Consider the following 230,686-nt stretch of genomic DNA (forward strand, 5'->3'; position numbering starts at 1 on the left):
TAAATGGATATGGATCTTTGCCATTGCAGGCGGTGCTCTGCTTATTTCGGGCGGAATACTTCTTTATCTTATTCTCAAAGATCGCAAGCGGAAGAAGAATCGTGAGAATGTATGGCCTTCTTCTAAAAATGTAACAGGAAAAACACCACGACAATTGTTGGTATTTTACCAGAAATCATATCATCAACTGATCAAGGTTCCGATCGTCAAGTCACAGATTCTGAAGATTCGTAAACGTCTGACTGCGATCAACACCTACGATGAGTATTCATTGCGTAAAGAAACGATGCGAATTACCTATTTGACGCTAGGATCTATCATTATTGGTCTTATTGTACTGGCAATAATCAGTAAAAGTTGGATGGCATTATTCTTTGGAGCGTTAGCAGCTATCGTTATAAACGAATTGTGCATTGATATTTTTGTGAACCGGGTTGAAGATCGTCTGTTAAAACAGTTCTCGAACGTTCTGGAGGATGATCGTCATCATTATCAGGAAGTGCGGATGGTTGATGAGGCCTTGTACCAGGCTGCACAATCGTCACCACATGACATCAAGCTCCAGACAGAGAGGATTCACGAAGTATTAACATCCAAGGATCCTGCTCGAGAGCTGGAAAAATACTATGCGGTTGCGCCTAACCGTTATTTAAAAGTTTTTTCCGGAGTGTCACATTTGATTATGGAGTACGGTGACCGCAACGTTCAAAAGGGCTCCATGTATCTGAATGCCATTAATAAATTTGTGCAAGAGATCAGATATGACCTGATGAGAAGGCAAAAATTACGTTACAAATTAGGCGGATTGACCTTACTTGCACTTATTCCAATCCTGCTGTCGTTTCCGTTGCAGCGTTGGGCAGAAAACTATTTTCCAATTACGACAGAGTTCTATGACAGCAGAATTGGTTTTTTAGTTCGAATGTTCATATACGCTTCAGCTGTAATCTGTTACTTGCTAATTCGTAAATTATCGGAGAATGATGAAGCCAAATATGTAGCTAAAGGTCCGCGAAAAGAGTGGGAAAAGAAAGCATATTCTTGGTCTTGGGTCAAGTGGATCGTGGATCGATTGGTCCCGTCACCAAATACGAGGAAGCATCATCGAACCAACATGCTCCTCAAAGAGGCAAACTCTCATCTAACATTGGAATGGTTGTATATCCACCGAATCGTTATCTCTGTCTCCGCGTTTATTGGTGTAATTGTGTTCTCTGTGTTTTTACATTACAACAGCGTACACCATATATTCAGCAAACCGACGTCAGAAGCAACGAACATTCTTGGATATATGAATGCGGATGAATTGGAGCGTGCTAATCAGGTAACGACAATGGACAACCAAATTATCGAAGATCTTCGGACAAATAAAGATTTGACGCGAGAACAGGTTGTTCAGTCCATAGAAACTCATTCAAATGAGCCATTAACAGATGTGGCTATGAATAATACTGTCAATCGGATTATCGGTAAAGTAACTGTTGTGAACAACGAGTATCTAAAATGGTGGGAACTCCTTATCGCTATAGGCTTTGGAGTTACAGGGTATTACATCACCATATGGATTTTACAATTTCAGCGTCGGTTACGCGCATTGGAAATGCAAAATGAAGTGGACCAATTCCATGTGTTAATCTCGATTCTGTGTGAATTTGAACGGATCTCTGTGGAGACCGTACTTGAGTGGATGGAACGATACAGTATCATTTTCAGACCAGCGCTACAAAAATGTCTGCTCAATTATGATAGTGGTGCAGAGGAAGCCTTGAAAATGCTGAAATCGGATGCGCCGTTCGATTCGTTTGGTAGAATCGTGAAGCGTCTAATGCAAGCGGTAGATAAGCTTTCGTTACGTGAAGCGTTTGACGATCTGGAGATGGAACAAGAGTACTATGCTGAGCAGAAGAAGGAACGCCTTGAGCGTTTGATTCGAAAGAAAACATCGTATGGCAAGTTATTTGGCTGGACACCAGGTGCACTGCTGATTGCACTATATCTGGTCTTCCCATTCCTTTACATGTCATTCAAACAACTAAGTGATATATCAACACAATTACAAACTATTTAAGAGGGGATTGATTTTTTCATGGAAGAAAATACAGGCGTCGGAATACGGGTCGCAGCTGGGATATTCCTCACCATTATGTTGATTACGATTGTAGTTATTATTACGATCTCGTCGCAGGATGCGGCGAAACAGGGACAGACAAAGATGGCTGCGATTACGACACAGTTGTCGGATACGGAGTATCAGACGTATAGCAATACGACTTTATCGGGTAGTCAGGTTCTTAATGCGGTTAGGCAATATATGAATCAAGAACAATTTGGCGTTCAGGTTATCACGGGGAAACAGCGGTTGTCTGGTGATGCTGATAAAAGAAAAGGAGTATTTTATGGTAATACGTTTGACGCTTATGGGGAGGTTTCGGAAAAATCCAAAAATAATTCTTTAACTAATGCTGAAAAGCAATCTGAAGATGCATACATTAACCCAAGTGGAAAGTTTAAGTCCTCTATTGTCAGAGACAAGAATAATATGATTCGTGGAATAATTTTTGAACAAGAATAACTTGAAAAGAAAGTATTAAAAAGGAGGTCTCCAATGAGCGAAACAGTCGAAAAGTTCATACTGGTCGCGGCTGAAATCAGCATTCTGATCGTGGCTTGCATGTTCGCTCTTGGAGGCATTCAGTCTCAGGATGCGGCAGTTAACATTACGCATAAATCCGCAGTAAATGAAGAGCGAAGATTGTTCACAAGTCTTGAAATTACGGAGCAAGTTACCTACACGGGTGCAGAGGTTCTTCAAAGCATAAGACAAATGAAAACCTTGGATGCCAATATTCGTGTAGTTAATAAATACTTCTATAGTTCAGATGATATTGAAAGTATTGATGTATCAGGAGTCGATCTCAATCGAACCTATGTTGTTTCATATATTCGAGACAGTCAAGGCAAAGTACAAACCATTGTTTTTACATAAAGGGTGAGCTAGTGTGGAAAACTCTTTCTCCAAAATATTAGGCATTTTCATTGCCATCGTGTTGTTATTCTTGTACCCGTTGTTCCAACAGGCTCAAAGACAGGATGATTTATCTCAGATCGTTATCCACTCAGCTGTGACTACATTCGTGGATTCCGCTAGAACCAAGGGGTATATCACTCCTGAGATGTATCTAGAGTTTAACCAAAAGCTCGGAGCTACGGGGAATCAGTATGACATCCAGATGGAACATTTACACAAGAAATACAATCCGGAATATACTGATCCGGCTAATCCGGCTACATTCCGTGATAGTTTCACGACCTACTTCGATGGTCATTACAATCAGGAAATTATGCAGAGGTTGTTTCCCAATAGCCCAGCATCTGATCTGAATCGTAGATATGTCATGGCGGTAGGGGACTTCTTCACCGTGAAAGTGAAAAATGTTAATCGTACTATGGCAACAATTCTTAGTGATGTTTTTACTGGAGGCATCACGGACGGCAACGTTAAGGTCTATGTTCCTTACGGGGGAATGGTAATCAATGAAGATTACTAATCTGGCAATATTGTTTATCTGTATCTTTGTCCCTTTCTATCTAGTCATGGATTTTCGAACAGGAGACCAAAAAACGGCTCAGGCCTTATCTGATCAATATTCAGCTTCACTGCATACTGCAGTCCAGGATGCTTCTCAGATGTTAAATATGAATGTACTCCAAGAATATGAGGCAGGTTATCAGTCGAGAAAATTCTTCTTTGCGAATAAAGAGAGAGCGCTGGACACTTTCTTTCGCACACTCTATTTGAATTTTGATGTTGTCAATGACCCTGTTAGACAGGGGGCTCTTGCCGGATATATTCCAGCAGTTGCTGTCATTGATTACGATGGCTATGACTTGTACGCAGTGGATGAGTACAGGGATGCCAATAGCGAAAGGGTATTCAAGCATATGTGGAGACCGAAGAAACCATATTCGTACTCGGACGACAGAGGAAACAGTATTAATTTCACGTTGGACAGTTATGTATATGCGTATGATTCTTACGCAAAGGCTTGGGTTGAAGGGTTCCGTGAAGATTTGGAGGGCACAACCAACATTCCTTTATTAGACAATGCAGCCAATTTTGAAGCGATGCGAAAAAGTGTCATCGTGAAAAGTATTCAACAGGATCTGGCTTATTATATAAACAAACATAATGAGTACGCGACTCGGTACGGAGTCCATTATACCTTTAGTCTTCCACAAATTTCACAGGAAGAATGGATCAACTCCATCGATGACATTGGAATTATGGCATTTATCCAAGGGATTCCGATAGGGGACCAATTCTATAACAACTACGCACTTGGTGGAGGCCGACTAGTCAAGAAAACAGAGATTAAAGGCGCTGTCGATCTGACAACCGGTATTAAATATTATTACCCTAGTACATGTTCTTATGGTTATCGGGAAGATGAGACCTTCTCAAGTGAAAGAGATGCAGCAGCAGCAGGTTATTATCCGAAGGGTTGCATGAATCGCTAAAAAAATACGTTGAAGAGGAGGCAGACTGAGCATGTCCCATTTTTTTTATAAGAGATCTCCTAGGATTATTAAGGAAACATCGGGAGAGGAAGTGGAAATTTTCTCCCCGCCCTCACTTCCTCAACCACCACAATTGAACATTATCTCGATTATGGTTCCCATCATGGTTACAGTTGCAGGTGGAGCGGCAATGATGACTTTTTACCAAAGTCGGGGGAATGGGCAATTTGTAACCGTACAGATGATTTCCCTCTGTATGATGGTTGTTTCATATTTTGTACCTGTACTGGTTCATTTCCAGAATAAAGCAAAGCATCGCAAGAAAATTAAAGATCGTGAACGTTTATACGACAATCACATTAATGAGAACAGGGAAACGCTGCAGAACTGGAAGAACGAATTGATTTTGAACTGGCACCAAACCCATTTGGATCCACAATTTTGTATCAATATGGTCAAGGAACGAAGCTCTTCGGTATGGGAGCGAATTCCGCAGGATTTTGACTTCTTGAAAGTCCGCGTCGGCATTGGAACCGTGCCAAGTAACTTCGATATTACGATACCTAAGCAAAATGGAGTCGAGAAGGATCCGATGCTTGAAAAAGCGAGGGAAATGACGGAGAAATTCACTACAATTACGAATGCTCCCGCCCTGTTGGACTTGAGTAAATATCGCATTATCGGACTTGTTGGCGACGAAGAAGAACTAAATATGTTCTGTCGTACTGTTGTGACCCAACTTGCGGCACATCATGCACCTGACGAGCTTAAAATGGCCGTATTTATGAATAAGATACAACGAGAAAATTGGGACTGGATGAGGTGGATTCCGCATGTGTGGAACGACACCCGTTCGGGCAGATATCTGTTCGAAGAACGTGGATATCAACCTCAATTGATGGAGCAATTATTTACGATGTTACAGCGTCGCCAATGGTTGAACAAGGGGGAGAAAGCACTCCCGTTTTACGTCTGTTTCCTGCCGTTCATTGAGATGCTAGAGCATGAGCCTATTCTTCCTTTGATGATGAAGAGCTCAGAGGTCATTGGTGTCTGCAGCATCGTACTTGCACCGAGCAAAGACGTTCTTCCGAAGGAATGTGAACTTGTTATTGATTTGCATTCTGCTGAAGGGGTCATGCGTTCAACGAATGTAACGGGGGGGGCCGCTGGCGATGCTACCTATGCCAAGCCTAAGGATGAGATTCCATTTGTACAACCCTTCAAATCAGATCAGATGACACTGGAACAAGCAGATCAATTTGCACGTCAGATTGCTCCGTATCGGATCAAGAGGAATTCTGCGGATGAGATTGTAAATGTACTGACGTTGTTTGAACTATTTGGAATACAGAATATCGAACAGTTTCATGTGGAAAACAATTGGCAGAAGTCACGTTATCCCAATACCCTTCCTTTCCCTGTGGGTGTTAGAGGGGGGAAAAAACCGGTTCTTCTGAACCTTCATGACAAGATCGAACGTAAAGGGCATGGTCCTCACGGACTCATGGCAGGGACGACCGGTTCAGGTAAAAGTGAAGTTATTCAATCCATTATTGCATCACTTGCGGTTGAATATCATCCCCATGATATGGCGTTTATGCTGATTGACTATAAAGGTGGGGGCATGTCTAATACGTTCCAGGAATTGCCTCACGTTATTGCCACAGTAACCAATCTGGAAGAAGAAGGATTAATTGAACGTTCTAAGGTTTCCCTTAAAGCCGAGCTTAAACGAAGACAGCGGTTATTCATTGCTGCTGGTAATGTACAGCATATTGACGAATATTATCTTACAGAGTGGAAAGATCGGGATCCTCTCCCGCATCTATTCATTGTCATCGATGAGTTTGCACAACTGAAAAAAGACCAACCGGAGTTCATGAGTGAACTGGTTTCCATTGCGGCTATTGGTCGGACATTGGGTGTGCATCTGCTCTTGGCAACCCAGAAACCAGGTGGCGTTGTAGATGATAAAATCTGGAGTAACTCCCGTTATAAAGTCTGCCTTCGGGTTCAGGACGAAAGTGATAGTCGTGAGATGATCCGAATTCCGGATGCTGCTCATATTACAAACCCGGGTCGTGGTTTTCTGCAGGTCGGTAGTAATGAAGTATTTGAATCCGTTCAATTCGCATGGAGCGGTGCTCCATATCGACCAGATCAGAGTATTACGCAATCTGACCGCAATATGTACGCTTATGAATTGGATGGTCGCAAGACCAAGTTAAGAGACCAGCTTGAATTGATTCAGGAAACAAAACCTTCTGAAGAAAAGACGCTCAGTAAAAAACAATTAAATGTTCTTATTGAGCATATCGCGATGAAAGCAGAACGTGAAGGTATTCAGCGTCTACCAGGTCCTTGGCTGGAGCCGCTGCCTAATCATCTGACTTTGGAAGATCTAGTTATCAGTTCAAGTGAATCAGGTAAAATTTTGAATCCGCAGGTTGGACTTATTGATGATGTAGTGAACCAAAGACAATTTCCACTTCGGATTGATCTGGAATCAGGACATTGGCTAATATATGGTATGCCAGGTACGGGGAAAACAACATTTATCCAGACCTTGCTCTATTCACTGGCAATGGAAACGACACCTAATGATGTGAATATCTATGCGCTCGATTTTGGAAGAATGCTGAAGGATTATACTCTATTGCCTCATGTCGCGGATGTCATTCAGGATGATCAGGAAGAGAAGATGAACCGATTGTTCAATTATCTGGAAGAGACCATTAGTAAGCGTAAAACGCTGTTTGCTGAAACAGGAGTAAAATCCAGATTGTCTTACTGTTCCGAAACTGGAAATACGCTGCCGGCCATACTTGTTATTATCGATAGCTATGTTAGTTTCCGAGGACAGTTCGAGAAGCTCCATGAGAAGCTGGATCCTCTGTTACGCGAAGGTCCAGGACTTGGCATTTACTTTGTGGCAACGATCAATCGGATTTCCGATATGTTGGAACGCATCCGCAGTAACTTCCCAAATGTTGTCTCATATATGCTTGCAGATGCAGGGGACTATAACTATGCCGTAGGAAGGCTGACCAAAGCACCAACACAGTTGCCGGAAGGAAGGGCCTTTGTGAAGGGAGCAATCCCTCCATATGAATTCCAAACGGCGTTATCCATTAATGCGGTGAATGAGTCTTCCCGTGCTAAGTTATTGCGCGAACAGTTTGCAGAACTTGATGCCACTTGTACGACTGCTAAACCAGAGTCCATTCGAGTATTACCTGAGGTCATTGCTATTCCAGAAGTGTTGAAAGATATTAATATTGTGTCTGATCCTACGCTACCCGTTCATATGAGCATTGATAGTTTGAGAATGTTGGGATGGGATATGGAAGCGGATGGTCCATATTTCATAGTTGCCGGAAGAATGGAATCAGGTAAAACGTCATTGCTCGTCACAATAGGATTGATATCAGCCATGAAGTATTCGACGGATGAGCTTGAACTGTATCTATGCGACTTTAGACGCACGCCTCAAGGATTGGGAGCACTGAAGGAATTAAATCATACGGTGGCATTTGCAACCAATGAGGCAACGATGGAAGAAATGATCGAAAATCTACGTACGAAACTGGAAGAGAGAGTTGCTGATCCAGATGAATTTGCTCCGAAGATGGTTCTAATGATGGATGATGTTGATTTCCTAGCTAAGCGTATCTCCAGAACGATCACAGGTCATCTGGAATACATCACCCGAAACGGACGAGAGCACGGTGTCTATATTATCGTTTCTGGGCAAGCCAATGCCATTAACCGTAATTATGATGAGTGGATGAAAGAGATTAAATCCGGTCAGATCGGTTGGTTGTTGGGTACGGCTGAATCTACAGATACTGAGCTGTTTAATATTAAAGTTCCTTTTGTCTCAGGTAGTCGAGTACTGCCGGATGGAGAAGGTTACTATATTAAGCGAAAATTCGTAAGTGTGAAAGCAGTACATGCATTTGCCAATGGGGTTGCTCAAGTAGAAGAACAAGTAGAGGAAATAAATAGAAACGCAGTTCTTGTCGTAAATTAAGTCATTAAAGGAAAAAAGACTCATAAATGAGTCTTTTTTCCCAAAAAATGTTTGGCAATTCACTAGTTCTTTGTATACAATAGTTAATGGGTAAAATTTATAAAAATGGTATAAAGGGGAAGATAAGAATGGCAAAGATTCAGATTACACCTGAAGAGATGGATAATGCTGCATCGAAGTTTGACCAAGGAGCGCAAGAAAGTGAGCAACTGGCACAACAGTTGAACTCCTTGATGCAATCCTTGCAAGGCGGATGGGAAGGTATGACCTCCCAAGGATTTTACAATAGATACGAATCCGATAAAAAGAACATGACAGTGTACGTTGAAATGCTTCGTGCAGTAGGTACAGAATTGAAATCCATTGCAGATCGCTTCAGACAAGCAGACCAACAGTAGTAGTTACATAAGAAGCCAGGTAAACTTACCTGGCTTTTTCTATATCCAGAGTATGAAAATGTGAGGTTATTCCTATGAGTTATTCAGTACATGCGACGGGAAGCACCCCCGCTCTACTAATCTATTTAATTGATATTAGCGGTTCAATGACACTTGAGCTTGAAGGGCAACGGAGGATGGATATCGTTAACGAGGGACTTCAGACGATTATTCGCCAGATCGTCTACCGATCAACGAAAGGATCAAAAGTGTCTCCTCGTTATCGAATCGCGATTCTTGCCTACAGTGATGAAGTATACGATCTACTAGATGGTGTTAAATCTATTGATCGTATTGCTAATCGTGGAAGTCTGCCACCGCTATACCCGAAACGATTCACAGACACGGCGAAGGCATTCAAACAAGCGGAGAAGATTATTCAGTCTGAGCTTCGTAACATGGAGCACTGTCCTGCCCCTCTGATCTGTCATATGACTGATGGCATTTACACAGGGGAAGATCCTGAACCGATTGTTGAACGGATCAAAACCATGTCTGTCCCTGATGGACAAGTGCTGGTCGAAAATATTTTTATTACAGAGGATGCTTCCACTAGCCGGATTCGCGATACACGAGCTTGGAAAGGTATGATGCCGGATTCCTTCGTGGTGGATCCCTATTCGGAGAAATTAAAACGAATGTCTTCGGTTGTACCTGAAAGCTATCGCGAAATGATGATGGAATCCGGATATTCGATTCAGAAGGGTGCACTTATGATGCTGCCTGGTACAAGTAAAGACCTAATTTCACTAGGGCTGCAGATGTCTGCTTCTACCCCGATGTAACCGTAAGGAGGAGAACACATGGATCGAACATTATTGACCTTAATTATTGATGCTACTGGAAAAAAGACAGATATAGAGCTACCTAATACGATACCTTTGCATGAATTACTTGAACCCATGCTCAAAGGATTAAATGAAGGTATGGCCCTTACGTTTCAAGCATCCAACTATCGCTACTATCTTAGCAGTGATGGAAGCGAGTGGAATAGCATGGACCTTCAGCAGTCTCTGGAGGATGTAAAAGCAATGGATGGAAGCTATCTGCGCATTGAGCAGGTTAACTCCTTCTCAACAATATAATTTCGAATCATTTTTTTGTGCAAAGGGGAGCAAGAATCGTGTTTCCACCTGATATAAATACAGAACTACGAATCAGAAACCAAGTTTACAGACTGGTCCAGCACCCTCAATTCGAAGGCATGCCTTATGGTCAGGAGGGCAGGGAAGGCACAGTATACAAGCTTATTAACAGCTCGGGAGAAAACAGTGCCTTGAAGGTGTTCCGCCCAGCCTTCCGACAGCCTTCTGTCATGAAGTTAACAGAGCTCATGGCAGGCCTCACAGTCCACTCGGGACTGAGCGTATGGTCACGAACGATATTGAATCCGATAGAAGATATGGAGTTGCTCGGACATTATCCTGAATTACTTTACGGTGCACATATGCCATGGATTGATGGTGTGACATGGAGTGAATTAATGCTTGGCCGAGAAGCGTTATCTCGGGAACAATCAATGAAATTGGCAATGGTTTTGGTATCTACCATGGCTGTATTGGAGCAAGCTGGCATAGCCCATGCCGACTTGTCAGCTTCTAATCTGCTGATCGTCAACTCTAATCAAGAGGCGGAGGACATGTCTGTTGAATTAGTTGATGTGGAAGGAATGTACGCCAAGCAATTGGAGGAACCCGATAATCTGCCAGAGGGTGCAACGGGATATACCGCAACTTTCCTTAGAGAGCATGGGGACTGGAGTCCTCTTGCGGATCGATTTGCTGGTGGGATCCTGCTTGCCGAGATGCTGGCTTGGTCGAGTACAGACATATGTAAGCAAGCGTGGGGAGATAGTTATTTTGATCCACAAGAAATCCAGCAACATAGTGAGCGCTATGTACTTCTTCAAGCGACGCTGGAGCAGCAGTATGGCCCTGAAGTAGCAGCGCTGCTAGACCGGTTGTGGAATGCAGAGCAACTACAGCAATGCCCAACCTTTGGCGAGTGGCAGATTGCACTGGCTTCAGCGAAGCAATTCGTGGAGCAAGAGGCGATTTCAACATCTGAAATGGAAATAGAGTTGGAGCAACCAGCAGAGGAATCTATTCACTTGCCGAGTGAGTATGCTGTTAACGCTTTGAGTCACGCTCAAGAGAATCAATTGGCACGTGCCCGTCAATTGGAACGTCAGGGGAATCTGACATCGGCCTTCTGGGAATATGGCAAGCTGATTGAGCAATTTAACGATCGTTCGCCATTTCATGTTGAAATCTCCATTGCCATGGAGCAGGTGCAAGAAGGCATAGATCAGACTGTTTTTAACCCTGAACCTAAGCATACCCTCGTAAAAAAAGGCTGGAATCAACTGATCCAGCAGAATAAACAGTCCACCTATGACCGTATGTGGATTTATGTAATAGGTGCTTCAGTTGGTGCGCTGGTTTTTGCACTGATTATTTATGTTATTGGTCTATTTAAATAGTGATTGAAGGAGTGCTTTATTTTGGAAAATGAATTAACGGAAGAGTGGTCATTCCAACTCTCTCCTGAAGAATTTTTCTTCTTGACTCAGTTGGTAGGAGTCCGTCATATAGCTAACTTTGATGATCCTTATCGCGGGTATCTGGCTAAGGAATTGGAAGCGGAATATAAGGTAATTGAAAAGACATTTGTGGAGAAAGGGTATCTGGTTCCGAAGCAAGAGGGGACTGGCTATGATATGAATGAAATGCTCGCCTATTGCATTGCTGCATGCGGCAGTGCTGATGTGATGCATGTGAGTAAGAAGATTGAAGGCACTGGGAAATTCGCAGGTCACTACTATTTCACTCCTCGAATCGTTGTTGAACAAACAGCAGATGAATTAGGAGGCATTGTCCTTGTTCCTGTGGCAGATGCCCAATTAACGTTAGAAGCTATGAAGGGGTTCTTTCCACTGACGCTTCAATATAAGAGTGCAGCCAAAAAGGCGGTCATCAAAGACTGCACGTGGGATCAATGGAATCAGCTTACCGAAGTAGACCGGCTTAATAGACTGGTTCAAGCAGGGCATACGGAAGAACAGGCAGAGCTTGCATTAGACATCTTCAGTAATGGGGAGCGCTCAGGCTCCATGATGTTTATGAAGAGGCATGGACTGATGTGGCATCAGGAGGATTATCACTATGCGCAATGGGGAGACAAGTTGTATCTGGCGGTTGAATTGACGGAGGGTACGCTTCAATTCCAGCCATACAAGCCAGCCATATTGAAAAAAGCATTATTACGATTTGCGGATCAAATCGAAAAACTAGATGGGAAAGGGGTCAAATAAATGGCAGACCGTATCAAAATTGAACCTGAACGTATTAAGGAGATCGCTACCCGATTTCTGGCCAGCAGTCAGGAAAGTATAGCTTTGTCCAGAGAGTTAAAGTCATTGATCGATGGAATTACCGGGGAATGGGAGGGGAAATCTCAAGAGCGTTTCTATTCCTCTTACAAAGATGCCCATGTTCAGCTGGAAAGTGTATCAACTGTACTGAAGGATGTAGGGGACGAGCTTAAAGCCATTTCCGAGAGATTCAGTAAGGCAGATTCAATAAAGTAAGGAGATGTACATATGCCAATTCGGCCTGACGTCGGTAAACTGCGGAGCATTGCCTCCAAATTACGCAGCAACAGCAACAAGCTGGAGAATGAACGCTCCAGTATTAATAGTAATGTACAGTCCATGATCTGGAAGGGTAGAGTGTATCAACACTTTATGGACGATTTCAGAGACACAACTCAGCGGATGAGGCAGACAGCGGATGAAATGGAACAATTCGCACGACGACTGGAAGCGTTAGCCAATCAGTTCATGCAGGAAGATCTTGAAGAAGAGCGCAGAGAGAGAGAACGCCAGGAACGTGAGCGTCAGGAGCGCGAAAGACAACGAGCGGCCGCAGCGGCAGCCGCTGCTGCTGCGAAGAAGAAATAAGGGGGAAGCAATGTGAAATTGGAAGTCAGCCTATCTGACCTGAAGCGGACCTCAAAAAGTCTGAACGGAGCCGCGGATGAGATGGGGGATCTGCGCGTGGATCTGAACCGGGCAATGAACAGCCTAAGCTATAAAACCCTCAGTCAAGGTGGGGTACAAAGTACGTTCACCCACCTGATGCGGGAACTGGACGGCTTGCAAAGCAAGCTGGAACTGTTGTCGGAGTTGACCCGCCGCAAACGAGAAGAATATGAACAAGCGGATCGGGAGGGCAAAAAATTCAACTGGGGGAAGCTGGCGAGCTTCCTCACCTTTGCATTGGGGACGGTGCTGGATTTCTTGCCTGTCGTTGGCAATGTGAAAGGGATTATTGAGGCCATCACGGGTCGGGATCTGCTCACGGGAGAGAAGCTCGCATGGTACGAACGAGGTCTCTCCGTGCTTGGGCCGCTGGGGAAAGGAGCCAATAAAGCGGCTTCGCTCTTTAAATATGCGGATGAAGCTATGGATCTGACCGGGAAAGCGGTGAAGCATGTGGACGACGCTGCAGATGCAGCAAAAACCGTCGGTCGCAACGCCGATGAAGCGATCGATGCGATCCCGACCAGTCCGAACAAGGCAGGAGTGCCCGGGAACTCGACCCGAGAAGCCGGGGAGGATATTGCCGGAGCGACGCCGAAGTCGACCAAGGCAGGCGAAGCCCCCGCAGGCTCCAGGGATACAGGTGACGCGCCGATGACGAGTAACAAACCAACGGGCAAAGCAGACGATGTGCCAAGCGATGCCGGGTCCACACGCCACGATACGGGACTCACCGATGCCGAGAAAGCAGCGGCTGCAGCAGGAACGGCGGCAGGAACGGGCTCTGCAGCGGCCGCTTCGATGATAAAGAAGACACCCGGAGGTAGCGCTCCGAAAGGCGTAGATGCGCCAGGGGCGCCTAAGTCGAAGGATGTTAATTCTTCGCCGCATCAACCATCTACAGGGCGAACCACCGAAACGCAGAATCCTCAGAAATCACATGCAGAAAGTAAAGTGGAGGACCCGATTCACGCAGCGACCGGTCATCAATTTATGAATCACCGTTTGCTGACGCTGCACGGAGCAGCCGACTGGCCCTTTACCCTAATCTACCATTCGGGACTGTTGCAACGGGGAGAGCTAGGCCCGGCTTGGACACATCAATATGGTCTGCGGTTGGACATCATTCCAAAGGATTCTCAGACCGAAGTCGAAGCTAGTGATGCATTCCAACCCCTCGTGGATGTCTGCTGGACACCGGGACGGAAAAACCGATTTACACACCAAGGGGACGGCCTTTATCGCAGTGATGACCTGGATGTGAACCATGACGAGCTAATCTACACCGAGCAGTGTTGGCTCTATACAGCCCGTAGTCCGCGCGAAATGTACCAATTCGATCTCAATGGCGTACTACTTCGCCACACCAACAAGGACGGACTGTCACTTGATCTGGTCCATGATGAAGAAGGAAAACTCCAGCAGTTGCAGGACCGGGTCATGGGACGTGTGCTGACACTGGACTACACCGCGGAAGGAAACCTTGCCGCGGTCAGGGATGCCTTGCGTGAAGCGACATTTGGCTATGATAGCGCAGGATTCCTGGTGCGTCTAACCGAACCGGACGGTACAATCACAGAAATGACCCATGACGGCGAAGGGCGTCTGATGTCGCTGAGCGAAGCCGGCGTTGTTCAGTTTACCAATACCTACGATGAGAAAAACCGAATCATTGCGCAAACCGACCCATCCGGTGCAGCAGGGCGGATGGCATATGATACCGAGAGCCATCCGGGTCAGACGTGGACTACCGTGACCAATCGGCTGGGTCAGACACGCACCCTCGTGCACGATGACGCCTTGCAGCTCCTCGAAGTGCATGCCGAAGATGGCGGTATAACTCGATACACCTACACGCCGCAGGGACAGATGGAAAGTGTCACCAACCCACTGGGCGAAACAACAACGTATGTCTACGATGAAGAGGGACATCTGATCCGCGAAATCGACCCACTGGGTCATGAAACGGAATATCACTATACTGCGCACCACCAAGTTGCGCGCGAAACGGATGCCGAAGGTGGCGTAACCCGCTACCAGTACGATGAACAACAACGACTGGCCGAAGTGAGCCGTCCAGATGGCAGTACAGCCAAGTGGACCTACACCGAAACCGGACAAACGGCTACGTACGAGGACTTCACGGGAGCCATCTGGACCTATGCCTACAGCGAGACAGGCGAGCTGCAGCATACGCTGGATCCGGAAGGTCGACGTTTACAGATTGGCTGGGATGAAGCAGGCCGACTGGTCGAACTGACGGATGCCGCAGGAAGTGTGAGTCGCCGGAGCTACGATGGCGCAGATCGCCTGACATCCATCACCGACCCGCTAGGCCTCATGTGGCAGACCGTGTATGATGCCAGTGGGCAGCGGATTCGGGAGACCCGTCCGTCTGGGGCCTCCATGCAGTATACGTATACGCCGAACGGTGAAGTGGCGAGCATCACCGATGCGCTCGGTCACACTCGGCAGTATACCTATGATGCCGAAAACCGCCTGATCACCGAAACGAATGCGCTCGGTGAAGCCACGCAGTTATCCTATGACACCGCAGGTCGATTGCAGACCGTGACCGATGCGTTAGGACACGTCACACGGTATTACTATGACGGTGCGGGACGCTTGGTCTCCGTCATCGATGGCGAAGGTCGAACGGTCCAGCAACTGACCTATGATGAGGCAGGACGCCCCGTGGCCTGGCAGGATGGACTCGGCCACATGACGCGACTGCGGTTCAATGCCCTCCATCAACGCGTCGAAGATACCGACGCGGATGGTCATACCCGTCATTATCGCTACGATGCCGCGCACCGCCTGACCGAAGTTATCCAAGGCGAAGGCGCAGATGAAGTGACCTATCGTCAGACATGGGATGGGGAAGATCGGAATACAAGTTACACTGATGCCAGTGGAAACGAGACCCGTCTAACGTATGACCGCAGTGGTCGCTTGTTGCAGGAAACAAATGCGGCAGGCGCACGGACGGCGTATACGTATGATGATCGCGGCTGGCTAAGTGCCAAGCTGGATGCCAAGGGACAGGAAACCCGCTACGCGTATGATGCCGCAGGCCGCCTGATCCGTGCCACGGATGAAGCGGGAGAAATCGTACTGACCTACACGCCCGATGGACAAGTGGCGCGTGTGCTCGAAGCTGAGCAGCATGAGGAACGAACCTACGATGCGGCAGGCCGATTGCTCACCCGAACTGATGGATTTGGCCATCTACTGCAATATGCGTATGATGCGGCGGGCCGGATGACGGCAATGACCTACCCGGATGGCAAAGTGGTGCAGTATCGCTACCAAGCCACAGGTGAGCTGGCTGAAGTGAAGGACTGGAATGGCCGCCTGACCCGGTACCGCTATGATGCAAGCGGGAAGCTTATCGAGACTCGGCGCCCGAACGGCAGCCAGGAGCAACGGGAATACGATGCCGCAGGCCAACTGACTCGCCTGACGGATACGAGTGGACAAGGCATTCGTTTACAGCAATTCAAGTACGAATACAGCCCAAGCGGCTTGCTGCTGAAGGAAGAAAACAAACAGTACACGTATGATACCTTGAAGCGCCTGCGCAGTGGCGCCGAGCCAGGACGTGTTGTACACTACACGTATGACCCATCCGGGAACCTGACAACCGAACAGATGGGGACATCTGAAACGGAATACACGAGTACTTCACCAATGCAGCATCTGCACTACACCTGGGATAACCGGCTTCAGCGGGTAGGGGACTATCCCGTCGAGATCGATGCCAACGGGAATCTACTGTATGCGACCGATGGTAGCACGGCTTCCGCTTACGAATACGATGCCCGAAACCGTCTGGTGAAGGCAGGCAAGCTGAAATATCGCTACAACCCGCAGGGGGACCGGATTGAACTCGCGCAGCGAGGGCAATTGACCCGCTATGTCATCGACGATGCGCATGAACTGAGCCGGGTGCTGATGGAGCTGGACGGGGAAGGGCATGTGAAAACCCGTTACATCTATGGTCTGGGGCTAATCGGATGTGAAGATGCCGACGGAACGTATCTGAGTTACCACTACGATCTACGAGGCAGTACGATGTTGCTAACGGACGAGCAGAACCGGGTGACGGATCGCTACACGTATGGATTATATGGGGAACTGGAGCAACATGAAGGAGTAACCCAGCAGCCATTTGCGTATAATGGTCGAGATGGGGTCATGACGGATGCCAACGGTCTGTATTACATGCGAGCACGGTACTATGATCCGAAGCTGAAACGGTTCTTAAACCGAGATGTGATCCGTGGAGAGATTCAAGACGGGCAGACGTTTAACCGGTATGCGTATGTGAACGGGAATCCGGTGAGTTACATTGATCCGTTAGGGTTGATGAAGTGTGAGACTGCCGATCCCTACGGTGGATACTACGAGCGTAAAGCTCAAAGAACAAATGATTACAATAATAAAACAGGAGATTGGACACCTTCTGCAAAAACAACTCCACCGAATGGACCTTATCGTACTGATAAGGAAGCAGAAGTTGCAGCCAATATTCTAGGTTTTGAAAAAACTACTGGGGGCAGAGCAAAAGCAGCAGTCTTCTATTCAAAAGAAAAGGGCGTATATATAACAAGAGATATTCCAAGGCAGAGTACAGGAAGTACTGATAATGGTGGTGTATGGAAAGTTGCTAAAACGATAGAGGACTTGATGAGTAGAGAGACTAGATCAGGGACTTATGACAAAAATTTAAATCGTATTGGAGATTGAAAATGGATTATTGGCAAGTTAGAAAATATCCTCCCATAAAAAAGGGGGAAGAGAAAAAATCAAAAATACCTACATGGACCTCAATAATTGATATAGGTCAGTATTATGAGGGGAAAGAATTTACAGCAGAGGATTACTTATTTACTGAAGATAAGTATGTTGAAGCGGTGAAAATCTATACTAGCAGTATCCAGGTTCATGAATTGGAGATTTATTTAATAAATAAACTAAAAGAAGAGCTCTTCCTGGGACATACACTGAAATATCCGGAATGTTATTCTGCAGAAATAATAAGTTTATATTATTCTCTAGTAGATGGAGCTATTCTTTCAGGTAAACAAATTGAGCATATTGTTAGATTGGGTATGAGAGAAGATATTACTTGTCAACTGAGATGCGGAAATGAGTTCTTCCTGAATTTCACCTATGATTATTATATGGATATAGGAAGTTCAATAATCTGTGAGGATGCAATAAATCAAATAAAGGAAACAGGTTTATATATAGATTTATGGGAATGGCCTTATCAAGACAATGTATGGGATCCATCTCCGAATTAGGATTCTCAACTTGGTATAGGGACATCCATAAACGTAGGGGACACTCTCAAAAAAACGTGCCCCTACGTTTACTTCATATGATTAAGTATTGGCACAGCGAGTGATTGGAATGAGCAAAACATTCGCAAAACTTCGTTTAGATGCAAACTGACTCTACCTCTTAACATTATTATGAAGTAAACTTAAATTTATTTAAAGCGTGTCTTCGAACAGTTTAAATGGTGATAAATGGATTATATATTAAATGAATACTCAATACGAATAAAAGAGACACAAGATAAAACTTTAGAATCAGGTCGTCCGTGGAATCCATAATAAGGAGGCGACATATATTGGCTTCATTCGTTTTGTTACTTAAGGAAATGGAAGATGAGGAAAAGGTTGTTTAAAAATTTGGTCCGAATGAGATTGTTATGGGGAGAATTGAATTAAATAAAATAACGAGGAAGTTTGCCGAATTAGACCCGATTCCTGACCCGAACTTTTTAACAAAATTTTATTTCGATAGAGCAGCACAAAGGTTATCAGTTTGTTTCATTAGGGAAAATGGACATTTCCCCGATAGAACTACATTTGAATCTTAATGTTAATGAAAACCTTGATTGACTTCGTGCCTTTCAAGGTTTTTTTCATTTGGTGGGGCTACCCAGAGCCGAATGAACTTATCATCCACCGAATAACACAAATACATCATCCCTTTCGCTTGTACGCACATAAGAAGCTTTAATTTTATAAACCTAAATAACGAACAGGTTGATTATGGTAAGAGATCACCATGATTGACCTGTTTTTTGTTAAGTTCGCTTTCTTACGTTTTATTCAATTTACTCGCAACTTTAGATTACCCTGTGGCGATAGTGAGGGAGAGGAAACCGCTTTAGCTTGAGGTGGTGATAGCAAATATGCTGAAATGCTAGAAAGATTCTTAAATAAGTAAAGGGTGATAGATGTGTCCATAAAAGAAGCGATGAATCAATATTTTTTATTAAGGAAGTCCCTCGCTGAAGGAGGATTAGATTTTTTATTTAAAACACCATTTGATGAAGACGTAGATTCTCTTATTTATTCTGGAAAAGTTGACGAGGATGATTATATCTCTTGGAGACCTGTCGAAAAAAAAGAAATTTATGATTTTAGCTCACTAGAAGAAAAATTAGGCATTAGAATGCATGTATCTGTCATTGAGTATTTCAATTCGTATTGGTTTGCAGATTTAGATGGTTTTATTACTGACCATTATATAAAACTAGAGTCTGTACTGCAAACAACAGATATAGAATCGTACTTCAACTTACTTGTGGGATACAAGCGCAACCATGATAACAAACTCGAGCACATTCCTATAGGGATAGAGGGTAACGGGCTTATTGTTGTGGTTGATAATCAGAATGGGTTAGTCAAACTTGAGGATTTCGAACGAAAATCATTTGAAGTAATTTCAGAGGGCATTGAGCAATTAATTGTAACTCTACGATTACAAAAATAAATATTCAAATTATCATTGTTTGCTCTTAATTAAGTTACTTGAGTCTTGTAAAAAACGTGCTTTCGGACAAATGGAATTAAGTCAAATCGTTAGAACTTTTATCGAATAGGCAGACAGAAGAAGGACATCCAGGCTTGTTGGAGAAATTGTGTTTACCAAGACCAAAATTTTCAGATAAAGGGGATGTCTCACTCTTATGCTATCCCTCTACCTGCCCATCGTCAGTCTATAATTATTTAATGAATGCTGCCGATTTTGTGAGGTGAATCTCAATTGCCAATTTAAAACTTTATTTTCTTTAGAAAATTGGTATTCATATGACAGGGTATTAGGGGCAAACTCCCTAACAATTTAATTTGGATATCCAAATTCAGTGCTTGCAGCAACATAAGACAGCAGTTTCATGTTCTATAATAAATAACCTGCCGAGAAAAAGCTGTTTATCGGCAGGTTATTTACGTTGACTTTTTGTTGCTACATTAATATACTTGTTGTGGACACGAAAAAGTGGGGTGAAGCAATGTCGTCCAAAAAGATGGGGCGTCCACCGTCTGATAATCCCAAAAGTGAATTGATTCGAGTACGTGCAGATCAAGAGGTTTTAAGCAAGTTGGATGCTTGCACCGAAAAGCTCCAAACGACCCGTTCCGATGTTATTCGCAAAGGGATTGAAAAGGTGTATGACGAGCTCCAAAAATAAAGAAGGAAGCGGCGCGTCCGACGAAGAACAATGCCACTTCCTATCCCGCAACCGCTTTAATAAGCAGACTGCATAAATATCCTACCATGTGCAGGAATCTCATTCAAGCGATGCGATGATAATAAATGGGAGGATGAATATGAAAACCATATTGGAAGCCCTGTACCGCGGACAAATTAACCCCGATGGGGTGATTGTTCCATCTCAACCAGAATACCGTTCAATAAGCAGACAAGTGGCTGCGCAGACGGAGCAATGGCGTGAAAGATTAGGAGAGGAAGTATTTCGTGAGTTAGAAGAATATTTCGATCTGTGTGACAGCGCAGATAGTATGCATGTGGAAGCTGCCTTTCTACATGGGTTCAGGCTTGGAGCGAACCTTGAGGTAATGGGCAACAAGGAGGCGTTGGTTCCTGATGCAACTTTGGGCATGCCATTATGACGATAATAATGATATTTTGACGGTTGTGGATTCGGATGGAATCATTTACCGCTATCCTTGCTATGAAATTGGGAATTCAATAGAAATGCATCCAGCGGCGCGTCCCTGTTTAAGATGGATGTAGGAAATTGAATCCTATGCATTTGCGGAGCTTGTCATTCAAGGTGATATGAAGCAATTTGCCAAGGAGTACAGTAGAGAGCATCTAAAGCAACAAAATGACATGGAAGAACAGCTTACGGTTCATTTCCAAGATAAGACCTATGCTCAGGCGATTGCCAGAGAAATGATGATGTACCGTGATTAGATGAATATTAATTATGAGAAGTGAATGTAGCAGTAGCCTTCAGCCTATCTAACGGCAAGTTGGGTAACGTTGAAGGCAAGATGCTGCTTGTTCGCTTCTCTTTTTTCTCGGCTGGTAAATGTCAAAAGCAACACAAAAAGATTCTCTTGTGTTGTGGCAAGCACTGTATTTGGTCTCCCAAATTCGCTTGTCAGGGGTGCTCCCCTGATACCCCCATCGTTTTCACAGTATTTTTCTATATGATATATGACCAGTTTAACCACAGAGATAATGCATTCTCATGGAGATATATTTAAAAAAATGCTAGAAAGCTAGGAAGCATTATATGTGGATCAGGGGTATTTACAAGGCTGAATAAGTCTTAATACCTATGAATAGGCAATGTGTTATGGTAAAATATTCATGAAACTAGAATGGGATATATTGCTTAGTGAACTATTTTATTTAAATAAGTCCTATATATTTGATGATAGCAAAAAAAGTAGATTCAAGGAAAGGTACATAGGCATGAAGGATTTTACAGGAAAACAATAAAAATTGGAGCGTGAAAGATTTGAAAAAATTAACACAACTCATATTAAGCGGTGCATTGGTAATTGGAATATTCCCTTTCACCGGAAACACCAGTCAAGCAGCCGTTGTCTCATTCAAAGATGTCCCTACGACCCATTGGGCAAAAGCATCCATCGATGCAGCTGTAGAAAAAGGCTACTTCAAAGGATATAGTGATGGCACGTTTAAGCCCGGAGCAACAGTGACGCGCGCAGAATTTGCAGCATTGCTAGCCCGAGTGGCTAAAGGGACGCCGGATACGGAGCAAACTAATGTGTTTAAGGATTTGACCGGGCATTGGAGTGAGGCAGAAGTTAATCGTGCGGTATCCTTTGGTTTTCTGAAACCTTCGGATTATCCGAATGGGTTTAAGCCAGGCACGGCTTTGACACGAGAGGAAATGGCGAAGTGGCTCAGCTCAGGACTTGCAGCTCAGGATGAGGATTACAAGCAAGCGTTGAAGGACACAGAGAATACGCTAGTTCCTGTGGCAGAATATTACAAGGGCGGGTTAAAGAAAGCAGCATATCCCTATGTTTCGGTGGTATTGGGAACTGGATTGATGGCGGGGTACCCAGACGGTACGTTTGGTCCGGGGAAAACAACCACACGAGCAGAGGCGGCTGTGATTTTATCCCGTTACGAACAGGTACAGAAGAGTAAGGCAACTTCGTATAAAGATCTGAATGAAATGCGGGAGGTAGGTCTGACAGGAACGAATCTGACTTCTGCTACGCCATATGTATACGGTTTAAAAGCTGGAACAAACATCGTTAATAGTTTCGATAAGGTTAAAGAGAAACCAGTCCAACTGCGTAATAATCTTGGAGTAGCGACTTTACACCAGATGATTGTTGTGGATGCCCTTTCCAAAACAGATATAAATAATTTGTATGGAAAAATGTTTATAGATAAGGAATATTCATACCCTGTTCTGAATGATTATTATACTGTTTTTATTGAATTATCTGTTACTCCTAGTGGCGATAATTTAAAGAATCTTACATTTAGTCAGGCTATTGCTGATAAATTGACACCTGGTAATAATTTTAGTAGTGGGACAGTTGGACAATATGGAATAGTAAATCTACCTGAACGAGATTTCATCACATCAGGATTTTTTAAAAAAGGAGTAACAAGAAAATTTTGGATGATGACTATGTTGAATAGAAAACATGGAGGGCCCGCTGGAAGCAATGGTAAAACCATTGTGATTGGTGAAGATATAGCTTCTTTTCATTTGCCTATAAAGTTTTAAGGAGATAATTTGGTGAGCCTAATGAAAGGTATGTATAAAGTCAGTATATTATTTTGCTGCTGGATTCTAGTATTTCAACCTGTCACCGTATTCGCAGCTGATGCTGAGAGCCAGAGGGTTGTTGCTGTAAGTTCTGATGCTGAGGATCAAGAAGATTTTAATCTCTTACCCAAGCCCGTAGCCTCACCAGATGGACCAACTGGTTATCAAAAAGTAGTGAATATTGTTGAAGGAACTAAACAAGCTACTCCTGGGGTTTATTGGTTCCAAGTAGATAACGGAGATTGGGTAGCTGAAGCTTCTAATGATAGGATAGTAGCCGATAATCAAGGTACAAGAGCTGATCCTGCCCCAGTAGTAACGGAAGTACCAGATCAAATTGAGATGTCTGGTAAGTTGGAGTACCTCCCTAATACGTACACTGATCAATATGGTAATTCAGTAAATCAAAGTAAAATTATTGATCCTCATATCGCAAAAGTTCAATCAACTGAATTACAAGGTATAAAGTCTGTTATTAAAAGTCTTCAATTAACTTCATCAAAAACAGGTGTGAAGATAGTATCGAAAACGGGAAGACTAAATTCAGAGCTATATAAAGCTGAGTACAACGATAAATATGGAGAAAATACAGATCACGAACCTAAGCATAAAACACTGTATCATACACCCCTTGATATCACATGGCGAGGAAAACTTGTTGAGCAAAAGAAAATTCGTATCACGGGAACCCAGAGATTGGCTATAAATGAAGAGGCTTCTCTTAAAGGAGAAGTTGCTACGATGAACTCTGGAGATACTGATTACGGAAATTGGATAGATATTTCCACTCGTTCTGGTGTGGTATGGAAATCGGATCAGCAAGGCATAGTGGATGTTAATTCCAGTGGAAAGATTAAAGGGGTAAGCCCGGGGACGGCAAAAATCTCTGTACGTTGGAAAAGCGGCGATCCATATCAATATGATCTCATTGCGTACTTAAACGTGACCGTAGGAGATGGCCCGACCCAGCCTGAACCTGGTGGAGTTGCAGGTTGTACATATACCATTAATCCACCGAATGAAGTAGCCTCACCACAAACTGCATTTATGGACCCGGGGGCTCAAGGACATATTCTGGCGGATGACCCAACCAACGGCATTCTTTTTGATGCGACGCGCGGGATACCGACCTCGGAGCACCTGTATGCCAATACGTGGGCGATGAACTATTTGTTCCAGCATACCTTTGGCAAGCAACAAGGCACGATTACCTATGATTGCACTGCCGACATTACATATGTTCGCACCTGGAAGGTGGAGCAGCCTGACCTGCCGGGACCGAATGGGACGTCCATCCCGCAGGAAGATACCGAGGATTCGGATGAAGTCCCGGTCCAGTACAGGTTCAGCTTTGACCGAAACTATAGCTATTGGAAAATTAATAACGTCGAACTTTATTCCATAGAGCAGGCCGAGATGGAGAACTATGCTCTCCCTGATGGAAGTCGGATTATACTCAGGCCACAGGGGTATGCACCGCCGGACTTGGAGATGGAGCACGACGAAGACGTGGAGATCCATGTCATGCCGAAGGAAACAGGAGAAATTAGCTATGTTCCCGAGGTACTAGCGACTGAGGGGTACGAGCCTTTAGACGTACCTGATGATACGGAGTTACTGAAAGGGATGGCCGAAGACCAAACGGGTCCACCCGATGTGAAGAACGATGCGCTCGACTTTACCTGGGAGGGTTCGACGACAAACGTCATGGATGGCAGCACCGTCGTTGAAAATGGACCGGATCCGACGCAAATCCCGGCACCAACGAAGATTGGCTCGTATAAAAATACCGGGGAGCAGGTGCTGTATGAAGATCGGTTGTTGATTCCCCGGACACTTTTGAATAAAGCGGATACGGAGTCCACAGGGGAAATCCAATATGCCCTCCATCCAACCACCTTGGGAGGTAGTGGAGGAAAAACCTTTCCAGTCGATCCGATCAACACTGTCACCGTCCATACCCCAGTCGTGAACTACTCGCTCGTTTCGGATGATCAGCCGCATAACCAGAAAACGGTGCCGAACATGAGTCGGTCCGCGCTCATTTTGGAGCGACCGTTCACAGTTCGCATCCCGACCAGCGGACAACATCTGGATGCGAGATCCTATCCAGGATATGGCGATCGGGATTACGCTAAATATTATCGGATTAAACAAGTCCGGTTTCCTTTTGACGTGTACAGTGCCGACCGAACGCAATTTTATCCGCGAAACACGTGGATCGATGTTCAGGTACCGGTGCTGGATACGACCTTCTATCTACCCGTGTGGGTGGATGAAGGAGACTACCAGGTGGAATTCCGGAATATCGCTGAAAATGCCCCGTCGCATTTTAGTACCGAGCCGGAGATCGACGCCCAGCCCGATGCCAACACAGACCTGTACTATCACGCCGCTTCGGACGAAGTATCTGTGGAGGTCATTGGGCGACTATATGACTTTGAGATTACCGATATCGCCGACTATAACTGGGAGCTGGTCTTCCGCCGTTTCAAAAATAGCCTTGCGCCGACCTGGATCAGTTACTGGACCGGCACGCAGGATATCGATGGGGACAAGCGGGGGAACAAACCGCAGTTTACCGTCCCAATTCGTCCCGGCAGTCACCCCCTGCAAGGGTACCAGAATGTGGCGGTGAAGACGGGATATCACTTCAAGTTTGATTTTAAAACAAAAGGCAACATGTTTGGCCCGCGAGATGGTATTCGTCTCACACCAACCTTTGACTTTGTGAGTAAGGATGGCCGTACGCGTGTGCCCGTGGATCTGTATTACTCTACCAACCAACGGAACTTTATTCGCATCGGTTCGACAGAAGATCAAGTGAAGCGGTTCGTGATTTTGAATGATCGGCTACGTCAAGTTCCGTCCGAACAACTGCGAGATACAGCGACGTACAAATACAACCGATATGGTGAAATCCATCCGGGGATGATGAGTGAACGAGCGTATCAAGAGTACTATCGAGACAAGTTCACGAAAATGAAAACTCCGGTAGGTGGATATAGCCTGCTCTTGATGCCAGAACAGTTGCGGACATTTATCGGTCCGAAAACGAATATTCCAACGACCGCCAGTGCCGATGTACTGCGTGCGAATGCAGCCATTCAACAATGGTACGGGGAATACAGTCTACCTGCTGAGCCCTATGTGGTACAAGCGGGAACAAACTTGGCTGAGTATGGACGTACGCACGGCGGATTGGATGCTAAATCGCCGATCTTCTTGAAGGATGGGTATATCGTGGTGAACTTCAACTTCGAGTCCATTCGAGAGGGAAATCTGGCGGCACCGCATCTGCAATATATCCATGCCCCACTGATGAATCAATGGTTGCTGGAAGGATTCCAGCGTGAGGTAGAGGATAGCTACGGAAACAGCTTTACGTTGCGGGACGGAGACGTAGTCTTTTACCATGCGGATCGCTCCAGCCGGGATGATTTCAGTGCGCAGGTACCGCACTAGTTTCAGATGTAGAAATGAGAAATAGCAGGATATAGTCTAAGTCATTTTTAAAGAGAACACTGTAGACTCATTTGCGGTATGCCTTACGGTGTACCGCATTTATTTAGAACGATGAGCAAAGTAAGAAGTATCAATTTAAAAAAATGAATTGCAACGTCATTGTACATAGAAAAGAGGAACAGCCATGAAATTGGAAGTCAGCCTATCTGACCTGAAGCGGACCTCAAAAAGTCTGAACGGAGCCGCGGATGAGATGGGGGATCTACGTACGGACCTGAATCGGTCCATGAACAGCCTAAGTTATAAAACCCTCAGTCAAGGTGGGGTACAAAGTACGTTCACCCACCTGATGCGGGAACTGGACGGCTTGCAAAGCAAGCTGGAACTGTTGTCGGAGTTGACCCGTCGCAAACGAGAAGAATATGAACAAGCGGATCGGGAGGGCAAAAAATTCAACTGGGGGAAGCTGGCGAGCTTCCTCACCTTTGCATTGGGGACGGTGCTGGATTTCTTGCCTGTCGTCGGCAATGTGAAAGGGATCATCGAGGCCATCACGGGTCGGGATCTGCTGACCGGAGAGAAGCTCGCATGGTACGAACGAGGTCTTGCCGTGCTGGGACCGCTGGGGAAAGGGGCGAATAAGGCAGCTTCCCTCTTCAAGTATGCGGATGAGGCGCTGGAACTGACGGGGAAAACCGTGAAACATGCGGATGACGCTGCAGATGCAGCAAAAACCGTCGGTCGCAACGCGGATGAAGCGATCGATGCGATCCCGACCAGCCCGAACAAGGCGGGCGTGCCGGGGAACTCGACCCGAGAAGCCGGGGAGGATATTGCCGGAGCGACGCCGAAGTCGACCAAGGCAGGCGAAGCCCCCGCAGGCTCCAGGGATACAGGTGACGCGCCGATGACGAGTAACAAACCAACGGGCAAAGCAGACGATGCGCCAAGCGATGCCGGGTCCACACGCCACGATACGGGACTCACCGATGCCGAGAAAGCAGCGGCTGCAGCAGGAACGGCGGCAGGAACGGGCTCTGCAGCGGCCGCTTCGATGATAAAGAAGACACCCGGAGGTAGCGCTCCGAAAGGCGTAGATGCGCCAGGGGCGCCTAAGTCGAAGGATGTTAATTCTTCGCCGCATCAACCATCTACAGGGCGAACCACCGAAACGCAGAATCCTCAGAAATCACATGCAGAAAGTAAAGTGGAGGACCCGATTCACGCAGCGACCGGTCATCAATTTATGAATCACCGTTTGCTGACGCTGCACGGAGCAGCCGACTGGCCCTTTACCCTAATCTACCATTCGGGACTGTTGCAACGGGGAGAGCTAGGCCCGGCTTGGACACATCAATATGGTCTGCGGTTGGACATCACTCCAAAGGATTCTCAGACCGAAGTCGAAGCTAGTGATGCATTCCAACCCCTCGTGGATGTCTGCTGGACACCGGGACGGAAAAACCGATTTACACACCAAGGGGACGGCCTTTATCGCAGTGATGACCTGGATGTGAACCATGACGAGCTGAGCTACACCGAGCAGGGTTGGCTCTATACAGCCCGTAGTCCGCGCGAGATGTACCAATTCGATCTCAATGGCGTACTACTTCGTCACACCAACAAGGACGGATTGTCACTTGATCTGGTCTATGATGAAGAAGGAAAACTCCAGCAGTTGCAGGACCGGGTCATGGGACGTGTGCTGACACTGGACTACACCGCGGAAGGAAACCTTGCCGCGGTCAGGGATGCCTTGCGTGAAGCGACATTTGGCTATGATAGCGCAGGATTTCTGGTGCGTCTAACCGAACCGGACGGTACAATCACAGAAATGACCCATGACGGCGAAGGGCGTCTGATGTCGCTGAGCGAAGCCGGCGTTGTTCAGTTTACCAATACCTACGATGAGAAAAACCGAATCATTGCGCAAACCGACCCATCCGGTGTAGCGGGGCGGATGGCGTATGATACCGAGAGTCATCCGGGTCAGACGTGGACCACTGTGACCAATCGGCTGGGTCAGACACGCACCCTCGTGCATGATGATGCCTTACAGCTCCTCGAAGTGCATGCCGAAGATGGCGGTATAACTCGATACACCTACATGTTGCAGGGACAGATGGCCAGTGTCACCAACCCACTGGGCGAAACGACGACGTATGTCTACGATGAAGAGGGACATCTGATCCGCGAAATCGACCCACTGGGTCATGAAACGGAATATCACTATACTGCGCACCACCAAGTTGCGCGCGAAACGGATGCCGAAGGTGGCGTAACCCGCTACCAGTACGATGAACAACAACGACTGACCGAAGTGACCCGTCCAGATGGCAGTATAGCGAAATGGACCTATACTGAAACGGGACAAACGGCTACGTACCAGGACTTCACGGGAGCCATCTGGACCTATGCCTACAGCGAGACAGGCGAGCTGCAGCATACGCTGGATCCGGAAGGTCGACGTTTACAGATTGGCTGGGATGGAGCAGGCCGACTGATCGAACTGAAGGATGCCGCAGGAAGTGTGAGTCGCCGGAGCTACGATGGTGCAGATCGCCTGACATCCGTCACCGACCCGCTGGGCCTCACGTGGCAGACTGTGTATGATGCCAGTGGGCAGCGCATTCGCGAGACCCGTCCGTCTGGAGCCTCCATGCAGTACACGTATACGCCGAACGGGGAAGTGGCGAGCATCACCGATGCGCTCGGTCACACTCGGCAGTATACTTATGATGCCGAAAACCGCCTGATCGCCGAAACGAATGCGCTGGGCGAAACGACTCAACTTTCTTATGAAGCCGCAGGTCGATTGCAGACCGTGACCGATGCACTAGGACACATCACGAAGTATCACTATGATGGTGCAGGTCGTCTGGTCTCCGTCATCGATGGCGAAGGTCGGACGGTCCAGCAACTGACCTATGATGACGCAGGACGCCCCGTGGCCTGGCAGGATGGACTCGGCCACATGACGCGGCTGCGGTTCAATGCCCTCCATCAACGCGTCGAAGATACTGACGCGGATGGGCATACCCGCCATTATCGCTACGATGCCGCGCACCGTCTGACCGAAGTCATTCAAGGCGAAGGCGTAGATGAAGTGACCTATCGCCAGACATGGGATGGGGAAGATCGCCATACGAGCTACACCGATGCCAGTGGAAACGAGACCCGTCTAACGTATGACCGCAGTGGTCGCTTGCTGCAGGAAACGAATGCGGCAGGCGCACGGACGGCGTATACGTATGATGAACGCGGCTGGCTAAGTGCCAAGCTGGATGCCAAGGGACAGGAAACTCGGTACGCATATGATGCTGCGGGTCGCCTGATCCGTGCCACGGATGAAGCAGGTGAAATCGTGCTGACCTATACGCCCGATGGACAAGTGGCGCGTGTGCTCGAAGCGGAGCAGCATGAGGAACGAACCTACGATGCAGCAGGCCGAGTGCTCACCCGAACCGATGGGTTTGGACATCTACTGCAATATGCGTATGATGCCGCCGGCCGTATGACGGCGCTGACCTATCCGGATGGCAAAGTGGTGCAGTACCGTTACCAAGCCACGGGTGAACTGGCTGAAGTGAAGGACTGGAACGGCCGCCTGACCCGGTACCGCTATGATGCAAGCGGGAAGCTCATCGACACCCGGCGCCCGAACGGCAGCCAGGAGCAACGGGAATACGATGCCGCAGGCCAACTGACTCGCCTGACAGATACGAGTGGACAGGGCATTCGTTTACAGCAATTCAAGTACGCATACAGCCCAAGCGGCTTGCTGCTGAAGGAAGAAAACAAACAGTATACGTATGACACCTTAAAACGCCTGCGCAGTGGCGCAGAGCCTGGCCGTATTGTACACTACACGTATGACCCATCCGGGAACCTGACAACCGAACAAGTAGGGACATCTGAAACGGAGTTCGCGAGTACTTCACCAACGCAGCATCTGCACTATACCTGGGATAACCGGCTTCAGCGGGTAGGAGACTATCCCGTCGAGATCGATGCCAACGGAAATCTGCTGTATGCAACGGATGGAAACACCGCTTCCGCTTACGAATACGATGCCCGAAATCGTCTGGTGAAGGCAGGCAAGCTGAAATATCGGTACAACCCGCAGGGAGACCGGATTGAACTTGCGCAGCGAGGGCAAGTGACCCGCTATGTCATCGACGATGCACATGAACTGAGCCGGGTGCTGATGGAGATGGACGGGGAAGGGAATGTGAAATCCCGTTACATCTATGGTCTGGGGCTAATCGGATGTGAAGATGCCGACGGAACGTATCTGAGTTACCACTACGATCTGCGCGGTAGTACGACGTTGCTAACGGACGAGCAGAACCGGGTGACGGATCGCTACACGTATGGATTATATGGGGAACTGGAGCAACATGAAGGAGTAACCCAGCAGCCATTTGCGTATAATGGTCGAGATGGGGTCATGACGGATGCCAACGGTCTGTATTACATGCGAGCACGGTACTATGATCCGAAGCTGAAACGGTTCTTAAACCGAGATGTGATCCGTGGAGAGATTCAGGACGGGCAGACGTTTAACCGGTATGCGTATGTGAACGGAAACCCTGTGAGCTATATTGATCCGTTGGGATTAATGAAATGTGAGACTGAGGGAACGGGACGAGGTCATAGAACTGTAATCAGTGATGAAATGAAAGAAAAGATACTGTTTGGTCAACGTAAAGACCCTGCTAAAAACGAGTTGATTGGGGGACATTCACCAAAAATTGCAAATTACAATCCTAATTATGCCGTCGAAGATGTGTTAATTAATGCTGATGGAACAAAGAAAGTAAAATTTACAACTCAATTTTCGGATGGCAATCTTGCAAAAATCAAGACGAGTACGCTTTTCCCTGAAGCCTGGTCAGATAGAAAAATACTTGATAGTATCGTCAAAATGGGGGATACTCCAAAAATTGGGGAACGTACAAGAGATGGAGCAACATTGCATAGAGGTATCGTTGATGGGGTGCAGGTTGAGGTTATTAAAATTGGCGATGATGTAGTAAGTGGTTATCCAACAGGTGGAGGCGCAACATCATTACTATCGGGTTTTCATTAAACACATTAAAATTGCATTTAATGTAAAGAAATCTCTGGACTAATAATGAATCACTCTTGAGAAGGAGGACTCGAAAATGTATGAAGAGTTAGATGAGTATTTATCAGGTGAATTTACAACGGATTATTGGTATGATGAAGGGTTCTCCATTGCTAGAGAGATGCTAGAGGAGTTCGAAGATAATGATTGGGAAGAATTATTAAATGCTATTCTTTCAAAATCTATTGAGTGGCAGATCAGATACGCTTACTGTGTCGACAGTGATGTTAATGATGGTGCCGTAGTAAAAAGTTTACTTTTACTCTCTTCTGTAGATGATGAGGAATTATTTACAACGTGTGTTGATTCATTAAGAGTGATCCTTAATTCAACTAATATTGAATTAGTGTCAAATGATGAGGTAATCATGCGAAAAATCAAAGAGATTCTTCCAAAGTGTGGCATGGCTACACGAAAAATGTATGAGGATTTTATTGAAAATTTTCCGAAATAATAAGTTCGAACTAATCGAGTTTATAGCTCCAACAACATGATCGTGCAATACAACCAGACACTTGATAAACTTTCAAAGCTCTTTCCAACTTGTTTTATGAGTGGGAATGAGCTTTTTTGCTTGCAGAGAATAAACGAAGAAACTAGATGATGTGGTAAAACAATTGATACGGCTGCTGTTCAAAGTCTAATGGGTGCAGAACGAGCCTGATCTCTATCTATTAATATAGGATACGACAATAAAATAGTAACGTAACAGTAAAAGGTTAATTATAATGAGACACTTTATGCTGCCGGACAACTGACTCGCCTGACGGATACGAGCGGACAAGGCATTCGTTTACAGCAATTCAAGTACGAATACAGCCCAAGCGGCTTGCTTCTGAAAGAAGAAAACAAACAGTACACGTACGATACCTTGAAACGCCTACGCAGTGGCGCCGAACCAGGCCGTGTCGTACACTACACGTATGACCCATCGGGGAACCTGACAACCGAACAAGTAGGGACATCTGAAACGGAATTCACGAGCATTTCGCCAACGCAGCATCTGCACTATACCTGGGATAACCGGCTTCAGCGGGCAGGAGACTATCCTGTGGAGATCGATGCCAACGGAAATCTGCTGTACGCGACCGATGGAAGTACCGCGTCTGCCCTACGAATATGATACCCGAAATCGTCTGGTGAAGGCAGGGAAACTGAAGTATCGCTACAATTCGCAGGGGGACCGTATTGAACTCGCGCAGCGAGGGCAAGGACCCGCTATGTGATCGACGATGCACATGAACTGAGCCGAGTGCTGATGGAGATGGACGGGGAAGGGCATGTGAAATCCCGTTACATCTATGGTCTGGGTCTAATCGGACGCGAAGATGCCGACGGAACGTATCTCAGTTACCACTATGATCTGCGAGGCAGTACGACGTTGCTAACGGACGAGCAGAACCGGGTGACGGACCGCTATACGTATGGATTATATGGTGAACTGGAGCGACATGAAGGATTAACCCAGCAGCCGTTTGCGTATAATGGTCGAGATGGGGTCATGATGGATGCCAACGGATTGTATTACATGCGAGCACGGTACTATGATCCGAAGTTGAAACGGTTCTTAAACCGAGATGTGATCCGTGGAGAGATTCAGGACGGGCAGACGTTTAACCGATATGCGTATGTGAACGGAAATCCGGCGAGTTATATTGATCCGTTGGGGTTGACCAAGTGGGAGACGGATGGATCAAGTGAACCTTCTACACCTAGGACAGGTAGTTTGAAACTAGATTTGCAGCAATTTGCGGAGGATGCAAGCAAAGGCAAAAAGCTTTCTGATCCTAATCCTGTCCCTAAAGTTATAAGAGATCAATATGAGGAGATAATTCTTAACAAAGGTGTACCGAGAGTTGACCCGCGTACAGGTAAGCAGACAGTATTTGAAGGTAGAGAAGGACAAGGTCGCGCGTGGATAGGGTCATTAGAATTTGATGTGCCTGGTACAAATAATAGAATTCTTCTACGACCAGATGGGAAGAGCGGTTATGTTTTGAAACATGATTACACCAAGCCAAGGTTGTTTCCAAGTCCTTGGTATCCAGATGGTGGGAAAAAGTAGATGAATATGAGGTGATAATGTGGTAGCCAAATTCCAAATAAAAGATGATGAGAGTGATATGATTATTGGTGAATTTAAAGACCTTATTAATCTTCCCGGAGATAATATTGCGAATGATGTAGAAAACTTTACCTGCAAGACAAAATTAATAGATTTCACAGTAACAGATGAATTTAAACAATACTGCTTACAAACAAAGGTCTATGTAAATAATTTGCATTTTATTATTCTGAATATGAACGGAGATGCGATAGGTTCATATTACTTTACTATTGATGAACCTATGTTTTCTCATAAATCAATCTTCCTTTCAGGAGATAAGAATATTGAATTAGTTGGAACATTTTCAGAACATCCATTCGTAACTGCACTCGAATTATGGGAGAAGTGGAGAACATGTCCACCAATAAAAAAAAACAAGTGGGCCCACCTTGCATCATCTGAGAGAGCTGGTTGGTTAGAAGTGGCTCGATTACATCAGGAGTATAAGGGAGATATTGAAACACTTAATCAAGAGAGAGTGTATGAGCTGGATGGAACGTATGTAGAAGATTCAACCTCTTTTTTTTGTGCACTAGGTGAAGCTATGCATGGTCCTGGAGGATACTATGGATTTAACCTATCAAGTTTGGAGGACTGCCTTTCTGGGAATTTTGGAATAGTTTCTCCGTTTTCGATTGTATGGAGTAATTTTTCTTTTGAAATTCAGAGTGATAATAGTATACGAATGGAACCCGATTTCTTTTATGATGTCATTAAATTAATGACATCATTTCAATTGACTTTAACGATTCTCCCTAAATAATTTCAAGCTAATCTTAAACAGCGCGAACCGAATGAATATCGATGTGCGCTGTTGAGATTAGCTTTTTGAACTATTATATTTAAATAAGTCCTATATATTTGATGATAGCAAAATGTAGATTCAAGAAAAAATGTACATAGGCATTAAGGTTCCACACAAAAAAAAATGGAGCGTGAAAGATTTGAAAAAAGTAACACAACTCATATTAAGCGGTGCATTGGTAATTGGAATGCTTCCTTTTACCGGAAACACCAGTCAAGCAGCCGTTGTCTCATTCAAAGATGTCCCTACGACCCATTGGGCGAAAGCATCGATCGATGCAGCGGTAGCAAAAGGTTATTTCAAAGGATATAGTGACGGTACGTTTAAGCCCGGAGCAACAGTGACGCGCGCAGAATTTGCAGCATTGCTGGCCCGAGTGGCTAAAGGGACGCCGGAAACGGAGCAAGATAATGTGTTTAAGGATTTGACCGGGCATTGGAGTGAGGTAGAAGTGAATCATGCGTTATCCCTTGGTTTTCTGAATTCTTCGGATTATCCGAATGGGTTTAAGCCAGGCATGGCTTTGACACGAGAGGAAATGGCGAAGTGGCTCAGCTCAGGACTTGCAGCTCAGGATGAGGATTACAAGCAAGCGTTGAAGGATACAGAAAATACGTTGGTGCCTGTGGCAGAATATTACAAGGGCGGGTTGAAGAAAGCAGCATATCCCTATGTGTCGGTGGTATTGGGAACTGGATTGATGGGCGGGTACCCAGACGGTACGTTTGGTCCGGGGAAAACAACCACACGAGCAGAGGCAGCAGTTATTTTATCCCGTTACGAACAGGTACAGAAGAGCAAGGCAACGTCGTATAGAGATCTGAATGAGATGCGCGAGGTAGGTCTAACAGGAACGAATCTGACTTCTGCGACGCCATTTGTTTACAGTAAATATGAGAACGCAAACTATTTGAATAGTTTTGACTTGATAACGGAGAAACCTTTTTCACTTCGTAACAATCTTGGAGAAATGATAGTCCATCGAATGATCATAGCCGATGCCCCCACTGCTTCCACTGTGAAGAATATGTATGGAAAAATGTTTATCGATAAAGATTTTGACAGATTCATTGATGAAGATCGCTACATGGTTTTTATGGAAGTAACAGTTACTCCTAATGGAAATAATCTTAGCAATCTTGCCTTAGCTAACTCGACTGGATATCGCTTAACTAGTGGTGCAGCAAGTAATTTTACAAGTGGAGCTATAAAAAAATATGGAATAATAAACTTACCAAGGGTAGATTATGTGAAATCTGGCTTTTTCAAAAAAGGGGTTTCTAAGCGATATTGGATGGCCCAATCTATCAATCGATATCGTTCGGAGGATGTTGCTTTAAACGGTTCATCTATAAGGGTCGGTAACTCCCTTACGTCATTTTATATACCAAATTGATTAGAGGATGTACATATGAAATTTAGAGGTCTGCGAAAATGTATAGTAATATTATCTGTATTTATTGTATGTAGTAACTATCAGATGATGTTGGTTTTTTCTGCTCCGGGTAATTCTACTAAAGTTATTGCTGTGAGTTCTAATCCAGAGGATAGGGAACCACTTACTGCTTCTGTTGCATCTCCAGTTGGTCCAACGGGTTATCAAAAAGTTGTAAGAAAAGTTGATGGGGTACGGACAGCTAGTCCGGGTGTATATTGGGTCCAAAGGGATGAGGAAAGTGGGGTGCTAGATCATCTCGAGGAGATGAGATTGTTAACAGCGTTGGTCCTCCTGAAGCACCTTGGCCAACATTAGGAGTTGTCAGCCAAAGGTATAAGCCCGGGAACCGCTACGATCTCTGTACGTTGGAAAAGCGGCGATCCATATCAATACGATCTTATAGCTTACTTAGAAGTCACGGTGGGTGATGGGACAACCCCATCAGGGGGAGTAGCAGGCTGTACATATACCATCAATCCACCGAATGAGGTAGCCGCACCCGAAACTGCGTTTATGGACCCTGGTGCCCAAGGGCATATTCTGGCGGATGACCCAACACCCTAATAGCGTTAGTTAAAATTTAGCAAATCAAATGGTTGAAGTTCTCGAGTAATGGTAGAGCAAGTGGGTGGACTCAACAACAATATAATGATGATCTTCTTGGTATAATCAGTGGGGAGAGACAATTGTTAAGAGATGGAAGCAGAGCTTTAAATAAAAATAAACGCCCTTGGGCTAATTAATAAGAGGTGATATGCTTGTTATGGATATGGTCTGTTCCTGAAAATTTCCCAAATAAAAGAATAGGTGAATATGTAAAAGGCAGTGGTACTGATAGATTTGTTTTTAGAGAAGGTAGAGAATTAACTGGTCAAATTGTTTCCCAAAAAATTGTATTTGAATGTTTAGAAGAATCCCTAACTGATGTATTACCGAATAGTGGACTTCTATTGATAGTTTCAAAAAAAGTAGTGGAAATTTTACAAGAAATTTGTCCTGAAGATATACAGATATTTGAGGCGAATGTTTATATAGGGGAAAAGAAAATCCCCGATTACTATCTTTTGAATATAGTAAGTGCTATCGAGGTAATAGATAAAACTGAATCAGAGTTTACTACAATTAAAGGAACGGATTCCATATTAAACTTTAAGAAGATAGTTTATAAATTTGACGGTTTACCAAACAATCATCATCTAGTTAGAAATCTAGATTATAAGTCCCATGTTCTTATATCTGATGACCTTAAAGAAGTCTTTGAAAGAAATAATATTAAAGGGGTTCAGTTTACTTAGTGTTATAAACCTTGATTGGCTTTGGCCTTTCAAGGTTTTTCATTTTTATAATTCACATGAATAAACACACTGGAAGTTGTATGAGGCTGATGGCAGCACCACTACTACATGAGAATGCGATACCCCCAATCGTCTGGGGAAAGCGGGTAAGCTGAAGTATCGGTACAACCCGCAGGGAGACCGGATTGAACTCGCGCAGCGAGGGCAAGTGACCCGCTATGTGATCGACGATGCACATGAACTGAGCCGGGTGCTGATGGAGCTGGATGGGGAAGGGCATGTGAAATCCCGTTACATCTATGGTCTGGGTCTAATCGGACGTGAAGATGCCGACGGAACGTATCTGAGTTACCACTATGATCTACTTGGCAGTACGACGTTGCTAACGGACGAGCAGAACCGGATGACGGACCGTTATACGTACGGACTGTATGGTGAGCTGGAGCAGCATGAAGGCGTCACCTCGCAGCCGTTTGCTTACAATGGTCGAGATGGGGTCATGACGGATGCCAATGGACTATATTATATGCGGACGCGGTACTATGATCCGAAGCTGAAGCGATTTCTGAATCGAGATGTGATTCGTGGAGAGATTCAGGACGGGCAGACGTTTAACCGGTATGCGTATGTGAACGGGAATCCGGTGAGTTACATTGATCCACTGGGATTGACGAAGTTTGAAACGAAGTCTGAGGGAACGGATAATGCTAGTGACATTTATAAACATCAACAGTACAAGCAATCACTTCTTAAAGAAGATGTTTTGTCTAACTCTGATGTTATCATTAAAGGCGAGGATCTATGGGATGATAAGGCTCGTAAGATGTTAACTAGTGACGGTAGTAAAGTGGAAGATTGGGCCAAAATGACATCAAAGCAACAGTATGAGACCCCGTATGGAAAGGGAGAAATTCATTTTTACCAAAATCAAAAAACAGGAGATATTAGTTCATTTGATATTAAACTGAAAGTATCTAAACCTAAGAAGCTCAGAGAAAATGAAAGTGACTTATTCTGGATAATTGACTTAGATGTTGATTTCAATATTAAAGGAGTAAGATAAATTGAGAGTATGCCTTAAAAAGGATGTCGAGAAACAAGAGAATATATCAATGAATAAAAAGTATATCGTTTATTCTGTGGAGACCAGCAAAAATGGTGAGGAATTTTACAGAATAGAAAATGATGCAAGACAAGTTGTTCCTTATTCAATCTCTTTATTTGAAATAGTATCTGATAAAGTAAACTCAGATTGGATATTGTGGAACAAACCCAATAATAGCTCGGCCTTATTGCCGAAGCAATTTGCGTATCTAAGTTTTTGGGAGGATTATTATAATGATGAATTAGAGGCTTTAAAAAAATTTAATATGGTGAAGGAACAGCTATTACAAGAAGAATTAGAAGAGAAGGAAGTACGTGAGATTATTGAACTGGAGAATGAAGATAATATTAGATTCGTTCTTAATTTTCTATCTAAGTCAGAAGACAATAGGTTTATTGATCAAGTAATTCAATATGTGAAATCAAATTTGGAAAAAAATTATGGAGTAGATAATACTACATTACTTGCATTTAAATACCTAAACCTGTTTAATCAAAATGAAGTAGAAGACTTTTTTCTTTATTATTTGACTAACATTGAGTTTGGAGACGACCAATTAACTGCAATAGTGAATGAATACTTTAGTAAAATGTAAATCATTTTGTAAATGGTGGATAGTCTCATTGTTTCTTTAAATGCCAATATTATTACGTGGGCCCCTAGTGTCGAATGAACCCGCTGTTTAACGGTAACAAATTAACCCATGTAATATACGTATGAAGATTTGTCTATATTATTTGTACACACATGAATGTTTAATATTTTTAAACCTAATAACGTTGTTGCGTTGCAGTGAATAGGTCAATCATGGTCAGTTACCACCCTGATTGACCTATTTTTGTTATGTTAGTTTGAATGGAGTTTTTTCAATGCAACTATTGAATGTTCTAAACCGGTAGGTAATATAACACAACTTCTAGAGTGCACAGCACGACCATTAATAGTAGGAACGGTTGTAATAAAAAGAATGATGGATCTAAATGCAAAATTTATAAAAATTGGAATATAAGTAGTGGCCGTGATGGGTATAACTATGAAATTTTTTCGGCTATTGATTGGCCTTTTGGTAGTAGCTCTTTGTCTATTGTTGCTGGAGGGAGAGTCACCATAGAAGTTGAACCTAATTGTTGTATTCCATTAAATATATATTAAATACCTCGAAATATACTTTATGCTATTAGTGAAAGTAACGAAATCTTTAGTTTGTGTTTTTACTATCTTAGAACCTATGAAAACCTTTGGCGAGACGAATCATAATAGCTTGTCTTTGTCTCTCAAAAGTCTGAGGCAGTCTTAGTCGCAACGGGAAATTTCTATAAATAGTAAAGTATCAAAATTAAAAGATAGAATCGAAACTAAGAAACCTTTGAATGGTGCTTAAGAGCCATTCAAAGGTTTCTTACATTATGATGATGAGAGAAGCAAGTATATATAAGCATTGGGTATCCAAGTAAATAGGGAGAGCGAGCAGGAATCCCTGAAATAGTGAAGCTGAATGTATTCATAAAAAAATTATGTACTCCCACGGATATATATCAAAAATGCTAGACAGATGGGAAGCATTATATGTGGATTCAAGGCATTTATACAAGGAGAAATAAGCCTTAATACCTATGAATAGGAGACTTATTATGGTAAAATATTCATGTATATGGAATGGGATATTTTGCTTAGTGAACTATTTTATTTGAATAAGTCCTATATATTTGATGATAGCAAAATGTAGATTCAAGAAAAAATGTACATAGGCACTAAGGTTCCACAGAAAAAATAAAATGGAGCGTGAAAGATTTGAAAAAAGTAACACAACTCATATTAAGCGGTGCATTGGTATTTGGAATGCTTCCTTTTACCGGAAACACCAGTCAAGCAGCCGTTGCCTCATTTAAAGATGTGCCTACAAGCCATTGGGCGAAAGCATCCATCGATGCAGCTGTAGAAAAAGGCTACTTCAAAGGATTTAGTGATGGCACATTTAAGCCTGGCTCCACCGTTACGCGCGCAGAATTTGCAGCGTTGCTGGCCCGAGTCGCGAAAGGGACTCCAGAGACGGAGCAAGGTAACGTGTTTAAGGATTTGACCGGTCACTGGAGTGAAATAGAAGTGAACCGTGCAGTATCTCTTGGATTTATTAACGTAAAGGATTATCCAAACGGCTTTAAGCCGAGTACGATAATTACTCGTGAAGAGATGGCCAAGTGGATTAGTTCCGGATTAGCAGCTGCTGACAAAGATTTCGAACAAGCTTTGGAGGATACCAAGACATCTTTAATTCCTGTAAAAGAAGCTTTTTCCCCAGGAATCTCTCAAAGTAAAGCCCCTTATATAGCAGTAGCGATGGGTACCGGTATAATGACAGGATTTCCAGATCACTCTTTTGGTTTAAGTAAAACGACCACGCGTGCAGAAGCTTCGGTAATTTTATTGAGAATAGCCAATATGGAAGGTAAGAAGGCATCGTCGTTCGAAGCACTAAATGAAATCAGATCTGTCGGGGTAGCGAAATCTAATTTTAAAGAAATTACTCCATTTGAATTTACAACTGGTCGTGATTTTTCAGATGCAAGCGAGAAGAAAGTGACATTTAGCAATAAAAGTGGGAGTCTAGTTCTCCATCGCACTATAGCTGTCGATGCCTCCGATTGGAACAATAAGAAAGGAGTATATGCCCCGTTCTTTATTTCCGAATCGGAAAAAGATTGGTATCAGTCTACTGCAAAAAGAAAAAATATTGTAGCCGTTTTTCAAGAAATAACAATTTATCCAAGCAAAAAAGGATTTAATCTGGATGACTATAGAGGTGGCTTAGCGAACTCATTCTTTGGTCAAAGGCTAGATCAAGACATGACAAGGCAATTCGGGTATAAAACTCTACCGTTTTCAAACGCCGAGAACTTTTTTTCGAATTATTCATCGAACAACGGAGTACGGTTGTGGATTGGTAAGTGGTACGATAAAGACTACAAAGGACTCGTGGCAAGGTTTAAAACAGATGACGGTTCAGGTGTAAGTATTTATGGGAGATGAGTGAAAGGCGATTTATGAAAAATAAAATTCTGCATATTATCTTAATTATGACTGTATTAATGGGACTTTACCCCCACGGTGTAGCGAGAGCTAGTGATTACCATTTCAACAAAGGTTATCCAAGTAATCTTGAAAAATTGATTGCTACTGATGCTCAAGGTAGATCAAGAGGAAAACAAAAAATAAAAGTACTTGTTACTGGGGAGAAAGATCCCAATCCTAAGGTGATATGGACACAGGGGGATGGGGAAATATGGTCCGCAACTGGAGAGTTACCAAGTAGTAGGGTCACTACGACAACACATTGGAACCAGGGTGGAACTCGTGGATATCCAGTCAGTGAGAGGTTTATTGACAAGATAGATGCTACTGTTTACGCTCCAGATTCTCTGGAAGATATCAATGGGAATGCGTTTGATAGAAGGTTTATGGATGATCTTGGAGTTAAAGATATTAACTATTTAGATGGCCCAGCATATGAACCTGGAAATGAAAAGCCGAGATTTACACAAGGTGATAAATTCATTGAGATTAACGTCTTTACAGGATATCCGAAACCATTCAGTGAAGAAAAAGAATATGGTACTAGACCTGACGACAAAAAAAATGGCAAGTAGCATATTGGACTCCGTTGCATATTGATTATATAGCTCATGTTTATGAAACGAAGGAGATTCGTGTTAACTCGGATAACATATTGCAGGAGGGAGAAACGGTTCAGCTTGCTGCAGAAGTACGCGAGATTGACTATCAAGGGAATACAACAGACTGGGTAAATGTCTCAACTCGTGAACAAACCGAGTGGAAGACAGATAAAGAGGGTGTTGCAACAGTAAATTCCAACGGAGTAGTGAAGGCAGAAGGCAGAGGGACTGCAAAAATTACTGCTCTTTGGAAAAAAGGTCCGTACTATATTTGGGAAAACGTCACGATAACCGTAGGGGAAGATAACGAGATTCCAGAAGAACCTGTAACTGCATGCTCACAGCCCCAACCCGGACGGACATTAGAAGGCCAGATTATGGATCCAGTCGTTACAGCTATGATTAGGGCAGATCAACGGGGTAATGAACCTTTTGATGTTCTCAAGGGGATTCCCACCTCTGAAAGCCTCTATGGTAACGTATTTAGTCGAGATTATTTGTTTGAACATACCTTTGTACAGATGACGGGCACATGTACATATCAATTTGAAGTTGAGAAAATATGGACCCTGAAGTGGGATCCGAAGAAGAAAGAGACCGATGCGGAGGGCAATGAGAGGGAAGTTCCAGATCCACAGGAAGCGGAAGAACCGGTTAGCAAACAATATACTGTTGAGCGTCCATATGCTTACTGGACGATCGATACGTTAAGTGTATACAGCCTCGATGAGGCGACGCTAATCAATTATGCTTTTGGATCTGGACAAATCACGTTGCAACCCGAAGGTTATGTCCCACCGGATTTTCAGGCGGAAACGACGGGGGATTATTATCCGCCACCCAATCCAGTCAAAGTCACAGCTCCGCCTGGCACAAAAACGGGAGGAAAGGATCGGCCCTCCCCGCCCGATGAAGATCTACAGAGTTTGGCTGAGGAGGCAGTCCCTGATGTAGAGGTAGAGAATGATGCCTTTTACTTTAATGGAGGTACGGTAATGGATCCGCAGCGGTCCCCTGAATCCGGCCCACAGCCCGGCGAAATTCCAGATCCCGTGCAGATTGATGAGAATGTATTATATAGTCCCTATAACTATATTCCAATCAGTAAGGCGAACAAACAAGATACCATCAGCGAGGGTACCATTCGTTATACCTTAATGGATAACAGTGTGAATGGAGGCGATGACCAAGAGTTCGACATCTATGGTATCAACACTGTCACTGTCCATACCCCAGTCGTGAATTACTCGCTCGTATCGGATGATCAGCCGCATAATCAGAAAACGGTGCCGAACATGAACCGGTCTGCGCTCATTTTGGAGCGACCATTCACAGTTCGCATCCCGACCAGCGGACAACATCTGGATGCGGGATCTTACCCGGGATATGGCGATCGGGATTACGCCAAATATTATCGGATTAAACAAGTCCGTTTTCCATTTGACGTGTACAGTGCTGACCGATCGCAATTTTATCCACGAAATACATGGATTGATGTTCAGGTACCGGTACTGGATACGACCTTCTATCTGCCTGTGTGGGTGGATGAAGGAGACTACCAGGTGGAATTCCGGAATATCGCTGAAAATGTCCCAACGCATTTTAGTAGCGAGCCGGAGATCGACGCCCAACCCGATGCCAACACAGATCTGTACTACCATGCCGCTTCGGACGAAGTATCTGTGGAGGTCATTGGGCGACTATACGACTTTGAGATTACCGATATCGCGGACTATAACTGGGAGCTTGTCTTCCGCCGTTTCAAAAATAGCCTTGCGCCGACCTGGATCAGTTACTGGACCGGCACGCAGGATATCGATGGGGACAAGCGGGGTAACAAACCCCAGTTTACCGTCCCGATTCGCCCGGGCAGTCACCCCCTGCAAGGGTATCAGAATGTGGCGGTGAAAACGGGATATCCCTTCAAGTTTGACTTTAAAACAAAAGGCAACATGTTCGGCCCACGAGACGGCATTCGTCTCACGCCAACCTTTGACTTTGTGAGTAAGGATGGAAGTACGCGTGTGCCCGTGGAACTGTATTACTCCACCAATCAGCGGAACTTTATTCGCATCGGTTCGACAGAAGATCAAGTGAAGCGGTTCGTGATTTTGAACGATCGGCTACGTCAAGTTCCGTCCGAGCAACTGCGAGATACAGCGACGTACAAATACAACCGATATGGTGAAATCCATCCGGGGATGATGAGTGAACGAGCGTACCAAGAGTACTATCGAGACAAATTTACGAAAATGAAAACACCCGTAGGCGGATACAGCCTACTCTTGATGCCAGAACAGTTGCGGACATTTATCGGTCCGAAAACGAATATTCCAACGACCGCCAGTGCAGATGTCCTCCGTGCGAATGCAGCCATTCAACAATGGTATGGGGAATACAGTCTGCCTGCTGAGCCCTATGTGGTGCAAGCGGGAACAAACTTGGTTGAGTATGGACGTACGCATGGCGGATTGGATGCTAAATCGCCAATCTTCCTGAAGGATGGGTATATCGTGGTGAACTTCAACTTCGAGTCCATTCGAGAGGGAAATCTGGCGGCACCGCATCTGCAGTATATCCATGCCCCACTGATGAATCAATGGTTGCTGGAAGGATTCCAGCGTGAGGTAGAGGATAGCTATGGAAACAGCTTTACATTGCGGGATGGAGACGTAGTCTTTTACCATGCGGATCGCTCCAGCCGCGATGATTTTAGTGCGCAAGTACCGCATTAAGAAAACGCAAGTTAGTTTTATTGATTAGATCCTGATAGAAGAAATCCTTTTACCAGAGGATTTCTTCTATCTATTTACAAATAGATCATAAAGTGAGGGATGGATGTGTCCCGGATGATAAAAATAATTACATTTACCATAATGATAGTTTTCATTTTAGGAGGGTGTTTAAGAGTGGATACAAAAGATAAAGATCAAGAAATTATAGATCGTTCGGAGGCCATTGCCATTCAGTATTTGAAGGATACTTATGACCTCGATGTGAAAATTACTAGGAAACAAATGCAACCTAAAATGGCAATGAGTTGGGTTACTTTTTATGGCTATGTTTCTCAACATGAAGAACAATCCTTTAATGTTTCCATTAATTATGAGGAAAACCGAACGGAGTCATTTAGTTTTAGCCCAGAATTAGAAGAAGTTTTGTTAAACGAAGGTTACGATCCATACAAATTGGAATGACAATGAAAGGTGGACGTTTTAATGAATAAAGAGAGTTCAAATAATAGAGAAATTACTGATCTTGTTTATAAGAAGATGTCACAAGAAGCGTATAAGGATTATGAAACTGGTAAGAAAATAGGCGTTCTCCCTGGTTGGGAAGTTCTAGATCAAAAACATAATTCATCCGGCATGGATGTAGTGACCTTTTACAACCCTGATACCAAACAAGCTGTCATTGCTTTCCGAGGAACGGAAGGCTCCAGCACTTGGGATAGAAAAGCACCTGATTTAAAAGCAGATGTTCTCAATATTGGTCTTCCTGAAGCAGGGGCTACGATTGCTAGAATAATTGATCCTTTGTCTGAAGTCGGGAAAGAAAATGTGCAGGGTATTGAAGATACCTTAGGGATTACATGGCTCAATAACTTGTTTGGGGATACAGGCAAAAGTATAGATAAAGAGTTTGGACCTGATAATCAGTTATACGAAGCAGAAGATTACGTGAAAGAGATGCAAAGTAAGTATCCCGATGCAGACTTTACACTTACGGGACATTCATTAGGCGGGGCAAATGCACAATATGCAGCGGTGTATACAGGACTGGATGCAGTCACGTTTAGTGCACCTACTGTCGTGGCATCGTTAACACCAGAAATGCGTAGGAAAGCAGAAGAAGGTGCTTTCGATCGTCAGGTAACCAACTTCATTCATCCTGGGGATTTCATTGCAAGTGGTATGCTGGGAGGATATGAGAGGCACGTGGGTTCAACTCTCGTAATTGATAAAAATTATGACGACTTTAATGCTAGTTACGGTGCTGTGGACAAAATAAAGGATACACTGGGAGGGCCTTCATATCACGATATGAAGCATTACAGCTTCGATGACGATGGGTATATCGATAATACCTTGTATGATGAAATTACGGGAGAACGAGTGAGTTTCTCTCCGCGAAAACCTTCGGATCATAACATCCTGGATCATGCACGTGAAGCATGGGATACCCTATCCAAAGGTTTCAAGTCTGTGGTTAACGTTGTAGGTGGGTACTCGGCAGGAACCATCGAGTTAACGTCAGAAGAACTGAAGGAGATTGCAGGGAAATGGAGTCGCCAAGCACAGGATATGAGCCGTACCTTTGAGCGAATCCAACGGAACTTTTTTGAGTACACTGAGAGCAGTCATAGTCAGCGGCTTGTGCCGATTGTATGGGATCTTCAGATGAGTATTAAGCAGTTAGATGAATGGCATCTGGAACATACATCGGATCTTGTGGATTATATCCAGAACAAGGCCGATTTGTTTATCCAGGCCGATAGTGGAACAGTAGCTTAACGAACATAGATAGAAAGGCAGGAAGATATAAATGAGTGGAAGCAGTATAGCCATGGATTTGGATCAGCTATTACAGGCAGAACAAGAGTTGGATCTTATCCTTAGCGAATTGAGAGAAAACGAGAGAGAAGCACGAGTATTGTATGGGAAGTTGAACACCTGGAAGGGTCAATCAGCCGATAAACTTCGAATCAAGGTGGAAGTGTTCTTCTATCAGCTGGATACTCGGACACAGTTACTCCTTAAACAAAAACAGGAAATGTTAGATGCGATCAAGAGAATAAAGGATGCGGATGGAAGCTATTAAAAGTATATTGAAATTTTAATTTTCAGTTTTACATAAAATAAGTTTTTTATTTTACAAGGATTTAGCTTAATCTTGAAATAATGATCTAATTTAAAATAATTAAGAGTATTATAGAAATCTAAAGATGCCGTCTCACATTTTAGTGGGATCGGCATCTTTTTGTTCTACGTCATTACACCACCAAAATCAATATACCCGGTGCTTCCATCCATTTAATTTCGCGATCGCTTCCAGATAATAATAATCTCCATAGATTAGAGAGACATCGATGAAGGAATTGCCGCTACCTGTGGCGTGTAGCAGAATGGATTCATGCTCGGGTTGATCCCAGACGGCATAGTTCTCGGTTAAAGAACGAAGGATACGTTCAGCGGCATCTGTGTATAGGCGTTTCTCGCCTTCGGGAACGACGGCGGCCAGCTCTAGAAGACCGGATGCAGCAATGGCTGCGGCGGAACTGTCGCGGGACTGGCCTTCCAGCGTCGGAAGTCTGAAATCCCAATAGGGGACATGATCCTCTGGCAGCGCAGCAATAAAGTAAGGTGCTATCCGTTTCGCTGTGTTCAGGAATCGTTCATCTTGGGTATACCGATACGTGTTGGCGAATCCATAGAGACCGCATGATGTACCTCGACTCCATGATGAATCCGGGGCATATCCTTGACCACCAAAACATTCAATGTATCGTCCATCTTCGGGATCAAAGGAGATGATATGTTTGGTTGATCCATCTTCCCGGACACCATATTGCATGGTCGTTTCGGCATGATTGATGGCAATGTGTCTGTACCGAGGGTCACCTGTCACCTCAGAAGCCCAGAACAACAGAGAGATATTCAGCATGCAGTCAATGATGGCCCAACCGTATTTATCCTCATTCCAGGCTCGAATAAATTTCCCTGCTGGATTGTAACGACTTGCGAGGAAATTGGCTGCCTCCAGACCACGTCTGAGCGCATCCTCGTCACCTGTGATCTTGTGTTTGATAACAGCGGTGGAGAGGAACTGGAAGCCTACATCATGATGAAGCTCCACGGTAGGTTTAACAAACCATTGCTCCAGCGTCTCATCCCACGACCATGCCGCATCCCGATAGGATTGTTCTCCCGTCATATCATACATAATCCATAACATGCCAGGCCAGAAACCGGAAGCCCACCAGTCAGTATTGATGTTATCATACTTGCCGTCCTTGCCTGCAAAATGAGGGCATTTATCTCCAATATGTTCTTTCATGTCACCTACTTTTCCTTCCAACCTTTGCATTACTTCTTGCCAATATGTGGTTGTAACAGCCGATCTGGTTTAGTCATATCCAGCCTCCTGAGTGTAGAATTAGAAAGTAAGATAACGCTTTCTCATGTGCTCAGTATATCTTTTTCTATTCGTACAAAGTTGTGTTAGGATATGAAGAAATGTTGTTTTGTTGTCATCATATGGAAGGGTGAACAGGGATGCTGGAGCGTGTGGAATTTGGAGGATCTACGTTAGCGTGGGATTATCAAATCAAGTCTGTGGACCATTTCAAAGGATATTATCATTGGCATCAATGTGGAGAATTTCTATACGTTCATCAAGGTGAGGGCATAGTAGTTGTTAACAATCATACCTATCCGATTGGCCAAGGCATGCTGTTCTTTTTCCAACCCTATCAATTGCATCATGTCTATGTCGAAGTTCATCCCAATACCCCGTATGAGCGAAATATCTTCTATGTAGAGCCGATAGTCATGGATCGTTATCTAGAAGCGTTCCCGCATCGGCGTTCTTTTTTTCGAGGTTGTGGAATGGGCGCAATCAGCAGCAAGTTTTTGACCTGAGTTCCCATATGGATCAAGTGGATTGGATGTATGAGAGCTACAATCAGTCTCGGAGTCGTGTTGGGGGAGAATGGGAAGAATCGGTGCTGTTTTTGCTTCAGCTATTGAGTGTCTTGGATCAACAAAAAGAGGGAGCAGATGAAGCGCTATCACAGTTAACGGATTCACGTCATTTTAGACACTTGGAGAAGATGATGTGGTGGATTAAAAAGCATTTGGATTATGAGATCAGATTGGACCAGATAGCGGCAGATGTTCACTTGTACAAATCATATGCTTCCCGCATTTTTCATGAAGAGACAGGTAGAAGCATAACGGACTACGTCACAGCCCGAAGGCTGAAGAAAGCCTACTTACTCCTTGAGACAACATCACTTTGGGTGAAGAGGAGGGGCAGACGTGCCAGATTTCCGAACGGATGTATTTCATCCAGTTATTTCGCAAATCTGCCGGGACGAGCCCGTTGTATTATCGGCAACAATTTGAACGGTGCAGCAAGCATTATTTTAGTTTGTAAAATAATAGCGTTATTACGTCTTTATACACAATTAGTATTTACCGTTTGAATTAAAAAAATCCCGGATGCGGGTTGCACTAGCCAGTTGCTAAATGCGATACTCACCTCCGGGATGCACATCGGTAACCTTCAAGCTAAATAAACATTAAGGATTCCTCAAGCTGTTACAACCACTTATCAGCCCAACGTTCCACGGCGCTTAGCGCTCTCCCCAGTTCCGTGCCTTTTCGTGACAACATATATTCAGTTCGAACTGGACGTTCCGTGACCACATGGCGAACCACAAGTCCCTCTTCCTCCAGTTCCTTCATTCGCTCATTTAACACACGTTTGCTCAAGTCAGGGATATAAGCGTGAATCTCACTGAAGCGTTTGGGTTCCTCCATCAACGCATGGATAATGAGGGCTACCCATTTTCGGCCAATGATCTGATAAGATTGTTCCACTTTTGTACATATTTGCTTGGCATTCTCATCATCGCTCATGATTGTACTCCTTTGATTTAGTATTGCTTGTAATATCATTAGTATACTTATTGTAACCTACTTGTCCACAGGCCATATGTGTAAAATGTCACATGCCAATTGTTCTTAATGTTACCACATAAAGCGTTATCATCAAATAAAAACCCTATAAACACTGGAGTTCACAGGTTCGACACGATTGTTGACGAATTGTGACGACAGGTGTAATATGGGTAACGTTAATTCAAATGGTTACAATTTATAACCTAAACACAGGTTGTGGAGAGAAGGAATGTTCCATGGTTGAATTCAGGTGCGTTATATAAACGGAGGCAAGGCGGGGACCATACCCACTTATTCCGTCTTTTGTCATGCTTGGATTTGAACATTTTGCAACATCATATACTATACTGCACAGATCACAGGAGGCACTCCAATGGATGCAATGACATTTGTCCTGTTCGGGGCAACAGGCGATTTAGCCAAACGCAAGATTTACCCTGCATTATATAACTTGTACATGGATCAGAAAATGCCGAAATCCTTCTCCGTTATCGGATTGGGACGACGTGAATTGTCGGATACGGACTTCCAGGCGAATGTTGAAAAGTCACTGCATGAATTCTCACGTCAGACGCCGGAAGAAGCATCTCAGGTTCGTGATTTCATTGGCGCTTTCCGTTACTGTTCTTTAAATAATACGAAGCTTGAAGATTACACCAAACTGTTGGAACTGGTTCAACAGCGTGAACAAGAGCTTAACATTCCCGAAAACCGCATGTTCTACATGTCGGTGGCACCGGAATTCTTCGAGCCAATCGCATTAAACATTCAAGAAAGTGGCCTGGGTAACACCAAAGGCTGGAAGAAACTGATTATCGAAAAACCATTCGGACACGACCTGCAATCAGCTCGTGATTTGAACGAAAAACTGAGCAATACCTTTGCGGAAGAAGAAATCTATCGCATTGACCATTTCCTTGGTAAACCGATGGTTCAAAATATTGAGACGCTCACCTATGCAAATCCGGTGATTCAGGCGTTGTGGTCTAACCGTTATATTGCCAATGTACAGATCACGGCTAGTGAGACGGTGGGTGTTGAAGAACGTGCCGCGTATTACGACCAAAGCGGTGCCCTTCGTGACATGTTCCAAAACCATATGCTTCAGTTGCTGATGATGATTGGTTTGCATTTGCCAAAACGTTGCACACCGGAAGAAATTCAATTCAAAAAGCAAAAAATTGCTGAAGCACTTCGTCCGTTGACAAAAGAAAATATCGCTTCTGAAGTTGTTCGTGCGCAATATGCAGCAGGTGAGCTGAAAGGTTCCTCGGTTGTTGGATATTTGGACGAGCCTGGCATTCCAGCCGGATCTCAGAATGAGACCTATGTTGCTGCAAGACTTTGGATCGATGATCCATTCTGGAGTGAGGTTCCATTTTATATCCGTACAGGTAAACGCCTGGCTGAGAAATCCACCCGAATCGTTGTTGAGTTCAAGGCTCCACTGAAGACCGGTCATGAATCCGAAAATACAACGGAACCTAACCTGCTGACGATTGAAATTGGTCCGGGAGAAAGCATCTCGCTTCAATTAAATGCGAAGAATCCATTGAACCATGATGAAGTGGAACCAATGCATATGACCTTCAACTCAGGTAAACGTAACATCCCTGAAGCTTACGAGAATCTGATCTTTGATGCGATGCGTGGAGATTCCACCTTCTTCGCTCACTGGAATGAAGTGGAGTTGGCATGGCAATGGGTGCAACCGATTCAGGAAGCATTCGAAGCGGGCAGCGTGCCACTGGATACGTACAGTGCAGGTTCGCATGGACCAGAGTCAGCAGATCGTTTGACAGCAGCAGACGGCTTCCGTTGGTGGTAAGTGAAACGAAAGAGTGAGCATAAGAGAACACAATAGTAAAAACAACAGTACAATCCGTTCTGCTCACAAATAATCATTTGCACAAATCCAAACAAACCTTTCCAAGTCAACAGGATATAAAACGAAATGTTTTATTCCCCTAGAACTTGTACTCAGGAGCAAGTTGAATCGAATAATGCAAAAAACTGATATATACAGTAACTATTACGAATCATACCGTTCCAATTTTGCATAAGCCCTTCCGGTTATGTTTGCCGGAAGGCCGTGAAAATTTTTGAATATAGATTAGCGGTTCAGTTTTGAAAATGGGTTGGCTTGAACGCTGAGAATGTAGTGTAGGGGACGAAATCGATTCTGTAGAAGCAAAGCTAAAAGCTTTCTGAAAGAAAGCTACTTCGTAAGCATACACTTCGCCTTTATCCCCGGATTTTCTCCTATATAGGAGATTCAAAAAATCTGGGGATAACAGCGATCAAAAGAACGATTCGTGACCGGAACGGTTACTTCTCCAAACGTTAAGCACTTATTTTTAATTTTGAACGCAAATGAAATGTAAACATTGTTCATAACAGGAGGATTTTGAAATGAAACTTGGACTTGTCGGATTAGGAAAAATGGGATTGAACCTGGGTAGAAACCTGATTGATCACAAACACGAAGTGGTTGCTTTTGACCTGAACGCTGAAGCAGTAAATGAAATGAAAGAATACGGCGCTGAAGGCGTATCTTCATACGCAGAGATGGTGGCTTCGCTCGAATCCCCACGTGTATTGTGGATCATGGTTCCCCACAACGTAGTAGATGCTGTATTGGCAGAAGTTAGTCCATTGTTGTCCAAAGGCGACATCATTATTGAAGCGGGTAACTCCCACTACAAAGAATCCATTCGTCGCTACGAAGAGATGAAACCCAAAGGCATTCACTACATGGATGCAGGTACATCTGGCGGTATGGAAGGCGCACGTAATGGCGCATGTTATATGATCGGTGGAGACCCGGAAGCTTGGGCAATCGTTGAACCGGCATTCAAAGATACTTCCGTAGAGAATGGCTACCTGTATGCTGGTAAAGCGGGCAGCGGTCACTTCCTCAAAATGGTTCACAATGGTATCGAGTACGGTATGATGGCATCTATCGGTGAAGGTTTTGATGTATTGGAGAAAAGTGGGTTTGATTTCGACTTCGAACAAGTGGCCCGTGTATGGAACAACGGTTCCGTTATCCGCTCTTGGTTGATGGAGCTGACAGAACGTGCCTTCTCCAAAGATGCAAACCTCGATGAAATTAAAGGCGTAATGCACTCTTCCGGTGAAGGACGCTGGACGGTAGAAACGGCATTTGACCTTCAAACCGCAACACCGGTTATCGCTTTGTCCTTGCTGATGCGTTATCGTTCCCTGGAAACAGACACATTCACAGGTAAAGTGGTAGCAGCATTGCGTAATGAATTTGGCGGTCACGCTGTAGAGAAAAATTAATTTTATATATAACTGTTAACATATGATGAGAATCGGGTAATGAATTATATCGTGTTTACGAATTCATCAAGTGGAGGTAACATATCATGAAATTTTTCTTGGATACAGGGAATGTGGAAGAAATCAAACGGATCGAACGTCTGGGTCTGGTGGATGGAGTCACGACCAACCCGTCTTTGATTGCCAAAGAAGGTCGCGTATTTAAAGAAGTCATTCAGGAGATCTGTGGCGTTGTTAAAGGCCCGGTCAGTGCTGAAGTCATCGGTCTCAAAGCCGAGGATATGTTGAAGGAAGCTTATGAAATTGCAGAATGGGCACCGAATGTAGTCATTAAATTGCCGATGACCGAAGATGGGTTGTACGCTTGTCATGAGTTAACGCAAAAAGGGATCAAAACCAATGTTACGTTGATTTTCTCTGCAGCACAGGGCCTGATGGCGGCGAAAGCCGGTGCAACCTACATCAGTCCATTCGTTGGTCGCTTGGATGATATTGCGGTGGATGGTATGAAATTGATTCGTGATCTGCGTCTTATTCTGGACATGTATGATCTGCCTTCCGAGATTATCGCAGCAAGCATTCGCAATATCAAACATGTAGAAGATGCAGCCCTTTCCGGTGCGCATATTGCCACCATTCCGGGTTCGCTTCTCCCGACACTTTGGAAACACCCACTGACGGACAGCGGGATTGAACGTTTCCTGAAAGACTGGGAATCTGTTCCGAAATAAAAGGATAGACATGGCCTGAATCTTTGGGTGGTCTGAACATAAAACCTTTTGCCTTGCAGAGTAATCTGCGGGTGAAAGGTTTTTTTTATCTCTGTTTATGTAGTTTCCGATTCGAGGTTAGTTAAGCCAATGAGGAGTGCTTGTCCCTTTCATGTTGTTGTTACTTTCTATCCAGTGTCCATGTACTGTCCTTCTTTTTCGGGACAACGGTGCATAAGGTTAACATATAGCCTATAGCTCATCCCGTAGGGGAGGGACACTTCGATGATGAGAAGAAAATGGCGAAGCCGGAGACGCCGTAAGCCGCCAAGCGGCAAACGCAAAATGTGGTTGATCATTTTATTGGTCACCGCGTTTTGTTTGATGCAGGGCTTTGCTTATGTGGATAAAAAGATGAAGCCCCCCATCATGCACTTGGCCAAGATTAGAGTGAAGCAGATTGCGACTGAAGCGATCAACAAGGCGATTACAGCACAGGTCGCAGATGGCAAAACCAACGAAGGACTGATTGACTGGAAGACGGATACCACCGGGAAAGTGTCCGGTTTCATGCTGAACTACAATGAGCATATGCGAATCACAGCAAGTACGATGAATATTGTGCAATCCACGCTGCAGAATGTACACATGTTAAAAGAAAAAATCCCTCTGGGGCAGGCGCTCGGCAGTCCGGTGTTGGCTTCATTTGGCCCGAGTATACCGGTTCGTATAGAGCCCCAAGGCGCTGTCAAAGTGGATCTGAACACCCGTCAACAGAATGCGGGTATTAACATGATTTTGGTGGAAGTGTACATTCACATCATTGCTGAGGTCGCGGTCGTGGTGCCCTTCGACATGGAACCCGAAACAGTCGATACGGAAATCCCGATTTCCTACCTTCTGGTTGTCGGGGATGTGCCAATGTATTATTACGATAATCAGGGCAAGCCAGTGGGCAGTAACGGCAGTAATGCTCCAGCTATTGCGCTGCCATCAGGTCATACGGGTGTATCAAACGGTAATGGAGTAACTACGAATCCCCCTAGCCAGAACCAGCAACAGACGCCGTCAGACCATTTGCAAGGGAATGAACTTGAAATTGAGCCGGATGAACTGCCTGATGTGAATGGGGGATTGCAGCTCAATAAGGACGCGCACCCATGATACACACAAATTTGAATTACTAAGCAAAGAAAGGGGCCTCAATTAAAGAGGTCCCTTTTCGCTTTACTGATCGTGCATATCCTCGTCTCACTTACTTTTCTTGTTCTTTTGTTTGCGTTCATCCTGTTCCCAATGTTTCAGCTGTGGATAAGGATCGAACGACCATTCGTGCAATCCGCTGTCCCGGTAGATCCCATAGTGCAGATGCGGAGGGAATTTGCCCTGTGTCCCAGGTTTCCCGTAACCCGAACTGCCAACCCAACCTACTACCTGACCGGGGATTACAACTTCACCGATGCGTGCACTTTGGTCAAAACCCGAGAGGTGGGCGTAATAGTGATAATGATTGTTCAAATCCCGGATACCGATGCGCCAGCCGCCAAACGGATTCCAGCCTTTGATTTCCACGACCCCATAACAGGTACTGCGCACAGGCAGGCCATGCGGAGCGAAAATATCAGTTCCCTCATGAATGCGATAACCGCCCCAGCTTCTTTTCGTCCCCCAGGTGCTACGATAGGAGTAGTTGGTTCCGAGTGGGACCGGAAAGGCATGGCCGAATAGATCCAGATTGTCAAAATGCTCATATAACTTCGCGAATTGCTGTATCCGTTGCACAGCACGGGAGTTGTGATAATATTCCCACAAGGCAATGTTGAAGTCCTCTTGTTTGTTTCCGTAACCTTGAATAACAGAAGCCATGCTGTACAGCACATCCTGATCATTGTTGGCATCCGCTATACCGTCTCCTGAACCATCACGTCCATATCCTTTGAAAAAAAGAATGGATTCCGGATGTTGATCCGTCTCATCGGGATTTAGCCATCCTCTCCAAGCCGGAGGGGTCATGAAGATACCCGTAAGCCGCTCTGGATGCTTGCGATCCTTTGGATGTGCACGAGTAATCGTTCGTTCATACTGATCAATGGCAGCAAGCCTGTACCAGGGAATCTGGGTCATCTGACCGATGGTTTCATATAAATGGCGACGTGCAGCGAAAATTTCTGCGGGTTTTAACTCGGTAGCCTGTGGTTTGGGAGCGGCCTGGGCGGGTTCACTGTAAACTTCAACAGGCAAGAATGGGAGAAGCAGAGTACCTGCAAGTAATGTTTTGATCCAAAAGCGGTACGTGTGCCTGAAGGTCAAGCGTTGTTGCACTGGGAAGCAGCCCCTTTCCATTAGAATGATACAAGGTACCCGATGAACCAAGCTAAAGGTTAGCGTTCTTCAAAAGTTCTCATTTTATCCATGTAAGCTCTTGGGGGGAAACGAATTATACAAATTGTCCATATCGGGCATGAATGCACAAGATGTGACAAATGGGGGTTTTTCCAGCGCTTTCATGGTATAATATGTTCCGAGCAACAGCCTAACTTCAGTAGAAAGAAGGTTTATGCATTGGCAAAACGTGTTAAAGAACCGAAGCCGGATTGGATTCGGATCAAATTGACAACCGGCGATAACTATCAGGAAATGAAAACGATGATGCGTTCCAAAACGCTGCATACGGTATGTGAGGAAGCGCGATGTCCGAATATTTATGAATGCTGGGCCAATCGAACGGCCACTTTTATGATTTTGGGCGATATTTGCACAAGGGCATGCCGTTTTTGCGCGGTGAATACAGGCTTGCCAACGGAGCTTGATTTGCAGGAACCAGAACGTGTGGCGGAAGCAGCAGAGCAGATGAATCTGCAACACTGCGTAATTACAAGTGTAGCCCGTGATGATCTGAAGGATGGGGGAGCTACGATTTTTGCGGAGACGGTGAAGGCCGTACGGCGGCGGTTGCCATTGTGCAGCGTTGAAGTACTTATTCCAGACTTTCTGGGCGATCTGGAATCTTTGCAGATTGTAATGGATGCCAAACCGGATATACTGAATCATAATATTGAGACGGTTGAGCGGTTGTCAGACAAAGTGCGTGCCAAGGCAAAATATAAGCGTTCACTGGAATTGCTTGCTCGTGCCAAAGAAATGCAACCTAACATCCCTACGAAATCAAGCATTATGCTTGGTGTAGGTGAGGAATATAATGAAATTTTATCAACAATGGATGATCTACGTGCGGTGAACTGTGATATTATGACGATTGGTCAATATTTGCAGCCATCGGAGAAACATCTGTATGTTGAAAAGTATTATCCGCCAGAGGAGTTTGCTGCATTGAAACAGGAAGGATTAAAACGTGGGTTCAGCCACGTCGAGTCCGGCCCGATGGTACGCAGCTCCTACCATGCGCATGAACAGGTGAAATCGGCTACCAAACATGCTGAACAGGCGGCAACACACGCGTGATGGGGGATACCGGATTGGAAGAAGAAAAAATCACAGAACAGATTCAGGACCAACTTCAGGAGCCGGTTCAGGATTCAGTTGTTGAATCGGTTGAGGAAAAGCCCAAAGAGCCGGTCATTGTACAGATCGGCGGCAAAAATTATGAAATCGTCCAGAACCACAAAGAGGGCTGGAATCCAGAGGTTTTCCGTGATCGTTACAGTGAAGTGCTGGAGCGTTATGATTATATTATTGGAGACTGGGGTTATAGCCAGTTAAGGTTAAAAGGTTTTTACCGTGATAACCATCCAAAAGCAACGAAGGATTCCACGATCGCCAGTATGGTGGATTATATCAATGAATATTGCAACTTTGGCTGTGCGTATTTTGTGCTTCAGAAGAGCAAGGATCAACCTCAAGCCAAAGCAAAAAGCGGTTCCTGAGAAGGACCGCTTTTTTGGTGTGTTATTTTAGTCAAGAAATGCCGTGCGAACCCGGTTCCAGAATGGATAAGGGCGGAAACGTGCAAAACTGACCTTGTGACTGGATACCTGACAACGGACGGAGATCAGATCCTCCACCATCACATTCACATGATCAATGGTCATCAGTAACCGCTGATCCTTGCGGGAGAAAATATCACAATGATGATGCTTGGGCAAAATAACCGGTGAACCAAGTGTACGATAGACCCGGTTATTAATCGATGCAATCTCCGCAATCTGAATCGCCTCGATGGTCGGATGAACCATGGCACCACCAAGGGCCTTGTTGTATGCCGTGCTGCCTGATGGCGTGGATACACAGATGCCATCCCCACGGAACATCTCAAATGTCACATCATTAATATCAACCTGGGCCACAACGGTACCGTCTACACCTTTTAACGTAAATTCATTAAGGGCGATGTAAGAGGAATTCCCCGACTTTTTCCGAATCTCAAGCTCCAATAGCGGGTATTGTACAATGCGTGGTTTGAGACGCTCCGGATCTCCTTTGCCACTCATGAGCCTGACTAATTCCCGTAATTCTTCCTTCTTCCAATCGGCGTAAAAGCCGAGATGGCCTGTATGAACCCCAACAAAAGCAATATCCGGAATACGGTCGATGAAATTGTGAAATGCCTGCAGCATCGTACCATCGCCCCCGATGGAGATAACAATCTCCGGCGATTCTGCATCCAGCTTGAACCCTTCTTCCTTCGCCAGCGCGTGAAACTGCTGACTGAGATCAATCGATAACTGGTCTCCGCGGTCTTGAACATAGTATCTCAAGATGAAAGCTCCTTTGTGGTCATTATAATACCGATGATAATCAATTCCGCGGAAGAACACAACGTTTGGGCGCATATTCAGTTAAATATAGATGAATCGTTCACTTATTTTTTGGCATGTCGTCTAGGCTTGAGAATGGAACTTAATATCGCAAGGAATAACAACAACACGATGAGGCTTACAAAAACAATCATTCCGCATAAGAAAATCAGTCCCCAGTCCGGTGTATACGTCGATAACGATGGGGCGAAACCGGGCTCCATGAGAACGGGTGAAGAGGAACGTCCCATCATGGGTGTCCACAACAGCAGGACCAGCACAGGTGCGATTAGCGCATGAATTGCTCTGGCAAATAGAAATGGACCGTATCTCATGGGTGTGTTGCTAAGAACACTCATAATCTGTGCATGGACGGATAATCCGCCCCAGGAGAGAACAAAGGCTGCTGCCGCTACTTTAAAGACGAGTGGGATGGATGCCCCGGCACTCCCAGCCTCTTTGTTCCCCAGAGTTACTTCAAACAGCCCACCGACCAAGCTAGGAGATAAGGATGGAGGCAGTCCGCTATGTCGTAACAATTGCTCGGTTATCCCGTATAATCCGCCAAGCCAACCGGTCTGGACAAGCAGCTCCATCATGACCGAGAAGAATACAACCAGCCCTCCTACGATAATAATAAGGCGAAGGGATGAGGAGACTGCCTGGCGCAGCAGTTCACCGAATGCCCGTCCGTCAGCCTTTCTTGCTTCATGCATCGCATAGATGGCCCGGACCAGTCTGTTTCTAGGTATCCCCTCCGATGGAGATGCAGAAGAGATGTCTTGGTGTGAGCCTTTTGCTGTACCCCCGTGAAAACGCATGAGCATACCCACCAGAAAAGCTGCGGCGTAATGGCTCGCAACCAATACTGGAGCAATGGCGACATTATGGAAGAATCCAACCGATACCGCTCCAATCATGAAGATCGGATCAGATGATGTAGTGAAGGCAACGAGCCGTTCTCCTTCTTCCCGAGTAACCAGCTTTTGTGCCCATAACTGAGCGGTCAGTTTCGCCCCTGTAGGATAACCGGATGCACAGCTCACGGCAAATACAAAACCACCGCTTCCGGGAACACGAAACAATGGACGCATCAGTGGATTCAGCAAGGTACCTAGAAAATGAACAATGCCAAAGCCGAGCAGCAGCTCGGACAGCACCAAAAAAGGAAAAAGGGAGGGAAACAATACGTCCCACCAGATGGACAGTCCGCGTACACCTGCATGCCAGGTTTCCGCTGGATACAAGACCATTAACACACAAAGGATCAGGAGAGCGAGTGTGACCAGGACATGGGTGAGTCGTTGTGAAGCAGCCATGAATTCTTCTCCTTTATTTTTGGAATGGTCGGTGTGCGGAAGTCTGTGATGTTATTGCCATCAATATATGAAAAAAAGTGGACAAACAGTACAAAATTATACGTAGAAAGCGCTTGCAAAAGTGGCTGTGTTTTTGAGTGATGTGTGCTAAAATGAGAAAAACGCCTGAACGTCACCTAATTGTCTCCAAGGTGGAATTCAATTCGGATGGAGTGATGATCATGAGTCTTGTCACCGGAATCCTGGTCTGTGCTTTTGTATATGTGATACGTGCCTCGCTGGTACGCTCTGAGGAAGAGGACTGGCGGAGTTATTAATGAAAATCTAGTGCGCCAACCCAAGCGGTTGGCGCTTTTTTTGTGTTATGTTTTGAATAAGGTCCTATATACAGATGGCAGGTTACATGTCCTGATGATTTCATGTTATATAGGACTTTTTGGTTTTTTTTGATAGAATGGAGATAAAGGCTTTTGTGGCCTGGATATTGTTACTGTTTTCACAATGTTCATGGAACGTGTAATATATGGCAAAATTCGACATCAGAAAGGGGAATCAGACGAATGAATCCCAGTTTGAGTATTTATGACAATCTTGGCGGTGAGAAAGGTGTTCGCGCATTGGTCGAGGCTTTCTATCCGATCGTTCAGCAGAATGAGCAGCTGGCTCCGCTTTTCCCGGAAGATATTCAGCCGGTCATCGACAAGCAGTATATGTTTTTGTCTCAGTTTTTCGGAGGACCAGGGCTGTTTTCCGAGGCGTTTGGACATCCAATGATGCGTGCCCGTCATATGCACTTTGAAGTGACGGTTGAACGGGCTGAGGCGTGGCTTGCATGTATGGATCAAGCCTTAACACAGATTGGTGTGGAGGAGCCCTTGCATGCGTTTATCCTGCAGCGTTTATCCGGGCCTGCACATCATTTTGTGAATACACCGTAGATCCGAATATGATTATAAGCGTACGGGAGAGGGATGGAAGAGATTGGAATTAGAGCCGCTGTATAAGGTGAAAGTGACCTGCCATTATTGCGAAACCGAGTATGAAACCTCAAGGGTAAGACCGAGTTTGAAAAGGCCCTACCGGACGGATTCGGATTTTTGTGCTTACTACAAGCTGGAGAATCCAGATTTTTATGTGGTTCGCATCTGTCCGCAGTGCGGGTTTGCCACGACGGAGAACGCAACGGAGCATTTAAATGATGTTCAGCGCAAGGCTTTTAAGGAACAGATCGGTAACCGCTGGGTTAAACGTGATTATAGCGGAGCACGAACACTGGAACAGGCGCTGGCAACGTACAAGCTTGCCTTGCTGTGCGCGCAGGTTATCCAGGAGAAAGATCGTGTCGTCGCTGGTCTGTTGCATCATATAGCTTGGTTGTATCGTTATATGGAGGACCATACACAGGAACATCGTTTTCTTGAATTTAGCCTGGAAGCCTATGTGAAGGTGTTCGAACGTGAAGGAACGGGTGGCAATGAAGCCAAACTGTTGTATTTGCTCGGGGAATTGAACCGCAGGGTAGGACGGTTTAATGAAGCAGTGCAATGGTTCAGCAAGGTCATTCATGACAAGCGGATCACAGATGCGGCCATGATTCGTGCTTCAAGGGAACAGTGGGCCGTGCTGCGTGAGCAGATGATTTCAAGTAAGCTGGAACTCCCTGAAGAGATGCTGGAAACAGACAAAGAGGCTGCGAAGCGCAGCCCCCTCTAGGTTGATCTTACATTAGTTACGGACAGGACGGCTGGATAACAAATAGTCACTGTCGTTGTCGATCACGGTCATGCTTGTATTACAGCAGGGAAAGACCAGTAATTTCTTTTTGCCTTCGCGAATGAGCACAAGCTCTTTGGGTTTGAGGGGGAGCAGCACGTTGCTTGCATGACAGTAGGGACATTGCTGTACATAGATGTCTCCCATCACAATATCGTAAGGCCAGCTGTTCTCAAACGGAATCATTCTTGTTCGCCTTCTGGTGCGGAAGGTTTGGAGGCTTCTTGTTTGGCGAGTTCCGCAATCTTCTGCATCAGGATATGTTGGGGCATGTGCATCAGGTGCTCCAAAGGTACGCCCAGGGATTCTGCTAATTTGACGGCTGTATCAGCCGATACTTGTAAAGGTTTCATACGTTCACCTCCTGAAAGTTGCTATAAGTATTTCTCTAGTATAGAGATATGGCACGCATAAAACCAGTTTTTAATTCAATCCTAACCATCCAATTTATAGAGAGAGGTGCCTTATTAAATGAAAACGCCATTACACCCCGTATGGGATCTGGAGTCCATTTTTAGTGGTGGTTCTTCCTCCGAGACATTCGCTGCGTATCTGATTGAACTGGAAGAGGATGTACGTAAACTGCAACATCTGTTGAACGAAACACCTGCACCGACTTCATTAGAAGAGACGGCTGCGTTTGATCCCATTTTGGAACTGCTGCAAAGCTGTTATATGCGCGTATCGGAAGGTTCTGCGTTTGTATCCTGCCTCTCATCGCAAAACCAGAAGGACAAAAAGGCAACGCAGCTTCAAGGCGCCATCAGTTCCCTTGGTGCGATGCTGAACGGCAGTAAGTCGAAGTTCGATAATACACTCAGTCAGACATCAGATTTGGTGTGGGACGCTTGGATTGCTCGGGAAGATATTCAGCCGCTGGCATTTGTACTGAACGAGAGTCGCACGTTGGCTCGTGAGAAGCTGTCGCCGGAACTGGAAGGCCTTGCTCTGGATCTGGGTGTGGATGGTTACCATGGTTGGGGCAAATTCTACAACACAATTGTCAGCAAGGTGAACATTCCATTTGAGCAAGATGGGGAAACGGTGATGCTCTCCGCAGGACAGGCTGCCAACAAGCTGAGCGATAGTGATCGGAATGTACGCGAGACGGTATTCGCAAACTGGGAGCAGGCTTGGACCGATGTCGAAGATTTCTGCGCTGACACGCTGAATCACCTCGCGGGATTCCGTCTGAAGTTATATGAGAAACGTGGCTGGGATGATATCCTCAAAGAACCTCTGGCCATCAACCGGATGTCACGTCAGACACTGGATACGATGTGGGATGTGATTAACGGTGCCAAACCTGCGCTTGTTCAATATCTGGAGCGCAAGGCAGAACTGCTGGGGGTAGACAAGCTCAGCTGGAGCGACGTAGATGCACCTGTAGGTAAATCGAGTGGCAAAATCACTTACGATGAGGCAGCCATCAATATTGTTGAACAGTTTGCCAAGTTCAGTCCTAAACTTTCCTCGTTTGCAGAGATGGCTTTTGAGAAACGCTGGATCGAAGCAGAAGACCGTCCTGGCAAACGTCCAGGCGGATTCTGTACGTCTTTGCCACTTAGCAAAGCAACCCGAATTTTCATGACCTTCTCTGGGACACCATCTAATGTGTCGACTCTTGCGCATGAACTTGGTCATGGATATCATCAACACATTATGGAAGAGCTGCCTGCATTGAATCAACGTTATGCGATGAATGTGGCTGAGACAGCGTCCACGTTTGCTGAATTGATTGTAGCAGATGCTCTGGTGCAGGCGGCAACAGATGAGCAAGAGAAGCTGGCTTTGCTGGAAGACAAGATACAGCGAAGTGTGGCTTTCTTTATGAACATCCATGCCCGGTTCCTGTTTGAGAATCGTTTCTATGAACAACGCAAAAAAGGCTTGGTCAACGCGGATGAATTATCCAAATTAATGGTGGAGGCCCAGCAGGAAGCATTCTGCGGTGTACTTGCATCAGATCATCCTCATTTCTGGGCATCCAAACTGCATTTCTATCTGACTGGTGTGCCATTTTATAATTTCCCATACACGTTCGGTTATATGTTCAGTGCGGGAATCTATGCAAGAGCACAGCAGGAAGGTACAGCATTTGCAGATAAATACGATGATTTGTTGCGGGATACCGGGCGTATGACGGTCGAAGAACTTGCCCAGAAACATCTGGGTACGGACCTGACACAACCGGAATTCTGGCAAAATGCTGCGGACTTGGTTATTGCCGATATTGAGCAGTTTCTGCAGATGACAGCAACCGAAAAATAGGTTGAATATATATGAAAAGGCTGCAATTCCGTGTTAACAGACACAGGATTGCAGCCTTTTTTTGTACAGAATCCTCATTTTTGATTCTCAAAGATTTTGTCGTAATTAAGTGAAAAAGCTCAGTTTAAGGGAGTGGAATGGCAATTAATTGTGCAAATCATAGTTAGAAATACCCAACTTTGCCGTTCTTTGTTGAATGAGCACATATGATGTCATATAATGAGTCGTAAGTCCTTGCTGTATAGGACTATAAGCATATAAGGAGAGTGTTAATATGAAAATTGATGAGCTTTCATTAGCGAGACAGTTGGATCTGGTATTCAAAGAACTTGATCATGAGTTATCAGGGTTAGATTCAGGGGTAGTTTTTGTGCAAATACGAAACAACGTAATTGGGAAATTCGGTATTCGACATAATCCGATAGCTGGACGAGATGGGCAGATGGCTGTGGAGGAAGGGGGGCTAAACGAAACCCAGAGAACTTCTTTCCGGGCAATGGCACTGGAGACGTTGAAATTCAAACGCAATTGGACGCATGGCGAAATATCGTACGACTTCACAGTAAGACAAGGTATGATTTTGGTAGATGCAACAATGGAGTCTAATTACAATATGGCGAGCCTGATGATTCGTTACCCTAGAACCAATACATACAAGGATTCAGATATGGAGTCGACCTCATAATTCGTTGAACAAGAGAAAGCGGCACTTCCGAAGAAGGCCGCTTTTACTTTTGGATTCTGCTTAGGCTCAAGCAATAATTACGAGCTTACGAACGACCCGATAATTGCTGCTCAGCGATTTGCACCAGACGTTTAGTGATGTATCCACCCAGAGAACCTGTCTCACGGGAAGTATAGTTACCGTAGTAACCATCTTGTGGAATAGTTACACCCAGCTCTTGAGCAGCTTCAATTTTCAATTGTTGCAATGCTGCTGTTGCTTGGGGAACGACCAGGTTGTTGGAGCGGCTACCGCTACCTTGGTTTTGATTTCCGTACATATGTGTCACCTCCTTATGGGTTGGTGATGTTAGTATGGTTAGAGAATAAGGAAATATACATGATATGGTGTAAGGGAAAATATGGATAACTATCAGTGCACAGGACACATAAAAAAGCCGACCCAATGCGGGTCGACAAGTTGTATTTGGATATCAAAATATAGGGTGATATGCGTAAAAGCAAAGTAGAGGATGATCAGCTCGCTTAGTCTGTCGGAGGTATAACCTCAATACGTGAAAATAACTCAACAGGCTGTTCCGGTTCCAAGCGAATCAACCCGGTTTGTTCATCCGATAAAGCCAAATTAGGTGCATCCGGTAGCCAAGTGTACGGTTCAATGCACAAGAACTGATCAGATTCACCTTTGGTAAAGAGAACCCAATGTTTGAAAAATGCTTCATCTGCTGAATATTTCAATGTATAACCATCTTGCCTGCGTAAGTAAGCCGTAGCCAGTTCACCTTCGGTAGCTTTCAACAGGGTATCCCAGTTAAGTCCCTGCAAATTGATGCCTTCGTTCAGAGCAGAGCATTCACCTAGGGATTCCAGTTCACCTGTCGGTAGTTGTTCTTCATTCTGTCCGTATATTCCGGAAACAGGCAGTTGCAGTGTCCAGTCGGCAGGTTTGCCGTCTAACAAAAACCATGTATGATATCCCATCCCAAAAGGAGCAGGCGTTGAGCTCAAATTGGTGACTCGCAGACGCTGGCTAAATACAGCGTTTTGCAGACTGAACGTCATCTCAAGTTTTAGGGGAATCGGGAATTGGGCCATCCAATGCTCTTCATTTTCGGTCAGTAATTCAGTCGTAATTGCACAGCCGTCTTCATCTTCCTCAATGTCACTGACACACCAGGATTGGGTACGGTGGAGACCGTGAATATGGTTGTCATTCGCCGTGTTCTGATCAAATTGGTAACGAACGCCTTCATATTCGAATTGTCCACGATGAATGCGCCCTGGTGGAATCAGGAGAGGAACGCCAAAATGGTACGGCTTCTGCAGATAAAAGGCAAGATCGTCTTCATCCGGACGGCGGACGACATCTCTGTCCTGCACTAAATCGCGAATAGAAATAATATTATTTCCAAGACGCGGCAGCAGGGTGATTTCCAATTCACGGCTATGTAGGATATACGTGTCGTAACCATTCCATTGGCCTTTGGTCACTTGTTTCATATCGATGCTCCTTTTCCCACTTGAAATCTGTCTGCAAGCAGTTGTGATGAAGCTACTGCTGCAGGCGTGTCGTTGTGTACATGCCAGCGATTTCCTGCGCTATTTCGTGTGAAGCAGGCAACAGGATAAGCAATTCCATCATAACAGATTTTGATGTCTCGGGTAAAAAAGTTCAACTCATTTTGACATTCACGCCTGTGCGCATTAAGATGGAACTCTAAAAGCATTTATTAGAATTGAATGACATGAAATCGATGACAGGGATAAGTAGGCCAAGAGAATCCTCTTCAGAAAGCCGGTGGTTGATGTGAACCGGTGTGAGCTCTTTACCGAATGGACCCTTGAGTGTAGGTTTGAACAGGTTAAGCCAGAGATGAGCTTGCCCCACTAGAGTCTGCCGTATAATCCACGTTACGGAACAATGAAGGCATTTCTTCGGCTTGACTTGATTCAGGGTCAGGAGCAATCGAAGAAAAGCGAATAAGGGTGGCACCACGGTCTCACGTCCCTTGCGGATGTGGGGCCTTTTTGCGTTCGCAGAGAATGGCAGGAGTTTTTTTTATATACAATCAGGGAGGCGTTATGTGTAATGAAAACAGTACTTTCAGGTATTCAGCCAAGCGGTAAGCTCACATTGGGCAACTATATCGGTGCAATCAAAAATTTTGTGAAACTCCAGCATGACTATCAATGTCATTTCATGGTGGTTGATCTTCATGCCATCACCGTGGCTCAGGAGCCAGCAGCATTGCGTGAACAGTCGGAAGCGGTAGCTGCGCTGTTTATTGCAGCAGGCATTGATCCTTCGAAATCTAACGTATTTCTGCAATCCCATGTACCGCAGCACGCGGAATTGGGCTGGTTGATGACAACGCTGACCTCCATGGGTGAGCTAGAACGCATGACTCAGTTTAAGGATAAATCATCCGGTAAAGATTCCGTTGGTGCCGGACTGTTTGTGTATCCATCATTAATGGCGGCTGATATTTTGTTATACAATGCTGACCTTGTGCCAGTAGGTGAGGACCAGAAGCAGCATCTGGAACTGACACGTGATCTGGCAGGACGTTTTAACCACCGTTATGGGGAGTACTTCACCATTCCAGATCCGTATATCCCACAGGTAGGTGCACGGGTAATGTCACTTGATGATGCCTCTTCGAAAATGAGCAAAAGTAACCCTAACGCTGGCAGTTATATTGCCCTGCTGGATCCGCCGGATGTGATTCGCAAAAAAATCAGTCGTGCCACTACAGATTCGGGACGTGAAGTCGTATATGATCCGGCAAACAAACCGGAAGTCAGCAATCTGATGAGTATCTATGCTGAATGTGCAGGTATGACGCTTAAGGAAGTAGCTGAGCGTTATGAAGGCAAGATGTACGGTCCGTTCAAAAAGGAACTGGCTGAAGTGGTTGTATCTGTGATTGAACCGCTGCAACAACGATATAATGAGATTCGTGAGTCTGGCGAATTGGCGGATGTTCTGGATACGTCAGCCCGCCGTGCAGAAGAAGTTGCTGCTCAAACGTTGGATGCAGTGAAAGAACGTATGGGATTTGTTCCGAGACGTAAACAGTAGTCCTGAACAAGATCTTCATTTCATGCAATGAATAGTTAACATAAATAAAGAGGAGCCCTATTGAAGGACTCCTCTTTATTTGTGCGTTCATTATTGAACTATCAAATGACCTGCTCAAGAAGTGGGCTCTGAAGCAGCCGAGCGAACTTCCTGACGTTCTTTTTTGGCGCGAATCACAAATCCCCAGCCAATGTTGGCAATGGACAGGACAAACAGTAGTGCAGCAAACCAACCGGAGTAGGAGATCATAATTGCTGAAACCGTTAACAAGACAATCGAAGAGAATGCGAACCATAGGGACAAGCCTTTACTCATTGGGAAAAACCTCCATCTACAAATTTAGTAAAACTCCGTATAACCTGTAGCCTACGAGCCATAATAATCTTGCAAGCTTGCAATTACATTACAGACACAGATTGAAGGGAGATTATAAATATGGCTCAAGGATCTCGTTCTAACAACTTGGTGGTACCTCAGGCAAATTCAGCACTGCAACAATTGAAAATCGAGGCTGCACAGGAACTGGGTGTAACTATCCCACAAGACGGTTACTATGGTAACTACACTTCCCGTGAAACAGGATCTTTGGGTGGATATATCACCAAACGTCTGGTACAAATCGCTGAGCAGTCTCTGGCTGGGTCTGGCAAATAATTTATTTTAAACCAACAGCAACAAAACAGGATAAACGGAAAGCCCGGAGCGGAAACGCTCCGGGCTTTCTCGCGTATCAGTTCCTATGTCTGATTGTGCCTTGCCATGCTCACTTCGTCAAGGGCGTGCAGATAAAAGTTTTTTATCCATTTTCTCATCGCTTAACCAGCCTACATACGTATCAATCGTCTCAAAATTCCGATCCATCACAATTACAGCGACAAATGGATATTGTTTCCGGTGTCGATAACGTACATCTGCCCAGCGGACCTTGTAACCGGCAGGCAGTTCTTCAACCTCTGCCACCGCATAGGAGGTGAAATAGAGGAAGGCACTGACTTCCGGTGATTTGCGTGAAGCAGCAACGGCCGCATGAGTAGAAGACGAAGCGTGCAGACTCCATACCAGATTAGAACCATCCATTTTACCGATCACATAACTGCCGTCCTCAACTCGTTTGACCACATGCCAGCGGTTCCAGGATATCGTTGGAATGACGATGTATCTTGCCTGTTCTGGGCTGTTGTCGAGACGTCTAACTTTTCTGACTGCTTGTGCACGAGCAATCGTTCGCCATATATAATATAAACCGGTCAAACTATACAACGTAACGAAGAGTGGTGCAGGGGCGATCAGATCAAAGGCCCATAACAGGATAGCTATGACATGTGTAGTGAATAGAAACGGATCAAAAATATGAATGATGTTCCAGGCAATCCAGCGTTCCGTAAAAGGCCGGGCGGCTTGGGTTCCATAGGTGTTGAACAGATCGGTGAATACGTGAAAGCCTACGGCCACAGCGGTCCAGGTGGCAACGTGTCCAATAGGGACACCAGGGAATATCAGTGCAATGACGCCGGTGATGAGCAAAACCCATAACAGGAGAAATGGCAGAGAGTGTGACAAGCCCCGATGATTCCGAATGTAAAGCGAATTGCTTTTGAGACGTAACGCAGTATCAATGTCAGGGGCCTGGGAACCGGCGATCGTGCCAATCATTACCGCAGCTGCAAGCATGGGACTCGCCGCGACGACAGGATCGACATAAGCCAGACCGGCTAGACCAATCCCCATGACAAAATGTGTAGAGGTATCCATAAACGTCTCCTTTGTGTGGTGTATCGTTCTAAGGCATATTACTTCTCTATCTAGGTGATACCCATATATAGTGTATAATATCCGTTTGTCAGGATGCAAAACATCCCTAATTTCAAAGTTATGACAATTTCCTGTGCCATACCCAATAAATGTACGTAGTTTGTCAAACTATTTTGGCATTTCCTATGATAAACTTTATATCGGACACTGAGAGAAGTTGCGTCAGAGAATACGCGGTTGGTTATGTTCATAAATATTTATGGGCATTGTTCCTATTAACCGTTACAATAATATAGAATCTCATAAAAAGTAGGTTTCTTTGAATACATATGTCACAGTAGATGGATAAAGCGTAAACAAACGTGATTTTGGGTTCACATATGTATGCGTATTCATAAGAAGATACAGAAGGGACGAGGAAGATGCTGAAAAAGTACAAATGGACATGGATGCTGCTCGGGCTCGCACTGATAATGGCTGTGTATCTGATGTGGGGCACCGTATTTGCCAGTAAGGAAAAATTACCCGAGATTCGTGAAATCCAATCCTTTTCTATGGAAAATGTAGATGGCAGTACGGTATCACTGGAGGATACGCAAGGGAAAGTCCGATTGTTCTACTTTTATTTCACCAGTTGTCCGGATGTCTGCCCGATTACGACCTTTACGTTATCCCAGGTGCAGGATCTGTTGAAAGAGGACGACAGCTTCGGTAAAGATGTCTCATTTGTATCTATTTCATTCGACCCGAAAGTCGATACAAGAGAGAAGATTAAGACGTTTGCGGACCGCTTCCACGCGGATTATTCCGGATGGTACTTCTTGCGAGGGGATATGGACAAAACCAAACAGTTGGCCAGGGATTCATTCCAGATCCTGATCGAAGGGGAGAATAAGGACGATTTTGCCCATATGAACATGATCGGGTTGGTGGATGAGAATAACCAGCTGCGCAAGGTATATAACGCATTTAATACAGAGGACGTTGTGCCAGCTGTCATTGCCGAGGATATTCGCAATCTGATTAAGGAATAATCCTCTGATACTCATATTGTAAAGGCTGCCTTGGATATCAACCCAAGGCAGCCTTTTGGTATTTCATTTTAAAAGGAAGGATGTTCAGGGTATTGGATGTATGTCTCTAACCCTGCTTTCTCCAGCTGGGCAATGATATACTCATCAGGTGTTCCTTCCACACCCGCATATCCTCGTCGTGTATACATCTGTACTGCATCCGGGAAAGCATCCCGAAGTACACCTCTAATTTTTTTGCCGGAACTGTCATTATCCATAAATAAAAAGACTTCATCGTAACCGATTTGCTTGCGCAGGGTCTCCAGCTTGAGGGAATTAAGTGTTCCAAACGTACATAGAATGTTGATTTCGGGTCCAACCAAACGTTTCAGTTTGCTTCGGTCATTCTTACCTTCCACAATGACATGAATAGGCATGATATTCACCTCTTGTTCGAGAGCTTATGTCGACATTCCCCGGGAAATGTTGCAGCGAAAATCGACTGATTATATAAAATGGACTCCTTTCTTTACACGACTGCTAACTGGATAGAACAACTCATCAAGACAATTCTCTGAAATCTTATCTCATGTGCATCATTAGGTCAGTAATAGCTTGCAGTGGCCGTTCCGGTTACGGATCGTTCTTACGATCGCTGTTGTCTCCATATATTTCTGATTTACTTTTATAAAGTTAATATTTGGAGACAAAGGCGAACGCTACCGCTTCTTCAAAATCGATTCCGTCCCCTTCACTACTTTTGGCTAATTGTTCAACCTTAATGATCTTCAATAAGATAAAACCTTCGGTGATTGTAAAAGATAGATTTCCCAGTTAGCTTTTATCAATGTGTAAAACGTTAGTCCATTTTATATAGTTTAGCTGTAAATGGGGGAATGATGCAAAGCTAATGAAAATACAGACCTAATTGCTGTCATAACAGTAGGGAAGAAGAGCTTGATACAGGCCTAATTTAATATACTTTTCGGATCGGACAGGGAAGCTTCGCGTCTGGATGTATAGTATGGAAGCAGCAGCATACCAATCATTAATAAAACAAAGGCGATGAAATAGGGTGATAACCCGATACGAAGTTGTCCAGCTGTGATGGGGCCGATGAAAGAGCCGATGGAGGTGGCAATGGATTGCAACGAGAAAATGCGGCCCAACTTGCTTCCTCCGCTCAGACGGATAAATAGGGTTGCCATAGCTGGAAAGATGATACCTTTGGACATCCCAAGTACAAACAATACAGTAGACAACGGAACTTGCGGAATGGCTGCCATCACAAAAAAACACAAGGACATTAACAGCACGCCCGCAACCAGACGCAGCTTGGGGGAATATCGGTTGAGGAATAACATGCTGAGTGTGAAGAGTGCCCCAATACTGATAATAGAGAACAGCAGTCCGGTAGACATGATGGACGATTGTCCTCCGCCCCGCAGGGGTAATTCGAAGAAGAGAATCCCTTGAGCACAGGCAATCACCAGAGGCAAGGCAAAGTATCGCCAAGACACCGGCAGGAATGCACTTGTGGCATCTGCTGGTGAAGCGTCAGGTTTAGCAGGTACCGTTACTTTCTCATGCTGTTTGACGATACCACGAGGCATGGTCATGAAAGCAATGACACCTGTGAGAATAAGCAGATAGCCCAATCCTGAGAATGTAGCAGAAAATCCCATGGAACCCACAATGATCGCACCGGCTGCTGGTGATACGACAGACGCGAGGGTATGCACTACCCCGTGACCCGACATATACTTCCCCTGTTTCACCGGATCGCTGGATAACTGTGCAAGCAGAGCGAGACATGCAGGAGACAGGAAGGCCAGTACAAAACCGCTGATGGAACGCAGCGCGAGCAGTTGCCATGGTGTCTGGACATAGGCTTGCAGGAGCAGGATGAATCCTGCACCGAGCAGACTGAATACAATGTAGCGGCGACTGCCATGTTTATCGATTTGTGTTCCAGCAATCAGATTGCCAGGAAGATGTGTTAAGGAATAGATGCCCATCATCCAGCCAATGAAAGTAGGGGCGGCTCCCAGCGAGATGGCAAAAGGGGTCAGAATGGGATACTGGGCGTGCAAATCAAATACGGCAAGGAACAAAAACAGGTATAGCCAGATGGCCGTTTTCACATAAGCCCCTCCTTGTTAAGCGATGCATGTTCAAACTACAGGTCTTGAACGTGTTCCCCGTTCGCCCGGCAGAACCTCATGGTACTACTTGTACGCCCGGCGGGACGAACTTAGACCGTTTATTTTTAAGGGAGAGGGCTTAGCTGACAGCAGCTTCGGAAATCATGTATAATATTCGGGAGTGTTACGAATGAATTCTAATACGGAAGGTGTAGTCATGAACATAGAAGTAATCAAAGAGTTTGTGATGCAGAACTGGCTGGTGATCGTGGTTGCATTGATCATATTGTTCTTTGTTCTGAATGTGGTCAAAACCGTATTGAAATGGGCGATTGCCATCATCATTATTGCGGCTCTACTGATATACAGCGGCATCTCCATTGATCAGATCAAACAGACAGTGACAGACGTACAATCCAGCACGATGGAAACATTGAAGAAGGAAGCAACCAGCATGATGCTGAAGGAGGCTTCCAAAGCGAAATACGTCAAAGGACAGGATGGAGCGTTCACCATCACAAGTCCCAATGTGGAGATTAAGGGCAGAACTCAATCGGATAAAGTTGATGTGACCTTCCGCGGAATTTCACTTGGCGAATGGAAACTCGACAATGAAACTATACGTACGTTTGTCGAACAGGCACAGGAGAACAAAACAGCACCAGCATCGTAGTAAAGGGGGAATCGGTACGTGCTGCAGAATTGGCTGGACAGCCTGAAGGAATTGAATGGCATCACGATTATGCTGTTGCTGATTGTGGCTGCTTCATTATTGCAGGGTTGGTCCAGAGGGGCTTCGCGTTCAGCAGGCAGACTCTTTGGGTACCTGATGGATGGCATTATGGCGGTCATTGGTATTCTGTTGTCGATCGGTTTAACGTTGTGGCTTGCGCCATATGTACAGCAGTGGCTGTCTGAGTATGCTTCAGCCATGCCTAACCGTGAGTTGAACCGGTGGGAACAGATGTATTATACGTTGGTTACGGCGATTGCAGATTTTCCGCTGATGCGGTTCGCTGTATTATTTGTACTTAGCTATGGACTCATCCGACTGATTCTCGGGTTTCTCTCTTCATTTATTTTTAGCAGCAGGCAGAGGTCAGCCGAGGAAAGTGCGCCTAAAGGTATGTTTAGTCGCTTGACGGGTGCATTCATTGGCACGATCATAGGCTCCGTCCGCGGAATGATTGTCATCGCAGTTTTGTTCATGATTGTCAGTCTTTACCCTGGAAGCATGTTCAGCCGATATGTGGAAGCATCCCCGATCTATATGCAAGGGGCCAAATCGGTTATCGAACCATTGTCTGGCACGTTTATTAAGGACAAGCTACCCGTCTTTACGCAGGCTGTGCAGCAGGAACTGGGCGGCATCCTGCAACGCAAATATGAAGTCATCGACCACAATATTCCGACGGATATTGAATCAGCAGCGAGTGAGATTGTCAAAGGCCAATCGACAGATGAAGCCAAAGCAAGAGCGCTATACGACTGGGTAGGTTCACGTATTCAGTATGACTTTGGAAAAGTGGATGACTATGAGCAAAAGGGCATATGGCATGAACAAAATCCACAGAATACATTTGATACACGCAAAGGCGTATGTATTGATTATGCCCGTCTTTATGCCGTGATGGCCCGTTCACAAGGACTTGAAGTCAAAGTTGTTACAGGACTTGGTTATAACGGCCAAGGAGGGTACGGTCCGCATGCGTGGAATGAGGTGTATTTGAGTGGTTCCGAGAGCTGGGTTCCGCTTGACCCGACATGGGCGATCAGTGGAGACTGGTTTAATCCTCCGAATTTTGCCGACACCCATCTAAAGGATCAATCAGCTTAGCATTACAACGGACATGGGTCCGGAATATGACGACGTTGCCAGGTTATCATGCCGCGAAGAATCAGATTGAACGGTATGCATCAAGTCATGAAAGAGGTAGGATGGATGAAAAAACATTCCAATGAGAAGGACGAACTTACGGACAAACGGCGCTTCAGTTACCGAATGAACGTATTTTTCTTCGCTTCCTTTGTTATTTTTAGCGTTATTATTGTACGCTTGGCCTTTTTGCAATTCGTGGAAGGGCCTGAACTTAGCCAGGAAGAAGCAAGTAACATTACCAAGGATGTACCACTTCCTCCTGTGAGAGGCACGATCTATGATTCCACAGGTGAGGTGAAGTTGGCGTACTCCAAGCCCATTCAGTCTCTCTACCTGACACTTTATAAGAACTATGGGGATGTGGGCGGTCAGCCGAGTCCAAATATTGGGGAAGTGCAAGATATTGCAACCCGGTTGCATGATGTATTTGAACAGTACAAGCTGAAGGATTCAGAGCCACTTACGGTGGAGAAAATTATTGAAGAGATGGACTTGAACTCCCGTAAAGCGAACGGTTTTATGCCACGTCTGATCAAGAGTGATCTGTCCGAGGAAGAAGTTGCTTATTTCCTACAGCACAAGGACGAGTTCAAAGGTATTCAGATCGTTGAGGAGAGTGTGCGATTCTATGATCCGGATACGGTAGCGGTTCAGACCATCGGTTATCTGAAGAAGTTCAGAAGCTCAAAGTCCTTGAACAAATACAAAGAGGTGGACGAGGCCAATAAAACGCAAACGGATCCGGGCCTGGTGTATACAGAGAACGAATTCGTTGGTTTTGATGGACTGGAGCTGCAATATCAGGATGCCCTCCGCGGCAAAAGTGGATATACATCGGTTGATGTTGATTTGCGTAATTTGCCTGAAGGTGTAGCAGGCTCTACCCCGCCGCAGAAAGGGTACGACCTGATTTCCAGCATTAACAAGAACGTTCAGGTGAAAACAGAACAGGCCATCCTGGATCAATTGAATTGGCTCCATCGCAATCCAGTTTCCGGTAAATTGCATCTCAATGCCAAGACAGGATTTGCAGTTGCGATGGAAGTGGACACCGGGAAAATCGTATCTGCTGCGAGTATGCCGGACTATGATACCAACGTATGGAGAACTGGCGGTATAAGTTCTGAAGATTACGACAACATAAAATATATTTATCAAAATGGTACCATTCGTGGATTCCCGCCAGACGATTCAGGTAAACGCGCGGAATCTGTTGTATTGCTTGGTTCCACAATTAAACCGCTCAGTGTATTGATCGGTTTGAAAGAAGGTTTCTTCACTACAAATACCGTATATTCAGATAGAGGTTCAACGACCTTTGGTGGAGACAATCGCAGAGTGCAGAACTCGTCAGGGCATGTGTATGGTGCAATGTATCCTCGTGATGCGATTCGTCATTCCTCGAACGTGTTCATGATTGACGAAATTGGTAAAAAGCTTTACTCCAAGTATGGTGCAAAGGGTGTCGACGTGTGGGACGAATACATGGAGAAATTTGGGTTAGGTATCTCCACAGGTGTAGACCTGCCTAATGAATTTCTTGGGCGCAAAGAATATGGTGAGGACAGCATCGAGAGTTCTTTGACCAAGCTGGTTTATGCCTCCTTTGGTCAACAAGGAAAATATACAACGATGCAGCTTGCTCAGTACACGACAATGCTGGCGAACAAAGGAAAGCGGATGGAGCCACAACTGGTTAGAGAGTTCCGTGATTCGGAAGGCAACGTGGTCGAGAAAGTAAAACCGAAGGTACTCAGCACGGTGGAGTTTAACGATGCCTATTGGAATGAAGTACAACGAGGCATGGCCACCGAAGTTTCGGCATTTAGCGGATTCCCTTATGACTTTGCCAGAAAAACAGGAACATCGACACAGGTAGTAGGTGGCAAACCCGTTGATAATGGGGTGTTTATTGCCTATGCACCACGTAATAATCCGAAGCTTGCTGTCGCTGTGGTTATTCCCGAAGGGGGCTTTGGTTCCAGTAGTGCGGCTCCGGTTGCACGTGCGATCTTCGATGCCTATGACGAGGAATTCGGTCTTGACGGTGTACCAAAAAAAGACAAAAATAAAGATTCAGATTCGGAATCAGGCACACAGTAATGTGAGGCATTGGTTACAGAGGGGACCCTTCATGGGTCCTCTTTTTTGTTTTACGTGGAGAATAGATCGTAAGAGTGAACTAATTAGTTGCATTAATATGTAACCATATGAGCTGTACCACGTTTATATAAGGGAAGGGTAAACGCGATCCGGAGAACGGGATAACGTTGATATGTCAGTGTTTACATTGGAATCGGTAGATTGGGTAGTGTAACGGTTCTGTTTACGAAAATGTAACCAAATATTGAAAGACGTGACAGCTAACCTTTGGTAGACTTGGTTGAGAAAGGATTAAAAATCGGATTGAACGCGTTCACAAGACGGATTAAATATTTTATTTTTATAGAGGAACGGGAGAGGCTTAAAACATGTTTAACCGATTGAGGAAGAAACCCATGACTGAGGAAGATACACCCGTCAACAAGCCTTCCACCGCAAGGCTGAATCTGTTTTTTTTCGCGGCATTTGTCATATTCAGTATTCTTATTTTCAGATTAGCCTTTGTGCAATTTGTAGAGGGTCCTGAACTGACGTATATGGAAACGAGTCGTAATACCAAAGACATTCCACTTGCACCTGTTCGTGGTCCCATCTATGATGCGACAGGGGAAGTCGCGCTGGCTTATTCCGAACCTGTACAGTCCCTCTATGTGTTGTTGTATGAGGATTATCGGAACGATGAACGCAGGCAGGAAGCGGAGGAACTGGCTCATGATCTGGCGGCTGTGTTTAAACAGTTTAATCCAGGGGATAAAGAGCAGCCGGACGGGGAAGAGATCATCAAACGATTGGATCTGGATTACCAGAAAACGTTTGGGTATGTGCCGAGGCTTGTGAAGTCGGATCTATCGACCAAAGAGATTGCCTTTTTCATGGAGAAAAAAACAGAATATCCAGGCGTTATGGTGCTGGAAGAAAACATAAGAAAATATGACCCGGATGGCGTAGCGGTTCAGGTTGTGGGTTACACAAGAGAGTTCAAGCGAGCACCAGATTCCATTGCCAAATATAAGGCCATCCGCGAGGGGGCAAGTACCCAGCGTGATCCTGGTCTTGTGTACCATGAAGAAGAGAAGGTTGGCTTCGATGGGCTGGAGCTTCAATACCAGGAAGAACTCCGTGGACGAAGCGGATATCAGTCCATTGATATTGACGCACGTAATCTGCCAGATGGAACGATGTTACAAACTCCACCGGAGAAAGGCTACAGTCTGGTCTCCACCATTAACAAGGAAATTCAGATGGCCGCACAAGAGGCGATAACGGACGAATTGCGCAGACTTCCGAAGGCAATTACAGGATACGCAGTAGCCATGGAAGTGGATACAGGTAATGTGGTGGCTATGGCAAGTATGCCAGATTATGATCCGAACGATTGGGATTATGACAAAATTAAATATGTATTCCGGAATGGAACCACCGAGTCGTTCCCGCCGAATGATGCCAAGCCTAGTCGGGCGGAATCCGTTATACTTCTTGGATCAGTAATTAAGCCGCTAAGTGTGCTGATTGGATTGAAAGAGGGATTATTTACAGCAGGACAGACCTATCACGATCAGGGATATGCTATCCTGGGGAAAGACGGACGACAAGTGAAGAACTCGCATTCTGCTTATAATGGTTCTATTACGGCGAGAAGAGCGATTGAGAAATCCTCCAATGCGTTTATGATCGATATGGTAGGTAAACGTTTGTTAAGCAAATATGGCTCGGAAGGAATTGATATCTGGGACAAACACATGAAGGAATTTGGCTTGGGTGTGTCCACTGGTGTAGATCTGCCTAATGAATTTCTGGGTAGGCTAGAATATACTAATAAAGACGAATCAGCTCTAACACGTTTGGCATTTGCCTCCTTTGGACAACAAGCCAAGTACACCACGATGCAACTCGCACAATACACCACGATGCTTGCCAATAAGGGCAAACGGATGGAGCCTCACTTAGTGAAAGAAATCCGTGATGCGGATGGTAATGTGGTGAAGGAAATTAAACCTAAAGTACTCAATGAGGTTGATTTTGCCGATGCACACTGGAATGAAGTGCACAAAGGTATGGTTACCAAAGTAAGTGCATTTGACGGTTTCCCTTACGATTATGCTCGGAAAACAGGAACATCAGAGCAGGGAACCGGACCGAACAAAAAAGAGAATGGTGTATTTATTGCCTTTGCACCACGAGATAATCCAAAGCTTGCTGTCGCCGTTGTTGTACCGGAAGGTGGATTCGGATCAGTCAGTGCTTCACCAATAGCACGGAAAATTTTCGATGCATATGATGAAGTGTATGGTCTCGATGGAACGCCGAAAGGTAAGAAAGGCGAAGGGAAAGACAAAGAGTAATGCAAAAGAAACGCGGCAGATGTAGCCCTTTTACCATCATATCTAACAGGTTAATGAAGTGAACAATATATGAATTTGGACAGGCAGGGGAAATAATCCCTTGCCTTTTTTTTTGGCTTCGGATAAAATTTGCACAAGGGAAACATTATTAGTCTTGATTAAAACTTAATACCTTGTACAACAAAATTAGATGTAGACAAGTATTTTAGGAGAGGGAAAGGGGACGATTGAATTGTTAATGGTGAAAATGAGGAGTATTCAGAGGGGGTTCATTACGCTAGCCGCTCTGGTTCTGGTTGTTGTACTTACGGCATGTTCCAGTGATGCAGAGACGAGCAGTGGTGGCAAGTTACAAGTAACCGCTACAACGGGAATGATCGCTGACGTAGCACGTGAGGTAGGCGGGGCATATGTTGATGTTACCGGGCTAATGGGCCCGGGAGTTGATCCCCACTTGTACAAGGCATCCCAAGGTGATATTCGCAAGCTGGAACAAGCAAAAGTCATTTTCTATAATGGACTGCATCTTGAAGGCAAAATGACAGACATTTTGGAGAAAATGTCCTCAAGCAAGCTGGTTACTGCTGTTACAGAGACTATTCCAGTTGAGGAGTTACACTCAGGCAAAGATACAGGCGGCACCGAATATGATCCACACGTCTGGTTTAACGTCAGCCACTGGATGCATGCGGCAGAAGCCGTACGCGATACGCTCGTGGAGGCGGACCCGGACCATGCGGAAGAGTACAAGGCTCAGGCAGAGGCGTATCTGGCGAAGCTCGAAGCACTGGATGCAGAGGTGCGTGAGAAGATTCTGGAGATTCCGGAAGCAAGCCGGGTATTGGTTACGGCGCATGATGCATTTGGATATTTCGGTCAGGCTTATGGCATGAAAGTGATGGGGCTTCAGGGCATCAGTACTGCAGCCGAATACGGAGCAAAAGATGTTAGCGAACTGCGGGATTATCTCGTAGATAACCATATCAAAGCAGTATTTGTTGAATCGAGTGTACCTGCAAAAGCGATGGAAGCCATCATTGCCGGAGCAGCTCAAAAAGGACATACGGTCAGCATTGGCGGAGAACTGTTCTCGGATGCCATGGGGGCTGAGGGAACGGAAGAAGGCACATACATCGGTATGATTCGCCACAATGTTGAGACGATTGTAGAAGCACTGAAATAATGAATCACATGAAGAGAGGAGTACAGGATTATGGAAGATACAACTTTATTGAAACAAACTCCTACGAAACTGAACAATAGTCACTTGCAAGGAACGCAGCCAACATCGGCTCCTCTTAGTGTGAGGGATCTGGCTGTTGCGTATCACAAAAAGCCGGTGCTTAGCAGCGTATCCTTCGATATCCCTGAAGGACAGCTCATCGGTATTCTTGGCCCAAATGGCGCAGGGAAATCAACACTGATCAAAGCCGTTCTGGGACTGGTACCGAAGATGCATGGAGAGGTACGGATCTTCGGTCAATCGTACAGGGAACAACGTCGCCGCATCGGTTATGTGCCCCAACGGGAATCGGTTGACTGGGATTTTCCAACGCATGCACTCGATGTGGTGATGATGGGACGGTATGGTCATCTAGGCTGGTTCCGTCGTCCGGGGAAAAAAGAGCGGGATCTGGCGGCACACTGCCTTGAGCAAGTCGGCATGGGTGATTACATGTACCGCCAGATCAGTCAGTTGTCCGGTGGACAGCAGCAACGTGTCTTTCTGGCGCGGGCACTCGTGCAAGACGCAGATCTGTATTTCATGGATGAGCCATTTGCAGGTGTGGATGCCACCACAGAGAAAGCGATCATTTCGCTTTTGGAACAGTTGAAGAAACAAGGCAAGACCGTACTGGTTGTTCACCATGATCTGGCGACAGTCGAGGAATACTTCGACCATGTGCTGCTGCTCAATGGACGACTGGTGGCGGGTGGACCGACAAGTGAAGTATTTGTACCGGATACACTGCAAGAGACGTACGGAGGCCGGATTGCGATGATCGGAAGCCGGACGGAGAAAGGCCAGGTGTAGTGCATGTGGAACTGGATCGTTGCCATCTTATCTGACCCCAATACACGTTGGATATTGCTTGGCTGTCTGTTGTTAGGATTCAGTAGCGGAATTATTGGCTCCTTCACCTTTCTTCGTAAACAGAGCCTGATGGGAGACACCCTTGCTCACGCTGCTCTGCCTGGGATCTGTATTGCATTTATGTTGACGGAAACGAAGTCGGTCGGATTATTCCTGTTCGGTGCTCTGGTGGCCGGTATTGTCGCTACCTTCGGAATCTCGTGGATTACGCGCTACTCCCGAATCAAGCAGGATGCGGCGATGGGAATTGTGCTGACCGTCTTTTTCGGGGTTGGTGTAGTGATGCTGACACGCATCCAGCATGGGGCGAGCGGAAGTCAAAGCGGACTCGATAAATATTTGTTTGGGCAGGCGGCATCCATGGTCATGACGGATGTGTATGTCATGGGTGGCGTATGTCTCGTATTACTGATTGCCTGTCTTGCCTGGTTCAAGGAATTCAAACTGGTGAGTTTTGACCCGGGATTTGCACGTGGTATGGGACTGCCAGTTGCGATGTTGGAGCAGCTCATCCTGCTCTTGACGGTGATCGCGGTGGTTGCCGGAATTCAGGCTGTTGGTGTCGTGCTTGTTGCAGCCTTGCTGGTAACCCCAGCAGCAGCGGCACGTTGCTGGACCGACTCACTTGCACTGATGGTGGTACTGGCAGGCATATTTGGTGCATTGAGTGGTGCAACAGGCACCATCTTCAGTACGCTTGTACCTAATCTGCCGACAGGACCTGTAACCGTTCTTGCGGCTACGGTGTTGTTTGCCGGGTCAGCCTTGCTGGCTCCGCGTCGTGGATTATTAGCTCGACGGTTGCGTAGTATTCAGGCAAAATCGGCGTATATGCGTGAAGAGCGGGCTACACTTCAGACTCTCGCCACACAGCGAAATCAGCAGGAACGGGGGGAGATGTAATGGCAACGTTTTGGATTATCTTAACGGCCGTATTGGTTTCTTCCGCCTGCGCCATCCTCGGTTGTTTTCTGATTCTACGGCGAATGGCTCTGGTTGGTGATGCGATCAGCCATGCGGTTCTCCCCGGTATTGCGATTGCTTTCCTGTGGAGTGGTTCCAGAGATTCGTTATGGATGCTGCTCGGCGCAACGGTGTTTGGCCTACTGACGGTGTTCTTCATACAGAGTTTGCAGGCCGGTGGACTGTCGTCTGATGCCTCGATCGGAATTGTGTTCACAGCACTCTTCGCAGTAGGGGTCATTCTGATTAGTTTGAACGCCCAGCATATTGATCTGGATTTGGACTGTGTTTTGTTCGGTGAGATCGCTTATGTACAGTGGGATACGCTAACCCTTGGAGGTACGGATGTCGGTCCGAGAGCAGTCTGGATGCTAGGTATCACTTTGCTGGTCATCCTCGTCGTCATTGGGCTGTTCTACAAACAGTTCAAGCTGTGTGCCTTCGATCCGGCGCTGGCTGCGGCCTGCGGCATTCCAGTAGTGCTGTTCCACTATTTGCTCATGGGACTCGTTTCGATGACGTCCGTAGCTTCATTTGAAAGTGTTGGTTCGATTCTCGTTGTGGGTATGCTGATTGTACCTGCGGCGACGGCTTACCTGCTCACAGATCGTCTGGGCAAAATGATACTGTATGCCGTCCTAATCGGAGCAGCATCCTCGGTTGGAGGTTACATCATGGCATACGCCCTGGATGCTTCCATCGCCGGCTGTATGGTAGCTGTTGCTGGAATTCTGTTTGTTCTTGCACTGCTGCTGTCACCGAAACATGGCATCGTATTCCGTTACGCTCGTCGCAAATTCGCGGCACGTTAATTGGATTTCAAGTAGATAACAGGTGAATAAACAAAATTATATTAAGCCGTCTGCATCGCAGGCGGTTTTTTGCGTATCTGGTCGTATTACTTTTACAAGGGCAACCGGATATAACATATGCAATATAAAATGATAATGTAGCGTCATCCTGCCGATTACGGGTTATTTTGTTGCATACAGATGATCTGTGGTAAAATGTCGTTAGCTGTGACGTCCGGAGCGTCCGTTTTTACAGATGCCGGGCGATCTTGTTGTGAAAGAATGTTTAAAATTAGGGAGAAATAGAGAGACAACCTAGGAGGAACTACTGTATGAGTGAACTGAAATACAAATTGCTTGCACTAGATATGGATGGAACATTACTTAACGATAATCATGAAATTACACAGGAGACGGCCAAGTGGATTCAAATTGCCATTCGTCGGGGTGTACATGTGTGCCTTTCCACAGGAAGAGCCGTATTCCACGCGATGCCTTATGCAGTCCAGCTTGGACTGGAGACACCGATGGTTACTGTTAATGGTAGTGAGGTCTGGAAAGCACCGCATGATCTGTATATGCGTCATCTGATGGACCCGGCATTGATTCGCAAAATGCAGGAGATTGGTGAGAAATATAACAGCTGGTACTGGGCATACTCCGTGGAAGAGCTGTTCAATCGTGATCGCTGGACGGACAATATTGAAGGTCTGGAATGGTTGAAATTCGGCTTTAATACTGAAGTGGATGAAGTGCGTCACCAGATCATGATGGAACTGCAACAAATGGGCGGTCTGCAAATGACCAACTCCTCACCCGTTAATATTGAGATCAACCCTGCTGGCGTATCCAAAGCCAGTGGTGTAGCCGAAGTTTGCAAACTACTGGGTATCGAGATGTCCGAAGTTGTTGCTGTCGGAGACAGTTTGAATGATCTGGCTGTCATTGAGGCCGTTGGTCTTGGTGTAGCGATGGGTAATGCGCAGGAGCAGGTGAAGGAAGCGGCTGATCTGATCGTAGCGAGTAACAATGAAGACGGCATCGTCGAAGTGATCCGTGAACATATTTTGAAGGGGGAGTAAGCTTTGCTCGCAACCGTTGCCTGGATTTTAATTGTACTGCTGTTTGCAGTGGGGATGGCTGGAACGGTATATCCCATACTGCCTGGTGCTGTAGCGATTTTTTTCGCGTTTCTGGTCTACGGCTGGTTCTTCAGCTTTGATCCGTTTGGTGTGTGGTTCTGGATCATTCAGATTCTGATTGTTGTTGTGTTGTTTGTGGCTGATTATGTCGTCAGCGCATGGGGTGTGAAGAAGTTCGGTGGCTCCAAGTTATCGACCACGCTGAGTACCATTGGTGTTATCATTGGCCCATTTGTCATTCCGGCATTCGGACTGGTGCTGGGACCATTTATCGGTGCTTTTATCGGGGAACTGATCGGAGGGTCTTCACCTTCCAAAGCGTCGAAAGTTGGATTTGGTTCCGTTGTGGGGCTATTTACGAGCACTGTGATGAAAATTATTTTGCAAATCGTCATGATTGTTCTCTTTATTATCTGGGTGGTAAGATTCGCCTAAACGTTCAGGATTAGCTTCAACGGGATGCACGTCCGGTGTGGAGGAAAGAAGGGGAATTCGTTTGTCTAAGAAAGAAACATTCATTAGGGGTACGCTCATTCTGGCGGCCGCTGCGCTGATCGCAAGAGTACTCGGATTGGTTCAACGGGTGCCGCTGGAGCATATCCTCGGCGATATCGGTAACGCATCGTTTACGATCTCCAATACGGTATATTTAATGCTGTTAACTGTAGCAACGGCGGGCATACCGAGTACTCTGAGTAAAATGGTATCGGAACGTTATGCGCTCGGACGCGCGAGCGAAGCCCAACAGATCTACCGTGCAGCCCTGATCTTTGCAGCTGTCGCCGGGGTAGTCATGTCTGCTTTGTTGTGGTTCGCGGCACCTTATTATGCTACGTATGTCTCCAAAGTACCGGAGTCAGTCAGCGCCATTCGCGCCTTGGCTCCAGCCTTGCTGCTGTTCCCGGCCATTGCGATGATGCGTGGATATTTCCAGGGACGTGGCAACATGACAGCGGGTGGTATTTCACAGATTGTGGAACAGTTTGCCCGTGTAGGTACAGCCATTATCGTGGCTTATGTCATGCTGCAATGGAATTACGATGACCAGACGATTGCTGCGGGTGCTTCATTCGGTGGGGTATTAGGAAGTGTGGGTGCCTTCGGTGTTATGCTGTACTTCACCTTGAAGCTGCGTCGTAGCGACCGTGCGGCCCAATTGAATTACGAGCGTGCAGAGCAGTTACCGATGCGAGGTATCTACAGTGATATCTTCAAGCTGTCTATTCCAATTGTGCTGTCTTCACTTGCGGTTCCAGCCATTAACTTCATCGATTCATCCCTTGTGGTACCACTGCTTAGTGGCCAGATCGGACTCGAAGAAGCGACAGGTGTACTTGCGATCCTGGGTGCGAAAGCCCAAAGTATTGCGGGTATTCCTCCGATTCTGGCTATCGCTTTGAGTCAATCGTTGGTGCCTGTCATATCGGCAGCATTTGCCCGCAAGGATGAAGCGCATCTGAAGAGTCAGGTTACACTTGCGTTGCGTATTTCAATTCTGACAGGTATGCCGATTGTCATTGCACTTTGTGCGGCAGCATATTCGGTTAACGGATTGCTGTTTACCAATCTGGATGGAACACCGATCATTGCCTTGTTAACATTTGGTACCATTTTCCAGATTACGATGATGACCACCAACTCCATTTTACTCGGGGTAGGGAAACCGCGGATTACGATGATCAGTGTCGCAGCAGGTGTTGTGATCAAACTGATCGCAAGTCTGATTCTGGCGCCGATCTTTGGCATTTACGGTATCATTATTGCAACGGCCCTCTGCTTCTTGGTTATCACGTACCTGAATCTGCGGGTCCTTCGTAAAATCGTTGATTTCTCCATCATGGGAGATCGTTGGAAAGGATTTATCATTACGGTCTTGCTTGCAGCAGGTGTAGGATTTGCAACGAACTGGATTGGGAATGCGATCTTTGGACTGTTCCTGCCAGCACGTGTATCCTTCTTGTTTACCTGTCTTGTGGTTGGTGTGCTTGTTGTGGTGGTGTATCTGGTTCTCATGGTTGTATTGCGTGTACTGCGCAAGGATGAGCTGGGCAGTTACCCCCGTATTCTGCAAAAAATTCTTCGTCCACTTATGCGTCTTCAACGTGGAGCTGGGCAAAGAGGTTAAAAATGCAAGGAGCATCATTCAAGCTCCAATATTTTGTGAAAATAGGATACAAGCTCTGTCTGCTGTTTAGCGGACAGGGCTTTTTGTTTAGCTAAGGAGAGCTGGCAACTGAACTCGACATTAGCCCAGCAAGCGAGGATTAGCGGTACATCGGGTATCACATCATCCGTCTTTGCCGGCTCTATGTGTCCTTTAGCATTAGTGTGTGATGGCTTTAGCATCATGAGCCAGTGCTGTTTTCAGCATGCCATACCGGTGTTCGTGACTCATCTCAAACAGCCATGGCCGACGCGGTGCCGTCAGATAACCGAGACTATCCCGAGTCTGAAGCCAGTCCTGTCTGGTGATCGGTTCATAAGGAGTGTCCCCCCATACGGCGAGCAGTTCTGGACTATATAATCGTTGCCCTTCTGGAAGCCATTCCTCATCCAGTAACCCCTGAGCGTATAATGTATGATCACCCGCCTCGTCTTCACGATTGGTAAACAGGTCAGGCCAATATTCAGCGCGCGAGCCACGATGGGGAACCGAACGTGCAAACTCCAACACTTGTGTGTGTACTTGCTCCACGCCAAACAACAAGGCATATAGGCCTTTGCCAAACATGATTCGCTCATCCAGCTTGCCAAAATGTTCAATGACGCGTCCTGCGAGTCCTGCTCCCCGTCCAAGAGGGAAGACGATATGATTCAGACCGGCCAGATTATGCAGATGGAATGCGGGTTTGGAGAGTACCTCTTTTTGAAAATAAGGATGCTGCACCACCCGGCTCTCGATATAGTTCTGCTCATTAATAATTAATGCCACACTTAGCAATGAACTGCATCGTTCCAGCCAAAAGCGTTCCCAAAACGGCGTCATAAACGCCGATACGTGAAAGTGCGACAAGAGATGGAAACAGCTACGTCCGATCCGGCGACTGTTCATATACAGCAGAAGCTGTGGATATGCATCCTGGAAAATGAGTGCATTACACCGCTCCAGCAGCCGATACATATGCTCTCGATCGCTTTGATTCTGTAGATTATGCATTAAGTCACTCTGAAGATCTGTCATGTGATATCCGCCGTTGCGAGAGACCATATGGGCCAGCAGTGCCCAATGCAGTTCGGGATATTGCTCATAACATTCCAGATAGGCTGCCGTGCGGGTGATGTTACTCCGATTATTCTCCTGAGTCAGTGTCTTAATCTCTTCCAGAATGATGCAATCTTCTTCGCAGACGAGTGCGCTTTGAACCTGGTCCGTGCGTATAAAAGATTTGTTGCTGGCAGGTAACAAACGTTCCACCTCAGACTGTAAGGCAGCTGCCGTATCGGTATCCCACTCGATCTCACGCAATGGGTGACGAAGCTGTGCAGAAGCATGCCATGCAGCCTGTTTGCCACGCCAGATTTCCCGGGCAGCACCCGGAATGGAACGGACCATCTGCAGGAGGGATCCGTGATGTTGTTCGCTGGAAGAATCGGTTCTGGTGGAAGTCATGATGTGACATCCTTTCATGATGTTCTGGGTTTAAATTCACAGACCATGTGGTTTATTCTAAGTATGCGCTGATTATTTGACTTCCACTCGCCAATTTGCTTCACTTAGGGTAAGACAAGGTACAGAAAGGGAGATGAACCGAATGGAACAGATTACTTCCAAACCGGCTTTTGATGTAGCTATCCAATCCCCACGTTTGACGATTGCCGTATTCAAGGCAGACTGGTGTGGTGACTGCAAATACATCGATCCGTTTATGCCTGAGGTTGAAGAGAAATATACACGTGAACTGACTTTGATTGAGGTTGACGTGGATCAGGTTGGAACTGTTAGTGAAGAGCAGAATATTCTTGGCATTCCAAGCTTTGTGGCGTACACAGATGGCCGCGAACTCGTACGGTATGTGAACAAGCTGCGCAAGTCGAGAGAAGAGATTGAACAGTTCCTGGATCGCGCAGTTGAGGTGTACAACACGATCCATAAATAATGTTATATAAGTTCGATAAATGAATATTTACACAGACACACAGACACTCCGATGACAGAATAACCTTCCGATCGCTGTTTATCCCCAGATTTCTTTGATCCCTTTTATAAAGGGGAAATCCGGGGATTCTGGCGAAGCATATGCTTCCGATGCAGCTTTCTTTCAGAAAGCTTTTAGCTTCGCTTCTTCAGGCTATTTCTGTCCTCTCCGTTATTGTGTAAATGTTTCATTGAACTTATATAAAAGTATGACAGGTTCATGTTGTAAAAGGGTATAATAAAAAGAACGCCATTTCTCTTGAAATAGGGAAATGGCGTTTGTGTGTTCGGGATTCAGTTTAAGACACAATTCAACTGGCATATCCCTCAATTACATACTCTCAATGACCTGCGGGTCATTATTTCACCAGACGTTAACATTTTGTCACAAAGCGCGACGTCAATGAACATTTTATCCGGTATAATGAATTTAGTTGTGAAATAAGTGTCAAAGTACCGAAACAAGCGAAGAATATTCTTCGCCATCTTAAACCAACAGCGGGTGAGAAAAAATTGAAACACTTAACTTTGTTTAAATGGTTAACCGTATTAACCTGTCTTGTCATGTTTCTGGCCACTTTTGGTGGAGGCATCGTAACCAAAACGGAATCAGGCCTTGGCTGCGGAACAGAATGGCCTTTATGTAACGGAAAACTCGTTCCCGCACATACTGTGGCTTCACTCATTGAATATTCCCATCGCGCTGTAAGTGCACTGGCTGGACTGTTGTCCATTGCCTCGTTTGTTGCTTTTCTGCGGTTTGGCAAGTCACGCCGTGACCTGCAATTGTTTTCTTTATTAACTCTGGTATTTGTTATCGTCCAGGGAATCATGGGGGCCTTTGCCGTTGTCTTCTCCCAATCTTCAGCAGTCATGGCACTGCATTTCGGCTTTGCACTGATTGCTTTTGCCAGTTCTCTAATGATGGCGCTGGGCATAAGGCAAGAGGCCAAAGATGGCGGATTAGAGCGCCTGAATAAATACCCTCGGGTTAGCAAAAAATTCAGGAATCTGGTCTGGTTCTCCACCATTTACACATATCTCGTGGTATACACGGGTGCATTTGTAAGTCACACGGATTCTGCCGGCGGATGTTCCGGATTTCCGCTCTGTAACGGGCAGATTATTCCTGAGCTTTCGGGTGGGGTAGCGGTTGCCTTTGCTCACCGTGCAGCAGCTGCATCGCTCGTGATTGTTATTGCGATCCTCGGTCACTTCGCTTACCGTAATCATCCGGACAACAAGGAAATGCGTACCCTTGGCGTGGTATCCGTTGTTCTTATTCTGATGCAAGTAGTCATTGGTATTTTCATGATGGTGACAATGAACCGTCCGGAAGTATACATGTTCGTAGCTCTTGCTCATATGCTGGATATCGCCATATTGTTCGGAGTCTTAACGTATATGAGTTTCCTGGTGTACAAGCTGCATCGCCCGGCTAATCGTTTTTAAATATGAAAGTCCACCATCCAGTGATGTACATCATTGGACAGGTGGACTTTGTTTGATGTCAGGGGGATCAGGGCAACCTATGGCAAGCAGCAATTACACGGAATGGATGATGTGTTACGTTTAAGGTGATGAATTCTTGTTGATTTGGAAAAGAGGAGGTTAGATATGCTGCGAACGTTGTTGGGGGAAAAGCCACGTATAAACGAAGGTAAATTGAAGGTAGCGATGGACTCAATGGCGCATACGCTTGAGCTATTTCAACGACAAATGCATGTGGACCATGATCCCACGCATGACTATCGGAAACTGTATGTGTGGACTCAGGGACTCATCTCCTCACTGGATGAACTGGAGCAAAGCTGTTTCGCTGCTGCTCATTTTCGCAAAAAGGTCGTTGCAGGCTCAACGGATGATATGACGGCGACTGAAAAAGCCGAGTATGCACGTTATGTGTATTTCTACAAAGATGGCTTTATCCGTTGCTTTGCCATTCTGGATAAAGTCGGCACAGTATTAAATGAAATATTCCAGCTGAATACTTCCAATACCAAAGCGCATTTTTCTTATTTTACTGTGTTAAGGCAGTTCGACTATGCAAGGGAGCATCATGATCTTGCATTGCAATTAATACAGATCAAGGACTCTTATCGTGAACCGATGAGCAAGCTGCGCAAGCGACGTAATATGGAAATTCACTACATGAACTCAGAAATGCACGATGACCTGTGGCAGTTACACCAGACCTTGCAAGGTAAAGTGAAATTGGAGGATCTGAATCAGCATGTGCAGGAAATGCGTCAGGGCGTCGATATGGTCTGTGAAACGTTAACAGCCTCTTATAGTTATATCAACAAAATATGGAAAAGAAATAATTCCCTTTGACAAATCGGAATACTTGGAATATACTGAGTTTCAATCGAATGTTACACGGATATAACTGATATTTTGGAAGTTACGTTCACATTATAAAGCATAAACTACATGAACTTATAAAATCCTACAACAACATATTTCTTATCGAGAGCGGCGGAGGGACAGGCCCGATGAAGCCCGGCAACCGATTTGTAACGACATGATACATGTATCATTCGTTATAGATGTTAGGTGCTAATTCCTACAAAATGGTGCAAGACACGATTTTGGCAGATGAGAAGGTATATTCTTTCACGTGAAGAGCCCTCTTTGTATCTGCAAAGGGCTCTTTTTTTGTACTTTAAGGGGAGTTTTCCTTTAGATCGGGTAAAGATACATGTAGGTGGTTGGAAAGGGGCAAGTGCGATTGATTGAATTAAAAGGTTTAACGAAAACGTACGGCAAAGGGGCAAAATCTACAACAGCGTTATCCGAGCTGAATTTGAGCATTCAAAAGGGTGAAATCTACGGGGTGATTGGCCATTCTGGAGCGGGCAAAAGCACATTGATTCGCTGTATTAATTTGCTGGAACGGCCTACGGAGGGTGAGGTATGGGTTGACGGAATCAACCTGACTGAACTGAGCAAAACCGAATTGCAGCAACAAAGACGCAAAATCGGGATGATTTTTCAACACTTTAATCTGTTATCTTCGGCAACGGTATATGACAATGTAGCTTTTCCATTAAAACTTGTGAATACACCCAAGGAAGCCATTGATCGCAAAGTGAAGGAAATGCTCGCATTGGTTGGTCTGGAGCACCATAGCAGCAAATATCCGGCTCAATTATCGGGTGGACAGAAACAACGTGTAGGGATTGCGAGAGCACTTGCAAGTGATCCAAATGTACTTCTCTGTGATGAAGCTACTTCGGCACTTGATCCGCAGACGACAAATTCAATCCTGAAGTTATTGCTCGACATTAATGAAAAGTACAACCTTACGATTGTGCTGATTACACATGAGATGCATGTCATTCAGAACATCTGCGACAAGGTGGCTGTCATTCATCAGGGCGGCATTGTGGAACAAGGACCTGTAACAGACGTGTTCCTGAAGCCGCAGCATGCGATTACGCGGGACTTCATGATGCGTGACCATGAAGCTGGACTTGCTCTGGAAGAGACCGCTCTGGCAAATGCAGGCGTTGAATTGCAGGCAGGTGCTGCTTCCAAACTTGTGAAGATATCCTTTCTGGGTAACAAAACGTATGAAGCGATTTTGTCTAGAACGGTACGTAAGACAGGAGTGGATTTTGCCATCCTGCAAGGTACAATCTCTACGATCAAACAAGTTCCTTATGGGCAGCTGACCGTTCGGTTCGAGGGTGATTCAAATGCGATTGATCGGACGATATCAGAATTAACCGCAGAGGGACTTGATGTGGAGGTGCTTCGTTAGATGGATTTTTCAACAGTTCGCTGGGAAGAGGTTGGTAAAGCCTCCATTGAGACACTGCAAATTTTGGGTGTATCAGGCTTGTTTACCGTTATCTTAGGTTTACCGCTCGGAGTTCTGCTGTTCATGACAGCCCGATCTGCTTCGATTAAGTCACGGGCAGTGTACACTATACTATCCCTGATTGTGAATATTTTGCGTTCAGTCCCATTTATCATATTGATTGTTGCTCTTATTCCATTCACTCGTATACTCGTCGGTACAGCTACGGGGGTGCTCGGCGTTATACCTCCTTTGGTTATTTCAGCAGCTCCTTATTTTGCTCGTTTGGTGGAGACGACGTTGCGAGAAGTTGATCGGGGTGTCATTGAAGCGGCACAGTCGATGGGTGCATCGACCGGACAGATTGTAAGACGGGTGTTACTGCCTGAGGCACTGCCTGGACTGCTTGCTGGTATAACGATCACCATCGTTACGCTTGTCTCCTATACGGCGATGGCGGGCATGGTTGGTGGTGGAGGTCTGGGAACACTGGCAATCAACTATGGATACTTCCGTTATCAAAATGAGATCATGATTATATCCGTAGTGTCGATGATCATTCTAGTGCAAATTCTCCAGATGGCTGGAGATCGCTTGGTTACATTTTTCACCAGGAAATAACACATAGATAACATGATGGTTATGCAATAATGCGGATGCCACATGACAAAAATGATTAGAGAAGGGGTTTTACACATGAAAAAATGGTCTTTTGCTCTACTTAGTCTTATGTTGATTGCGGTTCTCGCAGCTTGCGGAAACAACAAGGACGCCGATAGCGGCGCAGACAATTCAGCAGGTGCACCTCGTACAGTTGAATTGAAAGTTGGAGCTTCACCTACACCACACGCAGAGATTCTGGAAAGCATCAAGCCTGAACTGGAAGCACAAGGTATCCGTCTGCAAGTCGTTACATTCAACGACTATGTACAACCCAATCAGCAACTTGCTGACAAAAAATTGGATGCAAACTTCTTCCAGCACCAACCTTATCTGGACACAGAGAATAAAGAACGTGGATTCAACCTCGTTTCTGTAACACCTGTTCATGTTGAACCTTTTGGCGGATACTCCAAAAAGATTAAGTCTTTGGATGAATTGGCTGACGGCGCAAAAGTAGCAATTCCAAATGACCCATCCAATGGTGGACGTGCTCTGTTGCTGCTTGCGAAGGAAGGTATCATTACGCTGAAAGACAACACAAATATTACATCTACGATTCAAGATATCACAGCCAATCCGAAGAACCTGGATATCATCGAGCTGGATGCAGCCATGATGCCTCGTCAATTGGATGAAGCGGATCTGGTATTTATCAACGCTAACTATGCGCTCGAAGCGAACCTGAATCCGGCGAATGATGCTTTGCTGATCGAAGATCTGCAAGGTAACCCATACGCAAACATCCTCGTTTCTCGTGAGGACAACAAGGATGCAGATGCAATTCAAAAACTGGCTGCTGCCTTGCACTCCGAAGAAGTGAAAACATTCATCAAAGAACGTTATAAAGGTGCAGTTGAACCTGCAACTGAATAATTCACGATATGTATGATATGATGTGAAGCTTGTAAGAAATAAAGAAATAAGCCGTATATCTCTTTAGAAGAGGTATACGGCTTATTTTATGTTTCCTAATATGTGCTGACGTGGGGATCAACATAAGTCAAAGTTTTCCCGGTTTATCAACGTCAGATGGATGTCCAGATTGGCGGTAGTAGGATAATTCATTCTGATCAGCATACTGCTGCTCATCTGCTTCTTGCAGGTACGTTCTCTCGGAGGGAGAGAGTTTCTCTTCTTCTCCATGTGAGCTTTTGATTCTGTATCTGATCCACCCAATCAGACCGAGAACGACAACGAGGATCAAAGCCCATCCTTTTTTGAGCAAAAGAAGAGCACTGAATTTCTGGGAAGCCGTGTATCCGATCCCGCCCATCAGAAGACTGTTGAGCCCTATGGTGGATGTTTTGTCAGTCGAAGCATTGTACTCCTCGTAGGTATATCCTGCATTGATGCTAAGCTGATTAAGGACAGTTTCCTCGAATTCCTGGCGGCTCTGTTGAAAGTTGGCCGTATCTGTAACCAGAATGGCTGTGATGTACCCTTCGCGTGTCAGGAGTTTTACATTGTAATTGACCATGGATTGCTGATCAGCATTCTTGAAACCAAGGGAGTAAACCAACTGATGTTTGGTACTGTCATATGCCGGTTCGATTTCCCACCCCGTTATGTACGTTCTATATTCAGGATCAAGTTCTCTGTTATCTTCTTCTGTGCCTCGGATATAACTGCTTAACAGTTCTTCGGCATTCAAATTTTGATCGTCATCATGGATATGACCTGTCTTCACGTACTCAAACACAACATACCATGAGCCGAATTCACTATTGCTGGTTAGGCTTCCGATTTCATTCCCGTTAGGCTTCCCATCACTGTTAAGTATCGAGCGTTGGGTATTGGGCTTATCCAGATAGGAATGGCTTTCAGGGACTTCCAGGGTGGCCTTACCATCCAGAGAGACAGATGCTGGTCCAGTAATCCAATCGTACTCATCAGGTGCTTGCTCATTCTCACTTGCCGCTGATACCTGTAAGGCACTAGAGAGTGTGAATAAACTCAACATTAAAAGTGTAAGAAATGATATCCATCTTTTGTTCTTCATATTCGTGTAGAGGTCCTTTCGGGTTATATCCTCGACAGTACCATAGGTGTTTGATTTCAATCAAGATATATTTGGAATTAAAGGTGGATAATCCCTTGTGGATAAGCGAGTTGTAGGAGGACGACAAATCTTTTATACTGGATAGTGACTGCTCTTTGAAGAGGGGGATGAACGTGAAGGGAAAGATTGCCCTCATAACGGGAAGTGCCAAAGGTCTTGGTAAAATGACGGCCCTCAGTCTGGCAGATCAAGGGTGTCATATTGCCCTCAACTATGTACACAGCAGAACAGAAGCTGAGGCTTTAAAGGCTCAGATTATAGCCAAGGGTGTGCGGTGCATTGCCATCCAGGCTGATATATCCAAGGTGGAAGATATCTCTTCATTGGTTGAGCAGGTGGAAGGCAACCTGGGCAGCATTGATATTTTGGTAAATAACGCAGGTCCATTTGTCCGTGAACGACGATTATTTGCGGATTATTCTGAAGCTGAGGTCCAGATGCTTGTGCAGGGAAATCTGTTGGGACCGATGTTACTGGATCAGCGTGTATTGCCAGAGATGAGACGCAAGCAATGGGGACGCATTATCCATTTTGGCTTCAGTCATGCTGGAGAAGCGAGATCTTGGCCTCATCGCGCCGTATATGCGGCTGCCAAGGTGGGTCTGGTATCTTTTACAAAGACACTTGCCGTTGAAGAAGCCCCGTATGGAATTACGGTTAACATGGTATGTCCAGGTGACATTCGTGGTGCGAACAAAGAGAAAACGATTGATGAAATGGCAGGCATCACCGACGAGGAAACCCCAAGAGGGCGCCCAGGCAGCGGTGAAGATATTGCGCGAGTGATCACTTATCTGTGTCTGGATCATTCCGATTTTATAACAGGCAACATTATGGATGTATCTGGAGGACTTGATCCGATTCGTCCGACCATACAGCGCGAGGATACTTAAAAGGTGAATTGAAGGATTGTACGTGGAATCTGGTAAAAGGGACAAATGAAATGGACTCTCTGCATATGCACACAAAAAAAGAGCCCTCCGCTTCATGCGAAGCGAAAGGCTCTTGAGGTTTATTTCGTGAAGGATTGATTAGAATACTTGTACGACTTCTTGTACACCCTCAACTTCTTCGAGAAGGGCACGTTCAATCCCGGCTTTTAAGGTAATGGTGGAGCTTGGGCAACTGCCGCAGGCACCGACCAGTTTCAGCTTAATAATGCCGTCTTCCACGTCGACCAGTTCCACGTCACCGCCATCGCGTTGCAGAAACGGACGAAGTTTGTCAAGCACATCAATTACTTCATCATACATGGTGCTTTGTGCGTTTTCGCTCATTTTTTTCAACTCCTTTCCCCTATATTATATTACAATTGGCCACAAATTAAAATGGTCAAACAAAGAAGGTGAACCTACATGAGACCGATTATTGAATTTTGTGCCAATAATATGCATTTTGGCACAGATGAAGTCATGGATCAACTGGAAGAAAATCCAGACTATGATGTGATTGAATACGGCTGCCTCACCAACTGCGGCCAATGTTCTATGACTCCTTTTGCACTGGTGAATGGTGAAGTTGTCATCACGGACAAAGTGGAAGATCTATATAACGCCATTCTGGCCAAAATTGGCGAAGCCGATGCCTGGGACGAGCTCGATCTCGACTAACCGAGATGGCGCTTGGACATCCAGAGCACACCACTTTTCAAAATACGAGGTACACGTCCCATCATGGACGTTTTGCCCATCAGCCCAAACCCAGACTTCTTGCCGAGTGCACCCAGTGTGCCACGAAGCTTGAGTGGATGTGGATTGGGCTTTTCGCCTTTCCAGAGGGCATGCTGAATATGGGCGATCTGCTCACCCTGTACTTCCGCAGCTTGACCGCTAGGTGCATAAGGTACACTGGCACAGTCACCAACGACATACACATCGGTATATTCCGGGATTTGGTAGTATTCATTCAGGACGACACGTCCTTGAGGGTCTTTGGTCACGTCCAGATCCTGTACCACTTTTACGGGTTGAATGCCTGCAGTCCATACGACAGCATCCGTTAGAATCTGTTCATCCCGGTTATAGATAGCATTAGGTTCAACACGTGAAATGGCGATATGCCCGCGTGTCTCTACCTGATGTTCGTTGAACCATTCATGCACATACACGGATAGACGTTGCGGGAAAGCGGATAATACACGTTCACCACGATCCAAAATGCTGATGTTCAGATCCGGTCTGCTCTCACGAAGTTCGGCTGCTATCTCGACACCACTTAATCCGCCGCCTACGATATGCACATTGCCATAGGCTTTGACTTCATTAAGGCGCAGGTAGGTCTCGCGTGTTTTGCTAAAGCTCTGAATGGTACAGCTGTAGTTTTCGGCGCCTGGCGTGTTGTGGAAACGGTCTGTGCAACCAAGACCAATGACAAGTTTGTCGTACACGAGCGGGTCTTGGCCTTCAAATTCAATCTGACGCTGTTCCAGGTTGATCGAAGTAACTTCTCCATAACGGTAAGTGACTTTATCGCTCACTGGAAATTGGATACGCAGGTCATAATCAGATACGGTTCCTGCTGCGAGTGCGTAATATTCTGTCTTTAATCCCTGAAAGGGGCTGCGGTCCACCAAAATAATTTGTGTATCGGATGGAATTTTACCCTCCAGAAGTTCCTTGATGATGGTGAGGCCGCCATAGCCGCCTCCAAGAATGACGAAATTTTTCATGACTCGGCTTCCTTTCTGCATAAGTCCCACTGAAATGGGGCTGTAAACTGTGGAACAGCTATGCAATAACATAGCTGCTCCTTTTGTTATGATTTGAATAATTGAAAAGTAGACATTGAAAATTGAAGATATTATTCAGCAGTTTGCACCACTCGAATTCAAACGTCTCCCTATAATGAAAGCTGCGTTCTGGAGTGGTGCTGGTGCAATATTGGTTGTGGATGGAGTTATAACCTATTCGTACACTTGAATTTCATTGTAGAACGTATCACGTTCTACCGGAATACGTCCTGCACCTTTAATGAGCCATATGAGCTCTTTACGTGTAAGGCCTTCAGGTGTGAGTGCACCTGCCGCATGACTAATTCGTTCGCGAACGATCGTACCGTGTGCATCCGAAGCACCAAATCCAAGGGCAACTTGAGCTAGCTGTGGACCGATGTTAATGAAGTATGCTTTGATATGATCGATGTTATCCAGCATAAGACGGCTGATCGCAATTGTTTTGAGATCCTCATAAGCCGAGTTACGACGCATAATGCTTGCGTTTTTACTTTTTGGCTGCATGGAAAGTGGGATAAAGACCATGAATCCGTTGGTCTCGTCTTGCAATTCACGGATCTGCACCATGTGGTTAACCCGGTCCTCATAGGATTCAATCGATCCATACAGCATCGTTGTATGGGTACGCATGCCCAGGTTATGAGCAGTACGGTGCACCTCAAGATAACGATCCACGTTGGCTTTGTCTACACGCATTTTTTTGCGATATTCATCCGACAGAATCTCAGCGCCGCCACCAGTCAATGTTTTCAGACCTGCTTTTTGCAGCTCCTGCAGAACTTCCTTAATACTGAGTCCGCTGATGCGAGTGAAGAAATCGATCTCGGCTGCCGTGTAGGCTTTCAGCGTAACATCCGGATATTTCTCGTTTAAAGCACGCAGGGAATCGACATAATACTGAAAAGGAACATGGTTATTATGTCCGCCTACAATATGGAACTCACGTACGCCTGGATGAATATGCTGTTCTACATAATCGATCATTTCCTGACCGGATAATGTGTAGGAGCCTTCTTCACCCTGATCTTTACGGAAATTACAAAAAGCGCAGTGAGCTTCGCATACGTTTGTAAAATAAAGACTCATATTTTCAATGAAATATACTTTCTTGCCATTCTTTCGCAGGTTGGCCTCATTAGCCAGCTGGCCCAAAGTCAGCAGATCATCTGTTTCATACAGATATACGCCGTCTTCTACGTTCAGCCTTACGCCGTTCTGCACTTTCTCAACGATTTCAGCCATTCTTTTGTCTGTGAACGGTGTTACCAATGTAGACATACTGTTTCCTCCTGTTCTTAACCGGATTTGAGTTGTGTGTAGGATCTGCATACAGAACTACATAGCAAAGATGCGGTCAACTGCCGCCTTCTTATATGGACTAACTCTTATTTACCCGGTGCAGCGTGTGCTGCGTACGTAAAGCTAATTTTTTCATTAAAGTGAGTCTTGTGACTCTATATGCATTGGGGACTGCGGACAGTCTCGAAATGTGAAAAAAATTACAACTCTATATATGATCGTCACCTGAATAAGTCATGACAAAATATCGACATTTCAGTGCGACCACCTATTCATTATAAACCTCGTGTCGCGGGGGTTCAATACACTGGGAAGAAAAAGGAGTTCAGGGGGAACGCGGAAAGAGGCAAACATGACTTGAGACCCTTGACGGGGTGGAGTATAATTTAAAGAAGAGTTAATGAAAGGTTGTTCAAAAAGTACGCTTTTGATTACGAAGATGCCTAGCGGCATCTCAGCGTCGAATATGGGATTCAGCCGAAATGTCCGTTGCTCACGTAGTTTTGCCTACGCTCCGCTACTCCATTTCTATCTTCATCCCATCTTCTTGGTACTGAAAAGCGCCCTTTTTGAACATGATTTTATATGAAAAAGGAGAGTGACCTGGCATGATTAACATCAGCGAAACGGCTGCTGACAGATTGAAAGAGATGCTTGCACAGCAAGAGACACCTGGTATGTTCCTACGTCTTGGCGTAGCACCGGGCGGTTGCACCGGATTTTCGTACGCCATGGGCTTTGACGATAAAGAGTCCGATGAGGACCTGTATATGGATATTCAGAGTATGAAGGTTGTAGTCGAGAAGGAAAACCTGAAGTATCTGGATGGTCTCGAAATTGATTTTGAAGAGTCCGGTATGACGGGTGGGTTCACCATCCATAATCCTAACGCGGTAGCCACTTGTGGATGTGGATCTTCTTTCCGTACGAAGGAAGATGCGGGTGTGCCTGATAAGGATTGTTAAGAAACTGAGTTGTACAGCGGTTTCCCAATCTTGTTTTAAATAAGCAGTATGAAATCCTTTAATAGATAGCCTCTGAATTGTATCCGTTTAGCACGGGCATGATATCAGGGGCTTTTTTGCGTGAACTGATTGTGAATGGTTGACAAACTTAGTTGTAACAACTATAGTTACATTATAAAATTTAAACATAAACAATATCGATAATTTAAAGGAGAGATCATGATGAACATTGCAATCATTGGTGCAACAGGCAAAGCAGGAAGTGTAATTTTGAAAGAAGCAGCAGACAGAGGGCATAAAGTAACGGCAATCGTTCGTAATGCATCCAAATTGGAAGATAAAAGCCTGAATACGCTGGAGAAAGATGTATTTGATCTTACAGCTGAAGATCTTAAAGCATTCGATGTGGTTGTAAATGCATTTGGTGCTCCAGCTGGTAAAGAAAACCTGCATGTGGAAGTAGGACAAGCGTTGATCAACATCCTGAAGGATGCACCAAACACTCGTCTGATCGTTGTGGGTGGAGCAGGAAGCCTGTTCACAGATGAGTCCAAAACATTGCGTGTCTTTGAATCCCCAGGATTCCCGGATGCTTACAAAGCAACTGCAACGAACCAAGGCCAAAACTTGCAGGATCTGCAAGCATCTTCGGGTATTCAATGGACATTCTTGAGCCCGGCTGGATTCTTTAATCCAGAAGGTGTACGCACCGGCAAATATCAAGCAGGCAACGACGTTATTCTCGTGAATAGCGAAGGCAACAGCTACATCAGCTATGCAGACTATGCGATTGCTTTGGTTGATGAGATTGAGAACCCACAACACAAAAACGAGCGATTTACCGTTGTTGGCGAAGTGAAGTAACACTTTTAAATGATAATATGGAACATACAAACGGACGCTGATCTCCACAGATCGGTGTCCGTTTTTTTATGTTATCGAAGAGGGAAGTTCTGCAATAACGTTAGATAGGTTAGATGAGTATCGTTCAACTTCCAACTACTCCTTTGAATCTATGTTATATTATTCTAAAGTTGGGAGGAAAGTCTGATTGTGTGAAAGCCATCTTCTCTTCATTGGAATTGCTGCGAGTTCAAAAGTATAAGGGAGTGAACAGTTGTGAAGATGTATTCTAAAGGAGTCATACTATTGATCTTTGCGGTTTTTATGATTAGTGTATCGAGTGGTTCAGGGTTATCCCAATATACAAACGTTAAAAATAAGATGAATCAATTTCACATCACTTCTCTTTATCCGAAAAATAAGAATGGACAAACATATGGTTCTGCCGCATATGCGACTTCTCCAGAAACGGAACCTGATTTAATCTTGGCTACTGGTGTGGATGGTACAGACGGATATCTGCTGAAAAAAGACTTGGATGGCGAACAACCAAAAACACCTGAAGAAGCTATTGCGATACAGAACAGCAGATCACCAGATGGTCGTGATATTCCACTGTATGACAAGGATGGTGAAACCGTAATTGGTGTGTTTCATGTTGGAGGAAAGTGAAAGTAACCAGATCAGGATCAAATGTGACGCTGCCATACATAGACGATTCTTTTCTGAATGGCTTCCTACTACAGGATATGAACAGGTCGACGGAATGGAATTTGAAATTACTGGTGGTAAAGATGGACTGAATTTTGTTGAGCTATGGTTTTCTGTAAGAAAAATATCTTAGTTTTATTTCTTTTAGATTAGTCCTTGAATGATAACTTAATAAAGACAAATGGAGCAACCAACTGTGTCCGATTGGTTGCTTCGTTGTTCATTCACCTAACTGCCAGGGAAAATGCAACATTTTCCTGTTAAACAGGTCAATAAAGATGTACCAATTAACATTATGAGAAGAAGGTGGAAAAACTGAAGCTTCGTATAATCACGTTAATTTTTTTTATATCTACGGTGTTCTTTATCTCAAATGCACAAGATGTTAACGCTTTGTCATGTGCTGAATCGGGAGGTCCCCAAGAACAGTTAGAAATATATGATGGAGCTGTTTATGGTGAAGTAAAGCAAGTAAAGGTCGACATGAAGCAAGAGGGGTTTACGGGGACCAAAGAGAAGATCAGATATATTTTAGTGGAAGTTGAGAGGAGTTGGAATACTGAAGTTGACTCTCAACTAATTATCGCAACTAACTTCACATGGGGATTTGATTTCAAGGAAGGTAACAAATACTTAATATACTTTAGCGAAGCGGATGGCGAATTAAGTAGTAGTCCGTGCAGTTTGACCATCGAAATGAATCATTTGAACCAAGCAACTGAGCTATTTGGGGAAGGATTTCCACCAAAACAACAAGTGAACGTAGAACACAAAATGTGGTTTATGTTTGAGCAAGATAATGATTTGTTTATCGTAGGTGTAGCCGTATTTGCGGCGATCTTTATCTTCTTCATGAGAGTAAGAAAGAAAAAGCGCAAAGCATAATTTGGTAGCGCTAAACGTGAGAGCTTTTGCTCAAACAAAAAGTCATTTGAACTAGGCATGGATTCCTGTATGACCTATTACCCCCTTTACTTAAATGAGGATCGAGGCGTATAATCCGTTGAGATATCAGAGCAATAAGAGGGGATACAGTTATGAATAGTGGATTAATCAACGCGATCATTGCGTATATCATGTGGGGAGTTCTCCCGCTGTATTGGAAGTTGTTTGAAAATGTACCGGCAGGTGAGATTTTATCGCACCGGGTTGTCTGGTCATTTGTCTTTATGGGGATTTTCGTTGCCGTCCAACGTCGTTGGAGTGACATGAAGCGTATTCTGACTAGTCGTTCGACCCTGCTGTCCCTTACCGTGAGTGGGCTCCTAATTGCTATTAATTGGCTGATCTTCATCTGGGCGGTTAACAACGGTCATGTCGTTGAGACAAGTCTGGGCTATTATTTGAACCCGTTACTAAATGTGTTGCTGGCGGTTGTCTTCCTTCATGAAAAGCCAAACCGTGGACAATGGCTCGCGATTGCCATCGCTGGTGTCGCGGTGCTTATCATCGCTATCGACTACGGACGTTTCCCTTGGGTTGCGATTTCGCTGGCCGTGTCATTTGGCTTGTACGGTCTGGCGAAGAAGAAGATTAAGCAAGACGCTTCTGTGGGTTTATTTTCGGAGACAGCTGTAGTTCTGCCCGTCGCACTTGGCTACTGGATCTACTTGGCTGTTGTAGGAAAAGCAACGGCATGGACGCTACCTGCACCAATGTTCTTCGAACTGTTGCTTTCCGGTGTGGTGACGGCGCTGCCGCTGCTGTTCTTTGCACGGGCGGCTGCTCGAATGTCGTTGTCCACACTCGGCTTTGTGCAGTATATTGGGCCAACAATTATGCTGATCCTGAGTGTGTTTGTGTTCAAGGAAACGGTCTCGCCAGTTCTGCTCGTTGGTTTCGCACTCATCTGGACAGCGCTTATCGTATACGCTGCCGCATCGATACGTGCTACGAGACTCGCTAAGGTAAGCTGAACAGAGGTATCTGGTATCGACATAATTGCCCTTTCTGCCAATGAGGTGGAGAGGGCAATTCTTTGTTTGTGGGGGAGCGATAGGTCGATAAAAACTAAAAAGGAAGGCTGATCAACGTTATGGTAAAATACAGGAGTAGTAATCAAAAATAGTAACCAAAAAGAGTAAACAAAAAACGAGGAGGCGACAGATATATGATGGTTAATAACCGTTACCGCAAACGTGATCCATTCTTTGTAAAGAAGGCAGTAGTTCAGATACTATTTCAGTTTGCAGTTTCAGCAATAATCGGTAGTATATATGGGTTCATGATGGTCAACGAGACGATAGCTGGATATATTAATAAACTCTTACCGAGCACGGATGGTCCGGATCTTCATTTATATCTGCCCGTAGTGATAACGGTGTTCATCTACTCGTGTTTAATTCAGAAGAGACAACGGATTTTGCTTGAAAAAATCTCATTTAGTTGTCTCCATATTTTGGTTGCCCTGCTAGGCTGTATTTCTTCAGTTGTTGTGTTATTGGTGATCTAATCCAAATCCTACGTATCTACACCTTCAACCCCATCAACTGCATCAATGACACCGACAGCGAGTGTTGTTACCGCAGCAGCAGCTAAAAGATTCTTGGCACCAAGCTTGACTCTGTCCTTATCTTCCTCTTTCATGCCCACAACAACATCTTTACCGCTGTTATATACATACTTGGCTGATATCGCTACACCTTTTGCAGTATTGCTTACAGCACCTCCAATATCGGCAAGCCCCGCGTCTATGGCGGTATCATCTTTTCGAATTGCACCACTGGCAAGAACATATGTCCCGCTAGCCAGTTGTCCAACGGTTTTGCCTGTATTGATCGTGGCTTTCTCTACGCCGTTTCCGATTTCTTTGATAAAGGGGCTTCCCGCAATTTCACCAACAACCCTCACGCTGCCGCCCAACACTTTCCCGGTAACTTCCCCAGCCAACTGACCGAACCCTTTTAAAAAACTCATCCTTATGCCTCCTCTCCAATTAGAAGTTGATCCTAGATCCTATGTGTTATCTCAATAAACTTATTATATTCATATGTAAGCCAAAAGAACATCAGTCTCCAGCCCGAGTGATGCACCCCTCCTCGATTGATTGCGACACGCTTTAGGAGTGCCCGATCCGCCCCCGGGACGCCGACCACGCTGCCCCCTCAACACACTTCATCGCCAAAAGGCGCTAATCCCACCGGGAACAGCGCCTCAAGCTCTTGTTTTACCTTACTACTTACCATTTGACTGCACACGTTTTTAGAAGTGCCTCATAGAGCAGCAACGTAGTGGAGGGGGCGGAATCGATTCTGAAGAAGCGGAGCGGTCGCCTTTATCCCCGGATTTTCCCCCTATCAGGGGAATTCATAAAATCTGGGGATAACAGCGATCATAAGAACGATCCGCCACCGGAACGCCCACCACGCTGCAACCTCAACGCACTTCATCACAAAAAGGCGCTACTCTCACAGGAATAGCGCCTTCTGCCCTTGTTTCATCTTACTACTTATCCATTTGCCTACACACGGTTTTAGAAGTGTCTCAAGGAGCAGCAACGTAGTGGAGGGGGCGGAATCGATTCTGAAGAAGCGGAGCGTTCGCCTTTATCCCCGGATTTTCCCCTTAACAGGGGGAATTCATAAAATCTGGGGATAACAGCGATCATAAGAACGATCCGACCCCGGAACGCCCACCACTGCTCCCACCAATACACTTCTACCCAACGTACCTAGTCAATAAATCCTTCCATGACAACAGTTGGCATCATATTCGACTGCCAAGCGCCCTTACCATATCCACTGTTGTATCCTGGTGTAGCCTGAGGCTCCCAGTAGAATACACCTTTACCTTTGCCATTTGGCAGATTGCGGATTTGGTTTTTCATCGCGGCAACAAAACTTTTGCCAGCTGCAGCCTGGTTATTGTCCATGCCAATTTCGGAGATGATGATCTCTTTACCATAACGGTTGATCATATCCTTGGCGTTGTTTACCGTATTTGTCACAGCAGTATTCCAGCCGGAAGCTGAAGGATAGAGGGACATGGCGATCATGTCAAAGTTAGCTCCGTTATTAATCAGACCACCAATATTCCATACATAGAGGGCATTATCATCTCCACCTGCCAGATGCACAATAGTTTTGGTGCCGCTGCTCAGGGATTTCACTGCATTATGGCCTGTGTTCACCAGCCACGCATAGTTTTTCATGTTGGTGGATGCTTTGCCATCTTCCCATAACATGCCGTTGCTTGTTTCATTACCGATCTGAACCCAGTCAGGGGTAACGCCTTTGCTTTGCATTGCCGTCATAACATCACGAGTGTGGTTCCATACCGCATCCATGAGCTGTTGGAACGTATAGTTTTTCCAGGCAGCAGGTTTAGTTTGCTGACCAGGGTCTGCCCAGGAATCGCTGTAGTGCAGAGTGAGCATTACACTCATGCCAGCATTCTTGGCACGTTGTGCGAGTGCAGCCGCACGATCCTTATTCATGTAACCGTTCCCATAATCATTCGAAGGATTAACGAATACCCGAATGCGAACGGAGTTGATTTGATAGTCTTTTTTCAAAATATCAATGATGTCGCGCTGTACGCCGTTTTTATCTTTCCATTTGTAGCCTTGGGCTTCCATTCCGGGAACCCAACTGATATCGGCTCCTTTGGCGAAACTTGGTGCTGCGCTGGCATGCTGACCTGCGGGCAACATGATGGAGGTGAATAACAAAACAAAAGCCAACATGATGGATGTCTTGAAACCCCTTACATTTTTGAACATTACAAGATGCCTCCTCGGATTTAGGTTGAGTTGCATCCTAATTATAGCCATCCTGGTTTGATCTACTAAAGGGTCCATTTCCAATATTTTGGGTGTTTTCTCAACCTCTCTACGAAAAAAGAGAAAACAAAAAGCCGTCCTAAGACGGCTTTTCTACCCGTGGCGCTTTTTGAAACATTGATCCGTATCCCGCGCCTCCACCAGACTCTTTTAATTTGAGCTAGTGGATCGGGTAAGGGACACGTTCAACATGACATTAGAAATGTTGACGCACCTCCTTTCCTTGTGGCAAGAGTATACAACACCTTGTTTCGGAAAGCTAGTCTTTTTTTCGTATTTAAGCAAAATTATTTTTCAGTTTGGAACATGGTAATATCTCGTGCATAATGGCTCTTGGTTCCGTCATTGTTTCGAATGCGCACACTGTCTTCACTGATCCGCTCCACAATGCCACAACCGACCTCGCAATAGACACCAGCCGGGTCTTCCTGCCACGCGCTTACCATACATTGAGATAGTGCAGCCGTGAAAAACTCTATATTTTTTTGTAACGTTCTAGGTTTGTTGGATTTCATTATATACTCCTTTAATCCTATATATTTGGAATGAGAACAAGCAACCGGACCAAATCACACTGTACTTCACTTTACTCTGTCTATTGACCTTTGTAAAGGGATGGAAAAAGTTGCGGCCATGAGGTATCATTTACATAAATTTTACGTAGCGTTTACACTGCGCTGACGCTTGATGTTGATTACGAATAGTACAATTATAGGAGAACTTCTAACCAAGAATAGATATGCAACACATTCGGAGGCCATACATGCATAGAGACGTCAAAACAGGCAACTACGTTAATCGTGATTTGAGTTGGGTTGAATTTAATCGGCGCGTACTTCAGGAGGCCCAGGATCCAACAACGCCTCTGCTGGAACGCATGAGATTTCTCGGCATTGTCGCTAGTAATCTGGACGAGTTCGTCAGTGTAAGGGTGGCGGAGACAAAAGAGAAGATCAAGGCCGGATTCACGCAAAAAGATTTTACAGGATACACGCCTTCGGGATTGTACCGCAGATTGATCAAACGAACCGGGACCATGGTCGCCGAACAGTATAAAACGTATCGTGAACTCATTCGTCTACTCGCCAAGAAAGGCGTGAACATTCAGGAATATACAGATCTTAATGTGACACAGCAGCGCGCAATGGACCAGTACTTTCATGAAATTATTTTTCCGGTACTCACACCGATGGCGATTGACCAGAGTCGTCCGTTCCCACTGGTACACAACAAGTCTGTCTATCTGTCCGTGATGTTACAGAAGGAAGGGGAGCAAGAGGGCGAGCCGTTTATGGCTATTGTTCAGGTACCTTCCAATCTGCCGCGGGTAGTTCAGGCTCCCATTCGGGCGAATAGCAAAAAGAAAACATTCATACTGATTGAAGATCTTATCAAACATCATATCCATACGCTCTTCAGCGGATATATCTCGCTTGCTGCACAGGAATTCAGGGTGACCCGTAATGCGGATCTGTTTATTAATGAAGAAGAAGCGGGAGATCTGCTTGAGGCTATTGAAAAAGAATTGCGGCGCAGACGCCGCGGGGCTCCTGTACGACTGGAAGTGTGTAAGGATTTTCGTCCGGATGCCTTATTGGAATTGCAGGATGAATTTGATATTCACGACCCGGTATATGAAATTGATGGACCACTTGATCTGAGTTTTCTGGCGGGATTCGTGGACAGTCTGGAAAGTTTCTCACATCTGAAATATAGTCCGGTGAAACCAGTCTACCCACTTGAGTTTCTGCCAAGAGAAAGTCATTTTGAGCTGCTACGCAAACGCGATGTACTGGTGCACCATCCGTACGAATCGTTTGAACCGGTTACCGATTTTATATTGGAGGCTTCGGAAGATCCAAGAGTTCTGGCCATCAAGATGACATTATATCGGGTCAATGGCGATTCACGCCTTATTCCGGCACTTGCACTTGCCGCTGAGAGTGGTAAGCAGGTCACGGTGGTGGTGGAACTGAAAGCCCGGTTTGATGAAGAGCGCAACATTGCTTGGGCCCGTAAGCTGGAGAAGGCCGGTTGTCACGTGGTTTATGGACTGGTTGGACTCAAGACCCATGCCAAAATTATTCTTGTCGTACGCAGGGAACAGCAGGGTTTAAGACGTTATGTTCATGTAGGAACCGGTAATTATAATGAGAGTACTGCCAAAGTGTATACGGACGTGGGACTGTTCACCTCTAATCCGATTATTGGGGAAGATGCATCCGAATTGTTCAATGAGATTACCGGATATTCCGGTCCGAAGGCATTACAGGCGTTCCGCGTAGCTCCAGATGGTATGAAGGATGAGTTGTTCGCACTGATTCGGAGAGAAACGGAGCACGCGCTGAAAGGCAAACCTTCCAGAATCATTGCCAAGATCAACTCCTTATCTCATCAGGAAATGATTGATGAATTGTATGAGGCTTCTCAGGCTGGAGTACAGATCGATCTGATCGTGCGCGGCGTATGCTGTCTGCGTCCGGGTGTGGAGGGACTCAGTGAGAATATTCGGGTCATTAGCATTGTGGATCGCTTTCTGGAGCATTCACGGTTGTTTTATTTTGAAAATAGCGGCAACCCCGATGTATACATCTCCAGTGCAGACTGGATGACACGTAACCTGAATCGAAGAATTGAACTGATGTGTCCTGTATTCGATCCAGAGCTGAAGAAGATGCTGGTAGATATTCTTAATCTGTCCCTTATGGATAATGTCAAAGCCAGAGAGCTTATGCCTGGTGGCAATTATGTATTTGTAGAAAATGAAAAGCCCCCGCTGAGAAGTCAGACGGAGGCCATGGGTATTATCCCTTGGAAGCCTGCTGAATGGAGTGCGTTAACGTAACTCCCCAGGCTTCCTTCAGATCCTTGACGGCCTCTTCCAGGCCATCAAGTTCCAGTAACGGCTCAGCTGTACAGGTGAATTGCACCTGCAGCGAGTCGTTTTCTTTTGTTGCTTCAATCGCAGCGATGCTCTCGGATCGATTGATGGCTTCCGCTACGCGCAGCAGAGAGCCAATACGATGAGCATGCCGCTCATCCGAGTTTTTCAGAATGTCCTGGTGCTTATTCAGCAGCTGGGGCGTTCTTTTTTTGGGATGATAATCAGCTGCACTGGCACTTAGAATGGTCTCCCGATGAGAAAGTCCATAGATGCTTGAATTCATGGTCCAATAGGCCGAGTGCTGTGTATAACGGAAATAGTTAATCTGCTTACCTGCCATGTGCAGCATAGAGGCTGCATACAGGATTCGGGCATCTGCTTGATCAGGAGGGGTACCTTGTAATGCCGTATAAAGGGTAACCATATCCTGATGAATCCGTTGCAGACGTTTCTCTGGAATAGGCGGACCAAAATGGATAAAGTTGCGGATACTGTCCTTTAGCGCGTCTGGAACGACCGGCTGACCTCCAGCCATGTAATCACGCAACAACCCGTCTCGTAGACCCGCACCACTAACCACATAACGATCTCCCTGTATTAACTGGAAGACAGTTCGTAGGATCAGTACGCCGGGCACAATGATGTCTGCGCGATCTTTGGCGAGCCCAGGTACCTTTTTGCGCTGTGCCGAGGTGAGATGTGGTAAGGAGCGAGCGATGTTCTCCATCGCTTCCTCACTGATCTCATAATGATGGCTGACAGGCAAAGAATACTGGGTACGCTTCTGTTCCACTTTGGCGAGTGTACGCATTGTGCCGCCAAGTCCGATGAGTGGCAGACCAGGATGCTCACGAATCCAATCCTGTCCGCGGAGAGCCTCAATGACTTCGTTGCACAATGCATTTGCATTTGCCTCGGTCCACTGATCTTCGCCCCCGTAACGGGCATGTGAATTCACTGCACCAATGGGGAGGGAGATACTATGTAACCTCTTCCGATTCCGAAAGACCGTGATCTCTGTGCTACCGCCTCCAATATCCACGACGTAACCGTCTGCCAGATCAATGGATTGAGTGACACCAAGGAACCCATAATAGGCTTCCCGATCTCCCGATACACATTCAATGGTAAGCCCCGTCTCTGTCTCCAGCCATTCAATAATCTCCAGGACATTGCTTGCATTACGAATGGCTGCCGTAGCTGCTGCGCGAATCAGTTTGGTCTGATACGCTTCACAGGTCGCTTTGAATTGACTCAAGATGGTGATGGCTTTATCCAGAGAATGGCGCAGAATGGTTCCATCGGACTCAACAACGCTGCTTAGACGAGCGGCGTATTTGTCTTCATGAATGATGCGATAGGCTTCGTTCTGGTCCAGTTCATAGATAACTAGACGAATGGAGTTCGAGCCGATATCAATAATTCCTAAGGTTTCATTAGTATGTGTCATAAGCATCTCCTTCTACAGAGGTTCAACTACCCGAAGTGAAGAAGGGCAGCCATGGCTTCCGGTGAACCCGGCGGTGTGGCAGAGAAGGGCGTAGTTAGCATAACAACAATGATAAAGACGATGAAACAGGCAAATATAAGACAACTCACGGCAAAGCCGCGATTACGCTTTTGCATAAACAGTCGAATACCTGTGACAAAAAGAAGTACCGTAACAGCTACGAGAACGATCGACATTGCAAAATAGGCTACGCCATAAAGTGATTTGAAAAATGCTTCCATTTGTTCTGAACGCTCCTTAGATCCTCATATTTAAGCCCTTCCAAGCCATTCCTTAGTAGCATACGACAGATTGACTTGTTTGAAAAGCAAACCGGGCGCTTGTTCCCGTTTCCGCCATCTCCCCTGGGACAGGTTACATGGAAAAGGGGCCTTTGCCGTGGACAGACATCCAAGAAAGCAAGGCTTCTGTTGAGTATGTATAAGGAAGGACTATTGTTTCAAGGAAGGAGATCAACCCATGTCGAGACAACTTGCAAGCAAATGGCGGAAGACAGCGGCTCTGATGAAATACCCGGTAGCTGCTGTCCATATCCCACAGACCAAGGCATTCAACTCGGGTAATCTGCTGCAAATGCTCAGTCGTTATGGAATGGTGTATGTCAAACCTATTGTAGGAGGTGGAGGTTACGGTGTTATCCGGGTATCGGCCAGCGGTGGGGCTTATCGATACACCCATATGAAAACGACCCGTTCTTTCGCCAGTTTCAGCCAGATGTATCGCTCTCTGGTACGTGTAAAGGCTAGACGCAAGTACTTGATCCAGCAAGGCATTCATCTGGCAACAATTCAAGGGAGACCTGTTGATTACAGAGTCAAAGTTGTCAAAACCCAACGAGGCTGGGTATTCCGTTCATTAGTAGGACGACTCGCTCGTCCCGGACTCTGTGTGACGAATCTGAGCAAGGGTGGCACCATGTTATCAGGAAGGCGAGCTCTTGGTTTATCCCTGCCACATATATCCGGTCGGCACAAACGCCGGGAGATGCGTTCCCTTACACTGACATGTACGTACATTATGGAAAGTCAGTTCCCTGGTGTAGGTCAGCTTGGATTTGATTATGGACTGGATTATTCAGGCAAGATCTGGATTCTGGAAGTAAATACCAGACCCCAATAGAAAATGAATGGGAAAACTCAAGAAAATTCAAGAAAAACCGATATTATATAGAAGAAAACGGTATGAAAACCGTTTGAAATTTTACATTACCGGGTAATTTACTCGCAACAAGTCTTGAAACTATGAATTTATTCCAAAAAAATACGCTGATAAACGTTCTGACAGTAGTAAAAACTTCCTGTGCATAAGTATTGTCCACACTATACACGTTGATTACTCTACATTTTTTCCATTTATCAACAAACTATGCACAGGATTTCCACATATCGTTGTGGATAACAAGAACGCTTGTTCTCTATATGAATCTCTGATATGATAGTTTTGAGGAAAAAAAAGGAAAGGTTGTGGCGGGAAATGGCTATGTTATCCGATGAGATGTTGTTGGATTCCTACCATAAAGCGATTGAGTTGAATCTCGAACGAGATTTCATCGCACTGCTGTTGGCAGAAATCCATAAGCGCAAACTGGGTACCGACGTATCTGCCATTCTTCACTAGAGATCCTCATTGCAGGCAATGTTACAGGTTTCCGGACAAGTCCCATAGTGAGACTGGCCATGGCGTGCTCGTCTGACAATGGTGACAGTACATCACATGATTGCAAACGTTTTCGACTTCGTCTGCCGTGTCAGAGGAAGTTTGGAATACGTAGGGGCTGTATGGTCCGGTGTAATCATCCAATTTGCCGCATTCTAACAGTCCCTGAAGGCAGTGGGGGCAAGCCTGCTCCGGTACAACCAGACCGTTACACAGCGGGCATATATAAGACAAGGGTATCCCTCCTGATATGGATTCACTCAGGAGTAAGATACCCTTTTTTGTATCAATATATGTTATTTTAGCAAAACTAGCGTTTCATGTTACTGCTGTGTCCTGGGGACAATTTGGCATCCGGATCGAAGTACACCTTGGCATTGTTGACGGCTGTTGGAGCTTCGCCGAATCCGACAGCGATCAGCTTCAGTTTACCCGGATATGTTGTGATATCTCCGGCAGCAAAGATTCCTGGAATAGATGTTTCCATGCGGGAATCAACAACGATGGAGTTACTGTCAATTTCGATACCCCACTCGGCAATCGGTCCGAGAGAAGAGACAAATCCGAAGTTAACGATCACGTCATCTACTTCAATTTCCTGAGTTTCTTTGGTTTTTACATGGGAAAGGGTTACCTTGGTAATGGTGTCATCCCCATGAAGTTCCGTGATTTCGGTCGGTGTAACGACATTCACCTTGGAATTCATCAGGTTTTCGACACTGTGCTCATGCGCACGGAACTTGTCCCGGCGATGGATCAGCGTCACTTGCTCAGCGATAGGCTCCAGCATGAGTGCCCAGTCTACCGCGGAGTCACCGCCACCACTGATCAGTACTTTTTTGCCAGCGAAGGCATTCAGATCACTGATGAAGTAGTGCAGGTTGCTCTTCTCGAACTTGGCAGCACCTTCAAGCTCCAGGCGCCGTGGTTCGAATGCACCTACACCAGCTGTAATAATGACGGCTTTGGCATGATATTCATTCTCATCCGTCTTCACGATGAAATGTTGTTCATCCTTTTTCTCCACCGATACAACCTTTTCTTCAAGGCGGATGTTCGGGTTAAAATGACTCATTTGCTCAACCAGGTTATTCACCAGTTCCTGAGCCGTTACTTTCGGGAATCCGGCTACATCATAGATGTATTTCTCCGGGTAAAGAGCGGCAAGCTGTCCGCCAAGCTGTGGCATACTTTCAACCAGTGTAACGGATGCCTGACGCATCCCACCGTAAAATGCGGCGAACAGACCCGCAGGGCCTCCACCGATAATAAGTAAATCAGTCATATCATGACTGGAATTCTGTGCAGTCAAGAATCAACAACACCTTTCATATTTTAATAGGTAGTTAACAGGAAGAATGTGCAGGCTACGTATCGTAACCGGCATTGGTGCTGAACTGTCTTTCCTATTATAAACGGTGTATTCAGGGTTGCAAAGTTAGCGGCGTCACGAAACTGGGAACAATTGATGAAGATCAGATGAGAATAGGATGAAATTGGAAATGAAAGGTTATGAAAAATAACAAAAAAAACCTTGATCTTTACTAGAAATACAGATATCCTTGACCTGTACTATGTGTTTTTTTGTCTAATTTAGAGTCAATATGTAATATGAAGACAGATCCCGTGTTTTGTAGAATCTTGTGGTTAATTTCACAACTTGAAACGATAACTTGCGTGCAAACGTATCAATTTCATAAACCCTTTAGTTGCTTCAATCAAGTCTAGATATAGATCAAAACGGTTCGATACGTCGATATCTAGTTTCATAAAATCCATTTTTAGTGAGTTATGAAATTGATGCAAACGTTTAAATAAATTCGCGAAGTTAACATTTGTCGTCATAATGGGCAAGACCTCATCAATATTTGTAAGTATGTGCATTTTGCATCTCACCCAAGATCGGGTTGATGCAAGTGAAACCGGAAGGGGTATAGACATGAGCAGTATTCCCAAAATCGTCATCCTCGGCGCGGGCTATGGCGGGATTCTGACAGCCCAGCGGCTGCAGAAGGAATTGAACTATAACGAGGCCGACGTCACACTGGTGAATCGGCATGATTATCATTATATTACTACACATCTACATATGCCGGCAGCCGGCACGGATACCATTGAGCATGCAAGAGTGCCCATTTCCAAGCTGATTGATGAGTTCAAGATTGATCTGGTCAAGTCTTCCGTGAAGGAGATTCGTCTGCAGGATCGGAAGATTATTCTGGAGGACGGCACGTTATCGTATGATTATCTGATTATTGGACTAGGCGGTGAGCCTGAGACCTTCGGGATTCCGGGGATGCTCGATCACGCCATGACAATCCGCAGCATTAACTCGGTCAGACTGATTCGAGAACACATCGAATATCAATTTGCGATGTACAAGAACGATAACAAACGAAATCGTATTCGGTTTGTCGTAGGTGGAGCGGGTTTCAGTGGTGTTGAATTCGTAGCTGAACTTGCAGATCGTATTCCACAGCTGTGCAAGGAGTTCGACGTGAATCCGAAAGACGTGCATATCTACAATGTAGAGGCAGCACCTTCGGCTTTGCCTGGATTTGATCCAGAACTGGTAGAGCATGCAATGAATGTGTTGAAGAAGAAAGGCGTTACCTTCAAAATTGGTGTTCCAATTAAGCAATGTCTCCCGGACGGGGTTATTGTGGGTGAGGGTGAAAAACTCGATGCAGCTACAGTCGTATGGACCGGAGGTATTCGCGGTAACTCACTGCTTGAACAGGCAGGTCTTGAAGTCATGCGGGGACGGGTGAAGGTAGATGAGTATCTGCGTGCCCCTGGACATGAGCATGTCTATGTCATTGGTGACAATTCACTTGTCTTTAACGCGGAAGGACGGCCTTATCCACCAACAGCCCAGATTGCGATGCAGCAGGGTGTGAACTGCGCCAAGAACGTCGTGGCATCCATTCGCAAGAAACAGCCACAACCTTTTGTATTTACGAGCAAAGGCACGGTTGCCTCATTGGGTAAAGGTGAAGCTATTGCCGTTGTAGGCGGCAAGAAATACAAGGGCTGGAAAGCGGCTCAGTTGAAGAAGCTGGTTGATCTGCGTTATCTGTTCATCATTGGTGGTATTCCGTTAGTCCTGAAGAAAGGGCGGTTTTTTGGATGAGACATTGCAGTGTTCAGGTCAGGGGACTATTAACACGTGAAGAGCTGGATCGTTACAACGCCCTGATGCAGGTCGGTGGTTATCTGGAGGAACAGGATCAGTATGATCTGGCCTACATCGTGCAGAAAGAAGTAGATATTCTCATTATGCCTGCGATTGAGCGGCTTAAAGAGAAGGGGCGTGACCGTGACCGGGCCACAGCCGAGTTCCTCGAATCGCTAAAAGCGGTTGATGATGAGGACGAGGAATAAGAATTAACAGAGACTTATAAAATAGAGTGAACAACTGCAAATGGATTATCATCCGACTTGGTTGTCCACACGTACATGAATGAGAAAAAGCACCGCAGACAGTATCCTTTACAGGAGATGTCGCGGTGCTTTATTGTGCTTTGTGCTATTTTTACAGCTTAAGCATGTCTTCCAGTGTTTCTTCGTTCAACAGACTTCCCACATAGAACGAACCGAATTCGCCATAACGGGCGCTAACTTCATCGAAACGCATCTCATAGACGAGTTTTTTGAACTGAAGTGCGTCATCCGCAAATAGCGTAACGCCCCATTCCCAATCGTCGAAACCGACAGAGCCGGTAATGATCTGTTTCACTTTACCCGCATAGCTGCGACCAATCATGCCGTGACTGCGCATCATGGTACGACGCTCATCCATGGACAGCATGTACCAGTTGTCATTCAGCTCACGTTTTTTGTTCATCGGATAGAAGCAGATGTATTGTCGTTGTGGCAGAACAGGTTTCAGACGGGCGATAATTTCCGGATTCTGCATCGGGTCTTCGCCTTCTTTGCCAAGATAGTTGCTCAGTTCCACTACACTGACGTAGGAATACGATTTGGTTGTGTATTGGGCAAACATCGTTTTGTTAAACGCGTTCTCAACAGCCTTCAGATCTTCCAGCGTTTCACGCAGGTGCATCATGCAAAGGTCAGCCTTTTGTCCCACTACGGTATAAACGACCGTGCTTCCCTGGGATGAATTCTCGACTTCTTTCCATTCCTTCCAGAATTCCTCCAGCTCGTCCAGCGCTACAGCACGTTCCTCATCATCTGCTGCTTTCCAGGCGGCCCAGTTAATCGAGCGAAAATCATGCAGGGCATACCAGCCCTCCAGTGTTGATGCGGCTTCGTTCATTGGTTTTGTTCCTCCTGCAAGGTATATTTCCAAATCCCTATAAGAGGTTGTTCAAAAAGTCTGCTTTTGATTTTGAACACGCACTATAAGGGACGGGTGAGTGCTTTATCGTTTACATTGTATCCCAACATGAAGCAGAAGGGCAAATGAACAGAGTATAAATATAGGGAAATTTGTCCAGAAAGTTCGTTGCTTCGCCACATTTTTTGCGGTACACTAACTACTATCCAGAAGTGAAACCTGAATGTGTGAAAGAAGAGGTGAATGTCGCCCGATGCAATTTATACCTGTGTTGGTATTGATGGTATTATTTTTCGTTATGATGTTTGGTATCGGTTTCATTCTGAACATGCTGATGAAGACTACCTGGTTTCCTTCCTATTTGTTCATCATTGTGATTTTGCCTGTCGTCGTGTACTCTCTATGGGATCATTCGTCATCTCTGATGTCACATCTGGGTTCTTTCCAGCTTGTAGACTATATGACGGGCATCGCTGGACTGGCTGGTGCGGTAATCAGTGGCTGGACGATCCAGAAGTTGCGTTTGGGTGGGTACAGAATGTTTTAGAGTTGGAAAGAGGTAACACATGCCACTGTAATCGCGTGAAAGTCTTGTCTTTGTCGTAAACGCTTACGAGTACAAAGGGAAGGCTTTTTTGCTATTCATTTATATTAGAAGGATTATTGCACACTTGTACTTCATATACATCTGGAGAACATTCTCTTCAGATATTCCCTTGTATTCTGCGGCTACAGCTTTTATAGTATTCTAGCGGCTCTCGACATTTTATTTTAGAAATTTGCTGAATTCGGCGAAAACGTGAATGATGTCGACCTAGGACGAAACGGAGCGAGGACAGGCCATCTTTTTACCTGTTTTTGAGCATTTGAGGATCAGACATTTATGATAGAATAGATAAACATACTTTTGGGGAGAAGGAGATCAGGCTATGCGCATGAAGAATCTGCACCATTATACTGAACATCATCGCTACTGCGTATACAGGGAGTTTGGACTTAGCGCCCTGGATGACCGTATGCTTACAGGAGCATATCAGCCCATGGTAGGTGCTTTTGCGGTTGGCTTGTATCGGCTGTTGTTTCAGCATCTTCCCGGTGAACAGGTCGGTTATTCGCCGCTTGAACAGCAACGGAGGCTGTTCATGACACTTGGCTTGGAGCCAAGTGAGAAAGGGCGCAAATATTTGTTAGAGCAGACATCCAAGCTTGAGGCAGTGGGGCTACTTCAGACTTCACGGCTATATATACCGGAAAATGATGATTACATCTACGAATATGAGCTGCAACCGCCGCTCTCTCCGGCAGAGTTTTTCCGGACACAGCATTTGACACTGCTGCTTCGTGACAAGATTGGTAAATTCGCAGTCCTTTCCCTGCGTTCCGGTTTCTCGGCAGTGGAAAATGGGGACGCACCTTATCCGGCAGCCAATAAAGAGAATATTTCCGTTCCCTTTTACGATATATTTGAATTGAATACCCACGTAATTGATTACGAGTTGGAGCAGGCTTTGTCGGAAGTATCAACTACGGCCCAGCGGACAGGCACGAATGATGCAGCGGAAGAAAATAGTTTGAACTATGCCGACATTATTTTGCGTTTCCCACGGGAGTCCGTCAATCGCCGTCATGTAGAACAGCTGCGGTTCGATCACGAACAACTGGGCATTGTAAATTATGTAGTAAACAAGTTTAACCTCAGTGTGCAGGATGTATGCCGTCTGCTGGATGAAGATGATATCTTCAGTCCACAGGGCCAGCTGATTCTGGATGATCTTCAGCATAAGGCGAGCATGCAGTTCAGGCAGACGAAGAAGCGCCATGAGCAACAGACTGTACAGGCAGCCAAGGTCGTGGCACTGAGACAGCATATGGAGGAGCCTGAACGGAAAGAAGACTCCGGTGAACCACCTGTTGAGCATGGAGTGCAGATGGAATATTACGTCGAAGTACCTCCGCAATTTATGACCAAGTGTGATATTCATCAATACAATATGATGTTGCGGAATGAGCCGTATACGCGTCTGCTGCAGACGTTCTTCCCAGGTGCAGTACCGGACAATCTGATCGATATATTTGAGAAAATTGATCTGAGTTACAAGTTGCCGGGTGAAGTTATCAATGTATTGATTCATTATTTGATGGCATTGCTTGTATCCGGCGGCGAGCAGCGGATTAACCGTAACTTCGTTGAGGCGATCGCCTCCAACATGTTGCTCAAGCAGGTGAACTCCTACGAGAAAGCCGTTCAATATATTCGTGATCAGGCCAAGGTCAAAGGCAAACAGGCTGCTGGTGCAGCTGGAACCCGTACCCGTACATACGGCAAAGGAACCAAAGCCAAGCCCGAAATTCCGATTGTACAAGACATAAGCACCGATGGGGATGCCGTATCTGAGGAAGAGTTCGAAGAGATGATGCGATTTGCCCAGCAGATGCAGGCGAGTAAGCAAAAAGGAACTTCTTAAATATTTATTATATAGCAAAAAGGCGAGTCCCCCGATTAATGGAGACTCGCCTTTTTGCTATATAAGTTGAACTGAAGAAACGTATTTTACGTTTAATCCAATTTTTAAATCCAGGACCGGAGCATACCTATCAGTCGATTCTTAAAGGTACGGTTCACTTGTTCACCATGTGGCTAATAAGTGAAATCAATCCGAAGGCTCCGAAATGGATTAAGGCAAGGAATTGGTGGTTATGAAGCCAAGCTGATGACTCAGGACTTTATTGAAGGTACAACAGAAGAGGCTATTCACAATTTAGAGATCCCAACGTTCGAACAATTAGATAATGATACCTGGGATTTCGAAACGATGAAGGATTTTCAGTTTTCGTTCCTATTTGTGGAGTTTGTTGTTCAACAATATGGAATAGACCATTTAAACAAATTGATCCGTGACCCTCAGGATTTTAATGGTATCTTTCAATGTTCCGAGAAGGAATTGCATCAGATGATGGTAGAGTTTATAAGTAAGTAACCATACAAAAATGTATGTTGCCCGGGGGAAGAACCGGGCTTTTTTTAACGTGGTTATAGTTATAATAAATGTACTATCAATAAATTGGGTTATTTTGTATAGTGCATATAAAAGAGGTTGTCTATGAATCCTATCATGATTGATTTTCCAGATGAGTTTTTTACAGAGCGTCTACTGATTAGAATGCCTAAACCAGGTGATGGAAAGGTAGTATGTGAAGCTGTAATTGCTTCCGTTGATGAGTTGAAGCCTTGGATGAAATGGGCTCAGGATAAGCATACGGAGTATAATTCAGAACTTGGGATAAGAGAAGCACATATTAAATTCCTAAGTAGAGAAAACCTAAGGCTACTTGTATTTTTGAAGGATACCGGGCAATTAATAGCCTCTGCTAGCTTACACAGCATTGATTGGGAAGTTCGAAAGTTTGAAATTGGGTATTGGATTGATACTAGGTATAGTGGGAAAGGTTATATGACTGAAGCTGTACAAGGTATCACTGATTTTGCTTTTAATCATTTGAATGCAAATCGAATTGAAATACGTTGTGATACTAAAAACACTAAAAGCAAGATGATTCCCGAAAGATTGAGGTTTGACCTGGAAGGTGTTATTAGGAATGAAGACCTGTCTGTTGATGGAAGTGAATTAAGAGACACGAACATATATGCATTAGTAAAGTAAGCATCTTTAACTGATGCGATTTGTTAAGCCAACGAGCAGGTTAACGTGGCTGAGCAATCGTTCATCTTTCTAGCATGTATAATATGTTTTCATTAAGAATGGATGAATGTAAATAATACATATGGAGGTAATTAAGTTTGAAAACTCACTACTATTTCAGTTGGTTTAATCATTTTTTTCCTGAGAAGCTGGTCCATTGTTTGCAGGAGGATATCGAAAACAGAAAATCGCTTGTTATGATTAGTGCTGATCCGTCTGGTTATAAAGATGAGCAAGTTAACTTTGATGATGTTTCTGAATGGAGATGGTTGAATCAGGCTAATATTATTTTTGATGAATATCATTTCATTGATTTCCGTATGCAGAAAGAAGATGCTCAGCGATTCATTCAGAACGCTTCTGTCATTTTTTTATGTGGTGGATATCCTGTTCTGCAGAACGATTTTTTGGCGGAATATGAATTATCGGATGTTATTAAGAATAGCAATGCCATTATAATGGGTGCCAGCGCCGGTGCGTTAAACATGGCTGCAAAATGGTTAAGCTTGAATAACACTGATGAAGTTGAAACAAGTACTATTTATGATGGTATTGGCTTTGATCATTTTGCCTACGAATCTCATTCTCAACGCGATTACGCCACGTTTGTTCAAGGCTACCTGTTCCCTTTGTCTGAAGAGATTGATATTTATGCGGCAGAACAGGAGAGCGCTATACGTGTAAAGGACGGCAAAATAGAAATAATGGGACCTGTATATTTAATTTCCCACTCAAAGATTCAGAAGTTGGTTGAGACGCTCTAATTAGGGTGAGTGGCTGTGACCTTACATAAGTAATTCCTTTTGATGTATAAAATCAAGGCTAACAGGCAAATCATCTCAGGTCTCCTTTCTATGATTGGAATACTGTTTGTAAACAGATGCAATCTTAATATTCCTAGGACCTATAGTCGGCAGGGTATCAAAGTGATCAGTTGCTTATTTCAACTAGCGGACTGACAATAAGGATCGTTGCAAAAATGCTAACGATCCTTATTGGTATACCTTTACAGAAAGTAAAGAACACGAAAATTATATTAGGATGATGAGCTCCTTATTAAGCTAACGGGCATGATAGCTTAGCCATACAAGAAAAAATTAGCATTATGGGAGAAGGAGTAGCAGTATATTTTTGGAATATATTATTATTGGGAATTACTGAGATGGGATGTGTATAAGATGGACAAGCATTACCAAAACCTTCTGTTAGCTTTTGAAGAAGCAGAAAAGGCTAGAGATGAGGGTACTTTTCCTATCGGTGCAATTATTGTTGATGCAGATGGTTCAGTTGTAAGCCGAGGTAGGAACAGAGTTTTTTCAAGCTGTGATTCTACAGCTCACGCCGAAGTGGACGCTATAAGAAAAGCTGGAAATGTGATACTTCATCTTGAGAGCAAGAAATTTATTCCTAAGAACGAACTTACCTTATATACTACCTGTGAGCCTTGTCCCATGTGCACAGGTACAATCGTATTGTCTTTGATTAAAAAAGTGGTTTGGGCTGCAAATGATAAGGATATAGGTGCATTTAAAAAATTCAAGGAATTAAATAGCGAATTACCTATTTATAATGATTTGTTCCACGACATCGAGTTTGTTGCAGCCCCTTACAGAGATTTAGAATTGAGACAAAGAAAAATGTTAGCAGAATGGAACAACAGCCGTGGGTATACCGATAATCATTGGAATGATGAATTAGTAAATGAAATTGTTCAATAATAAATGAAACTTTGCGCCTGATGTATTAAGCTAACGGGAAACGTTAGCTCAATAACAACAAGAAAGCAGCTGATCATTGTGATTGGCTGCTTTTACTCAACTAACGGGCAGTTTTGCTGAATAGATCTGCTGAGTATGTGGAGCATCTGGCCTCTCACGGTTGGTTGCGGACAAGAGAGATAAAAATCGTAAGGTAAAGGAGAAGTCTGGCAGATACGATTGCGATTAAAAAACTACCCATGACGCACATGGTCATGGGTAGTTTTTAATCATTTCCATACGTTTAGGAGGGGGCCGTGTGAAATAGCGATGTCCTGATCACTTCGTTGGACAGACAGAGTTTTGTGTAAAAATGGCCACCGCCCGGGAACGACTATTCTTCGTATACATTTCCGAACCCACTTATTTGACCGGCCCCATCCAGGTTGAAATCGTCTTCTGCTGGTGCGGCAACGGCGGTTTTAACTTCCCGTTATCGATCAAATGCTTCAAAATATAAGCGACCAGCCGACCTCCTCCGGTGTTGCCTCTCACCATGTAAGCAAGCTGCGGCTCCAAATGCTTCGGCTGATTTTGCAGGAACAGGTTGAGCATTTTATCGTAGAGCTTGCCGACAGCAGGCGCATACACAGCGGACAAATCCGGCATTGCCTTGTTCAACCGATCCAACGTTTGCGGAGAGTCCATCCAAACCGCATTGAACTTGTACCCCTCCTCCGTCTTGCGGATGTACCCCTTCTCCAGCAGGAACGAATATTGCTCGCTGTTCTCTTCGTTGTCGGGCAGTTCTCCTTGTTGGAACGCATGACAAATCTCGACATTCCGATATTCCAGGAAACGCCAATCCATCTGGCGGTCGCTCCAGTACGTATTGAATTGCCACAAGTATAAGGGAGTGTCTTCGACGTAGCGGAGCGACGGACCGAAGGTGACGTAACTACTCATATCAAAACCCGGATCGGCATAGTGGCTCCGATTTAACGCCGCATAGGCAATATATTGACCTCCATCCTTTCGCATTGGTGCGATCGCATCGAAGTTTTCGCCAGCCGGCATGCTCCGCCAAGATTGCTCCTCGATGTTCTTGGGCAGCAAGGTCCAGAGCAGGAAGTTATAGTCGCCTTCCGGAACGTACACTCCGCTATCCACGACTTGACGGCGAACTTCCATTAACGCGTCAAAATGAACATCGGCCACTTCGGCAGCACAATCTTGCCAAAATTGATGACCGGCTACGGCCAACTCGAAGAGGTCCCAGACGATGGTATTGCTTTGATATTTGCCGGGAGAGGTTTGGATGAGAAAATTGTAATCGGCCAGGTGCCGGACTTCGCCTTCCAGCAAAGACGGCGGCATTCCGAGCTCCTCCGCGATTTGATGTACGGTACGCGCCTTATGATAAGCCGCGTAAACGATATTTTGCGCCAAGGCGCGTCCAAGAAAATCGTTGGTTTCGCCCAGGCTGCCGGCCGAACCGGAATGGCCCATTTCCCCCATGCTGACCGGATTGACACTTAAAGTTCCTGTTGCACGCATACGTTTCATCCCTTTCCGTAACTTCTTTTTGGCCTCGCTCAAATGCCACTTCACCGTGTTGACAGGAATGTTCAGAGCAATCGCGATATCGCCGATTTTAAGCTCGTCGTAGTAATGCATGACCACGATCCGGCGATGGATGTCGGACAGAAACGCGACTTCTCGGCGCAGCTCGCGGTAAGCTTCGGTTACCAGCAACCGGTCAAGCGGCTCCCGAGAAGGGGCGGCCGATAGTTCGGACATGCCGTTGATTTCGATCGCTTGGGGAGCGTGTGCACGCTTTTTCAACCAATTCACCCAAGTGTATCGAGCAACCGTCCAGACGTAAGCGTCAAGGCTTCTAATGTCCCGCACCCCAGAGAAGGATTTCAACAACTGCAGCATAATCTCCTGAGCCAGATCCTCCGCTTCGGCCCGGTGCTTGACCCGGTTTAACGCAAAACCGAAAATCGGTTTGACATAGCTCCGAATCGCTTCCGCGGCTTCTTTTCCGTTTTTACCAATTGAATCCATCTTTTGCCTCCATAGTTGCATCTGTAATTCCTGACAATTATATAGTGTGCCAGGCGAAATAAAGGTTGGGATTATTTTTTTTAAAAAATTGGACGTCCTACCGGATCACTCATACATGTATAATTACAAACATCATGAATAGATCATTTGTATGGTTAAAAAGACGTTATGAACTTTTTGTTAAGTATATTGGAAAAGAATTAAACAAGTTGAAGATTACTTTAGATTTAAAGGTCTCACTTTTAGTATATAAACATACTTTTTTCCGTTCAACTATGGGAGGCTACAAACTAGGAGCACGAGCTAACGTAATCAACTGCGGTTTACAACTACCGGATGACAATAGGGATCGTTGCAAAAATGCTAACGATTCTTATTGGTGTACCTTTAGGGGGGGGATATACTCCAGAAAATATGGACAAAAAAAGCCCTAAAGGGCTACTTCCATAATTGTCATAATAAACTTTTCCTAGCACTCTCACTGGAAAAAAATTATATCCTTTAACTTTCCCTTGTAGGAGTATGGGTAGCAACTTTCCATTTACCTTCCTCATAGGTTAATGTTATTTTTGCAGAGAGCGACCCCTCATTGGCACGATACTTACTGACCTCTATGGCAATGTTATTATCTGATTGCTTCTCCTGCTTTTCAATTTTCAGTAAAATCCCTTTAAGCGTGTTTTCAGACTGTTCAGAAAGTCCTTCTTCAATCAATTCTTCATAGGTTAGGTTATAAATTTTTACGTTATATTTGCTGTGAAGGTAATCCTCAATGCTTTTCTTATCAGAATCCTTTAATGGAATTCCTTTATCAAAATCTAATGAGATATACTCCATGTTTTCATTAAGAGCCGTATCTGTTGAAATTAACTCCTCCAACGCCATACGATAAGGTTCACCTAGTTCATTCTGCTGACTAGAGCCAGTAACACCACCTGCGCAAGCTGATAGTAAAAATAACGCTACAATACTGAAAATAAAATACATTTTATTTACTTTTATGATAATCACCTCCATGGTACTCGTTACCTAAATAAACGTAATGATAAACAGAAAAGTTGTATTTCAGTTTAGAAAGCAGCCCAATTTGATTTGCCTAATTAAGCTAGCAAGTAGGTAAATGGCAAGGATCGTCTGTGGGCAGAACTGTAATATCAGCAGGATTTATGAGTTTAATAGAGGATAATGATTACTTATTATTCCAGATATATGCTACTCTCTTTTTATTCCATAGTTTTCTTAACGGAGAAATGGAAATTTAAATGTTGGGGGTAATTGCTTGCTTCTATCCGAACGATTACCAATTGCAGCAAGTATGTACCCTGAGGAACCAGCGTTAATGCGCTATGGGCAAACGATGAGTTATGGGGAGCTTTACGGTCTAGTTGAAAGACTCAGCCATGGCCTGTATGATGAAGGTCTCCGGGCGGGCGATCGGTTTGCTCTTTTAGGTGATCCAGATCCCCAACTCGTTGTTGCGTTTTATGCAGCAGTTGGGATCGGTGCTATACCACTCGTTCCTTCTCCTATGCTTACAGTACCTGAACTCGCTGCCATATTCCAGGATGCAGAACCACATATGGTTATTCATGATAACCAACATGCTAAAGCAGCTATTGCCACGGTAAAGCTTCTTGGGTATTGTCCAAAACTGTTCACGACAGACGAAGAAGGGACGATTAGCAGTTCGCTCGCTGCTCTTTTACAGCAGGAACCTGCGTTCTCTCCAAAAGACCATTTCAAACGAAATGTAGACGATACGGCAGTCCTGATTTATACGGGTGGGACAACTGGTCGGCCAAAAGGGGTCATGCATTCGCATCGTGGTATGGCTGCTTGGAATCAACTTACGCCTTCTGCAGGCTTCGGTCATGATTTCAAGCGTCGTGTGTTAGTGCTCAACCTATCCCATCTGGTGGGTCAATTCCAATTGTGGGCGACCATGGCTGCCGGAGGCTGTCTTGTATTTCTAGACGAATACCCAACGGATGTACACCGTATTATGGAAGCTGTTGAACGTGATCAGATTACACAACTCAGCACAGTAGGCCAACTGCTACGTGATCTTACCCGCGAGGCATCCGTAGGAGGTAGAAACTTGAAGAGTCTATCGCTTATTGGCTGCGGAGGGTCCATCATTTCCCCGGATACACTACAGGAGGTCGTATCGCAATTTCCTGAAGCTTTAATTGTCAACAACTACTCACAAGCGGAATGTGGAATGTCCATAAGCCGCCTTTTTCCTGCTCAGCATATGGGCGATCCTCATCGCCTTCGATCCGTAGGTCGTCCTGCTGACTTGGCTGCCCAAGGTGAGCAGGGCTTCGAAGTTCGGATATTAGATACGGACGGAAGTGAGACAGTTACGGGCGAGGCTGGAGAAATCGTTGTTCGAGGTGCACAGACCATGCTGGGGTATTGGCGCCAGTTGGAGGCTACTGCCGAGACCATGCCCGATGGCTGGATTCGAACTGGCGATGTCGGTTGTCTGGATGTCGAAGGTTACCTTTATGTGTTTGATCGCTTGAAGGATATGGTTATTGTGGGCGGTTCCAATGTGTTTTGTGCCGAAGTGGAGCATGTTATTGTGAGCCATGAGTCGGTAAGCGAGGCGGCCGTAATCGGACATCCTCATCCCGATGAAGGCGAGGAACTTGTCGCTTTCATAGTGTTACGGGACGGTGAAAATATGGATCTGACGCGGGTGCGGACGTTTTGTGAGCCACACCTTGCTCCGTACAAATGGCCGACTCGACTGTTCATTGTGGATACTTTGCCCAGAACAGCCGTGGATAAAATAGACAAAAAGCATCTGCGCAAGCATCTATCCTCAATTTCATCCGAGGACTATGCTAACGGGAATGCTGTTAAATAGCTGTTGGGCAGAATATTTATTGTTAGATCAACAAAAACAGCCCTTCAACTTCCTTTTGGAAGTGAAGGGCTGTACGTTTTTATCTCAATTGGTATGCAGGTGGGCGAGAAAATACCTTGTAGTGTTACCTCAAAATCGTACTGGCCTGATTACCTGCATAATCCTCAATGACCAGTTTCAAAGAGCTGTTGTTGGACGATGGCGTGAAAGTCAGTTCACTCAGCTTTGTTCTTCCTCGAATGATATACGGGAATTTTTGCGATACGTAAGTGACTCCGAACTCGCGTGGCACCCCATTTTCATATACATAGATCTTGTACCAGTCCTCCAGATCCGGGAGGGCTAACGTGTACTTTCCATCTTTTACCGTGACCTTTTCCTTGGCGTATGGTGTAATCTGAAGATCTGCGAGCTGTCCGGTATGAGTTACCGGGTTCTGCCCGCCAATGGCGATGTTCAGCACGTAATGCTCACCGTTGGTCGGAAGTCCGGTCAAGACGGCAGACTGTTTTCCTTTTTTAACCTGAAGTGACTTGGTGAAAGGTTCTTTTGTGTATTCGGTTTGTAGTGTGAGTTGAATAGACTCATTGCCTTTACCTTTGTCTTTATTTTTATCCTTGTCCTTATCCGTATTCTGATCTTTGTCTTTGTCTTTGCCTGATTCTTTTGCCTTTTTCGGTTTTTTCCAGCTTACAATAGCATCGCCATTCTTTTTGAATTTCACATCCATATTCTGAACGGCTGCATTCAGATCGTAAGGCAGGACGGTTGCTTCACTTTCGGTACCATCTGCACCAACCGCACGAATGGACAGTTCACCAGACGGCTGTTTCAGCGATTTGATATAAAAAGTGGAATCATACACGCCGCCAACATAGGCACCATTTTCATATAAATTGTATTGTTTGACCTCTGAATAGTCCTTCATGTCCCATGCAACAACCAGTTCGTCGGTGTTGGTCAGTGCTTTGGCAATATGGAATCCGGTCGGTGCATCCGGTACAGCCGCTGAACCGTCGGAAATGCGGATCTCGCCAATATTCATCTGGTAATTCTTAATCTCCATGCCATGCGGGTCGAAGGATAATCCCATAGCGGCAATGGTTTTGCCTTGATAGGCGCTCAAATCCAGCGAAGTTGTCTTCCAACCTGTAGTATGCTGGCCTGCATTAGGCACATTTACGTTGACCACATTGGATGGATCATCTTCGAAGATTAACCCAACATGCAGGGAAGAAGCATCGCTGGTGGACGGTTTGTTATACGTCAGCTCCAGTTTGGATTGTCCGTTGACGGACAGGTCGGTTTTGTACAGGCGAAGGAAGTTCTCCGCGTTCAGTGTACCGTTCACCACGAGAGAGCTGCCGCCATTAAACGCGCCAATGGAGTCATAGTTGTACCTTACGCCTTTCTCATAAGAGGGACCGTAGTCAAAATCAACACTGAGCTTGTCACCTTTACTATCCATCCACCATTGCCAAGTGACAGGGATATCCTGAATGTTGATATTCGACCATTCTTTATCGTTCGAGACAGCGCCATCTTCATAATATTTCAGGCCGTGGCCCGTATTGAAGCTGGTCGCAAAGTTAGAGCCGTTGATGACGGATCTCTCGGTAAGATACGCAGCGATTCCATCCCAGTTTGCGCCGGAAGCATACACATCCGACAGATCGGCAGACGCATTACGACGTGCATCTGTCGGGTCTTGATTTGGACCAGACCACCACGCACGATCACGTACAAAGGTCATCCACTGGTACTCATCTTCCGCACGATGATTGGTGCTGCCATCACCCATCTCTTCATCCAGGGCGTTGTGGGTGAAGTCGGCACCCAGTGTCGCGATGCTGTTCATGGGGTGACCGTTCTCATCCAGATTATGGCGCAGGTCATAGGATTGCTTCCAGCGGCCGAATTTGTCATGTCCACCTTCGACACCAGCAAATACGGTTTCCAGTGGATCAAGTCCCAGGCTAAGGGCATGATCACGGGAATCGCGGAGCATCTTGTGGTTCCATACATAGTTCAGGAAGATGGAATCCGAGACTCTGCCGAGAACGGAATCCTGCACAAACGGGCTATTGAGCCCATTGAATTGGTTCTGGTATTGAATCTTGCCTGTTGTATTGATGGTGGAATCATACCACTGAACGTACAGGCCTTTATCTCTTAGATATTTCATGAATTTCTTGTAGGATGCGATATCTTCAGGGGCTACACCCCGGGCAACCTCTTCCTGATTGAAGAAATATCCATCGTAGTTGTAGTATTCTGCCATCTCGGCCAGTTTCTCGGCCACAGGGAAATTACCGTTTTCATCTTGGATCAGCATTTGTTTATAGGTTTGTGGCCCACGGTCATTGTCCGAGAAAAAGATGTTAGCAATGGACTTAACGCCATTTTTGTGGGCTGCATTGGTGTAGGCCGGATTCGGAATGTTCAAAATACCAAACTCGAAGTATTTCTCCGTCCACTCTTTACTCGGGTCATACAGCTCCTCAGGTACGCCCGCAGAGGCCATGCCGTGCCAATAGCTGTAGTAGTCTGTATATTGCCAATAATTAAACAGATACTGGCTGAATTCATTGGTATAAGGTGTGCTATCGAAGAATGCATTGCCGTAATCGCCACTCATTGTGAATAGCTGGGTGTCCGGACTAAGCTCAGGATAAGCCTGTGTGGCAGCAAACGCTTCATTACGGGGCTGCAAGGGAACATGGGCACGAAGGAGATCACCATGAATATCACTTTCAGGTGTCCAGTTCAGAATCTGGGCTGAGGTGTATCCATGTTGATAGGGCTGATTCACCCCTTTGGCACTTTCACCGGTGTAGGGGAGCGTGTCTCCGGCATAAACGGATGATGCAACAACTTGTCCAAGCAGAGCCGTGGTCAGGACCATGGCAGTGACCTTGGGAATGATGCCTTTTGGTTTGAGTTTGCGTGTCATGCTGTTCCTCCTTCAAGTGGAATGAATGTAAGGTATTCTTTTACACAAAGCTAAACTTATGGTTAACGATAGTGGATGAAAGCGTTTTTAAATAGGGTGAAATTAAAGAAACACAGATATAAACTAAAGAAAATTTGCAGGTGACAAGTTAATGTCAGAAGCCTGATGGTATAATTCAAGTCAGGAAAACAGCATCGGAGGGAACATGCGACTTGAAAATTGTTAGCGTTTACAATAATTTCTTCAAAAATAATATGTTTATGAAAATGCTCCTGATCTTCTCGATGATATCGATTGTCACGATCATTACATTGTCTTATATCATCTTCCTGTCGGTGTCCGACTCCACGATTCGCCGGGAACTGGCGATCCAGAAAGCGGCGATGGAACATGTGGATCGGTACATTCATCAGCAGTATGAATCGGTGCAAAACATGGTGAGGGACATGCATCAGAATGAGGCGCTGTCCGCCAACATTACGTACCTGATGAATCATTCGTACGCCGAATATGTTCAGCACATGACCAATGGATATTACGCCAATCAGGATGACTATTCGGCCGATGTATTGAAACATTTTCAAAATATTATGGATCGCAATTCACAGATTAACCAACTCATGTTGTATAGCGCTGAGCAGCAGGATTTGTCTACCTTTAATCAACACAAGCAGTTCCGCAAGCTGGACGCCAATGTGGCTCATTCCTATATACCTGACGTGATGGCGATGGAAACGCCCAATATCAGTGCACCCAATTACTGGATACGCAAAGAGATTAATCAATGGGACCCTGCGCTCTACTCCATCCGCGTACCAATTAACAATACACAGACTCTTCGGAATCTGGGCCAATTTCTTGTCTTCTTTGACTCAGAAGGAATCGGTAATGCGCTGGATAACTACGAGAGTAATCTCAAGGGAGAAATCGTGGTGTTATCGGCGAAAGGTACAGTGTTATTTGACTCCAACAATCATTATTACGGGAAGAAGTACCCCTACGTGAATGTGGCCGATTCGCTGTTTGATCAGACCGATATGGATTCAATGAAAAAGGAGCAGAACATGTACGTGAACAAGTTTGTCTCCGCGGATCAGGGTTATGTGGTCATTGGCACCGTTCCGGTAGAAGAGATGGCTGAAACCTATGCGGGGATTCGCAATACCATTATCTCGATCAGTATTGTGTGTATTCTGTTTGCCGTGCTGGTTCCGGCATTTTTCATTATTAACTTTGCCAAACGAACCCGTCGAATTATCCGCTTCACCCAAAAAGTGAAATATGGCAATTTGACGGCTCGCATCGACGATCCGCGAGATGATGAACTGGGGCAGATCTCACATAGCTTCAACGACATGCTGGATGAGCTGAATCTGTATATTGAACGGGTCTACAAAGCCGAGATCAAACAGAAGGAGACCGAGCTGGTCGCATTACAGGCGCGCATCAACCCTCATTTTCTCTACAATACGCTTGAAGTGATTCGGATGAGGGCGATATCCCAAGGGGCGAGAGATGTTGGAGAGATGATCTATAGTTTATCCGTATTGTTCAAGAGCCTGGTACAGCAAAAGAAAAATTATACGCTGAAGGATGAGATGGAAGCTTGCCGCTTGTATCTGGAGTTATTCCGAATCCGCTACAAGGATATTTTCATATATACGATCCAGATCGATGCTGCATATTATCAACATCCTGTGGTCAAACTTTCGCTGCAACCCATCATTGAGAATTATGTCGTACACGGCATTCAGACAGAACGTTCGGATAACCGATTATCCATTGTTGTGGAAGAGACAGATGATGTGGTGCAAGTGGAAGTCAAAGATAATGGCAAAGGCATTGATCCGGCACGCCTGACGGAAATCCTTGAAGAACTGGAACGTCCTGAAGAGTCTGGTCAGATGTTCGGGCTGCGCAGTGTCCATAGTCGATTGCGCTTCCTGTATGGGCCAGAGTTCGGTATCACCATAGAGAGCACCCTCGGAGAAGGAACACGAATCAGGGTGCGTTATCCACATACAGAAGGGACAGGTGTGTAATATGTACAAGGTGTTTATTGTGGACGATGAGCCATTCATCATTGAAGGTTTATACGATATTGTGGATTGGTCTTCATATGGTATGGAAATTGTGAGTCATGCAGGTAATGGGCAAGCAGCGTTACAAGCGCTCTCTTCTCAGCCTGTGGACATTCTGATTACGGATATATCCATGCCACTCATGAATGGTCTCGATCTGATTCGGGAAGCAAGGCGCGTGCAACCTGAGCTTAAGGTCATTATCCTCAGTGGTTTCAATGAGTTCGAATATCTGAAGGAAGGCATGCAGCTGGGAATCGAAAACTATCTGCTTAAACCGATTAATGTGGAGGAACTGGAATCCACGCTGAGCAACACGGCGTCCAAGCTGGATCATACGGTATCACCTCAAGCCGATGATGCGTATGGCATTCAGATTCTGAAAGATAACATTCTTCATCGATGGCTTACAGGACAGATTGCAGCTACCGAATTTGAAGAACGTGCCCAGTTTATGAACCTTTCGTTGGATGCACCTGACGTTGCTGTAGCCATCCTGCGTGATAAAGGGCAAGTACCCGGCATGTTTGAACGTGTAGAAGAGATGCTGAGAGACAGACGCCATCTGAACGTATTTCATGATATCGATGGAGACATCGTCATTATTGCCAATATTCAGGGTACGAGTGACGAGGAACAGAAGTTGATGGATGGCCTTCAGGCATTATCTGATGAGATAACCGTAACCCATCCGGCGGCACGCATTGGAGCAGGCAGATTGATGAAAGGGTTATACCATGCGCCGACCAGTTATGCCGAGGCCAAAAAAGCACTCCAGTATGTGATGATTTATCCCGACCTTAAAGTCATCGACCATGCCATGCTGGAAAGGTGCGGAAATTCAACGGCGACTTTTTTTATTGAATGGAGGGAGTATGCCAAACTCATTCTGTCCCGCAATACAGAACAACTTGCCGACCGGATCCGCATGGATTTTGAACAGCATCGCGATGGGCTTACACCTGGGGAGTTACAGAATACCGCACTGGAAGTTGTGATTCGCTTCAAAATGGAACTGGAGAGCATCAAACACTCGGATGAGTCTGCCATATACCAACAAGGGCTTCAACTTGTGCTGGACAGTGGCACTTTTGATGAACTCGTGCGGGCGCTTCAGCAGGTTGGGTCGCAGACGATCCAATCCCTATTGCAGGATCTGAAAAATCCAATTGTGAACCAGGTGCTTCAGCATATCGACAAACACTATGCAGAAGAGCTCTCCCTGAAGCTGCTGGGTGCCCACTATCATCTGCATCCGGTGTATTTGGGACAATTGTTCCATAAGGAGACAGGGGAGACATTTGCCGAATATATCAACAAATACCGGATTGAACGTGCGAAGGAGCAATTACGCAATTCCAATCTGAAGGTACATGAGATCGCCCGAAATGTGGGGTATTGGGAGACGGGGTATTTCTATAAACAGTTCCGCAAATATGTGGGGATTTCACCGACTGATTTCAAGGTGTTTGGTTAATTCGGTGACGGGTAGATCCAACCATGGGGACAGAGAGCCAAGAGACATATCGGGAACAGGAATGGCGTGGTAGAAAATCATGGCATACGTTACCCGGCATGTCTCTTTCATGTAAGCGATTTATTTAATTAGGTACAAAATAGTTGCCCAAGGACGATTTCTCTTTAATTTGTACCTCGAAAACTTAAGTTTATCTTCTTTTTGTAAATGCTTTCATTCGATAAGGTTAAAGCAGTTAGTAAGTAGAGCCTAAGGGAACACGAAAAGGGAGGATCAAAGAAATGAGTAAACAAAGAAAACGCTTCTCACTCGTTCTTGCATTGTTAATGGCCGTTACGCTTGTTCTTAGTGCCTGTGGAGGAAGCAAAGATGCTTCAGAATCCGGGGGAGCTGGAGATGACGCGGTAGAGTTGATCTGGTATACCATCGGTACCCCTCAGAAAGACGTCAACAAAGTGATGGAAGAAGTGAGCAAGTATACCAAAGAGAAAATTAATGCCACGGTAACGATGAAGATGGTTGATTGGGGTGACTACCCGCAGAAGATGCAGGTTAACGTAGCATCCGGTGAGCCAATGGACATTCTGTTCACTTCTTCTGGTGGATTTGATTATGTACAAAATGCCAGAAAAGGTGCATTCCTTGAACTGGATGACCTGCTTGCTGAATACGGTCAGGATCTTACCAAGACCATCGATCCTGCATTCCTAAGTGGTTCCAAGGTAGATGGACACAATTACGGAATTCCAGCCAACAAAGAGCTGCCACAACAAGAGGTATGGCGCTTTAACCAAATGCTGGTTGATAAATACAAGCTGGACATCTCTGGCGTTCGTACGTTAGACAGTCTGGAGCCTCTGCTCAAAACAATTAAGGAAAACGAGGCGAGTGTAACACCATTTGCCATGGATAAAAACTATGTTCCTTACGTGCCTTATGACTATGTCATTCAGAATCTGCCAATGGCAATCAAGCTGGATACAACAGACTATAAGCTTGTAAACATACTGGAAACACCTGAAATGAAAGAAGCACTTACCACGATGCACAAATACTACAAGGCTGGTTATGTATCGGCAGAAGCGGCAACAACAGGTTCGACGAACGACCTGACAACATCGGGTAACTGGTTCCTGGATCGTGCACAGACGCAGCCGCTCGCGGACAATCAATGGTCTGCAAGTTACGGTTATCAAGTCGTTTCAACACCTGCAAGTGAAGCAATTATAACAAATACATCTGTACAAGGCTCCATTACGGCCATCTCGGCCAACTCGGAATATCCGGAGAAAGCGATGGAATTCCTGAACCTGCTGAATACAGATCCTGTGCTGCGTAATATGGTGGACTCCGGTATTGAGGGCACACACTACAAAAAAGTGGATGACACGCATATGGAAAATCTGCCTGAATCGAAAAACTACGATATGCCTTCATACTCCCTTGGGAACAACATGCTGCTCTATCTGAACAGCAATGATCCGGATAACAAATGGGATGAGTTCAAGAAGTTTAACGCTGAAGGTGTCAATTCCCCGATCCTCAGCTTTAACTTTGATGCAAGCAATGTATCGTCCGAACTGACAGCGGTACAGAACGTGAAAGAGCAATATTGGGCAGCACTGATGACAGGTACACTGGACCCGGCAGCCAATCTGGATCAAGTGATTGAGAAGTTCAATCAAGCCGGACTGGAGAAAGTAATGGCTGAAGCCCAAAGCCAGCTGGATGCCTGGAGAGCGGAAAACAAGTAACAGTACATCGTAAGGATCGGGCGGCTGCTTATCGCGTCCGGTCCTTTTTCATTCAAGCCTGAAGGAGGATATCCACAATGACTACATTTTTGAAAAACCTGATTAGAAACCGAGTCATGCTGCTCATGGTGCTGCCAGGTGCCATCTGGTTCTTCTTCTTCTCCTACTTGCCACTTGTGGGCACAGTGGCTGCTTTCAAAGAATATCGATTCAGCCGTGAAGGGTTCTGGGCAAGTCTGATGAAGAGTGAATGGGTTGGCTGGGACAATTTCAAATTCCTGTTCAGCACAAGTGACGCATGGCTCATTACACGCAACACCCTCTTTTATAACATCGCCATTATCTTCCTGGGACTGGTATTTGCTGTGGCATTGGCAATCCTGCTCTCGGAACTAGTGAATAAACGACTCGCCAAACTGTATCAAACCGGCATGTTTCTGCCGTATTTTCTATCCTGGGTTATCGTTGGTTACTTCGCATTCAGCTTCTTGAGCATGGACCGCGGGATGTTGAATCAGATTATCGGCTGGTTTGGGATGGAACCAATTCAATGGTACTCTGAGGCGAAATATTGGCCGTATATTCTGGTATTCGTAGCGTTATGGAAAACCATCGGTTATAGCAGCGTTGTCTATCTGGCTTCCATACTGGGGATTGATAAATCACTGTATGAAGCAGCCATGATTGATGGAGCAAGCAAATGGCAGCAGATTCGCAATATTACGATTCCGTTGCTGTCGCCCATCATCACGATTATGACCTTGCTGGCCGTAGGCCGCATTTTCTATGCCGACTTTGGACTCTTTTATCAGGTGCCAAGGGATTCGGGTACGCTTTATTCCGTGACAAATGTTATTGATACGTATGTATATCGAGGTTTGAAAACTAGTGGTGAGATCGGCATGAGTACAGCAGCGGGATTGTATCAATCCGTGGTGGGCTTTGTGCTTGTTATTATCTCCAACTATGTTGTTCGCAAAGTAGATAAAGACAGCAGCCTATTCTAAGACAGGGAAAGGAGTGAACCACTATGGCTCAAGCAGGGCTTGTTAAAAAACGCGACTTCCACCACGTATCCAACGGCTGGAACGTGGTCATGAACATCATCGCAGGTCTATTCGCTCTGATCTGTGTATTTCCTTTTATATTTGTAGTCATCATCTCGTTTACGGACGAGAAAGCACTGGCCCGTGATGGGTATCGTCTGATTCCGGCAGAATGGAGTCTCGCGGCATATCAGTTTGTCTGGCAGAGTGGGGACACGCTGCTGCGAGCGTATGGAGTTACCATTCTGGTGACGGTACTTGGTACCATTATCAGTTTGATTCTCATGTCACTGTATGCGTATGCGGTTTCCCGCAAGAGCTTCAGATATCGGAGATTTTTCTCCATCTTTGCAATTCTTACCATGCTGTTCAACGGCGGGATGATTCCAACCTATATGGTCGTATCCCAGCTGCTTGGGTTGAAAGATACGTTATGGGCACTGATTCTGCCGCTGGCGATGAATGCCTTCTATATTATGATCCTGCGTACATTCTACTCCACCAGTGTACCGGATGCAGTCATTGAATCGGCGAAGATTGATGGCGCCGGTGAGTTCTATACCTTTATGAAAATCGTGGTTCCACTCTCCTTGCCGGGGCTGGCAACCATCGGGTTGTTCAGTACACTCGGTTACTGGAATGATTGGTTCAATGCGTTATTATACATCGATAATCCGAATCTGGTACCGCTGCAATCCATGCTGATGCGGATTGAGTCGAGCATCCAGTTTATCCAGCAGAACTCTGCTAACAGTTCAATGAGTCTGGCAGCCATGCAGTCCATTCCGCAGGATACGTCCCGAATGGCGATGGTTGTGCTTGCTACGTTGCCGATTATATTCGCTTATCCGTTCTTCCAGCGTTATTTCGTACAGGGTCTGACGGTGGGCGCGGTCAAAGAATAACCGGATCACGTTATAGGATTGGAGAGATGCAGATTGATGACTTACAAGGATCAAAGCAAATCCGTAGAGGAACGGGTACAACACCTGCTTAGCCTGATGACTACGGAAGAAAAGGTAGGCCAACTCACTCAGCCATTTGGCTGGCAGACCTATACGAATGATCAAGGGAACATCACGTTAAATGAATCCTTTAAGCAGCAAGTGGAAAGTGGGGGCATCGGCTCCCTCTACGGTGCGCTTCGTGCAGATCCCTGGACTGGCGTTACGCTGGAAAATGGACTATCGGCCAGAGAAGGCGCTGAGGCGGTTAACCTGATTCAACGCTATGCAGTGGAGCATTCCAGACTGGGGATTCCCATTCTGATCGGGGAAGAGTGCTCGCATGGACATATGGCCATTGATGGAACGGTCTATCCTGTCCCTCTTTTACTGGGGAGCACCTGGAATGTGGATCTATATCGGGAGATGTGCCAGGCAGTAGCAAGGGAGACACGTGCCCAAGGTGGCGCGGTTACCTATTCTCCGGTACTGGATGTTGTGCGTGATCCGCGCTGGGGACGTACGGAGGAATGTTTCGGTGAAGATCCGTTTCTCATTGGAGAGCTGGCAGTTGCTTCCGTAGAAGGGCTTCAGGGTGAAAGTCTTGACCGTGGAGATACAGTAGCGGCAACGCTGAAACATTTTGTTGGTTATGGCAGCTCGGAAGGTGGACGTAATGCAGGGCCTGTACATATGGGCTGGCGCGAACTGCTGGAAGTGGATCTCTATCCATTCCGCAAAGCGGTGGAAGCTGGCGCTGCGTCGATTATGCCAGCATATAACGAAATTGATGGCACGCCTTGCACCGTGAATACGGAATTGCTGGAAGATGTTTTGCGTAAGGATTGGGGCTTTGACGGTCTGGTCATTACGGATTGTGGTGCGATTAACATGCTGGCAAGTGGGCATGATGTCGCGGCGGATGGAATGGAAGCTTCCGTACAGGCGATTGAGGCAGGCATCGATATGGAAATGTCCGGTGAGATGTTTGGGCAATATCTGGTGCAGGCGGTGGCAGAAGGCAAGCTTGATATGCAGGTTCTGGATCAGGCTGCCTCTCGCGTGCTGGCGTTGAAGTTCAGACTGGGCTTATTTGAACAGCCTTACGTGGATGCCGATCGTGCAGCAGAAGTCATTGGCAGTGAAGCGCATGTTCAGCTGGCACGACAGTTGGCTGCGGAAGGCATTGTACTTCTCAAAAATGAGGCTGAAACGCTACCTCTATCGATAGTAAATGTGGGCCGGATTGCCGTCATTGGTCCCAATGCGGATCAGGCCTACAATCAACTGGGCGATTACACATCTCCGCAACCGAAGTCGAAAGTGGCGACGGTACTGGACGGGATTCGCAGTAAGCTGGCTAATCATGTGGATGGGCAAACGGAGAAGAGTTCTGTTGGTGCTTTGACTGGTGACAGCAGTACAGATCAGGTTCTTTATGCACCAGGCTGCCGGATCAAAGGTGATTCGAAAGAAGGATTCGAGCGTGCCCTTGAAGTTGCCAGCCAGGCAGATACGGTCATTATGGTGGTTGGCGGCTCCAGTGCACGTGACTTTGGAGAAGGAACAATTGATCTGAAGACGGGGGCTTCCAATGTGTCGGATAACTCCTGGAATGATATGGAGTGTGGCGAAGGGATCGACCGGATGACGTTGGGTCTTGCCGGAGTACAGTTGGAACTTATTCAGGAGATTCACAAGCTCGGCAAGAAGCTTGTCGTTGTTTACATTAATGGTCGTCCCATCACTGAACCTTGGGTGGATGAACATGCCGATGCAATTCTGGAGGCGTGGTATCCGGGTCAAGAGGGCGGTCGTGCCATTGCAGATATTTTATTCGGTGATGTGAATCCGTCAGGCAAATTGACGATCTCCATTCCGAAGCATGTCGGCCAATTACCGATCTATTATAACGGCAAACGTTCCCGAGGCAAACGTTACCTCGAAGAGGATCTGGAGCCACGTTATGCATTTGGATACGGACTTAGCTATACCACATATGAGTACAGTGAACCGCAGCTGAGTGCTGCATCTATGACAACTGATGATTCAGTTACGGTATCGGTGAACGTGAACAACACCGGCCGTTATGCAGGTGCAGAAGTTGTACAGATGTACATCTCTGACGTGGTCAGCTCACTAACTCGTCCGGCCAAGGAACTGAAGGGGTTTGCAAAAGTGAACCTGGAGCCGGGAGAGACACAGACCGTGGAATTCCACATAGGGGCCGAGCAACTGCAGTATATTGGTCGTGATTTGAAGCCTGTCGTTGAACCGGGACAATTCCATATTCATATCGGCAGCAGCGTAAACGATACGCAAATAGCCGAACTGACCGTAAGGGAGGCGTAAGACGTTGGAACGTATCAGACGATTTATTCGCGAGTTGTCCGAACATCAGTGGCTGGAGCAATTACAGCTGCGCAGCTGGGACATTACCCGCGCTTATTATCATGTGCCAGGACAGTATGAGGATCAGGGTGAGTACCCCGAAGGGCAAGATTTTGAGCGTTTTCCGAGCAAACAGGGAACGACTTATTTCTTTAGAACACGTTTGGAGATTCCTGCTACATGGCAGCAAGCACCTTATGGGCTTGTATTTGAGACAGGTGGAGAAGGCTTGCTTCGGGTAAATGGGCACTCTTATCAGGGCCTTGACCGCAATCATACCTACGTCACGCTTAATCCATCCAAAGTTGGAACCAATCCCGAACTGGAGATCGAGATGTTTGATCCGGTACCTGAACCCGTGGACCCCTTGAATCAACAGGCGGTTATTCAGCCACCGATCACATCAATTACGAGCCTGCTGGTGAGACCCAATGAAGCGGTTCGTAGTCTGATGTATACCGTCATTATTGTGCGTGATTCGGCTGTGTTGCTACCGGAAAGTGACTTTCGGCGGGTTCGCCTGTTAGAACTGGTATATCGTGCGATGGATCAATTTGTAGGCATGTCAACAGAAGAGATTGAGCAGGGAGAGGATATTCGTCAGATTGAGAATAATCTGAAGCATCATGTGCGTGAGATTGGCGGAAACGCGGAAGGTCTGGAGCATATGGTGGGACAGTCCCATATTGATATTGCCTGGCTGTGGCCTGTACGTGAGACGGTACGCAAAACGAGCCGTACTTTCTCCACCGTGGATGCACTCATGAATGAATATCCGGACTATGTTTATTCCCAGAGCCAACCCTTACTATATGCGTTTCTGAAGGAGCATGATCCCGAGCTGTATGCACGGGTGAAGCAGCGGATTGTAGAAGGTCGCTGGGAGCTGGTGGGCGGCATGTGGGTTGAGCCCGATCTGAACATCCCAAGCGGGGAGTCCCTGATTCGCCAGATGTTATATGGTCAGCGTTTCTATATGGAGGAGTTTGGAAAAACATCACAGATTGAATGGTTGCCGGATACGTTTGGGTATTGTGCCTCCCTGCCACAGATTTTGAAGCATGGCAATGTGGAATATTTCATGACAACAAAGCTCGGATGGAACGACACAAATGTGTTTCCATACGATCTCTTCCACTGGGTGGGCATTGACGGCACACCGATCCTGTCTTACCTCAATCATGGTGTTAACGAGCATACGTTGCCGAAGGACATTCATGATCACTGGCAGTCCTACCGTGAGAAAGCGGCTCATCCGGAGCATATGCTTCTATACGGACACGGAGATGGCGGCGGTGGCGTAACACGCGAGATGCTGGAGTATGTGGATCGCGCAGAGCTGATGGTTGGACAGCCTGCGAGCCGATATAGCACAGCTGGAGCTTTCTTTGCCGGGATTGAAAAGGAGCAACCTGTACTTCCGAAGTGGCATGGCGATCTGTATCTGGAGTTACATCGGGGAACCTACACGACACATGCGCGCAATAAGCGCAACAATCGGAAAGCGGAGGTTCTGTATCGAGAAGCTGAGCTGTGGAACACACTCGCTCTGCCAGATATGGAGGCGAATACCGAAGCTGAAGTGCGTTCAGCACTGCATGACGGCTGGAAATTGATTTTACTGAATCAATTCCACGATATTATACCGGGATCGGCGATTACAGAGTCCTACGTCACTTCGAATGAGGAATATGTACAGGTATTTGAATTGGGCAGAACCGGACTGGATCAAGGCATTGCTGCATTGACAACGGGTATCAACACAGAGGGACCGGAAGGTTCAGTAGCCTATGTTGTATTCAACAGCCTGGGCTGGAAACGGAGTGCAGTCGTTCAACTTCCTGTGCAGGATGGCTTGGATCGCTACGGCATCGATGAAAAAGGCCAGCGCTTGCGGATGGATTGGGAGGATGGCAGCATGTCTATTCTCGTGACAGACATTCCGGCGTTTGGATATAAAACGGTTTGGCTGGTACCGGAAAATACAAGGGAAACGAATGTACGGGAAATGACCACCCTTGCCGCACAACCAACCTTTAATGATACATGGGATACCACTTTTTATCATGTGCAATTCAATGAACGTGGGGAGATCACCCGTCTGTGGGATAAAACCGCAGAGCGTGAGATGTTGAAGCCGGGTGAACGAGGCAATCAACTTCACTTCTTCCACGATCGTCCAACGCTCTGGGATGCATGGGATATCGACAGTCGTTATGAAGAACAGATTGCTGGCGAAGTGGAACTGTTGGAGAAAAAGCTGGTGCTTGCGGGTTCAACGAAAGATGTCCTGCGCTTCCGCTGGAAGCTACACCAATCGGAAATCACACAAGATATCGTCTTTTATCATGACTCACGGCGAATTGACTTCCAAACACAGGTGAACTGGAACGAAAATCACAAACTTCTGAAAGTTGGCTTCCCGATTGATGTGGTGACCTCCAAGGCTACGTTTGAGATTCCATTTGGCACACTGGAACGTCCAACACATCGCAACACAAGCTGGGAACAAGCGCAGTATGAAGTCTGTGGACACCGCTTCGCGGATGTATCCGAATATGGATATGGCGTGAGCCTGCTCAATGACTGCAAATACGGGTACGATGTGCAGGGAAGTACCATTCGTTTGTCCTTACTTCGTGCACCGAAATGGCCTGATCGCACAGCTGATCTGGGAGAACATGAATTCACCTATTCCCTGTATCCACACGACGGAGACTGGCGAACAGCACACACCGTACGTCAGGCTGCCGAGTTAAATCATGAGGTAACGATACAGCAGGTGAACCAAGTGCAACAAAAGGGTCAGATACAACAAGAGCAGCAGATAGAGCAGGTACAGCAGAGGGAAGAAGTACAGCAAAGCACAGGGACTGAGGTAGCTCCAACCGCAGATGCAACTGCTAATGCCGCCCCTGTACGCCCAGCAACAGGCTCCTGGATTAACTTTAATAGCAATCATGTCATTCTGGATACAGTCAAAATGGCAGAGGATGGACAAGGCACCGTGTTGCGTTTCTATGAATCATCAGGCAAACGCGAAACCATCACATTGCAATGGCCGCATGCCTTTGAGCAAGCCTACCACTCCAACGCACTGGAAGAACCGATCAAACCAATGGCCCATACCAATGGCCAGATTACATTATCTTTTAAACCTTTCCAAATACAAACCGTGCTACTGCGGTAAACCTTTTTGAAATATTTCGAGCTATATATGTCCAGCTCTTTATTCACACGTTAACGGAGAGGACAGAAATAACCAGAAGAAGCGAAGCGTTCGCCTTTATCCCCAGATTTTACCCTTTAGAAAAGGGAAACAAAAAAAATCTGGGGATAACAGCGATCGGAAGGTTATTCTGTCATCGTAGTGGTCTAGTGTGAATGTTCTCAGCTTGATCTTTTATAGCTATACCATTCAATTTGTTTAAGGAGTTGCACTCATCCATGGAACAGTTCAGATTACCCAAAATACCCATGCCACCTGTTGCTTTGCCACAATCCATTCAGGCCGTGCTCGAAGAAGCAGAACAGAAACTGGCTCACCGACCAAAACTGCTTCAATTATTCAAAAACTGCTTCCCCAACACCATCGAAACAACAACCAAGTTGATGGAGGACGGTACGACTTTTGTTATCACGGGAGATATTCCGGCTTCCTGGCTGCGTGATTCCGTGGAGCAGGTAGTACATTACATTCCGTTTGCAAAAGAAGACGAGGACCTGCAACGCATTATTGGCGGGCTGATCAAACGTCATATCCAATATGTTCACATCGATCCGTATGCCAATGCCTTCAATGAGACTGCTAACGACTGGCATTGGAACACCACGGACGAAACCGAGATGTCGCCTTGGGTGTGGGAACGCAAATTTGAGATTGACTCATTATGTTTTGTTGTACGCCTGGCGTATTTATATTGGAAGGAAACCGAACTGACTGACATTTTCGATTCAAGCTTCAAAGCAGCGATGCGTAAAATCGTGGACCTGTTCAAAGTCGAACAGCATCACATGGAACAATCTCCATATCGCTTCACTCGCAATAACGGTATCCCAACAGATTCCCTGCGCAATCATGGAAAAGGTATGCCAGTCAACTACACGGGTATGATCTGGTCCGGTTTCCGTTCCAGTGATGATGCTTGCGATTTCCACTACAATATCCCTGGCAACATGTTCGCGGTTGTCGCTTTACGCCAAATGCAGGAGTTTGCCGAGTGGGTGTTCCGGGATATGGAACTTTTGCAGGAATTGAAGGATCTGGAGCAGGACGTGGATCACGGCATTCAGCTGTACGGGATTTATCGTCATCCCGAATTTGGACCGATCTATGCGTACGAGACGGACGGTTATGGCAACCACTGTCTCATGGACGATGCGGGTACACCGGGACTCATGTCCATTCCATATCTGGGTTACGTTACAGCGGATGATCCGATCTACCAGAATACGCGCCGCTTCGCTCTGAGCAAAGAGAACCCGTTCTATTATGAGGGCAAGGTTGCCAAAGGAATCGGTAGCCCGCACACCCCGCCGAATTATATCTGGCATATGGGCTTATCCATGCAAGGACTGACTGCGCAGTCTGCCGAGGAGAAACTGGAGATTATTCGCATGCTTGAAGCGACAGATGCAGATACAGGTTATATGCATGAAGGCTTCCACGCTGATGATCCAACGATTTTTACACGAAAATGGTTTGCATGGTCCAACAGCCTATTCTCCCAGTTGGTCTACAGATCGATGAAGGATGGCCTGTTATGAGTATCCAACCTAATGATAAAAAGCTGATTATCTTCGCTGATCCTGCGTTTCCAATGGAAGGTGCTTCTCCAACTCATGAGGCTCTGAATACATGGAAAGCAGTCGAAGAGATCACCGTTGTAAACGCCGAAGAACTCGCAGAGGCTTTGAAGACCACAGCAGGTGAAGGATGTCTGGTCAATCTGCATGCACCCTATTTTCCCAAGTCCGCCTGGACGGAGATTGCAGCTTACCTGCATCAGGGCGGGAGCCTGATCAGTGTTGGTGGTGCGCCCTTCAAACGTCCAGTACGATATGAGAATGGGACATGGGTTGTAGAGTCCGAGCAGACTGCGTATCATCAGGAACTCTATATTCATGAGGCACTGAACGTATCTTCTGCCAATGTGCAATCGTACACTTCATCCGAACAGATCCCGCTTCTCACTGGGAAAGAGGGGCTGTTTGAGAAGGCAGATACATGGAATCTGGTTCCACATACAACCAAAACAAGTGATCTGCCCCACCAGATGGGCTCATCCGGTCCCATGAGTACGCAGATTTATCCATTACTTTGTGGCATGAGCAAGGATGGACGCAGCATCGCCGCTCCGGTCGTTCTGTGGGAAAACTCCCGCGGGAGTTTCGTTGGTTCACGATGGATATTTGTGCATCTGCCGCTGACCACCTCATTCTGGACGCAGGATGGAGCTGCCGAGATTGTGAAGTGGGCGCAATTCTGTGCGCAAGGTGTAACCGAGTTATCCCTGAAAACGAATTATGCTTCGTATGAGCCAGATGAGCGGGCTGTACTCACACTTCAAGGCCAGATTTTACAGCGTGCAGGCAACAGACTTACCGAATCCGAGCTGTGGACGTTTGACATAACGGTCGAGCATGAAGATCGCACAAGTGGCACGACGGAGAAGGTATGGAGCCATCGACTGGAGATGGAACTTTCCGGTGAGCAGCGTTTTGAACGTATACTTCTCCCGGTTTCCATTGAAAGTGGGCTGTATCGGATCATATGCCACGCGCAGGCTCCTGACGGTGAAGTTCGGACCTTGCGTCAAGGCTTCTGGGGACAGGATGCTGGACTGCTGGCAGAAGGGGAAGTGATTACCCGCAGCAGGGACTATTTTGTAAAAGACGGACGTCCTCTGCCTGTTGTGGGCATGACCTACATGACCTCCGATGTGGCACGGAAATTTCTGTTTTTGCCAAATGCGGATGTTTGGGATCGAGACATGGCTCAGATGGCAAAAGCAGGAATCAACTGGATTCGGACGGGAATCTGGACCGCCTATCGCAACATGATGCAGGTGGACGGACATATGGCAGAGGATGTGCTTCGTGCCATTGATGCATTTATTTTAACGGCGAAACGCCACGGCTTACAGGTCACGTTCACTTTCTTCTCCTTTACACCAGAGACATGGGAAGGCACGAATCCGTATTTGGACCCGCAGAGTGTCGAAGCACAGAAACGTTTCATCAGCAGCATCGTCAGTCGTCACACGCATACAACACATGTGGATTGGGATCTGATTAATGAGCCATCGATGTTCGATCCAGTACGTATCTTCTTAGCTGGCCCACGCTCGGCGAGGGATTCGTATGAACAGCAGGCTTATATCGCTTGGCTTCAGCAGCGTCATGAGACGATTGAAGCGTTGCAGGAGGCATGGAACATGTCACCGAAGCAGCTTCCGAACTTTGCTGCCGCGGTGATCCCGGAGGCGGAAGAGATTAACTTTGATGTACAGGACATGCACAAGGCCAAAAAGGGAACACGCTGGCTCGATTACTGTCTCTTCTCTATGGAGATGCACAATGTTTGGGCAAGAGAGCTTGTAGGTACGATCAAAGACCTGGTTCCCGATCATCTGGTTACCGTGGGACAGGACGAAGCCCTTGGTGCACAGCGTCCTTCTCCGTTCTTCTATGAACGTGAAGTGGATTATACAACCGTGCATTCCTGGTGGTTGAACGATGATCTGATCTGGGATGGCATTTTCGCTAAAACGCCACATAAACCAAATCTCATTCAGGAGACGGGCATCATGTATGTGGAAACCCCGGATGGGCGAGCCAAACGTACGGAAGAAGAGCTTCGTGGCATTCTCGAACGCAAGTACGCCTATGCTTTCTCGACAGGCGGCGCTGGCGCCGTGCAATGGATCTGGAACACCAACTTCTATATGGATAATGCCAATGAGTCCCATATTGGGGCCCTTCGTGCAGATGGTACGGAGAAACCCGAGGCGGATGTGTCTTATGATTTTGGCCGATTCATGGATAGCATTCGTGATCTCTTTGAAGACCGCGATCTGGAGGATATTGCAGTGGTGTTCCCGTATTCCAATGACTTCTCCAACCGTGCCCTCGCCTATGATGCCACAACAAAGCTTACTCGCGTGATGTCTTATGATCTGAAATTGCCATTCCGTGCGTTATCCGAATATCATCTGGAAGCGTTGGAGCAGCAGCCGCCGAAGCTGATTATCGTACCGAGTCCGCACAATATGGAGAGCGATGCACTTCAACAATTGCTCACGTTTGCGGAGAAGGAAGGCACGAGCCTGCTCATTACAGGGCCGCTGGGACTGGACGCATACTGGAAGGCAACTGACCGGGCCGATCATATCGTAGGCAAACGGAGTCTGGGTAATGTGCAACGGGAAGAATTGCTGAATATTAATGGCGTGAATCACCGGGTGACCTATGGACGACGTCGTATCGCCGAGGTGGCAAAGGAGACGTTGCTTCATGGGGATAAAGGTACAGCAGATGAAGTACACGTTCTGCCTTTGGGCAAAGGGAAATTAATCTGGACTCCACTGCCGCTCGAGTTAAATGGACGGGACGAGCCACTTGCTGAATTGTATCGTTATGCGACTGAAATTTCGGGCATTGAACAGGAGTTAGAATGGATATCTGGCGGAGATATCGCAGGGATCTATGGCCGGAAGCTGAGTTTTCCAAAAGGAAATCTGTATGTATTTGTATCGGAGTTTGCCTTTAACCATGAAGTTCATGTGAGAGATCAACGTACAGGTGTATCGTACTCGTTCCAATTGGAGAAAAATCGTTCGGTGCTGTTTGCGACAGATGCTTCCGGAAAGCTGACTGCGGTGTATCGCCCTGATGATGTTGAGATTGTACAACAAGATGAAAGAGGTGGGATAACACGATGACCAAAAAAAAGAGAGCACATATTATTTCGCATACCCACTGGGATCGGGAATGGTATTTGCCGTATGAGAAGCATCATATGCGTCTTATTCAGCTCGTCGATTCACTGTTGGATCAGCTTGATGAGGGATCGGACTATAAAAGCTTTTATTTGGATGGACAAACGATTATTATCGATGACTATCTTCAGGTTCGACCGGAGCAGAAGGAAAGACTGGAGAAGCATATCCGCAATGGGCGGATTGTGATTGGACCATGGTACATTTTGCAGGATGCGTTTCTGACGAGCGGAGAAGCCAATGTGCGCAACATGCAGGTTGGACATAAGGACGCCAAACGTTACGGCACCCCTTCGAAAATTGGTTACTTTCCCGATACATTTGGATTGGTCGGGCAGACTCCACAGCTGATGCAGCAATCAGGCATTGATAATGTGTTTTTTGGACGTGGTGTGAAGCCGACGGGATTTAACAATACGGTATCGGATGCCGGATATGAATCAAGCTTCTCGGAGCTGATGTGGGAAGGACCAGACGGATCAAAAGTGCTCGGCGTATTGTTTGCCAACTGGTACTCCAACGGAAATGAAGTTCCTGTAGACGAGGAATCGGCCCGCAAGTTCTGGGAAACCAAGCTTGCAGATGCCGAGAAATATGCATCGACCAATGAGTTGTTGTACATGAACGGATGTGATCACCAGCCGATTCAGCGAGATCTGCCAGAAGCGATTCGCATGGCTGAACAATTACATCCCGATATCGAGTTCATTCACTCCAACTTTCCGGATTATCTGGAAGCTTTGAGAGCATCGTCTGAACATGAACTGTCCACGGTCAAAGGCGAATTGCGCAGCCAGCGTACCGATGGCTGGGGAACTCTGGTGAACACCGCCTCGGCTCGTGTGTATCTGAAACAGATGAACCAGCTGGGCCAGACTATGCTGGAAAAAGTGGCTGAACCCCTGGCATCCTACGCCTATCTGCTTGGACATGCCTATCCACATGATCAACTGACGTATGCCTGGAAAACGCTGATGCAAAACCACCCGCATGACAGTATCTGTGGGTGCAGTGTGGACGAGGTGCATCGCGAGATGGTGACACGGTTTGATAAGAGCCATCATGTGGCAGAGGCATTGATTGAAGAGAGTACCAGCCAGATTGCTACAGCGGTGGATACCTCCATCTTTGAGCGTTACGGCGAAAATGCCCGGCCTGTGGTGGTATTTAATACAACGGGGTGGGAACGCAGCGGTGTAGTTCAGATGGAACTGGACGCGGCTCGGTTGTATTTCCGGGATGGATATACATTGGAAGAGATGGCGACGCAGATGAAAGCCGTTGACCTGTCGGATCGCGTACTTGTAGATGAAAAGGGTAACCACATTCCATGTACGGTGGAGGATCTGGGTCTGCAATTTGGCTATGATCTGCCGGATGATCGCTTCCGTCAGCCGTATAGCTGTCGGCGCGTACGTATTCGTTTTGAAGCAGAGCATGTAACTGCATTGGGCTTGAAGACTTATGCGTTGGTGAACTCAGCGGATTATGCCAAGAGTGGATCTCCATCGAAAACGACTACGCTGTTGCGTGGTGAACGTGGCATGGAAAATCAACATATGATCGTTACGATTGCAGACAATGGTTCATTCACACTCACAGACAAACGAACAGGCCGGACTTACAAGGACCTTGGCGTGTACGAAAATGTGGGTGATATCGGTAATGAATACATGTTCAAACAGCCAGAGAATGAAGTTGCATTGACAACACATGCGCTTCAGGCTGAGATTCGGGTTCTTGAGGATACATCATACTTGGCCTCGTTCGAAGTGATTCATCATTGGGAAATACCGGAGTCGGCGGATGAGATGCTGGATCAGGAACAAAGGGAACTGATTTATTATCCATACCGTAAAGCCCAGCGTTCAGCGAAAATGATCCCACTTCAGATCCGTACAGTGATATCACTCAGTCGTAGTGGAAAAGGCGTACAAATGGAGACAACCTTCAACAATCAGGCGAAGGATCACCGGGTACGTGCTCTTTTCCCAACCGATCTGGTATCTGGGGTTCATCATGTGGATTCCATGTTCGAAATTGCAACGCGTGATAACACGCCTGCACCGGAGTGGCAAAATCCAAGCAATACACAGCATCAACAAAGTTTTGTAGATGTGAGTGAACAAAACGCAGGATTGGTCGTAGCCAATCTGGGTCTGAATGAATATGAAGTCCTTCAGGATGGCCGCAATACCATCGCGGTTACGTTGCTTCGTGCTGTGGGCGAACTTGGAGACTGGGGTTTGTTCCCGACACCTGAAGCACAATGCCTTGGTGAACATACATTTCAGATCGAGATCATTCCCCACGATGGCAATGGTGCAGCATCAGGTGCATATATCGAGGCTTATCAGTTTCAGGTTCCTTGGACGCTGGCACAAACCGAAGTACACACGGGTTATCTGACACCTAACAACACACCGTTTGCATGGCAAGGGGACGGCTTGGCGTTTTCCTCACTCAAGGTAAATGAGGATTCCGGCGATGTCATGCTTCGCTGGTTCAATATGACCACTGACTCTGCCACGTTGAATCTTGCTGCATCACAAGCGAATCCGCAGCCATTCGAAACGGCATACAAAAGCAACATCTTGGAGGAAGAGGGCGAAAGGCTTCATGCCCGCAGCATAGAAGAGGCATCAACATTATCATTTGCCAACAAGGAATGGAACATACAGACAGGTTCATGCGAGATCATTACTGTCGGCTTGCGCCGCTGATAAAAGTTGTTTAAAGAGTCGAAAAACAGACTTTTGAACACACACTAAAGGTACAGGACTACAAGCGTACTCTGAACTAGGCATTACGTACGGTGGCGGAAGGGATACGCTATTTACCAGATGTATCTGTTGAGTTATTGGTTGTTTTTCTATAGAATGAACAGTAGAATTGCTAATGATCGAAAGTGCCTATGCCATCAAGATGGCCATGGATACACTTCATTGTTCATTCTATATTGAAACATTAAGGGGGCTTGAAGCCATGGAATCCTTGGGAGGACTGCTTCAGCAGCTGAACCCTGCCTTTCGTGAGCAATCGCGGCGGATTGCGGCGGAATTGATGGAAAATCCGTACGTACGCGAATTCCGCGCAGGTCATCCTGAACTGCAAGATGCACAGCTCATGACTGATCTGAGCAAGCTGTTTCAGTACGCCAAAGACTCTAAGAACTGTGCGAATTGTCCGGGACTCGACAACTGTCCTAACGATTTTCAGGGCCACTTTTGCAAACTGGAAGTAGAACATTTTAACGGTAAACCCGAAATCATAGATATAAAAGCGCCTTGTTCCAAACATATCGCCCGGCAAAATGAACATATCATTAAGCAACGCATTCGCAGTTTCTATGTGGACGAGCGTGCGCTCAGTGCCGGATACAACGACGTGGAGATTATGGGCAAGGATCGGATGCGTGCTCCGGCAGTGAATCAGGTACTTCGGTATATTAGCGAGACCAAGGAGAATGGATTATCTCCGCAAGGACTGTTTCTGGAAGGAACATTCGGGACGGGCAAGACGTTTCTGATGTGTTACCTGTTGCATGAACTGGCGGTTGCAGGCCACACGGGTGTCATTATTTATATGCCTGACTTTGTGGAGGATCTGAAATCCATGATCAGTGAAGGGCAGAAGCTGAAGGAAATGACGGATATTTTGAAAAGTTGTGATCTGCTCATCTTTGATGATATCGGGGCAGAGAACCTGAACCCTTGGGTTCGGGATCATGTGATGGGGTCTATTCTGAACTATCGGATGAATCGCAAACCAACGTTCTATACGTCCAATTACAATCTGGATGGGCTTGAAAAACATCTTAGTTTCACCAATCGGGACGGCGAGGAAATGAATAAAGGCCAGCGTCTCATGGACCGGATTCGTCCATTCGTGGATGTCATCTCCGTTCGGGGTGAGAATCAGCGCGGTAAACGTTAAACCGATCTAATTGAACGAAATGGTTCTGGACAAGGTTAATCTTCAAATTATCGGTGGAGCTTTTGATTTAGAAGCTGAGCTGATTGCAATCAAAAGCTAAAGTAGTCCCAAAAAAAGCCTGGCTTTCGCATTGTCGCGAAAACCGGGCTTTTCTGGTCCTGCGTGAGACCTGGGAGTGTCCTATTCGGTGAGGAATTTGAAGATAACCATACCGAAAAAGATCACTGTCATCAGGCCAGCCATGCCGGCAACACCCGCGATCAGATCAAATAGATCGTTGCGGGGTTCCTCGTTCACATGTTCACGCGGGTCGCTGATCCGCACATTTGCATCCATGTTATTGCCTCCTTATGGGGAAACAGCTTGCCCGTATGGGGGCTGAAACCCGGAGTAATTTTAGTATACTTGGAAAAGAAAGCGTTTGTAAAGATTTTGCAGTTAGTATGCCACATCCTGTAATTGTGAAGATTTGATGTTGGGAAGATGAACATTGCAGCGTTCAATTCACAAGTTTGACGTACCTGTGTTATACTGGAAGTGTCGTTCACGACGTTACAGGTTAAAATAAACCGTAAGTATATATAAGGAGGACAATTTCATGGCTATTGTTAACGTATCCGATCAATCCTTCAACGCTGAAGTAGAAGGCGAAGGAACGGTTCTTGTTGATTTCTGGGCGCCTTGGTGTGGTCCTTGTAAAATGCTCGCTCCAATCCTGGAAGAGCTGTCCACAGAAGTTGGCGATGCAGTGAAAATTGCTAAAGTTAACGTGGATGAAAATCCGGAATCTGCTTCCCGCTTTGGCGTAATGAGCATTCCAACTTTGATCTTCTTCAAAGACGGTCAACCAGTAGATAAAGTGGTTGGTCTGAACTCGAAAGATGCGCTCAAAGGAATTATCGCAAAACACCAATAATTTACAGGCTTACACATACGCCTCCGGTTTACATGCCGGGGGCGTTTTGCGTCGAATACCTTTATATAGGACAATATAAAGTAAAAATATTTTTTACACTTGAATGTAGAGTACAGAACCGATCTGGAGAAGCGAAGTGCTCGCGTTTATCCCGGATTCATCTCTGATATATAGTTGGAACTAATTATTTACACAGTAACGGAGAGGACAGAAAAAACCTGAAAAAGCGAAGCGTTCCCCTTTATCAGCAGATTTTTCCCTTGAGAAAAGGGAATGAAAAAAATCTGGGGATAACAGGGATTGGAAGGTTGTTCTGTCATCGTAGTGTCAGTGTGAATTATCTTTAGTTTCTTCTTATAAAAAAAGGTGACTCAGAGACAACCGATAACGGATTGGAAGACGGTACTGTAATCAGAATGGCTTAGTGTAACCTTTTATTTATACTTTCTTCGGGAAGGAGGATTCACCGAATTATGGACCAATTCATGAATGTTTTGCAGGATCAGGAGAAGGCATTGGAGCAGATTCGTCACAAGCTTGCTTTGCTGCCAGACATGTCTGGATGTTACCTGATGAAGAACAGTGAAGGCACCATTATCTATGTAGGTAAGGCTAAAGTGCTGAAGAACCGCGTACGCTCTTATTTTATCGGCAGTCATAACGGAAAGACCCAGCGGCTGGTGTCCGAAATCCGTGATTTTGAATATATTGTGACGGGCAGTAACATGGAAGCACTCATTCTGGAGTGTAACCTGATCAAGAAACATATGCCGCGGTACAACGTGTTGCTCAAGGATGACAAGACATTCCCGTATCTTAAAATTACAAATGAAAAGCACCCCCGGCTGGAAGTAACCCGGCGTGTGCTGAAAGATAAAGCCAAATATTTCGGACCTTATCCGAACTCGTATGCGGCACACCAAACGAAAAAATTGCTAGACCGGATGTATCCACTGCGCAAATGTGGTGTAATGCCCAAAGAAGTCTGTCTGTACTATCACATGGGACAGTGTCTTGCCCCTTGTGTGAAGGAAGTGGAGAAGGAGCAGTACGACCAGATTTCCCAAGAGATTGGTTCATTTCTGAGCGGTGGTCACGAAGAGATCAAGAAGGATTTGCAGCGTAAGATGCAAGAGGCTGCGGAGGATCTTTATTTTGAACGTGCCAAGGAACTGCGCGACCAGGTAATCGCCATTGATGCGATGATGGAAAAACAGAAAATTACGATGGCCGATGCCAGAGACCGTGATGTATTTGGTTTTGCCATTGATAAAGGCTGGATGTGTGTCCAGATTCTATATATGCGTCAGGGTAAAATGATTGAACGTCACGTATCAACCTTCCCGTTTTACGGTGAGGCGTACAGTGATTTCATGTCCTATGTAACACAGTATTACAGCGATAATCCGGCATTGCCACAAGAGATTTTGCTGCCGGAAATGCCCAAGGATATGTCAACCGGAGACGACAGTACAGATACGGTATCTGATGCAGACGGAACAGCATCTGCCGCAGTTACGGTAGAATTCGAGCAGACGGGACAAGTGGAGCACAGTAACGCTTCCCAACCACTGGTTGCTGAGACTCGTGCAGCTTACGGAGGTTCCACTGAGGCAGAAGGTGAACAACCTGACAGTATGCAAGAGGATGCTCCAATAACGGATACAACTGATTCAACTGAAAAGCTTCCATCAGGACTGGAAGACCCAACTCAGGTTGCTGCTGCTTTACAGGAGTGGTTGGAGATTAAAGTGCTCATTCCGCAACGTGGATTGAAACGGCAGATGATCACGATGGCCGTGGACAACGCACGTGTGGCATTGGAAGAGAAGTTCCGTTTGATTGAGCGAAATGAAGAACGGACATCCAAAGCTGCCGAAGGACTGGGACGTTTTATTGGATTGGACCAGCTTCACCGTATTGAAGCGTTTGATAACTCGAACATTCAGGGTACGAACCCGGTATCTGCCATGATCGTATTTACCGATGGTAAACCGGATAAGAAGGAATATCGGAAGTACAAGGTCCGTTCGGTTGAAGGGCCGGATGATTATGAAACGATGAGAGAAGTCATCCGTCGCCGTTACGAGAGGGTATTAAAAGAAAACCTGACCCAGCCTGACCTGATTGTGGTTGATGGTGGTAAAGGACAGATCTCGGCTGCGGTCGATATTTTGGAAAATGAGCTGGGGCTGTTTATTCCGGTATGTGGTCTGGTGAAGGATGCGAAGCATAAAACTTCACAGTTGATGATCGGTAATCCACCGGAAGTCATCTCCCTGCCACGGGATAGTCAGGAATTCTACCTGTTGCAGCGGATACAGGAAGAGGTCCACCGTTTTGCGATCTCGTTCCACCGCGAGCAGCGGGGTAAATCGATGGTGACGTCCCGTTTGGATGCCATTCCGGGGATCGGAGAGAAGCGGCGTAAGCTGCTGTTGAAGCATTTTGGCTCTTTACGCAAAATAAAAGAGGCCAGCGTCGAAGACTTCCGGCCTCTATCTATTGGTGACAAATTGGCAAATCAGATTATTGCAGCACTTCGGGATGAGGAGTCGTAACATACGGCTTCTCTTTTTGTTTTGGATTGAATTTGTAGACCACATATCCAACGATGGCCGGCAGTACAATCCAGAAGAGTCCAGCTGTCATATTTAGGGCATCGCCCATAAAGACCAAGCTGAGTCCCATCAGTAAGCTGTCGAAGATCACATGAGCGAATACAACGGCAATGAAGCCGTGACGCAGCATGATCAGACTGAACAGCAATCCAATCACCATCAGCTCAATGGGACGGGTGATTACTGGATAGATCGGATACAATGTGTGTCCAAGTGCCCAAATGATGGTTGGGATCAGACATGCGATAAATGTATTACGCACAATCTTCTGCATCATACGAATGCCGAACAGTCGATAGACGGCTTCTTCACCAATACCGGCCATCCAGGCCATAATCGGGAAGATCCATGCGTAGCTCATATTAAATGTAGATTGATCTGCTGACGTCGTTGACCATGTGCCAATGCTCCGCTCCAGAATGAAGAACAGGATGGATTGCACACCCAGTAGAATGAATGCCCACAGGTAACCAGCATACATACTGTGAAGTACATATTTTCCGTATCCCGGTTCTTTGGCACGAGGCCAAGGGTTCAGACCTATTTTACGCCACATGCCGTCACCGGCAACGAGTGACAGATAGATGGTTGCACTCATGACCAGCGTAATGCCTATCTGAAATAACATCAGGAACGCTAACATGAAGTTGGAGAATCCCTGTGCCTGGAGCAGAGGAATCATGTTCAGCGTGCCAATCACCGAAGCTGCGAAATACACCAGCGAGAGAATGATCCCGCGTTTGAAAGACGTATGTGCTCGGGTCAGAATGCTATAGATGATTGCCAGCACGCCCAGAACAAAGGTCAGGAATGCATAGCCGCCATAAGTCATCCAATTGGCTTGACGCGTTTGATCTTTCACATAATCGGTATGGGATTCCGGGACCGAGAAGCCAGGATCGAACGATCGTACCGCACCCTCTTCAAACGTAAAATTCAATTCAAGCTTGGAGTCTCCAATGGCTTTTTCAGAATCCACATACTTCAGTCCCGCTTCACCATCGCGAGTCTCCAGTTGAAGTGCCGGCACTTCATAACCGAATTCGGTCAGAACGCCAGCCACCAGCTGTTGTTTCTCGTCCAGAGATATATTGCCTTCAGCAAGTACTTGCGATGTGGTCACTCGTCCACTAACCTGCTCCGCCTCAATGGCGGTATAGAGTGAAGAAGGCAGTTCCCGTTTGAAGCCGACGACTTTTCCTGTTTTCATATGTACGTCAACATTAAGATAACCGCCTTTGTGTTGATCAGGCAAACGAACGCGGAATACATCGTAAGGATAGTTTGTTTCCCATTTCTGGTTATAGGTATCAAGTTGTTTGGTTTTGGCCATATACCCGTAGATGTCCGAATGTGTCTGGTAGGTTACCAGGGTTTTTTCATCATCATTTGGCAATGTATAGTCATTCACAGAAGCTGCGAATGATCGTGCGGATTGCTTCGCCTGCTCCTTGGTTATGAAGGACGTAGACGAAATTTCTGTCGTTTGTGATGAGGTAGCAGGAAAGATCTGAAATACAAAAAATAGAATCAGGCCAATCGCCGCAAGCAACCCCAGCCGCTTGAAGTTAGCCTTGAGTTGCAAAGGCTGCCCTAAGGGATTCATGTAATGGTGTTCCTCCTTTATTGATAGAGGTAGTTCAAAAAGTCCGCTTTTGATTACGAAGGTTGCCTAACGGCATCATCAGCATCGAATATGGAATTCAGCCGAAATGTCCGTTGCTCACGTAGCTCGATCTACGCTCCGCTACTCCATTTCTATCTTCATCCCATCTTCTTGGTACTGAAAACCGCCCTTTTTGAACACGCACTAATATGGATATTAAAGTTAACATAGCACAGGCCAAGCACCGAATGCCAATGATGTAACGAAAACAGGTGTAAATCCTTGAAAATGAATGAAAAGGACCGAAAGAATCTGATCCATCCATCGCCATATCTGAGTTCTTCCCTTTTTGGCTGAATTCGATCCGATTTACACAAAAAACGTTTTGTCTACAAACGTTGTAGCGCTTATAATTTTGAAACAAATGTGCAATGATTCGCATGTCTTTCGCCCAACAAGGGAACGAATAGGATATATTCCAACTTCATTATATATGTCGTTTTAATCTGAATCATACTTGTTTAACGTTTGGCAACAGCATTTCAAATGAAGAAGGCTCCACGGGTGTGGAGTTATTTTCATTTTAGAAGAGGTGGAAGATACTCAAGTGAAACTGAATGTTCAATGGATGCGATTATCGCCACCCCGTATTCTTGTGTTAGGGTTTGCTGGCATCATATTGGTAGGCACACTGTTGTTAATGCTTCCGGCATCCAACCGTAACGGTAACAGTCTTGCATTTATTGATGCGCTCTTTACAGCAACTTCGGCTGTTTGTGTCACTGGTTTGGTTGTGGTCGATACAGGGACTCATTTCTCGGTGCTGGGTCAGGTTGTAATCGCGATTCTGATTCAGATTGGCGGACTGGGCTTCATGACAATGTCCACATTGGTTGCCATTGCGTTCAAACGGCGGATTTCGCTTAGAGAACGGTTGATTCTACAGGAAGCGATGAATCAGAGCACGATGGAGGGCATCGTCCGGCTCATTCGTAAAGTTGTGATTTACTCACTCATTATCGAAGGCATATGTGGCACACTGTTTGCCATCCGCTGGTCGTTCGACATGCCAGTCGGACAGGCGATCTATTATGGCTATTGGCATGCGATCTCCATGTTCAACAATGCGGGCTTTGATATGTTTGGGGATTTCCGCAGTCTGACCGGTTATGTGTATGACCCGTTGGTTAATTTTACAGCAATGTTCCTGATTGTCTCTGGTGGTATCGGTTTTGTGGTGTTGTCAGACCTGGTGGATTACCGTAAAACGCGGAAGTTGTCTCTGCACTCCAAAGTTGTACTGTTAATGACTGGATTGTTGATTGTGTTTGGTGCACTTGTCATTTTCGTATTTGAATTCAGCAATCCGCGGACACTGGGTGGCCTGAACTGGGGTGGCAAAATTCTCGGTTCATTCTTCCAGTCCGTTACGCCGCGAACAGCAGGAGCCAATACGGTAGATATTGCCGGACTCAGGCAGGCAACACAGTTCTTTATGATCATTCTGATGTTTATTGGTGCTTCGCCGGGTTCTACCGGAGGCGGGATCAAAACAACGACATTTATGATTATGGCTGGAGCGGTCATCGCCATGATGCGTGGACGTGAAGATATCGTGTTTTTCCGCTACCGGCTCGTACAGGAACGGATTTTCAAGGCGCTTACCATTACATTGCTGGCGCTTTTGTTCATCATAGCTGTAACGATGGCACTGAGTACCACAGAAGACGCCAGTTTTATGATGATCTTATTTGAAACAACATCAGCCTTTGGTACTGTCGGATTATCGCTAGGACTGACGCTGAAATTGACTACATTGGGCAAGCTCCTGATCTGTTTTACAATGTTTGCAGGAAGGCTTGGACCGATCACATTAGCGTATGCACTTGGGCAGAAAAAGGGTAAAGAGTTATACAGGTATCCGGAAGGCAAAATGATTATTGGATAAATCTATTTTTAGTGAGTTTTGAAATTGATTTGGATAAGGGGTTCGTGAAGAACAATGAAAACACAGCAGTTTGCGGTGATTGGGCTTGGGCGGTTTGGCTCCAGTCTGGCACAGGAATTAATGGAACTCGGCTACGAGGTGCTCGGGATCGATAAAAATGAAGAAGTCGTCGAAGACATTAGTGAATTGGTCACCCATGCCGTTGTAGCCGATGCCACAGATGAGGAAGTGCTACGCTCCCTGGGTATTCGAAATTTTGACTGCTGTATCGTTGCTATCGGGGATGATATTCAGACAAGCATTCTCACCGCGATTCTGTTAAAAGAGCTGGGCGTCAAGACGGTCGTGGCCAAGGCCATATCCGTCCTTCACGGACGCGCATTGGATAAACTGGGGATTGATCGTGTCGTTTATCCTGAGCGGGATATGGGCATTCGGGTTGCCCACCAGCTGGTTACCCCGAACTTGCTGGATTACATTGAATTATCCAATGATTACAGTATTGTCGAGATGAAGGTTCCCGCCTGTCTGCACAACAAAACCCTTTCGACCCTGAATGCACGTGTACGTTTTGGTTGCAGCATTGTGGCGTTACAGAAAGAAGCTGGGGTCATTATCGCTCCGACGGCACTGGATTCGCTTCAAATGGGGGATATCATGGTCATTATTGGTAATAATGCAGATATCGACCGATTTGAAGAAGAGGTTATCAGCCAAGAGAGCTGATAATTATCATGAGTTAAATATGGAAGCCAGACGTTAGAACCTGGCTGATTCAGATCAAAGCTAAGGCGTCGTAGTCCTCCGTGAGGGCAATGGCGCCTTTGCTGTAAAGAGTGCAGCCGTCTCCTTGACCCATTGTCTGGAGGTCTCGCTGAGGTCCTCTTTTTCCCCATAGATCATACAGGTTGTTCTGCGGGTCTGCTGTAATTGAGGCAAATGAACAGAAACAAGATCATTGTCCGCGAGCAATTGTGGACGAAGATATGACTTGGGCAATAGAGCAGCAGCTTTGGCGGAAGGCAGAAGTCGGATGATCGCTTCGAAGGAATCAATCTCCATGCGAATATCCGGCATCACGGCACAGCGCTGGAAGAGATCGTCTGTTAATTTGCGGTACCAGGTGCCTTTGGAGAACGTGATCATCGGCAGATCCTGCAAATGCTCCATCCCGGCTTCCTTACCGGACAAGGGGTGTGTAAGTGGCACAACCAGCTCCAGGTGATCGTCAAAGAGCGGCACACAGTTAAGCCCCACTTCGCTGATGGAGGAGGCGACAATGCCCACATCGGCTTTTTTTTCACGTACAAACGAGACAATCTCATGTGTTTTTCCCGTCAACAGTTTCAGTTCGGCATTTGGATGTTTCTCCATAAAGGCATTGACGAGAGGTGGTAACGTAGTTTGAAGCGTCGTCAGACTGGCTCCGAGTGTAATGGTGCTCTGTTCTTCGTCTTTATACTGGGCCAGCATGGTGAGGAACTTCTGTTGCTGCTGCTTCTGTTCTACAGCGTAGGTATAGGTGAACTGGCCCACACTGGTTAACTCCAGACGTTTGCCACGGCGGTGGAACAGGGCAACCCCGAGTTCATCCTCCAATTTGGCAATTTTGCGTGAGAGTGCGGGTTGGGACAAGTTCAGTAACTTGGATGCACGGTTGAGACTAGACTGCTCCACGACCGCTGCGAATGCATTTAACTCCTCAAACATGAACAATAACCTCTTTTCCATGAATGTGATTCTTGCCCTTGCTCAATCGTTTTCCATGTTGTATAGCCTGTAAACCCAATGTTTCACTGCTTATACCTATAGGTTATAACATTTAATAATTATATTGCAATTCCCTTATAAGAAAAAAAGGAGTAACATGAACCGTGACACAAGTTGTTCACACCTGGGGAAAACGGAACAATTTGTCGAACCTTTTCATGGAAAAGGATTCGTGTCATGATAAGTGAAATCATTTATGAAAACGTTGTATTTAGCGAAAGGGGATCGACATTTTATGAAAGGGTTTTACTCCAGAAAGCTGCACTCCTTGCTTGGCGTCATTCCGCTCAGTTTGTTTTTTGTTGAGCATTTGGTGACGAACTTCACGGCAGTTGAAGGCGGCAAAGAAGCTTTTTACGGTGCCGTTGCATTTCTGAACGGTTTGCCTCTTGTTATTGTAATTGAGGCATTACTTATCTGGTTGCCGTTGTTCTATCACGGTGTTTATGGTCTTTACATTGCCTATCAGGCCAAGCCTAACGTTGGGCGTTACGGTAATGAGCGCAACTGGCGCTACACGTTACAGAGGGTAAGCGGTATTATTACGTTTGTATTCGTCATCTGGCACGTATGGGAGACGCGAGTACAGATTGCGCTGGGTAATGTATCCCATGAAGAGATTGGCGGCGTTATACATGATGCGGTGACGAATCCGATAACCTTTGCGATATATATGATCAGTGTGGTTGCGGCGTCATATCACTTTGCCAATGGTCTGTGGTCGTTCCTCGTTAGCTGGGGAATTACAGTTGGTCCGCGTGCGCAACGTGTATCCTCTTACGTATGTATGAGCTTGTTCGCTATTGTTTCCATCATGTTTATTGCTTCACTATTTGCTTTCCGGAGCATTGATTTCCAAACAGCTACTTCGATGATTGACGCAGTAAAAACAGTTCTAATTTAAGCATTTAGCGTATAAATGCTGACTTATAAGGGAGTGAACAGCAATGGCATCAACGAATGTAATTATTGTGGGCGGCGGTCTCGCGGGATTGATGGCGGCGATCAAATCGGCTGAAGCCGGAGTCCATGTTCATTTATTTTCACTGGTTCCTGTTAAACGATCCCACTCTGTATGCGCACAAGGCGGCATTAACGGAGCGGTAAATACCAAGGGTGAGGGTGACTCCCCATGGGTACACTTTGACGATACGGTATACGGCGGTGACTTCCTCGCGAACCAACCTCCAGTTAAAGCGATGTGCGAAGCAGCACCTGGCATCATTCACCTGATGGACCGTATGGGCGTAATGTTCAACCGGACACCGGAAGGTTTGCTTGATTTCCGTCGTTTCGGGGGAACGAAGCATCACCGCACGGCGTTTGCTGGAGCGACAACAGGACAACAATTGCTCTATGCATTAGACGAGCAGGTACGTCGCTGGGAAGCAGCGGGCCTGGTTACGAAATATGAGAACTGGGAGTTCCTGCAGGCGGTTCTGGATGATGAAGGCGTATGTCGCGGGATCGTGGCTCAGGATCTGAAAACGATGAAGGTACAGACCTTCCCGGCAGAAGCGGTTATTCTGGCGAGTGGTGGTCCGGGGATCATCTTTGGTAAAACGACCAACTCTGTAATTAACACAGGTACAGCGGCAAGTGCGGTGTATCAGCAAGGTGTAAATTACGCAAACGGGGAGTTCATTCAGATTCACCCCACAGCCATTCCAGGGGATGACAAGCTACGTCTCATGTCTGAATCCGCGCGTGGTGAAGGTGGACGGATCTGGACGTACAAAGACGGAAAACCTTGGTACTTCCTTGAAGAAAAATATCCATCCTACGGTAACCTGGTTCCACGTGATATCGCGACTCGTGAAATCTTCAGCGTCTGCGTAGATATGGGTCTGGGTGTGAACGGCGAGAACATGGTTTATCTTGACCTGTCTCATAAAGATCCGAAGGAACTGGACGTTAAACTGGGCGGAATCATTGAGATCTATGAGAAGTTCATGGGCGATGACCCGCGTAAAATCCCAATGAAAATCTTCCCGGCAGTCCATTATTCCATGGGCGGCATGTGGGTAGATTACAATCAAATGACTAACATTCCGGGGTTGTTCGCAGCTGGTGAATGTGAATATCAATACCATGGTGCGAACCGTCTGGGTGCAAACTCATTGGTATCCGCGATCTATGGTGGTATGGTGGCTGGACCAAAAGCGGCTGAATATATCAAAGGGCTTAAAAAATCGTCCGCTGATATCCCATCTTCCGTTTTCGAGAAACACACCAAACAACAAAGCGACAAGTACGAAGGCATCTTGAAAATGCAGGGCACGGAAAATGCCTATGTCATTCATAAAGAGCTTGGCGAGTGGATGACAGCCAACATGACGGTTGTACGTTACAACGACAAGCTTGAAGCCACGATTGGCAAGATCAAGGAATTGAAAGAGCGTTATGGCAAAATCAACATGTACGACAGCTCTGGTTGGAATAACCCGGGCGCAGCATTCACTCGCCAACTGTGGAACATGATTGAATTGGCAGAAGCAATGACACTGGGCGCACTGCTGCGTAACGAAAGCCGCGGCGCGCATTACAAACCGGATTTCACGGAACGTAATGACGAAGAGTTCCTGAAAACGACTATCGCAAGCTGGTCGAAGGAAGGCCCGAAAATTTCGTACGAGCCAGTAGACGTATCCCTGATCCCGCCACGTATCCGGGATTACTCCAAGGATTAAGAAGTACCACACTATTCATGTAATGAATAGTTAAACACCTGAACGGAGAGGCAGGAGAACTTTGGAGAAGCAAAGCTTCTTCAAAGTTACTGCCATCAAAGTGAAGGAAAGACCCAGAAGAAGCAAAGCCCTAGCGATGCTTCAGAACTTCAATACTGCCCATCCAGCATGAATGGAGTGCAGTTTCCAGCAAAGTTACCCTGCGTGCACGACGTAGCGGAGGAAGCGGAAATGCCCAGAAGAAGCGAAGCTGAAAGCTTTCTGAAAGAAAGCTACTTCGAAAGCATACTCTTCGCCTTTATCACCGGATTTTAACCCTGGGAAGGGTTGATCAAAAAAATCCGGGGATAACAGCGATCAGAGGGGCATTCCGCTGACGAAGCGTCTCTCGTGCACCCAAACCATTTTGCGCATCAGCAATACAATCATCGTCACCAGAGGAGGGGACTACGATATGGCGGAACAAGCTACAGCCAACAAAACCGTCAAGTTTATCATCACCCGTCAGGATAGCCCGGAGTCATCTTCGTACAACGAAGAATTTGAGCTTCCGTACCGTCCCAACATGAATGTGATCAGCGCCCTGATGGAGATTCAACGGAACCCGGTCAATACAGATGGCAAATCCATTGCACCCGTTTGCTGGGATTCCAACTGTCTCGAAGAAGTCTGCGGTGCCTGCTCCATGGTCATCAACGGCAAGCCACGTCAAGCATGTGCAGCCCTGATCGACAAGCTTGAACAGCCCGTTCGTATCGAACCCATGAAGACATTCCCAGTGGTTCGTGACTTGGTCATCGACCGTAGCCGGATGTTTAGCGCCCTAAAACGCGTAAAAGCATGGATTCCGATCGATGGTACCTATGACCTCGGTCCAGGTCCACGGATGCCTGAGAAGAAGCGTCAGTGGGCATATGAGCTGTCCAAATGCATGACATGTGGTGTATGTCTGGAGGCATGCCCGAACGTCAATGAGAAAACAGACTTTATCGGTCCAGCAGCACTGTCCCAAGTGCGTCTGTTCAACGCTCACCCAACAGGGGAGATGAACGCCGACGATCGTCTGGAAGCGTTGATGGAAGACGGAGGCATCGAGGGCTGTGGTAACTCACAGAACTGTGTGCAATCCTGTCCAAAAGGCATTCCACTGACAACCTCCATTGCCGAAATGAACAAACAAACGACCAAGCATATGTTCAAACGCTGGTTGGGTGTATAATCTCGTCATAACTTATGCAGAAGTGTAATCTGCAACTTAGAAGAAGTCGTGATCCCGTGCAGCAACATGCCGGAGATCCCGGCTTCTTTTTGTAATGAAGCAGAGGAACCGGGCTACCCATGCAGAATATGATATACTAAGGGGATGGATTAAGAGCGTAGAAGGAGGGGGAGATATGGCAGAGACACCGCGTCAGGGCAGCAACAACTCGCCGTCCCAGCGCTCGCACAAAGCATCAGGTGCAGAAGAGTCTGTGTTTCCTGGAGAAGAAAAGGATCATGATCCCTCTCGCCGAAGTTTCTTATTGCGAATGGTTTTGATGACAGCGGGTGCTAGTTTGCTTACAGGAGGTTATGCCTGGTTATGGGAACCGCGTCGTCTGGAGATCAAGCAAGTGGAGCTGAAACTTCCGAAGTTTCCAAAGGCATTTGACGGTTTGCGTGTCGTTCAGTTCAGCGATGCCCATCTTGGTTTTCATACCGGGGTGAAAGAGCTGAAGAAGCTGGCAGCAACGATTGAGGAGCAGCAACCGGACTTGATTTGTTTTACCGGAGACATAGTTGAGAGGGAAGCAGAGCCGATGCGTGAATGTATTCCGGTACTCGCCTCCATGCAAGCGAAGTATGGCAAATTTGCTGTTTTGGGGAATCATGATTATCGGGGCGGACAGCAGAATGAAGTGACAACCATGTTCCGTGAAGCTGGATTCACTTTATTACGGAACGAACATGTGGTGATTGAACAAGGGGGCGAACGTCTGGCCATAGCTGGTCTTGATGACGCACTTACAGGCAGGCCTGATCCTGCCCAAGCCATCAAGGGATTGGATCATGATGTGTGGAAATTGTTACTTATGCATGAACCGGATTATGCCGATATTGCCACTCCCTATGGTTTCGGATTACAACTTTCCGGTCATAGCCATGGTGGACAGGTACGTTTTCCCTGGATCGGGGCACTGACAACTCCGCGAGGTTCACACAAGTATGTTCAAGGATTGTATTACACGGATGTCCAGGGGGTATATTACACCACCCAGACACAGATGCCCGTGTATGTGAATCGTGGTTTTGGCATGACTCAACTGCCCATTCGTTTTCTGTGCAGACCAGAATTAACGGTGTTTGAGCTTAAAGGATCAACCACATAAAAGAATATAAGATGAATATAAAAACATAAAGGATTCAACATGAATGGAGGTTATCCAGATGGAAAGAATTGCGATTGTATCCGACATTCATGGCAACATGACTGCCTGGGAAGCAGTGTTAAAAGATATCCGAAGTCGTGGCGTAGAGCGAATCTTTTGTCTTGGTGACCTCGTGGGCAAGGGACCGGAACCGGTACAGGTTGTGGATCAGGTGAGAGCAACGTGCGAACTTGTTATCCGTGGCAATTGGGATGAACTGGTTGCGGTTAACCAAGACAACGAGAACTTTACGTGGCAAGCAGAGCGGCTGGGTGAGGAACGATTGGCGTACTTGGCGGGCCTACCCTTCAGTCATCAATTTCAACTGAGCGGTCGCACCATCCGTCTGGTCCATGCTTCACCTCAAAGTGTATACCATCGTGTACAGCCGTGGGACGCGATGGAAAAGAGGTTGGCAATGTTTGATCCTCCGGCTGATGAGCCTGAGCAAGGTATTGCAGATGTTGTAGGTTATGGGGATGTGCATAACGCATACTTGCAGTATATGAACGGCAAGTTACTGTTTAATGCAGGCAGTGTTGGTAATCCACTCGATCTTCCCCAAGCTTCCTACTGTATTCTGGAGGGTGAAGACTGCAACGATAACAACACCCCGTTCAATGTTCAATTTGTGAGGGTGCCTTATGATATTGAGCGAGAAGTACAGGTTGCACAGTCGGCGAATGTTCCTGCATTGGATTTCTATATTCGTGAGATTCGTACGGGTATCTATCGCGGGCTGCAGGAGTAGTCAGCATCTGGGCCTTTTAGCGTGAGGAATTGAATGATGCAATATATTAATACTAAAATGCGAATACTAAAGTTCGTGGATCAGTTCAAATGGTATTACGCCGGATCATCATCAGAGCATGCTTGTCTTACCGGACTAGAGCCCGTTTAGGCAAAAGGAGCGATTGTCATGCTTACCCGAAAAATGCTGGTTCAAGGTCTGCCGGCTTTGTGGACAGAGCGTCTTGTCCTGCGATCATTACGTCAAAGTGATTACAGCACATTATCGGAACTCTTCTCCGATCCTCAAGTCATAAGATATGTGAATAGGGGAAGCCAGCCCACGCCAATCCGGGCGAGACGGTTATTGAACCAGATACGGAGCAGCAGCGCCAAGCTGGATTCGTTACATTATGGGATCTGCTGGAAAGGCAAGGAACAGGTGATTGGGATCACCTCATTCCAACACTGGAATGATCAGAATGGTACTGCACAGATTGGTTACATCCTGAACAGGTCCTGTTGGGGCAGGGGTGTGGCTACCGAGGCGGTACAGCGGCTGCTGCAGTTTGGATTTGACGATCTTCATCTGGGGAGGGTGGAAGCACGTTGTTATGAGGCCAATGTATCTTCACAACGGGTGCTAAGCAAAATAGGGATGTCCTATGAGCGGAGTCTTCCCTCCTTCGGACTGCATGATGAGGATGACGAGGGATCAGAATCCCTGATGGATGTTAAAGTGTACAGTATGTACCGGGAACAATACGTCAGACCGCTTCAGGAAAAAGACCTGCAAACCCTGGTATCTGACAAGCCGCAATGACATAGAGTAAGAGTAGTCAAACGTGAATGAATCGAACTTCAATCATTTGTTACACAATTGAAATATAGCTGCAATTGAACTCTAACAGACAGGGGGTAAACTTATCTCATGACCCCCTTTTTGATAATAGATAATGCTGTTGGGACCCGCGCGAGCGGGTTCATTTTTTTTGAATTTTTTACACAGTCACTCCGATGACAGAATAACCTTCCGATCGCTGTTATCCCCAGATTTTTTGATTCCCTTTTGAAAAGGGAAAATCCGGGGATAGTGTATGCTTCCGATGCAGCTTTCTTTCAGAAAGCTTTTAGGCGACCGCTTCGCTTCTTCGAGTTATTTCTGTCCTCTCCGTTATCGTGTAAAATATAGTTATAATTCCTTTATAGGACACTACAAAGCCCCCACGGCGTAAACAAGCGCGCTGTGGGGGGCTTTGTGTTTGCTCTATTTTACAGTGATACAATCTGCATCTGTTTCTGCTTGAAGTATACCCAGTCGGTGAATCCGATCTCCTTGAGACGTGTACGAACGTCATCCAGCTCGTCTGCAACCCGCTGTGGTTTATGAGCGTCCGATCCGAAGGTGACCTTCACTCCATAATGATGGGCGCGTTCCAGAATGGCATCAGAGGGATACCAGCCACCGCTGAGTTTGGTTTTGCCAGATGTGTTAATTTCGATCGCTACGTTGGATTCTGCAATGACCTGCAACGTTTCATCAATGGCCTGATCAGCGATAATTTCGGAGAAAGGTGGATAGTTTCCTTTCATCGCATCAATATGTCCAAGAATCTGGAACATACCGCTGCGAGCCGATTCCCGGATTAATGAATAATAGCTCTCTTTCACTTCAACTTTGCGAGCATTGCTTAGTCCATTCCACCGAGTTTTGTTGAAGATACTCACATCCTCGGTATGATGAACTGAACCAATAATATAGTCAAAAGGATACTGTCCCAGTGTGGTACGGTACAATTCTGCATGAGCAGGGAAGTAGTCGGATTCAATGCCGAGCAGCACATCGATTTTACCAGCGTACTCTTCTTTCAGAGCAAGGACTTCTTCCACATAATGCTGCAATTCCGACTTGCCCATTGCGATCCGGGGAAATGCCTGCTCAAGCTCACTGCCAAAGTACGGCGTATGATCCGAGATACCGATGGCCTGAAGTCCTACCTTAATACCTGCCTCTAAATAATCGCGGATGTTGCCGTCTGCGTGACCACAACGAAAATGATGTGTATGAAGATCAAATTTCATATGGAATCCTTCCTTTCTCATGGCTCATTGTCATTCTGAACTGATGAATTGGGTTTCCGGCATACCTTTGAGGTCACTTATGAATTGTTGCATCGCTGAGTTAAGGTACCGACTGGACTTATAGATGACACCGACAGGGTGACTGACCTCCAGCTCACTTAAGGGTATCATTCGCAATGTACCTTGACGCAACTCATGCGCAACAGATTGTTTGGAGATGACAGCTGCCCCGAGATCAATCTCGACCATCCGTTTCACTTCTTCGCTGCTCGACAACTCCATTACAATATTAGGTTCAATATTATGTTTCTTGAAGATGGTTTCCGTAAACCTTCGTCCTACTGTGTCAGGGGACAGCAGAATCAATGGTGTACTCCGGAGCACATCCACTGCAGCATGTTTTTTCTTCGCCAGCGGATGGGAAGGAGATACCACGAGTTCAAATGTGTCATAGTACAGCACAGATGTATTCAGGTTGGGATTACGCTCCGTGAGATAACCGATACCAATATCCACCAGACCATTTTCGACCTGGGTATAGATCTGTGATGAAGGAAGGGACTGGATACTGGTTTTGATCAGCGGGAATTGATCTTGGAAATAGGATAACACCCTTGGCAAGATCTGAATAGCAATGGAAGTTGTTGTGCCTAATACGATACGTCCCTGGGGCGTTTCATCAAGATCGGACAATTTTTGTTTTAACTCATCAACGATGTCGAGCATCCGTTCAGCATGCTCCAGGAATACCTGTCCACGGTCTGTCAGGGTAACGGGTTGGTTCCGATCCACAAGAACGGTGCTGAATTCGTCCTCCAGACTTTTGATCTGGGCCGAGACGGCAGGCTGGGTCAGGTTCAGAAGTTCTCCCGCTTTGCGGAAGCTCATCGTTTTGGAAATGGTAATTAGTGTCTCCAGTTGGCTTATGTTCATAGGTGACCTCCTTGCAGGCAAAATTTCTTGATTATGTAGTGTTTGGTTCGATGAAATCCCGTAACTGGTTATTGTTCCGTTATCTTAAATTATAGGTGATTCAGGACAGCAGAGCAATGAAGGCAATTGTCAGGATCAAAAGTAGTTCAAGAGACTGTGAAAAAAACGCGAATACAAGAATTTGATTTTTTTAACAGTTGTGAGAAGCAGTAATAAAGTCCTAAATACCTTTTGCCACGCACAATGAACGAAAATCTTTCTTCAAAAGAAGTGAAAAGCGCTGTTTATTCGCTAGAATCAGCTATAAACATTTGCCCCACGGATGACGATAAATTATAGTACACATGGTTTAACGAATTCTTAATGAATTCTTGTACGTGATAAAGTATAATAAATTTAATGAATATGGGACTTTTGGTGTGTGACCAATAACCCAGTGCGAGGGGGACATAGACAGTGAAAGCGGAAGTGATTAATCCTTTCCTGGAATCGGCACGGAACGTATTCGAACAGCTCATCCAGGTTTCGCCTTCCACCGGGAGTCTTGGCGTGAAAAATGTAGAGTACATTGCAGACCATGTCTGGATCGTGATCGGAATGACAGGACAACTTAGCGGAAACATTGTATTTGGAATTAATGAACAAGTTGCATTGAAAATTGTATCTGCGATGATGGGTGGTTTTGTCATTACAGAAATGGATGAAATGAGCAAAAGTGCGATTTCCGAACTGGGAAATATGATCAGTGGTAACGCCAGCACCATCCTGTCGAACCAGGGTGTTGTGGTTGATATTACACCTCCACAAGTGATGAAGTCCGAACATCTGACTACATTTAGTGCAACGAAAGCACTGAGTATTCCTTTGCTGATGGACGGCATTGGTGAGATGGATATTCAGGTCATGATCTCGTAGAATAGAACCATACGCCTCAAAAGGCAATATGTGTTCAATACGGGAGGACATCACGGATGCTGAAAGATCAGGTAGTGTTTATCACAGGTGCATCGAGTGGTATCGGTGCGCTGTGTGCGCAGATGCTGATAGAAGAAGGAGCCATCCCAATTCTGGCTGCCCGTTCACGGGACAAGCTGGAAGAGATTGGTGCCTCGCTGAAAGGGCCGCATGAATTACTCACGCTTGATGTTACGGATAGTGAGCAGGTTCAGGCAGCTGTGGATGCGATATTGCATAAATACGGACGAATCGACATTTTGCTGAACAATGCAGGTTACGGGAAATTCGCAGCGATGACAGAGATGTCTGTACAGGAATTCGATGAGATGATGGACGTTAATTACATGGGCATTGTCCGCTGCACCAAAGCAGTGCTTCCACAAATGCTGGAACGTGGCAAAGGTCAGATTGTGAACGTGGCCTCCATGGCTGGCAAAATCGGTACAGCCAAATCCGCTTCCTATACAGCAACGAAACATGCTGTACTCGGATTTAGTAATGCGCTGCGTCAGGAGCTTCGCAAGACTGGAGTCATGGTGACAACGATTAATCCAGGTCCGATTGATACACCGTTTTTCCATCGGGCTGACCCTTCTGGCAATTATGTGAATAATGTACGCTGGATGATGTTGAAACCGGAAGGCGTTGCGGGTCATATGATTCGGGCGATGAAAAAGCGCAAGGAAGAAGTGAATCTGCCAAGACTTGCTTCTGCTGGCATATGGTTGTACCAGCTATTTCCTCGTCTTGCAGATCGATTGTCGCACGGTGTAATGAATCAGAAGTAAATGTGATACGAGGCATCATATACGGAATGAAAGAAAGGCTCCGCCTAGGGGCTTTTCTTTTTTTTGGCGTGTATACATACAATTCTGGAATAAGATTTGGTACACAGGCTTTTTTCGCATATAATGAAAGGTAATGTGATGACAGGCTTCGGTTTTATACAAGCAACTTATATGTTCAACTAAACTTTTTACACAATAACGGAGAGGACAGAAATAACCTGAAGAAGCGAAGCGTGCACCTTTATCCCCGGATTTTTCCTTTTGGAAAAAAGGAATCAAAGAAATCTGGGGATAACAGTGATCGGAAGGTTGTTCTGTCCTCGTAGTGTCAGTGTAAATATTCATTAGTTGAACTTATATAACATCAAAATGAATAATTAAAAGGATGGACATACATGACGAATCAAACATTTGCTTCAATTGGCGTGGAACAGGATCTGGAGGCCGTTTTGGCGAAACATGGCATTAACGAACCTTCACCTGTACAGGCTCAGACGATCCCGGTTATTTTGGAAGGCCGGGATGTCGTATCCAAATCCCAGACGGGAACAGGAAAAACGCTGGCATATCTGCTGCCACTGTTACAATCCATCAAAATGGATATCAAAGGTACGCAGAAACTCATTATTGCACCTACGCAAGAGCTGGCGATGCAAATTGTACGTGAAGCGCAGCGTTATGCGGAAGAACGTAAGATCGGCGTATTGGGACTGATTGGAGGCGCAGCGGCTAAACGTCAGATCGAGAAGCTGCGTGAGCATCCACAATTGGTTGTGGGTACACCGGGACGACTGAAGGAATTGATTACACTCAAAAAACTGAAAATGCACAACGTTTCCACCATTGTCATTGATGAAGCGGACCAGGTATTCCAGCTTGGCGGCGTAAGTGACGTGAACTTTGTACTTAAGAGCGCATTGCGGGACCGTCAGCTGATCTTCCTGTCAGCAACCATTGATGAGCATACGGCTGGACTCGCAAAGCGTGAGATGAAAGAGCCTGTGCAGATCGGAATTGAACCGGATCGAGCTACGGCTGCGGGCCTTGAGCATTATTATTTTGTAGAAGAAAACCGCAACAAAATTGACATGCTGCGTCGTCTGGTTAGACAGTACAATCCGGATCGGGCGATCGTATTTGTGAATGCAACCGAAGATATCGGTGAAGTTGAAGCAAAAATGAATCATCTGGGCTTGTCCGCTGCTGCGCTGTATGGGGATGCTGATAAAGTGACCCGCAGTAACGTATTGTCTGCCTTCCGTAATGGCAAACTTCAGTTGCTGATTGCCAGCGAAGTGGCTGCCAGAGGACTGGATATTGAAGGTTTGCCAATGGTCATTAACTATGACCCTGCCTTTGATTCGGAGCACTATGTTCACCGTGCAGGTCGTACAGGCCGGATGGGACGTTCGGGTATCGTTTTGTCCATTGTGGATGAAACACAGATCTTTATTATGCGTAAATTCGCACGCGAACTCGGAATCGAACTGTCAGAGCGTGTACTCTTTGGCGGTAAAGTACTGGAGGCTGACCCGCGTCCGGACACGCGGCCTGAGGGACATTCGTTCTCCAGAAAACCAGGACAATCCAGAGATCGCAAACCAGGTCAGGGCAATCGTAATGGGGGAACCAAAGCTACAATCTCCAATTCGCGTCCAGCAGGTAGCAAACCAACGGGTAATACAGGCCGCACGGAGCGCGACCAGGATCGTAAAAACAAAGGAGCACCCAAGTGGAGTAAAGATAAAACGCCACGCTCCGAAGAATAGAATCTGACGAAAGGGGTGCAGGGATAGATGGAAAACGTTCAATCGCCTGTTCTGCAAATCAGCGGGTTAAGCGGAGGTTATAGTGCCAAACGCCCGGTCCTTCACGGCATCGATCTGGAAGTTGGACGTGGAGAGATGGTCGGACTAATCGGCTTAAACGGTGCTGGCAAAAGCACAACCATGAAACATATCCTCGGCTTGATGACCCCTCAACAGGGCGAAGTGCGAGTGATGGGCAAGAAGCGGGACGAGGATGCGCAGATCTACCAATCGGCTATGGCATTTGTACCGGAATCACCCGAACTGTATGATGAGATGACGGTGATGGAGCACCTGGAGTTTACGGCAAGAGCGTACAATGTGTCGGAGGCTGATTTCAAACAACGTACGGAGAAACTGCTGGAACTGTTCCGTATGAATGAGAAAAGTACAAGTCTGTCGACTCACCTGTCCAAGGGGATGAGACAAAAAGTCATGATCATGTGTGCTTTTGTGGCCGGACCACCACTGTACATCATTGATGAGCCTTTCCTGGGGTTGGACCCGCTGGGTATCCGTTCCTTGCTTGATTTTATGCTGGAGATGAAAGCTTCGGGATCATCCATCCTGCTCAGTTCACACATTCTGTCCACGATTGAAAATTACTGTGACCGTTTTATCGTTCTGCACCGTGGGCAGGTTATTGCTCAAGGGACGCTGAATGAACTGCGCTCCCAATTCGGGGAATCGGATGCCACGCTGGAGCACATGTTCTATTCCCTCGTACAAGGCAGGGATTGAGCATGGATCTCAAGCTGCTATGGAAGCAAAGACGCACAGGATTCTGGAACGGAATTCTTCCTTATCTGGGTTATGTGATCCAGAGTGGTGTAGCGATGGTCTTTTTATTTCTCGTCATTGCGTTCTCCGCCTGGTATACATCGTTTGTTCAGAATATTCCGGCGGAATTTCCGATTCGCTGGATTGCATTGCTGCTGCTGGCACCGCTAGTGCTGTTTAGCAGTTATCGTACATATCTGCTTCCGGCAGATATTGTGTTCCTAAGACCACAGGAATACCGGATGCAGGAATATTTGAAGAACAGCTTTGCCCGGGGCATCATCTATAAAACTCTGGGCTTGCTGCTTGTGTTTGTTACACTGTGGCCCCTCTATGTCAGAGCAGATCTGGATGCACGGCCATTTGGCTGGTTCATCGTGTTCCTGCTGCTGTGGAAAGGGTTGTCCAGTTATGGAGCATGGCAAGAGCTAAGAATGGTTCAGGTCGGTGCGGCAAGAGGATATCGTCTCTTCCGATGGGCTCTGTCAGTGCTGGCGGTTGGCGCTTGGCTGTGGCAGCCACCGCAGCGCAGCGTCTGGTTCCTGCTGTTGCTGGCTGTTGTCTACATCGTCGCCTTGCGTATACCGGTGAAACATCGTGTTGCGTGGGAACGACTGATTCAGGTAGAGCAGGGTCAGGCTGGCAGGGTTATGCGGACACTTGGCTGGTTTGTGGATGTACCTTCATCCGGCCAGAAAGTAAGTTCGCGTCGCTGGCTTAGCAAATGGGGGAGCGGTCTTCCCTGGAATGCAGGGAAAGCTTACCGATATCTGATTACCAAAACGTTTATTCGAACCGAAGTGTTCTCAATCGTGTTACGCCTAGTTGTACTGGGCATGTTACTATCCTGGTGGACAGCAGGCAGCTACTTTGGTGTAGGGGTGTATCTGTTCTTCCTGTTGCTTGCAGGTGTTCAGTTAGGTGCGCTGCGTCGCAGTCATAGTGAGTCGTTCTGGATTATGATCTATCCAATCTCGGGTGAGAGTCGTCGTTCTCAGGTGTTGGGATTCATATTCCATCTACATGCACTGGCTGCATTGCTCATGTGGTTGCCTATGTTGGCTGCCGGAGCAAGTGGACTGACTGTCACCGGAGCAGCACTTATTTTGGGTATACTGGTGATTGTGATCATGCGGCGTTCGCAAGGTAACAAGTGGTTGAAGGAAGAAGAGGACGAGTAAACGATCGGACACCTGACCAACTCGGATTATTACATTGGGCTCATCAGTGAGAGGTACAAAAGATAACAAAAGAAGGGTATTCCGGGCTGTGTCCCGGAATACCCTTCTTTGTGCTGTAATGGAATCTTGCAATCAGATCACTTGGTTCTCGCGCAAGTGTGTATTGGTACTAACAGAGGAACGATTTAGTGATAATCACGAGCAAGATGAACAGAACGAGAATGGCACCTGTGTTTGTAAATCCTCCGCCGTAACCGCCGCATCCATAACCGCCTCTTGTATCTTCAACTCCAGACATGGTCATTCCCCTTTCAAGTGGTTGTTTGGCACGCCCTTGCGTACATCGTATATTATGTGCCGTGGGGGTAGGCTGATTGGGCCGATGCCCGGTAAAGCCAGAAATTAAAGCTTTTGGGCTGATAAAACACAAAAGAACCCTTTGTATATTCAGTGACATGAAGCGTCGCCGTTATACAAAGGGTTCTTATATCATTCAGGGTACAGACATGATCCTGTTTCCCCTGATCTACTGAGATTTTTTTAACTTTGTTACGGTATTTAAACTAAGTCGTCCGCAGATCCTGAACTCCACGATAGATCGTTTCATACAGATCTTCCAATCCGGATTCTTCAATACAGGAGAAAGCGATTCGAAGATCCGATTCACCCAGCGCGATTGTACCCACACCATATTTGTGCAGCAAATGGCTTCGAAGTTCTTCAGCGCCAACTTCTTTTAGCTTCAGGCACATGAAGTAACCGGAGTTGAACGGATAATAGTCCCATGCATCTCCATACTTGCCGCTATCGAGAATGGCTTTTACCTTATTGGCGCGGCCTTTCATAATCTCGAACTTCTCCTGTTTCTGTGCTTCAAACTCCGGTGCCTTGAGCGCATCCAGTACAAAAGTCTGGGAAGGATGCGGGCCACTGGAGATCGTTGCCCGGATAATACCGAGTGTTTTTTGTTCCAATGCATGCAGAACGGCTGCATCTTCATGAGCATACGTAATGAATCCAACGCGGAAGCCCCATACAAACTCCTCCTTGGTTGCACCATCCACTTTTACGGTCAACACACGTGGATGAATGTTGGCAAGTTTGCCAAACAGGGATTCATGAATGGAATCTTCAAAGAACAGTCCAAAGTAGGCATCATCTGTTACAGCAACCACGTTAACGCCGGCTTCAGCTGCCTGAAGAATCGTGTTCACAATTGCATCTGCTTCTTCCGCTCCAGGCGTATAACCTGTTGGATTATTCGGGAAGTTGAGCAGAACGATCGCTTTACCTTTGTCCTTTTGATCAAGCAAAGCCTGAAGCAGACCATCACTGTTGAAGTTCAACTGATCATCGAACAGGGGATAATGAACCAACTGGCCATGACGACGAATTCCGAAGGTCAGCTCGTAATTTTCCCAGTTTTTATCCGGATATATGACAGCGTCCCCTTCATCGGCGAACAGGTCGGCTACGATACTTAGTCCATGGGTTAATGCATTGGTTACAATTGGATTTCCAAACGTTTTGCCTTTCAGGGAAGGCGTTTCCTTCAGCATCTTGTCTCTCCAGACGGTCCGCAATTCAGGTTTGCCTGCAGGTGGAGCGTAAGGATACAGATCCTTTGGCTGGAATGCAGACAGCTTCTCCTGAATAACCTGAAGATGCATCGGCACACCACCCTCCAGGGCGATACCAATCGTGGCATTATGGGTCTTGGCCAAGCTTGCTGCTTCAGCAGATTGACTCAAGATCCCTTCTTTAGGAAAATAAATTTCTTTGCCAAGCTGTGACAGCATGGAGTAGACGTGACTGCTGCCTGTCTGAATACTTTCGTTCAACTGTTCAGCCAGTGGATTCATTCTTTTCATCCTTCCAAGTCTTTGTGATTCAACTGCCTAACATTATATCACCTTGACATGCCCCCGTCACGGAAATTACGCAATATGACAGTTATATCACTTTACCGCGTTGTTGCGGAGGGTTTTCGGGTGGGTTATCGTTGTATTCGACCTTGGAGTAATCCTCAAGAAATGAAACTTATTGCTGATGAAATGGACAGTATTTCCGCATCATTTCAGCAGTTTCGGCATCTCGTCCCTCATTGCGTTGTTCCAGTTGACTACTGATATGATCGAATCGTTCACTGGAGAGATTTTGTCCGAATTTAAACTTGGCGCTGATTCGTTCTGGCACGATTCTTACAACGGCTACAGCTTTGAGGTTTCCTGTGTAACGCGAGTCAGTAGCATCAATGGATACATATCCGCCTTGCGGCTGGAGTTTCTCCATGAATCGTTGTAATACCTTACCTTTGATGTCCAGATCTTTAACCGGTTCAGCCTGACCAAAGGCCATAACACTTTTGAAGAAAGAAGTCGCCGGACAAGCAAGCTCAGGATCACTGAAATAGGATGGAATCAGGGAGAACTCTTCAGCCACCGTGAAACTGACCGACGAATCCTTTTTGATCTGTTTCATCTTCTCACCAGCCAGACTGCCGTGAAAATAAAAGCAACCGTCCATATATACGAAATTCAGCGGTGTAACCCGTGGTTGTCCGTCCGGGCTGACCGTTCCCAGAAACCCGAAGGAGCACTGATCCAGAAATGCGGTAATCTCTTGTTCTTCATCTACTGTGAATTCTTTCCGTCTCATGTGTATTCCCCCATCATTGACTGTATAATAGAACGCCATATCTTATGGATAACAATAGTTCATACATTGACAATGAAATAGATCCAATTTACATTCACTTTAGTAGGCCAATTAGTCAGGGATCATAGATGAAGACAAATGAAGAGAGGTGCATGATGGAATTGTGGCTGCCGATGGATACCTATGAACTTCAGCATCGATACAAATATGAGGCACTGTACCATGCGTTACGTGATGCCATTCATGCAGGCACATTGGTGGGAGGCACGCGGCTTCCTTCCACCCGTGAGTTGGCAAAGCAATATGAGATGTCACGTGGTTCGGTAGCTCAGGTATACGACATGCTGCTTGCGGATGGTTATGTCCATGCACATCGTGGAAGAGGTACATTTGTCACCGAAACATTATCCACTCAGGAAAATGAAAAACAGGAAGCCGTTCTCAAGTTGTCTCCCTGGGGCGAACGAGTACAGAGGTTGAATACACAACATGAAATCCTGCGGACTCAGATGTCTTCACCGAAGGCGTCCGTCATTAACTTTCAAATGCAGCGCATGCCTGCCGAACATTTCCCGTTAGGGGAGTGGAAGAGTGCACTCGCTGCGGTTCATCGCAGTGGTTGGCGAGAATCAAGCGGTGTAGCCGGTGATCCGGAGCTGCGTGAGGCCATCGCCTCCCATCTCAGATGGACACGTGGTATTCAGGCTGAACCATCTCAGATTGTATTGTTCAGCGGTTCAATGCAAGGCATAACCCTTCTATCCCAGCTGTTGATCGCAGAGGGGGCAGCAGTTGTATTAGAGAATCCGGGGTATCCGGGCATCGCTCATGCCGTCAAGTCCTGTGGTGGGCATATCATCCCGGCAGAGCTGGATGCCGCAGGCATTATTCCTCAGCCTTGGGAGGCACAGACGTTATTTGTCACCCCTACCCGGCAGTTTCCAACAGGGGCCGTGCTGGGATTGGACAGAAGACGTGCCTTGCTTGCGTGGGCCTCAAAGCGGAATGCGGTCATCATTGAAGATGATTATGACAGTGAATTCCGATGGGGCGGAAGACCAATTGAGCCCCTCAAAGTGCTTGATCGTGAACAGCGTGTCGTCTACGTCGGTTCATTCTCACAAACGATGGTTGCTTCGTTCCGACTTGGCTACGCTGTCCTGCCACCTGGTCTGGTAGAACCTCTGCTTGCCGCCAAGGCGTTGTATGAACCGGTACCTCCCGCACTGCTGGAGCAGCGCGCACTGGCGAAGTTTATGACCCGAGGAGGTTACCTGAGGCACTTACGACGGTTAACCCGGTTATATGGGGAACGGCATGATTTTTTTGTGCGAGAAATGGAACTACAGTTGCCGGAAGCATTCACGATGCAACTTGGTGATGCAGGACTGCATATCTATGCTACCTGGAATGGCGATGTGGACAGTTATCAGCGATTTAAAAAGCTTGCTGAGGAGGATGGCATATTGTTCCGTGATGCAGAGCGATATCGGCTGACTTCAGGTCATCCGGCGGCCTGCTTTGCTTTTGCACATCTGGAGAAAGAAGAGATAACAGAGGGAATCCGGCGAATGCGGCTAGCCTGGGAGAAGTGCACATTTTCGTTTCGGTGAATTCCGCTGTATAATGGGATAAGACATTTCGCTCCTGTAGGAGCAGAGATTATATATGAGCAAGTTGTATTTAATCATGCAAGATACTGAAATACATATGGCCTGGATTGAAGAAGTGAGATTCAGATCAGAAGGATGCCATATGCAGAGAGATTAACTATCAAGGGGGAGTGGCGACATGCTGCAGGCATCGCCGTCATCATTTGTTATTTTGCCCGCTGTCGCCAAAATTGTCTGTGAACCGGGCTGGAAGTGGCAGAAACGGGAAAAACCGATGCAAAACTATGATTTATTTTATGTATGGAGTGGTGAAGGAACGCTTGTACTGAATGACCAGTCGTATGAAGTTGGCAAGGGTAGTTGTTTTTTGTTCAGGCCAGGAGATCATCCTACTGCAACACATAATAAGCAAAAACCGTTGGTACTTACGTATATTCACTTTGATGTGGACGTGCCTGTTGCTGACGTTCCCCAGTCCTATCGCGAGGTACAGGAAACGGTGGAGTTTGAGCACTTGCTGGCACGTTATGTAAGACTGTTCTTATCGGATGTGTACGGACGTGATGAAGAGAGTCGATTGATTCTGAAACAATTGATGATTCATTTGCTGCGCGCCGATACGGAAGAACCTGTGGAGAAAAAGGTAAGCAACCAGTTGTCCGATGTCATCCAGGAGGTCGCCAATTATGTGCGTCAGCATCCGGGAATTACGCATCGGGTGGAAGATCTGGCTGCGCGGGCTGGCTTATCGCCCCGATACTTCTCGATTAAGTTCAAGGAACTGGTGGGATCATCGGTGCAATCTTATATTATCCGCATGCGTATTGAACGGGCGGAACATCTGCTGGTGCATACCGGCATGAATGTGACCGAAGTGGCGGATGCTCTGGGCTACCGGGATATTTTCTTCTTCAGTCGTCAGTTCAAGCAGTATACCGGCAAAAGCCCGTCCGAGATTCGTTAAAATTCTGATGAGAAAAACAGGAAACCGTTTCAAGTCTGGAATGCAAGGGTAATTATCTAGCATTCCAGATGACCAAAAGGGGGAACTTGTGATGAACGGAAAACGTCGGGTCCGCAACCGGGGATGCTCTACGAAGGGATGCAATATTTTCCGGAACCGTCTGCGTCGCTTCAAACCGGCAGAGGACTTGCAAGATGTGTGGTTTTGAGGAGAACTCAGCAGACCAATAACGACGGAGCGAAGCTTCGTATTGCATGTATATATGGATGAATATGAATTCATAAAGAGGATGGCGCAATACCTGGTTACAGGTGCTGCGCCATCCTCTTTATTTGCGTATGGACTCATTAGGTCTTCGGTTTCAAACGACCAAGCAATGCTCCCATTTTGACCGAATCGCCTAGCTGTAAGCCCGGGTTTGGTTCGAATGTGCCACTCTGCGTCAGTAGAACAACCGTGGAACCGAATTCAAAATAGGCCAGATCATCGCCTTGTGCCCAGGTACTTGTGTCCGTATCAGCATATTGTATGCTACTCACGTTCATCGCACCTACTTTGACAACCGCCACTTCACCGTAATCGTGTGCGATATACGTAATGAGCCGTTCGTTTCGACTAAGCACGGATCTCATATGGGTCAGGCCAAAGTCATTCACGGGATAAACTTTGCCCTTGATGTGTTCGCTCTCTATTTTGCGGCCGCTGACAGGTGCATGAATGCGGTGATAGTCGCGAGGGCTGAGATAGAGGACGAACCCGTACCCGTGCTTGTACTTCTCCAGATGGGGAGAATGGTTTAATAATTCAGCAAGTGTATAATTTTGTCCCTTAACATTCAGGAGTGTCCCTGCAGATATTGGACCGGCTGCCGTAATCCTGGCATCTACCGGGCTGATCAGTGCATGCTCTGAAAGTTCCAACGGGCGCATGCCCGGCTTTAATTTGCGGGTAAAGAAATCGTTCAGTGAACGGTATTCCTTCCAGTCTTTCTCGGCCTCCTGAACAGGGATGTCGTAGGTCCGGACAAAATAAGGGATAAATGCCTTACTTCCCCGGCTTTTGGAGAAGGCTCCCACGGTCCGGGAGATCCATTTGCGCGAAGAAAGCTCGGTCATTAATCGCAACAGCGTTTTTGCCATGAATATCCCCCTTAGGGTTAATGCGAACTTCAAGGCCGGCAAGACCGGCCGTTCTGCATAATATTGACACAGAATGCACACGAAATCAATATAGTCTCCTATCGTATGTCTGCGGTTGTCTCGGAATTCTCGAATTCTGTTCCAGCAGCAGACGCCCATAAGCCATCGGTTTGCTGTACGTTGCCTTCCAGTGTTCCGACATTCCCGCCTTGCGAAAACCGTAACGCTGATCCCGTCCATTGCATTCAATAAAATAGATCTGGCCGCTGCGCGTTATCCCGAGATCAAGACCCAGATCAGCCAGATGTGGCAGACTGGCCGCCAGGTTCTGGGCAATTCGAAGTGCAACGAGTCCGATTCTGTATTCCAGTCGAGCCAGGTCGAAGCCAGATTCCCCTAATCCAAGGGCCTCTGCGAGCTTCATGACTTTACCGCCCTGGGCGATATTGCTGACAAACGTATGGGCAGGAGCCGCTTTGGCAAACATGCCTGTTATTCCCCAAAGACCATCGCTGCCCCGTTGTACAGATACCCGCAAATCTACCGGCCTGCCCTCATAACGTACCAGTGGGATACGCTCTTCAATGAGGTAGGCATGGCGAAAGATCCGCCTTAGGGTGGCGGAAGGAAGCTGTCCTTTGCTCAATCGGAAGGTAGCCCACCCTTTGCGTGCCGCCTTCGTCTCACAGGTTAGTTTCCACTGTCCATCTCGCTCAAAGACTCGCATAATCCCATGACCGATGCTACCGCTGCATGGTTTGATGACGAGGTCATCATATTGTTCCATCATATAGGCCAGAGACTCTGGCGTAGCTTTGACTGCACGGGGCAGGTGTTCTCGCAAGGCGAGGTCCTGATGAAGCATGTCATGAATGTGATCTTTACGGTACCGGTTGCGAACATTGAATACCTGGATACCCTGCAACATCAGCTTGGTGATCTGATGCTGTTCCGTCCGGCGAAGCTGGAGTGAGCGGTTATGAATGACGGAGGGCAGTGGCATGCGCTCGCGAACATATCTGCCTTCTTTTTTAACATAGGCAAGACATGTTTTTTGATCCGAATCGATATCTTCCAGCCTCAAAAAGCAGGGAGTTAATCCATAACTGGCCGCTGCCTGTTCATAATTCGCGAGTGATTCCTGACCGGTCCTTCCGGCCGGTATCCCCCGGTACATGCGTGAATCGAACATAATGCCGATCGTTTCTTGGAGCATGACCGTTCCTCCTTCGATGTTATCGCGACCATGGATCGTCCATTCATGGAATGCCGGCCTGTCACCGCATGGCTCAGACATCGCGATAACGCAGACCGGTGTGTAAGATGCATCGCCAAGCACTAGTGCTTGCTCAGGGCGTGTCTAAAACTCCGAAGGAAGCAGGTTTTGCCGAATTTTCGTTCCAAGCTAAGGAAGTTTTCCGCAGGCGTGCCGGGGCACGTCAAGTGAAAGTGACACAGCAGGGGGCGAAAAGACGTTGAAAGATGCACTTCAGCGAGTTTTCAGACACGACCTAGATATAATATCCTATGACATGAATGGGACGGGGGCGTGGACAGCCGCCTTTCCTCTGCTGCCCTGACACGCCTATTTCCACGAAGATCATCGAATCTTCCTGTCTTGACGCCTGTACATCCGTACTCTGGAATCCGCAAAAGTCATAAATGAAGTGGCAGATGCCCATATGGAAGCATATGATGCCGGAGACGAACGTTAGAGGAAGGAGCAAGCTGCATGAGTAAAAATGGCAAAAAGAAGGTTCCGACGCCGAAACTGCGGCATGTGAGCCCGAAATACAAGGAATTGGAACTGACTGATCGCCGGGCAGACAAGATGAACTCAGGTTTCACTGTGAATAGGGAAGAACGCTTGAATACCAATAAAAGGGACTCAAGGGCTGTTCAAGAGTCGGAAGAATTCCTATTCGACTCAATGGAGCTACCTGCTTCAACAAACGAGCTGGAAGAGTTGGAGATCGAAGCCGAAATCAAGCCGGAACCCGTAGAGTCTGATAGCAAGGAAATCGAGACAGAAGATAGCTCGGATAAGCAGATTCAGGTTAGCAGCGTGGCTCCGCTTGTTCTGGAAGAAGAGGTGGGTATCATCAAACAAGAAACAACAAGCAAGGATCGGCTGCAGATCCTAAACCAGAACCAGATGCCGGGTCATACCGGACATTACATCTACACGGATGACTTGAGTGAATTTGCTGTTACGGAGAGCAAGTTGGCTCCTTTCTCTGTAGATGCCTCCAAGCTGAAACCGGATGCGGTCGGCAGTGAAGCATTGCAGGATTATGCGGTGACCAGCATTCACATTGCAGACGGGGCCATTGTTTCAGCGAAACTTGCGGAAGCGTCTGTATCTGAGGAGCACCTGATTGACGGTTCTGTGTCTGGTCACAAAATACGAAATGCTTCTATTGCAGGTGAGAAAATCAGAGATGGCAGTATTACTTCTCAGAAGCTTGGCAACCAGGCCATCGATTCGGCCAAAATTGCCGACGGTTCCATCAGCACAAGACATCTCAGCCGCATGCTGGTAACGGAAGAATTAATCAAAAATCATGCCGTAACTGGAGACAAGATCGCGATTAGCGGGGTGGATACAAGGCATCTCACGGGAGGAGCTGTGAATACCTCCAAACTGGCTGACGATGCAGTGACTACAACCAAAATTCGTGAAGCTGCTGTCACAGGCAGCAAAATCGAAGAACACTCCATCGAGTCTCACCATATTCAGGCAGGTGCTGTTAAACAGACACATCTGGCAGAAGGGTCTGTCGGTCGTTCACAACTATTAAATGGCAGTATTGGAAGTGACCAGATAGAGGATGGATCCATACAAACAAGACATTTAGCTGAGGGTTCATTAAGTGGAAGACATCTACTGGACGGTTCAATCGGTTCAAGCCAGATTCGAGCTCATTCCGTTGGCAAGGAGCAGATTGGCAATGGAGAAGTGGGCAGTGAGCATTTGACAGAAGGTGCAGTAACCAGCAGCAAACTGGCAGACCAGTCTGTTGGAACAGCAAAATTGCTGGAGCAGTCCATTACGGCATCCAAGATCTCTGATCAGAGCGTCATTTCTTCCAAAATTGCGGATGAAGCCGTACAGGGTAAACATCTTGCCAAAGGGTCCATTCGTGCGGAACACATTGCAAATCGGGGAATTACGCCGGTACATGTGGACAATTCCGCAATTCACTCTATTCACATTGCAAGTGGAAGCATCGAGGCAGCTCATCTATCTGCCGGAAGTGTGTCCGGAGACGCTCTTGCAGACGACGTGGTGTGTGAGCGGCATCTTGCAGAGTCGGCCGTGGGTACGTATGAATTGCAGGATGCTGCCGTTACAGACGTTAAACTCGCGGATGGAAGTGTGACAACAGAAAAGCTTGGAACGGCATCGGTGAGTAGCAGAGCGCTTGCCCCGGGAAGTGTTATATCCTCGCATCTTGCGAGTGGTGGAGTCACAGGGACACATCTGGCTCCAGGCAGCGTGGGTTCCGAGGCCCTGAGACCTTATGCAGTGAAATCGGAACACCTGACAGAACATGCCGTAGGTGTACCTCATCTTCAGCCGGGCAGTGTTGAAACGGATGCGATTGCACGGGCCGCGGTCACAACTGACAAATTGGCTATTGATAGTGTAACTTCAGCCCAGCTGGCTGGCGGGTCCATTTTTCCGCCTCATCTAACAGATCATGCGGTTACCTCTCCCAAGCTTTCACCAGAGAGTGTTGCAACAGATAAACTGGCGGATTTTGCTGTCACATCAGCTAAACTGGCAGACGGCAGCGTGACTTCTTCCAAGATTATGGCAGAGAGTATTAACGCCAAACATATTCCAGCAGGAACCATTCGCGGATATCACCTGAAGCAGCATGCCGTTTCCCTGGAACATTTGTCGGAAGAAATACGCTCGCCCGAGTTATTCGCTGATGGCAGTATTACCGGCAACAAACTTCGGCATGGCTCCATAAGTGCGGACCATTTGACAGCAGATTCGGTATCCGGGACAGAACTGCAACAGGCTGCTGTAGGTAGCGAGCACTTGCAGCCATCCGTTGTACAATCCGTCCATCTGGCTGAAGGCAGCGTGAAATCTGACCATTTGGGAACTCAAGTAGTGAGCTCACAGCATCTGAAGCCAGACATCATTCATGAGGAGCATATTGCTGAGCAGGTGGTCACATCGCATCACTTGGCACCCGGATCTGTCGAAACAGACCATCTGGCACCTTTATCCATTACAGCGGCCCACCTTCAGCCAGGTTTGATCAGTGGTTTGCATCTTCAGGCAGAGTCGACAAGTGCTGTTCACCTGCAGCAAGGAGCTGTGCATTCCCGTCATATTCAAGATGGTGAAATTCTCCCTCATCATATCCATGAACGCAGCATCGGAACGTCTCATCTGGAAGAAGAAGCGGTAAGTACGATTATTTTGCAGGATGAATCTGTAACACGCTCCAAACTAGCAACGGGTAGTGTGGATGGCAGCAAATTAGCCGCAGAAAGCGTATCGGCTACTCACATTGCCAATGAAAGTGTGCAAACCCGTCATATCCAAGAAGGCGCAATCCTTGCTGATCATATTCAAGAGTGCAGTATTGGCTCAGTTCATCTGGATGAGGAGTCTGTAAGTGAGGTTCATTTACAAAATGGATCTGTAACGAGTGCCAAACTGGCGGATGGCAGTATAAATGGCAGCAAATTGCTTGAAGGAACCGTATCGGGGATTCATATTGCATCCGAAAGCGTGCAATCCGGGCATATTCAGGCAGACGCCATTCATGCTGATCATATTCAGGAGCGGAGCATCGGCACAACCCATCTGGAGGAGGAAGCAGTAAGTGCGATTCACCTGCAAAATGGGTCTGTCATCAGTACCAAACTGGCCGACGGCAGTGTAACCGGAAGCAAGTTGATCGAAGATGCGGTGTCGGGAATCCATATCGCCTCTGAAAGTGTGCAATCCCGCCATATCCAGGCAGGAGTAATCCTTAGTGACCATATTCAGGAGCACAGCATCGGCATGCTTCACTTGGAACAGGAAGCAGTAAGTGCCATTCATCTGCAAAATGGAGCTGTGACAAGTACCAAGTTGGCCGACGGCAGTGTAACCGGCAGCAAGCTGCTTGAAGGAGCCGTATCAGATATCCACATTGCAGACGATAGTGTGCGATCCAGTAAGATTCAGGCAGGAGCCATTCATGCTGATCATATTCAAGAGCGGAGCATCGGCACAGCACATTTGGAAGAAGAATCGGTAAGTGCTATTCATTTGCAAAATGGATCTGTAACGAGTGCAAAACTGGCGGATAGCAGTATAACCGGCAGCAAGTTACTTGAAGGTACGGTATCCGGGATTCATATCGCATCAGAAAGTGTGCAATCCGAGCATATTCAGGCAGGAGCCATTCAAGCTGATCATATTCAGGAGCGAAGCATAGGCACAACCCATCTGGAAGAGGAAGCCGTAAGTGCGGTTCATCTGCAAAATGGGTCCGTAACGAGTGCCAAATTGGCTGACGGTAGCATTAGCGGCAGCAAATTGCTCGAAGATGCTGTATTGGGGAGCCATATCGCATCAGAAAGTGTGCAAACTCGCCATATCCAGGCAGGATCGATTCTTGCTGATCATATTCAGGAGCATAGCATTAGTACGTTCCATCTGGAAGAGGAAGCAATAAGTGCGGTTCATCTGCAAAATGAATCCGTAACGGGTGCTAAACTGGCTGATGGCAGTGTGAGCAGTAGTAAACTGCTTGAAGATGCGGTGTTGGATGTCCATATTGCCAATGGAAGTGTGCAATCCCGTCATATCCAAGAGAGAGCCATACATGCTGACCATATTCAGGAGCGTAGCATTGGGATCTCCCACCTCAAAGCGGAATCGGTAAGTGCGATTCACCTGCACAATGGTTCCATAACAAGTGCCAAAATGGCGGACGGCAGTGTAAACGGTAATAAATTGCTTGAAGGTGCGGTATCGGCTATCCACATGGCAGACAAAAGTGTGCAATCTCGGCATATTCAAGATGGAACGATTCATGCTGATCATATTCAAGAACGCAGTATTCGCACAACCCATCTGGAAGAGGAAGCAGTAAGCGGGGTTCATCTGCAAAATGGGTCTGTCACCAGTGCCAAATTGGCCGATGGCAGCGTGAACGGCAGCAAACTGAGTGAGCAGAGTATTACCTCTAATCATTTGAATGCGGGGATTGTAGGTCCAGCACATCTGAGCGAAGAGATATGGAATGCGATCCGTCAGTTCAGTGGAGAAACGCTGGAGCAACTGGCAGCTATCAAAAGACAAGAGGGATTGCTTCAACCAGAAAATGAAGGTGTACAGCAATCACAGCAGGTAATCGTCGAGGCAATACCTAGTGCTGGTCTGGAGCAACAACAAGAGCTGGTATCCCAAACAGATCAGCTTGGCGAACTACCGGCAGCTTTGTTCACGACAGAACAGGCAGAGCAGGAAGTTCAGGAAGATCAGGCTCAGCAACCACAGCTTGAACGGTCACAGGAGATCGCTGGAACTACGGAGTTTATGTTAAGTGAACAATCGATTACACAAGAGCATCTGTGTGATGATGCCGTGGGCAGCAACCAGTTGCAATCGGGTGCAGTTCAAGCCCAACATCTGGCCTTCCAGCCCGTTCGCAGCGTAAGTAAACAACCGGTTGTACAACAATTCGGAATGGAAGCTTTTGTACTGCCAGAGAGTGAAGTAAGCACAGAGGTAACCGTTGTTTTTGAAGAATCATTTGCTTCAGAACATTATGTGATTGTGGGCATGAGTAATGATCGGGGATTCCAGATTTCCCTGCTCTCGCAGAGTGAGGATGAAGCGGTACTTGAAGTGTCACGTACAGCAGATTGCAAGCATACGTACGGGTTGTTGTCATGGATTGCTGCGGGACCTTCGCAAGGATAGTGCAGGATTGTATCCGTAATAAACAAATGACAAAAGCGGTGTCCAGAGTTGTCCGGGACACCGCTTTTGGTTGATCTAAGCTTAATCCGTTCGGACGGTGAGGGGTGTCTGAACGTTTTGTTACCATTATGATGAGTACATTATAAGTTCAACCACATTAAAATAAGATTTTACAGGCCTACAGCTTGATACGCTTTGGTAATAGCAGTAGCTTCAGCGGAAGTTGCTCCGTACAGATCTTTGGCTGCTTGAATGGTAGCTGTTTTGGCAGCGGCAAATTTGGACGTTGGTGTCAGGTAGTTCACCAGTGTGCTGTAGAAAATCTGGATCGCTTTATCCCGACCGATTCCGGTAACAGTCACACCATTATGTGTCCCGCCTTGAGCAGCAAGGTAGTAAGCTTTGTTGATGATACCGCTGTTGGTATGGACACCGCCGTTGTCCTGTGTGCCTGTGTAGCGATCGCTGTATTTGTCAGGTTGACCGTACAATGAGGGGTTGGAGAGGGAGCGCAGTGCATCTCCTGGAATGTTAGGTGTGTAGATATCATCACCGAGCAGCCAGTTTTTGCTTTGGATCGTATTACCGAAAATATCGGCAAAGGCTTCATTGAGTGCACCTGGTTCATTGCGATATTCCAGATTGGCTGTATATTCAATAACACCATGCGTCAATTCATGGCCCACAACATCCAGATCACCAGACAGGGATCGGAACGTCGTTCCATCTCCGTCACCAAAGACAATCTGTGCCCCGTTCCAGAAGGCATTATTGTAATTGGAGCCGTAGTGCACGGTTGATCTGATCAACAATCCGCTACCATTAATACCGTTACGATTGAATTTGTTTTTGTAGAAATCATACGTAGCAGCTGCATGGGCGTGGGCATCTACACCTGCACGATCAGTCCATACATTATCCGAATCTGTGAGCAAGCTACCGGGCAGTGAGGAGCCATTGTTCGCCGTGTACGTTTGGATGCCATTGCCACGTGTGGTGTCTTTCAGTTGGAAGGTGCTGCCGGATTGGGTGGTTGTCAGGGTTTTGGTATCACCAAGCACACCTGTACCTGTTCCGGTGGCAAAATTAATGAGGTCAAACTGGGATACGATACTGCCATCCACTGCGTTAATGAAATATTTGGTCCGTAGAGGGGCTGGTTCCAGTACGTTTACTTCCGTAATGTAAACCAGATACGTCTGACCATCTTCTTCATGATGATAGATGTTCAATTCAGCTTGAGGTGTGATTTCCGCGGCGCCAAGCTCTCCAATTCGGGAGGTTGCTTCTTCGGTTGCAATCTGGATCGCGTCTTCTCCGCTGATCTCGGCTACACCATCATTCGGAATGGCCTGCTCTTCAATCGGTGGAAGATCGCCAAGTGCGGAGCTCACGGCTCCGGTTTTGTCCAGGTGCACCGTCTGTTCTGCACCATAAACCGGGATACCTTTAATATATTGTTTCAGGCGGAAGTGTCTTACGCCAGATGTATCTGTGTTTCTTTTAACAATTTTGAGCTGGGATTTCACATCGGTATTCAGAAATTGTTCCTGCTGTCCAAGATAATTAAAGATGGTGTCATCTGTTCCACTGTTCAATGGAATACCCTCCTCAGAGGCATAAGGGGCCTGAAGTGGAATGGATTGATCAGACACTGGAGCTGCAGTAGCAGAGGACACGGAAGCGAGCAAAAGAGCTCCTCCAAGAATTGTTGGCATAACTTTGGCAAATTTCATAGTAAACTCTCCCATTCTTAAACTTATTTTTTGGTTGGAAAATGTTCATGCCAGTCTCGGTTGGAATTCCGTCTGCAACTTGGGCAGCGCGGAGCGTGGGGCTAGACCTGAAGCGTGGAATGAGACAAGAAACGATTGGAACAAAATCGGCTTGGCCTTAGCTCGGGAAGTGTTAAGCACGACACCAAACAAAAAGGATAACCGTTTATTCAGTTCAACCCGAAGGTTGAATCGTCTATTGTGTTCCTCTTTCAGAAAGCCGGGGGTTGTCCAATTGCGCAGGTAGAAGATACGTTCACGGAAAACTGGGGTGTTCAATCCGGGTTTGCGTAAATGACAAAGGCAGTGTGTTCTGAACGGCATCACTCCTCTCAAGAATAGAATGTATCTGCTTAACAGGTTCTGTGAATGAGGTCATAATCTAATCAACCTAAGGTCAATAAATTGATTTAAAAAATATAAGGGAACTTATGTTCACCACAAGGTTATTTTTGTAAATAAACTGCTTGGAACGTATATTATCACAATGTAAAACTTTGGAAAAGATACAAATTTAGATTTTTGTTAAAATTGTGTCTGAAGTAGGGGAGAGGTAGCGTTTTTCACATATTTTGACGTATTTTGTCTGAAAGCGAGGCCTGTACCCTCGTGTTCACAGGGAGAACCTGCTTAGTGCAAGGACAAACGCCGTTTCCACTGGTCCACGAATACATAGAATAACGTGTACTCCCTTGGCATGCCGATGATCGAATGCGGGAGGTGAAACTGTTGCGCAAAACCCGTACCACAGCACGTTATGCAACCCGATCCAATGTGACACGAAGAAAAACAGTGCTGAAGAAACGAAGATGGAAGTCTGGACACAAAAAGGGTACAAAGGCCTATACGTTCGTTATTCCGTCCAAACAGCTGATGTCACAGGCTAAGGATGGAGTAGAGAATGGAGCGGAAAGTGGCATGAGTGATGCTCCTTCACACAGGGATGTTTCTCAGCGAACGATGCTCTCGGTCATTATCCCTGCTATGAATGAGGAGAAAAGGATTGGTGCAGTTGTACGTGAAGCGCTGCGGATATGCCGTGATGCTGAAGTGCTTGTCATTGTGAATGGTTCAACAGACGGTACGGCTAACGCAGCCAAACGTGCTGGAGCACGAGTGCTCACGTATGCAGAAGCGCTGGGGCATGATGGAGGACGAAAAGTAGGCGCTGCGGAGGCGCGCGGTCAGGTATTGTTATTTACTGATGCAGATATCCCAATTCCCGCAGAGCACCTTGCACCTTACGTGAAGGCTGTGCTGAAGGGAACGGATGTGGCGCTTAACGACTACCATGGGCCGGTCACTCATCATCCCGTTCATCCGGTAGTGGAGGCCAAACACATGTTGAACAGCATACTCGCAAGATCCGATCTCCGGGGGGCATCCATGACAGCTATTCCACATGCAATAAGCCGAAAAGGACTTGAGGTCATGGGGATATCCTCACTGGAAGTTCCGCCACTCGCACAAGCCAAGGCAGTGATCGGCGGACTTCGGGTACGCGCTGTTCATCACGTACCTGTGGGTAGAATGAATGCAGTACGAATCAAAAAGCGAAGCGGACCTGATCCGCTAAGTCAAGTGGTACTGAATGATCATATGGCAGCGATTAAGTGGATTACGGATACGCTCGGTCCCCGCGGAGGTTATACCGATCTGCAACGTGTTCGCAACCTGGCGAGGTAAGCATGTCGCATCGGATGATGCAGCATGCTGGAGGTGAGGAAATGAAGGGACGTTCAGGGGTTGTTCACCGCAGGCGGACAACAAATAGACGAACGACAGCAAGACGAACAGTAATGAACAAGCGTCATAGGAACAAGAAACATGTAGATATTCAAAAAACAAGAAGAAGCCGATCAAAGTCTGGCCAAGTAGATCTGCACTTGATGTGGAAAGCGGGGCAAGTTGCAGGAAGCGAGGCAAAGGCGAACAACACAGTATCAGAAAAACATGCACGTCTCGTATGGAATGCACACGCGGCGAATGTTGCGGAGCTAAGCAACTTCGAGCTAGCTCTGAAGGCAGGTAAGGCATTTATGCAGGGTTATGCTCAGGCCACGGGACATTCATTCCAGATCGTGCCACTACCTCTTCGTCATTCGGCTGCTGCCGTTGTCTGTGCCTGTAATGAGGAACACACACTGGGGCAGGTGTTATTGCAACTAAAGCGGTTGCCTCTGACGGATATTATTGTGGTACTGAATGGAACGACAGATGACAGTTTGAAGCAGGTACTAAGGCAGCCGGGACTTACAGTAATCTATGAACCGGATCGGGCAGGACATGATGTGGGCCGGGCACTTGGAGCCAAGATGACGGATGCGGAGACGGTACTTTTTGTGGATGGAGATATGGTGGTCTCGGCTGAACAGCTTGCACCCTTTCTGTTCGCGGTTGATCGGGGACAGGATGTGGCGTTGAATAATCTGACGTCTTTGCTGCCTGCGTTTGTAGGCCAGGATGAGGTAAGCCGGATCAAAGCATATCTGAATCGGACATTAGGCAGGGCAGATCTTGGTTCCAATTCCATGACAGCCGTGCCTCATGCATTGTCTCGTCGTATGATTCAGACCGTGAAGCCAGCATCACTGGCCGTTCCACCTAAGGCACAAAGTCTAGCTATTCAGCATGGAATGAACGTCTCGGCACCAAGTCAGGTGGATGTTATTCGTTCCAATCGGTTGCGTCCTGGTAACACGGGAAGTGGGAATGATGTCGCCAAATTGATCATCGGAGATCATCTGGAGGCACTGGCTACATTGCTGGGTACAGGTTGGAATCCAGCCCAGGCACATACACTCTCCCGTGTAGAAGTCGCTTACAGGAGGAACGCCTAATGACACTGACGAGTATGATTATCCCAACTTACAATGGGCTGGATCTGATCAGGCCCTGCATCGATGCCATACGTCAATACTCGGGCGATCCTGCGTCATATGAAATTATCGTGGTAGATAACGGTTCGACGGATGGAACGGCTGAATATTGTGCGCTGGAGCGAATTCGATTTGTAAGGTTCCCGGACAATCGGGGGTTTCCGGTAGCGTGTAACGCTGGACTTCGTGCAGCTTGCGGGGATGAGTTGTTGCTGTTGAACAATGATGTTACGGTCACGCCCCGTTGGCTGGAGAACCTGCGAACGGCTCTGTACAGTGACGCAAGTATTGGGATCACGGGTCCTGTTACGAATTATGCAAGCGGCATCCAGCAGATTAAACTGCAATTTCGGGACATGGAACATTTTCAGGAGTTGGCCAATTCCAATAATGTTGCGGATTCTTCAAGGTGGAGGGAAGTACGCCGGATCGTCGGTCTGTGCATGCTGATGAAACGAGATGTCGTGGAATCAGTTGGACTGCTTGACGAGGCATATTCTCCGGGACACTATGAGGATGACGATTATTGTTATAGAACAAGATTGCAGGGATATCGCCTGCTGGTATGTGGAGATGTTCTCGTGCATCATCAGGGAAGTGCCAGCTTCCAGAAGACTGATCCGGTAGCGTGGAAACAGCTGCTTGAGCGTAATCGTTCGATTTTTATGAACAAATGGCATGTCGATCCGCTTGAATATATGGACATATCCGATGAAGGAGGGAACGTGGAATGAAAGGTGTAATTCTTGCCGGCGGAACAGGAACTAGACTGTATCCGCTGACCCGGCTCATTAACAAACATCTGCTTCCAGTCGGTAAACATCCGATGATTATGTATGGCATCGACAGGCTCCGTCAGGCAGGCATTGATGAACTATTGATTGTGATCAACAAACATTCCGCCGGGTTATATACAGAGTATCTTGGTGGCGGAGCGGATCATGGGGTCAAGTTGACTTATCGCATTCAGGAAAAGGCAGGCGGGATTGCGGAAGCGTTGGATCTGGCGACCACTTTTATTCTTCCTGGCGAAAAATTCGTTGTGCTTCTCGGAGATAATCTCTTCAGCGATGATCTGAAGCCTTATGTGGACCGTTACATGCAGCAACCTGCTGGTACAGCGCGAGTTCTGCTCAAAGAGGTGGATGATGCACGACGTTACGGGGTGCCTGTTTTTGATCCAAAGCATCCAGAGCGAATCTCGTACATTGAGGAGAAGCCAAGCCAGCCGAAAACCTCTTATTGTGTGACGGGCATATACATGTATGATGATCATGTATTTAACCTGATTCGCAACATTGCGCCGTCTGCGCGTGGAGAACTTGAAATTACGGATGTGAATAATCACTACGCATCTGCTGGCGGACTGGAATACGATATTTTGCAGAAATATTGGAGTGATGCAGGTACATTTGAATCGCTCCAGGAAGCTGCTGTCCGTATGAAAGGACAATTGCCCTAAAATATATGCGACTGATGCTGCCGCTGTGCGGTGCCCCATGGGAGCAGAACACTCTGCGCCGGAGCTGGAAGGATGCTCCGGCGCTTTGCGCAGCGACAATCCTCGTGCATGCCAAAGGAGGGAATGGCGTGAGAGTAGTGACACGCACCGGGGCCGCTAGGGCTTCCGTGTCGGGTAAACCCCGGGGCATCCACCCGGCCGTATTTATGGGCAGTGGCACTCCGACAGCAGCAGGTACAGGGTCTGCTGGAGTCAGAGGTGTGAAGTCAGGGAAACATAGTACCCCGACCAAAGCGGGTACATCTGCCGGCTCATCGCATAAGGTCCGTGCAAGGAAAGCGAGCAGCACAGGCAGTGTTGTTGGCAGAGCAGGCAAAGCTGGCTCTGCAAGTGCGAGCAAAGCGGCAAGAGCCAGCCGCACCGGCAAAGGCAAAGCCGGCCTGCGCCGGGCCACTGCTGGGCGCAGGCCAGCATCAGCGCGGGGCAGGCGTGCCGCTGCCCGCGCCAAGCAGCGCACGGCGATGCGCCGTGCGCCCATGCCAGCACCGCAAGCCAGCACGCCACAGGCGATGCCTGCCAGCGGTGCTGGCCCCGCCCCGCGCCAGGCGACACACCCGAAGGGTGTCGCCCCCGCAGGGCGGGGAGGCGCTGCCGGCGCGAAGGCGGGCAGCGCGAAGGGCTTGCCGCCTCCGCCTGCGGAGCACACAGTGCAGGCGGAGGCCGTGCCCGGCGGCTACGCCGAGGGCTACCGCGACGGCGTATTCGCCGGCGGGGAGGCGCTGGTGGCGCAGCACATCCCGCCGGATCACATTCTGCCTGCCGTGGCGGCGGCAGATCTGATCGCAGCGGGATTCCGCCAATATGCGCCCAGCCTGGCCCGGCTGTCCAGCCCTCATGAGATGGCTGGACACATCACGGCGGCGCTGGATGCGCAGCGCCCCTTGTCTGTCGTTCGCCTCGGAGATGGCGAACTGCTCACGCTGGCAGCCGATACGGTGCTGCCAGGCCAGGAAGTGCAGGAGCTGGCACCGTTTCTGCCCTATGCAGGGGTGCCATGCTCAACGCCAGACATCCGCGCGATGCTTGCGGAAGCCATTCAGGCCGCCGACTGGGTTGGCGTGCCGATCTCGCGGGCACCGACATTCCAGGGGCTGTTATTCCCGGTGTTGCGCCACTTCGGGATCGACTGGTCCCGGCTGAAATTGACCAGCTCCACAATCAATTACAGTCTGCATCAGTCCGGCCTGGTGTTGCCCTTACTGCAAGGACGGCGGGTTCTGCTCATAGGTAGCCAGGCACCAGAGCTTGCGGCACTGCTGCATAACCGGGGGATTCATGTCACAGGCATCATTGATTCTGTGGCGGGAGTTATGGATATTCCGAGGGTGATGCAGCAAACCGCAGAACATGCTTTTGATATCGCTTTGGTGGCGGCGGGAATTCCGGCGGTCATTCTGTGTCGGCGAATTGCAGGTGAACTCGGCAAGGTCGCTCTGGATTTTGGACATTTGGCTGACAAACTGGTAACAGGAGAGCTTCAACTCTAGTGGACCGTCCGGGGGCTGGTTATGCGCGTGTTGGCCTCACGGACAAGTGGAAATGGAGGGAGCAACATGAACACACCCGATCAACAGCGCGGGGAAGGACGTCATGGTCGTAACAACAAGGTTAATGCTCGAAACGTCATCCGTCGAAATGGCAACATTCATCACAACATCACTCCAAATATCAGCACTCACAGTGACAACAGCCGCAGTGAAAACAACAGGAATGGCAGCATAAGCAGCGAAAAAAAAGCGGCCCGCCGTGCCACACAGCAAGATGTCTCGCGATCTGATATGGCAGTCCTGCATGCAGCAGGTCGCCACTCAATTCGGAAATCCAGACGTAAAGGCAAAAGCAGGCGCACACCCAAAGGTGCCAGGCTCTACAAACAGGGGTATACCAGAGGATACAACGAAGGTGTCCGCCAGGGACAGAGCTCGTTTGGTCTTGTTTTTGAAGGAGTTAGCATCATTATCCCCACGTACAATCAGCGGGAGTATGTGCTGCAATGTGTGTCGAGTATCGAAAAGCATACCCCTCCCCCCTTCGAAATCATTGTCGTGGATAATGCCTCCAAGGATGGAACTGCCGAGGCCATGCTCCGCAAAGGCGGTATGGTGAGGGTGGCTGCCCTGGATCAGAATCGCGGGTTTGCCGGAGGTGTCAATCATGGGCTGATGATGGCGAGAGGACGACATATCATCGTGCTGAACAACGATACGTTGGTTACTCCGGGCTGGCTGGATAACATGATGACTTGTCTTGCCGGTGATCCGAAGATTGGTGTGGTGGGCCCGGTGACCAACTATATTGGTGGGGATCAGCAGATTGAGGTTCCGTACCGTGAGGTAGAAGAGATGTGGCCTTTTGCCGCCACACATAATCGTCCGGATGCAGACAAACATCGAATAACCGATCGCTTGGTCGGATTCTGCTGGCTGTTCTCACGGGAGCTGCTGGAACGGGTAGGTTATCTGGACGAAGGGTACGCGGTGGGCAATTTCGAAGATGATGACTGGATCATCCGGGTGAAGCTGGCAGGATACCAACTTGCGGTAGCCGGGGATGCTTTTATCCACCACTTCGGAAGTGTCAGTATGAAAGCCTTGGGTGAGCAAGACTTTGCTGTAGTGAATAAGGATAACGAGCAGTTTTATAGCCAAAAGTGGGGAGATCCCCATGCGCTGGTTGCCGAAACCTCCCGCTTGGCTAGACAACAAACCTCTGGTACCCCATCCGGTCAACAAGAGGAGGGTGACACAAACCCAATGGATCCGCGTCAGCGAATCTCAACGCAGGGCAGCCAAGATCCGACATTACAGTTCAGACACAGTTATGACTTCTACCCGGAAGGTTCGTTCCTGTCCGATGCCAAAGGAGATGTCTATACTTTAACCGGCGGTCGGCGACGGAAGCTGAATATCCCTGTACCGCGTGGAATATCTCCTGTTCAGGTTGCCAAACCGGACCTGCTCGCCATTCCTGCCGGAGAAGCACTGATATCAGCGGGGGACGTGCAAGGATGGCCGAGGGAGTCACAACAGGTGCATACGACAGCGGTTCATGGTTCTCACCATGGCTTGGCAGAAGGAAGTATTGTTGCCGCAGTGGATGCACCCGAGATTCGATATCAGATCAGCGGAGACAAGCGGAGACGATTTGTATCGGTCTATGCGGCAGAACGTTGGGGTGTACATTCTGTGCATATTATCAGCGTGTCTGCGGACCAACTGAATGCGATGGAAGAAGGCTGGCCCATTATCGCCCCACCTCAGCTCTTGAACCCCGATCTGTAATGTCAGGCGATCTGTTTATGCGAAACAGCAGCATGATGCGGAATGGAAAATGTAGCGGTACCCTGTGTAATCGCTCTAATTCATTCCGCATCCGAATATTACATATGAGTTGGTAGCTAGACTACAAGCAGAGCGATTCATTCCTGTAAAATAAATCCATCTTTCAAATTTATAATTTAATCTTTCTATTTGGTTATAGGTTTATTCTATTAGCAGATCCATTGACGCAGGGAGGGCACAGGAGTACATTTAGAGCCATAATTCTTATTTAACAGATGGGAATTAAAGGTCTAAGGCATTCATATTCAATGGCCCAGATCTTGATCTTAAAACCAATCAGGAGGTATGTCGATGTCTTCATCTACCAAAAAAGTCGTGCTGTGGAGCAAAACAGGCTGTCATTTCTGCGGGGAAGTGAAAGCATTTCTGACAGAGCGAAACCAGCCTTTTGAGAACATTGAAGTGCAGGGTAATGACGTGCTGCGTGATGTGCTTGAAGCAAAATATGGCATTCGGCATGTACCCGTTATTGAGGTGGGAGGGGACGGCAAGTTTGAAGCTTTGCTGGAACCTGATCTGGAGAAGCTGGCTGAACTTCTGGCACGAGTGGACGAAGCGGCAGCAGTCTAACGGGAGTTGATATATACCTTTGGAGCAAGCCGTTCCGGCTGCTGCATGATGCAAGATCGCATTTGTACAGCAGCCGGAACGTTCATAAGTTATAGCTCTCTTGGGATGTAAATGGTCTTATTTACATCTTCAATGTTCATATAGAAAAAATCTATTAGTCACGCTGTTGACCCTTTTACGGGGCAGTGATAAGATTTGTGAAATTAAAACAAACCAAACTCATAGGAATAGTTAACTTTTAAGTTATTTTGCATACGTAATCAGTTCAGTTGGCCCTTGATCATTCTTTTGAAGATTCTAATCCAAGGAAGGCGGAGTGCATATGACAGCGAAACGCAGTTTGAAATTTGGAGCCATTATTCATGGGGTTGGAGGAAGCAACACCACATGGAGACACCCGGAGGTTCTGTCGGATGCCAGCGTTAACTTTGGATTCTACAAACGTCAGGCACTGAAAGCGGAGGAAGGCAAGTTCGATCTGGTCTTTATCGCAGACGGTCTGTATATTACCGAGAAATCCATTCCGCATTTCCTGAATCGCTTCGAACCAATCAGTATCCTCTCCGCTTTGGCTGCCGTTACTTCACGCATTGGACTGGTGGGTACCCTCTCGACATCCTATAGTGATCCGTTCACCGTAGCCAGACAGTTCGGTTCCCTCGATCAGATCAGTGATGGCCGTGCAGGCTGGAACGTCGTGACTTCTCCGCTGGAAGGTACAGCGAAGAACTATAGCAAGAGCAGTCACCCTTCGCATCCGGAACGTTATCGCATTGCCGCGGAATATTTACAGGTAACCAAAGGGTTGTGGGACTCTTGGGAAGATGATGCCTTTGTGAGAGACAAAGAGAGAGGTGTCTTCTTCGATCCATCCAAGCTGCACACGCTTAATCATGAAGGAGAGTTTTTCTCCGTACAGGGTCCGCTTAACATTGCGCGCTCACGACAAGGACAGCCGGTGATTTTCCAGGCAGGTTCATCGGAAGATGGCAAAACGCTGGCGGCGCAAGAAGCGGATGCTGTCTTTACCGGACACGATACGATTGAAGATGCACAGGCATTCTATAAAGATGTCAAAACACGGGCGGCTTCCTATGGACGTTCTGCACAGGATATTGTTATTCTGCCAGGCATCAATCCTATTGTTGGACGGACGGAAGAGGAAGCTGAACAGAAATATCAGGAGATTGCAAGCCTGGTTACCATTGATAAAGCGCTGGATTACCTGGGACGTTTCTTCGAACACCATGATTTCTCCCAATATCCGCTGGATGAACCGTTCCCGGAGCTGAATGGCATTGGAAGCAACAGTTTCCGCAGTGGAACCGACAAGATCAAGAAGGATGCCAAAGAGCAAGGATTGACCTTGCGTGAAGTGGCTCTGCGGGCAGCAACACCGCGCAGCAAATTCCTGGGCACACCGGAGCAGGTTGCTGACAAGATTCAGGAATGGTTTGAGACGGAAGCAGCGGATGGTTTCATTATTGCTTCGGAGCTGCCAAGTGGATTGTCTGATTTTGTGGAACTGGTTGTTCCGATTCTGCAAGAACGCGGTCTGTATCGTACGGACTATGAACACGATACATTGCGAGGTAACCTTGGGGTACAGATTCCGGTTAACCGTTATACGGCTGCGAAGAAGCAAGTTGTATCTGATTTGGCATAACGGATAGGAGCGAACGAGCATCTGATTTTGTCTGCTGTTTTCTCCAACCGGTAATAAAGTAATTACTACGATTCACACTATCTTAAAACCGACTTAACTCATAGGATATATATAGTATTGGTATAAACATCAATTTAATGACACCTGTATACACAGAGGGGGAAGCGATATGAACAGGTCTATCTCATGGATGAAATATATGGCATTGGCAGCAGTATTGGTGATGGTATTATCCGGTTGCGGAGCGGCGGGAGGCAGCACGAACAGTACGGCACAAGCATCAGGCGGGGGGCAGGCCGGGCAAGCTGAAGGAGGCAACCTGACTTTTGCACTCGCGACTTCACCAGATACACTAGACCCTCATCGCAGTGGGCTTGCCGTAACAGTACGCGCCATCCGAACGATCTACGACAATCTGGTCGTGCAGCTGCCTGATGGTTCCATCAAACCTTGGCTTGCCACGGAATGGAGCGTATCCAAAGACGGCAAGAGTTATACGTTCAAGCTGCGTGAAGGTGTGAAGTTCCATGATGGTACACCGTTTAATGCGGAAGCTGTGAAATACAATCTGGACCGGGTGATCGACCCGGCCACCAAAGCTGCCAATTCTCTGGCCCTGATTAGACCGTATAGCTCCTCCGAAGTCATTGATGAATATACCATCAAGGTAAATCTGGAATCACCATCGCAAGCCTTTCTCGGTAACTTGAGCCAGGCACTTCTGGGGATCGTATCCCCTACAGCTGCCCAAAAATATGGTGACCAGCTAGGTAAAAATCCGGTGGGCACAGGTCCGTATACCTTTGTGAAATGGGATGAAAATGCGGATATCGTCGTTGCCAAAAACAAGGATTACAACTGGGGACCTGAGACGGTTGAAAATAAAGCCGCGCCCCATGTGGATACGATCACATTCAAGATTGTACCGGAAGAAGCGACGCGCATCGGAAGTGTACAGAGTAGTCAGGTACTCGCTGCCGAAACGGTTCCACCGCAGAATATCGCTGCATTGAAAAACGATCCGAACCAGCAATTGTTGCAGGCCAACACGGTTGGGTTGCCATATACACTCTTTTTCAATCTGCGCAAAGCGCCTTGGGATGATGTGAAAGTAAGGCAGGCGGTACAATCCGCCGTAGATGTAGAATCGATTGTCAAAACATTGTATCTGGGCAACTACGAACGTGCGTGGTCCGCACTGTCTCCTGGAATCCTTGGTTATGATGCATCGCTGGAAGGAAGCATCAACCCGGACATCAACAAAGCCAATCAGCTGCTCGATGAACAAGGCTGGGTGAAAGGCGCTGACGGTATACGTGCCAAAGACGGCCAGAAACTGACCCTGCGTTATGTCGATGGTTCGCCCAATCGGGAGAAACGCAATGACATTGCCGCCATTATCCAACAACAGTTGAAACAGGTTGGCATTGCCGTTGAAGTCGAGATTACAAAAGATATCGCAACAGTCATCTATCAGAACTGGGATTATGATCTCTATGGCAACAGTCAGGTCAATTCTGATCCTAATGCCTTGTACGCTTTCTATCATACGAGTGCAGAGGGCGAGCGCCCGACATTGTCCGGTTTGTCTGATCCAAAGATCGATGAACTGTTAGAGCAGGGAGCGGTCGAGACGGATCCTGATAAACGTGTTCAGATCTACAATCAGATCCAGCAATACCTGATTGAGCAAGCGGTAATTCTGCCGATCTATGTATTCCCTTATACCGTCGCCGCATCCAAAAAGGTCGAAGGCATCAAGTTCGATTCATTGGGTTATCCACTCTTTAACGACGTCCGCATTCAGCCTTAACAGAGGTTGTTCAAAAAGTCCACTTTTGATTACGAGTCATGCCTAATGGCATGATCAGCATCGAATATGAAATTCAGCCGAAATAAGCGGGGGGCTTACGAAGGATGTTTCCTTCGGAAACATTTCAGTTGCTCACGTAGTTTCCTACGCTCCGCTACTCCATTTCTAGCTTCTTTCCATCTTCTCGGTACTGAAAACTGGTCTTTTTGAACACGCACTATAGGAACGGCCAATCCAGATTCAGGAAGGAGATATCCCGGTATGGTTCAAACGATACTGTCACGACTCGCAACATCGCTTCTGGTTATTTTCGGAGCTTCGGTGCTGGTGTACTGCATCATGTATCTTCTGCCGGGTGATCCGGTTCTGCTCATGCTGGACCCGTCCTCGGCTACCCCGGAGATGATCGAGAATCTGCGGGTTCAGCTTGGACTGGATCAGCCGTTTTACATCCAGTTTGCGAACTATTTTGGTGATATGCTGCGTGGGGATTTCGGTAAATCAATGATCAATTCGGATCCGGTTTTGCCAAAAATATTGGAACATTTCCCAGCCACACTGGCTTTGACCGCACTCAGCTCAATCATTGCCATCACGATTGGAATTACACTCGGTGTACTGTCTGCGATTCATCGCAATGGCGTGATTGATTTCGTTGCCAGGCTCGTTGGACTGTTCGGCATCTCCATGCCAACCTTCTGGACGGGGATACTGCTCATCCTGTTATTTTCAGTACAGCTTGGCTGGTTCCCGGCGATGGGTTCCGACGGATTCAGCTCACTGGTTCTTCCGGCAGCTACGCTGGGTCTCGTGGGTGCAGGATTTATTGTACGGATGGTGCGGAACAGCATGCTGGAAGTGATCAATGAACCGTTTATTGTGGCGTTACGGGCCAAAGGACTTTCGGAACGTGCCATCATGTATGGTCATGCACTGCGTAATGCGCTTATTCCTGCTGTAACGGTAATCGGCATGTTGATCGGTGATCTGCTGGCGGGAACCGTTGTGGTGGAGACCGTCTTCTCCAGACAGGGAATCGGCCGAATTATTGCGGATGCGCTAATGGCCAAGGATCTGCCAGTGGTGCAAGGGGTTGTTTTCTTTACATCCATTATCTATGTGGTCTTGAACCTGCTGGTGGATATCTCGTATTCGTACATTGATCCCCGGGTTCGGCGTGCAGTCCGCACATAATATTGGATGGAACAGTCAGAAGTGTCCTGACGCGGAGTATGAAAGGAGGAGTTGTTGCTCATGAGCATGAAACCTTTGGCTGGTGACAAAAAAGCATGGGCCGGCAGTGTAGGACGTATCCATCTGTGGAATCGCCGCCCTTGGCGCTATCGCGTCTCATTCGCGGTATCCCGATTATTCTTTTATGCAGCATTGCTGGTGGTGGTGTTTACCGTGGCATGTGCGATTGTACCGGGCTGGATTGCGCCCTATGATCCAACTCAGATGATGACGGATGTTATCCTGCAGGCTCCTTCTGCTGCGCATCTGTTCGGGACGGACTACTTTGGCAGGGATATCTTCAGTGTGGTTGTGCATGGAAGCAGGGATTCGCTGCTCATTGGATTTGCTTCGGTGCTTGTGGGCGGTATTGTCGGTAGTGCTCTTGGTATTATCTCCGGTTATGCCGGAGGCGTTGTTGATACCATCACGATGCGGGCTGTTGATATTCTGATGGCTGTACCCGGCGTGCTCCTGGCATTGTCTGTTGCAGCTGCTCTCGGGCCAGGGCTGATGAATATTGCACTGGCTGTTGCGGTTTCCTCCATTCCGGGATACGCACGGGTGATGCGTGGGCAGGTCATATCAGTTAAAGGTCTGCCTTTCATTACAGCGACACGTTCACTGGGCGGTTCCAATGCACGTATTTTCTGGAAACATGTACTGCCACATTCGTTGTCACCCTTGCTGGTCATGGCTACGCTGGGCGTAGGGACATCGATCCTTACGGGCTCCGGACTCAGTTTTCTGGGACTTGGGGTGTTGAAGGAAATTCCGGATTGGGGCGCATTGCTCTCACAAGGTAGAGGTTATCTGACGGTTGCCTGGTGGATCTGTACGTTCCCGGGTCTGGCGATCACGTTGTTTGTACTGGCGGTTAATCTGATTGGAGACGATATTCGCGATCGGCTGGACCCCAAAGTAAAAGGAGCGGCTTGACCGCTATTCCAAAATATAAGAATTTATAAGTTTCACCCTATCCATTTTTATATTTCACTGCGAAACGGTAGCGTTGCACCAGAGGACTTCGACAGCCGTTTACGCTTGAGGAGGAGATATTCATGTCACATGTTGTCATTATTGCCGGATCACCTTCCAAACGTTCGCGTTTGACAGGTCTGACGGATTACAGCAGCCAAAAATTAACGGAGGCAGGCATCACCGTTGAAGTCATTCATGTTGTGGATCTACCCGCTGAGGATCTGGTGCAAGCCCGGTTTGACAGCTCATTCATTCGTGATGCACTTGCTGTCGTGGAAGCGGCGGATGCAGTTATTGTGGCTACGCCAGTATACAAGGCATCGTACTCGGGAGTACTCAAGCTGTTCCTGGATCTGATTCCGCAAGAAGGATTACGGGGTAAGTTGACACTTCCGCTCGTTATCGGTGGCTCCATTGCTCATCTGCTCGCCATTGATTATGCATTGAAACCTGTTCTGGCAGCCCTTGGTGGAAGACATATCTTGGGTGGCGTGTATGCTGTGGATCAGGGAATCGAACGACTGGATGATGGGAAATTTGTGCTCTCGGCGGATATTACTACACGTCTGGATCGCTCACTGGATGAATTGTTATTGACACTGGAAAAGGATGGGATTACGATATCGTAAAACCAAGTAAATATATTGGATAAATCAATATAAGATCAAACGTCTGCGGACGTGGATACGGAGGCGCTCATGAATATCGAGAATATTGAAGCATTTGTATATATCAATCATTATGGAAGCTTCAATAAGGCTGCCGAAGTACTCTTCTTGTCCCAACCTTCGGTCACAGCTCGCATTCAGTCACTGGAAAGGGAGCTGGGCTGCAAGTTGTTTGATCGGCTTGGCAAACAAATCGTGCTGACAGAAGAAGGTCGGAAATTCCTGCCGTATGCGCAGCAAGTGCTGCAAGTGATTCAGAAGGGCAAGCAGAAGATTCAGCAACGGCGATCAACACCGGATGCTCTTCGACTCGGTAGTACAGTATCGGTATCCAACTATGTCATTCCCGATTTTTTACCCAAGATCAAGGAAGCTTACCCCGAAATTAATATCAAATTGACGACAGCAACGACGGATCAGCTGATTGCCAAACTGCTTGGTCAGGAGATCGATCTTGCTTTTGTGCGCAAGGTCATGCATCCTGCGATCCGTACGGTTGCTTTTTATGAAGATCCGATTCAGCTCTATGTGTACAAAGGGCATCCATTCATTGAGAGCGGGCATGTCAGCATGGAAGCCATCCGGAATGAGCAACTGGTCTTTTTTGAATGTGGTTCACTGGACTGGCTGCGCATTCACCGGGCTTTCGACTCGCTGGAACATCCGCCGAATATTACATATCATGTCGATAATTCGGAGACGGCGAAGAAACTGGTTATGCAAGGGGCAGGCATTGCCTTTCTCCCGGGACTTACGGTGAAGAAGGAAGTGCAGAATCAGGAGTTGTTCCCCATTCAGGTACATGAGGTAGCAGGTGTATCGTTGCAGATCAGCGTCGTTACTTTAAAGGAAGAATATTCGCCATTGGCAGAGCCCTTCGGGGAACTGCTGCGAAAGTTATAAAGCGTCTAACGTTGAATCTGACTTTTACACCAAAACGGAGAGTGCAGAACCAATCTGAAGAAGCGAAGCGTGCGCATTTATCAACAGATTTTTCCCTTGAACCAAGGGAGTAAAGAAAATCTGGGGATAAGAGTGATCGGAAGATGGTACTGCAATCGGAGTGATAAAGTGTAACATCTCCAGTTCAACTTAATAGTGATTCAAGAACAGCGGTTCAGCACAATCAAGGAGGAGAAGGATATGAGTATTCGTGTTGGCATTTTGGATCAGACTCCCATCTATGAAGGGGAAACGGCGGTGGATGCTTTTCGCCATACGATTGAGCTGGCACAGCGTGCAGAGCAACTTGGATTCCATCGATTCTGGGTGTCGGAGCACCATGATTCAGGGCATGTTGCAGGTTCCTCCCCGGAAGTACTCATCTCCCACTTGCTTGCGCATACAAAGCGGATTCGGCTGGGGTCTGGCGGAGTAATGCTCCAGCATTATAGTCCATACAAAGTCGCCGAGAATTTCAATATCCTCGCCGCGCTCGGACCAGGAAGAGTTGACCTGGGAATCGGTCGTGCACCAGGCGGGTTACCACGTTCGACACAGGCGTTGCAGGAAGGTATTCAGGAAGCCTCATCTCTGAAGGAGAAAATTGTTCAAGTGAAACGATACATCCACAATGAGCCGCTTGAAGATCCATCACATCCACTTGCAGGTCTCAGCGCCTCGCCCTTGTCCGACATTCCAGCGGAGCTGTACGTGCTCGGAGCCAGTGTTGATAGTGCAGGCATGGCTGCTGAACTGGGACTCCCATATGTCTTTTCACTGTTCATTAACAGTAATATAGAGGTAGCACTTCAAGCGATCCGTGTATATCGTGAACAATTTGATCGTTCCCAGGGACGGGAGCCCTACGCTGCACTAGCCATATCGTTAATTGTGGCCGAGAGTGAGGAAGAAGCGGAAGGACTTGCGAGCGAGCATATGCTGGTGAAGATTCATCTGGAGAGTGGGAAGGTGCTGACGGTTGGTTCTGTGGAACAGGCGGAAGAATTCGGCCGTCAATCAAACGAAACCTATCGGATCGAAATTTTGGAGCCAAGTGTGACCCGGGGGACGAAGGAAAGCGTAGGTCAGGCACTGCTGAAGTTCCAGCAGGAGTTTGCTGTGGAAGAGTTCATTGTGACTACAGCTACACGGGACTTTACCAAGCGAATTCGTTCATTCGAATTGTTGCGTGAGATTCTGGCAGAGCAGGGACTAAGTGAATTTGCACTGGAATCCAAGGAAGAAGCAGCAATCGGATAGAAGTAGGCAGTTAATATAACAGTGAATATATACGAATGGGAGGCCATGTGATGAAAAGTGATCTGGAACAGCCCAAGCAGCATTCTGACCAACAAGTACAGGGCCCCGAGCATGAACTTCACGGTGAACGGGCGGAAGAATTCGTGGAAAGATTAATCACCATTCGGCGACATCTGCATCGTAACCCGGAATTGTCCGGCGAGGAAAAGGAGACGACGGCAGCCATTCGCAGTTGGCTGGAAGAGGAAGGTGTCCATATTGCAGACGAATATGCGCTCCGGACAGGGCTTGTCGCTGAAGTAGGCCAAGGGAACGGACCTGTGGTCGCCCTAAGAGCGGATATTGATGCGCTGCCCATTCAGGAAGAGACAAAGCTGGAATTTGCCTCCCAGGTAGATGGAAAGATGCACGCATGCGGACATGACGCACACACGGCAATTCTGATCGGTGCTGCACGATTACTGAAACAGCGCGAGTCCATTCTACCGGGAAAAGTACGGTTGATATTCCAGCCATCGGAGGAAAAAGCAACGGGTGCTCGGCAAGTGATCCAGAGTGGCGCATTATCCGATGTTCGGGCCGTATTTGGTTTGCATAACAAGCCTGATCTTCAGGTAGGTACGGTGGGCATTCGGGAAGGCGCATTGATGGCAGCAGCAGACGGTTTTGTTGTCAAAGTGGAAGGTGTAGGCACCCATGCAGCCGTGCCGGAAGCAGGCATTGATCCAATCGTGGTTGCTGCACATATTGTTACGGCACTACAGGCCATTGTGAGCCGCAATGTGGGGGCACAGGAGAGCGCTGTAATCAGTGTCACCAAGCTCCACAGCGGCACAGCCTGGAACGTTATTCCGGATGAGGCGATCCTCGATGGCACAGTGCGTACCTTTGATGAGAAAGTGCGTGCACGGATTCGCGAGCGTTTCAATCAGGTAGTCGCCGGTGTGGCGGCAGCCTATGGCACACGGGCTACGGTTCGCTGGATTCAGGGACCTCCTGCCGTGGTCAACGATGAGTCTCTGGCATCTGCGGCGGAGCAAGTAGCAAGTCAGATTGGGCTGAATAGCATCAGACCGTTGCCTTCTCCGGCAGGAGAGGACTTCTCTTTTTATCAAAAAGAAGTTCCCGGCCTGTTCCTCTTCCTGGGCACCTCTGGCCCGCATGAGTGGCATCACCCTGGCTTTGATGTAGATGAACGGGCTTTGCCGCTGGGAGCACATCTTCTGGCTGCACTGGCTGAGAAAGCACTGCACAATGTGCAAGCACATCAAGAGTGATGAGTATAGTGAATCACTGGATCATATCCAGATCGAAACGGTTCCGTTCGACGGCAACCGTTTTTCTTATTTTTTTGATAAGAGCGGTCTTGGGACGACGATTCGTTGAATCTTATCAGATGGTTTAATTATGGCTAGGGCTGGCGCAGAAGCGTCAGCTCTGTTTGGGTTTTCTTACAGGAGGTGCAGCTAAAGGTATTATGAAATTTTATTTTTTTAAATGGAAATATTTGTTGACGCTCCCCAAAAGGATGTGCTATATTTTTCTCGACCTTTAATCGTAATAATTACTATTAGATAAAAAAAAAGAACAGGAGTAGTCGCTGCGATGAAACAGGAGATCGATTTTATCAAGTTCAGTCCCACCCAAAACATGACGATTCTGGTTAAAACGGATCATGCAGCAGAGAAATACAATCATATTGCAACTCGTCTAATGTCGTATGATAACGTTTACGCTGAACAAGTGGGATTCATTGAACCAACGAGGAGACCGGAAGCTGTGGCCCGTCTGGAAATGGCCGGAGGAGAGTTCTGTGGCAATGCCTGTATGGCACTTGCAGCACACCACGCATCTGAAGCAGGAATGGCACAACAGGAGTCTATGGAAATCATGCTGGAGGTTTCCGGAACCGATCAATTGATCATGTGCCATGTGAAGAAACAGCAGAACGAATATGACTGCCAGGTAACCATGCCGATACCAAAGCAGATCGAACAACGAACAATCCGATACGAAGGCATCGAGCTCGATATGGTGATCATCCGGTACGCTGAGTTCATCCATATCGTTATTGAAGTCGATGACTTCGACGATACGATGAAGAAGAGGGCACAGACCCTTGCAAGGTTACTGGGACTAACCCAGGGAGATAAGCTGATCGGTATCTTGTTATATCAATCACACTTGGAAGAAATGGCCCCACTCATCTATGTTCCGGAGCTGGATAGTCTGATCTGGGAGAGAGGGTGTGGTTCGGGTACGGCCTCCGTCGGAGCGTATCTCGCATGGAGCCAGCAGAGGGAGATTACGCAGTACATCAAGCAGCCTGGTGGTGCGATCAAAGTGGCGGCCCAGTGGAATGGCGCAGAACTTGGGAGTATTACGATTGAGGGATCTGTTGGCATCGTGGCTCAGGGCAAAGCCTTCATAGAAGCTCCAGCAGAATGGAGCGTTGTAAACGCATGAGGTACATGACACATGATCGAGACAACGTGTAGGGGGAAAAGAAATGATCATATTGGTTCATTTTCAGACATGTTTGAGTGAATTTGCAGAGAAATTTGATAAGCTCGCGAGCAAGTATGATCATACGATTCAGCATAGTGCAGAGCTGGAGGCTGTGATCAATGACTATTCCCGCTTTGTGACTGATCAGGACAATAAGGCAGCCTGGGAACAGTTGGAGCGTTCGGAGCTGGAAGAACTGGATTCGCTTGTGTGGGCGTTAAGAAATAAATCCGCCCAGTGTGTGGCCATCATGGAGAAATATCGTGCATTAAAGTTAGAGAACGGGGATGTGAAGATTGCCGATTATTTCAAAAACATAGAAGAGTGTATCGATAAAGAATTCGGCAGCTTCCATGTCACCTCCGATTCCAAAGTATTGTTGGTAGGCTCCGGTTCCTTCCCCATGACACCATTACTCATCGCCAAGCGAACAGGTGCACAGGTCGTAGGGATCGATATTGATGAAGAATCCATTAGACTCGGGCAGAAGGTGGTGGAGACGCTGGGCGCGGGTTTGAAGATTCGTTTGGAGCCAACATTGCTTGAAAATCTGGAGTATACCAAGGAAGCAACCCATATCATTTTCAGCTCTACCGTGGCCCCTAAATATGAGCTGCTTGATCAACTGCATGCCCTGACGAATGCGCAGGTGGTTGTAGCCATGAGATACGGTGATCAGTTGAAGTCCTTGTTCAATTATCCCATGAGAGCGACGGACAGCAGCAAGTGGAAGCTGGTGGACCAGATCCTGCGCCCGGATGATGTGTTTGATATTGCGTTGTACCAAAAAGCATAGGTATGCAAGTGCGCCCAAGTGCGTCCAAATGGATTACAGGTTGAACTTTGAATATAGGAGGCATATATGAGCAATCTTCAGCGAATCCTGATACTCGGAACCGGACCTGCATCCATTCAGCTTGCGGTAACGCTCAAAGATCATCTCAACTGCTGTATAGGCATTGCGGGGAGACAATCGGTTCGTTCAGCGTCCGTATTCTCAGCCCTCGAGGAGAGCAATCAACGTATTCAGGCCAGCATTCAAAATGAGAAACATCAATCGCTCGCAGGTGAGTGTTACGTTGATCATGTGTTCAAGGGATATGACACCGTTGATGGTGAGTGGGACACACTCATTTTGGCGGTTACCACGGATGCTTATATCGATGTACTGGAACAAATGAATGATGAATTCATCAAACAACAGAAATGTATCATTTTGATTTCTCCAACGTTCGGGTCCAATCGACTGGTAACCCATTATATGAGAGAGCGGAATGCAGCGCCGGAAGTGATCAGTTTCTCTACCTACCTTGGAGATACCCGTTGGATGCACGAACATCCGTCCAATCATGTGATCACAACAGGGGTCAAGAAAAAGGTCTATATCGGTTCCACTCGTTACCCGTCTGAACAGGTCAGTAAGCTATGCCAAGTGTATGAGCGTTTGGATGTTGCGCTGGAAGTGATGCGATCCCCACTGGAGGCGGAAACGAGAAATATTTCGTTGTACGTGCATCCACCCTTGTTCATGAATGACTTCTCATTAGAGGCCATCTTTGGAGCATCGGATACTCAGAGATATGTATATAAGATGTATCCCGAAGGTCCGATTACAGAAGTTTTGATACGGGAAATGCGGGCACAGTGGCAGGAGATTATGAATATTACGGAACGGCTCCATATCCAGGGAGTCAACCTGCTTCAATTCATGACGGATGACAACTATCCGGTTCGATTAGAGAGTATATCACGCCAGGATATCGAGAATTTCAATCAGCTGCAGGTCATTCATCAGGAGTATTTATTATACATACGGTACACCTCATTATTGATTGACCCATTCTCGGAACCCAATTCGGAAGGGAAGTATTTCGACTTTTCAGCAGTGCCATTCCGTCAAACGTTCATGAACCGCGAAGGGGAACTGGACATCCCCCGTATGCCCAAGGAAGATTACTACCGCATCAAAATCATTCAGGGCATAGCCAGACATCTCGATGTGAGCTGTCCAACCATTGATCAATTTATCGCCAAATATGAGGCAAAGATTCAGGAAGTGGCTGACGCAAACCCGGATCAACGCTTGTCCGACGCCTTTGTCATCCAATCCTTTGACGAGGATATCCGCATGATCTGCATTGGACTTGTAAGTAGTAGGGTCTAGTTACATTTAAATAATGCAAATTAAATTTTGTTTTACACAGTAACGGAGGGGGCAGAAAGAACCTGAAGAAGCGAAGCGTTCCCCTTTATCCCCGGATTTTCTCTTTAGAAAAGAGAATCAAAAAAAATCTGGGATAACAGCGATAGGAAGGTTGTTCTGACCATGTAGTGGCCTTGTGTAAAGTTTGAATTTAATTTGCTTATCAGGAGGAAATGTTGTGAAAAAGGGTCTTACTTTTACATCTATACTATTGCTGGTGTCAGCCATTGCGCTGTTCGCCGGATGCGCTCAGAGCACAACAGAGAAAGAGAGCGCCCAAACGGAGCCTGCCAATAGCCAGGTACAAACGGAACTTATCTATGCTTCTGCCAAAGATATTAATGATATGAACCCTCATCTGTACACAGGCTCCATGCCTGCGCAAGGAATGGTCTACGAGTCTCTGGTGGAAAACACGCCTGACGGAATCAAGCCATTGCTGGCTGAATCATGGGATATCTCGGAGGATGGCAAGACCTACACCTTTCATCTGCGACAAGATGTGAAATTCCGTGATGGGGAGCCATTCGACGCAGAGGCGGTCAAACAAAATATCGATGCCATTCAGGCGAATGCCGAAAAACATGCCTGGATCAAGCTTTCTACCAAAATCACAAGTGTGAAGGTTATCGATGAGCATACGGTGGAGCTGACACTGTCGGAAGCTTATTATCCAGCTCTGGTGGAACTGTCTATGACAAGACCTTATGTCTTCATTTCACCCAAGGATTTCAAGGATGGTGGAACCAAAGACGGGGTGAGTGGTTTCCACGGCACAGGACCTTACAAGCTTACTGATCATAAAGTTGAAGAGAATGCCACGTTTGAAGCCAATGAAGACTATTGGGGCGGTGCACCTGCAATCAAGAAGATCACATCCAAGGTTCTTCCCGCAGGTGAAACGACATTCCTGGCATTACAAAAGGGAGAAATCAATTTTGTGTTCACGGATGATCGGGGGGCAGACAGTATTGATGTCGAGGCCATAGACCAATTGGCTGAATCCGGTGGTTATCAGGTGGTTCGAAGTGAAGCGATGAATACGAATATGATCGTAGCCAATAGCAGTCGCGAAAATAGTCCGGTTCAGGAAACGGCAGTGCGGGAAGCACTATGGGTTGGCATTGATCGGGAAACGATCAGTAAAGATATTTTCAACGGAACGCAGACTGTAGCGGACACGCTATTTTCAGCCAATGTCAATTACGCCAAGGTGGATCTTAAGAAACGGGAGTATGATCCGGAAATGGCTAAAAAGCTTCTGGACCAAGCTGGCTGGACATTGGCAGACGGTGAAGGGGTGAGAACGAAGAACGGTCAGCCTTTAGCCATGAAATTATACTATGACAGCAACTCGTCTTCACAGAAAATACAGGCTGAATTGATCCAGTATTCCATGAAAGAATTGGGGATTCAGCTTGAAATCTTGGGCGAAGAGTCCACTTCCATTGCGAATCGGAGAGCCACCGGGGAATATGATCTGCTCTTTAATCAAACCTGGGGACTGGCCTATGATCCACAGAGTACCATTGCTGCATTTACATCAGATTCGGCATACAAGCATACAACAAGCGGAATTGCCGAAGCAGATGAATTGTACAAGAAAATCGATGCGGTCATGATCTCCACGGATGAGGCTTCCCGCCAATCTCTGTATGCCGACATTATGAAGATCGTCCATGATGAAGCAGTCTTCATTCCGATTACTAACGGACGTGTCACCGTAGTCGCTCCCGAGAATCTCGATGGAATCTCATTCAAGCAGACCCAATATGAACTACCTTTTGAAAAAATGAATTTTAAATATATAAATTGAACTAAACATTTACACAAAACGGAGAGGACAGAAAGAACCTGAAGAAGCGGAGCGTTCGCCTTTATCCCCGGATTTTCCCTATATAAAAGGAATCAAAAAAATCTGGGGATAACAGCGATCGGAAGGTTGTTCTGTCATCGGAGTGTAGTGTAAATATTGTTTAGTTCAATTTAAATAGAGCGGAGATGGATATGGGAAGTTATATCGTCAAAAGGATTCTGTTAGCCATCCCTTTACTGATTATCATTTCATTTATAACGTTTGTTCTGATTAATCTATCTCCCTTGGACCCGGCGGTTGTTGTGTTACAGGCACAGGAAGTTCCGCAGATTACGGATGAATTGATCGCCCAAACGAATAAAGCGCTGGGGTTCGATCAGCCGTTCATGATCCAGTATGCGAACTGGATTATGGCTGTTGTGCAGTTGGACTTTGGCAACTCTTATGTATCTGGTGAACCCGTGTGGTCATTGATGGGGCCGGCTTTTATGAACACATTGAAGTTAACGCTTGTCTCATCGGTATTCATCATTGCGTTGTCCATCCTGCTGGGTGTGATCTGTGCCATGAGAGAAGGCAAGTTGCTGGATCGATCGGTCAGAGGTATTTCCTTTTTCCTTACCGCCATGCCATCCTACTGGCTTGCAGCCATGATGATCTGGTATTTTTCCGTCAAGCTGGACCTGTTACCTACCAGTGGCATGGACTCGTATCGAAGCTACATTCTACCGGTGATTGTAATCACGGTGAGTTATACGGGCATTTACTTCCGAACGGTTCGAAGTTCCATGCTGAGCAATATGAATGAGGACTATGTATTATATGCACGGGCAAGCGGTCTAAGTGAGAAGAAAGTTACCCTGCATATTCTAAGAAATTCATTACAGGTGGCCGTGTCCATCTTTTGCATGGCGATCCCAATTGTGTTGGGCAGTACGGTAGTCATCGAAAATGTATTTGCCTGGCCGGGACTCGGTAGGCTCAGTGTAAAATCCATTTTAAGCAGAGATTTTCCGATTATTCAGGCGTATGTTCTGATGTTGGCTGTCACCTTTGTCTTATTTAACACGTTATCCGACATCATTAATGCGGCGATGAATCCCCGGTTGAGAAAGGAATTCTGATGCGAATATTGAAGAATCTGAGCAAAGACAAGCTTGCGTTGACCTCTTTGGTAGTGATTATGGTCGCGATTATGGCGGGCGTACTGGCTCCGCTTATTGCGCCGCATGATCCTGGACAAGTGAATATGAAGCTTCGTTATGCCTCCTCATCCTGGGATTATCTATTAGGCAATGATCATCTGGGCAGATGTGTATTATCCCGGCTTATCTATGGTATCCGTCCAAGTGTGTTATGGGTTCTTGTTGCACTGAGCCTTTCTGTTCTGATTGGAGCTATTGTTGGATTCGTCGCGGGTTATTTCAAGGGGAAAGTGGATGCATGGATCATGAGAGTCTGTGACATTATGCTGTCTTTCCCCGGATACGTGATGACACTGGCGGTGGTCGGTATTTTGGGTGCAGGACTGGAGAATATTTTGATTGCCTTTGTGTGCATGAAATGGGCCTGGTTTGCCCGCGTTATTCGAACATCTGTGATGCAATTCTCCGATATGGATTATGTAAAATTCGCCAAAGCCTCCGGCACACCTAATCTGAGAATTATAACCAAACATATTGTTCCGGTTACTTTTGCCGATATTGCCGTCATTGCCAGCGGTTCCATGTGTTCGATGATGTTGCAGATCTCCGGCCTTTCCTTTCTGGGGCTTGGAATCCAGGCTCCGCATGCGGAGTGGGGCATGATGCTCAATGAGGCGAGGGAAGTCATGTTCTCCAGACCTGAATTGATGTTGGCACCGGGCCTGGCCATTGTGGTGGTCGTGTCTGCTTTTAATTTTCTATCGGATGCCCTTCAAGTGGCTCTGGACCCCAAATTGATGACCTCTCAAGGTAAGTCTGACAAGTCTTACGAAAGTGAGGTGAGAAAGGCCGCTTATGAATATAGTCGAGGTTGAACATTTGAAAGTATGGGACACCAATACAGACAAAGTGATCATTCATAACAGTTCATTCGAAGTTAAACAGGGAAGCTGTATGGCCATCGTAGGGGAAAGTGGTAGCGGCAAGTCCGTCACGTGCAGGGCCATCATGCGACTGAACAAGCCATGGATTCGCCAAACGGGCACGATGTTATTTCAGGGAGAAGACCTGAACCAGCTTTCGGAACCGGAGATGCGGCGTAAGCGGGGCAAACATCTGTGTATGATTTTGCAGAATGGCATGAGTGCATTTGATCCTTCCTGTGTCATTGGTGTTCATATTCGAGAGACGCTTCAGCAGCATTTTGGCTGGAATACCCGTGAGATTGAACGGAAAATCATCAATGCCATGGAAAGCGTCATGCTCAGACATCCGTGCGAGATTCTGAATCAATATCCACATCAGCTGTCCGGTGGAATGCTTCAACGAATCATGATTGCACTGGCGTTGGTGCTTGAGCCCGATCTGATTATTGCGGATGAGCCGACAACAGCACTTGATACGATCTCTCAATATGAAGTGGTGGAGCAATTGATTCAATTACGCGAACGCATGGGCTGTTCCATGATGTTCATCTCCCATGATCTCGGCGTCGTTCAGAAGGTTGCAGATGACGTGATGGTCATGAAAGACGGAAACATCGTAGAGCGTGGCAACATGCATTCTGTTTTGACGGAGCCGAAGCATGCCTATACGCAGTATCTGGTCTCTACCCGACTGGAGCTGAGCAATCATTTTAAGGCGTTGATGCAGGGGGACTTATAGATGCTAAAGGTGGAAAGTATCGAAAAATCATATAACCAAGGCGGACTGTTCTCCAAGCACAGACAACAGGTATTGAAACAGGTTACCTTTGAATGCCAACAGGGCGAGTGTTTGGGCATCATTGGTGAAAGCGGAAGCGGTAAATCGACGTTGGGCCGTCTGATTCTGGGCATTGAACGCCCAGATCTTGGAACGATCTTGCTGGATGGTCAGGACGTACAGAATCGGCGTGTACGGATGGGAAACCTCAGCGCTGTTTTTCAAAACTATACATCCTCCATCAATCCATTTCTTACCGTGGAAACTGCCATTATGGAACCGATGCAAGCGCAGCAAAAGCTGCGAAAGCATCAGGGAAACTCAGAGAAGGTAGATCTGTTGCTGAACCAAGTTGGACTGGGCCCTTCCTATAGATCCAAATATCCGCATGAACTATCCGGCGGGGAGGCTCAGAGAGTGTGCATTGCCAGGGCCATCTCGACAGCCCCAAAACTTATTGTGTTCGATGAAGCGATCAGTTCACTGGACGTGTCTGTTCAGATCCAGGTGTTGCAATTACTGAAAGAGTTGAAAGAAATCTATAAGCTGAGCTATGTCTTTATCACACATGATATACAGGCGGCAGCCTATATCTGTGACAGGGTAATCATTTTCAGAGAGGGACAGGTTGTAGAGATCGTTCCGACCAAGCAACTCAAGGACGTACAGTCCGACTATGCGAAGCGATTATTGAAGCATTTAATTACATTTTAGGGGGAACACCCATTGTGAGTGGAGCGATGTCTTGGCCTTTTCTGCGCTTGTACATACTGGTTCTTCTATATTTCAGTGCCAATGCCATTCTTAACGTGATCATCCCATTACAAGGGGAGTCCTTGGGCGCGAGCGGTACAACGATCGGACTGATCATGGGCGCTTATATGTTCACAACGATGTTCTTCAGACCATGGGCAGGTCGGATTATTCAAAAGCACGGTCCGATCAAAATATTGCGTTTGATTCTGATCATCAATGGATTTGCGCTGATTCTATATACCTTTACGGGACTCGGCGGTTATTTGGTTGCTCGTATTTTGCAGGGGGTATCGACAGCGTTTTTCTCTATGGCTTTGCAGATTGGTATTATTGATGCACTTCCGGAGAAAGATCGGTCACAGGGCATTTCGTATTATTCGCTGTTCAGTTATATACCGGGGATCGTGGGGCCTGTTATCGCGTTAGGAATCTGGCAGACGGGAGGCATGGATTATTTTACAGTGGTTCTGATCGGCATTGCCGTCTGTACGGGCGTTTTCGGATATACCGCTAAAATGGAACCTAGCAAGGAGCAACCTGCTGTGAATCCATCGGAGCAGAATGTGAGCATGTGGGAATCCTTTGGTCAGTTGGTGAAGAATCCATATTTATTTCGTTGCAGTGTGTTAATGCTTGCTGCTTCGGTTGTATTTGGCGCGATTACCACCTTTATTCCGCTGTATGCGAGCCAAGTACCGAACGGGAATGCGGGCGTATATCTGATGCTTCAGGCAGGAACGGTGGTGCTGGCTCGAATTATGCTCCGAAAAAGAATTCCTTCCGATGGCAGTTGGCATTCTCCTTTCATCATGGGCACCATGTGTCTGCTTGCCGTAGCTGCGCAATGTGTCAGTTTTGCTGTGACAGGCGGGGTGGTCTTTTTCTATGTGGGTGCTGTATTCATGGGAATCGGTCAGGCGATCCTGTATCCGACACTCACGACCTATTTATCTTTTGTGTTGCCTAAACTGAACCGGAACGTCCTGATCGGGTTATTTATCGCGATGGCGGATCTGGGTATTTCTCTGGGTGGTGTGATTATGGGACCCCTCGCTGACTTCTCTTCCTATTCATTTATGTACATGATGTGTGCTATCCTAGGAGCGGTAATGATCGTTTTTGCCTATGAACGGCGTAGACCCGTGACAGGTACATCTGTGAGTTGACTGCCAGAAGAGAAAGTGGTGACGAACGTTTGAAGCCTTCGATGGATGCAACATCCAATGGGAAATTAAATCCGGTATCCTTTTCTTTTATCCGGTTTTATATGCTGGCCTTTTTATTTTTTGCGGCGAATTCAGCTTTGACGATTATTCTGCCTTTGCGAAGCGAAGCCGCCGGATTGAACCAGGCTGAGATTGGTCTGATGATGGGGGCATATATGTTCACCTGTATGCTCTTGAGACCTTTTGCAGCCCAATTGCTGGGTAAGTATGGGCCGCTTCGTGTGATGCAATGGCTATTGCTTCTGCATGCGGGCACGTTGCTGTTATTTGTTGTTTTCGGTGTGGAGACGTATCTGTGGTTGCGAGCCCTGCAAGGGGTGGCTACGGCCTTTTTCTCCATGACGATGCAGGCGGGTATTGTGGAAAAGCTGGAGGACAAAGACCGGGCACAAGGACTGTCCATGTACACCCTGTTTACGATGGTTCCTTCTCTGGTCATCCCGATCCTTGCCATACAAATCTGGGAAAATGCCAGTGATCTGGCGTTTACGCTGCTGATGATCGGACTGGCGGCGCTGCCACTTCTGATTGGATATAATGTGGATCTGCCGCGAAGTACCGTGCAGAACAAATTCTATACCTTGGGCGATATGTTTCGTTCATTCAGTGGTATCTGGCGCAGCACGCCACTGCTGATCAGCAGTGTGGTGATGTTGTTTGCGTCCTGCGTTTTTGGGGCAACAGCGACCTTCCTTCCCCTATATATGGTATCCACCGGAATGGCGAGTGCAGGCATATTTCTGACGATTCAGGGATTGGTTGTAATCCTGTGCAGGTTTATTTTGCGTAAAAAAATTCCGTCCGATGGTAGCTGGAATACCTGGCTGATGGCAGGGTTAATGCTGTGCGCAGCACTGGGAACCCAGTTACTCAGCCTGGTGGAGATCATCGGGCCATTGGTGTATCTCTCCGCGGTGTTCAGCGGTTTTGCCCTGGCACTGTTGTACCCGACATTAACCACATATCTGTCCTTTGTGCTGCCTGTGGATTCCAGATATGTACTCATGGGGATCTTCATGTCCTCGTATGATCTCGGATTCTCTCTGGGTGGACTGGCGATGGGGTTTATTGTACAGGTGAGTTCATATTCGACCATGTTTATGATCTGCACGTTGCTCTCTGTTGCAGCGACGATTCTGGTGTTGGTGTTCAGGCAACGGATGGAAGCGGGCAATAAGGCTAGATCTATGGTGTCTGTGTAAATTGAACTAAAGAACATTTACACGGATCACTCCAATGACAGAACAACCTTCCGATCGCTGTTATCCCCAGATTTTTTTGATTCCTTTTTATAAGGTTAAATCCGGGGATAGCGTATGCTTCCGATGTAGCTTTCTTGCAGAAAGCTTGTAGGCGAAGTGTATGCTTTCGAAGTAGCTTTCCTACAGAAAGCTTGTAGCTCCGCTTCTTCAGGTTCTTTCTGTCCTCTCCGTTTCGTGTAAATGTTCAGTTCAATCTATATAGCTTTGTTGAATATGTCGCGGTACAGGCGTAATTCTAATTTATATTGATATAGTCCGCTGTCTAGCCTATCCCGCATGTATTGCGAACATTTACAGAGGAGGTTTATGACTCACTTCTTGCCAAAACGTATCCTCAGGATGCCAAAGTGCAAGGGTCGGTCATCAGCCTTTTTTTATTTTTTTGCAGGTTGAAATCAAAAATAGTTTGACAATGACCGTGCAACAGGATTATAGTCATTGTTGTTAATCGTAATAATTACTATTAAAGTTCAGATTACACAGACTGCACATATAAGGTAAGGAGTAGATTTCTATGACACAAAAGCAAGTTCCGGTAACCGTACTGAGTGGTTACCTCGGTTCAGGGAAAACGACGGTTTTGAATCACGTGCTCAACAACAGACAGGGGCTTAAGGTTGCCGTAATCGTTAACGACATGAGTGAGGTCAATATTGATGCAGCGCTGGTCAAGGGGGAGGCAACCTTGTCTCGAACGGAAGAGAAGTTGGTGGAGCTGTCCAACGGCTGTATCTGCTGCACCTTGCGGGATGATCTGATGCAGGAGATTGAGAAGCTGGTGAACGAAGGCAAGTATGACTATATTTTGATCGAATCCACCGGCATCAGTGAACCTGTTCCAGTTGCACAGACCTTTACATACGCCGATGAGGAGTCGGGTATTGATCTAACTCGCCTGGCCCGATTGGATTGTCTGGTAACGGTGGTGGATGCCAATCGATTCTGGCATGATTTTGGATCAGAACAGAGTCTTCTGGATCGTAATCAGGCGACCGGAGATGAGGACACCCGTGACGTTGTAGACTTGTTGATTGATCAGATCGAAACCTGTGATGTGCTGCTGCTGAACAAATGTGATCTGGTCGATGAAACCGAGCTGAACAAGCTCGAAGGTATCATCCGCAAGTTACAGCCTAACGCCAAGATCATTCGGACCGAGAATGGACAGGTGAATCCGTCCGAGATTCTGAATACAGGGCGCTTTGACTTCGAGAAAGTGAGCATGTCCGCTGGGTGGATTCAGGAGCTGGAGAAGGAGTCGCATACACCGGAAACCGAGGAATATGGTATTGGTTCCTTTGTCTATCGCCGGAGAAAGCCGTTCCATCCTTCCCGTCTGGCTGAGTTCATGAGTTACTGGCCGGAAGAAGTGGTACGTGCCAAAGGCTTAGTGTGGCTTGCGGCTGAAGGGGATGTTGCTGCAAGCCTCAGTCAGGCAGGGCCATCCATTCAGTTCGGTCCTGCGGGACATTGGGTCGCGGCGTTGCCGGAAGCGGACAAAGAAGAGATTTTACGTAACGAACCGGATGTTCTGGAGAAATGGGATGTCCAGTGGGGAGATCGTCAGACGGAACTTGTCATGATTGGGATCGAAATGGAGCGTGCGAGCATTGAAGATGAGCTGGACCAGTGCCTGCTCAGTGATGAAGAAATGCTGGCTGACTGGGGCCATTTCGATAATCCACTGCCATGGCCTGTGGAAGCCGTGTAACTCGGAAGATGATGTTTTGCATTGGGAGTAGCGCTGTATAAGCACATTTATATAAATTGAAATAAACATTTACACAAAACGGAGAGGACAGAAAGAACCTGAAGAAGCGGAGCGTTCGCCTTTATCCCCGGATTTACCCTTTGTAAAAGGAATCAAAAAAATCTGGGGATAACAGCGATCGGAAGGTTGTTCTGTCATCGGAGTGTGCAGTGTAAATATTCTTTAGTTCAATTTATATAGATAAATAAACATAAATTCTATCAATAAGGAGCTGTAATTCATGGCTAAAAAATCAAAAGTGGTACGTGAGAAGCAACGTCAGGCGATCGTGGCAAAATATGCGGACCTACGCCGGGAATTGAAGGAAAAAGGGGATTACGAAGCATTGCAGAAATTGCCGCGTAATTCATCTCCGACCAGACTAAAAAACCGTTGTGAAGTGACAGGTCGGCCGCGGGGTTATCTACGCAAGTTCAAGGTATCTCGAATTAAGTTCAGAGAACTGGCTCATCAAGGTCATATTCCTGGTGTAACAAAATCCAGCTGGTAAAATGATCAAGGGATGTAGCTGACCCCCATTGCATGAAGGCAGGTTGTTGTGTGCTTGGAGCTGCATGTGGTGTGTAGAACAGAGGTGGTATTTTGCTGAAAGGATGTGCATCTTCATGCTGGACTCGTTTACGTTACGAAGAATTCAGTCCGTAATGAACGGATATATTCACGAGAAGGTTCCTGCGCCACTACGTACGATGGTGAAGTTGACATATGAGTTGAATAATAATGAATTGATCCTGACCGAAGAAAGACCCGCCGAGGAACGGTATCAATGGGATAAGATGCATATTGCCCGATTTTACTGGGAAGAAAATCAGTGGAAAGTGTATGCCAGAGATGAACAGAGCAGCTGGAATCCGGTAGATGTTATTACACCTTGTTCCGATTTTGAGAATGTGCTCGAGCAGGTGGAACGGGATGAGGCGGGCTGTTCTGGCGTACGTGAGCGAGATCGGTTAAGAGTACATTTCATTCGTGAAAATTAATGTTAATTCAGACAAATATGGCGTATATGCAACCGAGTTCGAGCTAGCGACATCAGTGGCTAGCATCGGGCTTTTTTTATGTCCAAGAATCACTGAAGCAAAGAGGGGGGCGATCTTTTAGTTAGCCATCCTTAGTGGGAAAAAGAATAAATAAAACCTGTTTCACAATAAAAATTTATTGTAAAACGATAAATATTATGATAAATTCATATCACTTAAAACAAGTGAGGTGCTTTTTGTGAAGCGAGGTACAACCATCTTTTTAAAATTAGCTGTATTGCTTATTGGTGTTCCCATTCTTGCCTTATGTATATTCGGCATACCCTGGTTAGCGAACAATCCGGTGAATCCGAATTATGCAGGTGCACTATACCCCATAGTGATTATTATGTATGTGTCCGTTATTCCATTTATTGTTGCACTGTACCAAGCATTCCGTTTGCTGAGCTACATCGACAAAAATGAAGCGTTCTCTCTAATGTCAGTGAAATCCTTAAAAACAATAAAATATTGTGCTATTGTAATCAGTAGTCTCTATTTTGTGATGTTGCCATTTGTTTATGTTGTCGCAGAGAAAGATGATGCCCCAGGCCTCATTATAATGGGAATGGTTCCTGTTTTTGCTTCATTGGTCATCGCAGTGTTTTCTGCTGTGCTCCAAAGATTGTTACAGGAAGCGATTGATATCAAATCAGAAAATGACCTAGTGGTCTGAGGTGAATATATGGCCATTATAATCAATATTGATGTGATGTTGGCAAAGCGGAAAATGACGGTTACCGAGCTTGCAGAGAGAGTTGAGATCACAATCGCCAATATTTCCATATTAAAAACAGGAAAAGCAAAAGCGATCCGTTTATCCACTCTGGATGCCATCTGTAAAGCACTGGATTGTCAGCCTGGAGATATATTGGAATATAAGGCTGATGAGGACGAAGATACAAATGAGCATATATGAAAAATGAGCAAGGAAGACTCTGCATGTTGTATGCAGAGTCTTCTTTTACGTCAGCTTGATCAAGAAATACGTGCCGTGCCTATAACGAATGATTGTGCATCATTCGAAATTGCATAGGCGTTACGTTTTCCTGGGTTTTGAAACATCGGATGAAATAGCTTGACTGTGAAAATCCCGTTTCCAGCGTAATTTGCTTAATGGAAAGGTTGGTTGTTGCGAGCAGCTGTTTTGAATGTAATAACCTGGATTCCAAGAGGAATTCTGGGAAAGAGATTCCAAACGTCTGACTGAACTTTCGGCTAAAGTATGTTGTACTGTATCCGGCAATCCCGGCAGCGTGGTCTAGTGTAATGTGCTCGTTACTATGGGAACGAATATAATTCCCTGCTTCTCGAATTCGCTCTGAAGTGTGATTTAACGAAACATTGATTTGGCTCGCTGCGGATTGCAATCGGGTCAGAAGTTCATAGAGTGTTGCTGCCACACTGTGCTCGTCCTCCACCTGATAGCCTCTGCCTAGCTCCAGCAATCGATCCATGAGCGCGGTAACCACCGGGAAGTTGGAACATTGAAAGAGCCAAGGCTCGTCAACGCCTTTTCCATTTAACAGTTCCTCGAGACGAATTCCGTAAAAATGAATCCAACGAATACTCCAAGGATCATCCAAATCTGAGTAGTAGGTTTGTCTGAGACCGGGACCATAGAGGAATCCCTGCCCACGCGTTAGCTCATAACGAGTGGTTCCCGTATCCAGGAATCCTTTACCTTCCAGGACAAGGTGCAAATTGTAGCATTGATCCAAATTAATTTCTTTGGTTCGATATTCCCGATTCACATGATGCTTCGGAAAATCACTGTACCCTCCAATAAAATCGGGAAAACATACATGTCTGGGGAAAACCGGCTTGGGGAGAAAGATGTGTTCTTTCACGTGCATCCTCCATTTAAACGCAATATTTTTATGTAGTGAACTGAAATGGATTCATCCCACTGTTATTTGAATCTTGGACAATGACAATATTTTATTATAAGTCGCATAATCTTGTCATTTATTATATGTGAAGGTTCCAATAGAATGGAGGCAATATGGCAGGTTAAGGGGGCAATTAAAGGTGGCAAAATCAATCCAAATGGATGAATTGAAAATGGGGGTCTGTTATTACCCTGAGCACTGGTCGGAAGCGTTGTGGGAGGACGATTTCCGTAGAATGAAAGAGATGAATATCACAGTTATTCGAATGGCTGAATTTGCATGGTCCATCTTTGAGCCGGAAGAAGACCAGTTTGATTTTAGTTTTTTCCAGAAGGCACTGGATCTGGCGCATCAATACGGTTTAAGTGTTATTTTGGGAACACCTACTGCAACTCCACCAGCGTGGTTAACATCCAAATATCCTGAAGTATTAAACGCAAATAAAGACGGGGTGTTGTATCAACACGGCATGCGGCGTCATACCAACTACAGCAGCCCAATCTTCAGACAGCAATGTGACAAAATCGTGCGCAATATGGTGATTGCCTATAAAGATCATCCGGCTCTTATTGGATGGCAGATCGATAACGAATTCAATTGTCATATGGATGTTTTCTATGCTGAGGCTGACCATGTCGCCTTCCGTGAATGGTTAAAGGATCGTTATGAATCGTTGGAGAATCTGAATCAGGCTTGGGGAACCATTTTTTGGAGTCAGACCTATACGGATTGGGAGCAAGTTCACCTTACCCGAAATATGGTCAGCCAATCGCCGAATCCTCACCTAGCATTAGATGAAAAGAGATTCATCTCAGCTAATACCATTTCATTTGCCAAGCTTCAGGTGGACATCATTCGGGAACTGGATCCGAAACATTGGATCACAACAAATGGTACGTTTGGACACTTGGATAATCATGAAATGACAGAAGACCTGTTGGATTTCTTTTCCTATGATTCGTATCCGCAGTTTGCCACGATCTTTCCAGGGACAGACGGTAACTCATTACAAGATCGGGCCTGGAGCATGAAACTGTCGAACGTACGCAATATGTCACCGAACTTCTGCGTCATGGAACAACAGTCTGGACCAGGAGGTTGGGTTGATAGTATCGGTATGGGTACGCCAAGACCGGGACAGATCCGATTATGGTCGTATCAATCTGTTCTTCACGGAACAGATCTGCTCGTCTACTTCCGCTGGCGGACAGCAACATTTGGCACCGAGATGTACTGGCATGGCATCAATGATTACCATAATCAACCCAACAGAAGGGTACGCGAGGTTGCACAAGTAGGGGAAGAGTTTGCCAAGATCGGGCGTGTTATTGCGGGTACTACATATCAAGCCGATGTTGCGATCCTACAGGACTACGATAACATCTGGGACGGAGAGTTGGATGAGTGGCACGGTCCGCTTCAGCAACAGAGTGTACGCTCCTGGTATAAGCAGCTCCAGTATCGTCATATTCCGACGGACATGGTTACACTGCAACCAACGACAACACTGGAAGAGTTATCCGAGTATAAGGTGATCATCTATGCTCACCCGGCCATCATGACAGACGAGACAGCAGAACTTCTGCAAGCCTATGTCAGTCAAGGAGGCACGCTGTTTTTCGGTGCTCGGACCGGATATAAGGATATCAAGGGGCATTGTTACATGAGACCGTTCCCTGGGGCTGTCGCTGAGTTGTGTGGTGTAACCGTAGAGGACTTTACCTTAATCAAAGGAACCGTTCCAGCAGCCAAATTGCAATGGAGTGGGGCGAGCGAGCGACTTCAGGAGGGAACGTCAACGGCCGGATTTAACGAAGTTCTTCATGTGGAGCATGCTGACGTACAGGTTGTGGCCGAGTATGCATCCGAATATTATTCAGGTAGTCCTGCATTGACCAAACGTACGGTAGGTCAGGGGCAAGTATGGTATTATGGAGCGGCTTACAATGAACCGGTCGTAGACGCTCTCCTGGATGAAATAGGGCTATCTTCACCTGTGGGTGACCTGGTAGAGGTACCGTCCGAAGTTGAGCTTGGTATCCGTTCCGGTAAGGATAAAGCTTATGTCTTTTTACTCAACTACTCGGATCAACAAGTACCTATTAAGCTTAAGAAACAAGCAAAAGAGTTACTGTCAGGTACAACACTTCAGAATGAGATCAACATGCCCGCGTATGGTGTATTCATTTTTGAGATCGATTTGCCACATTAAGAAATTCATTCATCCATATCATGCGTTATATATAGAAAGAAACACCAAAAACGCCTTGCAGCCATTGCAAGGCGTTTTGTAAATGCATGGTGTAATGTGTAATACACGTTGAGCATGGGCTGTTATTGTCTACATTTCGTATACCTATGCTTCGTACAAAATTTCACCTGTCCGGGATACATCATATCCCTCGAATGATTGCAGTTCCTGCCTGAACTCCTGCGATTGGAGAATCCGCAGGACAGATCCTGTCCAGGCTTCATTACCTTGCTTCCTCAGCATGACCAGATCATAACGTTCCTGAGTGAGCGGGATAAAATCAACCTGTCCCACAAGTCGCGCAGCCTTCTCAATGCCAACTCCGACATCGGCTTCACCCGAACTGACTTTGGCAGCCACGCCCATGTGACTGGTTTCCTCGGTTTCATATCCGATCAGACCTGCAGCAGGAATTCCATGCAGCCGAAGTTGCTCATCCAGCAATACTCGCGCGCCAGAACCTATCTCCCGGTTAGCGAGTCGAAGTTCAGGCTTGCTCAGATCGGTCCAATTCTGTAAGTTCTGCGGATTGCCACGCTGTACATACAGTCCGGCAGGGCGTGACAGCAGGTTCACCACAACATAGGACCGTCCTGTCAGAATTTTGCGAATATACGGCAGATTATACTCACCGGTATCTCCGTCGAGCAGATGGGTGCTGACCAAATCGGACTCACCGCGATACATCGAGATAAGCCCATCCAGACTACCCATGAACGAGCGTAGCGGACGAATGTCCCGAGTTTGTTTTTCCATATGGCGCATTAGAATATCCAGACTGACATCCTGACCTGTTATGACCAGATGCCGTGGTACAGCAGTCATTGCATGAGCAGAACTCGCTGGAGTAATCGCATGCGCAGACCCAACGGGTGTAGTCGATAGTAAGGAAGTTGCCTGAAAATCACCCTGACCTGGCTGAGTCCCTGATGCCGAGGTCTGATGAGGAGTCGGGATACGTTGACCTGAGGACTGAAGTTGCTTGGATCGACGTTTATATGCCTCCAGATCGGTAGCATCAATCCGCATTTGTTTGCCCACACGGTATGCGACAAGGTCTCCTTTTTTGATTAGGTCATAGACCGTCAGTTTCGATATTTTGAGCAGCTTGGATATTTCTTCGGTTGTGTAGGATTGCTCCTCCGTCATAAGTGAAGATCCTCCTTCAAAGGTATAGAGCAATTATGGTTTTGTTATGAATGTTTCTTGTACTATATCATTAATTGAGGGATGCCATAAACCTGAGAACAAGCAATAAACGCATAGGACAGATAACAAAAATCAAATGTGATCTTAATCACCTTCCCATTTTTTTTGTCTTGTGTATAATTAGATATAATCAATTATAACTAGTTATAGCTAAAGATAACGTTGGGGGAGAAATGAATGAGAAAGAAAATCGGATATGTGTTGGGAAGTATGTCACTGGGACTGGCTCTTGTATTGGCTGGTTGTGGCGCAAACACGGGCACTACGGATACATCTACGGGTGCAGAACAAACGACCTCAACGCCAGCGGCATCAGGTGAAACTTCATCAGCAGGAAATACCGATCCGCAGGAAACGGTAGATCTGACAATCTCTGCGGCGGCCAGTCTGACCGATGCGATGAAAGAGATTGAAACCAATTATGAGCTAGCTAATCCTTATATAGAACTTAATTTCAACTTCGGTGCCTCAGGTGCCTTGCAACAGCAGATTGAACAGGGTGCACCGGCTGATATCTTTGTATCGGCGGCAACGAAAAATATGAATGCGCTGGTAGACGAGAACCTGATTGCATCGGGCGATCAGAAGAATCTGCTACAGAATTCACTGGTGGCGATTGTGCCAGCAGATGGTACCAATACAGTGGCCAGCGAAACGGATCTCACCAGCGATTCCATCAAGACGGTAGCGATTGGAATTCCGGAAAGTGTGCCTGCGGGAACCTACGCCAAGGAAGCTCTGACGAATGCTAAGCTATGGGATGAACTGGAAAGCAAGCTTGTGCAGGGGAAAGATGTTAGACAGGTTCTTCAGTATGTAGAGACGGGTAATGCAGATGCAGGATTTGTATATAAAACGGATGCTCTTACTTCGGATCAGGTGAAAATTGCGTTTGAGGTGGACAAGAACAGCTATACACCCGCCAATTATCCAATAGGCATTATTGAAGGAACCAAACACCGTACAGAGGCCGAACAATTCTATGCGTATTTACAAACCCCTGAAGTGCTCGATATCTTCGCGAAATACGGATTCACAATTCCGAAATGAATGTGAACGCCATAGACTGGTCCGTATTCTGGTCACCGGTGCGCTTATCACTTCAGGTTGCGCTGTTATCCAGCGTGGTGGCCACTGTGCTCGGAATTGCAATAGCCTGGAAGATGTCACGTTCTTCATTTCGGGGAAAGATTTTGCTGGAAACGGCATTTATGCTGCCGCTAGTCCTTCCCCCGACGGTGGTTGGATTTCTGTTACTTGTCATACTTGGGCGTAAAAGTCTGTTTGGACAATGGATTGAAACCATATTCTCCGCACCGGTTATTTTCACCTGGTGGGCTGCGGTGATTGCTTCGGTGGTGGTTGCTTTTCCACTGGTGTATCAGACAATGAAATCGGGATTCAGCGGTGTGGATCGTGATCTGGAAGATGCGGGCCGTTCGATTGGGGCGAATGAGTGGCAAGTCTTTCGTTACATTTCCTTGCCGCTCGCAGGCAGAGCATTGATGACCGCCTTCATCCTGGGCTTTGCCCGGGCACTCGGCGAATTTGGTGCGACACTGATGATTGCAGGCAATATTCCGGGCAAAACACAAACGGTACCCACGGCAATCTATGTCGCTGTAGATTCGGGCAATCAGACCATGGCTTGGGCGTGGACTGTTTCCATTATTATCATCTCATTTCTCATGTTACTGATGACGAGACAGCAGCGAGATGGAAAAAATGACTGATTTGATATGTGTTAATATTATATATAAAATGATTAAAAACCCGTTTTGAGGAAAGAACTTTTTTCCTTAACGAGGGTTTTCATTACCAATTTCATATGTACCAATATCAATATCCTGCCAAATTGGTCTTAATGGAAATGTAAAGCTGTTTTAACATAAAAAAATAAAAATTTTCCCGAAATTTAATCGTTCAGCACTCGCTTTCAGTGGGCTTGATCCTGTAAGATAGAAGTAATGGATTCCAGCCAAGTACTGAAATAAGGAGAGACGACGATGAACACTAAATCTGATTGCGGCGTTTCGTTGCAAATTGATGACTATCTGGATCTTTTGCATTTTGCCATCCAAATTCAGGATCAGGAATGGCAACAATCCCTTATCCGCCAACTCAAAATATTTCAGACGGCGACGGAGCAGCAACGCACACCTGAAGAGGAATTATGGACACGGTTTGATTACATTAACAGCAAACTGACAGGTCTGTGCCACCAGATTCATGCCGCTCATTCCATGGACGAACGCAAGAAGTTCGAGGAACGGATCGGTCTCTTACAATTACAGCGAGTGGAAGTTGCACGTAAAATTAAATGGGCGAGTCGCAGATAGATGAGTAGTGTATACACCAAGTGATGCACCGCCAAAATGGTATAATCAGTGAGAGTCATATAAGAAGAAGCCATCCGCCAATCGATATGGGGGATGGCTTCTTCTTGTACTATAGAGAAGTCCTATAACCATATCAGGATGTCCTATTAGTTTAGTTATTGCCCAAAGATGACTTGTAATGATATTCTTTGTTCAACCTAATTCCGACTATACAAGTAAGAATGGTTTGTTAATAAGGTAGAGGAATGGGAGTACACATCATATTCGCTGTGATAACAGCCTGTGGAGGAGATTGGGAATGGTTAAAAAACGGGGGATTCAAAAATTCCGGACAGCACTGCTGTTCATTACAATGCTGGCGGTACTGGCTGGATGCAGCACAGGAACTGCAAGCAATGATTCAGAATCTGCTTCGGCAGCAGGCGACACCAAAGTGAAAAAGATCATTGTAGGAACAGGTACACAGTTCCCAAATGTCTGCTTCATTGATGAGAATGGCAAGTTAACAGGTTATGATGTGGAACTGATCCGGGAGATCGACAAACGTTTGCCTGAGTATGAATTTGAATTCAGCACCATGGATTTCAAAAACCTGCTGCTGAGTCTGGAAACGAAAAAAATTGACCTGATCGCTCACCAGATGGAAGTGAATGATGAGAGACAGGCCAAGTTCCTGTTTAATGATGAAGCCTATAATATTTTTCCAAATAAAATTGTCGTAAGTCAGAAAAATGAGGAAGTAAAATCGATTGAGGATCTAAAAGGGAAAAAACTGATTGTTGGTGCTACAAGTAATGCGGCTGTACTTGCTGAGAAATGGAATGCAGCGAACGGCACCGGGATTGATATCGTTTATTCCGGAGCGGGTGAGGATACCATTACCCAGATCAAAACAGGCCGGGTGGATGCCACCATCAGCACGCAGTTTGCCATTGATTATCAGAATAAGGCGGTTGATGCTCAGTTGAAAACGGTAGGAGATGCCCTCTCCAACTCCAAAGTGTACTTCATTCTGAACAAAGATGAGCAGGAGCTCAAAACCAAAGTGGACGAAGCACTCAAAGCGATCAAAGAAGATGGAACGTTAGGCAAACTGAGCACAGAGTGGCTTGGAGCTGACTATACGGTTGAAGAGTAGTCTGAGAAAGGTGTGCAGCGGTAATGGGAAAATCATT

The 230,686-nt window shown here is 46.5% G+C and carries 199 protein-coding genes, 1 pseudogene, 1 riboswitch and 1 other annotated feature (2 of these 202 only partly in view); of the genes and pseudogenes, 157 read left to right on the plus strand and 43 right to left on the minus strand.

Translation table 11 applies throughout. The features are described 5' to 3' along the window. From ACDJ59_RS00335 to ACDJ59_RS00525, 39 genes and pseudogenes are all read left to right on the plus strand, one after another. Positions 1–2,068 carry the 3' portion of a hypothetical protein gene (locus ACDJ59_RS00335; RefSeq protein WP_150364189.1) on the plus strand. Its footprint begins 5 nt before the window's first position, so the window shows 2,068 of its 2,073 coding nt (coding positions 6–2,073); the start codon falls outside the window, past its left edge; it ends in the stop codon at positions 2,066–2,068. A gap of 18 nt (positions 2,069–2,086) precedes the next feature. Next, positions 2,087–2,572 carry an ABC transporter permease gene (locus tag ACDJ59_RS00340; protein ID WP_413407256.1) on the plus strand — a complete coding sequence of 162 codons (486 nt, stop codon included), beginning with the start codon at positions 2,087–2,089 and terminating at the stop codon, positions 2,570–2,572. 33 nt (positions 2,573–2,605) lie between these two features. After that, positions 2,606–2,986 (plus strand): hypothetical protein, encoded by a 381-nt coding sequence (locus ACDJ59_RS00345; protein ID WP_413407257.1) that lies wholly within the window; start codon positions 2,606–2,608, stop codon positions 2,984–2,986. 13 nt (positions 2,987–2,999) lie between these two features. Further along, complete coding sequence (locus ACDJ59_RS00350; RefSeq protein ID WP_145153661.1) at positions 3,000–3,548, plus strand: hypothetical protein; 549 nt, start codon at positions 3,000–3,002, stop codon at positions 3,546–3,548. Beyond that, positions 3,535–4,518, plus strand: a complete 984-nt coding sequence (locus ACDJ59_RS00355; RefSeq protein WP_145153658.1) for a hypothetical protein — start codon at positions 3,535–3,537, stop codon at positions 4,516–4,518. Before ACDJ59_RS00350 ends, ACDJ59_RS00355 begins: the two co-directional genes overlap by 14 nt. A 31-nt stretch (positions 4,519–4,549) precedes the next feature. Further along, complete coding sequence (gene essC, locus ACDJ59_RS00360; RefSeq protein WP_413407258.1) at positions 4,550–8,554, plus strand: type VII secretion protein EssC; 4,005 nt, start codon at positions 4,550–4,552, stop codon at positions 8,552–8,554. 128 nt (positions 8,555–8,682) lie between these two features. Further along, positions 8,683–8,952: a WXG100 family type VII secretion target gene (locus ACDJ59_RS00365; protein ID WP_017692347.1), complete on the plus strand. Its 270-nt coding sequence runs from the start codon at positions 8,683–8,685 to the stop codon at positions 8,950–8,952. Positions 8,953–9,026: 74 nt separating this feature from the next. Then, complete coding sequence (locus ACDJ59_RS00370) at positions 9,027–9,776, plus strand: vWA domain-containing protein (RefSeq protein ID WP_145153652.1); 750 nt, start codon at positions 9,027–9,029, stop codon at positions 9,774–9,776. Positions 9,777–9,794: 18 nt separating this feature from the next. Then, positions 9,795–10,076 (plus strand): EsaB/YukD family protein, encoded by a 282-nt coding sequence (locus ACDJ59_RS00375; protein ID WP_076210973.1) that lies wholly within the window; start codon positions 9,795–9,797, stop codon positions 10,074–10,076. A gap of 38 nt (positions 10,077–10,114) precedes the next feature. Next, the gene (locus tag ACDJ59_RS00380; RefSeq protein ID WP_413407259.1) at positions 10,115–11,473 is read left to right on the plus strand and encodes a protein kinase domain-containing protein; all 1,359 of its coding nucleotides are present in this window, start codon (positions 10,115–10,117) and stop codon (positions 11,471–11,473) included. 21 nt (positions 11,474–11,494) lie between these two features. After that, the gene (locus ACDJ59_RS00385) at positions 11,495–12,304 is read left to right on the plus strand and encodes a hypothetical protein (protein ID WP_017692351.1); all 810 of its coding nucleotides are present in this window, start codon (positions 11,495–11,497) and stop codon (positions 12,302–12,304) included. Further along, positions 12,305–12,580, plus strand: a complete 276-nt coding sequence (locus tag ACDJ59_RS00390; RefSeq protein WP_150364197.1) for a WXG100 family type VII secretion target — start codon at positions 12,305–12,307, stop codon at positions 12,578–12,580. A gap of 12 nt (positions 12,581–12,592) precedes the next feature. Next, complete coding sequence (locus ACDJ59_RS00395; RefSeq protein WP_145153643.1) at positions 12,593–12,952, plus strand: WXG100 family type VII secretion target; 360 nt, start codon at positions 12,593–12,595, stop codon at positions 12,950–12,952. Between the two features lie 12 nt (positions 12,953–12,964). Next, on the plus strand, positions 12,965–17,782 hold the full coding sequence (locus tag ACDJ59_RS00400; protein ID WP_413407260.1) for an RHS repeat-associated core domain-containing protein: 4,818 nt from the start codon (positions 12,965–12,967) through the stop codon (positions 17,780–17,782). Positions 17,783–17,784: 2 nt separating this feature from the next. Further along, entirely contained in the window at positions 17,785–18,342 is a 558-nt protein-coding gene (locus ACDJ59_RS00405; RefSeq protein WP_339257303.1) for a hypothetical protein, read from the plus strand. A gap of 332 nt (positions 18,343–18,674) precedes the next feature. Continuing rightward, positions 18,675–18,926 (plus strand): annotated as a pseudogene (locus tag ACDJ59_RS00410) (hypothetical protein). 383 nt (positions 18,927–19,309) lie between these two features. Continuing rightward, complete coding sequence (locus ACDJ59_RS00415; RefSeq protein WP_413409677.1) at positions 19,310–19,828, plus strand: SecY-interacting protein Syd; 519 nt, start codon at positions 19,310–19,312, stop codon at positions 19,826–19,828. Positions 19,829–20,348: 520 nt separating this feature from the next. Beyond that, complete coding sequence (locus tag ACDJ59_RS00420; protein ID WP_339257299.1) at positions 20,349–20,528, plus strand: CopG family transcriptional regulator; 180 nt, start codon at positions 20,349–20,351, stop codon at positions 20,526–20,528. Positions 20,529–20,667: 139 nt separating this feature from the next. Continuing rightward, on the plus strand, positions 20,668–20,970 hold the full coding sequence (locus ACDJ59_RS00425; protein ID WP_413407261.1) for a DUF6809 family protein: 303 nt from the start codon (positions 20,668–20,670) through the stop codon (positions 20,968–20,970). A 169-nt stretch (positions 20,971–21,139) separates the two neighbouring features. After that, the gene (locus ACDJ59_RS00430) at positions 21,140–21,277 is read left to right on the plus strand and encodes a hypothetical protein (RefSeq protein ID WP_339257295.1); all 138 of its coding nucleotides are present in this window, start codon (positions 21,140–21,142) and stop codon (positions 21,275–21,277) included. Between the two features lie 544 nt (positions 21,278–21,821). Further along, positions 21,822–23,087: an S-layer homology domain-containing protein gene (locus tag ACDJ59_RS00435; protein WP_413407262.1), complete on the plus strand. Its 1,266-nt coding sequence runs from the start codon at positions 21,822–21,824 to the stop codon at positions 23,085–23,087. A 21-nt stretch (positions 23,088–23,108) separates the two neighbouring features. Further along, entirely contained in the window at positions 23,109–26,594 is a 3,486-nt protein-coding gene (locus ACDJ59_RS00440) for a DUF5704 domain-containing protein (RefSeq protein ID WP_413409679.1), read from the plus strand. 184 nt (positions 26,595–26,778) lie between these two features. Next, positions 26,779–31,686 (plus strand): RHS repeat-associated core domain-containing protein, encoded by a 4,908-nt coding sequence (locus ACDJ59_RS00445; protein WP_413407263.1) that lies wholly within the window; start codon positions 26,779–26,781, stop codon positions 31,684–31,686. Positions 31,687–31,762: 76 nt separating this feature from the next. After that, positions 31,763–32,179, plus strand: coding sequence for a hypothetical protein (locus ACDJ59_RS00450; RefSeq protein ID WP_413407264.1), 417 nt, complete (start codon positions 31,763–31,765; stop codon positions 32,177–32,179). 375 nt (positions 32,180–32,554) lie between these two features. Continuing rightward, entirely contained in the window at positions 32,555–32,848 is a 294-nt protein-coding gene (locus ACDJ59_RS00455) for a hypothetical protein (protein ID WP_413407265.1), read from the plus strand. Then, positions 32,817–32,951 carry a hypothetical protein gene (locus ACDJ59_RS00460; protein ID WP_413407266.1) on the plus strand — a complete coding sequence of 45 codons (135 nt, stop codon included), beginning with the start codon at positions 32,817–32,819 and terminating at the stop codon, positions 32,949–32,951. Before ACDJ59_RS00455 ends, ACDJ59_RS00460 begins: the two co-directional genes overlap by 32 nt. Beyond that, complete coding sequence (locus tag ACDJ59_RS00465) at positions 32,948–33,790, plus strand: RHS repeat-associated core domain-containing protein (protein WP_413407267.1); 843 nt, start codon at positions 32,948–32,950, stop codon at positions 33,788–33,790. The genes ACDJ59_RS00460 and ACDJ59_RS00465 overlap by 4 nt, the downstream gene beginning before the upstream one ends. A gap of 19 nt (positions 33,791–33,809) precedes the next feature. Then, positions 33,810–34,595, plus strand: a complete 786-nt coding sequence (locus tag ACDJ59_RS00470) for a barstar family protein (protein ID WP_413407268.1) — start codon at positions 33,810–33,812, stop codon at positions 34,593–34,595. A gap of 181 nt (positions 34,596–34,776) precedes the next feature. Then, positions 34,777–36,033, plus strand: a complete 1,257-nt coding sequence (locus tag ACDJ59_RS00475) for an S-layer homology domain-containing protein (protein ID WP_413407269.1) — start codon at positions 34,777–34,779, stop codon at positions 36,031–36,033. 360 nt (positions 36,034–36,393) lie between these two features. Beyond that, a complete protein-coding gene (locus ACDJ59_RS00480) occupies positions 36,394–36,639 on the plus strand; it encodes a hypothetical protein (protein ID WP_413407270.1) in 246 nt (81 codons plus the stop codon). A gap of 194 nt (positions 36,640–36,833) precedes the next feature. Further along, positions 36,834–37,370, plus strand: coding sequence for an imm11 family protein (locus ACDJ59_RS00485; protein WP_413407271.1), 537 nt, complete (start codon positions 36,834–36,836; stop codon positions 37,368–37,370). A 208-nt stretch (positions 37,371–37,578) separates the two neighbouring features. Continuing rightward, positions 37,579–38,433 carry an RHS repeat domain-containing protein gene (locus ACDJ59_RS00490; protein WP_413407272.1) on the plus strand — a complete coding sequence of 285 codons (855 nt, stop codon included), beginning with the start codon at positions 37,579–37,581 and terminating at the stop codon, positions 38,431–38,433. A 49-nt stretch (positions 38,434–38,482) separates the two neighbouring features. Then, complete coding sequence (locus ACDJ59_RS00495; RefSeq protein ID WP_413407273.1) at positions 38,483–39,070, plus strand: hypothetical protein; 588 nt, start codon at positions 38,483–38,485, stop codon at positions 39,068–39,070. Positions 39,071–40,257: 1,187 nt separating this feature from the next. Next, on the plus strand, positions 40,258–41,502 hold the full coding sequence (locus tag ACDJ59_RS00500) for an S-layer homology domain-containing protein (RefSeq protein ID WP_413407274.1): 1,245 nt from the start codon (positions 40,258–40,260) through the stop codon (positions 41,500–41,502). A 14-nt stretch (positions 41,503–41,516) separates the two neighbouring features. Beyond that, on the plus strand, positions 41,517–42,119 hold the full coding sequence (locus ACDJ59_RS00505) for a hypothetical protein (protein ID WP_210109809.1): 603 nt from the start codon (positions 41,517–41,519) through the stop codon (positions 42,117–42,119). 80 nt (positions 42,120–42,199) lie between these two features. Beyond that, positions 42,200–44,881 (plus strand): DUF5704 domain-containing protein, encoded by a 2,682-nt coding sequence (locus tag ACDJ59_RS00510; protein ID WP_413407275.1) that lies wholly within the window; start codon positions 42,200–42,202, stop codon positions 44,879–44,881. 174 nt (positions 44,882–45,055) lie between these two features. Continuing rightward, on the plus strand, positions 45,056–45,343 hold the full coding sequence (locus ACDJ59_RS00515) for a hypothetical protein (RefSeq protein ID WP_413407276.1): 288 nt from the start codon (positions 45,056–45,058) through the stop codon (positions 45,341–45,343). 21 nt (positions 45,344–45,364) lie between these two features. Continuing rightward, the gene (locus ACDJ59_RS00520; RefSeq protein WP_413407277.1) at positions 45,365–46,660 is read left to right on the plus strand and encodes a lipase family protein; all 1,296 of its coding nucleotides are present in this window, start codon (positions 45,365–45,367) and stop codon (positions 46,658–46,660) included. A gap of 31 nt (positions 46,661–46,691) precedes the next feature. Beyond that, on the plus strand, positions 46,692–46,967 hold the full coding sequence (locus tag ACDJ59_RS00525) for a hypothetical protein (RefSeq protein ID WP_017692363.1): 276 nt from the start codon (positions 46,692–46,694) through the stop codon (positions 46,965–46,967). Positions 46,968–47,153: 186 nt separating this feature from the next. Here the strand turns inward: ACDJ59_RS00525 and ACDJ59_RS00530 are convergent, their stop codons facing one another. Then, positions 47,154–48,203, minus strand: a complete 1,050-nt coding sequence (locus ACDJ59_RS00530; RefSeq protein ID WP_413407278.1) for a glycoside hydrolase family 88 protein — start codon at positions 48,201–48,203, stop codon at positions 47,154–47,156. A gap of 218 nt (positions 48,204–48,421) precedes the next feature. Here ACDJ59_RS00530 and ACDJ59_RS00535 point away from each other — a divergent pair, with 218 nt between their 5' ends. Both ACDJ59_RS00535 and ACDJ59_RS00540 read left to right on the plus strand, forming a co-directional pair. Next, a complete protein-coding gene (locus ACDJ59_RS00535; protein WP_413407279.1) occupies positions 48,422–48,787 on the plus strand; it encodes an AraC family ligand binding domain-containing protein in 366 nt (121 codons plus the stop codon). Between the two features lie 8 nt (positions 48,788–48,795). Next, positions 48,796–49,353, plus strand: coding sequence for a hypothetical protein (locus ACDJ59_RS00540; RefSeq protein ID WP_413407280.1), 558 nt, complete (start codon positions 48,796–48,798; stop codon positions 49,351–49,353). 115 nt (positions 49,354–49,468) lie between these two features. On the opposite strand, the gene ACDJ59_RS00545 is transcribed toward ACDJ59_RS00540, so the two are convergent. Next, entirely contained in the window at positions 49,469–49,789 is a 321-nt protein-coding gene (locus tag ACDJ59_RS00545) for a winged helix-turn-helix transcriptional regulator (RefSeq protein ID WP_036605715.1), read from the minus strand. Between the two features lie 415 nt (positions 49,790–50,204). On the opposite strand from ACDJ59_RS00545, the gene zwf reads away from it, so the two are divergent. The 4 genes from zwf (at position 50,205) to yunB (ending at position 55,011) form a co-directional block, all read left to right on the plus strand. Beyond that, a complete protein-coding gene (gene zwf / locus ACDJ59_RS00550; protein ID WP_413407281.1) occupies positions 50,205–51,659 on the plus strand; it encodes a glucose-6-phosphate dehydrogenase in 1,455 nt (484 codons plus the stop codon). A 584-nt stretch (positions 51,660–52,243) separates the two neighbouring features. Further along, entirely contained in the window at positions 52,244–53,137 is an 894-nt protein-coding gene (gene gnd, locus ACDJ59_RS00555) for a phosphogluconate dehydrogenase (NAD(+)-dependent, decarboxylating) (protein ID WP_017692367.1), read from the plus strand. Positions 53,138–53,223: 86 nt separating this feature from the next. Further along, a complete protein-coding gene (gene fsa, locus ACDJ59_RS00560; protein WP_036605718.1) occupies positions 53,224–53,868 on the plus strand; it encodes a fructose-6-phosphate aldolase in 645 nt (214 codons plus the stop codon). Positions 53,869–54,132: 264 nt separating this feature from the next. Then, positions 54,133–55,011 carry a sporulation protein YunB gene (yunB, locus tag ACDJ59_RS00565; protein WP_413407282.1) on the plus strand — a complete coding sequence of 293 codons (879 nt, stop codon included), beginning with the start codon at positions 54,133–54,135 and terminating at the stop codon, positions 55,009–55,011. A gap of 87 nt (positions 55,012–55,098) precedes the next feature. Here yunB and ACDJ59_RS00570 read toward each other — a convergent pair whose 3' ends face one another. Further along, complete coding sequence (locus tag ACDJ59_RS00570) at positions 55,099–56,169, minus strand: M23 family metallopeptidase (RefSeq protein ID WP_413407283.1); 1,071 nt, start codon at positions 56,167–56,169, stop codon at positions 55,099–55,101. A gap of 240 nt (positions 56,170–56,409) precedes the next feature. Here ACDJ59_RS00570 and lipA point away from each other — a divergent pair, with 240 nt between their 5' ends. Both lipA and ACDJ59_RS00580 read left to right on the plus strand, forming a co-directional pair. Further along, complete coding sequence (gene lipA / locus ACDJ59_RS00575; RefSeq protein WP_210109819.1) at positions 56,410–57,309, plus strand: lipoyl synthase; 900 nt, start codon at positions 56,410–56,412, stop codon at positions 57,307–57,309. A gap of 14 nt (positions 57,310–57,323) precedes the next feature. Continuing rightward, positions 57,324–57,731, plus strand: coding sequence for a YutD family protein (locus ACDJ59_RS00580; RefSeq protein ID WP_413407284.1), 408 nt, complete (start codon positions 57,324–57,326; stop codon positions 57,729–57,731). A gap of 27 nt (positions 57,732–57,758) precedes the next feature. Here ACDJ59_RS00580 and ACDJ59_RS00585 read toward each other — a convergent pair whose 3' ends face one another. Next, entirely contained in the window at positions 57,759–58,562 is an 804-nt protein-coding gene (locus ACDJ59_RS00585; RefSeq protein ID WP_036673293.1) for an NAD kinase, read from the minus strand. A gap of 104 nt (positions 58,563–58,666) precedes the next feature. Further along, entirely contained in the window at positions 58,667–59,920 is a 1,254-nt protein-coding gene (gene ylbJ / locus ACDJ59_RS00590; RefSeq protein ID WP_413407285.1) for a sporulation integral membrane protein YlbJ, read from the minus strand. 152 nt (positions 59,921–60,072) lie between these two features. Here ylbJ and ACDJ59_RS00595 point away from each other — a divergent pair, with 152 nt between their 5' ends. From ACDJ59_RS00595 to ACDJ59_RS00605, 3 genes are all read left to right on the plus strand, one after another. Further along, a complete protein-coding gene (locus tag ACDJ59_RS00595; protein WP_155984997.1) occupies positions 60,073–60,237 on the plus strand; it encodes a hypothetical protein in 165 nt (54 codons plus the stop codon). A gap of 243 nt (positions 60,238–60,480) precedes the next feature. Next, positions 60,481–60,858: a globin gene (locus ACDJ59_RS00600; protein WP_076254602.1), complete on the plus strand. Its 378-nt coding sequence runs from the start codon at positions 60,481–60,483 to the stop codon at positions 60,856–60,858. A gap of 43 nt (positions 60,859–60,901) precedes the next feature. Beyond that, positions 60,902–61,633 carry a DUF2225 domain-containing protein gene (locus ACDJ59_RS00605; RefSeq protein ID WP_413407286.1) on the plus strand — a complete coding sequence of 244 codons (732 nt, stop codon included), beginning with the start codon at positions 60,902–60,904 and terminating at the stop codon, positions 61,631–61,633. 12 nt (positions 61,634–61,645) lie between these two features. On the opposite strand, the gene ACDJ59_RS00610 is transcribed toward ACDJ59_RS00605, so the two are convergent. After that, positions 61,646–61,879, minus strand: a complete 234-nt coding sequence (locus tag ACDJ59_RS00610) for a hypothetical protein (RefSeq protein WP_017692378.1) — start codon at positions 61,877–61,879, stop codon at positions 61,646–61,648. Next, positions 61,876–62,046 (minus strand): YycC family protein, encoded by a 171-nt coding sequence (locus ACDJ59_RS00615; RefSeq protein WP_017692379.1) that lies wholly within the window; start codon positions 62,044–62,046, stop codon positions 61,876–61,878. Before ACDJ59_RS00615 ends, ACDJ59_RS00610 begins: the two co-directional genes overlap by 4 nt. A 118-nt stretch (positions 62,047–62,164) precedes the next feature. Between ACDJ59_RS00615 and ACDJ59_RS00620 the strand changes: the two genes are divergently transcribed. Then, positions 62,165–63,964, plus strand: coding sequence for a M3 family oligoendopeptidase (locus ACDJ59_RS00620; RefSeq protein WP_413407287.1), 1,800 nt, complete (start codon positions 62,165–62,167; stop codon positions 63,962–63,964). Positions 63,965–64,238: 274 nt separating this feature from the next. Beyond that, the gene (locus tag ACDJ59_RS00625; RefSeq protein WP_405170633.1) at positions 64,239–64,649 is read left to right on the plus strand and encodes an O-methyltransferase; all 411 of its coding nucleotides are present in this window, start codon (positions 64,239–64,241) and stop codon (positions 64,647–64,649) included. Positions 64,650–64,734: 85 nt separating this feature from the next. Here the strand turns inward: ACDJ59_RS00625 and ACDJ59_RS00630 are convergent, their stop codons facing one another. Then, entirely contained in the window at positions 64,735–64,968 is a 234-nt protein-coding gene (locus ACDJ59_RS00630; protein ID WP_339297981.1) for an alpha/beta-type small acid-soluble spore protein, read from the minus strand. A gap of 205 nt (positions 64,969–65,173) precedes the next feature. Next, a complete protein-coding gene (locus tag ACDJ59_RS00635) occupies positions 65,174–66,148 on the minus strand; it encodes an aldose 1-epimerase (RefSeq protein WP_413407288.1) in 975 nt (324 codons plus the stop codon). Between the two features lie 245 nt (positions 66,149–66,393). Beyond that, positions 66,394–66,661 (plus strand) — a binding site (T-box leader). 76 nt (positions 66,662–66,737) lie between these two features. On the opposite strand from ACDJ59_RS00635, the gene trpS reads away from it, so the two are divergent. Beyond that, a complete protein-coding gene (trpS, locus tag ACDJ59_RS00640) occupies positions 66,738–67,730 on the plus strand; it encodes a tryptophan--tRNA ligase (protein ID WP_036605729.1) in 993 nt (330 codons plus the stop codon). Between the two features lie 114 nt (positions 67,731–67,844). Here trpS and ACDJ59_RS00645 read toward each other — a convergent pair whose 3' ends face one another. After that, entirely contained in the window at positions 67,845–68,045 is a 201-nt protein-coding gene (locus tag ACDJ59_RS00645) for a hypothetical protein (protein WP_413407289.1), read from the minus strand. Between the two features lie 120 nt (positions 68,046–68,165). Here ACDJ59_RS00645 and ACDJ59_RS00650 point away from each other — a divergent pair, with 120 nt between their 5' ends. Then, positions 68,166–68,384: an alpha/beta-type small acid-soluble spore protein gene (locus ACDJ59_RS00650; protein ID WP_017692386.1), complete on the plus strand. Its 219-nt coding sequence runs from the start codon at positions 68,166–68,168 to the stop codon at positions 68,382–68,384. A 117-nt stretch (positions 68,385–68,501) separates the two neighbouring features. Here the strand turns inward: ACDJ59_RS00650 and ACDJ59_RS00655 are convergent, their stop codons facing one another. Continuing rightward, positions 68,502–69,482 carry a metal-dependent hydrolase gene (locus ACDJ59_RS00655; protein WP_413407290.1) on the minus strand — a complete coding sequence of 327 codons (981 nt, stop codon included), beginning with the start codon at positions 69,480–69,482 and terminating at the stop codon, positions 68,502–68,504. Between the two features lie 422 nt (positions 69,483–69,904). On the opposite strand from ACDJ59_RS00655, the gene ACDJ59_RS00660 reads away from it, so the two are divergent. Further along, positions 69,905–70,516 carry an SCO family protein gene (locus ACDJ59_RS00660; RefSeq protein ID WP_237178531.1) on the plus strand — a complete coding sequence of 204 codons (612 nt, stop codon included), beginning with the start codon at positions 69,905–69,907 and terminating at the stop codon, positions 70,514–70,516. A 68-nt stretch (positions 70,517–70,584) separates the two neighbouring features. Here ACDJ59_RS00660 and ACDJ59_RS00665 read toward each other — a convergent pair whose 3' ends face one another. Together ACDJ59_RS00665 and ACDJ59_RS00670 are read right to left on the minus strand one after the other, a co-directional pair. Then, positions 70,585–70,932, minus strand: a complete 348-nt coding sequence (locus ACDJ59_RS00665) for a toprim domain-containing protein (protein ID WP_413407291.1) — start codon at positions 70,930–70,932, stop codon at positions 70,585–70,587. Positions 70,933–71,463: 531 nt separating this feature from the next. Continuing rightward, positions 71,464–72,639, minus strand: coding sequence for an MFS transporter (locus ACDJ59_RS00670; RefSeq protein ID WP_413407292.1), 1,176 nt, complete (start codon positions 72,637–72,639; stop codon positions 71,464–71,466). A gap of 190 nt (positions 72,640–72,829) precedes the next feature. Between ACDJ59_RS00670 and ACDJ59_RS00675 the strand changes: the two genes are divergently transcribed. The 11 genes from ACDJ59_RS00675 (at position 72,830) to ACDJ59_RS00725 (ending at position 86,079) form a co-directional block, all read left to right on the plus strand. Further along, positions 72,830–73,312, plus strand: coding sequence for an ATPase (locus ACDJ59_RS00675; RefSeq protein ID WP_413407293.1), 483 nt, complete (start codon positions 72,830–72,832; stop codon positions 73,310–73,312). A 69-nt stretch (positions 73,313–73,381) separates the two neighbouring features. Next, positions 73,382–74,476, plus strand: a complete 1,095-nt coding sequence (locus tag ACDJ59_RS00680) for a transglutaminase domain-containing protein (protein ID WP_413409680.1) — start codon at positions 73,382–73,384, stop codon at positions 74,474–74,476. A gap of 105 nt (positions 74,477–74,581) precedes the next feature. Next, positions 74,582–76,621, plus strand: coding sequence for a peptidoglycan D,D-transpeptidase FtsI family protein (locus tag ACDJ59_RS00685; RefSeq protein ID WP_413409681.1), 2,040 nt, complete (start codon positions 74,582–74,584; stop codon positions 76,619–76,621). Between the two features lie 395 nt (positions 76,622–77,016). After that, positions 77,017–78,963, plus strand: a complete 1,947-nt coding sequence (locus ACDJ59_RS00690) for a peptidoglycan D,D-transpeptidase FtsI family protein (protein WP_413407294.1) — start codon at positions 77,017–77,019, stop codon at positions 78,961–78,963. 238 nt (positions 78,964–79,201) lie between these two features. Then, a complete protein-coding gene (locus tag ACDJ59_RS00695) occupies positions 79,202–80,146 on the plus strand; it encodes a metal ABC transporter solute-binding protein, Zn/Mn family (protein ID WP_091037908.1) in 945 nt (314 codons plus the stop codon). A gap of 30 nt (positions 80,147–80,176) precedes the next feature. Continuing rightward, complete coding sequence (locus ACDJ59_RS00700; protein WP_235193917.1) at positions 80,177–80,998, plus strand: metal ABC transporter ATP-binding protein; 822 nt, start codon at positions 80,177–80,179, stop codon at positions 80,996–80,998. Positions 80,999–81,001: 3 nt separating this feature from the next. Next, positions 81,002–81,961, plus strand: a complete 960-nt coding sequence (locus ACDJ59_RS00705; protein WP_017692397.1) for a metal ABC transporter permease — start codon at positions 81,002–81,004, stop codon at positions 81,959–81,961. Then, on the plus strand, positions 81,961–82,833 hold the full coding sequence (locus ACDJ59_RS00710; protein WP_047841304.1) for a metal ABC transporter permease: 873 nt from the start codon (positions 81,961–81,963) through the stop codon (positions 82,831–82,833). Before ACDJ59_RS00705 ends, ACDJ59_RS00710 begins: the two co-directional genes overlap by 1 nt. 311 nt (positions 82,834–83,144) lie before the next feature. After that, positions 83,145–83,894 (plus strand): Cof-type HAD-IIB family hydrolase, encoded by a 750-nt coding sequence (locus tag ACDJ59_RS00715; RefSeq protein ID WP_413407295.1) that lies wholly within the window; start codon positions 83,145–83,147, stop codon positions 83,892–83,894. Positions 83,895–83,948: 54 nt separating this feature from the next. Then, entirely contained in the window at positions 83,949–84,389 is a 441-nt protein-coding gene (locus ACDJ59_RS00720) for a DUF456 domain-containing protein (RefSeq protein WP_047841365.1), read from the plus strand. A gap of 61 nt (positions 84,390–84,450) precedes the next feature. Beyond that, positions 84,451–86,079 (plus strand): putative polysaccharide biosynthesis protein, encoded by a 1,629-nt coding sequence (locus tag ACDJ59_RS00725; protein ID WP_413407296.1) that lies wholly within the window; start codon positions 84,451–84,453, stop codon positions 86,077–86,079. A 198-nt stretch (positions 86,080–86,277) separates the two neighbouring features. On the opposite strand, the gene ACDJ59_RS00730 is transcribed toward ACDJ59_RS00725, so the two are convergent. Beyond that, positions 86,278–87,564, minus strand: a complete 1,287-nt coding sequence (locus ACDJ59_RS00730) for a DUF2515 family protein (RefSeq protein WP_413407298.1) — start codon at positions 87,562–87,564, stop codon at positions 86,278–86,280. Positions 87,565–87,706: 142 nt separating this feature from the next. Between ACDJ59_RS00730 and ACDJ59_RS00735 the strand changes: the two genes are divergently transcribed. The 6 genes from ACDJ59_RS00735 (at position 87,707) to ACDJ59_RS00760 (ending at position 93,430) form a co-directional block, all read left to right on the plus strand. Beyond that, entirely contained in the window at positions 87,707–88,051 is a 345-nt protein-coding gene (locus ACDJ59_RS00735; RefSeq protein ID WP_192135879.1) for a thioredoxin family protein, read from the plus strand. A 602-nt stretch (positions 88,052–88,653) separates the two neighbouring features. Continuing rightward, a complete protein-coding gene (locus ACDJ59_RS00740) occupies positions 88,654–89,541 on the plus strand; it encodes a COX15/CtaA family protein (RefSeq protein ID WP_413409682.1) in 888 nt (295 codons plus the stop codon). Between the two features lie 165 nt (positions 89,542–89,706). Beyond that, on the plus strand, positions 89,707–90,423 hold the full coding sequence (locus tag ACDJ59_RS00745) for a Cthe_2314 family HEPN domain-containing protein (RefSeq protein WP_413407300.1): 717 nt from the start codon (positions 89,707–89,709) through the stop codon (positions 90,421–90,423). 129 nt (positions 90,424–90,552) lie between these two features. Continuing rightward, a riboswitch (SAM riboswitch) is annotated at positions 90,553–90,694 on the plus strand. Positions 90,695–90,820: 126 nt separating this feature from the next. After that, complete coding sequence (locus ACDJ59_RS00750) at positions 90,821–91,855, plus strand: methionine ABC transporter ATP-binding protein (protein ID WP_036673323.1); 1,035 nt, start codon at positions 90,821–90,823, stop codon at positions 91,853–91,855. Then, positions 91,856–92,515: a methionine ABC transporter permease gene (locus ACDJ59_RS00755; RefSeq protein WP_036673326.1), complete on the plus strand. Its 660-nt coding sequence runs from the start codon at positions 91,856–91,858 to the stop codon at positions 92,513–92,515. 75 nt (positions 92,516–92,590) lie between these two features. Next, positions 92,591–93,430 carry a MetQ/NlpA family ABC transporter substrate-binding protein gene (locus ACDJ59_RS00760; protein WP_036605748.1) on the plus strand — a complete coding sequence of 280 codons (840 nt, stop codon included), beginning with the start codon at positions 92,591–92,593 and terminating at the stop codon, positions 93,428–93,430. A 127-nt stretch (positions 93,431–93,557) separates the two neighbouring features. Here the strand turns inward: ACDJ59_RS00760 and ACDJ59_RS00765 are convergent, their stop codons facing one another. Further along, a complete protein-coding gene (locus ACDJ59_RS00765) occupies positions 93,558–94,517 on the minus strand; it encodes a DUF2167 domain-containing protein (RefSeq protein ID WP_413407301.1) in 960 nt (319 codons plus the stop codon). A gap of 212 nt (positions 94,518–94,729) precedes the next feature. Between ACDJ59_RS00765 and ACDJ59_RS00770 the strand changes: the two genes are divergently transcribed. After that, positions 94,730–95,509: an SDR family oxidoreductase gene (locus tag ACDJ59_RS00770; RefSeq protein WP_017692411.1), complete on the plus strand. Its 780-nt coding sequence runs from the start codon at positions 94,730–94,732 to the stop codon at positions 95,507–95,509. Positions 95,510–95,647: 138 nt separating this feature from the next. Here ACDJ59_RS00770 and ACDJ59_RS00775 read toward each other — a convergent pair whose 3' ends face one another. Next, positions 95,648–95,893 (minus strand): NifU family protein, encoded by a 246-nt coding sequence (locus ACDJ59_RS00775; RefSeq protein ID WP_017692412.1) that lies wholly within the window; start codon positions 95,891–95,893, stop codon positions 95,648–95,650. Positions 95,894–95,971: 78 nt separating this feature from the next. On the opposite strand from ACDJ59_RS00775, the gene ACDJ59_RS00780 reads away from it, so the two are divergent. Continuing rightward, positions 95,972–96,226 carry a YuzB family protein gene (locus tag ACDJ59_RS00780; RefSeq protein WP_076328984.1) on the plus strand — a complete coding sequence of 85 codons (255 nt, stop codon included), beginning with the start codon at positions 95,972–95,974 and terminating at the stop codon, positions 96,224–96,226. Here ACDJ59_RS00780 and ACDJ59_RS00785 read toward each other — a convergent pair. Together ACDJ59_RS00785 and mqnE are read right to left on the minus strand one after the other, a co-directional pair. Continuing rightward, positions 96,223–97,284: an NAD(P)/FAD-dependent oxidoreductase gene (locus tag ACDJ59_RS00785; protein ID WP_413407302.1), complete on the minus strand. Its 1,062-nt coding sequence runs from the start codon at positions 97,282–97,284 to the stop codon at positions 96,223–96,225. The genes ACDJ59_RS00780 and ACDJ59_RS00785 overlap by 4 nt on opposite strands. A 234-nt stretch (positions 97,285–97,518) precedes the next feature. Next, positions 97,519–98,625 (minus strand): aminofutalosine synthase MqnE, encoded by a 1,107-nt coding sequence (mqnE, locus tag ACDJ59_RS00790; RefSeq protein ID WP_047841294.1) that lies wholly within the window; start codon positions 98,623–98,625, stop codon positions 97,519–97,521. A 629-nt stretch (positions 98,626–99,254) separates the two neighbouring features. Here mqnE and ACDJ59_RS00795 point away from each other — a divergent pair. From ACDJ59_RS00795 to rarD, 5 genes are all read left to right on the plus strand, one after another. Continuing rightward, a complete protein-coding gene (locus tag ACDJ59_RS00795) occupies positions 99,255–99,611 on the plus strand; it encodes a HesB/IscA family protein (RefSeq protein ID WP_036605753.1) in 357 nt (118 codons plus the stop codon). Positions 99,612–99,833: 222 nt separating this feature from the next. After that, entirely contained in the window at positions 99,834–100,475 is a 642-nt protein-coding gene (locus ACDJ59_RS00800) for an NAD(P)-dependent oxidoreductase (RefSeq protein WP_036605754.1), read from the plus strand. Positions 100,476–100,730: 255 nt separating this feature from the next. Next, positions 100,731–101,126: a hypothetical protein gene (locus tag ACDJ59_RS00805; protein ID WP_413407303.1), complete on the plus strand. Its 396-nt coding sequence runs from the start codon at positions 100,731–100,733 to the stop codon at positions 101,124–101,126. A 345-nt stretch (positions 101,127–101,471) separates the two neighbouring features. Further along, on the plus strand, positions 101,472–102,050 hold the full coding sequence (locus tag ACDJ59_RS00810) for a hypothetical protein (RefSeq protein WP_413407304.1): 579 nt from the start codon (positions 101,472–101,474) through the stop codon (positions 102,048–102,050). Between the two features lie 152 nt (positions 102,051–102,202). Then, positions 102,203–103,081 (plus strand): EamA family transporter RarD, encoded by an 879-nt coding sequence (gene rarD / locus ACDJ59_RS00815; RefSeq protein WP_413407305.1) that lies wholly within the window; start codon positions 102,203–102,205, stop codon positions 103,079–103,081. A 544-nt stretch (positions 103,082–103,625) separates the two neighbouring features. Here rarD and ACDJ59_RS00820 read toward each other — a convergent pair. From ACDJ59_RS00820 to ACDJ59_RS00830, 3 genes are all read right to left on the minus strand, one after another. Beyond that, positions 103,626–104,081, minus strand: coding sequence for a hypothetical protein (locus ACDJ59_RS00820; protein WP_413407306.1), 456 nt, complete (start codon positions 104,079–104,081; stop codon positions 103,626–103,628). Positions 104,082–104,835: 754 nt separating this feature from the next. Continuing rightward, a complete protein-coding gene (locus tag ACDJ59_RS00825; protein ID WP_100529768.1) occupies positions 104,836–105,885 on the minus strand; it encodes an arabinogalactan endo-beta-1,4-galactanase in 1,050 nt (349 codons plus the stop codon). 347 nt (positions 105,886–106,232) lie between these two features. Then, positions 106,233–106,460, minus strand: coding sequence for a hypothetical protein (locus ACDJ59_RS00830; protein ID WP_017692425.1), 228 nt, complete (start codon positions 106,458–106,460; stop codon positions 106,233–106,235). 248 nt (positions 106,461–106,708) lie between these two features. Here ACDJ59_RS00830 and ppk1 point away from each other — a divergent pair, with 248 nt between their 5' ends. Beyond that, complete coding sequence (gene ppk1 / locus ACDJ59_RS00835; RefSeq protein ID WP_413407307.1) at positions 106,709–108,790, plus strand: polyphosphate kinase 1; 2,082 nt, start codon at positions 106,709–106,711, stop codon at positions 108,788–108,790. Here ppk1 and ACDJ59_RS00840 read toward each other — a convergent pair. Further along, positions 108,750–110,279 (minus strand): Ppx/GppA family phosphatase, encoded by a 1,530-nt coding sequence (locus tag ACDJ59_RS00840; RefSeq protein WP_413407308.1) that lies wholly within the window; start codon positions 110,277–110,279, stop codon positions 108,750–108,752. The genes ppk1 and ACDJ59_RS00840 overlap by 41 nt on opposite strands. A 26-nt stretch (positions 110,280–110,305) precedes the next feature. After that, positions 110,306–110,560 carry a hypothetical protein gene (locus ACDJ59_RS00845; RefSeq protein ID WP_017692428.1) on the minus strand — a complete coding sequence of 85 codons (255 nt, stop codon included), beginning with the start codon at positions 110,558–110,560 and terminating at the stop codon, positions 110,306–110,308. 238 nt (positions 110,561–110,798) lie between these two features. Between ACDJ59_RS00845 and ACDJ59_RS00850 the strand changes: the two genes are divergently transcribed. Next, positions 110,799–111,458 (plus strand): YheC/YheD family protein, encoded by a 660-nt coding sequence (locus ACDJ59_RS00850; protein WP_076253234.1) that lies wholly within the window; start codon positions 110,799–110,801, stop codon positions 111,456–111,458. A 354-nt stretch (positions 111,459–111,812) separates the two neighbouring features. Continuing rightward, positions 111,813–111,956 carry a sporulation histidine kinase inhibitor Sda gene (locus tag ACDJ59_RS00855; protein ID WP_017692430.1) on the plus strand — a complete coding sequence of 48 codons (144 nt, stop codon included), beginning with the start codon at positions 111,813–111,815 and terminating at the stop codon, positions 111,954–111,956. A 21-nt stretch (positions 111,957–111,977) separates the two neighbouring features. Here the strand turns inward: ACDJ59_RS00855 and ACDJ59_RS00860 are convergent, their stop codons facing one another. Together ACDJ59_RS00860 and ACDJ59_RS00865 are read right to left on the minus strand one after the other, a co-directional pair. Then, a complete protein-coding gene (locus ACDJ59_RS00860; RefSeq protein WP_076319806.1) occupies positions 111,978–112,229 on the minus strand; it encodes a hypothetical protein in 252 nt (83 codons plus the stop codon). Positions 112,230–112,305: 76 nt separating this feature from the next. Then, positions 112,306–113,280, minus strand: a complete 975-nt coding sequence (locus ACDJ59_RS00865) for an NAD(P)/FAD-dependent oxidoreductase (protein WP_240768303.1) — start codon at positions 113,278–113,280, stop codon at positions 112,306–112,308. Between the two features lie 654 nt (positions 113,281–113,934). On the opposite strand from ACDJ59_RS00865, the gene ACDJ59_RS00870 reads away from it, so the two are divergent. Together ACDJ59_RS00870 and ACDJ59_RS00875 are read left to right on the plus strand one after the other, a co-directional pair. Then, a complete protein-coding gene (locus ACDJ59_RS00870; RefSeq protein WP_413407309.1) occupies positions 113,935–115,128 on the plus strand; it encodes an NAD(P)/FAD-dependent oxidoreductase in 1,194 nt (397 codons plus the stop codon). Then, the gene (locus tag ACDJ59_RS00875; protein WP_413407310.1) at positions 115,125–115,379 is read left to right on the plus strand and encodes a hypothetical protein; all 255 of its coding nucleotides are present in this window, start codon (positions 115,125–115,127) and stop codon (positions 115,377–115,379) included. Before ACDJ59_RS00870 ends, ACDJ59_RS00875 begins: the two co-directional genes overlap by 4 nt. Before the next feature lie 151 nt (positions 115,380–115,530). On the opposite strand, the gene hemQ is transcribed toward ACDJ59_RS00875, so the two are convergent. Beyond that, complete coding sequence (hemQ, locus tag ACDJ59_RS00880) at positions 115,531–116,277, minus strand: hydrogen peroxide-dependent heme synthase (RefSeq protein ID WP_149846789.1); 747 nt, start codon at positions 116,275–116,277, stop codon at positions 115,531–115,533. Positions 116,278–116,551: 274 nt separating this feature from the next. Here hemQ and ACDJ59_RS00885 point away from each other — a divergent pair, with 274 nt between their 5' ends. From ACDJ59_RS00885 to ACDJ59_RS00910, 6 genes are all read left to right on the plus strand, one after another. After that, complete coding sequence (locus ACDJ59_RS00885) at positions 116,552–116,845, plus strand: YuiB family protein (protein WP_017692435.1); 294 nt, start codon at positions 116,552–116,554, stop codon at positions 116,843–116,845. Between the two features lie 382 nt (positions 116,846–117,227). Next, positions 117,228–118,763 carry a helicase DnaB gene (locus ACDJ59_RS00890; protein WP_036605770.1) on the plus strand — a complete coding sequence of 512 codons (1,536 nt, stop codon included), beginning with the start codon at positions 117,228–117,230 and terminating at the stop codon, positions 118,761–118,763. A gap of 180 nt (positions 118,764–118,943) precedes the next feature. Continuing rightward, positions 118,944–119,276 (plus strand): hypothetical protein, encoded by a 333-nt coding sequence (locus tag ACDJ59_RS00895; protein WP_413407311.1) that lies wholly within the window; start codon positions 118,944–118,946, stop codon positions 119,274–119,276. 123 nt (positions 119,277–119,399) lie between these two features. Beyond that, positions 119,400–119,960, plus strand: a complete 561-nt coding sequence (locus tag ACDJ59_RS00900) for a GNAT family N-acetyltransferase (protein WP_413407312.1) — start codon at positions 119,400–119,402, stop codon at positions 119,958–119,960. Positions 119,961–120,097: 137 nt separating this feature from the next. Then, complete coding sequence (locus ACDJ59_RS00905) at positions 120,098–120,763, plus strand: Type 1 glutamine amidotransferase-like domain-containing protein (RefSeq protein WP_413407313.1); 666 nt, start codon at positions 120,098–120,100, stop codon at positions 120,761–120,763. Between the two features lie 414 nt (positions 120,764–121,177). After that, positions 121,178–121,717, plus strand: coding sequence for a nucleoside deaminase (locus ACDJ59_RS00910; protein ID WP_091020832.1), 540 nt, complete (start codon positions 121,178–121,180; stop codon positions 121,715–121,717). A 402-nt stretch (positions 121,718–122,119) separates the two neighbouring features. On the opposite strand, the gene ACDJ59_RS00915 is transcribed toward ACDJ59_RS00910, so the two are convergent. Both ACDJ59_RS00915 and ACDJ59_RS00920 read right to left on the minus strand, forming a co-directional pair. After that, positions 122,120–123,766 carry an RNA polymerase sigma factor gene (locus tag ACDJ59_RS00915; protein ID WP_413407315.1) on the minus strand — a complete coding sequence of 549 codons (1,647 nt, stop codon included), beginning with the start codon at positions 123,764–123,766 and terminating at the stop codon, positions 122,120–122,122. A gap of 501 nt (positions 123,767–124,267) precedes the next feature. Next, a complete protein-coding gene (locus ACDJ59_RS00920) occupies positions 124,268–124,753 on the minus strand; it encodes a hypothetical protein (protein WP_413407316.1) in 486 nt (161 codons plus the stop codon). Between the two features lie 292 nt (positions 124,754–125,045). On the opposite strand from ACDJ59_RS00920, the gene ACDJ59_RS00925 reads away from it, so the two are divergent. After that, positions 125,046–126,641: a class I adenylate-forming enzyme family protein gene (locus ACDJ59_RS00925; protein ID WP_413407317.1), complete on the plus strand. Its 1,596-nt coding sequence runs from the start codon at positions 125,046–125,048 to the stop codon at positions 126,639–126,641. 124 nt (positions 126,642–126,765) lie between these two features. Here ACDJ59_RS00925 and ACDJ59_RS00930 read toward each other — a convergent pair whose 3' ends face one another. Next, the gene (locus tag ACDJ59_RS00930) at positions 126,766–129,594 is read right to left on the minus strand and encodes an endo-beta-N-acetylglucosaminidase (protein ID WP_413407318.1); all 2,829 of its coding nucleotides are present in this window, start codon (positions 129,592–129,594) and stop codon (positions 126,766–126,768) included. A 212-nt stretch (positions 129,595–129,806) separates the two neighbouring features. Between ACDJ59_RS00930 and ACDJ59_RS00935 the strand changes: the two genes are divergently transcribed. The 11 genes from ACDJ59_RS00935 (at position 129,807) to dnaI (ending at position 151,223) form a co-directional block, all read left to right on the plus strand. After that, the gene (locus ACDJ59_RS00935; RefSeq protein ID WP_413407319.1) at positions 129,807–131,636 is read left to right on the plus strand and encodes a sensor histidine kinase; all 1,830 of its coding nucleotides are present in this window, start codon (positions 129,807–129,809) and stop codon (positions 131,634–131,636) included. A gap of 1 nt (position 131,637) precedes the next feature. Then, positions 131,638–133,152 carry a response regulator gene (locus tag ACDJ59_RS00940; protein ID WP_413407320.1) on the plus strand — a complete coding sequence of 505 codons (1,515 nt, stop codon included), beginning with the start codon at positions 131,638–131,640 and terminating at the stop codon, positions 133,150–133,152. A gap of 281 nt (positions 133,153–133,433) precedes the next feature. After that, positions 133,434–134,906 carry an ABC transporter substrate-binding protein gene (locus tag ACDJ59_RS00945; protein ID WP_413407321.1) on the plus strand — a complete coding sequence of 491 codons (1,473 nt, stop codon included), beginning with the start codon at positions 133,434–133,436 and terminating at the stop codon, positions 134,904–134,906. 77 nt (positions 134,907–134,983) lie between these two features. Continuing rightward, on the plus strand, positions 134,984–135,913 hold the full coding sequence (locus ACDJ59_RS00950; protein WP_036605780.1) for an ABC transporter permease: 930 nt from the start codon (positions 134,984–134,986) through the stop codon (positions 135,911–135,913). A 23-nt stretch (positions 135,914–135,936) separates the two neighbouring features. After that, a complete protein-coding gene (locus tag ACDJ59_RS00955) occupies positions 135,937–136,857 on the plus strand; it encodes a carbohydrate ABC transporter permease (RefSeq protein ID WP_413407322.1) in 921 nt (306 codons plus the stop codon). A 36-nt stretch (positions 136,858–136,893) separates the two neighbouring features. Next, positions 136,894–139,248, plus strand: a complete 2,355-nt coding sequence (locus tag ACDJ59_RS00960) for a glycoside hydrolase family 3 N-terminal domain-containing protein (protein WP_413409683.1) — start codon at positions 136,894–136,896, stop codon at positions 139,246–139,248. Between the two features lie 4 nt (positions 139,249–139,252). Further along, entirely contained in the window at positions 139,253–142,477 is a 3,225-nt protein-coding gene (locus tag ACDJ59_RS00965; RefSeq protein ID WP_413407323.1) for an alpha-mannosidase, read from the plus strand. A 257-nt stretch (positions 142,478–142,734) separates the two neighbouring features. Beyond that, complete coding sequence (locus tag ACDJ59_RS00970; RefSeq protein ID WP_413407324.1) at positions 142,735–144,054, plus strand: glycoside hydrolase family 125 protein; 1,320 nt, start codon at positions 142,735–142,737, stop codon at positions 144,052–144,054. Further along, entirely contained in the window at positions 144,051–147,230 is a 3,180-nt protein-coding gene (locus ACDJ59_RS00975; protein ID WP_413407325.1) for a beta-galactosidase, read from the plus strand. Before ACDJ59_RS00970 ends, ACDJ59_RS00975 begins: the two co-directional genes overlap by 4 nt. Further along, the gene (locus ACDJ59_RS00980) at positions 147,227–150,010 is read left to right on the plus strand and encodes an alpha-mannosidase (RefSeq protein ID WP_413407326.1); all 2,784 of its coding nucleotides are present in this window, start codon (positions 147,227–147,229) and stop codon (positions 150,008–150,010) included. The genes ACDJ59_RS00975 and ACDJ59_RS00980 overlap by 4 nt, the downstream gene beginning before the upstream one ends. A 262-nt stretch (positions 150,011–150,272) precedes the next feature. Then, positions 150,273–151,223: a primosomal protein DnaI gene (gene dnaI / locus ACDJ59_RS00985; RefSeq protein ID WP_036605787.1), complete on the plus strand. Its 951-nt coding sequence runs from the start codon at positions 150,273–150,275 to the stop codon at positions 151,221–151,223. 180 nt (positions 151,224–151,403) lie between these two features. Here the strand turns inward: dnaI and ACDJ59_RS00990 are convergent, their stop codons facing one another. After that, a complete protein-coding gene (locus ACDJ59_RS00990) occupies positions 151,404–151,559 on the minus strand; it encodes a hypothetical protein (protein ID WP_017692450.1) in 156 nt (51 codons plus the stop codon). 262 nt (positions 151,560–151,821) lie between these two features. Between ACDJ59_RS00990 and trxA the strand changes: the two genes are divergently transcribed. Together trxA and uvrC are read left to right on the plus strand one after the other, a co-directional pair. Then, positions 151,822–152,139, plus strand: coding sequence for a thioredoxin (gene trxA, locus ACDJ59_RS00995; protein WP_017692451.1), 318 nt, complete (start codon positions 151,822–151,824; stop codon positions 152,137–152,139). Positions 152,140–152,612: 473 nt separating this feature from the next. Continuing rightward, positions 152,613–154,700 carry an excinuclease ABC subunit UvrC gene (gene uvrC / locus ACDJ59_RS01000; RefSeq protein WP_413407327.1) on the plus strand — a complete coding sequence of 696 codons (2,088 nt, stop codon included), beginning with the start codon at positions 152,613–152,615 and terminating at the stop codon, positions 154,698–154,700. Here the strand turns inward: uvrC and ACDJ59_RS01005 are convergent. Beyond that, the gene (locus ACDJ59_RS01005) at positions 154,669–156,366 is read right to left on the minus strand and encodes a CPBP family intramembrane glutamic endopeptidase (RefSeq protein ID WP_413407328.1); all 1,698 of its coding nucleotides are present in this window, start codon (positions 156,364–156,366) and stop codon (positions 154,669–154,671) included. The two genes, uvrC and ACDJ59_RS01005, sit on opposite strands and share 32 nt — an antisense overlap. A gap of 628 nt (positions 156,367–156,994) precedes the next feature. Between ACDJ59_RS01005 and ACDJ59_RS01010 the strand changes: the two genes are divergently transcribed. Both ACDJ59_RS01010 and ACDJ59_RS01015 read left to right on the plus strand, forming a co-directional pair. After that, on the plus strand, positions 156,995–158,314 hold the full coding sequence (locus ACDJ59_RS01010; RefSeq protein WP_413409685.1) for a TrkH family potassium uptake protein: 1,320 nt from the start codon (positions 156,995–156,997) through the stop codon (positions 158,312–158,314). A 54-nt stretch (positions 158,315–158,368) separates the two neighbouring features. Further along, a complete protein-coding gene (locus ACDJ59_RS01015; protein WP_017692455.1) occupies positions 158,369–159,040 on the plus strand; it encodes a potassium channel family protein in 672 nt (223 codons plus the stop codon). 60 nt (positions 159,041–159,100) lie between these two features. Here the strand turns inward: ACDJ59_RS01015 and ACDJ59_RS01020 are convergent, their stop codons facing one another. Then, a complete protein-coding gene (locus ACDJ59_RS01020; RefSeq protein WP_413407330.1) occupies positions 159,101–160,024 on the minus strand; it encodes a LysR family transcriptional regulator in 924 nt (307 codons plus the stop codon). A gap of 295 nt (positions 160,025–160,319) precedes the next feature. Here ACDJ59_RS01020 and ACDJ59_RS01025 point away from each other — a divergent pair, with 295 nt between their 5' ends. From ACDJ59_RS01025 to ACDJ59_RS01050, 6 genes are all read left to right on the plus strand, one after another. Beyond that, a complete protein-coding gene (locus tag ACDJ59_RS01025) occupies positions 160,320–160,988 on the plus strand; it encodes a succinate dehydrogenase cytochrome b558 subunit (RefSeq protein ID WP_036605792.1) in 669 nt (222 codons plus the stop codon). 43 nt (positions 160,989–161,031) lie between these two features. Then, positions 161,032–162,774 carry a succinate dehydrogenase flavoprotein subunit gene (sdhA, locus tag ACDJ59_RS01030; protein WP_413407332.1) on the plus strand — a complete coding sequence of 581 codons (1,743 nt, stop codon included), beginning with the start codon at positions 161,032–161,034 and terminating at the stop codon, positions 162,772–162,774. Between the two features lie 454 nt (positions 162,775–163,228). Beyond that, entirely contained in the window at positions 163,229–163,993 is a 765-nt protein-coding gene (gene sdhB / locus ACDJ59_RS01035; RefSeq protein ID WP_036605794.1) for a succinate dehydrogenase iron-sulfur subunit, read from the plus strand. Positions 163,994–164,168: 175 nt separating this feature from the next. After that, positions 164,169–165,143 (plus strand): metallophosphoesterase, encoded by a 975-nt coding sequence (locus ACDJ59_RS01040; RefSeq protein WP_047841272.1) that lies wholly within the window; start codon positions 164,169–164,171, stop codon positions 165,141–165,143. A gap of 58 nt (positions 165,144–165,201) precedes the next feature. After that, on the plus strand, positions 165,202–165,933 hold the full coding sequence (locus ACDJ59_RS01045; protein ID WP_413407333.1) for a metallophosphoesterase family protein: 732 nt from the start codon (positions 165,202–165,204) through the stop codon (positions 165,931–165,933). A gap of 168 nt (positions 165,934–166,101) precedes the next feature. Then, positions 166,102–166,734 carry a GNAT family N-acetyltransferase gene (locus ACDJ59_RS01050; RefSeq protein WP_413407334.1) on the plus strand — a complete coding sequence of 211 codons (633 nt, stop codon included), beginning with the start codon at positions 166,102–166,104 and terminating at the stop codon, positions 166,732–166,734. A gap of 449 nt (positions 166,735–167,183) precedes the next feature. On the opposite strand, the gene ACDJ59_RS01055 is transcribed toward ACDJ59_RS01050, so the two are convergent. Both ACDJ59_RS01055 and ACDJ59_RS01060 read right to left on the minus strand, forming a co-directional pair. Beyond that, complete coding sequence (locus tag ACDJ59_RS01055) at positions 167,184–167,993, minus strand: histidinol-phosphatase (protein ID WP_413407335.1); 810 nt, start codon at positions 167,991–167,993, stop codon at positions 167,184–167,186. A 30-nt stretch (positions 167,994–168,023) separates the two neighbouring features. Then, positions 168,024–168,926: a LysR family transcriptional regulator gene (locus tag ACDJ59_RS01060; protein WP_036605798.1), complete on the minus strand. Its 903-nt coding sequence runs from the start codon at positions 168,924–168,926 to the stop codon at positions 168,024–168,026. A 456-nt stretch (positions 168,927–169,382) separates the two neighbouring features. Between ACDJ59_RS01060 and ACDJ59_RS01065 the strand changes: the two genes are divergently transcribed. The 5 genes from ACDJ59_RS01065 to ACDJ59_RS01085 all read left to right on the plus strand — a co-directional run bounded on the left by ACDJ59_RS01065 (position 169,383) and on the right by ACDJ59_RS01085 (position 174,440). Next, a complete protein-coding gene (locus ACDJ59_RS01065; protein ID WP_036605799.1) occupies positions 169,383–169,841 on the plus strand; it encodes a chemotaxis protein CheX in 459 nt (152 codons plus the stop codon). Between the two features lie 56 nt (positions 169,842–169,897). Beyond that, positions 169,898–170,671 (plus strand): SDR family NAD(P)-dependent oxidoreductase, encoded by a 774-nt coding sequence (locus ACDJ59_RS01070; RefSeq protein WP_413407336.1) that lies wholly within the window; start codon positions 169,898–169,900, stop codon positions 170,669–170,671. A gap of 395 nt (positions 170,672–171,066) precedes the next feature. Continuing rightward, entirely contained in the window at positions 171,067–172,440 is a 1,374-nt protein-coding gene (locus tag ACDJ59_RS01075; protein WP_076329012.1) for a DEAD/DEAH box helicase, read from the plus strand. 27 nt (positions 172,441–172,467) lie between these two features. Then, on the plus strand, positions 172,468–173,220 hold the full coding sequence (locus ACDJ59_RS01080; RefSeq protein WP_036605802.1) for an ABC transporter ATP-binding protein: 753 nt from the start codon (positions 172,468–172,470) through the stop codon (positions 173,218–173,220). 2 nt (positions 173,221–173,222) lie between these two features. Continuing rightward, a complete protein-coding gene (locus ACDJ59_RS01085; protein ID WP_413407337.1) occupies positions 173,223–174,440 on the plus strand; it encodes an ABC transporter permease in 1,218 nt (405 codons plus the stop codon). A gap of 169 nt (positions 174,441–174,609) precedes the next feature. Here ACDJ59_RS01085 and ACDJ59_RS01090 read toward each other — a convergent pair whose 3' ends face one another. The 3 genes from ACDJ59_RS01090 to ACDJ59_RS01100 all read right to left on the minus strand — a co-directional run bounded on the left by ACDJ59_RS01090 (position 174,610) and on the right by ACDJ59_RS01100 (position 177,098). Next, positions 174,610–174,738: a hypothetical protein gene (locus ACDJ59_RS01090; protein WP_017692471.1), complete on the minus strand. Its 129-nt coding sequence runs from the start codon at positions 174,736–174,738 to the stop codon at positions 174,610–174,612. Positions 174,739–175,003: 265 nt separating this feature from the next. Continuing rightward, a complete protein-coding gene (locus ACDJ59_RS01095) occupies positions 175,004–176,302 on the minus strand; it encodes an aminotransferase class I/II-fold pyridoxal phosphate-dependent enzyme (RefSeq protein WP_105601251.1) in 1,299 nt (432 codons plus the stop codon). Positions 176,303–176,480: 178 nt separating this feature from the next. After that, complete coding sequence (locus tag ACDJ59_RS01100) at positions 176,481–177,098, minus strand: pyridoxamine 5'-phosphate oxidase family protein (protein ID WP_413407338.1); 618 nt, start codon at positions 177,096–177,098, stop codon at positions 176,481–176,483. A gap of 152 nt (positions 177,099–177,250) precedes the next feature. Here ACDJ59_RS01100 and ACDJ59_RS01105 point away from each other — a divergent pair, with 152 nt between their 5' ends. Further along, a complete protein-coding gene (locus ACDJ59_RS01105; protein WP_413407339.1) occupies positions 177,251–178,711 on the plus strand; it encodes a PLP-dependent aminotransferase family protein in 1,461 nt (486 codons plus the stop codon). A 178-nt stretch (positions 178,712–178,889) separates the two neighbouring features. Beyond that, the gene (locus tag ACDJ59_RS01110; protein WP_036605807.1) at positions 178,890–179,675 is read left to right on the plus strand and encodes an AraC family transcriptional regulator; all 786 of its coding nucleotides are present in this window, start codon (positions 178,890–178,892) and stop codon (positions 179,673–179,675) included. A 347-nt stretch (positions 179,676–180,022) separates the two neighbouring features. On the opposite strand, the gene asd is transcribed toward ACDJ59_RS01110, so the two are convergent. Together asd and ACDJ59_RS01120 are read right to left on the minus strand one after the other, a co-directional pair. Continuing rightward, positions 180,023–180,814 (minus strand): archaetidylserine decarboxylase, encoded by a 792-nt coding sequence (gene asd, locus ACDJ59_RS01115; protein WP_413407340.1) that lies wholly within the window; start codon positions 180,812–180,814, stop codon positions 180,023–180,025. Between the two features lie 85 nt (positions 180,815–180,899). Then, positions 180,900–182,111 (minus strand): YheC/YheD family protein, encoded by a 1,212-nt coding sequence (locus tag ACDJ59_RS01120; RefSeq protein WP_413407341.1) that lies wholly within the window; start codon positions 182,109–182,111, stop codon positions 180,900–180,902. Between the two features lie 26 nt (positions 182,112–182,137). Between ACDJ59_RS01120 and ACDJ59_RS01125 the strand changes: the two genes are divergently transcribed. Beyond that, positions 182,138–182,293 carry a hypothetical protein gene (locus ACDJ59_RS01125; protein ID WP_413407342.1) on the plus strand — a complete coding sequence of 52 codons (156 nt, stop codon included), beginning with the start codon at positions 182,138–182,140 and terminating at the stop codon, positions 182,291–182,293. A 253-nt stretch (positions 182,294–182,546) separates the two neighbouring features. Continuing rightward, positions 182,547–187,760 (plus strand): WIAG-tail domain, encoded by a 5,214-nt coding sequence (locus tag ACDJ59_RS01130; protein ID WP_413407343.1) that lies wholly within the window; start codon positions 182,547–182,549, stop codon positions 187,758–187,760. A gap of 170 nt (positions 187,761–187,930) precedes the next feature. On the opposite strand, the gene ACDJ59_RS01135 is transcribed toward ACDJ59_RS01130, so the two are convergent. Continuing rightward, positions 187,931–189,496, minus strand: a complete 1,566-nt coding sequence (locus tag ACDJ59_RS01135; RefSeq protein WP_413407344.1) for a M4 family metallopeptidase — start codon at positions 189,494–189,496, stop codon at positions 187,931–187,933. A 45-nt stretch (positions 189,497–189,541) separates the two neighbouring features. Then, positions 189,542–189,814 carry a hypothetical protein gene (locus ACDJ59_RS01140; RefSeq protein WP_143781469.1) on the minus strand — a complete coding sequence of 91 codons (273 nt, stop codon included), beginning with the start codon at positions 189,812–189,814 and terminating at the stop codon, positions 189,542–189,544. Between the two features lie 441 nt (positions 189,815–190,255). Here ACDJ59_RS01140 and ACDJ59_RS01145 point away from each other — a divergent pair, with 441 nt between their 5' ends. The 30 genes from ACDJ59_RS01145 (at position 190,256) to ACDJ59_RS01290 (ending at position 222,739) form a co-directional block, all read left to right on the plus strand. Then, the gene (locus ACDJ59_RS01145; protein WP_413407345.1) at positions 190,256–191,221 is read left to right on the plus strand and encodes a glycosyltransferase family 2 protein; all 966 of its coding nucleotides are present in this window, start codon (positions 190,256–190,258) and stop codon (positions 191,219–191,221) included. 41 nt (positions 191,222–191,262) lie between these two features. Then, on the plus strand, positions 191,263–192,375 hold the full coding sequence (locus tag ACDJ59_RS01150) for a glycosyltransferase family A protein (RefSeq protein ID WP_413407346.1): 1,113 nt from the start codon (positions 191,263–191,265) through the stop codon (positions 192,373–192,375). Further along, entirely contained in the window at positions 192,375–193,148 is a 774-nt protein-coding gene (locus ACDJ59_RS01155) for a glycosyltransferase family 2 protein (RefSeq protein WP_413407347.1), read from the plus strand. Before ACDJ59_RS01150 ends, ACDJ59_RS01155 begins: the two co-directional genes overlap by 1 nt. Beyond that, positions 193,145–193,876, plus strand: a complete 732-nt coding sequence (locus tag ACDJ59_RS01160) for a sugar phosphate nucleotidyltransferase (protein ID WP_074096322.1) — start codon at positions 193,145–193,147, stop codon at positions 193,874–193,876. Before ACDJ59_RS01155 ends, ACDJ59_RS01160 begins: the two co-directional genes overlap by 4 nt. An 899-nt stretch (positions 193,877–194,775) precedes the next feature. Next, complete coding sequence (locus tag ACDJ59_RS01165; RefSeq protein ID WP_413409686.1) at positions 194,776–195,423, plus strand: GT-D fold domain-containing glycosyltransferase; 648 nt, start codon at positions 194,776–194,778, stop codon at positions 195,421–195,423. Positions 195,424–195,489: 66 nt separating this feature from the next. Further along, positions 195,490–197,217 (plus strand): glycosyltransferase family 2 protein, encoded by a 1,728-nt coding sequence (locus ACDJ59_RS01170; protein WP_413407348.1) that lies wholly within the window; start codon positions 195,490–195,492, stop codon positions 197,215–197,217. Positions 197,218–197,568: 351 nt separating this feature from the next. Further along, positions 197,569–197,847, plus strand: coding sequence for a glutaredoxin family protein (locus ACDJ59_RS01175; RefSeq protein WP_413407349.1), 279 nt, complete (start codon positions 197,569–197,571; stop codon positions 197,845–197,847). Positions 197,848–198,169: 322 nt separating this feature from the next. Further along, positions 198,170–199,513 (plus strand): LLM class flavin-dependent oxidoreductase, encoded by a 1,344-nt coding sequence (locus tag ACDJ59_RS01180; protein ID WP_413407350.1) that lies wholly within the window; start codon positions 198,170–198,172, stop codon positions 199,511–199,513. A gap of 169 nt (positions 199,514–199,682) precedes the next feature. After that, entirely contained in the window at positions 199,683–201,326 is a 1,644-nt protein-coding gene (locus tag ACDJ59_RS01185) for an ABC transporter substrate-binding protein (RefSeq protein WP_413407351.1), read from the plus strand. A gap of 261 nt (positions 201,327–201,587) precedes the next feature. Next, the gene (locus tag ACDJ59_RS01190) at positions 201,588–202,520 is read left to right on the plus strand and encodes an ABC transporter permease (RefSeq protein ID WP_036605816.1); all 933 of its coding nucleotides are present in this window, start codon (positions 201,588–201,590) and stop codon (positions 202,518–202,520) included. Between the two features lie 60 nt (positions 202,521–202,580). Beyond that, positions 202,581–203,498 carry an ABC transporter permease gene (locus tag ACDJ59_RS01195; RefSeq protein WP_413407352.1) on the plus strand — a complete coding sequence of 306 codons (918 nt, stop codon included), beginning with the start codon at positions 202,581–202,583 and terminating at the stop codon, positions 203,496–203,498. A 122-nt stretch (positions 203,499–203,620) separates the two neighbouring features. Then, positions 203,621–204,169, plus strand: coding sequence for an NADPH-dependent FMN reductase (gene ssuE, locus ACDJ59_RS01200; protein WP_413407353.1), 549 nt, complete (start codon positions 203,621–203,623; stop codon positions 204,167–204,169). A 69-nt stretch (positions 204,170–204,238) separates the two neighbouring features. Then, on the plus strand, positions 204,239–205,111 hold the full coding sequence (locus ACDJ59_RS01205; protein ID WP_076253264.1) for a LysR family transcriptional regulator: 873 nt from the start codon (positions 204,239–204,241) through the stop codon (positions 205,109–205,111). A gap of 240 nt (positions 205,112–205,351) precedes the next feature. Continuing rightward, positions 205,352–206,410 carry an LLM class flavin-dependent oxidoreductase gene (locus ACDJ59_RS01210; protein WP_413407354.1) on the plus strand — a complete coding sequence of 353 codons (1,059 nt, stop codon included), beginning with the start codon at positions 205,352–205,354 and terminating at the stop codon, positions 206,408–206,410. A gap of 50 nt (positions 206,411–206,460) precedes the next feature. Continuing rightward, entirely contained in the window at positions 206,461–207,687 is a 1,227-nt protein-coding gene (locus ACDJ59_RS01215) for an amidohydrolase (protein WP_413407355.1), read from the plus strand. Between the two features lie 328 nt (positions 207,688–208,015). After that, positions 208,016–208,876, plus strand: a complete 861-nt coding sequence (locus ACDJ59_RS01220) for a diaminopimelate epimerase (protein WP_413407356.1) — start codon at positions 208,016–208,018, stop codon at positions 208,874–208,876. Positions 208,877–208,919: 43 nt separating this feature from the next. Further along, positions 208,920–209,714, plus strand: a complete 795-nt coding sequence (locus ACDJ59_RS01225; RefSeq protein WP_413407357.1) for an SAM-dependent methyltransferase — start codon at positions 208,920–208,922, stop codon at positions 209,712–209,714. 66 nt (positions 209,715–209,780) lie between these two features. Further along, complete coding sequence (locus ACDJ59_RS01230) at positions 209,781–211,082, plus strand: opine metallophore biosynthesis dehydrogenase (RefSeq protein ID WP_413407358.1); 1,302 nt, start codon at positions 209,781–209,783, stop codon at positions 211,080–211,082. Positions 211,083–211,299: 217 nt separating this feature from the next. Continuing rightward, on the plus strand, positions 211,300–212,937 hold the full coding sequence (cntA, locus tag ACDJ59_RS01235; RefSeq protein WP_413407359.1) for a staphylopine-dependent metal ABC transporter substrate-binding lipoprotein: 1,638 nt from the start codon (positions 211,300–211,302) through the stop codon (positions 212,935–212,937). A 191-nt stretch (positions 212,938–213,128) separates the two neighbouring features. After that, the gene (opp1B, locus tag ACDJ59_RS01240; protein WP_413407360.1) at positions 213,129–214,061 is read left to right on the plus strand and encodes a nickel/cobalt ABC transporter permease; all 933 of its coding nucleotides are present in this window, start codon (positions 213,129–213,131) and stop codon (positions 214,059–214,061) included. Further along, positions 214,061–214,957, plus strand: coding sequence for a staphylopine uptake ABC transporter permease subunit CntC (cntC, locus tag ACDJ59_RS01245; RefSeq protein WP_413407362.1), 897 nt, complete (start codon positions 214,061–214,063; stop codon positions 214,955–214,957). The genes opp1B and cntC overlap by 1 nt, the downstream gene beginning before the upstream one ends. Next, on the plus strand, positions 214,938–215,747 hold the full coding sequence (cntD, locus tag ACDJ59_RS01250; RefSeq protein WP_413407363.1) for a staphylopine uptake ABC transporter ATP-binding protein CntD: 810 nt from the start codon (positions 214,938–214,940) through the stop codon (positions 215,745–215,747). The genes cntC and cntD overlap by 20 nt, the downstream gene beginning before the upstream one ends. Continuing rightward, positions 215,748–216,500, plus strand: coding sequence for an ABC transporter ATP-binding protein (locus ACDJ59_RS01255; protein WP_076253272.1), 753 nt, complete (start codon positions 215,748–215,750; stop codon positions 216,498–216,500). It begins immediately after the preceding gene. A gap of 14 nt (positions 216,501–216,514) precedes the next feature. Then, positions 216,515–217,708: a staphylopine family metallophore export MFS transporter CntE gene (gene cntE / locus ACDJ59_RS01260; protein WP_413407364.1), complete on the plus strand. Its 1,194-nt coding sequence runs from the start codon at positions 216,515–216,517 to the stop codon at positions 217,706–217,708. Positions 217,709–217,749: 41 nt separating this feature from the next. Continuing rightward, positions 217,750–218,970 carry a staphylopine family metallophore export MFS transporter CntE gene (gene cntE / locus ACDJ59_RS01265; protein WP_413407365.1) on the plus strand — a complete coding sequence of 407 codons (1,221 nt, stop codon included), beginning with the start codon at positions 217,750–217,752 and terminating at the stop codon, positions 218,968–218,970. A gap of 574 nt (positions 218,971–219,544) precedes the next feature. Further along, positions 219,545–220,741: a GTP-binding protein gene (locus ACDJ59_RS01270; protein WP_413407366.1), complete on the plus strand. Its 1,197-nt coding sequence runs from the start codon at positions 219,545–219,547 to the stop codon at positions 220,739–220,741. Between the two features lie 280 nt (positions 220,742–221,021). After that, positions 221,022–221,291, plus strand: a complete 270-nt coding sequence (rpsN, locus tag ACDJ59_RS01275; protein ID WP_413407367.1) for a 30S ribosomal protein S14 — start codon at positions 221,022–221,024, stop codon at positions 221,289–221,291. Positions 221,292–221,406: 115 nt separating this feature from the next. Next, the gene (locus ACDJ59_RS01280; RefSeq protein ID WP_413407368.1) at positions 221,407–221,781 is read left to right on the plus strand and encodes a DUF3024 domain-containing protein; all 375 of its coding nucleotides are present in this window, start codon (positions 221,407–221,409) and stop codon (positions 221,779–221,781) included. 238 nt (positions 221,782–222,019) lie between these two features. Continuing rightward, a complete protein-coding gene (locus tag ACDJ59_RS01285; RefSeq protein WP_413407369.1) occupies positions 222,020–222,496 on the plus strand; it encodes a DUF2975 domain-containing protein in 477 nt (158 codons plus the stop codon). Between the two features lie 9 nt (positions 222,497–222,505). Beyond that, the gene (locus ACDJ59_RS01290; RefSeq protein ID WP_145325182.1) at positions 222,506–222,739 is read left to right on the plus strand and encodes a helix-turn-helix domain-containing protein; all 234 of its coding nucleotides are present in this window, start codon (positions 222,506–222,508) and stop codon (positions 222,737–222,739) included. A 79-nt stretch (positions 222,740–222,818) separates the two neighbouring features. On the opposite strand, the gene ACDJ59_RS01295 is transcribed toward ACDJ59_RS01290, so the two are convergent. Then, complete coding sequence (locus ACDJ59_RS01295) at positions 222,819–223,670, minus strand: AraC family transcriptional regulator (RefSeq protein WP_413407370.1); 852 nt, start codon at positions 223,668–223,670, stop codon at positions 222,819–222,821. A 181-nt stretch (positions 223,671–223,851) separates the two neighbouring features. Between ACDJ59_RS01295 and ACDJ59_RS01300 the strand changes: the two genes are divergently transcribed. Further along, positions 223,852–225,924, plus strand: a complete 2,073-nt coding sequence (locus ACDJ59_RS01300; RefSeq protein WP_413407372.1) for a beta-galactosidase — start codon at positions 223,852–223,854, stop codon at positions 225,922–225,924. 144 nt (positions 225,925–226,068) lie between these two features. Here ACDJ59_RS01300 and ACDJ59_RS01305 read toward each other — a convergent pair whose 3' ends face one another. After that, positions 226,069–227,112 carry a substrate-binding domain-containing protein gene (locus ACDJ59_RS01305; RefSeq protein WP_413407373.1) on the minus strand — a complete coding sequence of 348 codons (1,044 nt, stop codon included), beginning with the start codon at positions 227,110–227,112 and terminating at the stop codon, positions 226,069–226,071. Between the two features lie 237 nt (positions 227,113–227,349). On the opposite strand from ACDJ59_RS01305, the gene modA reads away from it, so the two are divergent. The 5 genes from modA to ACDJ59_RS01330 all read left to right on the plus strand — a co-directional run. Next, complete coding sequence (gene modA / locus ACDJ59_RS01310; RefSeq protein WP_413407374.1) at positions 227,350–228,222, plus strand: molybdate ABC transporter substrate-binding protein; 873 nt, start codon at positions 227,350–227,352, stop codon at positions 228,220–228,222. Then, positions 228,219–228,905: a molybdate ABC transporter permease subunit gene (gene modB / locus ACDJ59_RS01315; protein WP_413407375.1), complete on the plus strand. Its 687-nt coding sequence runs from the start codon at positions 228,219–228,221 to the stop codon at positions 228,903–228,905. The genes modA and modB overlap by 4 nt, the downstream gene beginning before the upstream one ends. Positions 228,906–229,178: 273 nt before the next feature. Then, complete coding sequence (locus ACDJ59_RS01320) at positions 229,179–229,511, plus strand: hypothetical protein (protein ID WP_017692504.1); 333 nt, start codon at positions 229,179–229,181, stop codon at positions 229,509–229,511. A 298-nt stretch (positions 229,512–229,809) separates the two neighbouring features. Beyond that, complete coding sequence (locus ACDJ59_RS01325; protein WP_413407376.1) at positions 229,810–230,649, plus strand: transporter substrate-binding domain-containing protein; 840 nt, start codon at positions 229,810–229,812, stop codon at positions 230,647–230,649. A gap of 23 nt (positions 230,650–230,672) precedes the next feature. Continuing rightward, a protein-coding gene (locus ACDJ59_RS01330) for an amino acid ABC transporter permease (RefSeq protein ID WP_036673451.1) crosses the window boundary here: on the plus strand, positions 230,673–230,686 show its 5' end (the start). Its footprint extends 730 nt past the window's final position; only the first 14 of its 744 coding nucleotides appear in the window; its start codon is at positions 230,673–230,675; the stop codon falls past the right edge of the window.

Origin of the sequence: Paenibacillus amylolyticus (assembly GCF_047302515.1) — a bacterium.
In the GTDB taxonomy this organism is placed as follows: domain Bacteria; phylum Bacillota; class Bacilli; order Paenibacillales; family Paenibacillaceae; genus Paenibacillus; species Paenibacillus amylolyticus_G.

Bases quoted from the DNA above. Each gene is read 5' to 3' on its own strand.
- ACDJ59_RS00650 (WP_017692386.1), top strand. From the start codon at position 68,166: ATGGCTCAAGGATCTCGTTCTAACAACTTGGTGGTACCTCAGGCAAAT.
- ACDJ59_RS00705 (WP_017692397.1), top strand. From the start codon at position 81,002: ATGTGGAACTGGATCGTTGCCATCTTATCTGACCCCAATACACGTTGG.
- ACDJ59_RS00520 (WP_413407277.1), top strand. From the start codon at position 45,365: ATGAATAAAGAGAGTTCAAATAATAGAGAAATTACTGATCTTGTTTAT.
- ACDJ59_RS00795 (WP_036605753.1), top strand. From the start codon at position 99,255: ATGATTAACATCAGCGAAACGGCTGCTGACAGATTGAAAGAGATGCTT.
- ACDJ59_RS00525 (WP_017692363.1), top strand. From the start codon at position 46,692: ATGAGTGGAAGCAGTATAGCCATGGATTTGGATCAGCTATTACAGGCA.
- ACDJ59_RS01005 (WP_413407328.1), bottom strand. From the start codon at position 156,366: ATGAATCCCTTAGGGCAGCCTTTGCAACTCAAGGCTAACTTCAAGCGG.
- ACDJ59_RS00680 (WP_413409680.1), top strand. From the start codon at position 73,382: ATGCTGTTGCTGATTGTGGCTGCTTCATTATTGCAGGGTTGGTCCAGA.
- essC (WP_413407258.1), top strand. From the start codon at position 4,550: ATGTCCCATTTTTTTTATAAGAGATCTCCTAGGATTATTAAGGAAACA.
- ACDJ59_RS00695 (WP_091037908.1), top strand. From the start codon at position 79,202: ATGGTGAAAATGAGGAGTATTCAGAGGGGGTTCATTACGCTAGCCGCT.
- ACDJ59_RS01120 (WP_413407341.1), bottom strand. From the start codon at position 182,111: ATGTCTGAGCCATGCGGTGACAGGCCGGCATTCCATGAATGGACGATC.
- ACDJ59_RS00355 (WP_145153658.1), top strand. From the start codon at position 3,535: ATGAAGATTACTAATCTGGCAATATTGTTTATCTGTATCTTTGTCCCT.
- ACDJ59_RS01270 (WP_413407366.1), top strand. From the start codon at position 219,545: ATGACACAAAAGCAAGTTCCGGTAACCGTACTGAGTGGTTACCTCGGT.
- mqnE (WP_047841294.1), bottom strand. From the start codon at position 98,625: ATGTCTACATTGGTAACACCGTTCACAGACAAAAGAATGGCTGAAATC.
- ACDJ59_RS00375 (WP_076210973.1), top strand. From the start codon at position 9,795: ATGGATCGAACATTATTGACCTTAATTATTGATGCTACTGGAAAAAAG.
- ACDJ59_RS00715 (WP_413407295.1), top strand. From the start codon at position 83,145: ATGAGTGAACTGAAATACAAATTGCTTGCACTAGATATGGATGGAACA.
- ACDJ59_RS01050 (WP_413407334.1), top strand. From the start codon at position 166,102: ATGCTTACCCGAAAAATGCTGGTTCAAGGTCTGCCGGCTTTGTGGACA.
- ACDJ59_RS01045 (WP_413407333.1), top strand. From the start codon at position 165,202: ATGGAAAGAATTGCGATTGTATCCGACATTCATGGCAACATGACTGCC.
- ACDJ59_RS00700 (WP_235193917.1), top strand. From the start codon at position 80,177: ATGGAAGATACAACTTTATTGAAACAAACTCCTACGAAACTGAACAAT.
- ACDJ59_RS00420 (WP_339257299.1), top strand. From the start codon at position 20,349: ATGTCGTCCAAAAAGATGGGGCGTCCACCGTCTGATAATCCCAAAAGT.
- ACDJ59_RS01155 (WP_413407347.1), top strand. From the start codon at position 192,375: ATGACACTGACGAGTATGATTATCCCAACTTACAATGGGCTGGATCTG.
- ACDJ59_RS00395 (WP_145153643.1), top strand. From the start codon at position 12,593: ATGCCAATTCGGCCTGACGTCGGTAAACTGCGGAGCATTGCCTCCAAA.
- ACDJ59_RS00710 (WP_047841304.1), top strand. From the start codon at position 81,961: ATGGCAACGTTTTGGATTATCTTAACGGCCGTATTGGTTTCTTCCGCC.
- ACDJ59_RS01100 (WP_413407338.1), bottom strand. From the start codon at position 177,098: ATGAGACGGAAAGAATTCACAGTAGATGAAGAACAAGAGATTACCGCA.
- opp1B (WP_413407360.1), top strand. From the start codon at position 213,129: ATGGGAAGTTATATCGTCAAAAGGATTCTGTTAGCCATCCCTTTACTG.
- ACDJ59_RS00865 (WP_240768303.1), bottom strand. From the start codon at position 113,280: ATGACTGATTTACTTATTATCGGTGGAGGCCCTGCGGGTCTGTTCGCC.
- ACDJ59_RS00600 (WP_076254602.1), top strand. From the start codon at position 60,481: ATGAATCCCAGTTTGAGTATTTATGACAATCTTGGCGGTGAGAAAGGT.
- ACDJ59_RS01135 (WP_413407344.1), bottom strand. From the start codon at position 189,496: ATGAAATTTGCCAAAGTTATGCCAACAATTCTTGGAGGAGCTCTTTTG.
- ACDJ59_RS01220 (WP_413407356.1), top strand. From the start codon at position 208,016: ATGAAACAGGAGATCGATTTTATCAAGTTCAGTCCCACCCAAAACATG.
- ACDJ59_RS01020 (WP_413407330.1), bottom strand. From the start codon at position 160,024: ATGTTTGAGGAGTTAAATGCATTCGCAGCGGTCGTGGAGCAGTCTAGT.
- ACDJ59_RS01085 (WP_413407337.1), top strand. From the start codon at position 173,223: ATGGATCTCAAGCTGCTATGGAAGCAAAGACGCACAGGATTCTGGAAC.
- sdhA (WP_413407332.1), top strand. From the start codon at position 161,032: ATGGCATCAACGAATGTAATTATTGTGGGCGGCGGTCTCGCGGGATTG.
- ACDJ59_RS01175 (WP_413407349.1), top strand. From the start codon at position 197,569: ATGTCTTCATCTACCAAAAAAGTCGTGCTGTGGAGCAAAACAGGCTGT.
- ACDJ59_RS00800 (WP_036605754.1), top strand. From the start codon at position 99,834: ATGAACATTGCAATCATTGGTGCAACAGGCAAAGCAGGAAGTGTAATT.
- ACDJ59_RS01215 (WP_413407355.1), top strand. From the start codon at position 206,461: ATGAAAAGTGATCTGGAACAGCCCAAGCAGCATTCTGACCAACAAGTA.
- ACDJ59_RS00855 (WP_017692430.1), top strand. From the start codon at position 111,813: ATGGCTATGTTATCCGATGAGATGTTGTTGGATTCCTACCATAAAGCG.
- ACDJ59_RS00660 (WP_237178531.1), top strand. From the start codon at position 69,905: ATGCTGAAAAAGTACAAATGGACATGGATGCTGCTCGGGCTCGCACTG.
- ACDJ59_RS01230 (WP_413407358.1), top strand. From the start codon at position 209,781: ATGAGCAATCTTCAGCGAATCCTGATACTCGGAACCGGACCTGCATCC.
- ACDJ59_RS00720 (WP_047841365.1), top strand. From the start codon at position 83,949: ATGGCTGGAACGGTATATCCCATACTGCCTGGTGCTGTAGCGATTTTT.
- ACDJ59_RS00610 (WP_017692378.1), bottom strand. From the start codon at position 61,879: ATGATTCCGTTTGAGAACAGCTGGCCTTACGATATTGTGATGGGAGAC.
- ACDJ59_RS00675 (WP_413407293.1), top strand. From the start codon at position 72,830: ATGAATTCTAATACGGAAGGTGTAGTCATGAACATAGAAGTAATCAAA.
- ACDJ59_RS01080 (WP_036605802.1), top strand. From the start codon at position 172,468: ATGGAAAACGTTCAATCGCCTGTTCTGCAAATCAGCGGGTTAAGCGGA.
- ACDJ59_RS00495 (WP_413407273.1), top strand. From the start codon at position 38,483: ATGAATAAAAAGTATATCGTTTATTCTGTGGAGACCAGCAAAAATGGT.
- trpS (WP_036605729.1), top strand. From the start codon at position 66,738: ATGAAAACAGTACTTTCAGGTATTCAGCCAAGCGGTAAGCTCACATTG.
- trxA (WP_017692451.1), top strand. From the start codon at position 151,822: ATGGCTATTGTTAACGTATCCGATCAATCCTTCAACGCTGAAGTAGAA.
- ACDJ59_RS00540 (WP_413407280.1), top strand. From the start codon at position 48,796: ATGGATCAAGTGGATTGGATGTATGAGAGCTACAATCAGTCTCGGAGT.
- ACDJ59_RS00845 (WP_017692428.1), bottom strand. From the start codon at position 110,560: ATGGAAGCATTTTTCAAATCACTTTATGGCGTAGCCTATTTTGCAATG.
- ACDJ59_RS00595 (WP_155984997.1), top strand. From the start codon at position 60,073: ATGAGAAAAACGCCTGAACGTCACCTAATTGTCTCCAAGGTGGAATTC.
- ACDJ59_RS00545 (WP_036605715.1), bottom strand. From the start codon at position 49,789: ATGAGCGATGATGAGAATGCCAAGCAAATATGTACAAAAGTGGAACAA.
- ACDJ59_RS01130 (WP_413407343.1), top strand. From the start codon at position 182,547: ATGAGTAAAAATGGCAAAAAGAAGGTTCCGACGCCGAAACTGCGGCAT.
- gnd (WP_017692367.1), top strand. From the start codon at position 52,244: ATGAAACTTGGACTTGTCGGATTAGGAAAAATGGGATTGAACCTGGGT.
- ACDJ59_RS01255 (WP_076253272.1), top strand. From the start codon at position 215,748: ATGCTAAAGGTGGAAAGTATCGAAAAATCATATAACCAAGGCGGACTG.
- ACDJ59_RS00345 (WP_413407257.1), top strand. From the start codon at position 2,606: ATGAGCGAAACAGTCGAAAAGTTCATACTGGTCGCGGCTGAAATCAGC.
- ACDJ59_RS01060 (WP_036605798.1), bottom strand. From the start codon at position 168,926: ATGAACATAAGCCAACTGGAGACACTAATTACCATTTCCAAAACGATG.
- ACDJ59_RS00830 (WP_017692425.1), bottom strand. From the start codon at position 106,460: ATGAAATCCAACAAACCTAGAACGTTACAAAAAAATATAGAGTTTTTC.
- ACDJ59_RS00910 (WP_091020832.1), top strand. From the start codon at position 121,178: ATGGACAAGCATTACCAAAACCTTCTGTTAGCTTTTGAAGAAGCAGAA.
- yunB (WP_413407282.1), top strand. From the start codon at position 54,133: ATGATGAGAAGAAAATGGCGAAGCCGGAGACGCCGTAAGCCGCCAAGC.
- ACDJ59_RS01090 (WP_017692471.1), bottom strand. From the start codon at position 174,738: ATGTCTGGAGTTGAAGATACAAGAGGCGGTTATGGATGCGGCGGTTAC.
- ACDJ59_RS01150 (WP_413407346.1), top strand. From the start codon at position 191,263: ATGAAGGGACGTTCAGGGGTTGTTCACCGCAGGCGGACAACAAATAGA.
- ACDJ59_RS01305 (WP_413407373.1), bottom strand. From the start codon at position 227,112: ATGACGGAGGAGCAATCCTACACAACCGAAGAAATATCCAAGCTGCTC.
- ACDJ59_RS00625 (WP_405170633.1), top strand. From the start codon at position 64,239: ATGAAAATTGATGAGCTTTCATTAGCGAGACAGTTGGATCTGGTATTC.
- ACDJ59_RS01290 (WP_145325182.1), top strand. From the start codon at position 222,506: ATGGCCATTATAATCAATATTGATGTGATGTTGGCAAAGCGGAAAATG.
- ACDJ59_RS00425 (WP_413407261.1), top strand. From the start codon at position 20,668: ATGAAAACCATATTGGAAGCCCTGTACCGCGGACAAATTAACCCCGAT.
- ACDJ59_RS00945 (WP_413407321.1), top strand. From the start codon at position 133,434: ATGAGTAAACAAAGAAAACGCTTCTCACTCGTTCTTGCATTGTTAATG.
- ACDJ59_RS00975 (WP_413407325.1), top strand. From the start codon at position 144,051: ATGAGTATCCAACCTAATGATAAAAAGCTGATTATCTTCGCTGATCCT.
- ACDJ59_RS00730 (WP_413407298.1), bottom strand. From the start codon at position 87,564: ATGACTTCCACCAGAACCGATTCTTCCAGCGAACAACATCACGGATCC.
- ACDJ59_RS00780 (WP_076328984.1), top strand. From the start codon at position 95,972: ATGAGACCGATTATTGAATTTTGTGCCAATAATATGCATTTTGGCACA.
- ACDJ59_RS00615 (WP_017692379.1), bottom strand. From the start codon at position 62,046: ATGAAACCTTTACAAGTATCGGCTGATACAGCCGTCAAATTAGCAGAA.
- ACDJ59_RS00665 (WP_413407291.1), bottom strand. From the start codon at position 70,932: ATGCCTATTCATGTCATTGTGGAAGGTAAGAATGACCGAAGCAAACTG.
- ACDJ59_RS00870 (WP_413407309.1), top strand. From the start codon at position 113,935: ATGAGCAGTATTCCCAAAATCGTCATCCTCGGCGCGGGCTATGGCGGG.
- ACDJ59_RS00620 (WP_413407287.1), top strand. From the start codon at position 62,165: ATGAAAACGCCATTACACCCCGTATGGGATCTGGAGTCCATTTTTAGT.
- rarD (WP_413407305.1), top strand. From the start codon at position 102,203: ATGAATAGTGGATTAATCAACGCGATCATTGCGTATATCATGTGGGGA.
- ACDJ59_RS00990 (WP_017692450.1), bottom strand. From the start codon at position 151,559: ATGGATGCAAATGTGCGGATCAGCGACCCGCGTGAACATGTGAACGAG.
- ACDJ59_RS00635 (WP_413407288.1), bottom strand. From the start codon at position 66,148: ATGAAACAAGTGACCAAAGGCCAATGGAATGGTTACGACACGTATATC.
- ACDJ59_RS01040 (WP_047841272.1), top strand. From the start codon at position 164,169: ATGGCAGAGACACCGCGTCAGGGCAGCAACAACTCGCCGTCCCAGCGC.
- cntC (WP_413407362.1), top strand. From the start codon at position 214,061: ATGCGAATATTGAAGAATCTGAGCAAAGACAAGCTTGCGTTGACCTCT.
- ACDJ59_RS01195 (WP_413407352.1), top strand. From the start codon at position 202,581: ATGAGCATGAAACCTTTGGCTGGTGACAAAAAAGCATGGGCCGGCAGT.
- ACDJ59_RS00930 (WP_413407318.1), bottom strand. From the start codon at position 129,594: ATGACACGCAAACTCAAACCAAAAGGCATCATTCCCAAGGTCACTGCC.
- ACDJ59_RS00785 (WP_413407302.1), bottom strand. From the start codon at position 97,284: ATGAAAAATTTCGTCATTCTTGGAGGCGGCTATGGCGGCCTCACCATC.
- ACDJ59_RS00440 (WP_413409679.1), top strand. From the start codon at position 23,109: ATGAAAGGTATGTATAAAGTCAGTATATTATTTTGCTGCTGGATTCTA.
- ACDJ59_RS01160 (WP_074096322.1), top strand. From the start codon at position 193,145: ATGAAAGGTGTAATTCTTGCCGGCGGAACAGGAACTAGACTGTATCCG.
- ACDJ59_RS00980 (WP_413407326.1), top strand. From the start codon at position 147,227: ATGACCAAAAAAAAGAGAGCACATATTATTTCGCATACCCACTGGGAT.
- ACDJ59_RS01165 (WP_413409686.1), top strand. From the start codon at position 194,776: ATGGCTGGACACATCACGGCGGCGCTGGATGCGCAGCGCCCCTTGTCT.
- ACDJ59_RS01185 (WP_413407351.1), top strand. From the start codon at position 199,683: ATGAACAGGTCTATCTCATGGATGAAATATATGGCATTGGCAGCAGTA.
- ACDJ59_RS01075 (WP_076329012.1), top strand. From the start codon at position 171,067: ATGACGAATCAAACATTTGCTTCAATTGGCGTGGAACAGGATCTGGAG.
- ACDJ59_RS01105 (WP_413407339.1), top strand. From the start codon at position 177,251: ATGATGGAATTGTGGCTGCCGATGGATACCTATGAACTTCAGCATCGA.
- ACDJ59_RS00940 (WP_413407320.1), top strand. From the start codon at position 131,638: ATGTACAAGGTGTTTATTGTGGACGATGAGCCATTCATCATTGAAGGT.
- ACDJ59_RS00405 (WP_339257303.1), top strand. From the start codon at position 17,785: ATGGATTATTGGCAAGTTAGAAAATATCCTCCCATAAAAAAGGGGGAA.
- ACDJ59_RS01055 (WP_413407335.1), bottom strand. From the start codon at position 167,993: ATGAAATTTGATCTTCATACACATCATTTTCGTTGTGGTCACGCAGAC.
- ACDJ59_RS01125 (WP_413407342.1), top strand. From the start codon at position 182,138: ATGCATCGCCAAGCACTAGTGCTTGCTCAGGGCGTGTCTAAAACTCCG.
- ACDJ59_RS00970 (WP_413407324.1), top strand. From the start codon at position 142,735: ATGGAACAGTTCAGATTACCCAAAATACCCATGCCACCTGTTGCTTTG.
- ACDJ59_RS00875 (WP_413407310.1), top strand. From the start codon at position 115,125: ATGAGACATTGCAGTGTTCAGGTCAGGGGACTATTAACACGTGAAGAG.
- hemQ (WP_149846789.1), bottom strand. From the start codon at position 116,277: ATGAACGAAGCCGCATCAACACTGGAGGGCTGGTATGCCCTGCATGAT.
- ACDJ59_RS00890 (WP_036605770.1), top strand. From the start codon at position 117,228: ATGCGCATGAAGAATCTGCACCATTATACTGAACATCATCGCTACTGC.
- ACDJ59_RS01280 (WP_413407368.1), top strand. From the start codon at position 221,407: ATGCTGGACTCGTTTACGTTACGAAGAATTCAGTCCGTAATGAACGGA.
- ACDJ59_RS00430 (WP_339257295.1), top strand. From the start codon at position 21,140: ATGAAGCAATTTGCCAAGGAGTACAGTAGAGAGCATCTAAAGCAACAA.
- dnaI (WP_036605787.1), top strand. From the start codon at position 150,273: ATGGAATCCTTGGGAGGACTGCTTCAGCAGCTGAACCCTGCCTTTCGT.
- ppk1 (WP_413407307.1), top strand. From the start codon at position 106,709: ATGCATAGAGACGTCAAAACAGGCAACTACGTTAATCGTGATTTGAGT.
- ACDJ59_RS00920 (WP_413407316.1), bottom strand. From the start codon at position 124,753: ATGTATTTTATTTTCAGTATTGTAGCGTTATTTTTACTATCAGCTTGC.
- ACDJ59_RS00825 (WP_100529768.1), bottom strand. From the start codon at position 105,885: ATGTTCAAAAATGTAAGGGGTTTCAAGACATCCATCATGTTGGCTTTT.
- ACDJ59_RS00820 (WP_413407306.1), bottom strand. From the start codon at position 104,081: ATGAGTTTTTTAAAAGGGTTCGGTCAGTTGGCTGGGGAAGTTACCGGG.
- ACDJ59_RS01025 (WP_036605792.1), top strand. From the start codon at position 160,320: ATGAAAGGGTTTTACTCCAGAAAGCTGCACTCCTTGCTTGGCGTCATT.
- ylbJ (WP_413407285.1), bottom strand. From the start codon at position 59,920: ATGGCTGCTTCACAACGACTCACCCATGTCCTGGTCACACTCGCTCTC.
- ACDJ59_RS00840 (WP_413407308.1), bottom strand. From the start codon at position 110,279: ATGACACATACTAATGAAACCTTAGGAATTATTGATATCGGCTCGAAC.
- ACDJ59_RS01320 (WP_017692504.1), top strand. From the start codon at position 229,179: ATGAACACTAAATCTGATTGCGGCGTTTCGTTGCAAATTGATGACTAT.
- zwf (WP_413407281.1), top strand. From the start codon at position 50,205: ATGGATGCAATGACATTTGTCCTGTTCGGGGCAACAGGCGATTTAGCC.
- ACDJ59_RS00505 (WP_210109809.1), top strand. From the start codon at position 41,517: ATGAAAAATAAAATTCTGCATATTATCTTAATTATGACTGTATTAATG.
- ACDJ59_RS00655 (WP_413407290.1), bottom strand. From the start codon at position 69,482: ATGGATACCTCTACACATTTTGTCATGGGGATTGGTCTAGCCGGTCTG.
- ACDJ59_RS01180 (WP_413407350.1), top strand. From the start codon at position 198,170: ATGACAGCGAAACGCAGTTTGAAATTTGGAGCCATTATTCATGGGGTT.
- ACDJ59_RS00900 (WP_413407312.1), top strand. From the start codon at position 119,400: ATGAATCCTATCATGATTGATTTTCCAGATGAGTTTTTTACAGAGCGT.
- ACDJ59_RS00685 (WP_413409681.1), top strand. From the start codon at position 74,582: ATGAAAAAACATTCCAATGAGAAGGACGAACTTACGGACAAACGGCGC.
- uvrC (WP_413407327.1), top strand. From the start codon at position 152,613: ATGGACCAATTCATGAATGTTTTGCAGGATCAGGAGAAGGCATTGGAG.
- ACDJ59_RS00950 (WP_036605780.1), top strand. From the start codon at position 134,984: ATGACTACATTTTTGAAAAACCTGATTAGAAACCGAGTCATGCTGCTC.
- ACDJ59_RS01205 (WP_076253264.1), top strand. From the start codon at position 204,239: ATGAATATCGAGAATATTGAAGCATTTGTATATATCAATCATTATGGA.
- asd (WP_413407340.1), bottom strand. From the start codon at position 180,814: ATGGCAAAAACGCTGTTGCGATTAATGACCGAGCTTTCTTCGCGCAAA.
- ACDJ59_RS01015 (WP_017692455.1), top strand. From the start codon at position 158,369: ATGAAAACACAGCAGTTTGCGGTGATTGGGCTTGGGCGGTTTGGCTCC.
- ACDJ59_RS01095 (WP_105601251.1), bottom strand. From the start codon at position 176,302: ATGAATCCACTGGCTGAACAGTTGAACGAAAGTATTCAGACAGGCAGC.
- ACDJ59_RS01070 (WP_413407336.1), top strand. From the start codon at position 169,898: ATGCTGAAAGATCAGGTAGTGTTTATCACAGGTGCATCGAGTGGTATC.
- ACDJ59_RS00370 (WP_145153652.1), top strand. From the start codon at position 9,027: ATGAGTTATTCAGTACATGCGACGGGAAGCACCCCCGCTCTACTAATC.
- ACDJ59_RS00885 (WP_017692435.1), top strand. From the start codon at position 116,552: ATGCAATTTATACCTGTGTTGGTATTGATGGTATTATTTTTCGTTATG.
- ACDJ59_RS01190 (WP_036605816.1), top strand. From the start codon at position 201,588: ATGGTTCAAACGATACTGTCACGACTCGCAACATCGCTTCTGGTTATT.
- ACDJ59_RS01010 (WP_413409685.1), top strand. From the start codon at position 156,995: ATGCGATTATCGCCACCCCGTATTCTTGTGTTAGGGTTTGCTGGCATC.
- ACDJ59_RS00755 (WP_036673326.1), top strand. From the start codon at position 91,856: ATGGATTTTTCAACAGTTCGCTGGGAAGAGGTTGGTAAAGCCTCCATT.
- ACDJ59_RS01110 (WP_036605807.1), top strand. From the start codon at position 178,890: ATGCTGCAGGCATCGCCGTCATCATTTGTTATTTTGCCCGCTGTCGCC.
- fsa (WP_036605718.1), top strand. From the start codon at position 53,224: ATGAAATTTTTCTTGGATACAGGGAATGTGGAAGAAATCAAACGGATC.
- modA (WP_413407374.1), top strand. From the start codon at position 227,350: ATGAGAAAGAAAATCGGATATGTGTTGGGAAGTATGTCACTGGGACTG.
- cntE (WP_413407365.1), top strand. From the start codon at position 217,750: ATGGATGCAACATCCAATGGGAAATTAAATCCGGTATCCTTTTCTTTT.
- ACDJ59_RS00645 (WP_413407289.1), bottom strand. From the start codon at position 68,045: ATGAGTAAAGGCTTGTCCCTATGGTTCGCATTCTCTTCGATTGTCTTG.
- ACDJ59_RS00775 (WP_017692412.1), bottom strand. From the start codon at position 95,893: ATGAGCGAAAACGCACAAAGCACCATGTATGATGAAGTAATTGATGTG.
- ssuE (WP_413407353.1), top strand. From the start codon at position 203,621: ATGTCACATGTTGTCATTATTGCCGGATCACCTTCCAAACGTTCGCGT.
- ACDJ59_RS00760 (WP_036605748.1), top strand. From the start codon at position 92,591: ATGAAAAAATGGTCTTTTGCTCTACTTAGTCTTATGTTGATTGCGGTT.
- ACDJ59_RS00690 (WP_413407294.1), top strand. From the start codon at position 77,017: ATGACTGAGGAAGATACACCCGTCAACAAGCCTTCCACCGCAAGGCTG.
- ACDJ59_RS00745 (WP_413407300.1), top strand. From the start codon at position 89,707: ATGCTGCGAACGTTGTTGGGGGAAAAGCCACGTATAAACGAAGGTAAA.
- ACDJ59_RS00450 (WP_413407264.1), top strand. From the start codon at position 31,763: ATGTATGAAGAGTTAGATGAGTATTTATCAGGTGAATTTACAACGGAT.
- ACDJ59_RS00915 (WP_413407315.1), bottom strand. From the start codon at position 123,766: ATGGATTCAATTGGTAAAAACGGAAAAGAAGCCGCGGAAGCGATTCGG.
- rpsN (WP_413407367.1), top strand. From the start codon at position 221,022: ATGGCTAAAAAATCAAAAGTGGTACGTGAGAAGCAACGTCAGGCGATC.
- ACDJ59_RS01170 (WP_413407348.1), top strand. From the start codon at position 195,490: ATGAACACACCCGATCAACAGCGCGGGGAAGGACGTCATGGTCGTAAC.
- ACDJ59_RS00460 (WP_413407266.1), top strand. From the start codon at position 32,817: ATGGAAGTACCGCGTCTGCCCTACGAATATGATACCCGAAATCGTCTG.
- ACDJ59_RS00955 (WP_413407322.1), top strand. From the start codon at position 135,937: ATGGCTCAAGCAGGGCTTGTTAAAAAACGCGACTTCCACCACGTATCC.
- sdhB (WP_036605794.1), top strand. From the start codon at position 163,229: ATGGCGGAACAAGCTACAGCCAACAAAACCGTCAAGTTTATCATCACC.
- modB (WP_413407375.1), top strand. From the start codon at position 228,219: ATGAATGTGAACGCCATAGACTGGTCCGTATTCTGGTCACCGGTGCGC.
- ACDJ59_RS00530 (WP_413407278.1), bottom strand. From the start codon at position 48,203: ATGAAAGAACATATTGGAGATAAATGCCCTCATTTTGCAGGCAAGGAC.
- cntD (WP_413407363.1), top strand. From the start codon at position 214,938: ATGAATATAGTCGAGGTTGAACATTTGAAAGTATGGGACACCAATACA.
- ACDJ59_RS00630 (WP_339297981.1), bottom strand. From the start codon at position 64,968: ATGTACGGAAATCAAAACCAAGGTAGCGGTAGCCGCTCCAACAACCTG.
- ACDJ59_RS00740 (WP_413409682.1), top strand. From the start codon at position 88,654: ATGTTTCTGGCCACTTTTGGTGGAGGCATCGTAACCAAAACGGAATCA.
- ACDJ59_RS00390 (WP_150364197.1), top strand. From the start codon at position 12,305: ATGGCAGACCGTATCAAAATTGAACCTGAACGTATTAAGGAGATCGCT.
- ACDJ59_RS00765 (WP_413407301.1), bottom strand. From the start codon at position 94,517: ATGTTGAGTTTATTCACACTCTCTAGTGCCTTACAGGTATCAGCGGCA.
- ACDJ59_RS00415 (WP_413409677.1), top strand. From the start codon at position 19,310: ATGAATCAATATTTTTTATTAAGGAAGTCCCTCGCTGAAGGAGGATTA.
- ACDJ59_RS00960 (WP_413409683.1), top strand. From the start codon at position 136,894: ATGACTTACAAGGATCAAAGCAAATCCGTAGAGGAACGGGTACAACAC.
- ACDJ59_RS01325 (WP_413407376.1), top strand. From the start codon at position 229,810: ATGGTTAAAAAACGGGGGATTCAAAAATTCCGGACAGCACTGCTGTTC.
- ACDJ59_RS00535 (WP_413407279.1), top strand. From the start codon at position 48,422: ATGCTGGAGCGTGTGGAATTTGGAGGATCTACGTTAGCGTGGGATTAT.
- ACDJ59_RS00850 (WP_076253234.1), top strand. From the start codon at position 110,799: ATGTCGAGACAACTTGCAAGCAAATGGCGGAAGACAGCGGCTCTGATG.
- ACDJ59_RS00340 (WP_413407256.1), top strand. From the start codon at position 2,087: ATGGAAGAAAATACAGGCGTCGGAATACGGGTCGCAGCTGGGATATTC.
- ACDJ59_RS01225 (WP_413407357.1), top strand. From the start codon at position 208,920: ATGATCATATTGGTTCATTTTCAGACATGTTTGAGTGAATTTGCAGAG.
- ACDJ59_RS00445 (WP_413407263.1), top strand. From the start codon at position 26,779: ATGAAATTGGAAGTCAGCCTATCTGACCTGAAGCGGACCTCAAAAAGT.
- ACDJ59_RS00365 (WP_017692347.1), top strand. From the start codon at position 8,683: ATGGCAAAGATTCAGATTACACCTGAAGAGATGGATAATGCTGCATCG.
- ACDJ59_RS01210 (WP_413407354.1), top strand. From the start codon at position 205,352: ATGAGTATTCGTGTTGGCATTTTGGATCAGACTCCCATCTATGAAGGG.
- ACDJ59_RS00735 (WP_192135879.1), top strand. From the start codon at position 87,707: ATGGAACAGATTACTTCCAAACCGGCTTTTGATGTAGCTATCCAATCC.